The organism is Streptomyces sp. GQFP, from assembly GCF_021545335.1.
Lineage (GTDB): Bacteria > Actinomycetota > Actinomycetes > Streptomycetales > Streptomycetaceae > Streptomyces.
Genome location: NZ_CP089312.1, coordinates 1,548,186 through 1,778,871, shown reverse-complemented (window position 1 = coordinate 1,778,871; position 230,686 = coordinate 1,548,186). Strand labels below are relative to the sequence as shown.

Sequence of the window (230,686 nt, the reverse complement as noted above, 5' to 3'; positions counted from 1 at the left end):
TCGGCCTCCCCCCAGCCCTGCTCGGTGTAGAGACACCGTTCCACCAGCAGCCCGGCCCGCTGGAGCGAGGCATCGGCCGTGGTGGGGTCGAGCAGCGCCGCCGCGTCCGCCCAGCAGGCGCGCGAGCGCAGCCGCCATACCGCGGTCTGGAGGGGATCGTCACCAGAGGTCGTTCCGTAACCAGACATGGCGGTATGCGCCACGTTGCCCTCCCCAAGGTCCTGTTCTTCGGATCAGCTCGGGGTCGCGCTGTACCGGCGACGCAAGGCACCGCGCCTCGCCACCGACCTGATCCGAAGAACAGGCCCAGCACGCCATCGAGCTTGTTGAGTGGTGGCGGCATCTCAGCATGAATCCCGGCACCGGGCCAAGGGGGTAGGTGAAGGATTTCACAAAGTCGGGGAAGATCGGTCGCCCGGTTGCCACGGAACCGCTCTCACGGGGCGCACGCCAGGACCGCACGCCCCGCACGACCTCTCACCGAACCCGTCGCCACAAAGCCGCCGCAGGCTCAACTCATCCGCAACGCCAGGAAGAAGTCCAGCTTGTCCTCCAGTCGCGACAGATCACGCCCCGTCAACTGCTCGATCCGCCCCACCCGGTACCGCAGCGTGTTCACATGCAGATGCAGCCGGGTCGCGCACCGCGTCCACGAGCCGTCGCACTCCAGGAACGCCTCCAGCGTCGGGATCAGCTCGGCCCGGTGGCGTCGGTCGTAGTCGCGCAGGGGGTCGAGGAGGCGGGCCGTGAAGGCGCGGCGGACGTCGTCCGGGACGAAGGGGAGGAGGAGGACGTGGGAGGCCAACTCCTGGTGGCCCGCCGCGCACACCCGGCCGGGGCGCGCCGCGGCCACCCGGCGCGCGTGCCGTGCCTCCTCCAGCGCCCCGCGCAGCCCCTCCGCCGAGTGCACGGCGGCGCTCACGCCGATCGTGAGCCGCCCGTCGTCGTCGAGGCCCGCCGACAGCGGGTCCCGTACGGCGGTCAGCAGCTCCTCGGCGAGGATCCCCGTCTCCGAACCGTCGTGCTCCGACGACACCGCCGGCAGTGGTACGAGGGCGATCGCCTCGTCCCCCGTCTGGGCCACCGCGATCCGGTCGGAGTGCTCCGGGCCCGCCAGCAGCGGGTCGACGAGGATTTCCTCCAGCAACGCCTGGGCCACCGGACCGCCCTCGATCTCGCCGCCCGCCCAGTCCACGCGGGCCACGACGACCTGCCAGTGCGGGGCCGCGCCGAGGCCGGGCAGCAGTACCGGAGCGGCGACCCGCAGCCGGGCCGCGATCTCGGAGGGCGCCGCGCCCGTCTGCACCAGCTCCAGAACCTCCTGGGCGAGCCGCCGCCGTACCGTACGGGCCGTGTCGCGCCGGTCGCGCTCGACCGCGATCAGCTGCGTGACGCCCTGCAGCAGGTCGAGCCGCTCCGCCGGCCAGTCCCCGGCGTCCGCCTCGACGGCGAGCAGCCAGTCGGAGAGAAGGGTTTCCCGTACGTCCCGCGAGCCGCCCTGTGCGGCGGCGGTACGGCCGTTGCCACGCACGGGAAACAGGGAGTACGTCGTGCCGCCCACCGTCACCCGGTGGGGTCCGCGTCGGCCGGTGCGGGACGCCGTCAGATGCTCGGCCGCCAGGGCCGCGCACACGTCGGGGGCCGGGGCGGGGCCCGAGACCTTGGAGCCCGCGATGAGACGTCCGGCGGGGGAGAGGACCCAGGCGCGCAGGTCCAGGTCCGAGCCGAGCAGGTCCAGGACCACGTCGGGGCCGCCCCCCGCCGGACCCGAGGTCATCATCCGGCGGTGCCGGTCCACGACCGCCGCCAGATCCCCGGCACGCTCGCCGGACACCTGCCGTACGACATGCTCGGTGATCGTCGCGAACGCCACCGACTCGTGCACCGCGAACAGCGGCAGCCGGTGCCGGGCGCAGGCCGTGATCAGGTCGTCCGGGACGGCCCCCAGCTCGGCCTCACCGGCGGCCAGGGCCGCGACCCCGGCCCCCGCCACAAGCCGTACGAACGACTCGGAGTCCGCCGGGTCCCGCCGCCAGGCCAGTCCGGTGAGCACCAGCTCGCCGCCCGAGAGGTAGCGGCTGGGGTCCCTGAGGTCGGTGGTCATCACCCCGCGGACGGTGCGGTCCAGCTCGTCCTCGCCGCCGAGCAGCCTGAGGCCCAGCGCGTCGGTGTCCAGCAGTGCGCGCAGCCGCATTCTCGTCGCCGCCGTTCTGTTTGCGAGCCGCGCTTTTCCGCCTGCGCGGCGCTCACTGTTTCCGGGGAAAATCAGAGAGGTTACTGATGACCCCTGTTCATACGAATCTACAAGACGATCGCCCTGGCCAGCCAACTCCTTCATGGTTTCCGTGACTGACCTGGGCGGAGTACAGCGCTGTGTACTGATCTCATCCCCTGTGAACAGCACATGAACGAGCCATTGGCGCGACCCGTCGGTACGACTCACGAGACGCCGAGACGAAGAGGAAAAGAGCCGGTCATGGACTTCCTTCGCCCCGCCAGCTGGCAGGAGGCGCTCGCCGCGAAGGCCGAGCACCCCACCGCTGTGCCGATCGCGGGCGGCACCGACGTGATGGTCGAGATCAACTTCGACCACCGTCGACCCGAGTGCCTGCTCGACCTCACCCGCATCGGAGATCTCTACGAGTGGGAGACCGACGGCGACAGCGTGCGCCTGGGCGCCTCGGTCCCGTACACCAGGATCATGGAGAACCTGCGCGGCGAGTTGCCGGGCCTGGCCCTCGCCTCGCACACGGTCGCCTCCCCGCAGATCCGCAACCGCGGCGGTGTCGGCGGCAACCTCGGTACCGCCTCCCCGGCGGGTGACGCCCACCCGGCGCTCCTCGCCGCGGGCGCGCAGGTCGAGGCCGAGTCCGTACGAGGGACCCGGCTGATCCCGATCGACGACTTCTACACCGGCGTGAAGCGCAACGCGCTCGCGCCCGACGAGCTGATCCGCGCGGTCCGCATCAAGAAGGCGGACGGCCCCCAGCAGTACTCGAAGGTTGGCACTCGCAACGCCATGGTCATCGCGGTCTGCGCCTTCGGCCTCGCGCTGCACCCGTCGACGCGGACCGTCCGTACGGGCATCGGTTCGGCGGCGCCCACACCCGTCAGGGCGAAGGCCGCCGAGGAGTTCCTGAACGCGGCGCTCGACGAGGGCGGCTTCTGGGACAACGGGAAGATCATCACCCCGTCGGTCGCCAAGCAGTTCGCCGACCTGTGCGCCGCCGCCTGCAACCCCATCGACGACGTCCGGGGCACCGCGAGCTACCGCCGCCACGCGGTCGGCGTGATGGCCCGCCGCACGCTGACATGGACCTGGGAGTCGTACCGCGGCACCGCCGCTCGCACGGAGGGAGTCGCGTAATGCGCGTCAATTTCACGGTCAACGGGCGTCCGCAGGAGGCCGACGACGTATGGGAGGGCGAGTCCCTGCTGTACGTGCTGCGGGAGCGGCTCGGCCTGCCGGGTTCCAAGAACGCCTGCGAGCAGGGCGAGTGCGGGTCGTGCACCGTCCGCCTCGACGGCGTACCGGTGTGCTCGTGTCTCGTCGCGGCGGGACAGGCGGAGGGCCGCGAGATCGTCACGGTCGAGGGGCTCGCCGAGTACGCCAAGCAGCGTACGGAACACGGCAGTTGCGGAACGGGCGCCTGCGGTACGTCACTTGACGCGGCCAAGCGGTGGGAGCCCAAGGGCAGTACGGACTCCCAGACCGGCGAGGGAGTCGAACTCGCCCCGATCCAGCAGGCGTTCATCGACGCGGGCGCAGTCCAGTGCGGTTTCTGCACGCCCGGTCTGCTGGTCGCCGCCGACGAGATGCTGGAGCAGAACCCCAACCCGACCGACGCGGACATCCGCGAGGCGCTGTCGGGCAACCTGTGCCGCTGCACGGGCTACGAGAAGATCATGGACGCGGTCCGGCTGGCCGCGGCCCGACAGGGAGAGGCGGTCTGACATGCCCGGCAAGAGCGCTCCCCTCGGGACGCCCACCAAGGTCACCCAGGGCTCGCAGACCAAGGGCGGCATCGGCGAGTCCACGCTCCGCCCGGACGGCACCCTCAAGGTCACCGGCGAGTTCGCGTACTCGTCCGACATGTGGCACGAGGACATGCTCTGGGGCCAGATCCTGCGCTCCACGGTCGCCCACGCCGAGATCGTCTCGATCGACACGGCCGAGGCCCTGGCCCTGCCCGGCGTCTACTCGATCATGACGTACGACGACCTCCCGACCGACGTGAGGAACTACGGCCTGGAGATCCAGGACACCCCGGTCCTCGCCCACGGCAGGGTCCGCCACCACGGCGAACCGGTCGCCATCGTCGCCGCCGACCACCCGGAGACCGCGCGCCGCGCAGCAGCAAAGATCAAGGTCGAGTACCGCGACCTGCCGGTCATCACCGACGAGGCCTCCGCGACCGCGCCGGACGCGATCCTCATCCATGAGAACCGCACCGACCACCACATCGGCCACGTCGACCACCCGAACATCCTCCACCGCCAGCCGGTCATCCGAGGCGACGTCGAAGCAGCCCGCGCCCGGGCCGACTTCATCGTCACCGGCGAGTACACCTTCGGCATGCAGGACCAGGCGTTCCTGGGCCCCGAGTCGGGCCTGGCCGTCCCCGCCGAAGACGGCGGAGTCGACCTCTACGTCGCCACCCAGTGGCTGCACTCCGACCTGCGCCAGATCGCCCCGGTGCTGGGCCTCCCCGAGGACAAGGTCCGCATGACGCTGTCGGGCGTCGGCGGAGCCTTCGGCGGGCGCGAGGACCTGTCGATGCAGATCCACGCGTGTCTGCTGGCGCTGCGCACTGGCAAACCAGTGAAGATCGTCTACAACCGCTTCGAGTCCTTCTTCGGTCACGTCCACCGGCATCCCGCGAAGCTCACGTACGAGCACGGGGCCACGAAGGACGGCAAGCTGACCCACCTGAAGGCGCGGATCGTGCTCGACGGCGGCGCGTACGCGTCCGCCTCGCCGGCGGTCGTCGGCAACGCGGCCTCGCTGGGCGCCGGCCCCTACGTCGTCGACGACGTCGACATCGACTGCATCGCCCTCTACACCAACAACCCGCCCTGCGGCGCGATGCGCGGCTTCGGCGCGGTCCAGGCGTGCTTCGCCTACGAGGCCCAGATGGACAAGCTCGCCGACGCGGTGGGCATGGACCGGGTCGAGTTCCGCCGCCTCAACGCGATGGAACAGGGCACGCTGCTGCCGACCGGGCAGGCCGTCGACTCCCCGGCGCCGGTCGCCGAACTCCTGCGCCGCGTCAAGGCGATGCCGCTTCCGCCGGAGCAGCAGTGGCTGGCGGCGGGCGAGGCGGCGGACGTACGCCAGCTGCCGGGCGGCCTCTCCAACACCACCCACGGCGAGGGTGTCGTCCGGGGCATCGGCTACGCGGTCGGCATCAAGAACGTCGGCTTCTCCGAGGGCTTCGACGACTACTCAACTGCCCGGGTCCGCATGGAGGTTGTCGGCGGTGAGCCGGTGGCCACGGTCCACACGGCCATGGCGGAGGTCGGCCAGGGCGGGGTCACCGTCCACGCCCAGATCGCCCGCACCGAGCTGGGCGTCACCCAGGTGACGATCCACCCGGCCGACACCCAGGTGGGCAGCGCCGGTTCGACCTCTGCCTCCCGCCAGACGTACGTCACCGGCGGCGCCGTCAAGAACTCGTGCGAGCTGGTGCGGGAGAAGGTGCTGGAGGTCGGGCGCCGCAAGTTCGGCTCGTACCACCCGGCTTGGGCCACGGCGGAGCTGCTGTTGGAGGGCGGCAAGGTGGTGACGGACGCCGGCGAGGTCCTGGCCGACCTGGTGGACGTCCTGGGCGACGAGGCCGTCGAGGTCGAGGCGGAGTGGCGGCACCGGCCGACCGAACCGTTCGATCTGCGCACCGGCCAGGGCTTCGGACACGTCCAGTACTCGTTCGCGGCGCACCGGGCGGTCGTCGAGGTCGACACGGAACTGGGCCTGGTGAAGGTCATCGAGCTGGCTTGCGCACAGGATGTCGGCAAGGCGCTGAATCCGCTGTCGGTGGTCGGGCAGATCCAGGGCGGCACGACGCAGGGTCTTGGCATCGCGGTGATGGAGGAGATCATCATCGATCCGAAGACGGCCAAGGTACGGAATCCGTCCTTCACGGACTATCTGATCCCGACCATCCTCGACACCCCGACCATCCCGGTCGACGTCCTCGAACTGGCCGACGCGCATGCGCCTTACGGGTTGCGCGGGGTTGGCGAGGCGCCGACTTTGTCGTCAACTCCGGCCGTGTTGGCGGCGATTCGGAATGCGACGGGCTTGGAGCTGACGAAGACGCCGGTGCGGCCTGAGCACCTGACCGGTACGGCGTAGTCGGTTCGTTGTCGGGTGCGGGCCCGGTGGGGGCTGGTCGCGCAGTTCCCCGCGCCCCTAAAAACCCCGGCCCTGCGGGCCGAAAGGCGAGGGGCGCAGCCCCTGCCTTTCAGGGGCGCGGGGAACTGCGCGAGAAGCCCCACCGGGCCCGCACCCGACAACGAACCCCACAAATACCCCCACTCGTCTCGGGCCGTCCCCCGGGTCGTGCACCTTCCCAACCCCCTATGAACCTTGGGAGACCGCACCATGACCCAGCAGTCGGTACAGCCGAGGCCCATCGAGGCGCCCCCAGGCGTCAAATCCGGCCAATCCCCGCTCGACCGCTACTTCCGGATAACCCACCGAAACTCCACCTTTGCCCGAGAGATCCGCGGCGGCATCACCACCTTCATGGCGATGGCGTACATCCTGCTCCTCAATCCTCTGATCCTCTCGGGCAAGGACGCCGCCGGAAACACGCTCGGCCAACAGGCGCTGATCACCGCAACGGCGTTCGCCGCAGCCGTCACCACCCTCCTCATGGGCTTCGTCGGCAAGGTCCCGCTCGCCCTCGCCGCCGGCCTGTCCGTGTCCGGCGTGCTGGCCTCGCAGGTGGTGCCAGCCATGACCTGGCCGCAGGCGATGGGCATGTGTGTGCTGTACGGCGTGGTCATCATGCTGCTGGTCGTCACCGGCCTGCGCGAGATGATCATGAACGCGATTCCGCTGGCGCTGAAACACGCGATCACCATGGGCATCGGCCTGTTCGTCGCGCTGATCGGCCTGGTGAAGGCCGGTTTCGTGCACCAGGGCAAGGCGACCCCGCTCTCCCTCGGCCCGAACGGCGAACTCACGGGCTGGCCCGTGCTGTTGTTCGCCGCGACCCTCCTCCTCATCTTCATGCTCCAGGCTCGAGGTGTCCCCGGAGCGATCCTCGTCGGCATCGTCAGCGGGACCGTCATCGCCGTCCTGCTCAACGCGGTCGGCGCGATCGACCCCAAGCAATGGGCCAGCGGCGCACCGGAGTTGCACGGCAGCGCGGTGTCGATGCCGGACTTCTCGCTCTTCGGGGACGTCGAGTTCGGCGGCTGGGGCGAGGTCGGTGCGATGACGGTCGGCATGATCGTGTTCACCCTCGTCCTCGCGGGCTTCTTCGACGCGATGGCGACGATCATCGGCGTCGGCACGGAGGCCGGGCTCGCCGACAAGAAGGGCCGGATGCCGGGCCTGTCCAAGGCGCTGTTCATCGACGGCGCGGGCGGAGCGATCGGCGGCGTCGCCGGCGCGTCGGGCCAGACGGTGTTCGTGGAGTCGGCGACGGGTGTCGGGGAGGGGGCACGTACAGGGCTGTCCTCCGTCGTCACCGGCCTGTTCTTCGCGGCCTGCCTCTTCTTCACCCCGCTGACGGCGATCGTGCCGGGGGAGGTCGCGGCGGCCGCCCTGGTGGTCATCGGCGCGATGATGATGTCGAACGCCCGGCACATCGACTGGGCCGACCGAGCCACCGCCGTCCCGGTCTTCCTGACCGTCGTGATCATGCCGTTCACGTACTCGATCACGGCGGGCGTGGCGGCCGGTGTGATCTCGTACGTCGCGATCAAGGTCGCGCAGGGCAGGGCGCGCGAGATCGGTGCCTTCATGTGGGCCCTGACAGGCATCTTCTTCGTCTATTTCGCCCTCAGTCCTATTGAGAGCTGGCTGGGCGTCCACTAGCCGCCCACTATGTACGCACACCGTTGATGAGGAGACCGAGATGCTGGACATCGCCGAAGAACTGCACCGGTGGGTCGAGCAGGGCCGTGACTTCGCCGTGGCCACCGTGGTGGCCGTGGGCGGCAGTGCGCCCCGCCAGCCGGGTGCCGCCCTCGCGGTGGACGCCGACGGCACGGCGATCGGCTCGGTCTCGGGCGGCTGTGTGGAGGGCGCGGTGTACGAACTGTGCCAACAGGCCCTGGCGGATGGCGAGTCGGTCCTCGAACGCTTCGGCTACAGCGACGCGGACGCGTTCGCGGTGGGTCTGACGTGCGGCGGGATCATCGACATCCTGGTGACGCCGGTACGGGCGTCGGATCCCGTCCGCAAGGTGCTGGCGTCGGCTCTGGGCGCCGCCGTGGGCGGGGAGGCGGCGGCCGTGGCACGGATCGTCTCCGGCCCGGCGGAACTGCTGGGCCGCGCTCTGCTCGTGGGCCCGGACGGCTCGTACGAGGGCGGCTTCGGCGCGCACCCCGAGCTGGACCGCACGGTGGCTGCCGAGGCACGCGCCTACCTCGACGCGGGCCGCACCGGCACCCTGGAGATCGGCGAGCAGGGCTCTCGTTGCGGAGCACCGCTCACGGTGCTGGTCGAGTCGTCGGTGCCGCCGCCCCGCATGATCGTGTTCGGCGCGATCGACTTCGCGTCGGCGCTGGTCCGCATCGGCAAGTTCCTCGGCTACCACGTGACGGTGTGCGACGCCCGCCCGGTCTTCGCGACGCCCGCCCGCTTCCCCGACGCGGACGAGATCGTCGTCGAGTGGCCGCACCGGTACCTGGAACGGACGCCGGTGGACGCCCGTACGGTCCTGTGCGTCCTCACCCACGACGCCAAGTTCGACGTACCCCTGCTCCAACTCGCCCTGCGCCTGCCGGTGGCGTACATCGGCGCGATGGGCTCCCGCCGGACCCACCTCGACCGGAACGAGCGGCTGCGCGAAGTCGGCGTGACGGAGCTGGAGTTGGCGCGGCTGAGGTCACCGATCGGGCTGGATCTCGGCGCTCGTACGCCTGAGGAGACGGCGTTGTCGATCGCGTCGGAGATCGTTGCCAACAGGCGGGGCGGGAGTGGGGGTTCGCTTACCGGGGCGCATACGCCGATCCATCATGACGTCACCTCGGCGTCGGCATCGGTGGGGCGGATCGGGGTGGTTGCCTGAGTCGGTTCAGAGGTCGGTGGGGACAATAGGAACCATGCGGAGCGGACGTCGCCCAACAGATCGTCCAAAGCATTTACGAGGGCTTGCAGCCCTTGATTCGCAGGGTGCTGTGGCAGCGTCAGGCTCAATTTCGATATCGGTCCCAGAGAGTTTCGTACATCGTTCGCTTTGTCTGCCACCGTGCGCAGCGACCGGAGGATATCGTCCACTCTGTTCCACGCGATCTTGGACGGCGGTCGTAGCCTTCCGAGAACTGTCTTGAACCCGATGGCCCGCGTCCTGATGGATTCCATCAGCTCAGGTGCGACCCAGAGTGCACGCGCTGACGCCAGCTGTTCCAGGGGGCGCTCGAACGTGTACCGGATCTCGTCGAGTAGACGCAGGATCGCGTCGCCGTCGGCCGTCTCCGGCGTCTTGGGCGTGGTGCTCGGCTGGTGAGTGACAGTCGTCCGGCCGAAAAGAGTGGCTTCGCGGTCGGCCGCGGGCCCGGTCACGGCCGCCGTCGGCACTGACGGTGGCCGCACATTGACCACCCTCGCTGTTGCGGAGTCCACCCCGAAGCGGCGGTCGGACTCCGCAGCCGCCTCCGCCGCGAGCCGGAAGAACCAGCGGCGGTCCCGGTCGTCGTACTTCTTGCTGCGGGTGCAGAACATCAGCGCGCACGCCTGGAGCGCCAGCGTCCACTGCACGGCCCAGCCCGGCCCGAGGGCCCGGATCTTCAGCCAGGGGCCCGGCGCGTCCCGTATCCCGTCCACGATGCGCCGTAGCCCCTGCGGAATCAGCAGCCCGTCCGCCTCCCGCCCGAGGAGCAGGGCGAGGACTTCCTCCCGGGCCTCGTCCGTCAGGTGTGGCAGGAACTCGCCGACCAGGTACAGCATCAGGTGGACGGGGTCGCGCACGAGGAGCGCGTCCTTGTCGAACCGGGTCAGATCGATGAGCCGGTACGAGTCGGCCGGTGCGTCCGGGTGCTCGGGAACCATGATGTTGCCGGGGTGTAGATCGCCGTGGGCGCGGCCACGGAGCGGGTCTTCCACCTGGCCTCGGGAGAGCCCGCAACCGTCCTTCAGGTGAAGGGGATTGGGCAGGGTGCCGGACCTTCCGGGCAGGGTGATCGACGCGTCGGAGAAGGAGATCCCGAGTTCGTCGCGGGCCCACTGCGCGAGCGGGCCGTTCGGTGCCAGCCGCCGGTCGAGCAGCGCGGCGACGAACTCCGCGGCAGTCATGGGCTCACCGCCCTTGTCGTCCGGATTCCAGTCGGACAGCAGGGACCCGGCGACGGCCGCCGCGATGTCGGGAAGCCGTGACTGCCGCTGTCGTACGACAGCGGCGAGCGTCACCATGTCCTGCCCGTCGCCCGCGATCTCCTGGAACATCATCCACGCGTCGTTCACCGGCATCGGGTCGTAGAGCTGCTTGACGAGATGCGTCTCGGGGAACGAGGGGCACGACTCGTTCTTGGCTGGCCCGGACAGCCATGCAGCCTTGAGACCGCCGGGCTCCACCGAAGCCTCCTCGTCCGAGGCGCACAGCTTGATGATCATCCTGCGTCGGCGCTGTTCGAGGGGGTCACTGTCCCGCACGGTCACGGAGGCCAGCAGGGCGCCGCTGCCGCCGTCGTCCAGAAAAGCGGGGGCGCTGAGCTTCCGGTGATTCTGCGTCTGCCAACTTTCGAGCAGTTCGGACGCGCGCTCGCCGAACCTGGCGAATGGAGATCGATCCACCGATTCAGTATCCACGTGGGAAGAGGGTTGGGGACGTGCCGGACGTGAAATGCCGTCCGGGGGAGAAGGAGGGGGTCACCATGGCACGACGCAGGGGGATTCGGCGACCGGGGCGGCTGCCGCGCCGGGGTGAGGCGGTGGACGCCGACCGGTTGCGGGAGTTGATAGCCGGGCAGGAGGCCGGAAGCGATGAACCCCTGTGCTTCGAGGGGCTGCGCGTGCGCGGCGAACTCGATCTCAGCCGACGTCGGCTCGACTTCGGACTGGCGCTGCTCGACTGCGAGTTCGACACTCCTCCGCAGTTGACCGAGCTCGCCGTTCGCAGCCTCGACCTCTCCGGCTCACGGATGCCCGCGCTGTACGCCGACCGTCTCGCCGTCGACGGCGAACTGCTGTTGCGAGGCGCCTGGTTGGGCCGGGGCGACGGCACGGAATCCCGGCCGCTGTCCGACCCGACCGCGCGTGCCAGCGGCACCCGGGGACCGCGGAGGGTCTGGGAGGGGCTGACCGCAGGCGTGCTCCAGCTCGCCGACGCGCGCATCGCGGGCAACCTCGTCCTCGTCGACCTGCGCGTGACCGAGGACTCCCTGTGGTCGCTGCTTGCTCCCCGCCTCTCCATCGGAGGCTCGCTGCACGCCCGGCAACTGCGCAGCTCGGGCGCCCTCTATCTGCGCGATGCGCGGGTCGCGTACTCCGTGAACCTCAACGGCGCCGAGGTCGGCGGCCTCGACGCCACCGAACTTGTGTGCGGGGGAGGTCTGTACGCCGACTGGGGATTCCGCAGCACGGGACAGGTGCTGTTGCGGGCGGCTGAGGTGAGCGGTGTGGCGACCTTCCACGACAGCGTCCTCACCGGGCCCGCGGGCTCACTCCATCTGAGCCGGCTGCGCGTGCCACGGCTCAGACTCGACCTGCGCGAACCGCCCGCCGGGCCGGTGGTGTTGCAGGACGCCACGGTCGACGTCCTCGTCGACTCCGCGGAGACCTGGCCGGCCGCCGGCGAACTCTTCCTGGAGGGCTTCACCTACAAGCGACTCGAATCCGCCCAGCAGGTCGACGTGCGCTCGCGCATCGGCTGGATCACCCGCGACGCACGTGTCGGGGCCGGCTCGTTCGAGCAACTGGCCAAGGCGTACGAGTCCGGCGGCGACGAACGCGCGGCACGCACCGTACGGCACGCCCGCGAACGGCAGTTGCGCCGCCACGACCGTCTCACCGGCCGCGTGTGGGGCGTGGTCCAGGACATGCTGTTCGGCTACGGATACGCGCCGCGCCGGGCACTGGTGTGGCTGCTGTCCCTCGCAGCCGCGGGGTCCCTGTGGTTCGCCCACCACCAGCCCCGTCCGGTCGGCGGAAACGGCCAACGGGCCTGGGATCCCGTGCTGTACAGCCTGGACCTCCTGATCCCCGTCGCGAGCCTGGGATACCGGGGGAGCTGGGATCCGGCGGGCGTCGACAAGGCGGTGGCGGTCGTACTGGTGGTGTCCGGCTGGGTGCTGGCCACCGCGGTGATCGCCGGTGCCCGGCGTGTCCTGGGACGGGGGTGAGGCGGCGTCCGTGACGGTACGCTGCCTCAGGGCCGCCGAGAGTGACGGGCAGCGATGCCGCGACGGCGCCGGGAAGCGACGGACCAGAGGGAGCCGATGGGGCGCGAGGAATACTGGGTGGCCATCGCCCGGGACGGCCTCCTGTGCGGCGCCGGGTTCTTCGTCACGCGGCACTTCGTGGTGACCCTGGTCGGCTGCGTGCGCGAACTGGCCCTGGGCGGCGCGGTGGAGCTGACGACCGCGGAAGGCCTCGGGCTCGGCGGTGTGGTGGACGAGATCGCCGAGGACGTGGGGCTCGCGCTGATCCATGTGATCGCGCCGGTGCGTGCCGACTATCCGACGCCACGGGCCGACCGTGCCGTCAAAGGGGACTTCTGGCAGGCCCCTTACCGGCCCGGCCCCCAACACCCGCCGCTCAGCGGCACGGTGGACGACGTCCTGCCCGACTGCCGTCGCGCCGGCGCCCACCGCGCACTGTCGGTCCTCGAACTCACCGTGGGCCCTCTGGCGACGACCGGGGCCGACTTCTACGCGGGTGGGCCCGTCGAGCGACGCGGAACCGGTGCGGAGGACGCGGTGCTGGGCGTCCTCCTGGAATCCGAGAGCGCACGAGGCCTACGGGGCGACCGAAGGGGATCGCTCGCGGCCGGGGACATCGGCGGTGTCATCGACGCCTTCGACGCGCTCAACCCGCACCGCATGCTGGGACTCCTCAGGGAGGGCGTACCCGAGGGACCCGCAGGGGAGCCGGGCCCAGGGCTTCCGCAGCCTTGGCCGTCCGGGCTGCCCGTGCCGGTCAGGCCGGGCGAAGCGCCCGGGGCGGTCGCTCCGGCCGAGGCGCACGGGGCGCCGACGCCGACCGGTTCGGCGCGGCGGCCCGGGCCGGTCGAATCGGCGGGCCCCGCATGGACTCCCGAGCCACCGGAAGAGCCCCATCGGCCCCGGCCGCCCGACGCGCCGGTCGGCGGAACCCGGCTGGCCGAAGTGGAGGCGACGGCTGCTGTCGTGGAGTTCGGACTGCGCAAGTTCCAGGACTGGGCGGCGGCAGGCATCGTCGACCCACGGGACCTGCCGCCCCATCAGATCGCCCTGCTCGACGAAGTGGTGCGAGTCGCCAAGGGGGAGGAAACGCGTGGTTGACTCCCTGGACGAGGCCGTCCGATGTGCCGAGGACGCGCTGCGGGACCTCGACGGCACGCGGTTCGAACGCGTGGCCAACCTGATGCGGTTTCTCGACATGAGCGCCGAGAACTGCCTGGCCGGCGGGAGGTGGGGCCCGGACACGGGCGCGGCGGGAGTACGCCTCGGCCGGCTGCTGCTCGAACTCGGGCTGCGCCAGGAGGCGGAGCGGATGTTCCGGCTGCTGTTCGAGGGGCTCGTCTCCCACGGTGTACCCGAGCCCGACTGGGGCGAACAGGGCGAGCCGTTCATCAACTGCCTCGGCGTCCTGGGCATCTCGCTCGGGCAGCAGGCGGACGCCCGCTCGGTGCTCGACTACGTACAGCAGTACTGCACGCCCTGCCTCTCGCCCGCCGCGGCGACCACACACGTCAACCTGGCCGCCGTCGAACTGAGCCTGGGCGATGTCGACTCCGCCGTCGACCACGCGCTCGCCGCACGTGCCCTGCTCGAACGGCTGCCCGAGCCCGAAGCCCCGGCGCTGCAGCCGCTCCACACAGTCCTGGACGCCGTCGAGCACCAACTCCTGGGCTTCGCACCGCAGTACGGCAACCACCCGGCCCGTGCCCTGTCGGCTCTCGCGGACCGCACGGGCCGTGTGCTCGACCGCCTCGACACCTCGGATCCACGCGCCTTCCTGACCGTCGTGAGCTTCGCCATGGTGCGGGCCGGAGCGGCCGTCGAGGCCGGGGACACCGAAGTCCTGGAGACCGTGGTGAAGGTCGTCGAGGTGGCCGCCCAGCGGCTGGCCACCCTGCTCGGCGCGGACCACCCCAAGGCGCTCGCCGTCCAGGCGGACCTGGCCGCCGTCCAGATCGAGGCCGCTCGCGCCGTGCGGTCGCCCGCCCGGCTGGACCGGGCCGTGCGGCTGCTCGGTGCGACGGCCCAGCGCCTTGAGGTCCGGCTGGGCGCCGCGCACCCCCGTACCGTGGGCGCGCTGACCAACCTGGCCGCGGCCCAGGTGGAGGCCGTACGCGCGCTGCCCGAGCCCGGGAAGGCGCGGCGCACTGCCGACGCCCTCGCCGAACGGGCCGAGCAGTTCAGCGAGTTGCTGGGCGCGAGGCACCCCGTGACGCGCCTGGTGAACGCCTCGGCCGTCACCTGCCACCGGATGGCCATGGGCGACGAGGGAGGACGCGACTTCGGCGGTACGACACTGGTACGGACGCTGGTGGACTCGGCGGCGGACTGGCGGGAGGACGGGGAGGCGTACCGGTCGTTCAGGGACGCGGTGAGCGCGGTGGGGCAGCCGCCTACGCCGAGGGACGGGGGGGTCTGGTTCCAGACGATGACCTTCCACGGTCCTGTGGTGCGGGTCGCACCGAGAAGTGAAGGCATCGCCCTCGGTTCCCTCGTCCGCGGCACCGTGGCCCGGTCCGACCAGCAGGGGATGGAGGTCGAGGTCGACGATATGCACCAAGGCCTCGTCCCTGTCAGTGAATTCCCCCGCGAAGTCGTGGAGGCCGGGTCCGTGAGGGAGGCCGTCGTCATCGGCCGCGAGCGAGTCGGCGAGGGCCGGCTGCTCCTCTCCATGAGGGAACCACTGCTCGAACAGGCCGCCCGACGCCGTCTCCTCGCGAGGGCAGTCGGCCTGCCGTCGGACGGTGCGACGGTCTCCGGCCTGGTCGTCGGAGTAGTCGACGGAGGTCTCGCGGTGGAGGTCGCGGACGAGATCGCATTCCTGCCGACGGTGGACATCGGGATGGAGCCGCTCTGGGACCTAGACCGATACGTGGGAAGGATCCTGGACGCCAAGGCGTGGATCCCTCCTTCCGGCTCCCTCGTTCTCTCCCGCCGTGCCTGGCTCGTGGAGGCGGATGCTCTGGCGCCCGAGGACTGGCTGGCCCATGTGCAGGTGGGACATGTGCGCACCGGTACGGTGCTGCGCGTTCGGTCGGAGGACGTCGCGGTGGACCTGGGGAGCTTCCTGGGCTTCCTCGACCGCACCGACTTCGGGCCGGTCCTCGTCCAGACCGGTGACGTGGTGACGGTCCGGGTCGCCTCGGTCGACCGGAGGAGAGGCGTGGTGTTCGTCGTGCTCCAGAGCAACCGAGGTATGCCCTGGCTGCGCTTTATGGAGACCCACCGTCCAGGGCTGATCGTCCGGGGCAAAGTCATCAGGATCGACCGCTCGGGGGTCTTCGTTCACGTGGCGGCCGGCGTCGTTGGACTGGCACGGATCGAGGAACTGGCCGTCGACCAGCTCCTAGGAGACGTGCCTACCGCCGTACCCGACGAAGAGATGTTCGTCAGGATCGTCGCGATCGACGCGGACCGGTGCCGGGTCGAGCTCTCGGCCCGGCAGGCCGACCAGGCCCTCGGGGCCGACCCGGAGGCTGCCGTGTGCGATCCTGAACTGTACGGCGGAGCAACCGACTTCCCGTCCGTCAGCATGAACGACACCGCGCGCTCGCTCTTCGAAGAGCACCAGCGAAGCGTCATCCAGCGGCAGCGACGCGCACCGGGCTGACGTCCGTCACCCCATCCTCAGCAGCCGGTTCACCGCCCGCCCGAACACATACCGAGCCGTCGACTCCAGCAGACGGTCGAACAGCGACGGCAGCAGGCGTACGCGCAACTCCTCGCGCCAGACCACCCGTGAGCGCCCGCCGGGGCCCGGGCGGACCTCGATCTCCGCCCAGCCCAGGACGACCCGGCCGCGTTTCTCCAGGCGGACGAGGCCCGGGGTGTCGTCCGTCGGGGGACGCCAGACGGTGACCTCCATACGGTCGTCGAAGGCGAGGGGGCCGATGCCCGAGCGGGCGACGAACACCGTGCCCTCGTGGGTCGGCGGCGCCGTGAGCACCGTGACGCGGGTGAGGGGGACCACGGAAGCGTGGCGGGGCCACTCCGTGAGCCGGCGCCAGGCCTCGTCGAGGGGGAGCGGCACCGTGCGTTCGAGGAGGAAGTTGACCACGGCACGATCGTAGGGAACCCGGCGGGCGGTACGGCACGATCCGGGGTCCCGCGACCCCTGTTCACAGGTGACTCACACAGATGGCCCAGTCGCGCATTCACGAGGTGACGTAGGACGGACACCGGCGGTCAATTCCTGTCGCGGCGGGGGACGGTGAGCCGCTACGCACTAACATTTGCCGCAGGAGTGGACAATCCGGCAATCCACCCACGCTCACGGGGAGTTGTTCGTCATGCCGCTGAAGACCTATGGCGTACTGATCGCACGGGCCGTCGACGCCCGTCGCGAGGGTTCCGCCAACACACCGCACTATCAGATCGAGTTGACGGACGATCAGGGCACGCACTACCGCGCTTCCGTCAACGTGAAGTCGCAGGAGCGGCCGAACGAACTGCTCTACCTCGTCGACGACGACCTCCGGCATCCTGTCACTGCCCGTCTGGCGGGTCTTGCGAGCGGCTGGAACAGCCTTCCGGCCGGGCCCGGCGGCCCGAACCTCGACTTCGTCCGGGGCAATCTCTTCGATCCGTCGAAGATGCGCGTCCTGCCGCCTGATGTGGCAGGCCCCGACAACGACCTCGCCGACCTCCTCGACCACTACGTCCGACGCGCGATCGACGACCCGGCCGCCCGTCTGTACGTCTTCGGCGAGCGCTGGGGGCCGGAGGCCGACGTCCGCGACAAGATCTTCGGCTTTCTGCCCGGCAACGGCGTCCACGACATCCATATGAACCAGGGCAACAGCCGCCGTTTCCAGGGCGACGACGGGGTCTGGCAGGACGGCGGGCTCCTCGTCCGCTTCCCGGGGCAGGAGCCCGCCCAGGAGCGGTGGGTCGCCGTCTTCCTCGCCTTCCAGAGCCAGAAGTGGCACACCGACGACAGCACCGGCCACGCCCTCCCGGGTACGGCTCCCGACACGGGGACGGACACCGGCGGTGGGCGTCCCGCACCGGGAACCCAGCCCATCCGGATCGTCGGCGCCCTCGTCAACCCGCGCGGCCCCGCCCCCGAGGCCGAGACGGTCACCCTCCTCAACGCATCCCCGGCCACCGTCGACCTCACCGGCTGGCGGCTCCTCGACCGGCTCGGCCACAGCAGCCCGCTGCCGCCGGTGCCGATCGCCGCGGGCGCCGCGCTCCCCGTCCTGCTCACCGGCGGCGCCCAACTCGGCAACCACGGCGGGGAGATCACCCTGCTGGACGCGGCCGGCCTCAAGGTGCACGGCGTCTCCTACACCGCCGAGGACGCCGGACGCGAGGGCTGGACAGTGGTGTTCTGAGCGGGGGACCGGGCGGGCGTGGTGGGCGGCACGGTTGTGCCCGGTCGACCGCTTCCGCCCCCGCACGGTGTACGGCAGCATGGGCGCGATCTCGTGACCCGTGACCTGTATCCCGTGACCTGTATCCCGTGATCTGTATCCCGGCCGGAGGGCGCCCGCGTGGACAGCCAACCGCACGACACACTCGACCAACCTGACGGAACACTCGGTCCATCCCACGACGCAGTCGACCAATCCCACGGCACAGCAGACCAACCGCACGGCACATCAGACCAACCGCACGACAAACTCGACGAGTTGCAGCGCGATCCCTATCCCCACTACACCCGCGCCCGCGACGCCCAGGGCCTGACCTTCGTCGCCGAACTCGACGCCTGGCTGGTCGCCCGGGACGCCGATGTACGTGAAGTGCTGCGCCGCGCCGAGGACTTCTCCTCGGCCGGTTCGCTGCGCCCCGACGTCATGCCGGCTCCCGCCGCCTTAGCCGTGCTGGGCGGCGGCTTCGGCGGGCGGCCCGTGGTCGTTGGCGCGGACGGGGACCAGCATCAGGAACTGCGTGCCCCGATCGTCCGGGGCCTCTCGCCCGCCAGGGTCGCCGCCGCCGTGCCGTACGCCGCCGAGCGTGCCGCCGCCCTGGTCGACGCGTTCATGAACGGCGGACGCAACGAAGACCGTGAACACAACCGTGAGCACAAGGGCGAGCACGTCGAGTTCATGTCCGCGTACGCCCGACGCCTGCCCGGAGACGTCATCGGCCGCATCGTCGGACTCGACCCCGTCGACATCCCGGCTGTCGTGCACGGCGGCTACCGCGCGGAGGAACTCCTCTTCCTGCCCTTGCCCGAGGACGAACAGATCGCCGTCGCCGAGGACGTGGTCGCGACCCAGCGCATCCTCGACCGGTACGCCCGCGCCCGGCACACCGAACCCCGCGAGGACCTCTGTACGGAGATCGTCGCGTCCGTCGCCCACGACGGAGGAGACACCGAACTCACCCTCGACCAGCGCCACGAAGCCGCCTCCCACCTCCAGAACCTGCTGATCGCCGGGCACCTCACCACCACCGCCCTCATCGGCACGACGGTCCTCCATCTGCTCCGGCACCCGGACCAGTGGGAGCTGCTGTGCGCCGAGCCGGACCGGATCCCGGCCGCCGTGGAGGAGGCCGCCCGGTACGACGCCGCGGTCCAGGGATTCCGCCGCGTCACCACCCGCCCGGTCACCCTCGCGGGCACCGAACTCCCGGCCGGGACAACGCTGTTCGTCGCCTTCGGCGCGGCCAACCGGGACGGTGTCCGGTATCCGGGCCCGGACGAGTTCGACATCACCCGCACCCCCGCCCGCCACCTCGCCTTCGGATTCGGCGCCCACGCCTGCCCCGGCTCCCAGCTCGCCCGGGAACAACTCCGCCTCACCCTGCGGGAGTTGACCAGCCGTCTGCCGGGCCTGCGACTGTCCGAGGACCACCCGGTCACGATGCGCCCGACGATGATCCACCGATCTCCGGAGAGCCTGCACCTGACCTGGTGACAGGACCGGTCGCGGACCCGGTGACCAACCGAGCGACCGGTGCACGGGTCTTGTTCTGACATCCGGATCTTCCCTAGGGTCCCTCAAAGGGGAGGGGAAGCGCTTTCTGGTGAAAGAGGTGACTCCAGGTCGCCGCCCGTGCGCTGGGCGTCGGCCGGGCGGCCTTCGAGGATGCCCTCGCCTACGCGCAGCAGCGTGAGTCGTTCGGCAAGCAGATCTGGCAGCACCAGTCCATCGGCAACTACCTCGCCGACATGGAGGCGGGCATGGCCAAGCTGTTCGCCTCGGAGACCGCGATGCAGATCACCCTCAACGCCGTCCGCATTCACTATGGTTATGGCTACTCCACCGAGTTCGATGTCGAACGCTACTTCCGCGACGCGCCGTTGATGATCGTCGGCGAGGGTACGAACGAGATCCAGCGGAACGTGATCGCGAGCCAGTTGGTGAAGCGGGGCGGACTCGACAGCTGAATCTGACTCGACGTCATGAACCCTGCCCCGTCTGTTCCCTGAGGCCGTAGAGGGCGAGGGAGGAGGTACCGGCGCGGATGGCGGCGAGGGCCCGTCGCGCGACAGCCACCCCCGCCCGCAGCGCAGCCACCGGATCCGGTGCCTCGTCCAGCTCGATGAGCACCGTGCTCGCGCCGGGTGTGCGGGACATCGCGTCGGCCCAGCCGGGCCAGTCCACGATGCCCGTGCCCAGTTCCGTCATGTAGGGCTGCTGCTGGGTGAACACCGTGTCGTCGATGGTGAGTTCGACGTCTATCGGCCGGACCGCGTCCTTCCAGTGCGCCAGTGCGATCCGCTGCGCGTGCCGACGCGCGACGGCCACCGGATCGCCGCCGCCGAGCGCGATGTGGCACGAGTCCGGGCACAGCCACACATAGCGCGGGTCGGTCAGCGCCATGAACAGGTCGATGTCCCGCTCGTACCAGAGCGTGCTGTTGGACTCCGTGTGGAAGGCGAGCCGCACGCCGTGCCGGGCGACCGCGTCGCCGACCGCGTGGGCGATGTCGGCCATCCGGGACATGTACGCGGCGTCGACGAAGAACGGCGGGCGCGTCCCGAACGTCGTCCGCATGGGCAGCCCGGCGATCAGCAGGTCCGCCCCGACCTCGGCGAGGAAGGCCGCGCGTCGCTCGGCGTCGGCGACGATCGCGGGCAGGTTGTCGCCCTGCCGCCAGTCGGGGGCGTCGCTCCCGGCGACGAAGGCGCTCACCACGCCCAGTCCCCGTGCCTCCAGCGCGCGCCGGAACGAGGACGCGCTGCCGAACGCCCGCAGGGCCGACTCGATGTCGCCGGGCGCGAAGGTCAGCTCGATACCGGTGACCCCGGCCTCGGCCAGCGCATCGAGTACCCGCGCCCAGAAGCCCCCGGGGTCGGCGAGTGCCAACTCCCGTACGGCGTCCGTGGTTTCGAGGCCCCAGAACGCCGGGTGGTAGAAGGTGATGACGTCGGTGGCGAACCGCGGTTCAGCGTGGGCGGTCGGCAGAGTCACTCCGCACCGCCACGGGCGTTGTAGACGACCACACCGTCGGCGTCGACGGCGTCCCGGTAGTTCCGGAACACGGCGAGCGCCTCCTCCCGCAGCACGTCCTGTACGACCTTGATGCCACGCGCCTCGAACTGCTCGGCCCAGTCCGCGCCCAGCGGACCCTCGTCGAACGTGGTGATCTCCTCCAGTTCCGGTCCCTCGCCCGCGACCACCAGACCACGCACCCCAGACCATAGGGTCGCGCCGTAACACTGCACGCACGGACGCCAGTTGACGACCAGCTCGTGCGCCGCCAGGCCGTCGCCGCCCAAGTCCCAGCCGCCGACGGCCGTTTGGGCCAGCCCGAGGGCGACGACCTCGGCGTGCGCGCTGGAGACACCGGAGGCGAGGACGACGTTCACGCCGACCGAGACGATCCGGCCGGTGTCCTGCTCGGCGACGAGCGCCGCGAACGGACCACCGTTGCCCTCACGCCAGTTGCGGTCCGCCAGCCGGTGCACGAGACGCATCCGGTCGTCGCGGTCCGGGACGACGCCGGGTACGTCCGCCAACTCGTCGTCGATCCAGGCCGGCAGCGCCACCCGGTATTCCCTCGCGATCTCGATCACGGTCCAACTCCCTTGCGAAGTACGGCGGTTCAGTAGAGGTCAGTGCGCGGTGAGCGCGGTGCGGTGTGCCGCGACGGCACGGGCCGCCCGTACGGCCGTCACCGCGCCCGTGAGGGTGACGTTGGCGGCCATCGCCGTGGGGATCACGCCGTTGCCGGCGAGGTACAGGTTGTCGAAGCCCCACACCCTGCCGTCCGGGTCGCACACGCTGGTGCCGTCGTCGGCCGTACCCGAGCGGACCGTACCGGTCACGTGCAGCGAGGAGCCGGGCGGCAGCAGCGCCGACTCGGTCGCCGGATCGAACGGGCCGAACTCCTCGGCGATCGCCCGGACTTCGTCCAGCGCGCGCCTGAGCAGTGCCCGGTCGGCGTCGGAGTAGTCGAACTCGACGCCTATGCGCGGCAGTCCCGCGAGGTCGGTGGCCGACTCCGAGAACACGAGCCGGTTCTCGGGGCGCGACTCCACGGGGACGTAGAGCGCGAGGCCCACGTTGTGGGCGAGGGGGCGGCCGGCCTCGTCCACGTACGTCCGGTTCATGATCTGACCGTGGAACGGCTGTGCCGCTCCGTTCCGCGGCAGCCAGAGCGAGTCCGTGCAGGACTCGCCGACGCGGGCCAGCGGCAGGGCGTCGAGGGCGATGCCGAACCGGTCGAGGTCGAGCAGCACTCGGCCGGTGACGAAGGCGTGCTCGTTGAGGTGGCGGCCCAGGGCGTCGGGGCGGATGCCCGAGGCGAACAGGAGCTGCGGGGTGCGCAGCGCGTCGGCGCACACCACCACGGTGTCGGCGCGGAGTTCGGACTCGGCGCCGTCGGTGACGCGCCGCAGCCGGGCGCCGGCGACCCGGCCGTCGTCCTCCGACACGATGAGCGAGGTCGCGAGGGTACCGGTGACCAGGGTGAACGCGGGGTCCCCGCCTGCCGCGATCGGAGGGAAGATCGTCCCCGGGGCGGTGCGTGGCAGCGGGCCCGAGGGCGTCGCGGTGACCGCCATGGGCATGGGCTGCGGACGCCGGTCGTGGGGTCCGGTGCCGTCGTAGCGCCGACGCAGGACGTCGAGGACCAGTTCACCGACCTCGGTCGGGCCGATCGGGGCGGGCGTGACCGCCAGCATCCGGTGGGCGGTGGCCAGATCGGCCGCCCAGCCGGCCGGGTCGCCGAAGTCGAACACCTCGTCCCCGGCGGGCCACGGCGTCGCGGCCGTCCAGTGCACCCCCATGCCGCCCGCGTTCCACGCGAGCGCCGTCGCGGGCATCGCCTCGGCGTCCTCGCCGAAGGCCAGCGCGTGGAACATGCCGGGCGTCAGAGCGTCGAGGCTGTCCGCGATCTCGCGCACCACCTCGGCGCCCAGGTACATGCCCTGGATGCCGCTGGTGACCTGCTCGTTGTAGCGCTCCCACAGGACCGGGTCGTCGACGTCGTGCAGATGCACACCAGGTGCCGTACCGATCGCCTCGCCGCCGTCGACCATCGTGATGCGCAGCGCCGGATCGGAGTCCCGCAGCAGCCGGGCCACGACGGCTCCCATGATGCCGCTGCCGACGACGAGGACATTGGTGTGGGGGGTGTCGGTCACAGTGAAGCTCCATGTCTTGTACAGCAGTTGGTGCCGAAGAAGGGCGTTATGCGCTGTGGACGAGGGGGCCGAACAGCTCGGTGTCCATGCGGTCGAGGGCCAGCTTGACGGCTCCGACGAGCGGGGCGTCGCGGCCCAGGATCGTGGCACGCAGTTCGACGGCGGGGTTGCGGGCCTCGCGCAGCGCCGCGCGCACTCGGGGCAGCAGCACGTCGGCCGCCTCCTCCAGGCCGCCGCCGAGCACGATGAGCGAGGGCGCGACGGTCCACGACAGGGTCGTGAGGATCGACGTGATGTGCTCCACGAGTTCGTCGACCTCGCCGAGCGCGGTCGCGTCACCCTCGCGGGCCGCCTCGAACCGGCCGAGCGCGACCGCGCGTTGGGCCGGATCGGGTGAGGTGAGCCAGGCCACCGGGTGGTTCTCGACCGAGTTCGCCGGGATCGAGGCCGCCTCGACGATCTCACCCGCGGCGCCGTCGAGACCCCGGTGCACGGCCCCTCGGATGAGGATGCCGAGTCCGGTCCTGTTCCCGAGCATCGCCCATACGACGTTGTCGTGGTCGCCGGCCACGCCCCGCCAACGCTCCGCGAGGGCACCGAGGTTGGTGTCGTTGTCCGCGAACCACGGTACCCGGATGCGTCGCGTGAGCTCCTCGGGCAGGTTCACGCCTTCCCACCGTGTCGTGTGGACCAGTCGGCGTACGACTCCGTCGTCGTCGATGGCACCGAGGCCCGCGACCGCGCCGGCCCGCAGCCGGTCCACCGACCCGCCCGCGTCGTCGAGTGCCTCCAGGACCAGCGCCGCCACGTCGTCCAGGGTGGCCTGGGGATCCTGGTAGGCGCGCAGCGGCCGGTGGGCCCGGCCGAGGATACGGCCGCGGACATCGGCGACGACCGCGGACGCGCCCGAGGTGGTGATCTGCGCCGCCGCCAACAGGGCGTGTTCGGCCCGCAGTTCGTACCGTCGTGCGGGGCGTCCCGCGGAGCCGCTCGTCGGTACGCGCTCCAACTCCGTCACCCAGCCCGCCTCGACGAGCGAGTCCAGGATGAGTTCGATGGTGCGGCGCGAGAGACCGGCCCGCTCGGCGAGCGCGGTGAGCGTCATCGGCTCGGCCGACACCGCCAACGCCCGCAGGATCACCGAGGTGTTGACGCGTCGGACCGCGGTCTGGTTCATGCCGTTCATCCCGGACCTCAGCACGCCTCCACCACCCCGGACACCGCCCGTACGACGGGATCGAACACGCCCGTGGTGTCGGCCACGATCGCCGCGCCGGGCCGACCGTACTCGCGCGCCGGATCCCCCGGCCCACCGGTCGCCCGCGCCCAGCCCGGCTCCCGGCCGTGGACGAAGCCGACGAGATCGGTGTGCATGGCGGTGGCCAACTCCATGGGCGGGTACGGCCCGAGCGCCTCCGCGCAGCCCGGTGCGTCGAGCAGGTCGAAGAAGAACGGGATGTCCACGCAGTGCGCGGCGCCGCCGAGCGCGGGGGAGGGCCACTCGAAGGAGTACAGCCAGGTACCGGCGTCCGCGTCACGACGCGCCGCCGCCACGCGTGGACGGGCGGCGCGGAACAGGGTGTCCGTCACCCGGGTGCCCGCCGCGCGGGCGGCGGCGAGTTCGGCGGGGCTGTACGGGCTCGGGTGCGCGTTCTCCGGTGCGGCACCGCAGTCGAACTCGTCGCCCGTCGCGCCGAGCAGCAGAGGTACGTCGTGTCCGTGCCGCGTGAGTCCGTCGGCGACCGGCACCGGCAGGATGTCGTCGCCGACGATCGGGCTGAACGGGAGGATGCCGGCGCCGAGTTCGTCCCGCAGGGCGACCACGGCTTCCTGGAGTTGCTCCTCGGTACGGCTGCCGAACCCGGCCAGTGTCGACGGCACGCCCACCCGCTCCCCGAGCCGCTCGACGAACTCGCGGGCCCCGTCTCCGTCCCCGTCGAAGAGGCCGCCGGACAGGCTGACCGCCCGCTGGAAGAGGCCGCTCGCGGTGGGCGACGAGAGCAGCGCGAGCACCGCCGCGCCCCCGGCCGACTGACCCGCGACGGTGACCCGGCCCGGATCACCGCCGAACGCGCCGATGTTCTCCTGGACCCAGTCGAGTGCGAGCAGCAGGTCGCGCAGACCGAGGTTGGTGGGTACGCCGTCCAGCGGGGCGAATCCGTCGACGCCCAGCCGGTAGCCGACGGTGACGCAGACGACGCCGTCCCGGGCGAAGGAACGGCCGTCGTACCAGGGACTCGCCGGGCTGCCCGCGAGGAAGCCGCCACCGTGGATCCACACCAGGACCGGGCAGGGCACGTGATCGTCGGCGGGAGCCGGGGCGACGACGGAGAGGTTCAGGATGTCGTCGCCGGGCACCGACGGCTCCGGAATCGTGGTCGTGGGGAACAGCGGAACGCGCTGCGAGGTGGGCCCGGGCCGGGACGCGTCGAACGGCTCCGGGAACCGGTCGCGTCGGACCGGCGCCGCGAACCGCCGTACGCCGGTGGGCTGTTGGGCGTACGGGATGCCGAGGAAGCGCTGTACGGGGCCGGTGCGACGGCCGACGACGGGACCGGCGGGGGAGTACACGGTGACGGCGATGTCGGCGGCGTCGTCCATGGCGGTCACCGCATTCCCGATCCGGAGATGCCCTGGACGAAGTAGCGCTGGAGGAAGAGGAAGAGCACCAGTACCGGCAGCATCACGACGATCGCGCCGGCGAGCAGCAGGCCGTAGTCGGTGACGTGGGCGGCGGCCTGGCTGGTCGCGGCGAGGCCCACCGGGAGCGTGTAGGTGTCCATGCTCTGGGCGACGATGAGCGGCCAGATGAAGTTGTTCCACGAGGTGAGGAACGACATGATCGTGATCGTCGCGACCGCCGGGCCGGCCAGTGGCAGGAAGATGCGGAAGAAGATCCGGAACTCGCCCGCGCCGTCGATCCGCGCCGCCTCCAGCAGCTCGTCGGGGACGGACATCGCGTACTGCCGCATGATGAACACCGACAGCGGCAACGCGACGCCGGGCAGGGCGATTCCGGTCAGGGTGTCCGCGAGCCCCATGTCCACGGTGAGTACGAACTGCGGGACGAACACCGTGGTCAGCGGCACCATCATCGCAGCCATCACCGCGCCGAACGCGAGCCGTTTGCCCGCGAATTCGAGCTTGGCGAGCGCGTAACCGGCGGCGGATGCGGCCACGATGTTGCCGGCCACCACGAGGGCCGCGACCACGACACTGTTGGCGAGGAACTGCCCGAAACCCTCGGTCCGGAACAGCCGGGTGAAGTTGTCGAGGGTGACGTGGTGCGGGAGCCAGGCGCCGGGGTCGGAGCGGATCTCGTCGAGGCTGCGCAGCGAGCCGCTGGCCACCCAGACGAACGGGAGCAGGGTGAGCAGCGCGCAGACCACCAGCGCGCCGTACAGCAGCGGCCGGGAGAGGGAGCGTCGGGGCGCGGCGGCCAGGTCGGTGGTCGCGTGGGCGTTCGCCGGTGCGGTGAGGGCGGTCATGAGCGGGACCTCAGCAGTCGGAACTGGACGATGCTCACCAGGGCCACCAGCAGCAGCATCACGAAGGACGCGGCCGAGGAGACCCCGAACTCGCCCGAGCCGAACTGGCGGTAGGTGTACAGCGCCATCGACTCGGTGGAGCCCAACGGGCCGCCGTTGGTCAACAGATAGGGCTCGTCGAAGACTTGGAGATAGAAGACGGTCAGCAGCACCGACACCATGAGGGTGGTCGGCAGCAGCAGGGGCAGGGTGATGTGCCTCAACTGCCGCCAGCGGCCCGCCCCGTCGAGGGCGGCGGCCTCGTACACGTCCTGCGGGATCGCCTGCAGCCCGGCGAGGAACAGCACCATCGCGGTACCGAAGTTGCGCCAGATGCCGAGCAGGATGACGACGGGCATCGCCAGGTTCTGGTCGTCCAGCCAGTTCGGCCCGGCGAGGCCGACCGCGCCGAGCACCTTGTTGACGGTGCCGTCGGCGTTGAAGGCGTACTGCCAGATCAGGGCCACCGCCACGACGTTGGTGACGACCGGCGCGAAGAAGACCGTACGGAACACCCCGCGCAGCCGCCGGATACCGGAGTTCAACGCGACGGCCAGCGCGAATCCGAGCCCCATCGTCAGCGGCACACCGACCACCACGAAGACGGCGGTGTTGAGGATGTCCCGCAGGAAGCTCTCGTCCTGGAACAGCCGGAGATAGTTGTCCAGGCCCGTGAAGTTGACCGCGAACGGGTGCCGCAGATCCGCGCCCCGGAGGTCGGTGAGGCTGAAACCGAGCGCGGCGACGGTGGGGATCGCCGTGTAGAGGAGGAACACGACACCGAACGGCGCGAGGAACAGCCAGGCGACGGCGGTTCGCCGACCGCCCCGGGTGCTCCGGGCGCCCCGGGAGCGGCGCGCTCGGCGCGGCGCCCCCGGACTGATGGTGGTCATCGTCGGCGGCTCACTTCGTGCCCGTGCCGAGGCTCTCGGCGTACGACTGGACGTTCGCCGCCGCCTTCTCGGCGGTCTCCGTTCCCTTGGCCACGGCCTCCATCTCCTTGCCGAGCCGCGTCGCGACCTGCTGCCAGGTGCTCACCTGGGGGAACGCCTCGGTGTTCTTCAGCTGGGTGAGGAAGGCGTCGAGGAGCGGCTGGTCCGCGATCGCCGGGTCTTCCCAGGCGGAGATGACCGCCGGCAGCGAGCTGTATGCCTTGTACTGCGCGACCTGCGTGCTCGGCTCCGCCAGATACCGGACCAGCTTCCACGACGCGTCCGCGTCGCCATCACCCGCGAGGACGCCCCAACTTCCCCCGGCGGAGAAGGACTTGCTGCCCGAGGACCCGGCGGGCAGCGGCGCGGTGGCGACATTGGCGGCCGTCCAGCCGTCCTTCTTCGCGGCGGTGTCGAGCTGGCCGACGACCCACGGTCCGGTGATCATCATGGCGGTCTTCCCGGACACGAAGTACGGCTGCGCGTCCAGGAACGTGGGCCCGCTGGTGTCGGCCACGCCGGAGGTGAAGAACGACGCGTTGTACTGGAGCGCGTCGACCGTCGCCGGAGTGTCGAGGGTCCATTTCCCGGCGGAGGAGAGCAGCGAGCCGCCGGCCTGCCAGGCGTACATCGCGACGTCCTGGCCGTTGAAGATGTCCCAGCCGATGTCGGCCCCGAGGCCGCGCTTGGTGCCCGCGCCCTGGAGCGCCTTGAGGAACGGCACCGTCTCGTCCCACTTGGTCGGCGCGCTCACGCCGGCCTTCTTGGCGAGGTCGGCGCGGTAGACGAGCGCGTACGTGTAGGCGTACCAGGGCACCGTGTAGGCGACCTCCCCGGCCACCCCCGCGGCCCAGAGACTCTCGAAGAAGGCCGATTTGTCGACGAGGCCGTCCGGGACGGGCCGGAGGATCGCCGGGTCGAGGAACTGCGCCTGCGACTCGGGGAAGAACTGGGCGACATCGGGCCCCTTGCCCGCCGCGATCGCCGACTGGAGCTTGGTGTAGTACTCGCCGTTCGGTATCAGGGTCAGCTTCACGGTGACGTCCGGGTTCGCGGCCTTGAAGGGCTTGATGACCTTGTCGAGCACGTCGGCGTCGCCCTGGGCGGCCCAGACGGTGACAGTGCCGGTGGCCGGGGAGCTGTCGACGGGTTCGGCGGCGGTTGTCGCGGCGGCGGTGTCGTCGCTGCGTCCACAGCCCGTGAGGGCGAAGGCGCCCGCGAGAGCGAGGCCCGCGGTCAGCTTCAGGGCGCCGCGTCGGGAGGGTATGGACACTCGGGGCTCCTGTGCAGGGGTTGTGCTGGTGGCTGGTGGCTGTGGCTGGTGGCGAAAAGGTATGAGCGAGGTATTTCGGTCGAGTGGCACTGCCGTCACGAATAATTTCGGAACTTGTAGCGAAATCTATTTATGGCGATTTATGGCATTTGAGAGGGAATGGTCGAGCGGAAAAGAGGTGGCGGACCGCGGCCGGAGGTCGGTACGGTCCCGCACGATGACTACTGACTCCGTTGACAGATCGGGGGTCCCGTCCGCGCAAGGTGAGTGCTGATGCTCACTCGCCACGCGTCCGGGGACACCCACCTCTCTTATTGGCCGCGCGTACGACAGTTCGCCGTGCCTCCGTCCATGATCGAGACCGCGACCGCGCGCCGTCTGGCCGGGGACTGGGCGGGCGCGTGTGCCGTCGCGGGCGTCGACGTCGATCTGCACCCACGGTCCGTGGCCCGCACCCACGGCCGCGAACTCGCCGCCCAACTCCGCGCCGATCTACGCCACTTGGCACCAGACCTGCTGCGCTGGCACCTGCCGAGGATCGCCCCCGACGGACTCCTGCGCCCGGGCCTGACGATCAGCCTGGCCCGGTACGACGCCACCGGGCACCCCGGCGCCCACTCGGTGCACCTCGTGGCCCGGACCCCACCCGCCTGGGCGGACGCCGGCCAGCGAATCAGCCTCACGCTGTGGGACGGCTCCCTCGGCGCGCACGGCTCCTGCGGCGCGCACGGCTCCTGCGGCGCGCACGGCTCCTGCGGCTCCCTCGCCTCCCATGCCGTTGCGGGCGCCCGCCGCCATCCGCACCCCCACCCCAGCCGACGGTTCCGCCTCGACCTGCACCGCCACCTCTGGGACGCGCGCAGAACCGATGAGCTGCGGACCCGGTCCGGGGCCGACCGGCCGCCCGACGGCGACGGTCCCGCAGCGGCCCCGGATCCGCTGGACCGGGCGCCGCGGGGGCGCCGCTGTGCCGTGGACCGGTGGGCGGCCGAGGCGGAGCTGCTGCTCGACGCCGACGGACGGTCCACCGGCACCGGCACCGGACATGGCGGGGGCGCGGTCACCGTACGGTTCGGGGCCCGGCGCCGATTGCTCCTGGAGCTGGTCGCGGCCCCGGACGGCGGCGGCCCGCCCGCGCTGCGGATCACGGAGGCGCTCAAGGCCGGCCACGCCTCCGGACTGCCGGTCCTGCCCGACGCGGCGACCTGGGTACTGCCCGACCTGGAGCTGCTCCGGACCGGCGCGATCGAGGTGGACCGGCTGCACCCGCTGGTCGCCTCGGCACTCGTACCGGACCGTCCGCCGACCGGCCCGCCCCGGATCCCGGACCGACCGGGCGAACCGCGCCTCGTGGAGTGCCGGGGCGCCCGGCACCGGATCGGCCTGGTCGACGGGGTGCTCGCCCCGCTGGACCACGACCCCGCCGAGCTCCGCCGGGAGGAACTCCTGGCCGAGCTGACCGGCACCCCGATGCCCTGTCTGCGGGCCATCGACGAGGCCCACCGCCACCCGGACTGCCTCACCGGCGTCCGCGAGCGCCTGGACCACGGCGACATCGCCGGTGCGCTGGCCGTCGTAGAAGGACTGCTGGGGCCCGAAGCGGTGCTGCGCGGCGGTGCCCTGCGTGACGAACTGGAGCGGGCCGCCGAGCGGCGGATCACGTACGGACTGTTCAGGGCGGGCCTGACCGGAGCCGGGCCGGCACCTGGATCCGGGGGCCGCTGCACGAACGGCCGCCGTCGAACTCACTGAGAGTCGCCCCAAACCCCCTTGTATTGCTGGCTAATTACTACGAACCCAAAGGTGATCAAACATGCCCACAGCCATCCCCCTCGCCGCCCTCGAACCCTCCCCAACCCTGCCCGCCACCCCCCAACTCGACATCGCCGCCGAGCTGTTGACCCTGCTCCGCGACACCACCACCGAACCCCGCCCCGACATCCAGCTGGAGGCCCTCACACTGGCCGTGGCCGCCGATCTGCCCGTGCTGCTGTGGGGTGAACCGGGGATCGGCAAGACCGCGGCCCTCACACAGCTGGCCGCCGCCCTGGACCTGCCCCTCACCACGGTGATCGCGAGTGTCCACGAGCCGTCCGACTTCTCCGGGCTGCCCGTCGTCGGGGACGATCCCGCGACGCACGGTGTGCCGATGGCCCCGCCGGACTGGGCGGTACGACTCGTACGGGCCGGCCGGGGACTGCTGTTCCTCGACGAACTGTCCACCGCGCCGCCCGCAGTTCAGGCCGCGCTGCTCCGGCTGGTCCTGGAGCGGCGGATCGGCGCCCTCCAACTGCCGCCCGGCGTAAGGATCGTGGCCGCCGCCAACCCCCGGTCCTCGGCAGCCGACGGCTGGGAACTGAGCCCGCCGCTCGCCAACCGCTTCGTCCATCTCCGGTGGACCCACGACCACGAGGTCGTCGTACGCGGCCTCGGCGGGACCTGGCCCCGGGCCACGCTGCCCCGGCTCGATCCCGAGAAGCTGCCGGAGGCCGTGGACTTCGCCCGCCGCGCGGTGTGCGCGCTGCTCGCCGCCCGGCCCAAGCTCGTACACCAGTTGCCCAGCAACGAGACGCGCCGGGGCGGAGCCTGGCCGTCACCCCGGAGCTGGGACATGACCCTCAGCCTGATCGCCTTCGCGACCGCCGCCGGTTCTTCCCGGGAAGTGCTCTCGCTGCTGGTCAGGGGCGCGGTCGGGGACGGTCCGGGGCTGGAGCTGCTGGCCAGCCTGGACCGGCTGGACCTCCCGGACCCCGAGTCGCTGCTCGCCGACCCGGCCGGTGCCGACCTGCCCGAGCGCGGGGATCTGCGCCAGGCTGTGCTGGACGGTGTGGTGGCGGCCGTCCGGGGGCGCCCGGACAAGTCCCGCTGGGACGCGGCCTGGGCGCTGCTCGTCCGGGCGCTGGAGACCGGGGCCCCGGACCTGGTGGTCGTCCCGGCGACCACACTGGCCTCGCTGCGGCAAGAGGACTGGGACGTCCCGACGGCGATCGAGCAGCTCGCCGGTGTCGTGTCCCTGTCCCGGCGGGCGGACCGGGCGGCGGACCGTGTCGCGGGACGCGTCGGGGCCGGCGCGACCGGAGCGAAGGGCGGCCGATGACCACCGACGTATCGGGACCGGGCGCTCTGGACCTCGGCAAACTCTTCGCCGCCCGACTGCACGCCGTGCGGGCCCGTCCGTACCTGGCCACGGCCCTGTTCGCCCTGCACCCCGTCGAGTCGCGGCAGGTCCCGACGATGGCCGTCGACCGGCACTGGCGGTGCTACATCTCGCCGGCGTTCGTGGACCGGATGCCGGTCGAGGAGCTGGCCGGGGTGTGGGTGCACGAGGTCTCGCACCTGCTGCGCGACCACCACGGCCGCAGCGACCGCTTCGCCCGCGAGCACGGGCTGACCGGCCCCGGGGAACGGCTGCGGATGAACATCGCCGCGGACTTCGAGATCAACGACGACGTGTTCGGCGACGGGCTCGTCCACCCCGAAGGCGCCGTCCAGCCAGGATCGGCGGGGCTTCCGCAAGGCCTGCTCATGGAGGAGTACCTGAGCCGGTTCAAACTCGCGCCGAACATGATGGGCCTGTACTGGCTGGACTGCGGCAGCGGCGCCGACGGACTCGGCCGGGAATGGGATCTCGGCCCCGACGGCGCGCACGGCCTGAGCGAGCAGGAACGGGACGCGGTCCGCTTCCGGGTGGCGCAGGGCATCAACGGCCGCCCCGGGCACGCCCCGAAGGGATGGCGGCGCTGGGCGGAGGAGGCGTTCCATCCGCCGCAGCCCTGGCGGGAGTTGCTGGGCGCGGCGGTCCGCTCGGCGGCCACAGGCGGTGGCGTCGGCGAGGACTACACGTACGGCCGGCCGTCGCGCCGCTCGGCCGGGCTGCCCGGTGTCGTCCTGCCGAGTCTGCGGCGCAGACCGCCCCGGGTCTCCGTGGTCATCGACACCTCCGGGTCGGTCAGCGACGCCGAACTGGGCAGTGCGCTCCTGGAGGTCGCGGCGATCTCCCGCGCGGTGGGCGGCCGACGGGACCTGGTCACCGTGGTGCCGTGCGACGCGTCGGCCCAGTTCGTGCACCCGCTGTGCAGCGCCGAGGGGATTCCCCTGCTGGGCGGCGGGGGTACGGACCTGCGCACCGGCTTCGCCAAGGCGCTGGGGGCGAACCCGCGCCCCGACGCCGTCGTGGTCCTGACCGACGGCCAGACACCCTGGCCGGAGACCCGGCCGCCGTGCCGGACGGTGGTGGGCCTGTTCCCCCGGCAGCCCACGGCCCGGCGGTGGGGCGAGAGCGAGGGCGACGACGACTACGTACCGGACTCGCCGCCCGACTGGGCGAGAGTGGTCCACATCGGATAGATGCCCACGGACAGACGTCCACGTACACAGACGTCCACGTACAGACGTCCACGTATAGACGTCCACGGACAGACATCCACGGCTCGGCACCCGGTGATCTCCGGACCAACAGGACTGAAAGGATGGCCCGATGAGCACCCCTTCCTCACTTCTGTCGGCGTTTCGTCCCAAGGTCCAAGAGCGTCTCTACGACTTCTACGAAGAACTCCGGAGCGCCGACGACCTGTTCTGGGACCGCCGCACGGGCGCCTGGATCGCGACCGGGCACGCCGTGGTCAGCAGCGCCGCGAACGCGCCCGGCCTGTCCTCGGTGCGCTACCCCGACATCGAGGCCGTCCCCGAGGAACTACGGCCGCTGGCCCGGGTCCTGAGCAGACAGATGCTCTACAACGACGCCCCCGACCACGCCCGGCTGCGGACCCTGATCGGCAAGGCGTTCACCGCGCGTGCGGTGGCGGCACTGCGCGCGCGGATCGTCGAGGCCGTCGACCGGATCATCGCCGAGGCGGCGCCGACCGGCCGTATGGACATCGTCGCGGACCTCGCCAAGCCCCTTCCCCTCACCATCATCTGCGACCTTCTCGACGTACCGGAGGAGGACCGCGCCGCCGTCGCCGCCTGGTCCGAGCCGGTCGCCGAGGCCATCGGCAACTCCCGGCTCGACGAGGACCGTAACCGCGAGGCCTCGCAGAGCATGGCGGACATGCTCGCGTACCTGCGGGAACTCCTCACCCGCAAGGACGCGACGCCGACTCCCCACACCCTGCGCGCGATGGTGAACGCCCAGGCCGACAACACCGAACAGGACCTCGACGAACTCCTCGCCAACTGCGCCCTGTTGCTCATCGCCGGCCACGAGACCACCACCCACTTCATCGGCAACGCCACCCTCGCCCTGCTCCGCGACCCGGACGCCGCCGACCAACTGCGCGCCAAACCCGAGCTGATGCCCGCCGCCGTCGAGGAACTCCTGCGCTACGACGCCCCGGTACAGCTGATGCTGCGCCGGGCCCGGCACGACCTGGACCTCGCGGGCCGCGCCATCGAGGAGGGGCAGACGGTGCTACTGGTGTGCGGCGCCGCCAACCGGGACCCGGCAGTCTTCCCCGACCCCCACACGCTGGACTTCGAACGCTCCGGCTCCGGCGGCCGGCACATGTCCTTCGGCCACGGCCCGCACTTCTGCCTCGGCGCGGCGCTGGCCCGCATGGAGGGCGAGATCGTCCTGGACGCCCTCCTCAACCGCCTCCCGCACCTCCGCCTCGACGGCACCGAACCCCCGAAGTGGCAGCGCAGCCTCAACTTCCGCGGGCTGACACGCCTGGACGTGGCCTTCACGCCGGTGGAGGCGGAGACGGGTCCGGTCGCGGCGGGGTCCTGACCCCGGAGCGCGGGGACCCCCATCGGTATCGATGGGGGTTGCCCCCGCGCTCCGGGCCGGGGGCCCGCTCCGGGCCGGGGGCCCGCTCCGGGCCGGGGGCCCGCTCCGGGCCGGGGGCCCGCTCCGGGCCGGGGGCCCGCTCCGGGCCGGGGGCCCGCTCCGGGCCGGGGGCCCGCTCCGGGCCGGGGGCCCGCTCCGGGCCGGGGCCCGCTCCGGGCCGGGGGCCCGCTCCGGGCCGGGCCGGGGGCCCGCTCCGGGCCGGGGGCCCGCTCCGGGCCGGGGGCCCGCTCCGGGCCGGGGGCCCGCTCCGGGCCGGGGGCCCGCTCCGGGCCGGGGGCCCGCTCCGGGCCGGGGGCCCGCTCCGGGCCGGGGGCCCGCCTGAGGCGCGCCCGGCCCCGGCCCCGGCTCCCTGGCCCCGCCTGGGGCGCCGCCGCTCACCGCCGGGCGGGCTCCGCGCCCTCGCGGTAGAGGACCAGGTGTTCGTGGAAGAGGACACCGTCACGGACATCGCCCGTGGCGGTGAAGCCGGTGTCGTCGACGTAGTCGATGTGGTCGCCGGTGACCGTGTAGCTGCCGGTGTAGGCGCTGCGGCGGTTGCCGCGGGCCTCGTCGTAGCGGCCGTTCGGCAGCAGTTCCTGGCGGATGAACCCGTCGGCGGTCACCCACATCCCGACGTACGGGTGCGGGGCGCGGGGTGTGTCGTTGCTGGTCATGGCTCTACGATCGCCCCGCCGGCCGGGGGCAACCAGGCCGCCGTCTCCCCAGGTGGATGCTTCCTGGGTGCCGCACACCCACCTTCGCGAGAGACCTCCCCGGGCACCCTCCGACGTACGCGGCGGCACGGATCCTGGGTGCGCGGCACCTGGGGAAACCGCGGCCTGGTTCCGATTCCCCGGCGCGACGAATCTGGTGGTCGAGCAGCCGCAACAGCTGCCGAAACACTCGCCTCGGACCTGTACCGGCGCTCAGTTCGCGCAGTGGTGACATCGACGAGGCGACTCCACCGAGGAGCACGCAATGACCGTCACCCACGCCATCTCCGACTCCGGTACTGACTTCGGCGCCGTGCGCTGGAACCCCGAGGCCCTCGCCGAGATCCTCTCGAACGACGAGGGGCGTCCCGTCCTGTTCACCAACGCCCGCATCCTGACGGCGGACCCGCTGATCGGGACCATGACCGGCGCCGACCTGCTGTTCGTCGGCTCCCTGGTCGTCGGGGTCGGCCCCGGCATCATCACCGCGGCGGGGGACGACAACGCCATCGTCGTCGACTGCACCGGCCTGACCATCGCCCCCGCCGTCGTGGACACCGTGGCGCTGACCGGCGGCCGCGGTCACCGCTCGGAGTACGTCGCGACCCTGACCCCGGGCAACACCCCCGACTTCCTGGTCCTGCCCGACGAACTCGCCGCCGACGTGCCCAGCGCCGTGGCCACCTTCTTCACCCGGCCGGAGCAGATCCGCGCCCTCGTCGCGGCCGGCCGACCGGTCCTGTGGGCCGGCACCGACGCCCCCGGCCGCGCCACCGCCCCCGAGACGGGCATCCCGGCCGCCGCCGATCTGACCGGCAGCCCGCGCGTCGGCGTCTGGATCGACCGGAACGACTTCCTGCACCAGGAACTCACCGCCGACGGCCGCTACGACGAGACCCGGGGCGGACGCCCGCACGCCTACCAGGGCCGCTACTGGATCGACGGCGACCGCATCGACTACCTGGACGACCTCGGCTTCTGGGCCTACGGAGCGTTCCAGGCCGACGAACTGCACCACGCGGGCTACGTCATGAAGCTCGCCTGACCCTCCCCGCCCCACCTCCCCACCTCCCCACCCCACCTCCCCACCCCACCTCCCCGCCGTATCGAAAGCCGAAAGAAGACCTCTCATGAACGCCAACACGGCCCACGCCAACGCCAACGTCAACGACACCACCAGCGCCGCCGTCCTCGAAGAGCTCCGGCGCCGCCCTGCCGACCGGCGGCGCATCCTGTTCACCGGCGCGACCGTCGTCACCATGGACCCCGGTCTCGGCGTCATCGACGGCGGTGACGTCCTCGTCGAGGGCGCCACCATCACCGCCGTCGGCCGCGGCCTCGACGCGGGCGACGCCGTGGTCGTCGACGCCACAGGTACGGTCATCACCCCAGGGTTCGTCGACACCCACCGGCACGCCTGGGAGACCCAGTTGCGCCGGATCATGCCGGACGTCGACGACCTCGGCGCCTACGTCATGGCCACCCTTGCCGGCTACGCCACGGTCTACCGGCCCCAGGACATGTACATCGGCACTCGCCTGGCCGCCCTGACCGCGATCGACAGCGGCATCACGACGATGCTCGACTTCTCCCACAACTCCCGCACCGGCGAGCACTCCGACGCCGCCATCGAGGCTCTCGTCGACACCGGCATCCGAGGCGTGCACGCGTCCATGGGCCCGCACTTCGGCGAATGGGACCGCCAGTGGCCCGGCGACCTGACCCGCATGAAGGAAAAGCACTTCAGCAGCGACGACCAACTGCTCACCCTGCGCCTGGCGACCCTGGCCACCGACGAGATCGCCGGCCCGGCACTCGCGTACGGCCCCGAACTCGCCCGCGTCGCCAAGGACTTGGGCATCGGAGTGAGCGTCGACGCCGTCTTCGGCACGTCCGGCTCCGAGGCGGTCCTGCGCTGGGCGAAGGACGGCGTCCTAGGCCCCGACGTCACCCTGATCCACTCCACCGGCCTGACCCCCGAGGCATGGAAGGCCAATGCCGTTGCTTTTGCGGGGTCCGGGCGGTTGAAGCGGTGTGCTGATATCGCGGCTGGAGCGACTGGGGTTGGGGGTCCTGACCCGGTCGTGTCCGCCTGAGCTGGTGGACCAGGTGGTGGGCGGTGCGGGTCGCTCGGAGAAGCGCCGACGTCTGTTGTCCGCTCGGTTCACGGTCTACTTCGTGCTGGCGATGTGCTTGTTCCCGCAGGCCGACTACCTGGAGGTCCTCCGGCTGGTGAAGACGGGCGACAGGGGACTGCGGTCCTGGTCCGGGGTGAACAAGTCGTCGCTGACCAGGGCCCGGCAGCGGCTCGGCTGGCCGGTGATGCGGGAACTGTTCCGGTCCGTGGCCCGGCCGCTCGGCGCGGACGGCGAGCGGTTCCGGGGGCTGCGGGTGCTGGCCCTGGACGGGATACTGCTGGCCGTGCCCGACTCCGCGGGCAACAACGACGCCTTCGGCAAGTCCGGATCCCAGCGCAGCCCCATGGGCTATCCGCAGGCCAGAGTGGTCGCGGTGGCCGAGTGTTCCTCTCACGCCGTCCTGGACGCCGCGATCGGCGGGTTCAAGGATTCCGAGCGCATCGTCTCCGACGCCCTGGACTCCCATGCCGGGACCGGCACGCTGCTGCTGGCCGACCGGGGACTGTGGGGTCTGGCCCGCTGGCACCGGCTCCGGGACCAGGGCACGCACCTGCTGTGGCGAATCGAGCGACGCAAAGCACGCCGGGTCCAGGACGTCCTGCCCGACGGCAGCTACCTCGCCCGGATCGAGGCGAACAAGCACAGCAAAGCGGCCGGAACCGTCAAGGCGCCGCCGGCGCTGGTCCGGGTGATCGAGTACCGCGTCGACGGGCAGGCCGACATCGTCCGGCTCATCACCAGCCTGACCGACCATGAGAAGTACCCCGCCGAAGAACTCGCCGTCCTCTACGCCCGGCGCTGGGAGATCGAGCTCGTCTTCGACGAGATCAAGACTCACCAACGCGGCCGGCCGGTCCTCAGGTCACAGACACCGGACGGCGTGCGGCAGGAGATCTACGCGCACTTGATCGTGCACCATGCCACCCGGGATCTGCTGGACGAGGCCGCCCGCCTGCACCACAGCATCGCCGAGCGGACCTCGTTCACCTGGGCCCTGCACGTCGTCCGCCGCTCGGTGATCTCACCGAGCGGCTTTTCCCCCCTCAGCTCGCAAGCGGGACCGACGCCTCGGACTCTCTGAAATCGGCTGCAGCCTGCTGCCCCGCCGCCGATCCCGTGACTGCCCTCGCAAGATCCGTTCCTGCATCACCGGCTACGCAAGCAAAGCCCCTGGCGAACCTTCCAGCAGCCGACGTCCACCGGTCACCGTGGCCTTGAACAACCGGTGGCACGACCACTAAAGCAACGGCATTGCATGGAAGGCGATGGGGGAGTCCGGCACCACGGTGGCCCTCGCCCCGACCTCCGACGCGCAGATCGGCCTGGAGACCGCGATCCCCGCAGTCGACGAGGCCCTCGCCGTCGGTATCCGCCCCGGACTGAGCATCGACGTCGAAGTCGCCCTGGCCAGCGACATGTTCACCCAGATGCGGGCCCTGCACGCCATCCAGCGGATGCGCGCGGTCAACACCGCGTACGGCACCGACGTACAGCCCTCCCGCATCACCACGTACGACGTCCTCGACTTCGCCACCCTCCAGGGCGCCCGAACGAACGGCCTGGCAGCCGTCACCGGCTCACTCACCCCGGGCAAGAAGGCCGACCTGCTGGTCATCCGGGCCGAGGACCTCAACAACATGCCCCTCAACGACCCGATCGGCACGATCGTGCTGGGCTCCGACGCCCGCAACATAAGCGCCGTCCTCATCAACGGCGAACCCCGCAAGTGGAACGGCCAGGTCCTGGACGTAGACCTCACCGCCCTGCGCAACGAGGTGCACGCCTCACGCGAGTACGTGCTGAACACCCCGGCGGCCTGAACACCCCCCGCCCACAGGGCAGTTCCCACCCTCGTCCCCCCGGCACGTTCCTTCGACAGACGGCGGCCACGCACCCAGACCCCCGTTACGGCCCTGAACGGGCCTTGCCCTCAAACGCCGGACGGGCTGGATCTTTGAGCCCGTCCGGCGTTTGAGGACGAGCGCGTCCAGCGCGATACGGGGGTTCGGGGGCGGAGCCCCCGAGGGATGGGAATGGGTAGGGGCGGCGGGGGCGAGAAAACGAAGCGGACCAGCGGCATGTTCGCCGCCGCCGTGCTCCCGCAGATCGGTGCCCAGGCCGTCGCCACCGGGCTCGGCCGGCACGCGGTCTTCTGGATCGGCGCCGCCCTCATGGCCCTGTACCTGATCCCGTGTCGCCGGGTCCCCTCCGCGATCCTCGCCCTGCGGGCCGGCGCGCTGCCCGCCCTGGCCGCCGTCCCCGTACTCGCCTCCGTGCCCCAGCCCCTGGCCGCACCCCTGCGCGCATGCGCGCAGTACTCGCCCTCGCGCCAGCCGCCCTCACCATCGCGGCCAGCTCCTTCCTCGGCGGCCACATCGTGCCGCCGGTCGTCGTGCTGCTGCCGCCCGTCTCCACCAACACGCAATGGCGGGGGAGGAACAGCCGGATGCTGTTCCTCCCCCGCCATGACGGGACGGACTTCAGATGGCCTGCGCGGTGGGCATGACGGTGATCTCGGTGAGGTTGACTTGGCGCGGGACGGCGGCCATGAAGGCGACGGTCTCCGCGATGTCCGCGGACTGCAGACAGTCGATGTCGTGGATGAGGTCGGCCATCAGCTTGGAGGCGTCCGGGTCGGTGACGTGGTCGGGGAGTTCGGTCTCGACCATGCCGGGCTCGATGGTGGCCACGCGGACCATCTTGGGACCGAGTTCGACGCGGAGCAGCCGGGTGAGATGGCTGATGTACGCCTTGGTGCCGGAGTAGACGGAGAACTTCGCCAGGATGCGGGTCGCCGCGATCGACGAGGTGTTGATCAGGTCGGCGGGCCTGCCCTGGGCGGCGGCATCCGTCAGGTGCGGAAGGAACGCGGCGATGACGTTCATCAGGCCGCCGATGTTGAGGTCGATCTGGCGCTGCCAGTCGTCGACCTTCAACTCCTCGATGCCGGAGATGAGTTGGACCCCGGCGTTGTTGAACACCAGGTCGGCCTTGCCGAAGCGGGCGGCGACCTGGTCGGCGGCGCTCCGGACAGCGGCACGGTCGGTCACGTCGACGGCCAGGGCGAGCGCGGAGCCGCCAGCGGCCTCGATCTCCTTGACCAGACTGTCGAGACGCTCCTTCCGCCGGGCCAACACGACCACGGTGGCGCCGAGTTCGGCGAGGCGCCGGGCGGTGACGGCACCCATGCCGCTGGAGGCACCGGAGACGACGGCGACACGGCCGGCCAGGGGCGTGCCGGTGAGCAGGGCAACGGACATCACAAAACCTCAATCTCTTTGCTGGGGACGGTTTCTGGGACCGATTTACGGTTTCTGGGACCGATCTCTGGCGATGCGTCAGGCGACGTCGTCATGGCCGGTGGCGGCGGACTTCTCGCGCCAGGCGGCGAGATCCTCCTGCACCTGCTGATACTTGACGTCCAGCCGCTCCAAGGTGTCGCGCCCGAGGTAGAGGTGCGTGGGCAGCTTCTCCGTGGAGGCGGCCTCGACGATGAGCGCGGCACCCTTGACCGGGTCGCCGAGCTGCGCGTGGTTGGCCCGGTCGATCCAGTCCAGCGTCACGTGCGCCGGGGTGTCGTCGTAGTCGGCGATCCGGTCCGCGGCGACCGACAGGGAACTGGCGTCGAGGAAGTCCGTACGGAAGACGCCCGGTTCGACGACCATCGACTGGATCCCGAACGGGGCCATCTCGACGGAGAGCGCCTCGCTGATGCCGGCGACGGCGAACTTCGACGCGCAGTACAGGCTGACACCGGGCTCCCCCTCGAACCCGGAGCGGGAGCCGATGTGCACCAGCCGGCCCGAGCCCTGCTTGCGCATCACGGGCAGCACGGCGCGGGTGACATTGACCAGCCCGAAGACGTTGAGGTCGAACAGCGACCTGGCCTCCGCGTCGGTGATCTCCTCCAGCGCGCCGAGCAGACCCCGGCCGGCGTTGTTGACGAGGACGTCGATGCCGCCGAACCGCTCCACGGCGGCCTCGACCGCCCGCGGGATGCTGTCGTTGTCCGTGACGTCCAGGGCGACCGCGAAGACCTTGTCGGAGTTCTTCAGATCGTCCGGCACACGCTCCGGATTCCGTACGGCGACCACGACATCGTTGCCTCCCGCCAGGGCGGCACGGGCGATTTCCGCACCGATTCCACGGGAGGCGCCGGTGACGAACCACGTAGCCATGGGAAAACCTCTTTCGTCTTTTTCGGCTCCCCTTTTCGGGGACTTCCTGTTGACGAATTCGAGTCTGCCCGTCGGCCCAGGAGCGATGAAGGCCGCGCTTTTCCTGGGAGTCCCACACCCAGGAAAGGATCGGAAAGGCTAGGAAAGACTAGGAAAGACTAGAAAAGACTAGGAAAGACTAGGAAAGGCGAGGTACTTCGGGCGCACTGACGGAACCCAGCAGGGCCAGTCCGTCGGCGGAGGGGGAGCCGGGCTCGGCCTGGAGGACGACGAGTTGCTGTCCCGGGACGCTGCGGATGCTGAGCGCCTCGTGCCGCAGCTCCAGGTCTCCCACGACGGAGTGGCGCACATGCTTGACGTCGTAGGGCGGGACCCGGGTGTACTCGCGTGCCCACAGGGCGCGGAACTCGCCACTGCGCACCGACAGTTCACCCACCAGCTCCAGGATCCGGGGATCCTCGGGGGTGCTCGCGGCGGTCCGCTGAAGGTCGGCGACCGCACGGTGCCTGGCCCGCTCCGCGTTCCGGTAGAAGGTCTTCGCCGTGGGGTCGAGGAAGTGCATGCGCAGTACGTTGTCGTGCTGGGCGAAGTCGCCGTAGAGGGCGTCGGCCAGTGCGTTCGTGGCCAGCAGGTCCTGGGCGTGGCCGATGATGAAGGCCGGTGTACTGGTCCAGCTCTCGATCAGTTGCCGCAGGTGCGGGCGGACCCGCTCGACCCGGACCGGTGACTTCGTACGGCGGGTTGCCGGCTGTGCCAGCCGGAAGAGTTCCCCCTTGTCCTCGTCCCCGAGGCGCAGCGCGCGGGCAAGAGCCTCCAGCACTCGGTGTGAGGGGCTCAGCTCACGGCCCTGCTCAAGCCGGCTGTAGTAGCTCGGGCTGACACCGGCGAGCGTCGCGACCTCGTCACGCCGCAGGCCGGGCACTCTCCGCCGGCCGGCGCCGGACAGTCCCGCCGCGTCAGGGCTGAGACGTTCTCTACGGGAGCGGAGGAACCGACCCAGCCCTCCAACCGGGTCATGCCGAATGTCGTTGTCCATACCGTCAAGGCTAGGCGGAGAAGGGCGCGCGGAGTCCTGCCGACGGTGGGTGTAATACACCCAGGATCGCCGCTCCCCACGAGGACGAAAGTCCGTAGGCTTGCCCCATGAGCAACGGGACACCCCTGGGTGATTTCCTCAGAGCCCGCCGAGAAGCCCTGAAGCCGCACGACGTCGGTCTGCCCGAACACGGGCGCCGCCGGGTGCCGGGCCTGCGCCGAGAGGAAGTCGCGCTGCTCGCCGGAGTCAGCTCCGACTACTACATCAGGCTGGAACAGGGCCGCGAGAACAGCCCGTCCCCGCAGGTCCTCGACGCCGTGGCGCAGGCGCTGAAACTGGACGCGGAGGCCACCGACCATCTCAACCGCCTCTGCCTCACCGCCTCGCAACGCCCGCGCGACCGAGGCGAGACGGCCGTCAGCCAGCAGCTGCTGCAACTGATGGACGGCTGGGAGCACACCCCGGCCTTCGTCGTCGGCCCGGCCCTCGACATCATGGCGGGCAACTCCCTTGCCACGGCCCTCCACAGCGGGTTCGACGCGTTCGACAACCTCGCCCGCATGGTGTTCGTCGACCCGGCGGGCCGCGAGTTCTACCAGGAATGGGAGCGGGCCGCGCATTCCTGCACCGCCGAAATCCGGGCCGCCTACGGCCACGACCCCGAATCGCCCCGAATCGCCGAAGTCGTGACGCAACTCTCCGCCCAGAGCAAGGAATTCGCCGAGCTCTGGCAGCGGCACGACGTGAAAGGAAAATCCCAAGAGGGCAAGCACCTCAAACACCCCCAGGTCGGCGACCTGCACATCAAATTCGCGGCATTCACGGTCAACGGAGCCCCCCACCAACAACTGGTCGTCTACCAAGCCGAACCGACCAGCCCGACGGCCGCCGCCTTCGAAACCCTGAGGACCATGGCCACCCACCCGAAACAGACCGAGACAGCCCAGAGGTAGCACCACGGAGGACGCGATGCGCGCCGGGGTTCCAGGTGCGCAGCCCGAAGCGGGATGCACGGGCCCCACCCCAGCGAACGTCCGGGCACACGCCCCCGAGCGGGGTCCAGGCTCGCGCCGTCAAGCAGGATGTACGGGCCCCACCCCCCACCGAACACCCAGGCGCACGCCCCCAAGCGGCGTGCAGGGGACGCAGTCCCCGCCGAACCTCCAGGCCCACACCCCCGAGCGGGGTGCTGGGGACGCAGTCCCGGCCGGGGGTTCAGGGGGCTGCGCCCCCTGACGGGGTCGAAGGGGCGGAGCCCCTGGGGATGGGAACGGGTAGGGGCGGCGGGGGCGAGGAAAGCAGCCCTGCCCCGAGCCCGCGCCGGCCTCCTTCTCCCTCCACCCCCACCCACGGCCCGCACCGGCCGATGGAATGACACGCCCGCCCCCACCGCGCGCCCGCAAGGCCCGCGCGCCGTCCGTCCCGCAGGATCCGGGGCATGCTGCCCCAGTTCTGGACCCGGACGGTCGAGTTCCTCCTCGGCCGTGAGGGCCGCTCGCTGCATCTGAAGGCGGCGGGCGGCACCACAGCGGCCCTCGGGGCGGTGATGCTCCTCGGCTCGTGGGCGGTCGTGGCCGCCGAGGAGGGGGCCAGGGGCGCTAACCTGACGTCGTACCCGAAGGCCCTGTGGTGGTCGGTCGAGACGGCGACGACCGTCGGATACGGCGACTTCTACCCGGTGACCCTGTGGGGCCGGATCGTCGGCGCCGTGGTGATGGTCGTCGGCATCACCACGTACGGCATGGTCACCGCGGCCCTCGCCACCTGGTTCGTCGGCCGGGAGGAGAAACGCCGGCATCGTCTCGCGCACACCGCCCACGAACTGTGCGAGGACACCGCCCGCGCCCTGCACGACCGTTTCGACCGCCTGGAACACCTGGTCACCAGCCATGACCGGCCCGAGGGACGGACTGAATGAACGGCGCCGCGCGCTGCTCCAGCCACGGTCGTGCGTTTCCCCGAGGCGGCGACCCACCGGACAACGCCGACCGGAGCAGCTATTCCTGGGCGCCCGCGTCGCCGTCGCCGGCCGGCTGCTGCTGGAGGAAGGCCGTGAGCCATTTCTCCGTATGGGCCACGTGGGCCGCGGCCGCGCCCGAGGCGGCGACGGGATCGCGGTTGGCGAGTGCCGTGGCGATCGCGCGGTGGTCCTCGTCACTGGCGCGCTTGATGTGCGGGCCGTCGGGAAGCGTGAACACCTGATAGGCGCGGGACCGGGCCCGGAACACCCCGAGCAGCGAACCGAGCGTGGGGTTGCCGCCGACGCGGGCGATCTCCGCGTGGAAGCTCTGGTCGAGGGCGGAGACCCGCTCCGGGTCCTCGGTCGCCTCCATCGCCTCGATGTGCTCGAAGATCGACTTCAGTGTCTCGGGGGTCATCCGGGCCGCCGCCTGCGCCGCCGCATGGGATTCCAGGATCCGCCGGATCTCGTACATCTCCAGCAGTCCGGCGAGCGGCAGCAGGTCGACGGTGAGCGACAGGCTGCCGACGATGTCCTCCGGCCGCAGCTGTGAGACATAGGTGCCCGAGCCGTGCCGGGGCTCTATCACCCGCAGGGCCGCGAGCATCCGTACGGCCTCGCGCAAGGAGCCCCGGGAGACGCCCAGTTCCTCGCACAGCTCGCCCTCCGGCGGGATGCGCTGCCCGGCCACCAGGCGGCCGGTGGAGATCATGTGCCGTAGTCCGTGGAACGCCTGGTCAACTGCGGACATTCTTCCCCTCCTGAGGACTCGGCCGCTTCGCTCGGCCTTCGGCAGCCTACAGAGTCATCTGATGAGTTACGGCATCTCCCCTCAAGTCATCCAATGACTTATTTCTAGGGCGTAATCGGTCGGTCACAACGCCATCAAGTCGCCCCTCGCCTCGCGGATTGCGCCACCGAGTCCCATCCATCGGCATCTTTGCAGGTAAGGGGGCATTCTTTGGGTGCTCAAGGATGCGATACAAGTGCGGAACGCCCCTCTGTTCCCCGTGACCGTCTGATGTCGGTGCCCCCGGCCCCTTGCCTGCCCCAGCGTCTCGATGCCACGATGCGCCGCAAGTCATCTGACCTATTTTCGTTGCCGTCCGATGTGTGGGCCTGCCGTCATGGGGCCAGGGAGATCGTGAGTCATACGTGAGCGAGCTGGATGTCAGCACTGTCACCACCGCGCCGAGCCCCCTGCTGCTCGCCGACGGAAGACCGGCGGCCGAAGCCTGGTCGCTGGATCCCGCGCACAAGCACGTCAACCACGGGTCGTTCGGGGCGGTTCCGGTCGTCGCACAGCAGGAGCAGAACCGGCTGCGGGCGGAGATGGACCGCTCGCCGGGCGTGTGGTTCCCAGGGCTGTCGGCCCGGGTCGCGGCCGCCCGGACCGAGGTCGCCGCGTTCCTGCGGGTCGCCGTCGACGACCTCGCCCTGGTCCCGAACGCCAGCGGCGGCGCGAGCGTCGTCTACACGAACGTACCGGCGAGGCCAGGCGGCGAGGTCCTTGTGACCGACCATGGCTACGGCGCCGTCACCATGGGAGCGCAGCGCCTGGCCCGGCGCTGGGGCGGCACCGTCCGTACCGCGCACGTTCCGCTCGACGCGGACGAGGACCGTGCGTACGAGGCGATCCTCGCCGGGACCACCGACGCGACGGGCCTGATCGTCCTCGACCACATCACCTCGGCCACCGCCCGCTGGATGCCCGTGGAGCGGATCGGACGCGTGGCGCGTGAACGCGGCATCCCGCTGCTGGTGGACGGCGCACATGTGCCAGGACTGGCCGAGGACCCGCTCGCGGGGCTGGACTGCGACGTGTGGGTCGGCAATCTCCACAAGTTCGGCTGCTCGCCGCGGGGTACGGCGGCCCTGGTCGCCCGCGGTCCGCTCCGCGACGACCTCCACCCGCTGATCGATTCGTGGGGCGCCCCGGAGCCGTACCCCGCCCGCTTCGACACCCAGGGCACCGTCGACGTCACGAGCTACCTCGCCGCGCCGACCGCCCTCGGCTTCGTCGAGCACACCTGGGGCTGGGACACGGCACGCGCCTACATGCGGACGCTGGCCGACTACGCGGAACGGATCGTCGGCGATGCTTTCGCCGAACTCACCGGCGTCGACAGCGCAGTTGACGTCGGCATGCCGGTCAACGCGCTGCGTCTGGTCCGGCTTCCCGAAGGCCTCGGCACCACGCACGCCGCCGCGGACGCCCTGCGCGACCGCGTCGCCGCGGAGTTGGGCGTCGAGGCCGCCTTCACCAGCTTCGGAGGTATCGGTTACCTCCGGTTGTCGACGCACGTGTACAACACGGCCGCCGACTTCGAGTACTTCGCCGAGCACTGCGTTCCGGTGCTCGGCGCATGGGCCCGCACCCAGCACGACGCACACCTCACATCGCAGTGATCCATCAGATCCATCAGATCCATCAGATCCATCAGATCCATCGCAGACCCCCCCGGAACTGGGAGAGCACAGTGTTGAGCAGCAGAAAGGCAGCAGCGGTCGCCCTCGGGCTCGCCACCGCGTTGACGGTGTCGGGCTGTGCCGTCGGCGGCGGCTCCGGCGCGAGCGACGGAACCGTCACGCTCCACATGGTCGAGAGCCTCACCAACCCGGCCCGTACGGCCGTACTGAAGACCCTCATCGGCCAGTTCGAGAAGCAGAACCCCAAGATCAAGGTCGATCTGATCTCCCCGCCCACCGAACAGGCGGACCAGAAGATCCAGCAGATGCTCCAGTCCGGCAGCGGCATCGACACCATGGAGGTCCGGGACATCACGGCCGGGCCGTGGTCGACCAACGGCTGGCTCTACGACATGAGCAAGCCCCTCAAGGGCTGGAGCGGCTGGGACGCGCTGACCGACAACGCTGTCAAGTACTCGAAGGACGCCAAGAGCCGGACGTACTACATCCCGTACGGCTTCTACGGCCTCAGCCTCTACTACCGCACCGACCTGGTCTCCGAGGCCGGCTACAGCGCCCCGCCCGCGAGCTGGGACGACCTGCTGGAGCAGGCCACCGCCATCCAGGACCCCGACAAGCGCCGGTACGGCTATGCCTTCCGAGGCGGAACGAACGCGAACAGCAACGCGGTCGCGGTCATTGAGGCGTACGTCGCCGACAGGATCGACCGTGACAACGGCTTCAAGCTGACCGACGGCAAGACGATCTTCTCCGCGCCGGAGGCGCTCACCGCTCTGGAGACGTACTTCAAGCTCTTCAAGAAGGCGTCGCCGCCGTCGTCCGTCGCCTGGGGCTACCCGGAGATGGTCGAGGGTTTCTCCAACGGCTCGACGGCCTTCCTCCTCCAGGACCCCGAAGTGATCGCCACGGTGGCCGAGTCGAAGTCGATCACCACGAAGCAATGGAATACGGCCCCGCTGCTGACCGGCCCCAGCGGCAAGGCCGTTCAGCCGGTGGCGACCGCGGGCTGGGGCATCGCGTCCGGCAGCACGCACAAGGCGGAGGCGGTCAAGCTGGTCAAGTTCCTCTCCGAGGGCGACGCGGCCACCACCTTCGACAAGAAGAACAGCCTCGTTCCCATCCTCAAGAGCTCCGCCGCCGACACGTTCTACAAGACGGGCGCCTGGGCGAGCTACGTGAAGATGACCGAGAACCCGGACACGTACATCACGGTCACCCAGCCCCGTAACTCCTCCTGGTGGACCGAGTGGATCCAGAAGTCGGACTCCGAGATCCAGAAGGTGCTGCTGGGCAAGATGACGCCCAAGGAGCTCCTGGCCGGCTGGGACACCTACTGGACCGAGAAGTGGAAGAGCCAGTAGGGCTGGCGGGAAGGCCGGACGTGAATCCCTCAACCACCGACGCGGGGCCCCGGCAGGTGGCCCCGCCACCCGCGAAGACCTCGGCGCCTGCGCCCCCGCGCCCGCGTCGGCCGGTCTTCACCGGCCGCCGGGGCCTGAGCATCGCGGCGTTCATGGCGCCGGCCGCCCTGTTCGTCGCGGTGTTCGTCTACTACCCCATGATCGCGGGCGGTCAAATGGCCTTCCGCAACTGGAACTTGAACGACCTCACCGACACCTCCTGGGTCGGCCTCAAGAACTTCAAGGGCATCCTGGACGACCCGGTCTTCTACACCGTCCTGGACAACACCGCTGTCTGGGTGGTCGGTTCGATCGTGCCCCAGTTCGTCATCGGGTTCGCCATCGCCCTGTGGCTGCGCCGCAAGTTCCGCTTCCGCGGGCTCTACCAGGCGCTGATCTTCTTCCCGTGGGCGATCTCCGGGTTCCTCATCGGCATCCTGTTCCGCTGGATGTTCAACAGCGAGTTCGGAGTCGTCAACGACCTGCTGGAAAAAGCCCACTTGATCGACACCCCGATCCCGTGGCTGGCCGACCCGAAGACCGCGATGACCGCCGTCGTCATCGCCAACATCTGGTACGGGGTCACCTTCTTCACCATCATGATCCTGGCCGCGCTGCAGTCGATCCCCGACGAGATCTACGAGGCCGCCGCGCTCGACGGCGCCGGAAAGGTCCGTACCCTCTTCCAGATCACCATCCCCTCCATCCGCGCGACGCTGGCGCTGACGGTCCTGCTCAGGGTCATCTGGATCTTCAACTTCCCCGACATCATCTTCGGCATGACCGGCGGCGGCCCGTCCAACGAGACGCACATCGTGACCACGTGGATGATCTCCATCACCCAGCAGGGCGACTACGGGAAGGCCTCGGCGGTCGGGCTGATCGTCGTCGCCATGCTGATGGTCTTCTCGGTCTTCTACCTCACGGCCACCCGGGAGCGGAACGGAAAGACGTCATGATCAACAAGGAGTCCACCGCCGGACGCGCCGTACGCGTCACGTTCCTGACGGGCTGGCTGATCGTCACGGTCTTCCCGCTGTACTGGATCACCATCACCTCGCTCAAGAGCCCCGGGACGATCTTCAGCCCCTCGATCGCCTACTGGCCCGAGCACTTCTCGCTCGCCAACTACACCGGCCTGTTCAGCAAGGCACAGTTCGGCGTCTACCTCACCAACAGCCTGGTCATCGCCACGGTCGCCGGCGTGGTGGCGACCGTCATCTCCCTCCTGTCGGCGTACGTCCTTGCGCGCTTCGAGTTCCGGAGCAAGACCGCGCTCCTGATGGCGGCCCTGGTCACCCAGATGATCCCGTCCTTCATCGCGCTCGGGCCGCTGTACATGCTGATGACGGAACTCCAACTCGTGGACAACCGGCTCGGGTTGACCCTCGTCTACGTCGCGGTCTGCATCCCCTTCTGCACGGTGATGCTCCGCGGCTTCTTCGAGAACGTGCCGGACGCGCTGGAGGAGGCCGCGATGATCGACGGCTGCTCACGGCTCGGGGCACTCTTCCGGGTGCTGCTGCCGGTCATGCAGCCCGGCATCATCGCGGCGTTCATCTTCAACTTCGTCAACTGCTGGAACGAGCTGTTCCTTTCGGTAACCCTGATGAACAGCGACGCCAACAAGACCGTCCCCACGGCGCTGAACGGCTTCATCTCCAGCTTCAACATCGACTGGGGCTCGATGTCGGCGGCGGCGGTCCTCACGATCGCACCCACGATGCTGCTCTTCGCCTTCGCCAGCCGTTACATCGTCCAGGGACTCACTTCCGGCGCGGTGAAGGGGTGACGAGCACTCATGGGTTGAGCGGCCAGTAGGGGTCCAGATATTTGGACGGCCGCCGTCTCGCACTCCCCGGCGGTGACGGGGGCGGAGGTGCGGACGGCCTCTAGAGCCAGTCCCGCCGCTTGAAGATCAGGTACAGACTGACGCAGACGACCCCCATCAGACCGATCGCGAAGGGATACCCGAAGCTCCAGCCCAACTCCGGCATGTCCTCGAAGTTCATGCCGTAGATCGTCCCGACGAGCGTCGGAGCGAACAGAATGGCCGCCCACGACGAGATCTTCTTGACGTTGCCTACCTGGGGGCGCTGACCTGCGGTGATGGTGCTGTACGGGGCCCTGGCCTGGCCTGATGCGTCTTTCTCGGCCTTTCGTACTCGTGTCCCGTTGCGCAGTCGATTCTCCCCATGCGCTCCCCAGCGTTGCCCATACTCCCCGGATTCTCCCCATGGCGCGGGCTCGTGTTGGAACCCGTGTCGCCGGAGTCGCGACACCGGACCACCAGGCGTACCGGTCACACCCCGTCGCCGTCGGCCCTGCGGCGGCTTCACTGGCCGCGGCGTCTAGAGGAACGCGCGCAATGAAGGCCGGAGCAACGGAGAGGGAAGCTCGGGCCTCGTGTGAGCCGAGCGGCAAGGGCGTGGCGTGATCGATCACCCGTTTGCCGGGAACCCAGATGCACCAGCATCGGCAGGCGTGCAAAGCCGAATACGCTCCCATGCCGCACGGCATCGCGTGTGATGCCAGGTCGTAGCTGCCGCTCGATCACGTCGTCGACCAACTGGGTCGCCATGCGGTAGTACGCACGAATGGCAGTAGCTCGTGACGCCGCGCAGGGGGCGGCTGGCGATTCGCCGGGCACACCACGTAGGTCGATTTCGAGGCCATGGCGCGCGTAGGACTCCAGGAACAGCGGATATCGGTCCCCGGCGATGACCGCAGCAGCAGCAGCGGTCTGCCGGGACAACTCCACATGATTTCCGTGGACCGAACCCACCATCCGCACCACCGTGGTTGCACGGTCCGAACCGAGACCCGTCACATGCCGAATCCGGTCCTCATGTTCCTGCTTGACTCGGCGCAGCTTCTCCACCGTGAACAGATCCAGCCCGCCTGAGGGGCCACGAAGTTTCCGGACGGGGACCCAATAGGGTTGTCCTGAACAGGAAACGAGGAAGAAGTGGCGCCACCCAGTAAGTACTCGCCGGAGTTCCGCGAGGAAGCCGTCCAGATCGCGTTGAGGTCAAGCAAGACGATCTCCGAAGTCGCCCGGGAGCTTGAGCTGAACCCGGAGACACTACGCGGCTGGGTCAAGAAGCACCAGAAGCAGCAGGAACCGGCTCCCGACGCCGAACTGACGGTAACCGAGCGGGCGCGCCTGAAGGAACTCGAACGACGCAACCGCGAGCTGGAGATGGAAGTTACCTTCCTGAAAAAAGCCGCAGCGTACTTCGCGAAGGATCCCCGGTAGCAAGCAAGTACGAGTTCATCGACGAGATGCGGCTCGACACCGAGGAGTACGCATACAGCGTCGAGTTCATGTGCGGCCGACTCGGCGTATCTAGATCCGGCTACTACGACTGGCGATCCCGCCCGGAATCCGCGACGACCCAGCGGCGCGAAGAATTGAAACTGCTCGTCGAGAAAGCCTTCGACATGTCCGACGGCACCTACGGACACCGGCGCATCCAGGCCCAGCTGCACCGCTGGGGCGTCACCGCGGGACTGGAGCTCGTCCGCCGGCTCATGCGCGAGCTGGGCCTTGAGCCCTGCCAGCCGCAGCCGAAGAGGTTCAGCCTCACCAAGGCCGCGGCCGGCCAGGTGCCGGACCTCGTCGGGCGCAACTTCACCGCGGATGCGCCCGGCGAAAAACTCGTCGGCGACATCACCTACATCTCGACCGGGGAAGGCTGGCTGTACCTCGCAACGGTCATCGACTGCTGCACGAAGGAAGTCATCGGTTACGCAATGGACGACCACTACCAAACCCCACTGATATCCAGGGCGATCCACAACGCGGCACGCAACAGGAACCTCTCGGCCGGCGCGATATTTCACTCCGACCGCGGAAGCAACTACATGTCAGCCGAGTTCGGGAAGACGCTCGACCGGTACGGACTCCGCAGATCTTCCGGCCGCACCGGGATCTGTTTCGACAATGCCATGGCCGAATCATTCTTCGGCGCCCTGAAGAACGAGCGTGCATCAAGGGTGACTTACCTGACCCGCGAGGCCGCCCGGCAGGACATCACTCGCTACATCGAATTCTGGTACAATCGCAAACGCCTCCACTCGGCAGTGGGTTACCGCCCTCCGCGCGAAGTCCACGCCGAATACGAGAAGTTGCGAATTACCGCGTGAAACAGACGGTCAGACACCTGTCCGGAAAACGCGAGGCCCCTCACGCCTGCCGCATCGACCTCACCGTGCTGATCGGCGCACAACAGCATCAGATTGTCGGCGTTCTCCCTCTGCGCGCGGTCCAGGGGATGTTCACCCCGTGGAGAGCGGACGCTGTTGCCGCGTCCGACGATATGAGCCAGCTCACCGAGATTCAGCGTCCGCCATGACATCGAACCCTCCAGCAGGTAGGCGTTGCAGAGTGCGCACCTGCCCCCACTGCGCACCCATACCTCCCTGCGCACCGGTTCCGACGGCTTGCCGCTTGCACCTCGCGCCTTGCCCTGACTCTTCACGGTGCCTGCCCTTCGAACCAGTTGAGATCTGCTCCTCGAAGCTAGTGTTGCGTGTTTGAAGTCTATTTACGTTTGATCTTGTCGAGGATCTGGTCGGCGGTTTTGGTCCAGGTGAAGGGTTCGCAGCGGGTGTTGTAGCCGTCGATGAAGGCGCGGATGGCGGCCTTGAGGTCGGGGACGGACTCGAAGGTGCCGCGTCGTATGGCCTGGCGGGTGATGATCCCGAAGAAGACCTCGACGAGGTTGAGCCACGAGCAGGAGGTGGGCGTGAAGTGCAGGGTCACCCGCGGGTTCTTCGCCAGCCACGCTTTTACGTTGGCGTGCTTGTGGGTGGCGTAGTTGTCGACCACGACGTGCAGTTTCACGCGTGGGTGGGCCTTGGCGACCTGCTTGAGGAAGGCCAGGAACTCGGCGTTGGTGTGCCGCTCGAAGCACGCGTCGGCGCTGATCCTTCCGGTGGCGACTTCCAGGGCGGCGAACAGAGAGGTGGTCCCGTTGCGCTTGTAGTCATGGGTCTGCCGTTCCGGCAGGCCCGGCCGCAGCGGCAGGATCGGGGCGGTGCGGTCCAGCGCCTGTATCTGCGTCTTCTCATCCACGCAGACCACGACCGCCTTCTCCGGCGGCGCCAGGTAGAGACCGACGATGTCACGGATCTTCGGCTCCAGCGCGGGGTCGGTGGAGAACTTGAACGTCTCCACCCGATGAGGCTGGATGCCCCACTTGCGCCAGATCTTGGCGATGGTGGAGTAGGCCAGCCCCAGCTCCTTCCCAAGCAGCCGCGACGACCAGTGCGTGACCGCCAGGTGCGCCGGCGGCCTGCCGTCCTCAGCCAGCGTGGACACCAGCACGGCAACTTCGTCCACCGTCCCGGGCCGGCCCGGGCGCGGCAGGTCGCCCAGCGACTCGATGCCCGACTCCTCGTAGCGGCCACGCCACTTCAGCACGGTCGGACGCGACGTCCCCAACCGGACGGCAATGTCCGTGTTGGGCACACCTTCCGCCGCCAGCAGCAGGATCCGCGCCCGCTGCACCAACCCCGCCGGGGCCGTCGACATCCGCGTCAACGCCTCCAGGCGCGACCGGTCACCCTCACGGAGCTGCAACGCAGCGGCCAGATACACAGCTCCATTGTCCCGAAACTACAAACGTAAACCTACTTCAAACACGCGACACTAGTGTCTCGTGATTCCGTTCGCGTTACGCGATCTTGCGTGTCTCGTTGGTGCTGGTATGGAGCTTTCCCTGGAACAGGCCGCCGAGTTGCGGGAGTTGGCGAATTGTCGTGATGTGCCCGCGGATTTGGCGACGCGGGCCCGGATCGTGCTGTGGTCGAGTGAGGGACGGCGGCGCAAGGACATTGCCGAGTTGCTCGGGGTGTCGCTGCCGACCGTGGACCGCTGGAAGACCCGTTATGCCCGGGGCGGGCTGGCCGGGCTGGAAGGCAATCGCCCCGGTGGAGCCCGGGACCAAGTGCCGGCACGGGTACGGGCGCGGGTGATTGCGCTGACGCGTATGACACCACCGGCCGGCACCGGGCTGTCGCACTGGTCGACGCGCGAGTTGGCGAAGTACCTGAAGCGGACCGAGAACATCACCGTGTCTTGGCACTACATCGCGCGGATCTGGCGCGAGGAGCGACTCAAGCCGCATCGCAGCGGCACCTTCAAGATTTCCAAGGACCCCGCGTTCGCGGAGAAAGTCGCCGATGTGGTCGGGCTCTACCTCGCTCCGCCCGGTGGCGCGGTCGTGCTCTCGATCGACGAGAAGACGCAGATCCAGGCGCTGGACCGCACTCAGCCGGTCCTGCCGGTCGCCTTCGCGGCCACCGAGAAGCGCACCCACGACTACGTGCGGCACGGCACCACGAACCTGTTCGCCGCCCTCAACGTCGCCACCGGCGAAGTCATCGGCGAGTGCAAGCCGAGCCGGAACGGCAAGAACTTCCTGGCCTTTCTGAAGAAGGCGGTGAAGCCGCATGCGGGAAAGGAGATCCATGTCGTCCTGGACAACCTCTCCACCCACACCACGCCGGAAGTGAAGGCATGGCTGGCCAAGAACTCCCACGTCCACTTTCACTTCACCCCCGTCGGGTCTTCCTGGATCAATCAGATCGAGACCTGGTTCGGAATGCTGACCAGGCAGTCGATCCGCCGCGGCACCTTCGCCAGCGTCAACGTCCTGATCACGCAGATCCGCAACTACATCGACTCCTGGAACTCCGAGGCCAGGCCCTTCACTTGGACCGCGACAGCCGGCGAGATCCTGGCGAAGGTCCGACTCGTCCAGACCAACATCAAGAAGCTCGTCGCGAACAACTCAAAGTGATGCAAACAGGATCACGAGACACTAGGCCGCAACAGCCATCACCTCGAGTGGACTTGACAAACTTCTGAGTCGTTGCCATGCGCTGGCCAGGTCAGCGTGGCATGCCGTACGGAGGCCCGGGGTTGACATCAGCCCTGAGGCGACGGGGCGCCGGTCTCCGAGTGCAAGTCTCTTTGGGACGGTGGACACTTCGCCGTCGGCGTCCTCAGGAATTGTGAAGGACTTGCGTGGCCTGACAGGCCTCGCCACGTCGGAGCCCTGACGACGACCTCACCCGCCGAAGTCAAGAGGCCCAAGAGGCCCAATGGCCCGTCGGGTGCGCCGATGCACGTCCATCCTGGGCGCATGACTGAGTCCGACGCCTCCCCAGCACCGCACAGTGTGCAGAGGATCACGGCGGTGACGCGAAGCGACATCTTTGACTACCTGCGCGGTGAGGGCGGCCCCTGGTGGGGACGGCTCGACGAGATCGACTTTCTGGTCGGCTTGTACGACCTGGACCGGTTGGCGTCTACGGATTCCCGGTTTACGACGGCGCGTGGCGACATCGTCCAGCACCGGATCAACAACCCATTGGACTGGGGCGACGACTGGGTCTTCGAGGACCCGCGCTTCCGGCTCGGCGATGGCCCCGATGAGGTGCTTCTTGCCTTTCTGGCGCGGCTCGTTCATCCAGAAGTACAGTCCGACGTCGACGAGTCATCCAAGCGCGTCGAGGAGCTGAACCGCCGCCTCGGGCCTGATGGTTGGACTCTCCGCCCATTCGAGTTCCTGTCGGGCCGGCCGCTTTACACGCCGGTCCCCACTCAGGCCACCGGCCCGCTGATCTCATTGCCTGTCGGTGACGACGACACCGCCAAACTCGACCTCGTTCTAGGGCAGACCTACAGCCTCCTTGACCGCGACGGCGAGGAGGTCGCCCGCGACCTGCTCCGCTCGGCTGTCCTCACGCTGCGGTGTGACGGCCGCTTCTACCACCCCATGCCCGGTGACGGATGGACGGCCGCCACGTACGAGGCTGTGCTTACGGTGGATCGCGCTCTTCTGCCGGAGTTCACAACAGCGGTTACCGACGCGATCTGGCAGCGACTGGGAACCGTGCTCACCTGGCTCCAGCGCGAAGACGTTCAGTCCCTCGTGGTCGATGGTGACATCGGGCCGTCCTTGGCCGTTCCGCCGGACTGGAGGAACCAGACCGCCGAGCCTGAGCTCGATCTCTCGGTGGCTCGACGCTTCCGAATCGACTTTCCGTCCACAGAGTTCGACGTTGCGCGGCAGGACTTCGCCGACCTTGAGATCCGCGGCCGCGGGTTCTCCTATTTCTACGACACCCGCACGGACCGAATGATCACCGATTTTCTACTCGATGACCGGCCACTGGTGGCAACTCTGTGCAACGTCACCCTCATCAACAGGGACGGCGCCCTCTCGCCCAGAATCAAACTGTGGAAGAAGGACAAGACCAAGGCCGCGAGGACAGTGGCCATGGAGGCGATACCAGGTACCGAATCCACTCAGATCATCAAGGCGCTCGTCGACACCAATGACGTCCACGAGAACTTCTGGAAGGTCATCTGTTTCATCCAGAACTGCGTTGGGCTGGACAACATCCCTGGGGGCAGGCGACGGTCGGCCATCGACGGTGAGGCCGAGTTGGCTCGGCTGCTCGCCGACCAAGACCGGACGACGCTCCTCGAAGCCGTCAGGACCGCTATCGGCGGTGCCCTCACGGAAGAGGACATTCGGCGAATCAGCAACCGCAAGTTGCAACTCCAGCGGTTCAAGAGGCTGTTGACAGACCCGGAGTTCTTCGAGTAGGAGCGTGGCCGGGTGGCAGGGCCGGAAGCGGTCTGGCAGGGCTTCTTCGAGGAGAATCCGTGGATCTTCGGGTACGGCCTCAACCTCGTCGCCTGTGAACCCCTCGACGACGGCAAACTGGAGCGCATCACGACTGGCGCCAACATCTTCACAGGGGCAGGAAAGCGCAGTGACGCCGTCATGCGTTCCAAGGGCTTCATCAGCAGCCTGCTGCTCTGCGAGATCAAAACCCACCGGACACCGCTGCTGGCCAGCGCGCTGTACCGGGCCCCGGACGTCTACCAGGTCTCCAAGGACGTCGTCGGCGCCGTAGCGCAGGTACAGAAGACTGCCCACAAGGCACTACGACTGGTCACCGGCGAACTGCACAGGCTCTACCGGAACGACGGCGCCCCGACAGACATCGAAATCTCGACCGCCCGCCCCCGACAGGTGCTGGTGATCGGAAGCCTCACCGAGTTCACCGACCGCAGCGCGACGAACCCGGAGAAGATCACTTCCTTTGAGCAGTACAGGCGATCTATCCAAGACGTTGAAGTCATCACGTTCGACGAGCTCTACGAACGGGCTTGCTTCATCGTGGAGGACCGCTGACGACCAAGAAGAGAACCTGGTCGCAACTGGATGGATCAGGCGCTTAGAGGGGGTGTGGACCCAAGCGATGTGCTCACCTGCCTGCTCGCAGGTCGCCCACGAACGAAACCATCAAGGCGCTTGCTATCGATTCCGGGACGCTTTGCCCGTGTCGTCCCCCGTGGCCGACAATGGTCACGGCGAGCACCGTTGGCGGCCATATGAGGGGGAGTCCGTGACGGTCGGGGTGTTCCGGGGGTGCCTGTTCAAGAGGCGTCTCGGATAGCCGGAGCTACGGTCGGAGCACGAGCTTGCCGTGCGTGTGCTGCCGTTCCAGCCTGCGGAACGCGTCCCGTACGTGCTCCAGCGGGTAGGTGCGGGCGATCGGCCCCTCCGGTTCCCCGCGATTGGCAGGCTGGGCCAGCCGGCTTGCCGAGCACGCCGCTGAGCCTTCTTCGCGCCGCCGCATCTACCGAAGGCGCGTGCCCTCGGCCGGAGTCAGGGCGATCGGCAGCAGTGACGCCGGAATCAACTACGGCGTGAGGTATTTAGGTACTATGGCTGTGGAGGTGTTGATGATGACGATGGCGGCGAAGCCGGTGCGCCAGTCCCCGCTGAAGGTGGACCCGGCGACGGACAAATTGATCAGTCAGGGCGCTCATTTCCTGGGGCTGACGAAGAAGGACCTGGTGGCCGAGGCGGTCCGGGTGTATCTGGAACAGCGCCGTGAGGATCTGCGGTCCGGGATGGTGGAGGCGCTCAGTGTGCTGGATGGCTCGCTGAAATCGGATGTGATGCTGCTGACCGGGCTGACCGCGGAGGAGATCGACGCGGTCGGAGGAATCGAGGAATGAGCGGACCAGGCCCGCTGCGCCCAGCACGCCCGACGCTGCGCTGTCTGCGCGAGGATCTGGGCCTCGCGGTGCCGCCGGTCACGGCGCCGCTGGACGAGGCCGACCACCCGGTGCTGGCCAAGGTGTCCGAGCAGTTCGCGGAGGAGGACGGCAAGCACGAACGCATTCGGTCCGTGGATGACCATGTGTTGTTCAAGGTCAAGGTGCAGCGGTGGCGCGGCGCGGTATGGCTGGACGCCGACATGCCGTGGCTGGTCGCGGCGGGCCGGCGCGAGGACGGCTCGGGCGATGACTTCTATGCAGCCCTGGAGGCCGACGGCCGTGCCGCCCGGGCTCGCTACAACGCGGAACATTCCGATGGGTTGAAGACCGCGACGTACACTGCTCACCTCCTGCCCGCACGCGAGGACCACGTCCGATACCGTGCCGAGGCCGGTATCCGCTTCGTGCGCCGCCTGCGGGCGACTCTGCTGGACCTGGCGCACGCCACGCTGCGCGACGGGCGCGAACACACATGCGAGTTCGATACCTTCGCCCTCGGTCTCCAGGTGCGTGCGGACGACGGCCACGAGACCTACCTCGCCGTCCGGATCACCGGCTCCGTACCGCCGAACCTGACCGTGCTAATCCTGCGCAACGTCCCCGGCTGCGAGGCTGACGGCTGGTATCCGGAGTACGCCCTGCCCGAGCGGGACCTGCTCCCGGCCGAACAGGCGTGGTCCAACCTCATGGACCCGCGCGCGGCTGCCCAGGTGCTGGATGAGGAGCGGTAGCCAGGCATCCGTCAGTTCGAACCGTATCCCCGATGTCGGGGTATGTGTCCACGATCTTGGACAGTCGAGGCGCTTGTCCTCACTGCGATGTGCATCCGGACATCAAAGAACCCCTCACGCGTTTCCGTAGGGGAGAGGGTATGTACGCCCCCGGCAGGACTCGAACCTGCGGCCAAGCGCTTAGAAGGCGCATGCCGTGTTGCCCGTTCGGAAGCACGGCGCGGCCTGTGGCGAGTTGCTGGCCTCCCTCACGTCGGACCTCCTCGCGGTGAACAAGGCTTGCGTCCGTTCTGGGATCATCGGGTCGCCACGGCAGATTCAGCGTTTCGGAGCGTCTGGGTGCCGCAGGGCTGTCACTGTCTGTGATGTGTCGCAGGGTCGGCGGCGTCGCGTGGGCTGCCAGTTTTTTAGGGAGAGGAGATCACCCGCATCACTTCTCCCCAGGGACTCCCCAGAGCTCGTCAGAGCCCCACTCTCGGAAGGTGCGAGAGCAAACAGCGCAAGCTCCGTGAGGAGGAATGCTCAACCCTAGAGCCAGTCCCGCCGCTTGAAAATCACGTACAAGCTCACGCAAACCACCCCCATTAGACCGATCGCGAAGGGATACCCGAAGCTCCAGCCCAACTCCGGCATGTCCTCGAAGTTCATGCCGTAGATGGTCCCTACGAGCGTCGGGGCGAACAGAATCGCCGCCCACGACGAGATCTTCTTGATCTCCTCGTTCTGTTCGAACCCCGCCTCCGCCAACGCCCGCATCTCCGCGTTCTGTTGCTGGGTCACCAGGGTGGAGTTGACGGTCAGGATGTCCGTCAGGGCCTGGCGGAAGCCGTCGACGCGTTCGCTGGTGTGGGTGACGTGGTCGGCCACGTCCCTCAGGTAGCGCTGGAGTTCCTCGTCCGTGCCGTACTTCGCGAAGCCCGCCATCAGGCTGTGCAGCATGCCGACCAGGGGGCGGGTCGCGCGCTGGAACTCGACCATCTCGCGGGAGAGTTCGTAGATACGGCGGGAGACCTCCGGGTCGCCCCGGAAGACCTCCGTCTCGATCTCGTCGATGTCGTTCTGGACGCCCTCGACGACCGGTGCGTAGCCGTCGACCACCGCGTCCAGGATCGCGTACAGCACCGCCTCCGGGCCCAGTTTCAGCAGCTCCGGGGTCTCCTCCATGCGGCGGCGTACTGCCGACAGGTCCGGGGCCGCGCCATGGCGGACCGTGATCAGGAAGTCGGCGCCGACGAACACGTGCAGCTCGCCGAAGTCGACCTCCTCGGCCGCGTCCAGATAGCGGGCGGCGCTCAGGACGACGAAGAGCGTGTCGCCGTACCGCTCCAGCTTCGGGCGCTGATGTGCCTCCATCGCGTCCTCGACGGCGAGCGGGTGCAGGTCGAACTCGTCTGCCAGGGAGAGGAGTTCGGCCTCCGTGGGGCGGGCCAGGCCGATCCACGCCATGCCGTCAGGCTCGTCGCGCAGCTCGCGGAAGGTCTCCGCGAGGGTGCTGGGCGTCGAGACGCGTACCCCGTCGCGGTAGAGGGCCGCGTGCACGATGCTGTCGGTCGGTTCGGTCGGTTCCGGGGGTGGTGCGTCGGTCCGGGGGGCGGCGGGCTTCGTGGGCGGTGCGGAGGGTGGCGTCAGGGCGCGTCGCCAGGCCGGCTTCCGTCCGTTCTTCGAGGCTTGGCGGGCACGTCGCTCGGACATCGCGGCTGGCTCCCGTCTCGACGGTGCTCGAACATGCGTTCAGGTGCGGCTGAGTCGATCACGGAGCAGGATATACGGGTCAAATGACTTCGACCCCTGAGGTCGGGCAAGCGTCCGGTCCGCATTCGGCAAGGATCGCGGACCGAAGCTGTCCGCAAGCGGGGCTAGCGTGCGGAACATGCGGAAGACGACGAAGACGACGAAGACGACGCCCTCGACAACCGGCAGCGACACCGACACCGGCGGCGGCACCACGGCGAGCCCCGCATCGGCCCCGGCCACCTCGCCTCCCGTCCTCGGCCCCCGCGCCCTCAACCGCGCCACCCTCGCCCGGCAGCTGCTCCTCACCAGGTCGCTTATGTCCGCCAAGGACGCCCTCACGCACCTCCTCGGTCTTCAGGCGCAGAACGTGAAGCCCCCGTACTACGCGCTCGCCGCCCGCCTCGACGGCTTCGACCCCGAGGAACTTTCCCGGCTGATGGCCGAGCACGAGGCCGTCCGGATCGTCACCATGCGCTCGACCATCCACACCCACACCGCCGACGACTGCCTCACCCTGCGACCGCTCGTCCAGCCCGCCCGGGACCGCGAACTCACCTACTTCCGCAAGGGACTTGTGGGCGTCGACCTCGACCGGCTCACCGTCCTTGCCCGCGACCTCGTCGAGACCGAGCCGCGCACGATGAAGCAGCTGCGCGAGGCACTCCTCGTCGAATGGCCCGACGCCGACCCGCAGTCCCTGAGCGTCGCCGCCCGCTGCCGGCTCCCGCTCGTCCAGGTCACCCCACGCGGCCTGTGGGGCCGCAGCGGCCAGGTCGCCCTCACCACCGCCGAGCACTGGCTCGGCCGCCGGGCCGAACCGGACCCCGACCAGGCATCGACGACCGACGCGACCGTGCTCCGCTACCTCGCCGCCTTCGGCCCCGCCTCCGTCAAGGACATGCAGACCTGGGCCGGCCTCACCCGGCTCCGCGACGCCTTCGAACGCCTGCGCCCGCAGCTGCTCACCTTCCGGGACGAGCACGGCACCGAGCTGTTCGACCTCCCCGACGCTCCCCGCCCCGACCCGGACACCCCGGCCCCGCCGCGTTTCCTGCCCGAGTTCGACAACCTGCTCCTCTCGCACGCCGACCGCACCCGTCTCGTCCCCACCGACCTCAAGGGCCGTACCTGGACGGGCAATCAGGCGCACTGCGTCCTGCTCGTCGACGGACTCGTCGCGGGCCTGTGGCGGCTCGCAGACGGCACGCTCACGGTCGAGCCGTTCGGCAAGCTCACAAAGGGCGTACAGGCAGCGGTAGTTGAGGAAGGCGAGTGGATGCTCGGGACGCTGCACGCGGGGACGGCGTACGACATCCGGTTCGGCACCGTCGTACGAGGATGAGAGTGAACCGGAGACGTGAGCCGGAGACGTGAACCCGAGACGTGAGCCGGAGACGTGAACCCGAGACGTGAGCCGGAGACGTGAACCCGAGACGTGAACCCGAGACGTGAACCCGAGACGTGAACCCGAGACATGGACCGGAGAAGCGGACCGGAAACGTGGATAGGGGGCGCTGCGGACCGCTCGTGGCCGGTCCGCAACGCCCCCTGGCATTCACCTGAGGGGTGCTCAGGAGACTGTGGTGGCTGTACCGCTACTGGTTACGACGCGACCTGCGTCGCCACCAGGCTGGAGAAGGTGGTCAGCCGGGTGTAGACCCCGGGGTAGCCGGCTTCCGCGCAGCCCTCGCCCCAGGAAGTGATGCCTGCCAGGACGCCGCCGATCATCAGCGGGCCGCCGCTGTCGCCCTGGCAGGTGTCGACGCCGCCGGAGGTGTATCCGGCGCAGACCATGTCGCTCGCGATGTAGCTGGAGCCGTACGAGCTGGTGCAGCTGGCGTTGGAGACGGTCGGGACCGTCGCCGTGCGCAGCTGGTTGGAGGAGCTGCCGCCCGCGGAGGTGGTGCCCCAGCCGATGATGCGGGCCGTGGTGCCGGCCGCGTACACGCCCGTCTGGGACGAGGTGACGTACGACGCCGTGGTGTACGGCATCGAGGTGGCGAGGGTCAGCACGGCCACGTCGTCGCCCTCGGTGGCGTCGACGTAGCTCGGGTGGATCCAGATGTTGGTGACCCGGCTGACGGTGCCGTTGGTGCCGTTGCGGTAGGTACGGCCGCCGACGACTCTCACGCTGCTCGTGGTCTCGTCGACCATACAGTGGGCGGCAGTTACGACCTTGGTGGCCGAGACGAGGGTGCCACCGCAGAACTGGTTCTGCGAGGAGTCCGTGATCTGCATGACGTAGGGGTACGTCGCGGCGGTGGTCGTGGTTCCGCCGACGATGGGCTGGGGGGCGGCGACGGCGCCGGGGGCGGCGATCAACGCGGTCGTGGCGGCGGCGGCGATGGCCGTCAGCACGGCGGCGGCCTTCTTGGCGCGAGCGAGCCCGAACATGGGTTCTCCTCTTGGGGGAATTGCCGGTGGGGGGACGCGCGGGTGTGGGGGGTGGTGCACGGGGCGGTGGTGCTGCCCCGTGTGCCCGGCGTTGCGGCACATCCACAAGGTAGGAGTCGGATAAGAGTCTCCCCAATGAGGGAACCCCCTAGGGGAGTTGGGGGAGGGAAAACCCTCGGTCGTCCGGGGTCGACAGCGCGGTACGGTGAGAGCGCAAGGATGGATCCCGCGCAGGAGCGGCCGTACCTGGTATGTGTGCGTTACTTGGTGTGGCGTCCCGCCGCCAGCCTGACGATGTCCACCCGAGACCGGATCCCCAGCTTCCGGTACACCCGGGTGAGCGTCGCCTCGACCGTCTTGACGCTGATGAACAGGCGTCCGGCGATCTCGCGGTTGGTCGCACCCTCCATCACGAGCGCCGCGACCTGACGTTCCATCGCGGCGAGCCCGTCGAGCGCGGCGGCGGCCTGCGGCTGCTGTACGAGGGGCTGCGGCGCGGGGTTGGGCACGGTGGCCGCGTCCACCCGGCGCAGCCAGGGCAGCGCGCGGGAGCGTCTGAACAGCCGTGCGGCCTCGTCGTACGACGTCGGGGCAGGTGTCGGCCCCGGGGGGCCGGTGCGCAGCTCGGCCAGGGAGAGCGCGGCGCGCGCCTCCTCAAGTCCATAGCCCAGCTTGGCCAGTCGGTCCTGCGCGGACGTCAACTGGGCGAGCGCCGCGTCGTGTTCGCCGCGCACGGCACGCACCAGCGCCTCGGCCCGGTCGAGCACCGCGAGCACGCTCTCCCGCCCCAGCCGCAGCGCGTGGGCCCGCGACACGTCGATGACCTCCTGCGCCTCGTCGGTCTCGCCGACCTGTACGAGCGCCTCCGCGAGGTCGCTCTGCCAGCGCCCGCGCGCCGGGTCGTCGACGCCGAGATCGTGCTCCAACTCCCGTGCCCGGCGCAGCGACTGCACCGCGCCCGGTGCGTCCCCGGCCACCAACCGGGCGTATCCCAGGGCCGCTTGGGCCCGGGACAGATACATCAGGTCGCCGTTCTCCTCGGCGTGTTCGACGGCCTCCCGGGCCAGCGCCAGCGCCCGGTCGACATCGCCGCCGGATGCCTCGGCCAGCGCGGCGAGCATCGCGGAGGCGACCTCGCCGATACCGGTGTCCCGGGCCAGCCGCAGGCTCTCCCGGGCCAGGTCGAGCGCCCGGCCGCAGTGCCCGCAGCGCAGTTCGGTCTCCGCGAGGCCGCGCAGGAAGTGGACCTCGCTCTCGACCGATCCGCGCCGGCGCACCTCGCGCAGCAGGGTGGTGATGGTGGCCCGCGCCTCGGGCAGCTGGTCGCTCATGATCAGCCAGCGGAACCGGGCCGAACCGACGCCGTTGTGATGGACCGTCACCTCCGGGTCCTGGGGCTCCTTCAGCGCGCGTTTGATGGTCGCGGGCGCGTCCGGGTGGCCCATCAGGGTCTCGGTCTGCGCCTGGAAGGAGAGCGCCATCAGCTCCGTGTGGCGGTCGCCGCCGCGTGCGGCCAGCTCCGCCGCGCGTGCCGCCTCCTCGCGGCACTCGGCGAAGTCGCCCTCCACGAGCACCGCCCGCCAGGCCAGTTGGTAGTGGATCAGGGCGAGCAGCCGAGGGTCGTCGCCCGCGTCGGCCAGTGCCTGCGGGAAGACGGAGTCGACCTCCGTCATGGCGTGGCCGGCCGTGTCGATCACGATGATCCAGGCCCGCACCCGCTCGTCGGGCACAGCCGTCCCGTCGAGCACCTGGCGGGCGATGTCCCGAGCGAGATCCAGGTCACCGGAGGTGATCGCGTCCTCGGCGGCTCGCAGCCGGTGCTCGTCCGGGCTCGGCACGCTGTCGGCCGGGGTGTGCCGGACGGCGAGCTGTCCGAGCGAGGCCGCCACCGACGGCGCCCCGCGGTCCCGGGCCAGCGCGGCGGCCTCGGCGAGCCGGGCGGCCACCTCCGGATCCGTGCCCTCGGTGGCCAGGGCGAGGTGCCGGGCCCGCTCGATCGGGTCGGAGGCGGCCGTGGACAGCGCGGCGTGCGCGGCCCGGCGCTCCTGGGCGCTCGCCTCGGCGTACAGCGCGGCCGAGACGAGGGGATGCGCGAACCGTACGGCCGGACCCTCGGGCTCGGTGGCCAGCAGCCCGAGGGCGGCGGCCTGGGCGGTCTCCGCCTCGGCGTTCTCCCGGCCCGCCTCGTGCAGCAGGGCCAGGGTGGGACGGGCGCCGGCGCTCACCACGAGGAGGGTGCGGCGGGCGTCGTCCGACAGCATCTCCAGGCGGCTGAGGACCAGCGCGCGCAGCGAGGTCGGCACCGGCAGGGGCTCGCCCGGACGCGGGGGAGTGGGGTTCTCGGCGAGGGCCCGGCCCAGTTCGAGGGCGTACAGCGGATTGCCCGCGCTGGTGCGGTGGATCTCCCGCACGGTCGAACGCGGGAGGCCGCCGTAGCCCCGGTGGTCGAGGAGCGCGGCCACCTGGGAGTGGGTCAGCGGGTTGACCCGGACCGCGAGGGTGTCGGGTGTGGACGCGCGTAGATAGCGGTCGTACTCCTGGCCGTCCGACCGGCCGGCGAACACCATGCGGACGGGGTCGTCGCCCAGGCGGCGGGCGGCGAAGCCGAGCAGTTCGGTGCTGGCGGTGTCCAGCCACTGGAGGTCGTCGGCGACGACGAGGACGGGGCCCTTGGCGGCCAGCGCGCGCAGTGCGGACAGCACGGCCAGCCGCAGCGCGAGGCCGTCGCGCTGGAGCGTGGACTCGCCGCGGCCGGTGAGCGCGGCCTCCAGGGCGACACGCTGGGCGACGGGCAGTTGGGCGGACACCTCGTCGAGGGCGAGGCCGAGAAGGTCGGCGAGTGCGAGGAAGGGGAGATGCGATTCGGACTCGGTGGCGGAGCAGCGCAACACGGTTCGTGCCGATTCGCCGTATTCCGCGGCCAATGTCCGCAGGACGGTGGACTTTCCTATTCCGGCGGGTCCGTGCAGCAGTACGCTGCCGCCGCGCGAAAGCTGCTCGCGGGCCCCGATGAGTGCCTCGTCCCGGCCTATGAGCAGGTCGGAGCGGCTTCGGCCAGACTCCTGGAAGTCCCGTCGCACGGTCACCGCTCCCCTCCTGTGTCGTGTGGGCCCCAATATTAGGCAACAGATCTTTGAATTTCGGACCGGCGGTGTGGTGAGCCGAATAACAGGACGGTAGCGGCATGGGGAAATTCAAGTCACTTGTGAATGAATACACCTTATGCGTGTGCGGAGCGTGACGACAGATTCTTCGCCGATCGCAAGTCGTTGCCCGATCGGACGTGGCGCTCACCCCCGTTCAGGGGTAGGGAGACCTGCGACACGGATTACATGATGCCGGGGAATCGCCCGGCGATGGTCCGGGATCGAGGAGGAGTGATGACGACGGTGACCGAGCGCTTCCGCGAGGCACGGGACTTTCTGCTGGCCCACCGCGAGGACTACGCCACCGCCTACGAGGGTTTCAGCTGGCCCCGACCCGAGCGCTTCAACTGGGCCCTGGACTGGTTCGACGTCATCGCGGACGGGAACGACCGCACCGCCCTGCACATCGTCGAGGAGGACGGCTCCGAGACCAAGCTGTCCTTCGCCGAGCTGTCCGCCCGCTCCGACCGGGTCGCGGGCTGGCTGCGCGGGCGCGGGGTCCGCCCCGAGGACCGGCTCCTCGTCATGCTCGGTAACCAGACCGAGCTGTGGGAGACGGCCCTCGCCGCGATGAAGCTCGGCGCCGTCGTCATCCCCGCCACACCCCTCCTCGGCCCCGCAGACCTCCGCGACCGCGTGGACCGCGGCCGGGTCGCCCATGTCCTCGTCCGCGCAGAGGACACCGCCAAGTTCGACGAGGTGCCCGGCGACTACACCCGGATCGCGGTGGGCGGCGCCCCCGAGGGCTGGCAGCCGTACGAGGACGCGTACGACGCCCCCGCGGAGTTCACGCCGGACGGGCCCACCCACTGTGACGACCCCCTGATGCTCTACTTCACCTCGGGCACGACGGCTCGCCCCAAACTGGTCGAGCACACCCACGCGTCGTACCCCATCGGGCACTTGGCGACCATGTACTGGATCGGCCTCAAGCCCGGCGACGTGCATCTGAACATCTCCTCGCCCGGCTGGGCCAAGCACGCCTGGTCCAACCTCTTCGCGCCCTGGAACGCCGAGGCGACCGTCTTCATCCACAACTACACACGCTTCGACCCGGCCCGGCTGATGGCCGAGATGGACCGCGCGGGCGTCACCTCCTTCTGCGCCCCGCCGACCGTCTGGCGCATGCTCATCCAGGCCGACCTGACCCAGCTCCGCACCCCGCCGCGCGAGGCCGTGGCCGCCGGGGAGCCGCTCAACCCCGAGGTCATCGAACAGGTGCGCCGCTCCTGGGGTGTCACGATCCGGGACGGCTTCGGCCAGACGGAGACCGCCGTCCAGGTCTCCAACAGCCCAGGCCAGCCCCTGAAGACGGGCTCCATGGGCCGCCCGAGCCCCGGCTACAAGGTCGTCCTCCTCGACCCCGTCTCGGGTGAACCGGGCGCGGACGAGGGCGAGATCGCGCTCGACCTCGCCACCCGCCCGGTCGGTGTCATGACCGGCTACCACGGCGACGCCGACCTCACGGCGGAGGCGATGGCCGGCGGCTTCTACCGCACCGGGGACATCGGTTCGCGCGACGAGGACGGCTACATCACGTACGTCGGCCGGGCCGACGACGTCTTCAAGGCGTCCGACTACAAGATCTCCCCCTTCGAGCTGGAGAGCGCGCTCCTTGAGCACGAGGCGGTGGCGGAGGCGGCCGTGGTCCCCGCGCCGGACGAACTGCGCCTGGCCGTACCGAAGGCGTACATCGTGCTCGCGGCGGGCTGGGAGCCGGGACCCGACACCGCGAAGGTCCTGTTCGAGCACAGCCGCGAGGTCCTCGCCCCCTACAAGCGCCTGCGCCGACTGGAGTTCGCCGACCTCCCCAAGACGGTCTCCGGCAAGATCCGCCGGATCGAACTGCGCGAGGCGACGGCGGCGGGCTCGGCGAACGAGTACCGGGAGGAGGACTTCCGGTGAGTTCGGTGAGTTCCTGCACCCAAGGGATCGGCGCGCTCGTCATCCAAGGTCCTCATGTCGGCAGCAGCACGAGTGAACCCGCTGTGGCACGGGACTCGATCGCCCGATGGGCCTGTGCCGCGTCGGGCAAGGCATAGGTGCCACCGAACCGTATGCGCAGTATGTCTTCGGATATCGCGCCGAAGACCTCGTTCGCGCGCCACAGCACCTCGGCGCGGGTGCGGACGAAGTGTGGCAGCACCGGCCGGGTCACGAACAGCGAACCCAGTTCGGCGAGACGTTGCAGATCGAACGGCGGCACTCGGCCGCTCGCGGAGCCGAACAACGCGAGGGTGCCCCGCGGCCTGAGCGAGGCGAGGCTCGACTCGAAGGTGGCCGCACCGACACCGTCGTAGACGGCGGAGACACCTTCACCGCCCGTCAGTTCCCGGACCCGAGCGGCGAGTCCGTCGCCGTAACGCAGCACGTGCCCGGCCCCGGCCTCCCGGGCGAGCTTCTCCTTCTCGTCGGTGGACACGGTGGTGATCACCTCGGCGCCTCGCGCCGCGGCCCATTGCACCAGAAGCTGGCCCATGCCGCCGGCACCCGCGTGAACCAGGATCGCGTCTCCCGGCGTCGGCCGGTACACCGACTCCAGGAGGTAGTGCGCGGTCATTCCCTGCAACAACGCGCCACCGGCGACCTGCCAGTCGATCCCGTCGGGCACCGGCACGCACTGGTCGGCCGGTACGGCCACGAGTTCGGCATAGCCGGCCCTGCCGTACGCCCAGGCCACTCGGTCCCCGACGGCGACCTCGGCTCCCTCGCACGCCGCCACGACCTCGCCTGCTCCTTCGAGGCCCGGAACGGGGAGTTCGGCGGGATACTCCCCTCTGCGCACGTACACGTCGCGGTAGTTCACGCCGATCGCCCTGGTCCGCACCAGCACCTCGCCCGGCCCGGGAACCGGGTCCGGCATCCGGCGGTAACGGAGAGTATCCGGGCCGCCGGGCTCGGTGACCACTACTGCGTGCACGAGGTCTCCCTTTCTCGCTCTTGTCGGTTCGACCGCATCACGTTGCCTGGGCCTTCTGTTCGCGGCGGAATCGGTACAGCACCGGTTCGGTGTAGCCGTTCGGCGCCGTCGTGCCCCGGGTGATCAGTTCGCGGGCCGCCTGCCACGCGAGGGAGGCTTCCCCCGCGCGCAACAGCGGCCGGTATCCCGGTTCGTCGTGGAGGCGGTCGTCGAGGACCGCCGCCGTCCGGCGCAGACCGTCGTCCACGTCCCGCACGGTGATCACGTCGTGGTGCAGCCAGTTCGCCAGCAGCTGGGTCGACATCCGCAGGGTGGCGCGGTCTTCGAGTACGACGACACCGTCGAAGGCGGGCATCGGGGAACTGGCGACGGCGCGCTCGACCCAGCGCACCGCGTAGCCGAGAACGGTGTAGCAGTGGGCGTCCAGCTCGGTCCGCAGATCGGTGAGGGTTTTGGTCTCGGCGACAGGCGGGCGCAGGAGCTCGCCGAGCGAACGGCGCGGTCCGGCCGCCGCGATCTCGCGCTGTACGTCGGCGACGTCCACCTGGTGGTAGTGCGCGGCGTGCAGGGTCGCGGCGACGGCGGTCGGCACCCAGGTCATCCCCGCGCCCAGGGAGAGCTGGCCGATCTTGGACGCGAACAGGTCGCCCATCCGGTCGGGCGTGGGCCACATGCCAAGACCGATCAGTGCCCGGCCCTGAAGGCCGTGGGCCAGGCAGGTGTCGACGTGCCACTGCTCGTAGGCCAGCTGCCAGTGCTGGGTCTTCATGGCGGCCTTGGGCACCATGGGCCCGGCCGCCATCGAGGTGTGGATCTCGTCGGCGGTCCGGTCGAGCAGACCGTTGTTGGTGGAGACGACCCGATGCCGGACCGCCTTCAGGCACGCCGCCAGGTTGACGGTGGTGCGCCGCTCCTCGTCCAGCAGCCCGAGTTTCACCGTGTGATCCGGCAGTCCGAGCAGGCGCTCGACGCGGCCGAACAGCTCGTCGACGAAGGCGAACTCGTCCGGCCCGTGCAGTTTCGGCACCGCCAGATACACCGCGCCGGCACGGGAGTTCACGCGGGAGGTGTCGCCCCGCAGGTCGTGCAGCGCCGCGAGGGTGGCGATCACGGCGTCGACGATGACTTCCGGCACCTCGGCGCCCTCGTGGTCGAGGATCGCGTCCGTGGTCATCAGCTGCCCGACGATCCGGGCGAACAGCAGTGCCCGCCCGGGCAGCGAGATCCGGCCGCCGTCCGGAGCGGTGTACCGGCGATCGGGATCCATGCCGCCGCCACCGTGCCGCGCGGTGTAGCTGCCGCACATCAGACGCAACCAGGCCCGGTAGACCTCGATCTTGTCCGCGACGTCCACGGCGGCGACACAGTCCTCGAAGTCCATGATCGTGCTGATCCCGGACTCCGGGACCACGTCCTGGATGCCGGCCGCGTCGAGGCGGCCGAACTCGCCGTCCGGGTCGAACCGGATCTCGACGTGCAGGTGATGATGTTCGATCAGCACGACCGACGGCCGAGCGGGATCACCGCGGAATCCGGCCAGCCGCGCCGTGGGGGCCAGTGTGCTGAACGTGCCGTCGGACAACCGCACGCGCAAGGCGCCGTCGATGACTTGGTAGCGCGTCGATTCCGTGTGCGAGCCCTCGTCGAGCGGCGCCATCACGTCGAGAATGCCCCGAGCGAAGTCGATGACCGCCTCGCGGCGTTCGGCGGCGTTGCCCGGAGGGATCACGTCGGTCTCGTACAGGGTGCGATACAGCGACCCCCACCGGGCGTTGACCCCTTCGAGCGCGAAGGGCTCGTCGACCACCGGCACCAGCAGTTGCGGACCGGCGATCCGCGTGATCTCCGCGTCCGCGCCGGCGGTGTCCACGGTGAAAGGCTCCGGTGTCGCGACCAGGTAGCCGATCTCCGTCAGGTACCGGCGATACGCGTCCGCGTCGAAGTTCTCGCCGCGGTGCTCGGTGTGCCAGGCGTCAACTCTGTCCTGCAGTTCGCGGCGCCGGTCCACCAATGCGCGATTGTGCGGTGCGAGGTCGTCGATGAGCTGCTCGAACCCGGCCCAGAACTCCCCGGCAGCCACGTCGATGCCGGGGAGAGCCTCCAGTTCCACGAAATCCCGAAACGCGCGCGCGACCCGCAGGGCCCCGATCCGGACCCACGCGTCCGCGGCGACTTCAGCGATGCTCATAAAGGCACCACACCATTGTCGCCTCCAGCTTCTTCAAGATCTTCAGATTCTCGATGGATTCGACGACGTCCACCGATCCGATACAGGCATCGACGACCTGCTCGCTCACCAGCCGTGCCGCCTCCGGTTTCGCCCGCACCGTCGAGACCGTCACGTCGACCGGCATGTGCTCGCGCACGAACTGCAGGGTGGCCGGGTGTGACGCCGCCGAGCGGATGTCCGCGATCTCGCCGGAGAACTCCGAATGGACCGCGACGCACATGGGCTTGGTCGGCGATTCCCAGACCCCGACCATCGCCATCGATCGCAGCTTGCTGAAATGAAGATCGACCCAGGAGTCGACCACTGATCCGTTGCTCATGTCCAGATACCCGGCGGCGACCAGCGCCCTGCCGCCGTGTGTCTCGGAATCGTCGATGGCGGCACGAAAGGAGGGGAAAAGCTTGATGTTCTCGCCCCCGATGCGCACGGCCTCCGCGTGCGCGTCCGTCCCCGACGGACCGAGCGTCTTGATGACGTCCTGCTTCACCATGGTGCAGTCCCCGTACTGCTGGAAGCGCTGAATTCGTACGTGGTCAGGTGGGCGGCCTCGCCGACGGTACGGCAGCCGGACAGGGCGAGATCCGTCTCGAGTTCCTCGCGCAGCAGTGACAGCACGGCGTCGACGCCCGACTCGCCGCCGACGGCGAGCCCGTAGAGGACCGGCCGCCCCAGCAGGACGCCGTCGGCGCCGCGAGCCAGGGCTTTGAGTACGTCTGCCCCTGATCGGACGCCGCCGTCGACGAGTACCTCCACCGTGTCCCCCACCGCGGCCCGGATCTCCGGCAGCACCGTGAGTGCGGGCACGGCTCCGTCGAGCTGACGCCCGCCGTGATTGGAGACCACCAGCGCGTCCACGCCCGCGCGTGTAGCCCTGAGGGCGTCCTCGCGCGTCAGGACGCCCTTCACGACGAGCGGCAGCCGGGTGCGCGCCCGCAGCCATTCGATGTCGCTCCACGCCAATGAGGGGTCGAACATCTCGGTGGTGTGCGAGGCGACGGCCGAGCCTTCGGCCGAGGCCCGTTGCGCTCCGATCGCGGCCTCGCCGCGGAAGTGGGCGGCGTAGACGTCGGGCGGCAGTGCGAAGCCGTTGTGCTGGTCCTTGAGGCGGCGGCCCAGCCGGGGCACGTCGACGGTGAGCATGAGCGCCTGGCAGCCCGCGGCTTCGGCCCGGCTCACCAGTTCCGTCGTGGCGCCCCGGTCCCGCAGCCAGTACAGCTGGAACCACAGGTCGGCACCCGACTCGGCGATGCGCTCCACCGGTGTCCCGCTGAGCATCGCCACGGTGAACGGCACGCCCGCCTTCTTCGCCGCGCGCGCGGTGGCCGCCTCGCTCTCAGGATGGACCAGCCCGTGGTAGGCCATCGGCGCGACGGCCACCGGCAGGCTCGCTTCGGTGCCGACCAGGCGGGACGCGGTCGACACGTGCGACACGTCCCGCAGCATCCGCGGCGCCACGTACAGGTTGTCGAAGGCGCGCCGGTTGGCGGCCACGCTCAGTTCGGCACCGCTGCCGCCGGAGACGAAGTCCCAGGATGCGGGCGGTATCACGGTGCGGGCCGCGTCGGCGAACTCGGCCACGGACTGCGGCCGACTCGGTTGCCCGGCCTCCGTCACCTCCGTCACCGTTCCTCCCGCTGGCTCCGCTCCGCCTTCCTCGCCTCGAACAACGCCTTGACGTTGCCCTTGCCGAAGGTCTCGGCACCGACCCGCTCGATCACCTCGAAGAAGAAGGTGTTACGCGGATGCGTGGAGTGCGTGAAGATCTGGAACAGCTCGCCGCCGTGGTCCCGGTCGGCGAGGATGCCCAGTCCGCGCAGTTGCTCGAGTTCGTGGCGCGCTACGCCGCCGATGCGGTCGGGCAGCAGGTCGTAGTAGGCGCCCGGAGTGTCGAGGAAGTCCACCCCGCGCCCGCGCAGCTTCTGGACGGCCGTCACGATGTCCGCGCAGCCGAACGCGATGTGCTCGATCCCGGGCCCGGCGTTGTTCTGCACGAACTCCGCGATGAAGTCCAGCGCCTGCCCCGGCTTCGCGGCGGACTCGACGATGGTGAAGGTGACGTCGCCCGCGGCGTTGCGCACGACCTGGGAATCCATGCCCTGACCGCCGACCATGGTCCGGTCCTCGAAGATCACCGAGAAACCCAGGACGGATTCATAGAACTTGACCGCGTTCCGAAGGTCGCCGGCGCCGACGAGGTAGGCGAAGTGGTCGAGTACGCCGAACTCCGCGAACTCCGCGGGTGCCTGCGACGCGGACTCCTGTGCCGGGACGATGCCCGGCGGCAGTTGCCCGGGTTCTGCATCGTCCGGGCGTTCGACCAGGCCGTGCCGGACGTCGCCGAACGCGCCGAAGCCGGCGACCGGCACACCGGCGCGCTCGACCGGCTGAAGCACGGCTTCGGCGCCGTTGGCCACGGCCTCCTCGAAGGCCGTACGGACCGACGGCGTGCGCAGCCAGATGTTGGCCACGCCGTCGCCGTGGGTGCGGACCCACGTGGACACCGGGGAACCATCGGTCAGCCCCTGGGTGACCAAGAGCACGATGTTCCCTTGCCTTAACGCGATCGAGCGGTGGGACCGGACGCTCGTGCTCGACGTTCCCGCTATCTCGAAGGCGTATTTCGAGACAAGATCCTCGACGGTCGCGTCAATGTCTCCGACATAGAACTCGACGTGATCCAACCGAGCATCACGCAACGCATGCATGGCAGTTCTCCAAACGCATTGAAGTCAACCGAAATCAGACGGGGCTTCGAAGTTGCTTGCTCAACTCGAACTTACCGTTCCCTCGGGAGGCTTGACAACGGCCACATTAGGCGGCGCGACGGGCGCGAGATTGAATCCATGTTTCATGACACATCTAGTGCGCGCTGAGCAGGTAATTCGGAATCGTCGATTGCAATTCTCGCAAATCTGAGGCTCGGTATTCTGTGGATTTCGTCGAACTTTCCCGGGGCGCCCGTCCTGGTGAGGCGAACATGTGGACAAGCAGAGAAGCGCCTCCACGTGTGAAGGCGCTTCCGAGTAACCCTCCGGGCTGGGCCGATCCGCTGCTCACTCCCGCGCGGTGATCACCGCGGGATCGTCGCGGGCGCCACGCGATCCGGTGAGCCGGCTGTTTCCGAGACGGTATGCCGCACGGAGAGCAGTGACACACACGCGATCAGCGCGGACAGGGCCGGAATGGCCACCGGTCCTCCCGTCGACAGGGCGAGCCCGCCGACGGCGCCGCCGACGGCGACGCCCAGGAACTGCACGGAGAAGTGCAGCCCCAGTGCCTGGGACCGCTGCGAGGGCGCCAGGGCGGCGATCCGGGTCTGCTGGGAGATCCCGCCGCAGCACCAGGCGGCACCCAGGCAGAACAGCACCGGAAACGCGGCGATCTCCGCGACGGCGCGGGGATGCCAGGCGGTGCCGACGGCGATGGTCGCGAGGAGCAGGGCCATCAGCGAGAGAGCCACGCGCAGCACCCGCGCCACGGGCACCTTGATCAGGATGTTGCCGATCGTGCGCCCGGCCAGGAACGCGCCCGCGCCGAAGACGATCATCAGCGCCGCGACACCCTGGCTTCCCATCCTGGTCGCCCGCTCGACGATCGGCGCGAGATACGTGTAGGTGCAGTACGCGGCGAGGAAGACCCCGAAGGTGGTCAGCAGACTCCACCGGACGGCCGGGCTGTGCAGCAGTTGGGTCCGGCCGCTGCCGAGGGGAGCCGCCGGCACCGTCGGCAGCAGGACCGCCAGTATCAGCGCGGTCGTCAGCGCCAGGATCGTGACGAACAGGAACGTACCCCGCCAGCCGAACAGTCCGCCGATCAAGGTGCCGAGCGGCGCGCCCAGGGTGAGCGCCAGCGCGTTGCCGCTGGCGGTGACCGCGATCGCGTTGGGCATGTCCTGCGGCCGGCACAGCGCGGCCGCCGCCGCGGCGGCCGGCCCGGCCAGCAGGGCCGCGCTCGCCGCGGCCAGCACGCGCGCCGCGGCGAGCACGGCATAGTCGAGTGCGCACGCCGCGAGGGCGTTGCTGAGCGCGAAAACGAGCATGGCCCAGATCAGCACCGACTTCGGCGGCACCCTCCGGAACGCGCCGATCAGTGGCGGCCCGGCCAGGGCGTAGACCAGCGCGAAGACCGTGACCAGCTGTCCGCACACCGATACGGACACGTTCATGGAGTGCGCGACCGCCGGCAGTACGCCGGCGATGACATAGCCCTCGGTGCCGACGGTGAAGGTGGCCAGGGCCAGCACGTAGATCCGGGGGTTCATGCCGGTTCCGGCGCGGTGGGAACCGGTACGGCCAGCCGCCGGCGCGCGAGGTCGTCGGCGGCCCGCGCTGTGGTGATCCTCGTGCGCGCGGCCGTCTCGAACAGGCCGGTCAGGGTGTCGGCGATCGACTCGATGCGCTTGACCGCCTCCGCCGGTTCGTCGCCGAGGACTTCGCGTGAGACCGCGTTGACGACACCTCCGGCGTTGGCGATGTAGTCGGGGGCCCAGAGGATCTCGCGCTCCCGCAACAACTCCGCCACGCCGGGATCGGCCAGTTGGTTGTTGGCCGCGCCCGCGACCGCGCCGCATCGAAGTCGCGCCACCAGATCCCGGGTCAGCAGGCCGCCGAGCGCGGCGGGGACGAGCACGTCCACCTCGGCGGTGGCCGCCGCGTCGGGTTCGGCGAACACCGCGCCCAGTTCCGCGCCGAGCGAGCGCTTCACCGGGTCGACATCGCTCAGGACCAGGTCGGCTCCCGCAGCCGCCAACTGCCGGGCGATCTGCTCCCCGACGTGTCCCAGGCCGACCACCGCGAATCGCCTGCCCGCCAAGTCCGGCGAGCCGAACAGCGCCAGGCAGGTCGAGCGCAGCGCGGCGACGACGCCCAGGGCCGTGAACGGCGAGGGGTCACCGCTGCCGCCGACGGCCTCCGGGCGGCAGAACACGTACTCGGTCCGTTCGCCGATGACCGCCATGTCGGCCGGTCCGGTACCCGCGTCGGGGCCGGTCACGTAGGCGCCGTCGAACTCCGCCACGATGTCGCCGACATCGTGCAGCGCCGCGCGGCGTTCGTCCGCGGTGAGGCTCCGCCCGGCGGGGACGACCACGACCGTCTTGCCGCCGCCGTTCGGCAGTCCGGCGGCAGCGCATTTGCGGGTCATGCCCTCCGACAGGCGCAGCGCGTCGGACAGGCCGCTCTCCCAGCTGTCGTACGCCCACATCCGGCAGCCGCCGACCGCACGGCCGAGAGCGGTGGAGTGCACGGCGACGACGATCGGCAGCCGGCTCCGCCGCCCGCGTCGCATCACGACCGATTCATGACTGAACTCCCTCGGAGTCTCCACGCGTCCTCCAGTGCACCCAGATGCTTTCGGCCCACCCGCTGGGGACCGGGCCTCCGCGCCGTCCGCTGTCCAGCCTGCCGACGACCGGTCCGCGGGACCAGAACCGAATCCGAGAACTTCCCGGTGTTGTCTTTGCGAAGTTCACAAAAAGGCAGCGTGCGTGTTCTTGATCGGCTCTCGTCGACGCGTGGTCACAGGAAGCTGCCATACAATCGCGAGAGAGATCACTATGAAATCCACATCGGGAGGGGCGATGGTGGAGTCTGTGACCGAGGGGGCCGGGGCGCAGCCCGACACCCCCGCGACGTGGCAGCCCGTCGTCGAACTCTGCGAATCACTCGCCGCAGAACTGCCCACGGTGATCCCGGATATCGTCGACCGCATACGGTTCGAAATCCCGAGCTATCAGATCGTGGACCGCGATCAGCAGGAACGCGACGTCACCCGCCATTACCAGGGACTGCTGACCGGCGTGGCCGCACGCCGCTCGCCCACCCGCGAAGAGGTCGATGCCGCGCACGCACTCGGAGCCGAACGCGCCGCCACCGGCCTGCCGTTGCACGCCCTCGTCGAGGCCTACCACGTCGGCTACCGTGAGATGTGGAACGTGCTGCTCGCTCGTGCCCAGTCGCACGACACCCGTGTCGTCGCGCAACTCGTCTCGATCGTCGGGATGGTCTGGACGTGGGTGCAGCATTCCAGCAGTGCGGCCGCCGAGGCGTACGGCGTCGCCGTCCGCGCCGCCGATGCCACGCTCCTGCGGCTGACCCACCAGTTCCTCGACGGCCTTGCCACCGCCGCGCCCGCGCCCGCGGGCGTCGACCTCGAGCAACTGGCCGCCGCCCTCACTTTCGATCCGGCAGGCGAGTTCCAGGCTCTGTGCTCACCGGCCGAGGCCTGGACCGACGAGCGCATGATGGATCTGCGGCACCGCCGGTGGCCGGGCACGCTGCGCTGCGCGACCCGCGGCAACCTCATGATCGCCCTGGTCCAGGACATCTCGCCGCAGGCCGTGGTCGAAGCGGCCCAGCGGCAGAACCCTGATGCGAGCTTCGGCGTCGGCCTGCTGCGGACCGGGCTCCCCGGCGCCGCGATGAGCATGGCGGACGCGAGAGCGGCGCTGCCGCTGACGGATCCGGGACAGGTGAAGTCCTTTGCCGACCACTGGCTGCTCGCCACCCTGGCGCCCACCGCGCAACGCTTCGCGGTGCTGCTCGAGCCGCGCAGAGAGGCCGCGCGACAACACCCCGACCTGGCGGAGACAGTGCTCAGATTCGCCGAGAACGGCTTCTCGCTCAGCGCGACCGCCCGCGTCCTGCACGTACATCCGAACACCGTGAAGTACCGCCTGCAGCGCTGGCAGCAACTCACGGATTGGGACGTACGCACCTGGCAGGGACTGTCGTCCACGATCATCGCGCTCGGCCTGCCAACACTCTGAAACGCCCATCCCTGCACACCGAAGTGCGCCAGTCGCTGCGCATGCAGACGCACGGCCAGCGGTCGAAGCCGTGAGAGGTTGTCAGATCGCTGCGGCGCCGTCGTGGCTGGTCGCGCAGTTCCCCGCGCCCCTTCGGGGCGCTGCCGCGCTTGGGGCATGTGGACAGCCAGGCTCAGACCCCGGTGGCGTCCAAGTCCTCGGCCGGGCTGTTGACCGGCTGCGGAGTGCCCGTCAGGTCTAGGACGAAGAGCGGGATGCCGAGGGTGTCGGCTCGGGCTCGGGCGTCGCTGTCGTAGCCGGCGAGGGAGAAGTAGACGCAGTTCGAGGACTCCGTCATCGCTGTCAGCCACAGGCACTCGATGTCCCGCAGTGATGCCGGGCTCACCGTCGGGTCGACCTGTGCCAGGACTCCGCGTGCGGCCAGGCCGACGCCGGACGGGGGGCGCTGGTCCGCGCGGCGGATGTCCTGGTAGCCGAGCCAGCGCAGATAGAGGGCGGCGGCGGTGACGGCGTCGCGTGCGGTGCGGATGGTGACGGGCTGGAAGGCGCGCCGGGGGCGGGCGGACGGGTGGGGGCGCGGGGCGCGGAGGACGCCCGGGAGCTTCGCGGTGCCACTTGGAGGGGGCGGGGCGTCCGCCGGCTGGGGACGGTCTTCGGGGGCGTCCTGGGCCGCCCGTGTCACCGGGATGCGCAGGACCGTGCCGCAGGGGCAGCCCAGTTCGGGGTGCGGCCACTGGTCTCCCCGGCCGCAGGCCCCGCAGCGCACGGTGACCCACTCCTCGTCCCAGACACGGTGGGTGACGGCTGTCGCGGACGCCCGTTCGTCGAGCGACGGGCTGACGGGCGTACCGCACGCGCACGGATAGGAGGGTGCCGCGTACAGATGCTCGCGCAGGCAGGCCGGACATCGCACCGGCATGCTCTCGGCCATGGCCCACTCCACTACGTGATGTCGGGGTCAGAGCCCCATCGTGCTGCACGGAACCCCCGCTTGTCCGTCTCTTGACGGCCTTTCCGGTCCCACTTACATTGTTTCCAGATAGCAGAAATTAGATTCCATATTGTGGAAACTGTCACGGAAGGCTCAACTCTCCGCGGGGCGCGACGGGAGTACGAATCCGAGGAGTTGCTCCATGGCACGTATGACCGCTGCCCGCGCGGCAGTCGAGATCCTCAAGCGGGAGGGCGTCACGCACGCGTTCGGTGTGCCCGGCGCGGCGATCAACCCCTTCTACGCGGCGCTCAAGGCCTCCGGCGGGATCAGCCACACCCTCGCCCGCCATGTCGAGGGCGCCTCGCACATGGCCGAGGGCTACACCCGCACCCACCCCGGCAACATCGGTGTCTGCGTGGGCACTTCGGGCCCCGCCGGCACCGACATGATCACGGGCCTGTACTCCGCGACCGGCGACTCGATCCCGATCCTCTGCATCACCGGACAGGCACCCACCGCCGTGATCCACAAGGAGGACTTCCAGGCCGTCGACATCGCCTCCATCGCCCGGCCGGTCACGAAGATGGCCGTCACCGTGCTGGAGGCGGCCCAGGTGCCCGGCGTCCTCCAGCAGGCCTTCCATCTGATGCGGTCGGGCCGCCCGGGGCCGGTGCTGGTCGATCTGCCGGTCGACGTCCAACAGACGGAGATCGAGTTCGACCCCGAGACCTATGAACCGCTGCCCGTCTATCGACCAGCCGCCACCCGCGCCCAGATCGAGAAGGCCCTCGCGATGCTCAACGCCTCGCACCGGCCGCTGATCGTGGCCGGCGGCGGCATCATCAACGCCGACGCGGCCGAACTCCTGGTGGAATTTGCCGAGTTGACGGGTGTGCCAGTCGTCCCGACCCTCATGGGCTGGGGCGCGCTGCCGGACGACCACGAGCTGAACGCCGGGATGGTCGGCCTCCAGACCTCGCACCGCTACGGCAACGCCACCTTCCTGGAGTCCGACTTCGTCCTCGGCATCGGCAACCGCTGGGCCAACCGCCACACCGGCCGCCTCGACGTCTACACCGCCGGCCGCACCTTCGTGCACGTCGACATCGAGCCCACCCAGATCGGCCGTATCTTCGCCCCCGACTACGGCATCGCCTCCGACGCCAAGGCCGCGCTGGAGCTTTTCGTCACGGTGGCAAGGGAGTTGAAGGACGCGGGCGGCCTCCCCGACCGCTCCGACTGGGCGGCGGCCGCACAGGAGCGCAGGGCCCGCCTCCAGCGTCGTACGCACTTCGACGACATCCCGATCAAGCCGCAGCGCGTCTACGAGGAGATGAACAAGGCCTTCGGCCCCGAGACGCGGTACGTGACCACGATCGGCCTCTCGCAGATCGCCGGCGCACAGATGCTGCACGTCTACCGGCCCCGCCACTGGATCAACTGCGGCCAGGCGGGCCCTCTCGGCTGGACGATCCCGGCCGCGCTGGGCGTCGCCGTCGCCGACCCGGAGGCGTCCGTGGTCGCCCTCTCCGGGGACTACGACTTCCAGTTCATGATCGAGGAGTTGGCGGTCGGAGCCCAGCACCGCATCCCGTACGTCCACGTCCTGGTGAACAACTCCTACCTCGGTCTGATCCGGCAGGCGCAGCGGGCCTTCGACATCGACTTCCAGGTCAACCTGGAGTTCGAGAACCTCAACTCACCCGAACTGGGCGCCTACGGCGTCGACCACGTCAAGGTCGCCGAGGGCCTCGGCTGCAGGGCGATCCGCGTGACGGACCCGGCCGAACTGGCCACGGCCTTCGAGCAGGCGAAGAAGCTCGCGGCCGAACACCGGGTCCCGGTGGTCGTCGAGGCGATCCTGGAACGCGTCACGAACATCTCCATGTCGACCACCAACGACATAGGAAACGTGGTGGAGTTCGAGGACATCGCGACGGAGCCTGGCCATGCGCCGACATCGATCAGGCCGCTGAAGGCCTGACCGCGACGACACGCGAGAAAGGGGTGCCCGCATGGGCACCCCTTCTTGTTTCCCCCGTGCTGTGTTCCCTCGTGCGCCCGCGGCACCCTCACTGCCCGTGATGCTCCGACAGCCCCGGCCAGTCCTCGGGCCCGCCGCCCTGCCACTCGACGAGGTCGCTCGTCTCCGGGTCGATCCACTCCAGGTCGGCGAGTCGCAGCGCTTCGACGACATCGTCGAGGTGGGAGGCGACCCCGAGTGTCTCGTCCCCGGCGGTGACCCGCCTCGATCCGTCCAGGGCCGGGGGATGCACGACGATGTTGGGTACGTCCATGCTCCCAGCGTGCTGCCCGCGCACCCGTTCCGCACATCGGGAACCGGGCCACGCGGGCAGGGGGCAATCGCCGTGGGTTTCCGGGCGGCGCCAACGCCTGGGCGCGACAGGACAGTTGTCAGCGGTGGCGCCGCCCGGAAGATCTGGGGGAGGGAGGGTGGAGCGGGCGTCAGACCTCGGCGCCCGACAGGCGTTCCACGCCCCGCAGCAGCGCCGAGTGGTCCAGGCCCCCGTCGCCCTGGGTACGCAGGGACGCGACGAGTTGGGCGACCACCGCGCCGACCGGCAGCGCGGCGCCGACCGTGCGGGCCGCGTCCGTCACGATGCCCATGTCCTTGTGGTGGAGGTCGATACGGAAGCCCGGCGCGAAGTCACGGTTCAGGAAGTTGTCCTTCTTGCGGGCCAGCACCGTCGAGCCGGCCAGCCCGCCGCCCAGCACCTCCAGCGCCGCCCGCAGGTCCACGCCCGACTTCTCCAGGAAGACCACGGCCTCGGCGCACCCCTGGATGTTCACGGCGACGATCAGCTGGTTCGCTGCCTTCACCGTCTGGCCGGAGCCGTGCGGACCGCACAGCACGATGGTCCTGCCCAGCGCCTCGAGGATCGGCTTCGCCGCGTCGAAGTCGGCCTGCTCACCGCCGACCATGATGGACAGCACGGCCTCGACCGCGCCCGCCTCACCGCCCGACACGGGCGCGTCCAGCACCCGGACGCCCTTCTCGGCCGCCGCCTTCGCCAGGTCCACCGACGTCTGCGGGGTGATCGACGACATGTCGACCACCAGGGCACCGGGCCGCACGTTCTCCAGGATGCCCTCGGGGCCGTACGCGACCGCCTCGACCTGCGGTGACGCGGGCACCATCGTGATCACCACGTCGGCATTGCGCACGGCCTGGGCGATCGAGCCGGCCGCGGTGCCGCCGGCGGCGACCAGGCGGTCGAGCTTGTCCTGTTCCAGGGTGAAGCCGGTGACGTCGTAACCCGCCTTGATCAGGTTCTCGGACATGGGGGAGCCCATGATGCCGAGACCTATCCAGGCGACCCGGGGGAGATTGCTCATGATGGGGTGCCTCTCTGGCTCTTTGGTTCGGTTACTTGTCGGCCTGCTGCTCTGTCGTGTCAGGGGTTCGGCGCGCCTCGTACGGCAGCCAGTCGAAGGCCTCGGCGCTCGGCCGGTCGCCCGGCTTGTACTCCAGGCCGACCCAGCCCGTGTAACCGGCCTTGCGCAGCCGGTCGAGGTGGTCCGCGAGGGGGAGCGTGCCGGTGCCGGGGGCGCCGCGGCCGGGGTTGTCGGCGATCTGGACGTGGCCCGTCTTCGCGGCGAACTCGTCGATCACCGACGGGAGGTCCTCGCCGTTCATGGACAGGTGGTAGAGGTCCATCAGGAAACGGGCGTTGTCGAGGCCCGTCGCCGCGTTGACCCGGTCGACGACCTCCACGGCGGCCGGGGCGCTGACCAGCGGGTACCGGGGTGACTCCAGCCGGTTGAGCGCTTCTACGAGGAGGATCGCGCCGATACGGTCGGCGGCCCGGGCCGCGAGCACCAGGTTCTCCAGCGCCAGCGCGTCCTGCTCCGCCGGGTCCACGCCCTCGATCCGGTTGCCGTACAGCGCGTTGAGGGCGCCGCAGCCGAGCGACTCGGCCAGACCGGCGGCCACCTCGATGTTGGCGCGGAACCGCTCGGACTCCGCCCCGGGCACCGACAGGGCGCCCCGGTCCGGGCCCGGCAGCTGGCCGGCGTAGAAGTTCAGACCGGTGAGCCGGACGCCCGCGTCCTCGATCGCCGCCCGCAGGGAGTCCAGCTCGGACTGTTCCGGCGTGGGGGAGTCGAGCCAGGGCCACCACAGCTCGACCGCGGTGAAACCGGCCGCACGGGCCGCCGCCGGGCGCTCCAGGAGCGGGAGTTCCGTGAAGAGGATCGACAGGTTGACGTTGAAGCGCTGCTCTGTGGATCCCATGGCCGTCGACGCCTCTCATGGTTCGATCTTCGCGATCTTAATTCCGTATTGTGGAAATATGTTTCTGCTCATTGGAAGATTGCCGCCGGGTGTCGGAGCTTGTCAAGAGGGCTCTCCCGAGTGGTCTCTCCTGTGGTCTCCCAAGTGGCGGGGTGGGAAGAGGGCGGTTAGACAGGTGCAACGTTCATCTGAGCGGGGCGCACGTTGCCCGTGTGTCAGTGCCCTGAAGTTGTGAGGCGAACATGGCCGTCGAGCCATTCCCTGCCTGCCCGGAGAACCCCGGAACAGGCGAACATCCTCCCGTCACCCGAATACGTACGGACGAACTGGTGCGCACCGTGGTCGTCGCCAGACCCCTGGACGACGTCGTCCAACTCGTCACCCTCCTGGAGCAGTCGCCCGACGGCCTGCCTATCGCCGCGTCCGTCCTGCGGGTGGCGGCGGTGGCGCGTTCCGTGGAGGACGTCTCGCGCCTCGTGGAACTCCTGGGCCCGCCGCAGCGCGGCGTCGACCGGATGGACGAGGCGATCCGGACGGCCGCCGAGCAGCGGCCCGTGGCCGAGGTCGGCCGCCTGGTCGCCCTCCTGCACGCGGCCCCACACGCCGCACACGCCAAGGCCCAGGCCCTGCACGCGGCCGCCACCGGCAGACCCGTCGAGGACCTCGTCCAGCTGATCGGCCGCCTCGACGAGGCCCGTGATCATGACGAGGTCCATGACCGGGACAGGAATCCCGCGTCCACACCCACGCCCGCCCCCGCGCACACCCCACCTCAGGGCGAGGAACAGCCGGCCCGCCTCTGGCTCCGCCGTGCCGCCGCCGCCCTCGTCCTGCTCTGCGGCGCGGCCCACTTCCCGCTCGACTGGGTCGACGCGCCGAAGCACGGACTGGCCGCCTCGCTCGGCGTCTCCGTGCTGTGTCTGCTGGCCGGTACAGCGCTCTGGTTCAGCCGGTCGTCGCTCGTGGCCGCCGCTGCCGTGCTCGTCGCGGGCGCGCTGGCAGCCGCCCAACTGCTGGGCGCGCACGCCGACTCGGCGACCCTCGCCTATGTACGTCAGGCGGGTGGAGCCGCCACCCCGCTGCCCGCTCTGGCGGCCTGCTGGGCGACGCTCGCCGCGCTGACGGCACTGGCCGTCTCCCTCGCCCGCCGAAGGCGTGCCACCCGTGTGAGTGACACCGCACCGGATGCTGCCCTGCAGGTGAACTCCCTGCGACTGTAGGCCGGTTGGTGGCCTCGGGGGCACGTCGTCGGCCCGAGCGGGCATCGCTGGTGATTGCCGCCGGAGAGTCCGTTAGGGTCGAGCCCGAGCGACCGGGAGCCGATGCCATGGGGGCACAGTGCGATTGAGAGTGGAGTTCACGACCGAGCCCTTCGACCTCGACGAGGCACCCGCACACGCGCTGGTCGCCCGCGAGGTCATCGAGGCGGCCGATCTGGACGCGGTGGACGTCGGCCCGTTCGGCAACACCGCCGAGGGTCGCGCCGACGCCGTGCTCACCGCCCTGGACGCGCTGCTGCGCAAGACGCTGGAAGCCGGCGCGACCCGGATCTCGCTTCAGGTCAACGTGATCGACGGGGAGGGCGGTCGGTGACCGGCGGTGGGGACGGGTCCGCCGGTGCGGCCTTCGTCGCGGCCGTGAAACCGCTGGTCGACGCTATGGGCGGCGAGATGGTCCCGCCCGGCCAGGCCGGCCCCGACGACGTCGTGCTCGCCTGGGAGGGCGCCGACGTGGTCGCCGTACGCCTGCCGCAGCTCGCCGACTCGCTCGATCACATCCTGGCCGCCCTGGAGCGCAAGCACGGCAAGCCGCTGGCCGAACTGGACCGCAAGGCCAAGCAGGAGATCGTACGGATACTCGAGGCGCGCGGCGCCTTCTCCGTGCGGCACGGGGTCGAGACCGTGGCGGGCGCCCTCGGGGTCAGCCGCTTCACGGTCTACAACTACCTGAACCGCGAGAAACAGGCCTGACGGGCCTCGGGTAACGCCGTCGGGGGCGGCGCCGTAACCCGGAATTTTCAACAAAGTGTTGACGTCTTGTCGCCGGAAGGCGTTAGCTGTGCGGAGCCCGTCCAGTACGCACAAGGCCACGGAGGCTTGCCGTGACGTCGAGTACGACCCCTGGTGGCCTCGCCCGGTTCAACGCCCTGGCGGAGTCCGCGGCCCGCGCCGCCCTCCACGAGGCCTGTGCGTCGGCGGCCTGGGGTCGGCAGCTGCTCGCCGGACGCCCGTACGCCACCGCCGAGGACCTGTACGCGGCGAGCGACGCGGCAATGACGGAACTGACCGCCGACGACCTCGCCGAGGCGATGGCCGGCCACCCGCCGATCGGCCGCCCCAAGCCCGGCGACCCGACCTCCGCCCGCGAGCAGCGCGGTATGGCCGGCGCCTCCGACGAGCTGAAGTCCGAGATGCTCGAACTGAACCTCGCCTACCAGGAACGGTTCGGCCATGTCTTCCTGATCTGCGCGACCGGCCGCACCGGCGAGCAGATGCGCGACGCCGTACGGGAACGGATCGGGAACACACCGGAGGAGGAGCGGGAGATCGTCCGCACCGAACTGGGGAAGATCAACCGCATCCGGCTCGGCAACCTCGTACAGGAAGAGCAGGCATGAGTACCGACACCACCGCTTCCGTGTCCACGCACATCCTGGACACCAGCGTCGGCCGGCCCGCCGCGGGTGTCGCCGTCCGGCTCGCCGCGCGCAGCGGCCGGGACGCGGACTGGAAGGCGCTCGGTGGCAGCGCGACCGACGCGGACGGGCGGTGCAAGGATCTGCCGGCACTGCCGGAGGACACGACCCACGTGCGGCTCGACTTCGAGGTCGAGCCGTATCTGGAACAGAAGCTGAAGCAGAACCAGGCCGATGCGCAGCAGGACGCCCCCGCGAATCGGGACAGCGGTGCGGCGGGAGCGTTCTTCCCGGAGGTGGCGATCACGTTCGCCGTCGTACCGGGCGAGCACTACCACGTACCGCTGCTGCTCAACCCGTTCGGCTACTCCGTATACCGAGGGAGCTAGCTCTATGCCCATCCTGGGACAGAACCAGTACGGCAAGGCCGAGAACCGCGTCGTGCGCGTCACCCGCGACGGCGCCACCCACCACATCAAGGATCTCAACGTCTCCGTGTCGCTCTCCGGCGACATGGACGAGGTCCACCTCTCCGGCTCGAACGCGAACGTCCTGCCGACGGACACCACCAAGAACACGGTGTACGCCTTCGCCAAGGAGCACGGCATCGACTCCGCCGAGCAGTTCGGCATCCATCTGGCCCGGCACTTCGTGACCGGCCAGGAGCCGATCGAGAAGGCACGCATCCGGATCGAGGAGTACTCCTGGACGCGGATCGAGGCGGCGGGGGAGGGCGAGCACTCGTTCGCCCGGCAGGGCCAGGAGACGAGGGTCGCGCAGATCACCTACGACGGTTCGTCGTGGGAAGTGATCTCCGGGCTCAAGGACCTGGTCGTGATGAACACGACCGACTCCGAGTTCTGGGGCTACGTCAAGGACAAGTACACGACGCTCCCCGAGGCGCACGACCGCATCCTGGCGACCCAGGTGTCCGCGCGCTGGCGCTTCAACTGGTCCGACGACGCACAGGAGATGCCGGACTGGGAGGAGTCGTACGAGCAGACGCGGAAGCACCTGCTCTCGGCCTTCGCGGAGACCTACTCGCTCTCCCTCCAGCAGACCCTCTTCCAGATGGGCGCGCGGATCGTCGAACACCGCGACGAGATCGACGAGGTGAGGTTCGCCCTCCCCAACAAGCACCATTTCCTTGTCGACTTGAAGCCTTTCGACCTCAAGAACGACAACGAGGTGTACTTCGCCGCCGACCGGCCGTACGGCCTGATCGAGGGCACGATCCTGCGCGACGGCGCCGAGGCGCGCATCCCCGCCGACCTCACCAACCTCTGAGACTTCTAAGGACGTTCGTACGATGAGCCAGCGCATCGTCATCGAGAACTGCGCGGTCGCGACTGTGGACGCCACCGACACCGAGTACGCGTCCGGCCATGTGGTGATCGCCGGAAACCGGATCGAGTCGGTCGGCGCGGGCAAGGCCCCCGAGGGCCTCGCGGACGTGGTCCGGCGCATCGACGCGAGCGGTCACCTGGTCACCCCCGGCCTGATCAACTCGCACCACCACTACTACCAGTGGATCACCCGGGGCCTGGCCACCGGCCACAACCTCTTCAACTGGCTGGTGGCGCTGTACCCGACCTGGGCGCGCATCGACGAGCCGATGGTCCGCGCGGCGGCGCAGGGCTCGCTCGCCATGATGGCCCGTGGCGGAGTCACCACCGCCATGGACCACCACTACGTCTTCCCGAAGGGCTCCGGCGACCTGTCCGGCGCGATCATCGGCGCGGCCCGCGAGATGGGCGTCCGCTTCACCCTCGCCCGTGGCTCCATGGACCGCAGCGAGAAGGACGGCGGCCTGCCCCCGGACTTCGCCGTCGAGACCCTGGAGGGCGCGCTCGCCGCCACCGAGGCCACGGTCGACGAGCACCACGACCCCTCCTTCGACGCCATGACCCAGGTGGCTGTGGCCCCCTGCTCGCCCTTCTCCGTATCCACCGAACTCCTGCGTGAGGGTGCCGAGTTGGCCCGCCGCCTCGGCGTACGGCTGCACACGCACGGCTCCGAGACGGTCGAGGAGGAGCAGTTCTGCAAGGAGCTGTTCGGCATGGGCCCGACCGACTACTTCGAGTCGACCGGCTGGCTCGGCGAGGACGTGTGGATGGCGCACTGCGTCCACATGAACGACTCGGACATCGCCGCCTTCGCCCGTACGAAGACGGGTGTGGCCCACTGTCCGTCCTCCAACGCCCGCTTGGCCGCGGGCATCGCGCGCGTCCCCGACATGCTGGCGGCCGGCGTCCCGGTCGGCCTCGGCGTCGACGGCACCGCCTCCAACGAGTCCGGCGAACTCCACACCGAACTGCGCAACGCCCTCCTCATCAACCGCCTCGGGGCGCACCGGGAAGCGGCCCTGAACGCCCGGCAGGCGCTGCGCCTCGGGACGTACGGCGGGGCCCAAGTCCTGGGCCGGGCAAGGGAGACGGGCTCGCTGGAGCCGGGCAAGCTCGCCGACCTGGTCCTCTGGAACCTGGACACGCTGGCCCACGCGTCGATCGCCGACCCGGTCACCGCCCTCGTCTTCGGCGCGGCGGCCCCGGTCACCGCGTCCTTCGTCAACGGCGAACAGATCGTCGAGAACGGGCGGTTGCTGCACGTCGACGAGGACGAGATCGCCCGCTCGACGCGCGCCGAGGCCCGGCGGCTGGCGGCCATCGCGGCGCAGGCCTGATTCAGGGGGCCCGAAAAGACCTCCGGCCGAGGGGGACGGCCCTCGGCCGGAGTCCTGCTGTTACCGCCGGTCGGCATCGGCCGGTCAGCCGATGTAGTAACTGTCCCCGTACACCTTCCAGTCGAGCGGCGGGTCCAGGTTCAGGTTCCCCTGGTCGAGGAAGACCCGCTGGGCGGTGTCCACGCGGCTGGTGTCCTCGTGGGCGGCCTCCTGCTCCATCGCCCACGTCCGGGCGTCGAGGAAGGCGCTGAGATACGTCGTCTCGTCGCCGCCCTCGGCCGGGGTGGCCGCGTTCGAGCGGGCCCGCGTGCGGATCCCGCCGAAGGAGACGCTGTCCGTGCCGGGGCCGTGCATGACCATGGCGTCGTAGTAGACGAACTGGCCCAGCGTGCCGACGCCGTCCTTCTTGGCGCGGGCCACGGCCGGGTCGAAGTAGGCACGGTCGCGCTCGTCGTCCTGGGCCTTGCGGAACGCGGACGTCTTGGCCGCCTTGCGCCAGGCGGTGGGGAAGCCCGGGTCGAGGCCCTCGTGCGAGTCCGTGCCGTCCACCGTGCGCAGGGCGGGCAGGAAAGCGGCCAGGGCGTTGTCCGGGACCCGCTCGGTGTACAGCTCGACGAGGGCCAGCATGTCGCTCGTACCGGAGCAGAAGCCGATGATCCCGCCGGTGTAGCCGCGCCCGTCGCCGATGTCCTGGATGTACTCGTACTGCGCCCGCCAGTCCAGGGACGAGTTCTCCGCGCTGCACACCAGCCGCATCGCGATGTCCTTCTTGTCCGGGTCGTCGAGCCCGGTCCCGGTCGCGTCGGTGGTCGCGCCTGACGCGATCCGCTGGGTGGTGAGGATCGCGGTGGCGCCGAGCGCCGCCAGCAGCGTACGGCGGGCGGCGGCTCTGTGCATGATCGGCACGTGAACTCCAAAAAGGGCGCGAGAGGAAGAGGTTGAGGGTCGCGCGCCAAGTTGGGAATGCCGTGGGGTGGGAGTAGGAGGTCGCTGTGAGTGTCGGTCAGAGTCCGAAGAGTTGCGGCTCCGACGCCAGTGCCCGGAAGTACTCCTTGGGGTCCGCGACCAGTTTGCGTGCCTTGAGGTCCATCAGCCCACCCACGGCCGTGATCTCCGCGGCGACCGTGCCGTCGGTCTTGCGGATCGTCTGCCGGATGCGGAATGTCTTGCCCTCACCCCAGACGAAGCCGCACGTCACCTCGACCTCGTCGCCCGCGAGCAGCTCCCGCTGGTACCGGATGGTGGTCTCCAGGGCCACCGGTCCGACGCCCTTCGAGATCAGCCCCGACTGGCTGATCCCGGCCTCCTTGAGCAACGCCCAGCGGGCGTGCTCCGCGTAGTTGACGTACACGCTCTGGTTGAGGTGCCCCTGCCCATCGATCTCGTACCCGCGCACGGTCACCGGGACGGAAAACGGTTCGGCCACGACTTTCCCCTTCACGACTGCTCGGCTTCACGATGACGGAGCCAGCGTACTGAGCGGTCGCTCATACCCGTCAACTGCCTTTGTGTGAACAGCGGTTACGTCCGTCGGGGCGACGCCAGCAGATAGCGGGCGCCGGTACGCGGCTCGGTGTGCTCGCCGACCTGCCAGCCCGCCTTCTCCAGCGTGGCCGCGCAGGCCCGCAGCGCGTCACCGTCGGGCTCGCGCACGGCGACGGCCTCCGGCTGCGGGGTCGCCCGCACCCGATAGCCACCGCCGCTCCCACCTCCGTCGGCCGGGCGGTGGCCGGCCGCCTCCAGCGCGAGCGCGGCGGCCTGCACCAGATGCGTACGCTCCCAGCCGCACGGACGGTCCATGGCCCCGTCCCTGTTGGTCATCCGGCGCAGCTCCAGCAGCCCCTGCCAGGCACTGTGCACCTCACGCGTCCGGGCGGGCCCGGCGGCCGGTATCTCCTCCTCGCCTCCCACCCGCGCGGCGAACACGCCAGTGGCCCCGACGGAGGCAGGGGCGACCTCGGTGGCGGCCGGTGTGTCCGTGGGCGGCGCTTCCTCCCGTATGCGATGGCCCGTCGGTGTCAGGAAGTGGTCGTGCGGTGGTCGCGGATGCCGGAAGGCGAGCCCGCGCTTCACCAGTGCGGCGAGCTGGTACTCCGTGCCCCGCAGCCGGCCGGTGACGGGGTCGGCGGCGTCGATGACGCGTCGCTGGGCGGCGGTCGGCGGTCGTGTCATGGCGCACTCCTCCCCGGTCACGGGTCTCCTCGATCATGGGTCGATTCGGTGGATTCAACCCGTTCGAAGACTACGACCCGGCACTGACATCGAGGGCCCAGCGCTCCAGCTCCGCGAACTCGCGCTCCCGGAGACCCTTGCGCGGGTCGATCCGCAGCAGCAGCGCCTGCCCGGGGTGATGCTCGGCCACATGGCGGACGTCGAGGTCGGTGATCATGTCGTCGACCCAGGCGAAGGGGCGTCCGTCCGCCCACTCCACTACGCGGCGCGTCTTCCAGAACAGCCCGTCGGGATCCTCGGCGAACATATTGGTGAACTCGATGACCGGCAGGTCGGCCGGCAGTCCGATCGCCGGGCCGATCATCTTGTTCGCCCCGTGCATCCAGACCGTGGCCCACGCCAGGTCGTACGGCAGGGCGAGCAGCCGGGCGCCGTGGCTGGGGTGCAGCCGTATCCGCAGGCCGCGGCGGAGCCGCCGGGAGCCCGGTTTCTGCCTGGCCGACCAGTTCGGAGGGTGCATCCGGCAGGTCACGTAACCGTGCGGGCGCAGCAGCCGGGCGCGGAACGGGTTGAGGGGGCCGTCGACGTCGAGGAGCAGCAGTGGCCGGTCGGTCATTCGGTCCGTCATGGGAAAGGGCTACCCATGACGGACGGCGGCCGACCGTCCGGCTGCCACTACTGCCGATAACCGCTCAGGAACCGCCCGATCCGGCTGATCGCCACGTCCAGGTCGTCCGCGTACGGGAGGGTGAGGATGCGAAAGTGGTCGGGGGTGGGCCAGTTGAAGCCCGTGCCCTGCACGACCTGGATCTTCTCCTGGAGAAGCAGGTCCAGGACGAACTTCTCGTCGTCGTGGATCTTGTGCACCTTGGGGTCGAGGCGCGGGAACGCGTACAGCGAACCCTTCGGCTTCACGCACGAGACGCCCGGGATCTCGTTGAGCTTCTCCCAGGCCACGGTGCGCTGTTCGTGCAGCCGCCCGCCCGGGGCGGTCAGCTCGTGGATGGACTGGCGGCCGCCGAGGGCGGCCTGGATGGCGTACTGCGCGGGCGCGTTGGCGCACAGCCGCATGGAGGCCAGCATCGTCAGGCCCTCCAGATAGCTCTTCGCGTGCTGCTTCGGGCCGGTGACCACCAGCCAGCCCGAGCGGAAGCCGGCCACCCGGTACGTCTTCGACAGCCCGCAGAAGGTGAGGACGACCAGGTCGGGGGCGAGCGCGGCGACCGAGTGGTGCACGGCGTCGTCGTACAGGATCTGGTCGTAGATCTCGTCGGCGAAGACCATCAGGCCGTGCCGGCGGGCCAGGTCGAGGATGCCCTCGATGATCTCCTTCGGGTAGACCGCGCCGGTGGGGTTGTTCGGGTTGATGATGACGACGGCCTTGGTGCGGTCGGTGATCTTCGCCGCCATGTCGTCCAGGTCCGGGTACCAGTCGGCCTGTTCGTCGCAGAGGTAGTGGACCGCCTTGCCGCCGGCGAGGGTCGTCACCGCCGTCCAGAGGGGGAAGTCCGGGGCGGGGATGAGGATTTCGTCGCCGTCCTCGACCAGCGCCTGTACGGCCATCGAGATCAGCTCGGAGATGCCGTTGCCGAGGAAGACGTCGTCGACGCCGACCTCCAGGCCGAGCGTCTGGTAGCGCTGGGCGACCGCGCGGCGGGCGGAGAGGATGCCGCGCGAGTCCGTGTAGCCGTGGGCCTGCGGCAGCATGCGGATCATGTCCTGGAGGATCTCCTCCGGCGCCTCGAAGCCGAACAGCGCGGGGTTGCCGGTGTTCAGGCGCAGCACGCTGTGGCCCGCCTTCTCCAGCGCGTCCGCGTGCTCGATCACCGGGCCGCGGATCTCGTAACAGACCTCGCTGAGCTTGTTCGACTGCCGGAACTCCATGCGCGCTCGCCCCTCCGGTTTCGTGTGTTGCTTGGTTTTACCAAGTTCCAGCTTGGAAAGTCCAACGACATGTCTAGACTGCGTCGCATGTCACCTCGCCGAAGCTACGACCAGTACTGTTCCACCGCGCGCGCCCTCGATGTCGTCGGCGACCGCTGGACCCTCCTGATCGTCCGCGAACTGCTGGCCGGCCCGCGCCGCTACACGGACCTGCACGCGGACCTCCCGGGCGTCAGCACGGACGTACTGGCCTCCCGGCTGAAGGACATGGAGCGCGAGGGACTGACAACCCGGCGTCGGCTGCCGCCGCCAGGAGCGGTGTACGTCTACGAACTCACCGCCCGGGGAAGGCAGTTGCTGCCCGTCCTCCAGGCGCTGTGGGAGTGGGGCGCCCCCGAGCTGACCGAGCGCCGGGCCACGGACGCGGTACGGGCCCACTGGTTCGCGCTGCCGCTGCTGCGCGGGCTGGAGGGCGTGAGCGGTGGGGGACTCGTCGAAGTCCGGCTGGAGGAGGGCGAGTTCCACCTGTATGTCGGTGCCGAGGACGTTCCGGTGTACGGGGCCGGGCCCGCCCCCGAGGAGCCCGACGCCCGGCTGTCGATGGACACCGGCACCTGCGCGGCGGTCGGCCGGGGGGACGTGAGCGTGCTGGACGCGGTCCGGGGCGGACGTATCGAGGTGACCGGCGAGGGAACGCTCGCCAAGGCCCTGCGCGAGGCCTGATCGACACGACCAGGGGGCCGGGAACGGGACATGCCCGCCGCGTACTGCCGAGCGCGGCGGGCATGTTGACGAACCGTCAGGCGTCGGTCAGGCTCCCGGCGGGACCTGCCTCGGTCGGCCCGAGCCGCGCGTCAGGGCGTAGCCGCCGACGCCCGCCAGGGCGGCCAGCGCACCGCCGATCGCCGTCCAGACCCAGCGGTCGGACCACCAGCCGGAGGCCCAGCCGTCGTCGGGCTCGATGCTCGACAGCACGGCGGTCGCCGTCGAACTGTCCTCCGTGTCCTCGGACTTGACCGCGATCCCGGGCACCAGCGGCTCGGCCAGCGAGCCGTCCACGGCCGCCGAACCGCCGATGTCCTTGGAGTCGACCCGCAGTTCGGCCTCGACCGGGAGGCCGAGGTCGGAGGTCGGGAGGTTCACGGCCGTCAGGCGGACGTAGTACGTGCCCGGCAGCGGGTCGTTGGCCCACTGCTCCGACCAGGCCCGGACCGTGCGCAGTGTGCACGCCAGCTCCACGGAGGCGGTGCCCGCGGCGGCGGTGCGGGTCTGCGCGCCGTACTGGCAGGCCTGGCGGCGCCGCAGACCGTCGTACACGTCGAGCTGCCAGGCCTCGGACGCGTGGGTGTCCGGCAGCTTCACCGTCGCCTTGACGGTGGGGCGCTGGCCGGCGTCGGCGGGGAACGACCAGTACAGGTAGTCGCCCGCCGAGCCGCTCGCGGTGGCCTGCTGGCCCTGGTCGATCTCCGTCGCCGTACGGAACGACGTGCCCGCCGAGGTGGGCGCCGAGCTGCCGTCCGAGGGGCTCGGGGAGGGCGTCTCGTCGGCTACGGCCGGGACGGCGGCCAGCCCGAGCAGCAGCACGGCCGAACCCAACACGCGGACACCGCGCGTCAGTTGATTGCCGAAGTTACCGAAGTTGCCGAGATTGTTGAGAGCACGCATCAGTTGGTCCTCCAGACCGCGAGCCGCCAACGAGAGAGCCAGCCCCACAGGACGCCCGTGAGGAAGCCGACCAGGACGAGCGCGCCCAGCAGCCACCAGCCACGGCCGAGACCGAAGGAGGCCACATCGCTCGCCTGGCTCGGGCCGTCGACGACGTCGACGGTTAGTTCGAGCGGCAGACCGGGCGTGGACGCCACACCACTCGCCGCCGAGAAGGAGTTGGTGACCTGGAGACACACGGTCTCGGCTGCGGTCTTCTCGGCGTCGTCGTCGGCCTCAGCTGTCGGATAGCGCAGGCCCGTCGAGATGACATCGGTACGGCCGGTGCCGTTGCCCTCGCCGCGCACGATCTCGCGGCCCTTCGCGGTCACCGCCCGCAGCAGCACCCCGTAGTCGGGGTTGACGGCCCGGTCCGCCGACACGCTCACCGAGGCCCGCAGTTCCTGACCGGGCTGGACCTCGACCTGGTACCAGCGCTGCTGGCCGAACTCCTCGCGGTCCGTGTACAGACCGGACTTCACCGCCGGGGCGTTCGTGCACCCGGCCGCACCCGTGACCGCGACCGGCGTCACCACCGGGTCGGCGGCGCGGACGACCAACTGGTTGACCTTGTCGGCGAGTTCGTCGGTGTGCTCGACCGACGTGTACGTTCCGCCGGTCGCCTCCGCGATACAACTCAGCTGCTGCCGCATCTTGGTGTTCGGGACCAGGCCGAGGGTGTCGATGGTGAGGCCGATGCCCTTGGCCGCGATCTCCCGGGCCACCTCGCACGGGTCGAGCGGCGCGCAGGTGTCCTCGCCGTCACTGATCAGCACGATGCGCTTGGTGCCCTCACCGCCGTCGAGGTCGTCGGCGGCCTTCAGCAGCGCGGGGCCGATCGGCGTCCAGCCGGTGGGTGTGAGCGTCGCGACGGCCGTCTTGGCCTCGGTACGGTCGAGCGGGCCCACCGGATAGAGCTGCGCGGTGTCCTTGCAACCCTCCTTGCGGTCGTCGCCCGGGTAGTTGGCGCCCAGCGTGCGGATACCGAGCTGGACCTCCTCGGGGGTCGCGTCGAGCACCTCGTTGAACGCCTGCTTCGCCGCGGCCATCCGCGACTGCCCGTCGATGTCCTTCGCCCGCATCGAACCGCTGACGTCGAGAAGGAGGTTGACCTTGGGCGCGAGTGCGGTGGTTTCGTCGGCGACGGCTCCGGCCGGGACCGCGATCCCGGCCGCCAGGGCGGCGAGCAGGACGCAGGCGCCCGCCGCCAGCCGTTGTCTTGTGATCATCGACGGATCCTATTGACCCGGGGCGACCCGCTTCAAAACGGGTCCCGTCAACGTCCCCTGTCGGCGAGCCCGTCAGCTGCCCTCCAGCTTGACTTCTCCCAGGGGATTGGGGAGTTGGGTCCACTGGTCCCCGGGTGTCTCCGGGGACAGCCGCATCAGGGTCAACGCCTTGGTGGGCAGGGGCTGTTCGAGCAGCGCGAGCAGATCGGGCGTGCGCGGCAGGCCCTGTACTCCCTGTACCGCCGTCTCCAGCGCCTCCCGCAGCGCCGCTTCCGAACCGGCGGTCGCGCCCAGCGCCCCCGCCACCAGGGAGCCGAACAGCTTGCGGCGCAGGGTGGGTTCGTCGTCGGTGACGATCCGTCCGGTCAGTCGGGGCGCCGGGATACCGTGCCGGGCCAGCCGGGCCGGGCTGACGCGAATGTCGGCGAGGTCGCGGTAGACCAGCCGCAGCGGGTCCCCGTCCGCCGACAGCACGACGAGCAGGTTCTGGCCGTGCGCCTCCAGAGCGACGCCCAGATCGAGCAGGCGCAGACCGACGGTGAGGGCGAGACGCGTGAACTGGGCCAGCCAGGAGGGGGATCGGTGGAATCCGGTGGCGGCGAGTGCTCCGACGGGAACGACCCGCTCGCCCGCCACCACGTCCGCGTACTGATCCGGCGGCTCCCTCAACACCGCCGCCAGATCGGGCGAGTTGGCGGTGACCGCGCCGAGCGTGCGGGTGATGTGCAGCTGCCCGTCGAGACGCGCGGCCATCGACTCCATGAACGCCGACACCGTCGCCGCCGTCTCGATCGAGTACGGCGAGATGTCCCGTACCGAGGAGGTGAGCCGGGCGCTCAACGCCGTCTTGAGATGCGGGCCGCCGTCCGGGAGGGCGAGACTGCGCAGGGACATCAGGGGATGCGCCGACAGCCCGCCCCTGCCGGGCAGTTGGAGCACATGCGCCGACTGCCAGGGATGCACCGGGATCAGCGGACGCTTCCCGTCCCACAGCCACTTGGGCCACTCGCCCCGCACGGCGCAGTCGTCCGCCGTCACCAGCGCCAGCTCCACGACCGGCCGGTGCTCGGGCCCGTACGCGAGCTGCTCGGCCACCGAGAAGCCGGGCCGGGAACGGCAGTTGGGGTGGAAGGGATGCCCGTCGACGACCCGCTGCTCCCACTCCCAGCTCGTCAACGGGGTCTGTACGGCACCCGCCTGGTTCGCGCGCGACAGGGCCAACGAGGCGACGCTGTGGCCGAGTTCGGCCGCGAAGGCGGGACCGTGCGGGACGGCCAGGTCCGTCAGCAGCCGCGCCGGATCGTCGTACGAGACCCTCCCGAGCCGTACGGCGGTCACGCGGCCGTCGACGGCGTACGGATCGGCGTACGGGCCCTCCAGACGGCGGCCGTCCGCCAGCAGGAGACCCGCGCCGCCCTCGCGGCGGACGATCCACGGCAGCGACTCATGGACGAGCGCCCGCCACAGCCGGGTCAGTACGGCGGCCCGCGCACCGGGCAGCTCGGCCGCGTACCGCGACGCGAGGTCGGGGCGTACGGCGGCCAGTTCGTCGGCGACCTCTGCCTCTGCGCTGGAGGGACGGTGCACGGCGGGCTCCTCGATGCGGGTGCGGGTGCGGGTGCGGGTTTGGGTTTGGGTTTGGGTGCGGGTATGTGCCGGTGAGCGGGCGGGCCGACGACAGACATACTGATCATCAGCGCACCGCGGGAAACCGCACCGTAGGGAAGCACCGTAAGAAACGAGGGAACGCGTGGACCCCACCATGCCCCCCACCGCGCCCCCGGATGCGCGGGCGCACCACGTCACCGCAGCGCGCGCCGATGCCTACGCGACCGCGCCCCTGCTCAACTGTCTGCTCAGGGAAGTGGCCCAGCCGGTCCCCGGCACCGGCGAGCCGCGCGTTTACCGGCTGCCGAGCGGACAGCGCCTGCTGCGCGTGCACGGCGCACGACGGCCCGCCGCGCCCGAGGTGAACACGGGCGACGGCACCTGGCACCCGGTCGGCCACGCCGAACTCGTCAAGCTCGTGGCCGAGGAACTCCAGGCGCACACCGGCCTGTCCAACCCCGAACTGCCCGCCGAGATGGCCGACAGCCGGGACGCGGTCGCCGCGCTGCTCACCGCCCGCGACCTGGCCACCCCGCCCGACGACCCGTACCGCCGCTCCGAGCAGTCGCTCCTCACCGGGCACCCTTACCACCCGGCGCCCAAGGCGCGCGGCGGTGGCCCGGTGGCGCGCTGGCTGCCGTACGCGCCCGAGGCGTACGCCGCCTTCCCGCTGGTGCTGCTCGGCGTGCGCGAGGACGCGGTCGCCGAGGAGGGCGACGTATCCGCCCTGGACGCCTTCGGCACGGCCCCGCCCGGCTACCGGCTGCTGCCCGCCCATCCCTGGCAGCTCGACCTCGTCGGCCCGAGCCTGACGGACGCCTTCGCGGACGGCCGGCTGATCCGGCTCGGCACGACCACGTCCGACACCTGGCCCACGGCGGCGATCCGCACGCTGTACGCGCCCGAGCACGACCTCTTCGTCAAGTTCAGCCTCGACGTCCGCATCACCAACGACGTACGCCGGCTGTGGCGCCACGACTTGCTGGCGCTGCGCCGCACGGACGCGGCGGTCGTCGCAGCCGTTGCCAGGACCCCCGGCGGCTGCTGGCTGAGCGACCGGGGCTACCGCACCGCTGACTTCGCCTTCGAGGAGCTGGCGGTACTGGTCCGCGACGGCCTGCGCGACCATGTCGTACCGGGCGCCACCCCGCTGCTCGCCGCCGCGCTGGTCGAGGGCTTCGACGGCAACCCGCTCGACGGGCTCACCGACCCGACCGCATGGTGGACGGCGTATCTGCGCTGTGCCGTGCCACCGGTCGTGGACCTGTTCGCCCGCCACGGTGTCGTCATCGAGGCCCACCTCCAGAACTGCCTGATCGCGGTCGACGCCCACGGAACCCCCGTACAGGCCCTGTACCGGGACGCGGAGGGCGTGAAGCTGCTGCCGGACGTGACGCGGGCGGCGGGCTGGGAGCGGCTCGTGTACTGCCTGGTCGTCAACCACCTCACGGAGGTCGCGGAGGTGCTGCGGGAACGCCACCCGGGCTTCGACCCCTGGCAGGCCGTACGCCGGGAGCTGTTCCGCCCCGACCTCCCCGAGGTCGCCGAGTTGCTCACCGCGCCCACGCTCCCGGGAAAGACGAACCTGCTGCTGCGCTGGACCGGCGCGGACGGGGCCGACGCCCGCTATCTGCCGCTGCCGAACCCGCTGGCGGGGTGAACCGGTGGGGCGAAGGGGAACCGTTCCGGATCCGGTGACGTCATGAGCGAGACATCTAGACTGATGGCCGGTAATGGGGAGCTTCGCGGCTGATTACGGCTGATTACGGCTGTTCGACGGGGACGGGGGCCGGGGCGATGAGTTCCCACAGCCTGACCGGAGAGGCGAGATGGGGGAGTCATGAAACCGCTCGGACCAGGTGATCCCGCCTCTGTCGGGGACGGCAGATACCGGCTGGTCGGACGGCTCGGCCAGGGCGGAATGGGCGTCGTCTACTTCGGCCGGTCGCGGTCGGGCCGGGCGGTGGCCGTCAAGGTCGTACGGCCCGAACTGAGCACGGAACCGGGTTTCCGGCGCAGATTCGCCGACGAGGTGGCCGCGGCCCGCCGCGTCGGCGGCTTCCACACCGCGCCGGTCGTGGACGCCGATCCGGAGGGCGAACCGGCCTGGCTGGTGACCGCCTACGTCCCCGGCCCCACCCTGCGGGACCTGCTCGACCAGGTGGGCCCCCTGCCCGCGGACACGCTCACCGTGCTGGCCGCCGGCCTCGCCGAGGCGCTGGCCGCCATCCACCAGGCCGGGGTCATCCACCGCGACCTGAAACCCGCCAACATCATCGTCGCGGAGGACGGCCCCCGGGTCATCGACTTCGGCATCGCACGGGCCCTCGACGGTACGGCCCTCACTCAGACCGGGTTCCAGATCGGCACGCTCGGCTTCCTCGCGCCGGAGCAGCTCACCGGCGGCAGGCTCACTCCCGCGGTGGACATGTTCGCCCTGGGGGTGGTGCTCAGCCAGGCGGCGGGACGCGCTCCCTTCGGCGACGGGGCGTCGGCCGCCTGGCCCTACCGCGTCGTCCACGAACAGCCGGACCTCACGGACCTGCCCGGCGGGCTGCGCGAACTGGTCGCCGCCTGCCTGGCCAAGGACCCGCTCGACCGCCCCGGCCCGTCGGAGTTCCTCGACCAGCTCACGGTCCGACACCCGTCGGACACCTGGCTACCCGCCGAGGCGACCGCGCTCATCCGGAGACAGGTACCGGTGACGGACCGCCCGTCGGCGGCGCCCCTCGACCCGCGCGCGGGTGCGTTCGGGCCGCCGCCGGTCGCCGATGGACAGCCCCTGGCGATGGACCAGCGCGCGACGGTGTCCGTGACGCCGCCGGTCGGCGATGGGCAGGCACCGGCCGGCGACCAGCGCGCGACCGTCCACGCGCCGCCCCCCGTCGCCGAAGGGCAAGCGCTGGGCACCGACCCGCGCCCCGCCACGCCCGCCCCGTCGGCGCCGACCGAGGGCCGGGCCGTGGCCTCCCACCCCCTGACCGTCCAGTCGCCGCCCGGCCCCGGCTTCGGGCCCCCGCCGGTCCTCGCACCCGCCCCTGTCCCGCCCGGCGGGCCCGTCCCGCCCGGGGACGCCGGAGCGCCCGGCGGTGCCGGGCCCCGGCGCGGGCGCCGAGGGACGGTCGCCGTAGCGGCGCTGCTGGTCGCGGCGGTCGTCGCGGGGCTGCTCGTGTGGCAGCCCTGGACCGGTTCCGGTCAGGGCGATGCCGACGCGAGCGGAGCCTTGCCGTCGCCCCGGCGATCGACCCCCGCCGTCTTCCCCGACGCCCCGCTGCTGGTCCGGCTGGACACGGAACCCGGATCGTCGGAATGCCACAGCGTGATCGGCCGCCGCGACTCCACCACGGACAACCCCGAACAACTGATCGACGGGACCTGCGACGCCCTCCCGCAGTGGTCCCCCGACCACAAGTCGTTCGCGTTCACCCGCAAGACGGCCGACGGGGCGGCCGTGTGGACGGCGAACGCCGACGGCAGCGGCGTCCGCCGGATCGGCGCCATCTCGGGCGGCCGGGTCTCCTGGTCCCCGGACGGCAAGCGACTGGCCGTCCTGCGCCGCGACGGGGACGGTGTGCAGCAGCTGTTCGCCGTGAACGTCTCGGACCGCTCCGCGCAGCAACTGACCACCGGCTCCGGGAAGGTGGACGACCCGGCCTGGTCCCCCGACGGCAAGTTCATCGCCGTCTGCCTCCAGAAGCCCTCGGGCTGGCAGGTCCACGTCGTCGATCCGGCACAGCCGAGCGCCGAACCCCGGCAGGTGACCAACCAGCCCCGGCGGGCGCTGGACCCCGTCTGGTCCCCGGACGGCCGCTACTTCGCGTACACCGCCGGAGCACCCGACAAGGGGACGGGCGGAGACATCCACATCGCCAGGACCGACGGCAGCGACGACCGGACTCTGGTGCGGACGGCCGCCCAGGAGATGGACCCGGTCTGGTCACCGGACGGCAAGTGGGTGGCCTACGTTCGGGGGCCGTTCGACCGGCCGGTGATCTGGGCGATCCGCGCGGACGGCACGGGTGCCCGCAAACTCACCACTGGCAGCACACCGGAGGGGCACCCTTCTTGGCGCTGAGAAACGCCGTACCGGCTGTCGCACCTGATCACTATGCTCGCGGCATGAGAGAGGTCACGGCAACCCGCTACGTGGAGCCCCTGAGGTCGGGCGGTTCCGTCCCCGGCGTGGTCGAGGCCGACGACCTCGGCACCTACGTCGTGAAGTTCACCGGCTCCGCGCAGGGCCGCAAGGCACTGGTCGCCGAAGTGATCGTCGGAGAGCTGTCCCGCGCCCTGGGACTGCGCTTCCCCGAACTCGTCCTCGTGCACTTCGACCCGGAGATCGCCGACGACGAACCCCACCAGGAAGTACGGGACCTGCACAGTGCCAGCGCCGGCGTAAACCTCGGCATGGACTATCTGCCGGGCGCGCGGGACTTCACCCCGGAGGTCGCCGCGAGCTGCACGGTCGACCCGCTGGAGGCCGGAAAGGTCATCTGGCTCGACGCGCTGACCGTCAACGTCGACCGTACGGTCCACAGCTCCAACCTGATGATCTGGCCGACGCTCGGCATCGCACCCCCGCGCCTGTGGCTCATCGACCACGGCGCCGCCCTCGTCTTCCACCACCGCTGGGACGGCGCCGACCCCACGAAGGCCTACGACTTCCGCCACCACGCCCTCGGCCACTACACCCCGGACACCCGGGCCGCCGACGCCGAACTGGCTCCCCGGGTGACCGAGGACCTGCTGCGCGGCATCGCGGCCGAGGTGCCGGACGCCTGGCTGGCCGGCGAGCCGGGCTTCGCGACACCGGACGACGTCAGGGAGGCGTACGTCGGCTACCTGCACGCGCGCGTGCGGGCCTCGGCCGCCTGGCTGCCCACCGACTTCCCCACCCGGGAGGAACTCGCCGCCGAGGAGGCCCTCCGGGCGGCGAAGACACAGCGAGGCCGCCCGAGTTGGCTCAAGCGGGTCCCCGACCTGCACGGCAAGCCGGCGGCGGAACAGGATTGGTCGGTGCATCTCGGATGAGCCCCCACGCACCCGTCGTACAGATCGAGTACTGCACCCAGTGCCGTTGGCTGCCCCGCGCGGCCTGGCTGGCACAGGAGCTGCTCACCACCTTCGAGACGGAGCTGGGTGAGCTGTCGCTCAAGCCCGGCACCGGCGGCGTGTTCGTCGTCCGGGTCGACGACGAGGTGGTCTGGGACCGCAAGGAGCAGGGCTTCCCGGAGCCCACGGCCGTGAAGCAGGCCGTACGCGACCGAGTGGCCCCGGGAAGATCCCTGGGCCACTCGGACAAGCCGGATTCCTAGAAGACCAGAGGATCAGCCCTTGAGCTGCTCGTACGCCGGCAGGGTCAGGAAGTCCGCGTAGTCGGCGTCGAGGGCGACCGTGAGCAGCAGGTCGTGGGCCTGCTGCCAGTGGCCGGCCGCGAAGGCCTCCTCGCCGATCTCCGCGCGGATGTTCGCGAGTTCCTCGGCGGCGATCTTGCGGGCCAGCTCCGGGGTGGCCCGCTCGCCGTTCTCGAACTCGACGTCCGCGTTGATCCACTGCCAGATCTGGGAGCGGGAGATCTCGGCGGTGGCCGCGTCCTCCATCAGGTTGAAGATGGCGACCGCGCCGAGCCCGCGCAGCCACGCCTCGATGTAACGGATGCCCACCTGCACGGCGTTGACCAGTCCGTCGTACGTCGGCTTCGCCTTCAGCGAGTCCACGGCGATCAGGTCGGCGGCCTCGACGTGGACGTCCTCGCGGAGGCGGTCCTTCTGGTTCGGCCGGTCGCCGAGTACCGCGTCGAAGGAGGCAAGGGCGATCGGGACGAGGTCGGGGTGGGCGACCCAGGAGCCGTCGAAACCGTCGCCGGCCTCACGGTCCTTGTCGGCCTTGACCTTCTCGAAGGCGACCTTGTTGACCTCTTCGTCGCGCCGGGACGGGATGAACGCGGCCATGCCGCCGATCGCGTGCGCGCCGCGCTTGTGGCAGGTGCGGACGAGGAGTTCGGTGTACGCGCGCATGAACGGGGCGGTCATCGTCACGGCGTTGCGGTCCGGGAGGACGAACTTGGCGCCGCCGTCACGGAAGTTCTTGACGATGGAGAAGAGGTAGTCCCAGCGACCCGCGTTCAAACCCGAGGCGTGGTCGCGGAGTTCGTAGAGGATCTCCTCCATCTCGTACGCGGCCGTGATCGTCTCGATGAGGACGGTCGCGCGGACCGTGCCCTGCGGGATGCCGACGTAGTCCTGCGCGAAGACGAACACCTCGTTCCACAGCCGGGCTTCGAGGTGCGACTCGGTCTTGGGCAGGTAGAAGTACGGGCCCTTGCCGAGGTCGAGGAGCCGCTGCGCGTTGTGGAAGAAGTAGAGGCCGAAGTCGACCAGGACGCCGGGCACTTGCTCCCCGTCGACCTGGAGATGACGCTCGTTCAGGTGCCACCCACGGGGCCGCATGACGACGGTCGCGAGTTCGGCATCGGCCTTGAGGGCGTACGACTTGCCGCTCTTCGGGTCGGTGAAGTCGATGTTCCGGGTGTAGGCGTCGGCCAGGTTGACCTGACCGAGGACCACGTTCTCCCAGGTCGGCGCGGAGGCGTCCTCGAAGTCCGCGAGCCAGATCTTCGCGCCCGAGTTGAGGGCGTTGATCGTCATCTTGCGGTCGGTCGGGCCGGTGATCTCGACGCGCCGGTCGTTCAGCGCGGCGGGGGACTCGGCGACGCGCCAGGAGTCGTCGGCGCGGATCGCGGCCGTCTCGGGGAGGAAGTCGAGGGTCGAGGTGCGGGCGATCTCGGCACGGCGCTCCGCACGGCGCGCGAGAAGCTCGTCACGCCGGGGCGTGAACCGCCGGTGCAACTCGGCCACGAAGGCCAGCGCCGCGTCGGTGAGCACCTCCTCCTGCCGGGGCAGGGGCTCGGCGTCGACGATGGCCAGCGGGGACGGCGCTGGTGCGGACATGAGCGGTCACTTCCTTCAGCGGGCTGGGCTGTGGGTTGCTGGGTGCTGCTTGGAACGGATGTTTCTGCTCAACGGATGCTAGTTTCCTCATTGTGGAAGTTCAATAATTTGTTGACGTCGAGATTCTCTACTCCAGCCGGTCCAGGTCGGCCACCGTGTCGATGTCGTACGGCTGTGCCGCGTCACCGCACTCGACGAGGGTGAGCGCGTCGCCGTGGGCCTTGAGGTAGTCGCGGGCGCCCCGGTCTCCGATCGCGACCGTCGTGATACCCGCCCAGTGCGCGGCGCCGAACAGCACCGGATGCCCGCGCGTTCCGTCGTACGAGGCCGCCGCGAGGGACTTCTCGGAGGTGTACGCGGCGAGAACGCGGGCCATGGCCTCCGGCCCGATGCCAGGCTGGTCCACCAGCGAGACGAGGGCCGCGCGGGCCGACGTGGCCCGCAGGGACGTCAGCCCCGCCCGCAGCGAGGAGCCCATGCCCTCCGTCCACTCCGGGTTGTCGATCAGGACGCACCCGGGTAGGACGGCCCGCTTCCGTACGTCGTCGGCCCGCGCCCCGAGAACGACATGGATCGGATCGCAGCCCGCCGTACGCAGGGCGTCGGCCGCGTGTTCGACGAGGAGACGTCCGCGGTGTTCGAGGAGGGCCTTGGGGTGACCGCCGAGCCGTCGTCCCCCGCCCGCCGCGAGCAGCAGCCCCGCTACCTGGTCCGGCTTCTCCGTCATGCCTCCTGCATACCTGACGCGGAGGCGAACCGGCGGTGTTCACGGACGTTCGCGGGCTGAATTTCGGTCCATGGTGTGGCGCCTGTCGCGCGGGTGGCGTTTACTGTCCCGCGTCCCCGGCGCCCGACCAGCGCGATGGGGGTGTGCGGGGCGCACGTGGGGGCCGTGGGGGAGCTGTGTTGCGGAGCTTGGGACAGAGGTCGGTGACCGGCAGCGACGAAGATCCGAGAGTGGCGGAGTTGCGGACCGCGGTGTCCCGGCTGCGCCGCGAACTCGCCGCGCACCCGGCCGAGTTCCCCGACCGTGGCATCGCCGAGGACGAACTGGCGTCCCTGGCCGCGATGGCCATCACCGGCCGCCCCGAAATCCCGCGCCTGCGCCGCTCGTTGCTCCTGGTCGCCGGGGCGATCGGCTCGGTGAGTGCGTTGGCTCGGGGGCTGTCGGAGGTGCGTGCGGCGGTGGAGCTGTTCGGGGAGTCTCCGCGTCGCTGAGTGCTCTGTTGGATCGGCGGTTCATAGCCGCGGGTCCGGTAGGGGCTGGTCGAGCAGTTCCCCGCGCCCCTTTGGGGCGCTGTCCTGTGCCGGGGTTCGTCGCGCCAGGCGGCGGAGCCGCACGTCGACCTGACCCCGCGCCCGCCGTCAGTGCGTGGGGCTGCCCGAGCTGGCCAGTGCCTCCGACAGTTCGGCGGCGACCTGCTTCAGTACGGGGACGATCTTCTCCGTCGCCTCCTCCGTGACCCGGCCCGCCGGGCCCGAGATCGAGATCGCGGCGGCGGTCGGGGAGTTGGGCACGGAGACCGCGAGGCAGCGGACGCCGATCTCCTGCTCGTTGTCGTCGACCGCGAAGCCGAGTCGGCGTACCTCCTCCAGCGCGGTCAGGAAGTCGTCCGGGGTCGTGATTGTCTTGTTCGTCGCGGCCGGCATGCCCGTACGGGCGAGCAGGGAACGCACCTCGTCCGGCGGGACGTCGGCGAGCAGAGCCTTGCCGACGCCGGTGGAGTGCGGCAGGACACGCCGGCCCACCTCCGTGAACATGCGCATCGAGTGCTTGGACGGGACCTGCGCCACGTACACGATCTCGTCGCCGTCCAGGAGCGCCATGTTCGCCGTCTCGCCGGTCTCCTCGACCAGCCGGGCCAGATAGGGGCGGGCCCAGGTGCCGAGCAGCCGGGACGCGGACTCGCCGAGGCGGATGAGCCGCGGGCCGAGCGCGTACCGGCGGTTGGGCTGCTGTCGTACGTAACCGCAGACGACGAGCGTGCGCATGAGCCGGTGGATGGTGGGCAGCGGCAGCCCGCTGCTCACGGACAGTTCGCTCAGGCCGACCTCACCGCCCGCGTCGGCCATACGCTCCAGCAGATCGAAGGCGCGCTCCAGGGACTGCACACCACCGCTGGCGGCGGCGGGTTTGGCGGCGTCGGTGGAGCTGGCGCTGGGCGTCGGCACGGCGCGTTCCTTTCACGGCTGACAGGCGATGATGCAGCCTACCGGTCGGTTGCTTGACGGCCTGCTTGTATGTAGCTACGTTCTGATTTCTGGAACTGTAATTCCATTCTGTGGAAACATCCAGGTTGTCGCCGGGGTCACTCTTGACGGTATGAGGAGGGCGGGGAAGACTCCTTCAACAGAACGTTGAATTCCGTTACGTGGAAGTTAACGGCGGGATTCACGGTGGCAGAGAGGGGTCTCCGAGTGTCCGACGTCGAACTGGTGTTGCGCTCGACGCGCGTCATCACGCCCGAGGGGACGCGCGCGGCCACGGTCGCGGTCGCCGACGGCCGGATCACGGCCGTACTCCCGTACGAGGCCGACGTACCGCCCGGGGCGCGCCTGGAGGACTTCGGCGACGACGTCCTGCTGCCCGGGCTGGTCGACACCCACGTGCATGTCAACGACCCCGGCCGCACGGAGTGGGAGGGCTTCTGGACCGCCACGCGCGCGGCGGCGGCCGGCGGCATCACCACCCTCGTCGACATGCCCCTCAACTCCCTCCCGCCGACGACGACGGTCGACCACCTCCGTACGAAGCGGGAAGTGGCCGCGTCGAAGGCGCACATCGACGTCGGGTTCTGGGGCGGCGCGCTGCCCGACAACGTCAAGGACCTGCGCCCGCTGCACGACGCCGGAGTCTTCGGCTTCAAGGCGTTCCTGTCGCCGTCCGGTGTGGACGAGTTCCCGCATCTCGACCAGGAGCAACTGGCCCTGTCGATGGCCGAGATCGCCGGTTTCGACGGACTGCTGATCGTGCACGCCGAGGACCCGCACCACCTCGACACGGCCCCGCAGCAGGGCGGCCCCGAGTACGCCCACTTCCTCGCCTCGCGACCGCGCGGCGCGGAGGACACGGCGATCGCGAACCTGATCGCCCAGGCGAAGCGGCTGCACGCGCGCGTGCACGTGCTGCACCTGTCGTCGAGCGACGCGCTGCCGTTGATCGCCGAGGCGAAGGCGGCGGGTGTACGGATCACGGTGGAGACCTGCCCGCACTACCTCACCCTCACCGCCGAGGAAGTCCCCGACGGGGCCAGCGAGTTCAAGTGCTGCCCGCCCATCCGTGAGGCCGCCAACCAGGACCTGCTGTGGCAGGCGCTCGCCGACGGCACGATCGACTGCGTGGTCACCGACCACTCGCCGTCCACCGCCGACCTCAAGACCGCCGACTTCGCGACGGCGTGGGGCGGCATCTCCGGACTCCAGCTGAGCCTCGCGGCGGTGTGGACGGAGGCGCGGGGGAGGGGCCACTCCCTGGAGGACGTCGTGCGCTGGATGTCCACGCGTACGGCCGCGCTGGTGGGCCTCGGCGCGCGCAAGGGCGCGATCGAGGCGGGCCGGGACGCCGACTTCGCGGTGCTCGCCCCGGACGAGACGTTCACCGTGGACCCGGCGGCCCTCCAACACCGCAACCGCGTGACGGCGTACGCGGGCAAGACCCTGAGCGGGGTCGTGAAGTCGACCTGGCTGCGCGGCGAACGCATCGTGGCGGAGGGCGAGTTCACCGACCCGAAGGGACAACTCCTGACCCGCACCCCTTGACCCCCTCCGGCTTCCCGTTCCCCGGCACCCGCAGCGCCGACTCCGAAAGGCAGACCTGATCACCGTGACCGCGATTCCGAGCTTCACCGGCGACGCGAACCCCTACGGAGGCGGCGACCCGTACGCGGACTACCGCACCGCGGACTTCCCCTTCACCCAGTACGCCGACCTCGCCGACCGCCGTCTCGGGGCCGGGGTGATCGCCGCCAACGACGAGTTCTTCGCCCACCGCGAGAACATGCTCGTGCCCGAGCCCGCCGAGTTCGTGCCCGAGCACTTCGGCCACAAGGGCAAGGTCATGGACGGCTGGGAGACACGGCGCAGGCGCGGCGCGTCGGCGGAGCACCCGTGGCCGACCGCCGAGGACCACGACTGGGCCCTCGTCCGGCTCGGCGCGCCCGGCGTCGTACGGGGCATCGTGGTCGACACGGCCCACTTCCGCGGGAACTATCCGCAGGCCGTGTCGGTGGAGGGCGTGTCGGTATCCGGCTCCCCGTCCCCCGAGGACCTTCTGTCGGACGACTTGAAGTGGACGACGCTGGTACCGCGCACGAAGGTCGGCGGCCATGCGGCGAACGGCTTCGAGGTGTCGCTCGAACAGCGCTTCACGCACCTGCGCGTCAACCAGCATCCCGACGGGGGTATCGCCCGCCTGCGGGTGTACGGCGAGATCGTCCCCGACCCCGCCTGGCTGGCGGTGCTCGGCACCTTCGACGTGGTCGCCCTGGAGAACGGCGGCCGGGCCGAGGACGCGTCCAATTTGTTCTACTCACCGGCGTCGAACACCATCCAGCCCGGGCGCTCCCGCAAGATGGACGACGGCTGGGAGACGCGCCGCCGCCGCGACCAGGGCAACGACTGGATCCGCTACCGGCTGGTGGCCCGGTCGGAGATCCGGGCGATCGAGATCGACACGGCGTATCTGAAGGGGAACAGCGCGGGCTGGGCGACGGTGTCGCTCCGGGACGGCGAGGACGGGGAGCAGGGAGAGAACGGCGGCTGGACGGAGATCCTCCCGCGCACCCGCCTCCAGCCCGACACGAACCACCGCTTCGTCCTCCCGACCCCGGCAACGGGCACCCACGCGCGGGTGGACATCTATCCGGACGGCGGGATCGCCCGGCTGCGGCTGTTCGGCTCGCTGACGGAGGAGGGGGCGGGGGAGCTGGCGGCTCGGTATCAGGAGCTTGGGGGCTGAGGGGGCCTCCGGCGGGGGGAGGGAGCTGGGCGTAGACGGTCTGCGCGGGCCTTTTCCTCGCCCCCGCCGCCCCTACCCGTCCCATCCCCAGGGGCTCTGCCCCTTCGACCCCGTCAGGGGGCACAGCCCCCTGAACCCCCGGCGGGGACTGCGTCCCCTGCACCCCGCTCGGGGGCGCAGCCCCCTGGACCCCCGGTGGGGACTGCGTCCCCTGCACCCCGCTCGGGGGTGTGGGCCTGGACGTTCGTTGGGGACTGCGTCCCCTGCACTCCGCTCGGGGCTGCGCCCCTGGACCCCGCTCCGGGGCGTGGGCCTCGAAGTTCGGCGGGGACTGCGTCCCCTGGACCCCGCTCGGGGGTGCGCGCCTGCCCCCCCGGGGGAGTTCCCTCCGGGCGGGAACTCCCCCCGCCCGGAGCTGCACCTCTGGGCCTCCCCTGCGGATTGCGTCCAGTGCACCTCGCTTCGCGCTGGGCATCTGGCCTCCCGGCGGGCCGCCGCCCCACGTGCTGGCGGCGAACGGACACCGAGGTGAGGTGCCCGGAATCCCTGCCACCGATGAGTTGCGGGGCCCGGCGGGGTCTGAGGTGATGACAACCAGGACCCCTCCCAGAGAGCAGGTATCCGCCATGGGCACCCTCACCCTCACGTCCTTCGTCACCCTCGACGGCGTCTACCAGGCACCTGGCGGCCCCAACGAGGACCCGCGTGACGGCTTCACGCAGGGCGGCTGGAGCGTCCCGTACGGGGACGAGGACTTCGGCCGGTTCATCACCGAGGTCTTCGAACGCGTCGACGTCTTCCTCCTGGGCCGCCGTACGTACGACATCTTCGCCTCGTACTGGCCCAAGGTCACCGATCCCGCCGACCCGGTCGCGTCCCGGCTGAACGGTCTACCGAAGTACGTTGTCTCGTCCAGCCTCAGGGAACCGCACTGGGCCGGCACGACCGTGCTGAGCGGTGATCTCGGCAAGGAGGTCGCCGCCCTCAAGGAGCGCACCGACCGTGAGGTCCAGGTGCACGGCAGCGGCGCCCTCGCCCAGTCCCTCCTCGCCCTGGACCTCGTCGACAAGGTCCACCTGCTGACCTTCCCGGTCGTCCTCGGCGCCGGACGCCGTCTCCTTGCGGAGGGCGCCGTTCCGACCGCCTTCCGGCACATGGGAGGCCGTACGACCACGGCGGGCGTCTCCATTCAGACGTACGAGTCCGCGGGCCGCCCGGAATACGGCACGTACGAGCTTCCGGAGAACGCGTAGCAACGCGATCTGGTAGCAACGCGATCAGTTCGAGATGTCGAAGCGCAGCGTCATTCCGAAGTCATTCCGAACTGCCTTGCCCCGCGCCCAATGGAGATGTGGGGGGTACGCGGGGCAAGGGGTTCAGCGGTACATGCCGATCAGGTCGCGCCGTTCCTGGGACCGAGTCGTGGGGGGACTCAGCAGCCGTAGTCGATCAGGTCGAACGACGCGTAGTGGTCGGAGGTGTAGTAGTCCTCCTGGTACTCCTCACCCGTGACGATGCGACGGGCACCGCGCGTGGAGGAGCCAGGGGTCTTGACCGTGTACTCGTGGTAGTAACCGGTGGACTGCGAAGGCAGGATGCCCTCCCGGTTCTGGAAGACGCTGCCGTCCTGCGAGTACGGGTAGGGGCCGCCCTGCGCGATCAGGTTGAGCGTCGTGTAGGCCTGCGACGGCAGATCGTCGTAGCAGATGCTGCCCACTGCCGTGGTGGCGGCACCGGCCGTGCCGGCGGTGACGGTGCCACCCACCAGGAGAGCGGACAGAACAGCGGCTGCGGCGCCGATGCGAGTGATTCGTGGGGGGAATCTCATGACCCAATGATGACGCGCGTAGACAGTGGCATGTCAATGACAACCCCGAAGAATTTCCCGTCAAGTCCGATGAGTTTTCCGGAAGTTAACTTCGGGATCGGCCGCCCCCGTCACCCCCGCTTCCGGCTCTCGGCAGCCGCGAACAGCGCGAACGACAGCACGAGCAGTGCGACGCTCGCGTAGACCTCGTAGCCGTCGAGAAAACCGATCCTCCGTACGAGGCCCCAGTGCACATCGGTGAATTCGTGCAGCAGACCCGCGACGCCCTGCACCAGGGCGAGGAAACCGACGATCTCCAGTAGCTGCTTCATGCCGGGATCCTCGCCCCGGGCGCCGCCCGCCTCCATCGGCCGCAGGGCGAGGACTCGCCTCCCGAAGTCGCCGGCCACTCCCGGAGACACCGCCGAAAGTCTGCGGCGGCGCGACTTTGGTCGACGATCACAACTCGACAGGGGTGACACGGGCCAGGAGTGCGTAGATTTGTCGACTGTGAGTGGTGACAGGGCGACATCCGTTCCCGAGGCCCCGACGGCGTTCCCGGGGCGTCGGTGGCTCTTCCCGTCCGCCGTGCTCGACGGACTGGACCCCGTCTCCAACGCTGCCCCCGACTCCGGCTCCGAACGCAAGTGGGCCGGACGGTTCGGCCGGCTTGGCCTGTCCCCACGGCCCCGGCGCACCGCACGCGACTGGGTCGTCGACTTCACCTGCTTCCTGCTGGCCGTCGTCATCGGCGTGCTGGGCGCGGACGCCCTGGCCAACGACCCGAACACCCCTCACGCCCTCGCCCTCGTCGACCAGTGGCTCGGCGCCCTCGCCTGCGCCGCAGTCTGGCTGCGGCGCCGCTGGCCGCTCGGCCTCGCCGTCGCGATGCTCGCGGTCAGCCTCGTGTCGAGCACGGCGGGCGGGGCCGGCCTCGTCGCCCTCTTCTCCCTCGCCGTGCACCGGCCCTTCCGGTACGTCGGCCTGGTCGCCGCCGCCTCCGTCGTCGTGGTCCCGTTCTTCTACTGGCTGCGCCCCGACCCGGACCTGCCGTACCTCGTCTCGGTGATCCTCAGTGTGCTGCTGACCGCGACCGCGGTCGGCTGGGGCATGTTCGTACGGTCCAAGCGGCAGCTCATGCTCAGCCTGCGGGACCGGCTGCGGCGGGCCGAGACGGAGGCGGCGCTGCGGGCCGAACAGGCGCAGCGGCTCGCCCGCGAGGCCATCGCGCGCGAGATGCACGACGTACTCGCCCATCGGCTCACCCTGTTGAGCGTCCACGCCGGCGCCCTGGAGTTCCGGCCCGACGCACCCCGTGAGGAGGTCGCGCGGGCGGCCGGGGTCATCCGGGAGAGCGCCCACGAGGCACTCCAGGACCTGCGGGAGATCATCGGCGTCCTGCGGGCCGGCGACGCGGAGGAGGCGGGGCGCCCACAGCCGACGCTGGCCGCGCTCGACACCCTGGTGACCGAATCCCGCGAGGCCGGCATGAAGATCGTGCTGGACAGCCGTGTGACGGCACCGGCGGCCGTTCCCGCCTCCATCGGCCGCACCGCCTACCGGATCGTCCAGGAGGGCCTCACGAACGCCCGCAAGCACGCCCCGGGCGCCGAGGTCACGGTGTCCCTCGCGGGCGCCCCGGGCGACGGCCTGACCGTCTCCGTACGCAATCCCGCGCCCCCGGGAGAGATCCCGCACGTCCCCGGCTCCGGACAGGGCCTCATCGGCCTGACCGAGCGCGCGACGCTGGCGGGCGGACGGCTGGAGCACGGCACGGAGGCGGACGGGGGAGAGGGCGGACACGGGCACGCGCGCGTGGGGTTCGCCGTACGGGCCTGGCTGCCGTGGGGCGGACCTCTCTGAAACTGGACCTCTCTGAAGCGGGATCGATCCCCTTCAGCGCGGGACCTCTTTAAAGAGGAGGGCGTTTTCAGCCGCGCCCCGTACGCGGTACCACCCGATGTCCCGCCTCCCCGTACACCCAGCCCGAGGTCTCCTCGATGAACTCGGTCGGGAAGCCCGGCCGGAATCCGGTCGTCTCGTCCAGTTTGACCACCAGGTCCTCGGGGAGCGTCAGTTCGGCCGCGCCGAGGTTGTCCATGAGCTGCTCGACCCGGCGGGCGCCCAGGATCGGATGCACGGCGGGGGAGTGCGCCATGGTCCACGCGATGGCCACCTGCGCCGGGGACGCGCCGAGTTCGTCCGCCGCCGACTGCACGGCCCGCGCCACCGCGTGCTCATGCTCGCCGATCGCGTCCGCGGACAGCCGTACCGACTCGTCGGGGGCGATGCCCCGCGCGCGGGTGTACTTTCCGGACAGGATCCCGTTGTGCAGCGGACTCCAGGCCGCCACCGACATCCCGAACGCCTCGGCCATCGGCAGCAGTTCACGCTCGATGTCCCGGTTCAGCAGGCTGTACGGCACCTGCAGCGCGGCGAACTGCGACCAACCCCGCCACTCCGCCAGCGTGTTGGCCCGGGACACCACCCAGGCCGGGGCGTCAGAGATGCCGACGTACAGCACCTTCCCCGAGCGCACGGCGTCGTCGAGGGCACGCATGGTCTCCTCGACGGGCGTGGCGCGGTCCCAGATGTGGACCCAGTAGACGTCGACGTAGTCCGTGCCGAGCCGGCGCAGGCTCGTCTCCAGGGACAGCGTGAGGTTCTTGCGGTGGTTGCCCGCGGCGTTGGGGTCGGCGCCGTCGCGCGAGATCGTGTACTTCGTGGACAGCACGAGCCGGTCGCGCCGCCCCCTGAGGAGTTCGCCCAGGATCGTCTCGCTGGCCCCACCGCGGTAGTTGATCGCGGTGTCGACGACATTGCCGCCGGCGGCCTCGTACGCGTCGAGGATGCGTGCGCACTCCTCCCTGGGTGCACCCACCCCGCCCTGCTCACCGAAGGTCATGGCTCCCAGGAAGAGTTCGGAGACGCGCAGGCCGGTCCGGCCCAGCAGTCGGTAACGCACGAAAGGCCCCTCACTTGACGGATGTTCAGGCGGGCAATGTAGCCGCGCTCCGCCCGTGTCCGACCCGGCGCCGCACAACCGTGATTACGTAGGGCCATGACCGTGATCAGACTGCTCCTCGTCGACGACGACCCCCTGGTGCGGGCAGGCCTGTCCCTGATGATGGGCGGCGCCGACGACATCGAGATCGTCGGCGAGGCCGCGGACGGCAGTGAGGTCGAGGCGCTCGTCGGCCGCACCGGCCCGGACGTCGTGCTCATGGACATCCGGATGCCGACGGTGGACGGTCTGGCCGCCACCGAACGCCTCCGCGCTCTCAAGGACGCCCCGCAGGTCGTGGTCCTGACCACCTTCCACGCCGACGACCAGGTACTGCGCGCCCTGCGCGCGGGTGCCGCCGGCTTCGTCCTCAAGGACACCCCGCCCGCCGAGATCCTGGCCGCGGTACGCCGCGTCGCGGCCGGGGACCCCGTCCTGTCGCCCGCCGTGACCCGCCAGCTGATGGCCCACGCGGCGGGCGGCACGGCCGACACCCGGCGGGCCGGCGCCCGGGAGCGGATCGGCGCCCTGAACGACCGGGAACGCGAGGTCGCGGTCGCCGTCGGCCAGGGCCGCTCGAACGCCGAGATCGCCGCCGCCCTGTTCATGAGCGTCGCCACCGTCAAGACGCACGTCTCCCGCATTCTCGCCAAGCTCGACCTCAACAACCGAGTACAGATCGCCCTGTTGACGTACGACGCCGGACTCCTGGAAGAAAACGGGCACGACGGGCACTAGCCGGTGACGGCGCACGTTCACATGGCAACGGGGACGGCCGGCCCGGCTGCGGGACTGGCCGCGAGGGTGGTTGTCAGGAGGGTCGTCGTGGGGGAAGCGGATGTGCTCGATCTGGGGGAGTTCGGCGACGGGTTCAGGGCGGACCCGCATCCGGTGTACGCACGCCTGCGGGCCCGCGGCCCCGTGCACCGCGTCCGGCTGCCGGGTCATGACGCGGACCATGTGACCTGGCTCGTCGTCGGGTACGAGGAGGCGCGGGCGGCGCTCGCCGACCCCCGGCTGGCCAAGGACGTGAACAAGATCGGGACGCGGTTCCTGGACGAGGAGCTGATCGGCAAGTACCTCCTCGTCGCGGACCCGCCGCAGCACACCCGGCTGCGCGCGCTGGTCACCCGCGCCTTCACCGCACGCCGCGTGGAGGCCCTGCGGCCGCGGATCCAGGAGATCACCGACGAACTCCTCGACGCGATGATCCCGGGCGGCCGGGCCGACCTGGTGGACTCGTTCGCGTACCCGCTGCCCCTCACGGTGATCTGCGAACTGCTCGGCGTGCCCGAGATCGACCGTACGGCCTTCCGGAAACTGTCCTCTGAGGCGGTCGCGCCCACCGACGCGGAGAGCCACCACGACGCGTTCGTGCAGCTCGCCGCGTATCTCACCGACCTGATCGAGGACAAGCGGTGCGCCGGGCCGAGCGGCGACCTGCTCAGCGACCTGATCCGGACGACCGCCGAGGACGGCGACCGGCTGTCGCCCGAGGAACTGCGCGGTATGGCGTTCATCCTGCTGATAGCGGGCCACGAGACGACCGTCAACCTCATCACCAGCGGCGTCCACGCCCTGCTCACCCACCCCGCCCAACTGGCCGAACTGCGCGCCGACATGACCCTCCTCGACGGCGCGGTGGAGGAGATGCTGCGCTACGAAGGGCCGGTGGAGAACGCGACGTTCCGGTTCGCCGCCGAACCCCTGGAGATCGGCGGCACAGCCGTCGAGAAGGGCGAAGCGGTGATGATCGGCCTCACCGCGGCCGACCGTGACGGGGACCGCTATCCGGCCCCGGACCGCTTCGACATCCACCGCGACACCCGGGGCCACATGGCCTTCGGCCACGGCCTCCACTACTGCCTGGGCGCCCCACTGGCCCGCCTCGAAGCACGCACGGCGATAGGCACCCTGCTGGACCGCGCCCCCGCCCTGGCCCTGGCAGGCCCGCCCGGCGACTGGCTCCCCGGGATGCTGATGCGCGGGGTACGGAGCCTGCCGGTGCGCTGGTAGCCGGGCGGCGCGGGAACACTCGGGGCGTTGAGGGAACGGCCGAGAACGCCCTGGGAGTCGGCCGTACCCCCACTGGATCCGTTCCCCCCGGTCGTCGGTCCCGCGCTCACTCCCACCCGCCCGCGATCTCCGCGAGGTGGACGGGCCTGTGCTCCTGTCTGGACAGTTCGCAGGCCTCGGCGACGCGCAGGGCCTGGAGTGCCTCGCGGCCGTCACAGGGGTTGGCGCGCTCGCCTCGCACCACCTCCACGAACGCCGACAGCTCGGCCTCGTAGGCGGGCCCGAAGCGCTCCAGGAAGCCGGTCCAGGGCTTGCTCGCGGCCGGCGGTCCGGCCGGTTCGGTGGACGCGATGGGCGTACGGTCGTCCAGGCCCACGCCGACCTGGTCCAGCTCCCCGGCCAGCTCCATGCGGACGTCGTAGCCCGCGCCGTTCATCCGCGTCGCCGTCGCCGTGGCGAGCGTGCCGTCGTCCAGGGTGAGTACCGCGGCGGCCGTACCGATGTCGCCCGCCTCGCGGAACATCGAGGGACCGGTGTCCGACCCGGTCGCGTACACCTCGACGATCTCGTGCCCCGTCACCCAGCGCAGGATGTCGAAGTCATGGATCAGGGTGTCCCGGTACAGCCCGCCGGACAGCGGGAGGTACTCGGGCGGAGGCGGCGTCTGGTCCGACGTCGTCATGCGGACGGTGTGCAGACGGCCGAGCTTTCCGGAGCGCACGATGTCCCGGGCGCCCGTGTAGCCGATGTCGAACCGGCGCTGGAAGCCCATCTGAAGGATCGTTCCGGCCGCCTCCACCTCGGCGATCGCGGCCAGCGTGGCGGGCAGATCGAGGGCTATGGGCTTCTCGCAGAACACCGGGAGACCCGAGCGTGCTGCCCGACCGATCAGTTCGGCGTGGGCCGAGGTGGCCGCGGTGATCACCACCGCGTCCACGCCCCAGGTGAAGATCTCGTCGACACCGGGTGCGGCCGTGGCTCCTAAACGATGTGCCAGATCCTGTGCCCGCCCGCTGTCCGCGTCCGTGACGATGAGTGAGCCCCCTACCTCGCGGTGGCGGCTGAGGGTATTCGCGTGGAATGAACCGATACGGCCCGTCCCGATGACTCCGATGCGCATAAGAACCAAACTGGGGTCCGACCAGGTGCGCTGTCAATGCGTATGTCCGGACAATCGAACTACACAACTTCCCGTCAACAATCCCCGGAGCTACGCTCGGCCCGTGCCGAAACCAGATGTGGATCCCACAGCGCCGCTGGAACTGAGTGTGGACCGGAGCAGTCCGGTACCGCTCTACTTCCAGCTGTCCCAGCAGCTCGAAGCCGCGATCGAGCACGGAGCGCTCACCCCCGGCAGCCTGCTGGGCAACGAGATAGAGCTGGCCGGACGACTCGGCCTGTCCCGCCCCACCGTGCGCCAGGCCATCCAGTCCCTGGTGGACAAGGGCCTCCTCGTACGCCGGCGAGGCGTCGGCACGCAGGTCGTGCACAGCCAGGTCAAACGCCCGCTCGAACTGAGCAGCCTGTACGACGACCTGGAGGCGGCGGGCCAGCGCCCCGCGACCAAGGTCCTCGTCAACACGGTCGTGCCGGCCTCCGCCGAGGTCGCCGCCGCCCTCAACGTGGCCGAGGGCAGCGACGTGCACCGCGTGGAACGGCTGCGGCTGTCCCACGGCGAGCCGATGGCGTACCTCTGCAACTACCTGCCACCGGGCCTCTTCGACCTGCAGACCGCACAGCTGGAGGCCACCGGCCTCTACCGCCTGATGCGCGCCGCCGGAATCACCCTCCACAGCGCCCGCCAGTCGATCGGCGCCAGAGGAGCAACGGCGGAGGAGGCGGAACGCCTGACGGAGCGCGAAGGCGCCCCACTCCTCACGATGCAGCGCACAACCTTCGACGACACAGGCCGAGCAGTCGAATTCGGCACCCACACCTACCGCCCCACCCGCTATTCGTTCGAGTTCCAGCTACTGGTACGCCCCTGAAGGGGCGCGGGGAACTGCGCGAGCAACCACAACGCACCCGCACCCGGCAAAACACCCGCACCGCCCCATTGCTCCCCCGCGCGGCAACGAGACTTACGGTGAGGCAGAATCGCCGCAATGAGCACCTACCGCGACCTCGCACTCCCTCGGGCTCTCAGCGCAGCCAGTGGGGCCGGCGCCCCCATCGGTTCCCGCCGGGCCCCGGCGCTGCGTACCGTCGGCACGCGCGAGCGCCGTTCCCACCTCACAGCCCCCCGCGTGCCCACCGTCGGCATCGACATCGGCGGCACGAAGGTGATGGCGGGAGTGGTCGACGCCGACGGCAACATCCTGGAGAAGCTCCGCACCGAGACGCCGGACAAGTCCAAGAGCCCCAAGGTCGTCGAGGACACCATCGTCGAGCTGGTCCTCGACCTGTCCGACCGGCACGACGTGCACGCGGTCGGTATCGGCGCGGCCGGCTGGGTCGACGCCGACCGCAACCGGGTCCTGTTCGCGCCCCACCTGTCGTGGCGCAACGAGCCCCTCAGGGACCGCATCTCCGGCCGCCTCGCCGTCCCCGTCCTGGTCGACAACGACGCCAACGCCGCCGCCTGGGCGGAGTGGCGCTTCGGCGCGGGTCGCGGCGAGGACCACCTCGTCATGATCACGCTCGGTACGGGCATCGGCGGCGCGATCCTGGAGGACGGCCAGGTCAAGCGCGGCAAGTTCGGCGTCGCCGGCGAGTTCGGCCATATGCAGGTTGTGCCCGGCGGCCACCGCTGCCCGTGCGGCAACCGCGGCTGCTGGGAGCAGTACAGCTCCGGCAACGCGCTGGTCAGAGAGGCACGTGAACTCGCGGCGGCCGACTCCCCGGTGGCCTACGGGATCATCGAGCACGTCAAGGGCAACATCGCCGAGATCACCGGTCCGATGATCACCGAGCTGGCCCGTGAGGGCGACGCCATGTGCATCGAACTGCTCCAGGACATCGGCCAGTGGCTCGGCGTCGGCATCGCCAACCTGGCCGCCGCCCTGGACCCCTCCTGCTTCGTGATCGGCGGCGGTGTCTCCGCGGCCGACGACCTGCTGATCGGCCCCGCGCGGGACGCCTTCCGGCGCCAGCTGACCGGCCGCGGCTACCGCCCCGAGGCCCGCATCGCCCGCGCCCAGCTCGGCCCCGAGGCCGGCATGGTGGGCGCCGCCGACCTCGCCCGTCTGGTCGCCCGCCGCTTCCGGCGCGCGAACCGACGCCGCGTCGAACGGTACGAACGCTACGAGAAGTACGCCGAGACCCGCCGCACCTCCCAGGGGCCGCTGTGACCGCTTCCCTGCCCCGCCAGGCCATGGCCCCGGACGACCCGACCAGGCCCCCGGAGGACCGCGGCCACATGATCCGCCGTCGCGCCCTGACCCTGCTGATCATCGTGCTGCTCATCGGTGTCCCGGCCGGCTATCTGGTGATCTCCGCCAACCAGAGCCGTGACAGCGGCAAGGACAAGGAACGCAAGTGGGCGGCGCGCGGCCTCACCGAGGCCTGGCCCTCGAAGGTCCAGCGCCACATCTACGAGGTACCCGTCCCGCGCCAGGCCGACGGCAAGGGAATCGTGTCGACGAAGGTCGCCTACTACGAGACGAACAACTGGCGCACCAGCCGTCTGTACGTCCAGTTCATGACCACGAACGCGGGCCTGGACCACTTCTTCAAGGCCATGGGCGTGCCCCGCGCCAGTCTGGAGAAGGACAAGCTCACCATCAGCGCCCGCGACCAGAAGATCGTCGGCTGGGAGTTCAAGGATCCGGGCCCGTGGTGGGGTCTCGCCCACCAGCAGAAGAACCCGGCACCCACCCAGCACATCGTCGTGAAGTGGTCGCACCCCAACCACTACATGGTCTACGTCGTCTCGCGCACCACCCCCTGACGGGCCGGGCGACCGGGCTCCGGCCCGTCGCCGGGACCGATTGTCAGACCCCGCCCGTACAGTCGAAGACGTCCGACTCGACGGACACGACACGAGGGCGGGAGGTGACGCACGCATGAGCGACGAGACATCGGCAACAGCGGTGGCGGACGTGTCCGTGCGCCTCGCGGCCGTCTTCCTCCCGGCCCCGCTCCCGCGCGAGGGCCGCATCGCCTTCTGGGACCCGTCGGGGGACACAGGCCTGCCCGGCGAGGGCGACGCACACACGGAACTGACGGTCGTACGACGACACGGCGCCGGTGTCCGCCGCCGGACCACCCCCGCGCTGACGCTGCCCGTCGACACTGCGCTGCCGCTGCTCGTACGGGCCCGCCGCGAGCCCGCCGCCCATCCCGCCACGGCCTGCTGGGGCGCCGCCGCGCTGCACGCCCTGCGGCTCACCGCCCGCGGCAGGCTGCTGCCCGGGCTGACCCCCGTCGGCCACGACGCCTGGCGCGCGGGCCCGCTGGACCCCGACGACATCGCCCACCTCAGGGCCATCGCCGCAGCGCTGCCGTACGAGGGCCACGCGGTGCCCCTCCCCGGCGCGGGCCCCCTGCAACTGCCCGAGCCGGAGGCGCTCGTACGAGCCTTCCTGGACGCCGTCGCGGACACCCTCCCGCGCACCCCGGCGGCTCCGTACGCGGCGGGGCTGCCCTTCGCCGCGCGCGCGGCACAGCGGCTGCCGGACGCCCATGACTGGGCGGCGGAGGTCGCCGCGGGCATGGACGCGGGCGTGCGGATCTCGCTCCGCCTCGACCTGTCGGCGTACGAGCTGTTCGACGACCCCGACCGGGTGCGCAGCGCGGGCGCGGCGATCGTCCAGGTGCACAGCCTCGCCGACCCCACCCTGGTCACCGACGCGGCGACCCTGTGGGCGGGCACCGCGGACGCGGCCTTCGGGGCACGCGCCCGCGTGGACGCCGCCTTGGCGGTGCGCCGCGCGGCCCGCGTCTGGCCCCCGCTCGACCGTCTCACCGAGCAGGACGCGCCCGCCGTACTGGCACTCTCCGAGGAGGAGCTGTACGACCTGCTCGGTATGGCCGCGACCCGCCTCGCCGCCGCCGGAGTCGCCGTCCACTGGCCCCGGGACCTCGCCCAGGACCTGACCGCACAGGCGGTCGTACGCCCGGCGCCCGGCTCGGCGAAGGACGGCACCGGGTTCTTCGAGAGCGAGGAACTCCTCCAGTTCCGCTGGCAGTTGGCGCTCGGCGGAGATCCGCTCACCGAGGCCGAGATGGACGTCCTGGCCGAGGCCCACCGTCCCGTCGTACGCCTCAAGGACCAGTGGGTCCTGGTGGACCCCGCCCTCGTCCGCAAGGCACGCAAGCGCGAACTGGGCCTGCTCGACCCGGTCGACGCGCTCTCGGCCGCACTCACCGGCGAGGTGGAGGTCGACGGCGAGACCGTCGAGGCGGTCCCGGTCGGCGCGCTGGCGACCCTGCGCGACCGGCTCACGGTGGGCATCACCCCCGTGGAACCACCCCCGGGGCTGAAAGCCACCCTCCGCGACTATCAACTCCGGGGACTGTCCTGGCTGGACCTCATGACCTCCCTCGGTCTCGGCGGCTGTCTCGCCGACGACATGGGGCTCGGCAAGACGATCACCGTCATCGCCCTGCATCTGCGGCGGGCCCGCAGCGAGCCGACGTTGGTGGTCTGCCCCGCCTCCCTGCTGGGCAACTGGCAGCGCGAGATCACCAAGTTCGCGCCCGGCGTCCCCGTCCGCCGCTACCACGGCCCCGACCGCACCCTGGAGGACATGGGGGGCGGCTTCGTCCTCACGACGTACGGCACCATGCGGTCGACGGCGCCCAGGCTGGCCGAGCAGCCGTGGGGGATGGTCGTCGCGGACGAGGCGCAGCACGTCAAGAACCCGTACTCGGCGACCGCGAAGGCGCTGCGCACGATCCCGACCCCCGCGCGCGTGGCGCTCACCGGCACCCCCGTCGAGAACAACCTCTCCGAGCTCTGGGCCCTGCTCGACTGGACCACCCCCGGCCTCCTGGGCCCCCTGAAGTCCTTCCGCGCCCGGCACGCGCGCGCGGTGGAGACCGGTGAGGACGAGGAGGCGGTGGCCCGACTCGCCCGTCTGGTCCGCCCGTTCCTGCTGCGCCGCAAGAAGTCCGACCCGGGCATCGTCCCGGAACTCCCGCCGAAGACCGAGACCGACCATCCGGTCCCCCTGACCCGCGAACAGGCCGCGCTGTACGAGGCGGTGGTGCGCGAGTCGATGCTCGCCATCGAGACGACGGACGGCATCGCGCGCCGCGGCCTGGTGCTGAAGCTGCTGACCTCCCTCAAGCAGATCTGCGACCACCCCGCGCTGTACCTCAAGGAGGAGGCGCCGACGCCTGCCGCGAGCGACCGAATGGCGGCCCGTTCCGGCAAACTCGCCCTGCTGGACGAGCTGTTGGACACCCTGCTGGCCGAGGACGGCTCGGCCCTGGTGTTCACGCAGTACGTGGGGATGGCCCGCCTGATCACGTCCCACCTCGCGGCCCGCGCGGTCCCGGCGGAACTGCTCCACGGCGGCACCCCGGTCCCCGAACGGGAACGCATGGTGGACCGCTTCCAGGCCGGCGCGACCCCGATCCTGATCCTCTCCCTGAAGGCGGCGGGCACGGGCCTGAACCTGACACGCGCGGGCCATGTCGTCCACTTCGACCGCTGGTGGAACCCGGCGGTCGAGGAACAGGCCACGGACCGCGCCTACCGCATCGGCCAGACCCAGCCCGTCCAGGTGCACCGCCTGATCACCGAGGGCACGGTCGAGGACCGCATCGCGGAGATGCTCGAATCCAAGCGAGCCCTGGCCGACGCGATCCTCACCTCCGGCGAATCGTCCCTCACGGAACTGACGGACCGGGCACTGTCCGACCTGGTCTCACTGCGGAGGGCGGTGTGATGCCGACGGAGGAGCACGAGGACGGGCGCGGCCCGGCGGGGGAGAAGCCGGTGCGGGCCGAGCGCCCCCTGCCCGACGATCCCGGGCAGGACCGACCGGCCGACGAGCCGATTCCGGGCGAGCGCCCCCTGCCCGACGATCCCGGCCAGGACCGACCGGCCGACGCCGCCCGCAGGGCCCTGCGAGCCGCCCGGGAGCGCGCGACCCAGACGACGACGTCTGCGACACAGGGCGCGGTGCCGGGGACGGAGTCCGCGTGGGGCGTGGCACGCGCGGCGGCCGGGAAGCTCGCGGAACCCGAGAATCCTGGGCAGCGCGGGAGGCCCGCGGAGGCCGCGGGGCCCGAGACACGGCCGGGCGACGCGGCCCGTGCGGCGCTGCGGGGCGCGACGACACTGGCTGGGGGCGAGCGCCCGTCAGGTGTCTCGGCAGGGTCGGGCCCGGAGACCTTGGATGTTTCCGATGGTGCTTCGGATGTCTCCGATGCCCGGCACGCTCGTGCTGATGCGGGAGGCGGCTGGGGCGGGCGTCCTGGTGACGTTGCTCGTGGGGGGCTGCGGGGCGCGACGACATCGGCCGGGGGTGAGCGCCCGTCAGGTGTCTCGGCAGGGTCGGGCCCGGAGGACCCGGACGTACCCGACGTCGCCCCGGACGTCCCCGATGCCCCGCAGGCCCGTCCCGACGCGGGAGACCGCAAGAGCGGACGCCCCGGAGACGTCGCTCGCGAGGCCTTGCGCGCCGCGCGCGGTGAGGCTCTGCGGGCCCGGCTCGACGCGGAGGCGGCGGCAGCCCAGGCCGCGCGGCGGCCTGTCCGGCCCCTGCGTGCGCGTGACCGGAGTCCCGGGGACCGGGTGCGGGACGTACGGGAACTGCTCGCCGGTTCCTTCGAGTTGCCCGCCGACGAGTCCCCGGCGGCTTCGGTGCGGGACCCCGGAACCTCTGGCGCCGAGCCGCACACGGACCCTTCGCCGCCCGTGACCGTGGGGGAGGTCCTGCGTGCCGTCGCCTCGCCGACACCGGGGGACGACACCCCTGGCGTCGAGGCCGACGAAGCGACGGCAGGCGCGTCGAGCGACAGCCCGAACCCCCGGGCCACCACCGGGTTCCGACAGGCACCGCCGCCCCTCGCCGATCCCCACGACAGCGACAACGACACCTCACGCATCGCCTCCGTGCCCTCCTCCATGGCCGCACCTGGTCGTGACGGTGAGTTGCGCCGGACCTTCCCCGCGCTGCGGGCCCCGGGGAACCGGGACGCGTCCGAGGGCGTCGGCTTCGCGGAGAGCTGGTGGGGGAACGCCTGGGTGACCGCCCTGGAGGAGGGCGCGTTGGACGTCGCCCGGCTGGTGCGGGGGCGCGGGTACGCCGAGAAGGGGCACGTCGATGCCATCACGGTGACACCGGGGCTCGTACTCGCCTACGTACAGGGCTCCCGCCCCCGGCCGTACCGCGTACAGGTGCGGCTGCGCACCCTCGGCGGCCAGGAGTGGGAGCGGTTCCTGGAAGCCGCCGTGGAGCGGCCCGGGCACATCGCCGCGCTGCTCGACAAGGAGCTGCCCCAGTCCCTCGCCGACTGCGGGGCCCCGCTGCTGCCCGGCCCCGGCGACCTCGAACCCCGGTGCAGCTGCCCCGACTCAGGACACCCCTGCAAACACGCCGCCGCCCTCTGCTACCAGACCGCCCGCCTCCTCGACGCCGACCCCTTCGTCCTGCTCCTCCTGCGGGGCCGGGGCGAGCGGGAAGTGCTCGATGAGTTGTCCCGGCGTAACGCGGCCCGTGCCGCCCGTGCCGCGCAGGAGCAGCAGACGGCGGCCTTCCCCGGGGTCCGGGCCTCCGACGCGCTGGCCCCGCGCACCCTCCCGCCGCTCCCGGCACCGCTGCCTCCCCGCCCGCACCCCGAGCCGCCCCCGGCCTACCCGGCGGCCCCGGGCGGCCCGGACCCCTTCGCGCTGGACCAGTTGGCGACGGACGCCGCCGCCCGCGCCCACACCCTGCTCACCGCAGGCCACGACCCGGTCGGCGAGCTGACCCTGTGGCAGGACGCCGTACGGCTCGCCGCCGCCCGCCCCGGCTCCGGCCTCACCGCGGGCACCCGCGCCCTCTACTCCTCGCTCGCCAGAGCCGCCGGCCGCACCCCGGCCGACCTGGCGCGCGCGGTGGCCGCCTGGCGGCAGGGCGGGCTCGACGGACTGGAGGTCCTCGAGGAGGAGTGGGACCCGCCGGCGGGGCGCTTCGACCGCGCCCGCCCCCTCCTCCGCGCCGCCGACCTCCCCGCCTTCAGACCCTGGCGCAACCACCTCACCCACCCGCGCGGCCACATACAGCTCCGCCTGGGCCGCGACGGCCTCTGGTACGCGTACGAGTCCGAACCGGGCCACGACGACTGGTGGCCCCGAGGCACCCCCGACCCGGACCCGGTCGGCGCCCTCACCGGCCTCGGCAACCCTGGCGACGAGAGGCAGAAAGGCGGATAGAAACGGATAGAAAACGTATCCCGAACCGTCCCGCCGACCGCTCTCCGACGCATGCCGCAGGGCGTCCCACATGCAGTAACGTCGAGCCGTGACGGACAACGGGAGCAGCGAACGGCCATCAGCGCGTGCGGGCCGCCCCGGGCAGCGGAAGCGGGCCGACGCGCACCACGGCGCCAAGGAGCGGCCCAGCACGATGCAGGTCCGTAGGGGCTCCAGCCGTGCGTGAACGGCTGGAGGTCCTCGGTGCGAGGCTCGGGGATTTCCGGTAGGAGTGGTGAACCGTTGAGCGGATTCAGGTGTGGCACGTGGCTCTCGGCCCACGCGATCCATGCCTCGGCTTCCTCTCCGGCCGGCCCGGGCGGCAGAGCCTCTGCATGAAGTCGGAGTGCGCCGACGTCCTCGACGAGGCCGGCTGCGCGCTGAGGCTGCGGATGTTGGACGACCGCCACAGGGCTCTCCGTGACGGGCGTGTCCGGTCAGAAGGCGGCGATGCCCTCCATGCCGGACTCGTCGAAGGCGGGCAGGCCCTCGGCCGTCGTGACCTTGGTGAGGGCGCCATTGGCCTCGACGCGGAAGCCGTCGACGGTGCCGGAGACGGCGTTCTGGACGTAGACGAACTTCTCGTCCTGCGTCACGGCGAGGTCGATCACGCCCTGCGATGTGGCGGAGGGCGGGGTGGCGATGCCCACCTCGTTGGTCAGGGAGAGCGTGCCGCGCTTGTCCATGCGGTACCCGGTGACCGTGGAGTTGCCGGTGTTGCCGCCGTAGAAGTAGTTGCCCGCGCGTTCCAGCCAGCACAGGGTCTCCTGGCCGTTGGCCAGCGGCTGCTGAAGGACCTTCAGTTTGCCGTCGTGCTTCACCTGGTACGTGGTGACCGTGGACTTCTCGGCCTCGGCGACCAGCATCCGCTTCCCGGTCCCGTCGAAGCTGATCGCGAACGGGACGCCGCCGGCCGACTTGTTGACGACGGGTTCGGCGACGGCTGGGAGGCCGTTCCGCTTCATCGGGAAGACCTCGACGGTGTTGTTGGACTTGGTGGTGACGACCAGGTTGCGGCCGTCCGGGGTGAACTCCACCTCGCCGGGCGAGCTGGAGAACAGAGGGATGTCCTCGTTGTCCAGGCCCAGGGAACGGTGAGACCCCTGCAGCGGCTTGAGCCCCTTGCCGGTGATCCTGAAGCCCTGGACGCTGCCCCCGCCGCCCGCGTTCATGACGTACGCGATCCTGCCGTGCACCGCGATGCTCGCCGGGAACTCTCCACCGGAGTCCACGACGCGCCTGTCCGTCAGCTGCTGCCCTTCGACGCGGAAGGAGGTCACTGTGCCGCTGCCCGCGTTGACGGCGAGCAGCCTGCCCGAAGCCTCGGCGTAGATGAGTGAGCCCTGGGAGGCGAGCGAGTCGGTGGGTGCGTCGACCTGGTCACCGCCCTTGCCGCCGGTCCGGTAGGTCCCCGAGGGACTCAACTTGCCGTCGTCGCCCCGCGCGAACACATGGATGGTGTTGCCGTCCAGCTCGTTGCCCTGGACGAAGACGGCGTGGTCGGCCCCGACAGCGCTCTCGGAGTACTGACTGGCCGAAGCCACGGTCACGGCCACGGTGACCGCCGTCGCGGCGGCGAGGGCTCCGCCGCCGATCATGATGCGCCGTGTCCTGGACTTCGCCCGGTGACCGCCGGGGGTGCCGGCGGTCCGGCTCGTGCGGTCGTCGTCCCGGTGGCTGCTGTGCATGGTCACGTCCCGTTCCTCTGTGTCTGCGCGGTGCCGTCCACGGTTGCGGACGGCACCAGAGTGGGTCGTGGGAGCGATGTGCCGGTGAGGAATGGGGATCGCGTCAGACTCTCGTAAGAGTCCTGGTGACGGAGCGACAGGGCTTTCTGCGTACGGCAGGCGACGAATCGTCCGGAGGACGGCCAAGGTCTTACGGAACCCTTACGAGGCCGCATCGGGGACCCTCACGCGCCTACGCTCGCAGGCGTGTTGACCATCCGAAGTATTGCTCTCGTGACGACCGCCCCCCTTGTGCTGGCTGCGGCGGGCCTCGCGCATCCGCACGGGCTGTCCAGGTCGACGGCCTCGGACTGGACGCAGTTGCACATCGCGCTGTTGCCGGTCTTTCCGCTGCTCACGGTCGGCCTCCTGGTCCCTCTCCGGCATCGGCCTCGACCCGGCCTCACGGGCTTCGCCACCGTGGTGGCCTGGGCGGGTGCCTTCGTCTACGCGGCCTTCTACACCGGGCTCGACGCGGTCGCGGGTATCGCGGCCGGGACCGCGGTCGAGCACGCCGGCGAGACAGCGAGCCTCGGGCCGGTCAAGCGCCCGCTCTATGACACGGGTGAGGCGCTCGGGCAGGCCGGCGCCTACGCCCTCATCGGCGCCATCGCGGCCACGGCGGTCGCGCTGCTCCCGAAGTACGGCGCCCGAATCCTGCCCGGAACGGTGGTGCTCCTCGCGGCAGGCTGGTCCTTCGTCGACAGCCACATCTTCTGGCCACGCGGCGTATGGACGATGCTCGGCTTCGCCCTGGGCTTCGCGCTGCTCGCCTGGGGGACCGGGAGGAGCGCCCCCACCGGCGAAGCAGGCATGCTTCCCGGCCGCCGAGCGGGCGATCACGGGACTGGAGGGTGAAGTGATCTGTCGGGCGGGAGCGTGCCGGGCCCGGCACAGCCGGTCACCAGCCGGTCAGCAGCAGGTGATTGAGAAGCAGGGCGACCACGGCCTGCGCGGCGAGCCAGATGCGCGGTCCGGTCAGGAACGCACCTGAGGTGAGCAGCCACATGGCGAACGGCAGCCAGATGCGCTCGGTCTCCGCCTTGCTCATCCCGGACAGATCGGCGATGAGCAGAGCGGAGAACGTCGCGGCGATGAGCAGGGCGAGGCGGAGGTCGGGGGAGGCGCCGGTACCGTCCGACCGGGGCACGAGCCGCCGGCGGAGGGCGGGGACGACACGTAGGGGAGCGCTGTGGCGGTCGGGTGTCCGGACGGGCGGCGGAGCGACGGGGGAGGAATGTGCCCTGAGCCGTGCCGCAGCCCCAAGGAGCGTGGCGACGGTGCGCCGCAGGCCCGCCACTGTCGCCGGGCCCACGACCAGGACCGTGCAGGCGAGGTTGGCCCACACCCAGTAGCCGTAGGGCCGGATGCCGCCGGCGCCCTGGTAGTAGCGCTCGGCCAGGAGGTGGTACGCCTCCCACCAGTTGAAGCCCGCGAGGGTGAACGCGAGCGGAACGATGGTGACTCCGGCGAGGGCGTAGGGCAGGGGCCGGGTCCGGCGCGGGCCGCCGAGCAGCACGGCGGCGCCCGCGATGACGGCGAAGAGGGTGAGGCCGTAGGAGAGATAGCAGGTGAGGCCGAAGAGGAGGCCGGAGGCGAAACCGGTGAGCCGGGGCCGGTGTCCGGTGACCGCGAGGGCGAGGAACGCGATGGTCCAGGCGGCGACCGCCGCGAAGTACCCGTCCGCGGACGTCCCCATCCACACCGCGGCGGGCGCCATCACCAGGAACGGTGCCGCCCGGCGTGCGAGGGCCTCGCTCGCGAGCGCCCGCACGGCGACCAGTACCGCCACGCAGGCCGACGCGCCGACGGTGATGCAGAAGACTCCGGCCCAGGCCCCACCGCCGAGTCCGACCCGGTCGAGCAGGACGAACGTGACCGTCGCCGCCGGGGGATGGCCCGCGACATGTGGGGGCCAGTGGTCGGGGGAGTGCAGCAGGATGTGCTGGGTGAAGTCCCGCAGGGTCGCGGGGATGTCCTGGAAGCGGTCGATGACCTGCAGGTACTCGTACCTGGTCGTGAGCCGGACCGCGATTCCGCGTTGCCAGCCGTCGATCAGTGCCAGTGACCACGTCCAGGCCATCGCCGTGCCCCAGGCGGCGCCGAGCAGCGCGCGCCACTGCAGCCGGGCGGCCAGCTGCGGGCCGTACGCCACGACGCCGACCGCGACGACGAGTGCCGTCGGGGTGCCGGGGCCGATGTGGGGGCCCCAGTTGGCGTACAAGGGAGGCCAGCCCACGTGCAGGGAGCCGTGCTCCCGCTGGATCGTGGTGCCGACCAGCGCGGCCGTCACGACGAGCAGTGTGGCGGCCACGGTCGCGTACAGGTCTCGGAGAAGATCACGGGTCACGACGGGAACGCTAGGCCGCGTGGACCGTGCCGAGGCCGCCGCCCGTGCGGACGTCAGCGTTTCGTCATGTGTCGAAGGCCCCTTCCCGCAGCTGTACCGCCCTACGGTCGGCGCATGTCACGGTTGCCCGCCCCACCCTCCTCGCCCACATCCCCCGGTTTCTGGCGCAGTCCGGTGCGCGGACCCTGGTTCACCTCCGTCCTCGGTGTCGTGCTGCTCGGCGGGATCACCGCGCTGTTCGTGACGGGACTGCTGTCGTACGCCGCCTACAATCCGGACCTCGCGCGGGTGAACGACAAGACCCCGGACAAGGGCCTTCTCGGCTTCTACCTCTTCGCCTGGCCGACGCGTCCGTACTGGCTGTACCGGCTCAACCAGGGCGTCCATGTCACGCTCGGAATCACGCTCGTGCCTGTCCTGCTGGCCAAGCTGTGGTCGGTGGTGCCGAAGCTGTTCGCGCTGCCGCCGGCCCGGTCGCTCGCGCACGCACTGGAGCGGGTCTCCCTGCTGCTTCTGGTCGGCGGCGTGCTGTTCGAGTTCGTGACGGGTGTGCTCAACGTCCAGTTGGACTACGTCTTCCCCGGCTCCTTCTATCCGCTGCACTTCTACGGCGCCTGGGTGTTCTTCGCCGCGTTCGTGGTGCACGTGGTGCTCCGGGCCCCCGCTGCCGTACGCAATGTGCGTCGAATGCGGGCGGGGAAAGGCTCTCACGAGGAGACGGGCTTTCCTCTGGTCTCCCCGCGGCCGGCCGAGCCCACTGTGTCCCGGCGCGGGGCGCTGTGGCTGGTCGGGGGTGGTTCGCTGCTGCTGTTCGGGACCACGGCGGGACAGAACTTCGACGGACCGCTCAGGCGGACCGCCCTCCTCGCGCCGCGCGGGGGTGCCGATCCGGGCAGTGGCCCCGGCGGCTTCCAGATCAACAAGACGGCCGCGTCCCGGGGGATCAGCGCGCGGGAGACGAGCGAGGACGCGTGGCGGCTGGTCGTCACCGGGCCATCCGGGACCCTCCGGCTGAGCCGCGCGGAACTGCTCGAACTGCCGCTGCACAGTTCGGCGTTGCCCATTGCCTGTGTGGAGGGGTGGTCCACCGGCGACCAGTGGTGGCGGGGCGTACGGCTGCGGGAACTCGCCACCCTCGTCGGGTACGACACGGACGCGGCGCCCGACGTCTTCGTGGAGTCCCTCCAGCGGCGTGGCGCCTTCCGCGAGGCCGCCCTGCGGTCCAACCAGGTGCGTGACCCGCGTTCGCTGCTGGCCCTGGACGTCAACGGTGAGCCGCTGACCCCCGACCACGGCTACCCGGCCCGGATCATCGTGCCCGCGGCGCCCGGTGTGCTCAACACCAAGTGGGTGGCCCGGATGACGTTCGGAGACCTGTGATGCGCAGAGCGTTCCCTTCGCTGGGAAGTCCCCTACAGGTTCTGCTCCTGGCCTGCTCGTTCGCGCTCGCGGGGTACGCGGGCATGCGTCTGCTGTACGGGGACCGGCTCGGGGTGACGTTGTGGTTCGTGGGCGCGGCGGTGCTGCACGACCTGGTGTTCCTGCCGCTGTACGCGGCCGTGGACCGGGCGGTCACCGGTGTGCTCGGTGCCGTCGGCCGCCGGGAGCGGGCCCTGTACGTCCGGGTGCCGGCGGCCCTGTCCGGACTCCTGCTGCTGGTGTGGTTCCCGCTCATCAGCGGCCGGGTCGCGGACAGCTACGAGTCGGCCACCGCCCTGTCCGCGGACGGGTTCCTCACCCGCTGGCTGCTGATCACCGCCGTACTGTTCGGTGGTTCCGCCCTGCTGCTGGTGCTGCGGCTGCGCAGGGAGACGAAGCAGCGGCCACCGGCCGACCACTGATCGACCGCTCGCCAGCCCAGAGGGCGGGCGTACCGCAGCAGCGCCGGGGTGCCGAGCCGGGCCCAGGGGAACGCGGCGCCGGTGGCGCCCCGTACGTCGGTGCCGCGCACGATGTGGACATCGGCGCGTTCGTCCACGTCCACCGGGACCGTCTCGGCGATCAACAGGCCGTCAGGCAGCAGTAGTTGGGCCAGCCTGTGGAGCAGGGCGCGTGGGTCGCCGCCGATGCCGAGGTTGTCGTCCAGGAGCAGGGCGGTGTTCCAACGGCCCTCGCCCGGCAAGGGCTCGAAGACCGAGCGCGACAGGGCAGGCCCGCCGAGGCCCACGGTGTGGGCGACCGCGGCCTCGCTGACGTCGATGCCGAGCGCGGTCCGGCCCCGGGCGGCGAGTTCCGTGACCAGCCTTCCCGGCCCGCACCCGACGTCGAGGACGGCACCCTCACACCGGTCCAGGACCAGCCGGTCCACGGCGTCGGCCCGCGTACACCACCGCTCCACGTCCAGCGGCAGCAGCCAGCCGTCGGCGCGGCGCAGGAAGAGTGGTCCGTGGCCGGCCCGGAGGGCGTCGGCGTAGGGGTCGGCGGACCAGCTGTGCCCGGAGGTGTCCCGCGCCACCACCTCCCGCGCTGTGCTCATCGGCGGCCGGCCGTCCGCAGCCGGGCGAGTTCCGCGGCGAAGCAGCCGTGCGGCGCCATGGCGGCGACCGCTTCGGCGTCGGCCGCTGTGTCCACGTCCCGCAGCCGCGGCAGATCGCGCACCCGCAGGCCCGCGGCGACCAGCCGGTCGCGCTGGACGGCGCCGGTGGCCGGCGTCGACATCGGGACGCCGCGCAGCAACTCGGGGTCCGGTTCCGCCAGTCCGAGCGCCCAGAAGCCGCCGTCGTCGGCCGGACCGAAGCAGGCGTCGTACCCGTCGAAGTCCACAGTGAGCAGGCCCGGGGTGACCTGCGGTGTGTCCATCCCGATCAGCAGCGCCGGGCCGTCGCAGCCGGCGAAGGCCGCGGCCAGCCTCTTGTCGAGGCCGCCCGCGCACTGCGGTACGACGTCGAAGCCGGGCGGCAGCCAGGGCCCGGCCGTCCCGTCGAGGACCAGGACCCGGCGCCGGGCGGGTGTCCCGGCCACCGTTCGCAGGGTGTCCGTGAGGGCCGCCTCGGCGAGCGCCGCGGCCTCCTCGGGCGTGAACGGCGGAGTGAGCCGGGTCTTCACCCGTCCCGGCCGGGGTTCCTTGGCGATGACGAGCAGGGTGGTCATCGGCGGATCCCCCTCTGAGCCCGGGACTGCGCGGCGGTCGCCTCGGGTACGACGGGTGCTTCGGCCAGGACGCGGCTCATGTCCCGTACCGCCTGCCAGGTGCCGCGCCATGTTCCGGTCACCTTCGAGGCACCGGAGCGCGGCAGGTACGGGACGTCGTGCTCGGTGACGCGCCAGCCCGCGTCGGCGGCGCGCACGACCATCTGCAGGGGGTAGCCGCTGCGCCGGTCGGTCAGGTCCAGGCCCAGCAGAGCCTTGCGGCGGGCGGCGCGCAGGGACCGAGGTCGTGCAGGCGCAGCCCGGTACGTCGGCGCAGCATCAGGGAGAGCGCGAGATTTCCGGCCCGGGCATGGACGGGCCAGGCACCCCGGCCCTGCGGCCGGCGCCGCCCGAGCACCAGATCAGCCTCCCCGCCCAGCACTTCGCGTACGAAGGGCACGAGCAGGGCCGGATCCAGCGTGGCGTCGCAGTCGCAGAAGCACACGATCTCGGCCGTCGCGGCAGTCAGCCCCGCATGGCAGGCGGCGCCGAAGCCGCGCCGGGCTTCGTGCACGACGGTCGCCCCGCGCTCGCGGGCGATCTCGGCCGAGCCGTCGGTGGAGCCGTTGTCCACGACGACGGCGCGCCAGCCGGGAGGGATGCGGTCGAGTACCCACGGCAGGGCCTCGGCCTCGTTCAGACAGGGGAGGACGACATCGACGTCCTCGGGTGCGGAAGAGGTCATCACGACTTTCACCCTACGAACGTGAATGGCGCATATCGGGCTTCGGCTCCTTACGAAACGCGGACGTCGGTGCCTGCGGACGGCTGGAGGGCGCCGCGCGCGAGCACGTGGTGCGAGGCTGGCCGTATGGAACAGCAGCCGTACGCGTCACCGGCGGACACCCCCGCCGGCCGAAGGACCGTGGGTGCCCGCGTCCTCGTGGTCGACGACGACCCCACGGTCGCGGAGGTCGTCTCGGGCTACCTCGATCGCGCCGGGTACCTCGTGGACCGGGCCGGGGACGGGCCGAGCGCCCTGGCCGGCGCCGCCGCCCACTGGCCCGACCTGGTGGTTCTCGATCTGATGCTGCCCGGCATGGACGGGCTGGAGGTGTGCCGCCGGATGCGTGCACGCGGCCCCGTCCCGGTCATCATGCTCACCGCCCGGGGCGACGAGGACGACCGCATCATGGGCCTGGAGGTGGGCGCGGACGACTACGTCACCAAGCCGTTCAGCCCTCGCGAGCTGGTGCTGCGAGTGGAGTCCGTACTGCGTCGCACGACGCCCCTCGCGGGCACGCGGTCTTTCGGTGCGGCCGGGCTCACCGTGGACCCGGCCGCGCGCCGCGCCGCCAAGAACGGCGCCGAACTCGCCCTCACCCTCCGGGAGTTCGACCTCCTGGCGTTCTTCCTCCGCCATCCGGGCCGGGCGTACAGCCGCGAGGACCTGATGCGGGAGGTGTGGGGCTGGGACTTCGGTGACCTCTCGACCGTCACCGTCCACGTCCGCCGGCTGCGCAACAAGGTCGAGGACGATCCCGCCCGGCCCCGGCTGGTCCAGACGGTGTGGGGCGTCGGCTACCGCTTCGATCCGGTCGGTTCCTCCGGCCAGGGCGAGGAGTGATCATGCGCGACACCCTCCTCATCGCCCTGTACGCCCTCCTCGGCGCCGGTGCGGCCGGGCTGCTCGGCGCGGGAACCCTGTGGCTGCTGCGCCGCCGCTCCCTGACCACCTCTCTCACCGTCGTGGCCTCGGTCGCCGTGACCGCGATGCTCGCGGGCACGCTGGCCGTGGCGCAGGCGATGTTCCTGTCCGCGCACGACCTTTCGGTGGTGACGACGGTGGTCGCGATGGCGGCCGTCGTCTCCCTGGCCACCGCGCTGGTGCTGGGCCGCTGGGTGGTCGCCCGCAGTCGCGAACTCACCCTCGCCGCCCGCTCCTTCGGCGACGGCGGCGACTTCACCGCACCCCACGGTCCGGTCACCGCCGAACTCGCCGCGCTCAGCCGCGAACTGGAGGCCACCAGCGCGAAGCTGGCCGATTCCCGCGAGCGCGAACGCGCCCTCGAGTCCTCCCGCCGGGAACTCGTCGCCTGGATCTCGCACGACCTGCGCACCCCGCTCGCGGGACTGCGCGCGATGTCCGAGGCGCTGGAGGACGGCGTCGCCACCGACCCAGGACGCTACCTGCGCCAGATCCGCACCGAGGTCGAACGCCTCAACGACATGGTCGGCGACCTCTTCGAACTCTCCCGCATCCACGCCGGCAGTCTGGCTCTGTCGCTCTCCCGGATGTCCGTCTACGACCTGGTCGGAGATGCCCTCGCCGGGGCGTATCCACTGGCCCACGAGCACGGGGTGCGACTCGTCGGGGACCGCGTCGAGCCGCTGCCGGTGGAGGTGGACGGCAAGGAGATGAGCCGCGTCCTGGGAAACCTACTGGTCAACGCGATCCGGCGCACCCCCATGGACGGCACGGTCATGGTGGCCGCCGAACGCTCGCCGGCCGGCGTGATGCTGTCCGTCTCGGACAGTTGCGGCGGCATCCCCGAGGAGGACCTGTCCCGTGTGTTCGACACCGGCTGGCGCGGCACCCACGCCCGCACGCCTCCGGCGGGCGCCGGGCTCGGTCTCGCCATCGTGCGCGGCATCGTGGAGGCCCATCAGGGCCGCGCCACGGTCCGCAACATCCCCGGCGGCTGCCGCTTCGAGGTGGTGCTGCCCGCTGCCGCTTCCTGAAACGGGCAGCACCACCGGTCCAAGGGCGCTACGCGCCACGCATCCCGGCCCGCGCGAACTCCCGCATACCCTGCGCGAAGCCGACCTCCGGCTTCCACCCCAGCTCCACCCGCAGCCGGGACGAGTCCGCCGTGATGTGCCGCACGTCCCCCAGCCGGTACTCGCCGGTCACGACCGGCTCGGGCCCGCCATACGCGGCGGCCAACGCCCGCGCCATCTCCCCGACGGTGTGCGGCTCACCGCTGCCCGTGTTGTACGTGGTGAGCGCGCCGGAGGCCGCATCGGCCTCCAGCGCCGTCACGTTGGCCGCCGCGACATCCCGTACGTGCACGAAGTCCCGCCGCTGCCTGCCGTCCTCGTACACACGCGGGGCCTCACCCCGGCCGAGCGCCGACCGGAAGAAGGAGGCGACCCCGGCGTAGGGGGTGTCCCGCGGCATCCGAGGCCCGTACACGTTGTGGTAGCGCAACGAGACCGCCGAGCCGCCCGTCGACCGCGCCCACGCGGCGGCCAGATGCTCCTGGGCGAGCTTGGTGGTGGCGTACACGTTACGAGGGTCCACCGGCGCGTCCTCGGAGACCAGCCCCGGCGACAACTCCTCCGCGCACACCGGACACCGGGGCTCGAAACGCCCGGCCGTCAGGTCGGTGACGGCCCGGGGCCCCGGCCGCACCACTCCGTGCCGCGCGCACGTGTAGCGCCCTTCCCCGTAGACCACCATCGACCCGGCCAGCACCAACCGCCGCACGCCCTTCTCTGCCATGGCCGTGAGCAGTACGGCGGTGCCGAGGTCGTTGCGGGAGACGTACTCCGCCGCGTCGGCGAACCCGGTGCCCAGTCCGACCATGGCCGCCTGATGGCACACGGCGTCCATACCGGGCAGGGCACGGGCCACAGCCTCTTGATTTCGCACGTCCGCGTCCGGGTCGTCACACACGTCGAACACGACAGGCTCGTGCCCGCGCGCCTGAAGTGCCTCGACGACATGGGACCCGATGAACCCGGCACCGCCGGTGACCAGTACACGCATGCGGCCACGGTAGGGCGGATCACCCGTCGTGGTCCCGGGCCGCGCCCGCCACGTCACGGCTCCGTAAGACAACGCGCTGCCGTCCGCACGGCCGCTCCTGGCAGGGGTGCCCGAGCCGCCGGGACGTCGGCGTGGCACCTGCCGCTACCCGGGCGCCAGAATCGCCGAGTAGCGCGGCCCTCGTCGATCCACGCGCCGAGGACGTCATCCCCCGCGAGAGCGGTCCTGGCGACGAGGATCCAGCCGCGCCCGCTCGGGTGGGAACGGGCGCCGATTGCACGGGAGCCCGCCTCGCGGGCTGATCGCGTCCGACCCCGACGGCGCTGCGGACACGCCGCTGGGCGGCTGGGCGTTCCGGTACGGCCGTGAAGCCGTTGCCGGAGACAAGTTCCGACCGGGCCGCACTCTGGACGACGGGGTCCCGTTGCTCGGGCACGCGACCTCGCAGCCTTCTCGCGGCTGTGGCCCGGACGCGACGACCCGTTCGCCCAGCGCGTGAACGCTGTCCCGTGGGCGAACTCGAAGCCCTTGTCGCCGACGACATCGACGCCGTCAAGCGTGAACCACGCGACGTGGTCATCACCGGCAGCCTCAGCCTCGTGCACCTGCTCAGGGCCGAGGGCCTGATCGACGAGTACCGGCTGCTGACCTCCCCTGCCGCCCTCGGCACGGGCGACCGGCTCTTCTCCGCCAGCGGCCCTCACCCGCCACCGCAAGGCCGCCCGATGACCGCCCGCCTCATGGCCCTGTACGAGGCGCCCGCCGATCCCGCAGCATTCGACCGGGCGAAACACGAGCCCTTCCCATCGGAGGTGGTTCGCCCTGCCGGCCACATACGAGCGGGCGCCAGAAGGCCGAGGACATATCGCGCGCCCACGACCAGTCGGGACGACTTCGGGGGCGACCGCGGTCGCCGTACATATCTGCGCGTTCCCCAGTCAGGGCTGTGGGGCGCAGCCCATCTCCGCGGTGAAGACCACGGGGTCGCAGTCGAACCCGCGGAGGATCTCGTGAAACTCCCAGGCTCCGGAAGCGTCCCGGGTGAACTCGGCGACCGTCAACGCGGTGGATCCGGAGAAGTGCCCGAAGTCGTCCTTCAGAAGCTCCTTGTACCCGTCGACCACCAGCACTCCGACGTTCGACAGGTCGCCGAATGTCTTGGGGCCGCTGTTCTGGTGGATCGCCACGCCTACGACCACCCGTGCGAAGGAGGAAGCGAGGCGATCGAGCTCCAGGGTCATCGCTTCGACGTAGCCGAAGCCCTGACCGGTCTGGCTGTGCCGGCTCATGTTGATGGTGCCGTCCGGTGAGCGGTTGTCGAAGTGGACGACGTACACAGGCCGCCCGTAGGGGGCATCCGCCGAGTAGGTCGTGGCGATGATGTCGAGATGGTGAGGCGGTTGATTCCAGGGACTCGGATCCCACTTGAGCCGTACCTCGGCTTTCCTCACTCCCTGGCTGTCACTGCTCACCGGATCGCTGCCTCTCCCATGCCGAGCCACCACGGGACGGTCCCCCGCAAGGGTAAGTATGGCTCTCGGTCAACCTGTTGAAGCTTTCCTCAGCGGGCCGGTCCAGCAGCCGCGCGCCGATCACCGCGGTCTGGAGCCTGTGGCGGTGGGCGGGGTTGGCGCCGGTGAGTTCGTGTATGCGTTCGAGGCGGTAGGTCAGGGCGCGCACGCTGAGGGTGAGGCGGCAGTGGCTTGCCGGTAAGGCGGAGGACCTGGAAGAGAGCACTGTCCACAGCTACACGATGACCGTGGGTCGTGTCCGGGGGAAGCTCGGGCACATCCGACTGCAGGAACTGACAGAGGATCACGTCGAGGCGTGGATGAGGTGGGAGCTTGAGGAGGGCCGCGTCCGGGGTGGCAGGACGCGCGAGGGTCTGGGGGCGACCTCGGTGGAGATGTCCCTGGCGCGGCTGGAGGAGGCACTGAACCGGGCGGTGGCCCGTCGCCTGGTTGCCGTGAATGTTGCCCCCGGACCACGAAGCGCTGGTATGTGAAGCCGGATGTGGAGGATCTTCGTCCGGCGGCGGATACTTGGGGAGGTCTGGCGAGTGTCCCCGCCCCCGTTCCTGCAGAGAATGTGTGATGTGGGAGCGTGAAGGGGTGAGTGAGAAGAACGTCGAAATCCTGCAATACCGCTTTGACGGGCCAGAACAGGCTCCGGTCCTGGTCCTGGGGTGCTCCCTCGGTGCTACGTGGCACATGTGGGACCGGCAGGTGCCGGAGCTGGTGAGGCAGTGGCGGGTCTTCCGTTTCGACCTGCCCGGGCACGGCGGTGCCCCCGCGCACCCCGCCGGATCGGTCACCGACCTGGCCACCCGCCTGCTCGCCACGCTCGACGCGGTCGGCGTGCAGCGCTTCGGCTACGCGGGCTGCGCGCTCGGCGGCGCGATCGGCGCCGAACTGGCGCTGCGCCACCCGGAGCGGCTGGCCTCGCTCGCGCTGATCGCGGCCTCGCCCCGCTTCGGGACGGCCGACGAGTTCCGCCAGCGCGGGGTGATCGTCCGGACGAACGGGCTCGACCCCATCGCCCGTACCTCTCCCGAGCGCTGGTTCACCAGCGGCTTCGCCGCCGCGCAGCCCGCGATCACCGAGTGGGCCGTACAGATGGTCCGCACCACCGACCCCGGCTGCTACATCGCGGCCTGCGAATCCCTCGCCTCCTTCGACGTACGGGGCGAACTGGCCCGAGTCGGTGTGCCGACCCTCGTCCTCGTCGGCTCCGACGACCAGGTGACCGGCCCCGCCGAGGCCCGCACCCTCGTCGCGGGCATACCGGACGCCCGGCTCGCGGTGGTGCCCGGCGCCTCGCACCTGGTCCCGGTCGAGCAGCCCGCGGCCGTCACCGACCTCCTCGTACGCCACTTCTCGACGGCCTGGCAGCCCGCGTACGACAACCCGACCGGCCAGACGGCCATCTCGGCGGCGCCGCTCAAGCCGGTGCTGACCGCCGCACAGCCGATCACCCCCATCGCGGAGATCGCGCCGGCCGCCGCACAGTCCGGCGGGCAGAGCCGCCCGGACCAGTACGACGCCGGGATCAAGGTCCGGCGCGAGGTGCTCGGCGACGCGCACGTCGACCGGGCGCTGGCGCAGGCGGACGAGTTCTCCGGGGACTTCCAGGAGTTCATCACCAGATACGCCTGGGGCGAGATCTGGAACCGGCCGGGCCTCGACCGGCGCTCCCGCAGCTGTGTCACCCTCACCGCCCTCGTCGCGGGAGGCCACCTCGACGAACTCGCCTTCCACACCCGTGCAGCCCTCCGCAACGGCCTCACCCCGGCCGAGATCAAGGAAGTACTGCTCCAGGCCGCCGTCTACTGCGGGGTACCGGCCGCGAACAGCGCGTTCAAGGTGGCCCAGCAGGTCATCCGCGAGGAGACGACCCCCGAGGAGTGACCGGGGAAGCCTGGTGGTGAAACCACCAGGCTCGGCGGCCCACCACCCCGGCCCACGCGGCAGGATGGGACGCATGAAGCTCACGAAGAAGTCGCACGCCTGCATCCGTCTGGAGAAGAACGGGCAGACGCTCGTCCTGGACCCCGGGGGATTCAGCGAGGAGGACGCCGCGGCCGGCGCCGACGCGATCCTGGTCACCCACGAGCACGCCGACCACTTCGACGAGGGACGCCTGCGCGCCGCCCTGGACGCCAACCCGGCCGCCGAGCTCTGGACCCTCGCCTCGGTCGCGGAACAGCTCTCCGCGGCCTTCCCTGGCCGCGTCCACACCGTCGGCCACGGCGACACGTTCACCGCCGCGGGCTTCGACGTCCAGGTCCACGGCGAACTGCACGCCGTGATCCACCCGGACATCCCGCGCATCACGAACGTCGGCTACCTCGTCGACGGCGCCGTCTTCCATCCCGGCGACGCCCTCACCGTCCCCGATCACCCGGTCGAGACCCTGCTGCTCCCAGTCATGGCCCCGTGGAGCAAGGTCTCCGAGGTCATCGACTACGTCCGAGAGCTCAAGCCGCGCCGTGCGTACGACATCCACGACGCCCTGCTCACGGACCTCGCCCGCCCGATCTACGACCGCATGGTCGGCGGCCTGGGCGGCGCCGAGCACCACCGCCTCGCGCCGGGGACCTCGGCGGAGGTCTGAGCCGCGTTGTCAGACCCGGCGGGTAGGTTGTGGGGCATGCGTATCGCGACCTGGAACGTGAACTCGATCACCGCCCGCCTGCCGAGGCTGCTGGCCTGGCTGGAGAGCACCGGCACGGATGTGCTGTGCCTCCAGGAGGCCAAGGTCGCCGCCGAGCAGTTCCCCACCGACCAGCTGCGCGAGCTGGGCTACGAGGCGGCGGTCAACGCGACCGGCAGGTGGAACGGCGTCGCGGTGATCTCCCGCGTGGGCCTGGAGGACGTGGTGCGGGGCCTGCCCGGCGACCCCGGCTACGAGGGCGTCGAGGAGCCCCGTGCCATCTCCGCGACCTGCGGCCCGGTCCGCGTCTGGTCGGTGTACGTGCCGAACGGCCGCGAGGTGGACCACCCCCACTACGCCTACAAGCTCCAGTGGTTCGAGGCCCTGAAGGCAGCGGTCGCCGACGACGCGGCGGGCAGCCGCCCGTTCGCGGTCCTGGGCGACTACAACGTGGCCCCGACGGACGACGACGTCTACGACCTCGCCGCCTTCGAGGGCCTCACGCACGTCACCCCGGCGGAGCGAGCGGCCCTCACGTCCCTGCGCGAGGCGGGCCTGACGGACGTCGTCCCCCGCCCCCTGAAGTACGACCACCCGTTCACGTACTGGGACTACCGCCAGCTCTGCTTCCCCAAGAACCGCGGCATGCGCATCGACCTGGTGTACGGCAACCAGGCTTTTGCCGGGGCGGTGAAGGACGCGTACGTCGACCGCGAGGAGCGCAAGGGGAAGGGGGCGTCGGATCACGCCCCTGTGGTGGTGGACCTGGAGGTGTAACGGTGCCTGCACCCCCCCAGGGACGGCCACCAGACCCACGGTGCCTACGGACCCAGCGCCTCCAACGGCACCGCCCCAGCCAGCGCGGCCAACCCCGCATCACCGGGATGCAGATGATCCCCACTGTCATACGCGGGACGCAACTGCGTCGGCTGTGCCGGATCCCGCAACGCCGCGTCGAAGTCGACGATGCCGTCGAAACCGGTGTCGGAGTCACCGTCGGGGACCGCCTCCTCGCGGATCCACGTGTTGACGGCCGCCCGCTGGCCGTCGACCACTGACGTGCACCGTGCCTCACCCCCGCACGGCCCGATCGTCGCCACCAGCACCCGCAGCCCCCGCGCCCGTACCCGTGCCGCCAGTTCCTCCAGCCCGGCGATGACATCGCCCGCCGACGCCCCCGTCCGCAGGTCGTTCACGCCCTGGAAGACGATCGCTGTGCGGGCCGACGTCTGGGCGAGGACGTCCCGGTCCAGGCGGTGCAGGGCGCTCACCCCGCCCGAGTCGGTCGAGACGCCGTCGCCGGGGTAGCGGTCGGTGAGGATGCGGTTCGCGGCGATGCCCTGGTTGAGGACGCCGTACTGGGGAACCGCGCTCTGGGCCCGCAGCCGGTCGGCGAGTACGTCGGGCCAGCGCCGGTTGGTGTCCAGGGTCGAGCGCTCGCCGTCGGTGATCGAGTCGCCGAGCACCACCACCGACCCGGGACCGTCACCCACGTCGACGCCCGTCAGCAGCGGCCAGGTCGTCAGCGTCGAGGTGTACGGCGTCGGGGAGCCGTCCGCCGTATGGTCGCCCGGCTCGCTGACGTACGAGCGTTGCTGCGCGAGCCGGTGCAGCGGGGCCGCCGTCACCGTGCCCGGCAGATGGAAGCTGACCAGCAGGTTGGTGTCGGCGGGCACCGCGAAGTCCAACGGATCGCTGAACGCCTGTGCCCCGGCCGGGAGTTCGACCCCCGCTGCGCCCCCGAACGTCAGCGGCAGCGGCGTACCGCTCGCCGTCGCGCCCGCCGACTGCACGGCCACCGTCGCGCTGCCGATCCGTACCGGCGCCGACGCGAAGGTGTTGTCGAAGCGGACCCGTACCCGTGGCCCGCCGGCCGACGTGTGCACCACCAGCCGCAGCGTCCGGTCGGTCCAGGGGCCGACGGTCGCGTACGTCGAGGTCGGTGCCGCCCAACTGCCCGTCCAGGCGGCCGTGTCGGGCCGTACCGAGAGGGCGAACACATGCAGGTCGACCGCGTACGGCAGCCGGACGGACTCGACCTCGTGACCGCGTGCGATCGGCACCGTGACGACGTACAGCCGTGCCTTCTCGGCGAGTTGACCGTTGGGCGTGTTCACATGCGGCAGGGCGACCGCCTTGGCGCCGAGGGGGCCGGTGCGCCAGTCCGGGGCGGTCAGCCGGTACGAGGACTCCGTGCCGTCCGCGTACGAGACCGTGCCCGCGCCGCTCACCTCGGAGCCGCCGGTGGCGGTGAGGAGGAACGCGAGGGCGTCGCCCTCCCCGCGCACCCGTACGGGCTGGCCGGCCGCGCGGACGTTGTCCGGCTCGCCAGGGTCCCGGCAGGGCCAGGTCAGCCTCGCGCCCTGGACGGTGAGGGCGCGGCCCCTGGTCCAGCCGGCGGCCGTCAGGTCCTGGGCCGACAGGGAGGCGCCCGAGCCGTCGAAGTCGGCCGTGCCGGGGAGGGCGTCGTCGCTGATGGCGGTGTTGTCGAAGTACTGGGTGAGGGGCAGGGGTTCGGTGGCCTCGGCCGTCGAAGACAGGGGGGTGAGCGTCGCGAACAGGGCGAGGATGATGCCCGGGCCCCAGAGAGCTCGGAGTCCCGGTCCCCGCCCGACTCGGCTACCTCGGCGCATGTGCGTCCCCTCGGTCGACTCGGCCCGCCGCTCAACGCAGTGTGAAGCTAAAGAGGTACCAGGTGCCCGTCAATGCGGCAGGTGTGCCGGGCACGGGTGTGCGAGGAAGTTGGCCGGAACCGGCGGCCCCGCGCGCCCAGTGGTGCGGTCGGCGGTGTGAATGACACGCTGGACGTATGAACATCCCTTTCCTGGGCAACTGGCGCAAGAAGCATGGACTCGCCCGAGGGGTGGCGGTGTTCTCCGAGGGGGAGCACGACCCCGAGGCGGTCGCCGGGCTTCTCTCCGAGTGCGAGCTGCTCCGCTCCCAGGCCGGCCGGGAGGGCGTCGAACTCGACGACTCCGCCGCCTCGTTGGAGGCGCTGGACCAGCTGCTGCCGGGCTGGCGGGACGACGAGGAGGCACTGTCCTGGCTCGGCAACGACGCGGGTCTCTACCTCGGCACCGTCATCGTGCGGACCGTCCCCGGCGCCGAATGGGACTTCTGGCCGAACGGTCAGCCCGTCGTACGGCTGTCGTCGGGCCGTGAGTTCGACGTCGTCGCCTCCGGTCACGCGTGGGCGTCCAGTGGAGCCCCCGAGCTGTCGCAGCTGTACGCGGAGGTCGCGGAGTCGTAGCCGAGGGGGAGGCGCCGGGGTATGGCTGACGTAAATACGGCTTATGCCCGAAAAGTGCGTGTCGTGTACTAACTCCACCCTCGGGTGGATAGTTTGCGGCGACCACGACACAGCTGAGAGTAAGTAGGGCTGGGCATGGCCGTCGATCCGCTGATCGAGCTGCAGGAAGTCAACAAGCACTTCGGTGAGCTGCATGTTCTCCAGGACATCAACCTCACCGTCGGCAGGGGGGAGGTGGTCGTCGTCATCGGGCCGTCCGGGTCGGGCAAGTCCACTCTGTGCAGGGCGATCAACCGGCTGGAGCCGATCGAGTCCGGGACGATCAGGCTGGACGGACAGTTGCTGCCCGACGAGGGCAAGCCGCTCGCGCGGCTGCGGGCCGAAGTCGGGATGGTCTTCCAGTCGTTCAACCTCTTCGCCCACAAGACCGTGCTGCAGAACGTGTCGCTGGGGCAGGTCAAGGTGCGGGGGCGGAAGAAGGACGAGGCCGACAGACGCTCCCGTGAACTCCTCGACCGGGTGGGCCTCGCCTCGCAGGCGCCGAAGTACCCGGCCCAGCTCTCCGGCGGCCAGCAGCAGCGCGTGGCCATCGCGCGCGCCCTCGCCATGGACCCCAAGGTCATGCTCTTCGACGAGCCGACGTCGGCACTCGACCCGGAGATGATCAATGAAGTCCTGGAGGTCATGCAGCAACTGGCCCGTGAGGGAATGACGATGGTCGTCGTCACCCACGAGATGGGCTTCGCCCGTTCGGCCGCCAACCGGGTCGTCTTCATGTCGGACGGCCGTATCGTCGAGGACCGAAGCCCGGACGAGTTCTTCACCAACCCGCGCAGCGACCGCGCCAAGGACTTCCTCTCCAAGATCCTCAAGCACTGACGGCCGACGCCGGCCGGGGCGGGAAATCGGCCGCGGCGAACCTCGACTACGATTTGCGGTTCATCCCCGTGGTGTTGGCGACCCGGCCGGTCCGCGACGGGGATGGGGACCGAGGCCGTGGACGTGGCACCGGCCGAATCAGGGACGCTGCTGCCAGGCGGGCAGTGGTAGAAGGGCATGCGTTCGCCCGGCGGCAGCCGGAGATCACTGCTCGCGCAGGGGTACCGACACAAGTGAGGCGTCGTGCTCCGGCGAGGAGGAGGTCAGCTGCGCGCCGGTCGGGTTGTGCTCGACGCGGAGCGGGTCGCCCGGGCCGACCAGCTCGCCGAGGCCGAGCGGGCCCACGTCGCAGAGGTACGCGACGTGGGCGCCGCTCTCCTTGGTTCCGGAGACCGCGCTCCACCACCGCGGGCTAGGAGGCGCGGTGGGTGCTGCGCGGGGCGACGGTGGGCAGCGGTGTCTTTGCCACCCGGGTGATGTCCGTGACGACCTCGACGACATCGGGCCCGTACGCCTGCGAGTTGACGACCTTCAGGAGCAGGGCGAACGAGTTGTTGCCGTGTTTGCGGGCCAGCCGTTCGTGGTTGCGGGCGAGATAGCGGGTCGCCGCCTGGTTGGTGATCGCGCGCTGGCCGCAGAAGAGGAAGACCGGCCGGGCCTCGCCGCTCTGGCCGGCGGTGAGCCGCGCGAGGATCACGTACTCGCTCTTGCCCCCCTCCAGCCGGTAGCGCTCGGTGCCGATCTGGAAGGCGCCGCGGTCCGGGCCGGGTTCGGCGTCGACGTTGACGCGGACACCGGGGAGCAGCGAGTGCAGATGGGCCAGCATGCGGCGATTGGAGGCCGGGCCGCCCACGCAGAACTCGGTCCGCTCGCCGAAGCCCTGTTGTGCCGCGTCGTGGGCGACGACCTGGGCGTGGGCGTTGCAGTCCTTGATGAGGGCGGAGAGCTCCAGGAGCGCGAACACGTCGTGGCGCATCACCGTCAGCTCGGGGCCACCGGCCTCGCGGTTCACCACGAGCAGCGACTCGGAGTTGTCCGGCAGCCCGAAGAAGGCCTGCTTGCGGCGGAGTTTGCGCCTCCACAGATAGGTGCGGGCCAGCCAGCCGAGGGCTGCGCTGATACCGGCCGCGACCACACCGAGGACGATATTGCGCACATCGTCAGTCATGGGCGCGCATGTTAGCGGTCGACCGGACCGGTGTTCGAGGGGCCCTTACGGGACCACGGTGAGGAAGTTACGCTGCGCGGACGGCTGTTGACTGGAGGTATTGATGCGTCGCCCTGTCGCGCGAAAGCTGGCGGTCCTGGCGGTTTCGGCCACGGTGGTGTCGGTGGGGGCGGCCGCGCCGCCTTCCGGTGCCACGTCGGCGGGTACGGGTGTGGGGAAGGTCCCGGTCGCCGTCGGGTACGGCGGTGCCGTGGCGAGCGTGGACGCGGACGCCTCGGCCGCCGGGATCGAGATCCTGCGCAAGGGCGGCAACGCGGTGGACGCCGCCGTCGCCACGGCCGCCGCGCTCGGCGTCACGGAGCCCTACTCCAACGGCATCGGCGGAGGCGGCTACTTCGTCTACTACGACGCCAAGTCCCGTACGGTACAGACGATCGACGGCCGTGAGACGGCACCCCTGACGGCCGACTCGGGCCTGTTCCTGGAGAACGGTCAGCCGATCGCCTTCGCCGACGCCGTCACCAGCGGCCTTGGCGTCGGTACGCCGGGCACACCGGCGACCTGGCAGGCGGCGCTGGACAGTTGGGGCAGCGAGCGGCTCGGTACGCTGCTGAAGCCGGCGGAGCGGCTCGCGCGCGACGGCTTCACGGTGGACGACACGTTCCGGTCGCAGACCGCGTCCAACGAGGCGCGGTTCAGATACTTCCCGGACACGGCGGAGCTGTTCCTGCCGGGCGGTGCGCTGCCGGTGGTCGGGTCGACGTTCAAGAACCCCGATCTCGCGCGTACGTACGAGGAGTTGGGCCGCAAGGGCGTTGGCGCCCTGTATCGGGGGAAGCTGGCGAAGGAGATCGTCGACACGGTCAACGAGCCGCCGGTGGACCCGGGTTCGGGCTACAACGCGCGCCCAGGCAAGCTGTCGCTGACCGACCTGGCGGCCTACCGGGCGAAGCGCCAGGCGCCGTCGAAGACCTCGTACCGGGGCCTGGGCGTCTACTCGATGGCCCCCTCCTCGTCCGGTGGGACGACGGTCGGCGAGGCCCTCAACATCCTTGAGAACACGGACCTTTCGAAGGCGAGCGAGGTCCAGTTCCTGCACCGCTACATCGAGGCGAGCCGGATCGCCTTCGCGGACCGGGGGCGCTGGGTGGGCGACCCGGCCTTCGAGGACGTACCGACGAAGGAGCTGCTGTCGCAGTCGTACGCCGACTCGCGCGAGTGCCTGATCAAGGACGACGCGGTGCTGACGAGCCCGGTCGCGCCGGGCGACCCGCGCAACCCGACGGCATGCGACAGCACAGGCACGGCAGCGCCGACGACGTACGAGGGTGAGAACACGACGCACCTGACGGTGGCCGACAAGTGGGGCAACGTCGTGTCCTACACGCTGACGATCGAGCAGACCGGCGGCAGCGGCATCACGGTCCCGGGCCGCGGATTCATCCTGAACAACGAGCTGACGGACTTCTCCTTCGCCCCGGCCAGCCCGGCCGTCCCGGACCCGAACCTGCCGGGCCCGGGCAAGCGACCGCGCTCGTCGATGTCCCCGACGATCGTCCTGGACGCCCACGGCAAGCCGGTCGTGGCCCTCGGCTCACCCGGCGGCGCGACCATCATCACGACCGTCCTGCAGACCCTGACGAGCTTCCTGGACCGGGGGATCCCACTGGTCGACGCGATCGCGGCCCCGCGCGCGAGCCAGCGCAACCAGACGACCACTGAGCTGGAACCGGCCCTGTGGACCAGCGAGTTGAGGACGAAACTGGAGGCCATCGGCCACGGCTTCCGCCTCAACCCCGAGATCGGCGCGGCAACCGGCGTACAACGCCTCCCGAACGGCAAGTGGCTGGCGGCAGCGGAGACGGTACGCCGGGGCGGCGGCTCGGCGATGGTGGTGCGGCCGGCGTCCTGAGTCGGCCGGGGGGCTCCGGGCGGACGCCGCACCTGGAGCGGCTGACCGCAGTCACAGGGCGGACGTACTCGCGGCGCGGCGTCCTTGGTCCGCCGAGGGCGGGCGGCGGTGTTTGGGGCCGGTGGCTCGCCCTCGTAGCAGCGGGCGGTTGTCGCGGGGACGATCCACCCGCGTGCGTGGCTACGAGGCCGGCGGCCCGTCGCTGTACCCGCGGACCTCCGCCGTCGGCCACGTGTACTCGATCTCCTGCACCGTGAAGCCCGCGGCCATCCGCAGTGGGCGTTCGGCCGTGCGCAGGCCGCCCGCTCGTTCGTAGAAGGCGATCGCGTGGGTGTTGCCGGCCAGGACCTCCAGGTAGATGTCCTGGCCGGGGTGGTGGCGGGCCGCCCAGGCGAAGCCTTCGCGCAGAAGGGTGCGGCCGATGCCGGTGCCGACGTGGTCCGGGCGGGCGTGCAGGTTGTCCAGGTGGACGCGGCCGTCCGGGGCCGTGTCCACGTGGATGAAGCCCCGGAGTTCGCCGTCCTGTTCGGCCGGCAGGAGGCATCGGTCCGGTGACAGGTCGGCCGTGCGGGCCTGCCACTTGGCGAGGTGCTCCGCCGCCAGCGGGCCGGCCAGGTACGCGGCGGGCATGAGCGCGGTGTACGCGCTGCGCCAACTGGCCGTGTGCAGGGCCGCGATGCTCTCCGCGTCCGCCGAAGTCCCGTTCCTGATGCGCATGGAGCCGTACGTTACGCCCGGCTCGTGTGCGCCTCCTGGCGTGCTGTGAGGATCCGGGGCCCCGACTCCGTGATCGCCACCGTGTGTTCGGTGTGGGCCGCGCGGGAGCCGTCGTTCGTGCGCAGGGTCCAGCCGTCCGGGGCGTCGTGGTAGCCGTCCTTGCCGCTGCCGATCAGTAGGGGCTCGATCGCCAGGACCAGCCCGTGGCGCAGCCGCATGCCCCGGCCGGGGCGGCCCTCGTTCGGGACCGGCGGGTCCTCGTGCATCCGGCGGCCGATGCCGTGGCCGCCGAAGCCGTCCGGGATGCCGTACCCCGCCGTACGGCACACCTCGCCGATCGCGTGCGCGATGTCGCCGATGCGGTTGCCGACGACCGCCGCCGCGATGCCCGCCGCGAGGGCCCGCTCGGCGGTCTCGATGAGCCGTACGTCGGCCGGGCGCGGCTCGCCCACGACGAAGCTGATCGCCGAGTCGCCCGCCCAGCCGCCCAGCTCGGCGCCGAAGTCGGCGGAGACGAGGTCGCCGTCGCGCAGCCGGTAGTCGTCCGGGATGCCGTGCACGATCGCGTCGTTCACCGAGAGGCAGATCACCGCCGGGAACGGCGTCGGCGCGAAGGAGGGGTGGTAGCCGAGGAAGGGGGAGGTCGCTCCCGCCGCGCGCAGCACCTCGTGTGCCACCTCGTCCAGCTCCCGAAGGGAAACGCCCACGTCAGCGGCGGCTCGGACGGCTGTCAGGCCTCTGCCGACCACCTGGCCCGTCTCGTACATGGCATCGATCGTTGTGTCTGTCTTGAGTTCCACCATGCCAATTACTATACCGGTATTAGAATGGCGGCATGGTACGCACTCCTCTCACCCCCGAAGAGCGTGAACGCGGCGAGCGGCTCGGCCGGCTGCTGCGTGAGGCGCGTGGTTGCCGCAGCATGGCGGAGATCGCGGCCCGCGCCGGACTCTCCGCCGAGACCCTCCGCAAGATCGAGACCGGGCGGGCGCCGACGCCGGCGTTCTTCACGGTCGCGGCCCTCGCGCGGGTCCTCGGACTGTCCATGGACGAACTCGTCGGGCAGTGCGCGCCACTCGCCCCGGTCGCGGCGTGAGCCCCGTGGCGCGGTTCCGGCCATTGTGATCGTGGTTCTCATCACGTTCCGCTGGGTGCGCGGTACTCTGCGTCCGGTCCGAAAACCCCCCGTAGCCCTTCCGTAACACGACTGGTGTTTTCTACGGGGCGGAGTACTCCGTTCGGGCATGGGGTGGACATCATGGCGGTGGAACAACTCCCGGGGCAGGTGCGGGAGTTCGCGCGGTATCTGAACGGCCTGCTGGCCCGCCTCGACCAGGGCGCGGGCTGGTGCGGCGTGTTCTGGCAGCGCGACCCCGACGGTATGCGCGCCTGTCTGGAGGGGCACGAAGTGCCGCCCTGGGACGTCGTAGAGGCGCTGCTCCAGGATCTCGCCACCGAATACGGAACCGGTGCCGTCACCCCCGAGGCCGAGCGGGCACGTGCCCTGCACCAGGCCTCGCTCACCGCGTTCGACACCCGGCCCGGCGCCCGCGACACCCTCGGCGACCGGCTCGACGTGATGCTCCGCGAACAGAAGTACGCCGCCGAACGGCTCGCCGAACTGGGCCGGTTGCTCAACTCCGCCGGTACCCACGAGGAGGCCGAGGGCTTCCGCCTCGACCTCGCCTGGGCCCACGACGACCACGAACGCGCCACCGCGCGCTGCGCCGAACTCCGGTCCCGCCTGGACCAGTTGGCCCGCCGGGCGGTGAGCGGCGCGACCATTCCCCGCCGCGACCCCGACGACGAGGCGGGCCTGTTCGCCGCCCGCGTCCAGAACGTCCAGCACCCGGCCGACGCACTCAACCTGCCCAGACAGCGCACCGACCTCGACACCGACGAGCACCGCCCGCCCGGCGACCCGGCCGCCTGGCACGACGACGAGGACGGCGTCCGCGGACAGCGCTCGGTCGACGGCACGGTTGTCGGGTACGAGGACGGGCGCGGCGCCCGTCGACAGGGCGCGGCCGAGGATATGGCTGGCTGGTACGACGGCGAGGGCGGCGTCCGCGGACAGCGCTCGGTCGACGGCACGGTTGTCGGGTACGAGGACGGGCGCGGCGCCCGTCGACAGGGCGCGGCCGAGGATATGGCTGGCTGGCACGACGGCGAGGGCGGCGTCCGCGGACAGCGCTCGGTCGACGCCACGGCCGTCGGGTACGAGGAGGAGCGCGGCGCCCGTCGACAGGGCGCGGCCGAGGATATGGCTGGCTGGCACGACGGCGAGGACGGCGCCCGTCGACAGGGCGCGGTCGACGGCACGGCTGGCTGGCACGACGACGAGCGTGGCCCCCGCCGGCAGGGTGCGGACGACCGGCAGGCCGCCGGGTACGAGAACGGGCGCGGCTCCCAGCCGCAGGCCCCGGACGGCTCCGGTCCCGCCCGTCACGGAGACGACCGTGGCCCTGGCGAGCCGGGTTCCGACGACCTGCGCCCCTGGCGCGGTCACAGCCGCCGCTCCGGCGGCGCGGACGACCGCGACGACCCCCGCCAGGCCGACGCCCCCGACACCCCCGAACCCGCGGTCGAGCGCACGACACCACAGCTCCCCGCCGACTGGTACGACCCCCCGGCCCCAGCCGTCACCCCCGAACCCGAACCCGACCCCGTGCCCGTGCCGGAACCCGGCCGCGCCTCCAAGCAGCGTTCCAAGCGCCGTACCCGGGGCAGCGCCCGGTTCGCCGGGATGATGGACGACGCGGACACCGGTGCCACGCCCACCGTCGACCCCACCTCCATGCCGGTCATGCCCACGCCCGCCGCCCCGACCCGCCGTACCCCGCGCGGGGCACGCTTCGCCGGGTCCGCCGTTGCCGCGCAGCCCGCCGCTCCCAAGCGGGAGGCGCTGGACGACGACGCCCGGCACGACACCATCGACGCCGTCCGCAGCCTCGTACGACTGCGGAGCGAGGGCCGCAGCGGGGAGGCGCACGCGCTGCTCGTCGAGGCCGCCTACTGGCCCGCCGCCCGTTTCCCCCTGCTCGCCGCAGAGCTGCACCGCGCCGGGCTCGGCGCCGACTGGGCGACCCTGCTCTGGGAGGCCGCGTCCCTGCCGGCCGGCCGGCTGGTCGCCGCCGCCGACGCGCTCGTCGCGGCCGGGCGCGGGAACGACGGCCAGCAGATCCTGCGGCAGGGCATCGTGCGACCGGCCCACGAGGTCGGCGAGGCCGTGCTCGGGCTCGTCGAGGAGGGCAGACAGCGCGAGGCGCGCGCGCTGCTCGACGCGTACGTCCGCGTCCGCACCCCTGAGGAGGCCGCCCGCAGTGTCGGCCCCGACCCGCAGCACCTCGTACCGCTGCTCCTGGAGGCAGCCCGGGGCGCGTCCGAGGACTGCTACTGGGATCTGGTGCACGCACTCCGGGTGGCAGGCCACAGTGCCTGATCCGGGTGTACACGACTCGCCCACCGGGGTGTGAAACGTGATCGACTCCGCGGGTTAACGGCGATGGTCTTGGCAAGGCTGTTCCGGAGGCTTACTTTCAAGCCCCTACGACCTCTGTCTACGGGCGTAGAGGCTCTCTGACGTCCAGCCGGAAGGAGCAGGTCATGGCCAACGTCGTACGTGCCGCTCTGGTTCAGGCCACCTGGACCGGCGACACCGAGTCCATGGTCGCCAAACATGTGGAGCACGCCCGTGAGGCCGCCCGGCAGGGCGCCAAGGTAATCGGGTTCCAGGAAGTCTTCAACGCCCCCTACTTCTGCCAGGTCCAGGAGCCCGACCACTACCGCTGGGCCGAGCCCGTGCCCGACGGGCCGACGGTGGTTCGTATGCAGGAGCTGGCGCGCGAGACCGGCATGGTCATCGTCGTGCCCGTGTTCGAGGTCGAGCAGTCCGGGTTCTACTTCAACACCGCGGCCGTGATCGACGCCGACGGCACCTACCTCGGGAAGTACCGCAAGCACCACATCCCGCAGGTCAAGGGCTTCTGGGAGAAGTACTACTTCAAGCCCGGCAACCTCGGCTGGCCGATCTTCGAGACGGCCGTCGGGAAGATCGGCGTCTACATCTGTTACGACAGGCACTTCCCGGAGGGCTGGCGGCAGCTGGGCCTCAACGGCGCGCAACTCGTCTACAACCCGTCCGCCACCTCGCGCGGCCTCTCCGCCTACCTCTGGCAGCTGGAGCAGCCGGCCGCGGCCGTCGCCAACGAGTACTTCGTCGCCGCCATCAACCGGGTGGGGCAGGAGGAGTACGGGGACAACGACTTCTACGGGACCTCGTACTTCGTGAACCCGCGCGGCCAGTTCGTCGGCGAGGTCGCCAGCGACAAGGACGAGGAACTCGTCGTGCGGGACCTGGATTTCGATCTCATCGAGGAAGTCCGGCAGCAGTGGGCCTTCTACCGGGACCGGCGGCCGGACGCGTACGAAGGGCTGGTGCAGCCGTGAGCGATCTGTACGGGCGACACAAGGCGGTCCTGCCGGACTGGCTCGCCCTCTACTACGAGGACCCGCTCGAGATCACACACGGCGAGGGCCGGTACGTGTGGGACGCGAACGGGAAGCAGTACCTCGACTTCTTCGGCGGCATCCTCACCACGATGACCGCGCACGCGCTGCCCGAGATCACCAAGGCGGTGAGCGAACAGGCCGGGCGGATCATCCACTCGTCCACGCTCTACCTGAACCGCCCGATGGTCGAACTGGCCGAGCGGATCGCCCAGTTGTCCGGCATCCCGGACGCCCGCGTCTTCTTCACCACCTCCGGCACGGAGGCCAACGACACGGCCCTCCTCCTCGCCACCTCCTACCGGCGCAGCAACCAGATCCTGGCGATGCGCAACAGCTACCACGGGCGTTCGTTCAGCACGGTCGGCATCACGGGCAACAAGGGCTGGTCCCCGACCTCCCTGTCCCCGCTGCAGACCCTGTACGTCCACGGCGGGGTCCGCACGCGCGGTCCGTACGCCGATCTGAGCGACGACGAGTTCATCGCCGCCTGCGTCGCCGACCTGGAGGACCTGCTCGGGCACGTCCGTCCGCCCGCCGCGCTGATCGCCGAGCCGATCCAGGGCGTCGGCGGCTTCACCTCGCCGCCCGACGGGCTGTACGCGGCCTTCCGCGAGGTGCTGGCGGCGCGCGGCATCCTCTGGATCGCCGACGAGGTGCAGACCGGCTGGGGCCGCACCGGCGAGCACTTCTGGGGCTGGCAGGCGCACGCGGAGAACGGTCCGCCGGACATCGTCACCTTCGCCAAGGGCATCGGCAACGGCATGTCCATCGGCGGGGTCGTGGCCCGCGCCGAGATCATGAACTGCCTCGACTCCAACTCCATCTCGACCTTCGGCGGCACCCAGATCACCATGGCGGCCGGCCTCGCCAACCTCACGTACCTCCTGGAACACGACCTCCAGGGCAACGCCCGGCGCGTCGGCGGCCTCCTCATCGAACGGCTGCGGGGCGTCGCCGCACAGCTGCCGGGCGTACGGGAGGTCCGTGGGCGCGGGTTGATGATCGGCGTCGAGCTGGTGAAGCCCGGTACCGACACCGCCGACCCGGAGACCGCGGCCGCCGTGCTCGAAGCAGCCCGGGAGGAGGGGCTGCTCCTCGGCAAGGGCGGCGGCCACAACACGAGCGCGCTGCGCATCGCACCGCCGCTGTCGCTCACCGTCGCGGAGGCCGAGGAGGGCGCCGCGATCCTCGAACGCGCTCTGAGGAGCTGCGTCCAGTAACACCACAGCAAGGAAGACGGCCATGCTCATGACCACCACCTTGGAACCCGCCCTGTCGGTCCGTCAGGTCCTCGGCCTGGAACGGGTGCTCGCGGGCGAGCCCGAGGTGGTGGCCGGGGCCGGGCATCTGGACCGCGCCGTGCGCTGGGTGCATGTCGCCGAGGCCGCCGATGTCGGCGTGATGCTCAGCGGCGGCGAGATGATCCTCACGACCGGGGTGCTGCTCGCGGGGGACGAAGTGGCCCAGGCCGAGTACATCCGGTCGCTGCACCGGGCGGAAGCCGCAGCCGTCGTTCTCGGACTCGGCCGGGCCTTTCCGGCGCCGCCGGACGTCATGCGGCGCGCGGCCGAGCGGTGCGGGCTGCCGATGGTGGTGCTCCATCGGCCGTTCCCCTTCGCGGAGTTGACGGAGGAGGTCCAATCCCGGCTGGTACGGCGGAAGTTCGCCGCCGTGAGCCTGTCGGAAGCCGTGCGGACCGCTCTCACCGGGCTCATCACCTCCGGCGCCCCCATGCAGTTGCTGCTCGACGAGGTCGCCTCGCACAGTGGCTGTCCCGTCGTCGTCACCAACCTCGCCCATCGCGTCCTCGCCACCTCGGGGGAGCGGTCGGCCGTCGACGACGTGCTGCGGGACTGGGAGCGAATCTCCCGGCAGGCGGGCGGCAGTGAGGGCGACGGATGGATCCGGGCCGAGCTGGGCGGGCGCGGTGAGCGGTGGGGGCGGATCGTGCTCTGCGGATATCGCGGCGACGTCGCCACCGGGCGGCTGCTCGCCGACCGGGCCGCCGAGGCCCTCGTCCTGCACCGCATGCTCGGGGGTTCCGTGCACACCTGGGAGGAGCAGTCCGCGCAGAGCCTGCTCACGGACCTGGTGAGCGGAGTCGTACCGGCCAGGCAACTGCTCCCGCGCGCACGGGCCGCCGGACTGCCCGTCAACCGGCGGACCTTCGTACCGCTCGTCGTGCGGGGCGGCGACCCCGCCGAACTCGACCGCGTCCTACGCCTGTTGGGGCTGCCGGGGCTGGTCGCCGAGCTGGCCGACGACGCCACCGCCGTCCTGCTGAGCCTCGCCCGGGACCAGGACGCCAAGGCGCTCGCCGCGCACTTCGCGCTCCGGCTGCGTACGGAGACCGCCGGGGCCCGGACCGTCGTGGCCGCCGCCGAGGCGCTCGGCTCCTGGGACGACGTACCCACCGGACTGCGCGAGGCGCTGCACGTCGCCGCGGCCGTCGCGGACACCCCGGCGGGGCAGGATCTGCCGGTCCTGGTGCACCTGAGGGACGTACGCCTTCGCGGGCTTGTCCGGCTGTTGCGCGACGATCCACACGTGCAGGCGTTCGCCGAGCGCGAGCTGGACGGGCTGCTGTGCGGGGCCGAGGGCGAGTCCGAGCTGCTGCCCGTGCTGCGGACCTATCTCGCCACCGGGCGCAACAAATCACGTACCGCGCAACTCCACCATGTCTCGCGGCCCGCGCTCTACCGACGGCTGGAAGCGATAGAGGCGCGGCTCGGGCTCGATCTCGACGACTTCGAGCAGGCCGCCTCCGTGCATATCGCGCTCCTCGCGCACGACGCTCAGCAAGGCCGATGACCGTACCCCGCACTGCTCCGTCTTACCGCTCCGAAACATCAGAGGACCTGGGAAAACAGTGGTGAAACATGGGCCCAAGTCAGGGTGACACCGTGGAACGACGAACGCCCGCAGGCGTGACACCGTGCAACTCAAACCCGATCTCCAGGCTTCCTAGGCTCGGCGTACACCGAGTGACCGGAGGTCCCGATGAGCAGGGTGATTCGCGCCGCCATCTTCCAGACTGCCTGGACGGGCGACAAGGAGTCGATGATCCAGGTCCACGAGCAGGCGGTCCGCGACGCCGCGGCGCAGGGTGCTCAAGTCATGTGTTTCCAGGAGCTGTTCTACGGACCGTACTTCTGCCAGGTCCAGGACAAGGCGTTCTACGAGTACGCCGAGCAGATCCCGAACGGCCCGATCGTCAAGCGCTTCCAGGCGCTGGCCAAGGAACTGGGCATCGTCCTCGTCCTGCCGATGTACGAGGAGGAGCAGCCCGGCGTCCTCTACAACACGGCCGCCGTGATCGACGCGGACGGCTCGTACCTCGGCAAGTACCGCAAGCACCACATCCCGCAGGTCGCCGGGTTCTGGGAGAAGTTCTACTTCCGCCCGGGGAACGCGGGTTGGCCGATCTTCGAGACGGCCGTCGGGAAGATCGGCGTCTACATCTGCTACGACCGGCACTTCCCGGAGGGCTGGCGTGCGCTCGGCCTCGAAGGCGCCGAGATCGTCTTCAACCCGTCGGCCACCTCGCGCGGCCTGTCCGCCTACCTGTGGCAGCTGGAGCAGCCGGCGGCGGCCGTCGCCAACGAGTACTTCGTCGGCGCGATCAACCGGGTCGGCGTCGAGGAACTCGGCGACAACGACTTCTACGGGACCTCGTACTTCGTGGACCCGGAGGCACAGTTCGTCGGCGAGGTGGCGAGCGACAAGGAGACCGAACTCGTCGTCCGCGACCTGGACCTCAACAAGCTGCGCGAGGTCCGCGACCGCTGGCAGTTCTACCGCGACCGCCGCCCGGACGCGTATGGCCCCCTGACCGCGCCGTAACAAGTAGACGCCGGTTCCCGCGCCCCCCTAAGGGGCGCGGGGAACTGCGCGACCAGCCACACACAACCGGCACCTTCGAGACAACCGAACGGAGCGTGAACCATGGCCGGCCGTACTCTCATCCGCGGTGGACTAGTCATCACCGCGTCGGACGAGATCCACGCCGATGTCCTGATCGAGGACGGCCGAATCGCCGCCCTCGCCACCAGCGGAAGCGCCACCGCCGAGGCGTGGAGCGCCGAGCGGACCATAGACGCCACCGGCAAATACGTCATCCCCGGCGGCGTCGACGCGCACACCCACATGGAACTGCCGTTCGGCGGTACGGCCGCCTCGGACACCTTCGAGACCGGCACCCGGGCCGCCGCCTGGGGCGGTACGACCACGATCATCGACTTCGCCGTACAGAGCGTCGGCCAGTCGCTGCGCGACGGACTCGACACCTGGAACGCCAAGGCCGACGGCAACTGCGCCATCGACTACGCCTTCCACATGATCGTCTCCGACGTGAACCAGGACACGCTCAAGGAGATGGACCTGCTGGTCGAGGAGGGCGTCACCTCCTTCAAGCAGTTCATGGCCTACCCGGGCGTCTTCTACAGCGACGACGGCCAGATCCTGCGCGCCATGCAGCGCTCCGCCGAGAACGGCGGCCTGATCATGATGCACGCCGAGAACGGCATCGCGATCGATGTGCTGGTCGAGCAGGCGCTGGCCCGTGGCGAGACCGACCCCCGCTTCCACGGCGAGGTCCGCAAGGCCCTCCTCGAAGCGGAGGCCACGCACCGCGCGATCAAGCTCGCGCAGGTCGCCGGCGCACCCCTGTACGTCGTCCACGTCTCGGCGCAGGAGGCAGTCGCCGAGCTGGCAAGGGCGCGCGACGAAGGGCTCAACGTCTTCGGCGAGACCTGCCCGCAGTACCTGTTCCTGTCGACGGACAACCTGGCCGAGCCGGACTTCGAGGGCGCGAAGTACGTGTGCTCGACGCCCCTTCGGCCCAAGGACCACCAGGCCGCGCTGTGGCGGGGGCTCAGGACCAACGACCTCCAGGTCGTCTCCACGGACCACTGCCCGTTCTGCTTCGAGGGCCAGAAGGAGCTGGGGCGCGGCGACTTCTCGAAGATCCCCAACGGGCTCCCGGGCGTCGAGAACCGCATGGACCTCCTCCACCAGGCCGTGGTCGACGGGCACATCAGCCGTCGCCGCTGGATCGAGATCGCCTGCGCCACCCCGGCCCGGATGTTCGGCCTCTACCCGAAGAAGGGCACCATCGCCCCGGGCGCCGACGCCGACGTCGTCATCTACGACCCGGCGGCCGAGCAGACCGTCTCCGCCGAGACCCACCACATGAACGTCGACTACTCGGCGTACGAGGGCAAGCGGATCACCGGCCGCGTCGAGACCGTCCTCTCGCGGGGCGAACTCGTCATCACCGAGCGGGAGTTCACCGGACGCGCGGGTCACGGCGTCTACACCCCCCGCTCCACCTGTCAGTACCTGACCTGAACTAGGAGTGGAGCAGATGGACTTCGGACTCGTCCTCCAGACCGACCCGCCCGCCTCGCGCGTCATCGAGCTGATGCAGCGCGCCGAGGGCAACGGTTTCACGTACGGCTGGACCTTCGACTCCGCCGTGCTGTGGCAGGAACCGTTCGTGATCTACAGTCAGATCCTTTCCAGCACCGAGAAGTTGACGGTCGGCCCGATGGTCACCAACCCGGGCACCCGCACCTGGGAGGTCACCGCCTCCACCTTCGCGACCCTCAACGACATGTTCGGCAACCGCACGGTCTGCGGCATCGGCCGCGGCGACTCCGCGATGCGCGTCGCCGGGCGTACGCCCAACACCCTCGCGCGGATCAGCGGCGCGATGAAGGTCATCCGCTCGCTCGGCCGCGGCGACGAGGCCGACCTCGGCGGTACGGTGGTCAAGTTCCCGTGGGTGAAGCCGGGCGCCGAACTCCCCGTCTGGATGGCCGCGTACGGCCCCAAGGCGCTCAAGATGACCGGCGAGGAGGCCGACGGGTTCATCCTCCAGCTCGCCGACCTCTACCTCACCGAGTACATGGTGAAGACGGTCAAGGACGCCGCCGTCGCCGCCGGACGTGACCCGTCCGAGGTGAAGATCTGCGTCGCCGCCCCCGCGTACATCACCCAGGACGACTCGCCCGAGGCACTCGCCCACGCCCGCGAGCAGTGCCGCTGGTTCGGCGGGATGGTCGGCAACCACGTCGCCGACCTGGTGTCGAAGTACGGCGAGCACTCCGCCGCCGTACCCGAGGAACTCACCGATTACATCAAGGCCCGTGAGGGGTACGACTACTCCCATCACGGCCGCGCCGACAACCCCGACACCCAGTTCGTGCCCGACGAGATCGTCGACCGGTTCTGCGTCATCGGCACCCCCGAGATGCACATCGAGAAGCTCAACAAGCTGCGTGAGCTGGGCGTCGACCAGTTCGCCCTCTACGACATGCACGACGCCCAGGAGAAGGTCATCGACGCGTACGGCACGACGGTCATCCCCGCCGTCAACAGCTGACCCGCGCAACCGCACAACTCCCCATCCCCCCACTCCAGTTCTCCCCTCCCTCGCCGTCCCGAGGGAGGGGGCCGGAGCCCGCACGGCCTTTCCGGATCCGCCCCTCGTTTGATTGGCCTGCCCATGACCGACACCGCTCCCACGGCCATACCGCCGTCCGCCCAACTCACCCTCCCCGACGGCCGGGTGGAGATCTCCCCCGACGCGCCCGCGCCCAGCGGGCCGTACGCCAACGAGGACCTGCTGCCGGTTCCGATCGAGAAGCGCACCTGGACCACGTACAACTTCTCGGCTCTCTGGGTGGGCATGGCCCACAACACGGCCTCCTGGACCCTCGCTTCGGGTCTGATCGCCGTGGGCATGGACTGGAAGCAGGCCGTGCTCACGATCGCCCTGGCGAACGTGATCGTGCTGATCCCGATGCTGCTCACCGGGCACGCCGGGCCCAAGTACGGCATCCCCTTCCCCGTCTTCGCCCGCGCCTCCTTCGGTATCCGGGGCGCCAACCTCCCCGCTGTCGTACGGGCGTTGGTGGCCTGCGGCTGGTTCGGCATCCAGACCTGGATCGGCGGCGAGGCGATCTACTTCCTCGCCGGCAAGCTCATCGGCAACGGCTGGAGCGACGCCGGGAAGATCGGCGGCTACGCCTGGACGATGTGGCTGTCCTTCGCCATCTTCTGGGCGATCCAGGTCGCGATCATCTACCGGGGCATGGAGACGATCCGCCGCTTCGAGAACTGGGCCGCGCCCTTCGTCCTCGTCGGCGCCGGCGTGATGCTGTGGTGGATGGCCGACAAGGCCGGCGGCTTCGGCCCGCTGCTCGACCAGCCCTCCAAGCTGGGCTACGGCGCGGACTTCTGGAAGATCTTCGCGCCCGCCCTCATGGGCATGATCGGCTTCTGGTCCACGCTGTCGCTGAACATCCCGGACTTCACTCGATACGGGAAGAGCCAGAAGGCCCAGACGTGGGGGCAGGCGCTCGGTCTGCCGACCACGATGACGCTCTTCGCGTTCCTGTCCGTCATGGTCACCTCGGGCTCGCAGGCCGTGTACGGCGAGGCCATCTGGGACCCGGTACAGCTCGCCGCCAAGACCGACAACGTCTTCGGTCTGCTGTTCGCCCTGGTCACCGTGCTGGTGGCGACCCTGTCCGTGAACGTCGCGGCCAACCTGGTCTCCCCGGCCTTCGACTTCTCCAACATCGCGCCCCGCAAGATAAGTTTCCGGGCCGGCGCGCTCGCCACCTGCGTCCTCGGCGTGCTGATCTTCCCCTGGAAGCTGTACTCCGACCCGCAGGGCTACATCTTCACCTGGCTCGGCCTGGTCGGCGGTCTGCTCGGCACGGTCGCCGGCATCCTCATCGCCGACTACTGGATCCTGCGCCGCGGCAAGCTCGACCTCGCCGACCTGTACAAGGCGGGCGGACGCTACTGGTACGAGAACGGCTGGAACTGGCGCGCGGTCGTCGCGTTCCTGGTCGGCGGTGTGCTGGCGATCGGCGGCGCCAACTTCGCCCCGCTGATCGACGGGCGGCCCATCCCGGCGCTGTCCTCACTGGCGAACTACGGCTGGGCCGTGGGTCTGGGCACGTCGATGGTGCTCTACCTGGTGCTGATGGTGGCGACCGGGAAGGGCAAGACGGAGGTCTGACCCTGTGAAGTGACCTGCGAGGGCGGCCGGTTCTACTGGCCGCCCTCCAGCGCTGCCACCGCGTCCCGGGCGGCCTTGATGGCGCCCTTGTTGATCACATCCGTGCTGGGCGCCTTCTTCGACTCGAAGTCGCTGCCGTTGTACGTGATCACCACCAGCGCGTTCGACGCGCGGACCAGCACCACGCCCTCGCGGGTCTGCTGCTTGTCCTCGGTGGTGAGGTTCACGACGGAGTAGGCGGCGTCACCGAGACCCGGCACGACCCCGCCGCCGCTCTTCTCCGTCATCCGCTCCTTGTACGTCTTCTCCGCCGCCGCATCCGTGTCGGACAGCTCGAACGACACGTCGAGCCAGCGGTAGTCGTACCCCTTGAGCGCGTTCCAGGAGCAGGTGCGGCGCACCTCCGTGTCCGTCGACGGGATCTCCTTGCCGGCCGCCTTGGCGCCCGGGACAAGGGACTTGATGGTGCCCGGCGGGATGGCCGAGCAGGGCGCGGGCGCGGCGGTGAACGTCTTCGAGGCCGCCGAGGTCGAGGGCGCGGTGGGCGACGAGGACGCGCCCTTGGCGGCCGCCTCGGGTTCGTCGGCGGTCGGCGACGCGGCGAGCGGACCCGAGGACAACGCCCAGCCGGCGGTGGCGAGCACGGCGACCGGCGCCAGGCGTGTGACGAGCGCGAGCGGCAGAGGAAGGCTCAAGGCGCACTTCTCGTGGGGGACGGTGCGGAGGGGGGTCCGCACTCCGGACGGGACGCCAGTGTCACATGACTGCCTGTGGGGCGGAAGTAAGAACTCGCTCCGTGGCTGTGCGATGACTGTCCTTCATGATCGGCCGCCCGGACTGTCCGTCAGAATGCGCAAATCGACGTCGACAGGGCCCAATTCACTGTCAATGCGATCAATCATGGCGAATGCCTCATAGGTGACTGGTGCCCTGCGTCCGGGGCGTACGTACGATCACCGGATCGCGTCCCGTAGTGAAGGAGCCGCCCGTGTTCACCACCCGACCCACGCTCCAGGGCACCTTCGGGATGGTGTCCTCCACGCACTGGCTGGCCTCGCAGTCGGCGATGGCGGTCCTGGAGGACGGCGGCAACGCGTACGACGCCGCCGTCGCCGCGGGCTTCGTCCTGCATGTCGTCGAACCGCACCTCAACGGGCCCGGCGGTGAGGTGCCGATCATCATCGCCCCGGCCGGCGGCGAGGTGCGGGTGCTGTGCGGGCAGGGCGTCGCGCCCGCCGGGGCTACGGTCGCGCACTACAGGGGGCTCGGACTCGACCTCGTACCCGGCACCGGGCCCCTCGCCGCCGCCGTGCCCGGTGCCTTCGACGCCTGGATGCTCCTGCTCCGCGACCACGGCACCAAGCCGCTCGCCGACGTCCTCAAGTACGCCATCGGGTACGCCGAGGACGGGCACGCGCCCGTGGAGAACATCGGCGCGACCGTCGAGGCCGTACGGGAACTGTTCGAGACGGAGTGGACCTCATCCGCGGACGTGTACCTGCCCGGCGGACAGCCGCCCCGGCCCGGCGAACTGTTCCGCAATCCCGCCCTGGCCGCCACCTGGAAGCGCCTGCTCGCCGAGGTCGCCGGGGCGGGGGACCGCATCGCCCAGATCGAGGCGGCACGGGAGGTGTGGCGCACCGGCTTCATCGCCGAGGCGCTCGTACGGCAGTCCGCGCGGCCCACCATGGACACCAGCGGCGAGCGTCACACCGGCACCCTGACCGCCGCCGACCTCGCCTCCTGGTCCGCGACTTACGAGGCCCCGGCGACGTACGACTGGCAGGGCTGGACCCTCTGCAAGGCCGGCCCCTGGAGCCAGGGGCCGGCCTTCCTCCAGCAGCTCGCGCTCCTCCCGCCCGAGCTGCCCGAGTACGGGTCCGCCGACTACGTCCACCTGCTGATCGAGGGCTGCAAGCTCGCCATGGCGGACCGGGAGGCCTGGTACGGGGACGCGTCCGGCGGAGCCGACGTACCGCTCGGCGAGCTGCTGTCCGACCACTACAACGTCGCCCGGCGGGCCCTTGTCGGCGGCAAGGCCTCGTACGAGCTGCGGCCCGGCAGCCCCGGCGGTCGCAGCCCGCAGCTGTGCGCACGCGCGCGCGTGGTGGCCACGGACGAGCCCGGGTTCAGCGCTCTGGGGGCCGGGGAGCCGACGGTCGGGGGCAGTGCGCTCCTTGGCGAACCCCATGTCGCCGCCGACGGCCGTACCCGGGGCGACACCTGCCATCTCGACGTCGTCGACCGCTGGGGCAACATGGTCGCGGCCACGCCCAGTGGCGGCTGGCTCCAGTCCAACCCCGTCGTGCCCGAGCTGGGCTTCCCGCTCGGCACCCGGCTCCAGATGACCTGGCTGGAGGAGGGCCTGCCGGGCTCTCTCGCTCCGGGCCGCCGGCCCCGGACCACCCTCACGCCCTCGGTCGCGCTGCGCGACGGGGTGCCCGTGCTGGCGTTCGGTACGCCCGGCGGGGACCAGCAGGACCAGTGGCAGCTGCACTTCTTCCTCGCGGTCGCCCTGCGCCCCAGGGTGCGCGGCAGCCTGGACCTCCAGGGTGCGATCGACGCCCCGAACTGGCACAACGACAGCTTCCCGAGTTCCTTCTACCCGCGCGGGACGCGCCCCGGGAGCGTCACCGTGGAGGCCCGGATGCCGGGCGGGGTGGTCGAGGAGCTCCGTCGGCGGGGGCACGACGTGACGGTCGGCGGCGACTGGTCCGAGGGCCGGCTGTGCGCGGTCGCCCGGGACCCGGAGACGGGTGTCCTGTCGGCGGCGGCCAATCCCCGGGGGATGCAGGGGTACGCCGTGGGACGCTGATGTCCGGATCCGGGTGTTCAGGGCGATTCCACCCCATGTCCACCGGCCGGGCGGGGATTGTCAGTGGCGCATGCTCTCATGGAGACATGATCGGAGACACCGAAACCATCGAAGAGTTTCTCGCACGGCACGCGTCCGACGTCGAGGAAGCGGTCCGCCAGGCGGCGGCCACCGAGATAATGCCGCGCTTCCGTCAACTCGCCGCCCATGAGATCGACCAGAAGAGCGGCCCGCACGACCTGGTGACGGACGCCGACCGCAAGGCCGAGCTGTATCTCACCGAGGTGCTGCCCAAGCTGCTGCCCGGCTCCGTCGTGGTCGGCGAGGAGGCGGTGCACGCCGACCCCGACTCGTACGAGGCGATACAGCGCGACGTGCCGGTCTGGATCGTCGACCCCGTGGACGGCACCCGGCAGTTCGTCCACGGCGACCCCGGCTTCTGCACGCTGGTCGCGCTCGCCCACCATGGCATCGTCCGCGCGTCGTGGACGTTCGCCCCGGCCCGCGACCAGCTCGCCACCGCGATCCGTGGACAGGGCGCCTTCCTCGACGGCACGCGCCTGTACGCGGGCTCGCCCGAGCCCGGCCGTGACCTCCGGGTGGCCACCTCCCACCCGGACTACACGACGGACGCGCAGAAGCGCGCGCTGCTGGGCCTGTGGACGGACGGCGTGCAGTCGCGCCCCTGCGGCTCCGCGGGCCTGGAGTATCTGGCCATAGCCCGGGGCGAGTTGGACGCCACGGCGTTCTCCTGGGAGGCCGCCTGGGACCACGCCGCGGGCATCCTCCTCGTCGAGGAGGCGGGCGGCGCCCATCTCACCCGTGCGGGCGAACCGTTCCGCATAACCGGCGGCAACGTCCTGCCGTTCACCGCGGCGCGGGACGCGGCCACGGCTGGCCGGGTGGTGGAACTACTGTCGGGCGGAGCCTGATCTGCGGGCGGGCCGAGCTGAACCGCAGGGTGACGACCTCGAACTCGGCCACGGTGCCGACCACCGGCCAGTCGCCGGGGTCGAAGGGCAGCCAGGCGATGTCCACGAAGGCGTCGACCGGCAGGTTGACGTCGACGAACAGACCCGTCCGGCCCGGCCCCCACGGCAGCGCGCACACCATGCCCGTGAGCAGGGAGCCCTCCGGCAGCGGGCCGGTGGTGTAGTGGCTGAGATGCCGATGCCGTAGGGCCGTGGCCCAGGCCCGCTCGAACTCCGAATCGGTCACGTCCACCGCCTCCGGCGGCACCTCCACGGCGCCCTCCGTGAACGCCCCGTACACGGTCTGGTAGAGCTGGACGCCCAGGCGCCCGAACCGCTCGCGCACCAGCGCCAGTTGGGCCTGGGCGGCGGCCATCGAGGCACCGCCCGAGGTGGTGCCGTCGGCGTTCTGCAGGGGCTCGCAGGAGCGCGGGATCGCCAGCCCCGCCTCGAACACCGCCTGCCGCAGCACCCAGCCGTCGTCCTCGACCTCGAACCAGTACCAGGCGGTGTCGTCGGCGTCCTCGCCGGACGATTGGATGCGGAAACGGCGCGTCATCCGGCCGAGGTTACCCGCGCCGGGCAGTGTCGGTGTCCCGGCATATCCTGATCTCAGAAGGCCGTCGGCTGACGAAGGAGTCCGAAGGTGCCGTCGATGCTCGATGCGGTCGTGGTGGGGGCGGGGCCCAACGGGCTGACGGCTGCCGTGGAGCTGGCCCGGCGCGGCTTCTCCGTGGCCGTCTTCGAGGCACGCGACACCGTCGGCGGCGGCGCCCGCACCGAGGAACTGACCCTGCCCGGCTTCCGGCACGACCCGTGCTCGGCGGCCCACCCGCTCGGCGTCAACTCCCCGGCGTTCAGGGCGATGCCGCTGGCCAGGTACGGGCTGGAGTGGCTGCACGCCGACCTGCCCATGGCCCACCCCTTCCCGGACGGCACGGCGGCGGTGCTGTCCCGTTCCGTCGCCGAGACGGCGGCCTCCTTCGGGCCGCGTGACGCGGGCGCGTACCGCAGGCTGGTCGAGCCGTTCCTCAGCAGGTGGGACACCCTGGCCCACGACTTCATGTCCCTGCCCCTGACCTCGCTGCCCCGCGACCCGGTCACCCTCGCCCGCTTCGGCCTGGCCGGCCTGCCGCCCTCGACCTGGCTGATGCGCCGCTTCCGCGACGAGCGGGCGAAAGCCCTGTTCGCAGGCCTTGTCGGCCATGTCATGGCCCCTCTCAACGGGGTCGCCACCGGCGCCGTGGGCCTGGTCTTCGCCCTCGCGGCACACGCCCGTGGCTGGCCGGTCGCCCGCGGCGGCTCCCAGTCGATCTCCGACGCGCTCACCGCGTATCTGACCGACCTCGGCGGCACCGTCCACACCGACTACGAGGTCAAGCGGCTGGACGATCTGCCACCCGCACGTGCGTACGTCTTCGACACCTCACCCACCGCACTGGCCCGGATCGCGGGCTTCGGCGGCTACTACAACGGCTATCGCTACGGCGCCGGCGTCTTCAAGGTCGACTACGCGCTGGACGGCCCGGTGCCCTGGACGGCGAAGGAGGCCCGCACGGCGACCACCGTCCAGGTCGCCGCGAACAGCGCCGAGATCGGCACCGCCCTGCGCGCCGCCTCCCGCGAGAACCGGGCACCCGACAACCCGTTCCTGATCACCGTGCAGCCGAGCGTCGCCGACCCCTCCCGGGCACCCGAGGGCAAACAGGTCTTCTGGGCCTACGGCCACGTCCCGAACGGCTGGACGGGCGACCTCACCGATGCCATCGAGCGCCAGCTGGAACGCTTCGCCCCCGGCTTCCGCGACCGCGTCCTCGCCCGCGCCACCGCAGGCCCGCCCGAACTCGCGGCCCGCAACGCCAACTACGTCGGCGGCGACATCGGCTCCGGCGCGGCCAGCGGCCTCCAGCTGATGCTGCGCCCCAGGCTCTCCCTGTTCCCGTACGCCACCCCGCACCCGGCCGTCTTCATCTGCTCGTCGGCCACCCCGCCGGGCCCGGGTGTGCACGGCATGTCGGGGCACAACGCGGCGAAGGCCGTCTGGAGAAGGCTGCGACAGTCATGACCGCCATCAACCTCGTCAAGGGCGACATCACCCGACAGAGTGCCGACGCGATCGTCAACGCGGCGAACTCGTCACTCCTGGGCGGGGGAGGGGTCGACGGAGCGATCCACCGCAGAGGCGGCCCCGAGATCCTCGCCGCCTGCCGAGCCCTGCGCGCCTCGCAGTACGGCAAGGGCCTGGCCACCGGCAAAGCGGTCGCCACGACCGCGGGCGAACTGGACGCACGCTGGGTGATCCACACGGTAGGACCTGTGTTCGGCGGTGCATCGGAGGACCGTTCGGACCAACTGGCCTCCTGCTACCGGGAGTCCCTGCGCGTCGCCGACGAACTGGGCGCCCGGACGGTCGCGTTCCCCGCCATCTCCACGGGCGTCTACCGCTGGCCGATGGAGGACGCGGCGCGGATCGCGGTGGCGGCGGTACGGGAAGCGGAGACCGCAGTAGAAGAAGTGCGGTTCGTGCTCTTCGACGAGAGGGCGTACGAGGCGTTCGCGGCTCAACTCCGTTGAGCTACGACACGGCGAAGGGCCGCGCCTGAGCGGCCCGCCGGGGGAGTTACCCGGCGTTTCCGGTCTCGGCGTCGCCGTCGGTGTCGCTGAGGCCCAGCCGCAGATGCTCCACGTGGTAGACCGCCTGGTCGAGCAGCTCGGCGACATGGTGGTCGTGCAGCGCGTACACGACCGAACGGCCGCGCCGCTCTCCGACGACCAGGCCCAGGTTGCGCAGCAGCCGCAGCTGGTGCGAGCACGCCGACTGCTCCATGCCCACCTCGGCCGCCAACTCCGTCGCCGGGAGCGGACCTTCGCGCAGTCGCGCCAGGATCAGCAGGCGGGAGGGCGTCGACAGGGCCTGGAGCGTGGTGGCCACCTTCGCGACATTGTCCGCGTCGAGGCGTACGCGCTCGGCGGCGTCCTGCGCGGTGACGACGGCTCCATGACCCATGGCCGTATCTTACTCATCGCACATGAACGAATGAATGAGTGTTCATGTGTTCCTGTATGGTGCTTCCCGTGTCTGCCACTCTCACCGCGTCTCAGGTCGTCCCGTCGCCCGCCGTACCTGCCGCGCCCCGCCGCCGCACCCGGGTTCTCGCGCTCCCCGAGGCCCGCTGGGCCACGGCGGCCACGGCCCTGTTCCTGCTCGCGCTGCCCCTGCAACTGGCCGACGCGCCGGCCTGGACCTGGGGAGCGCTCTACGCGCTGGCGTACGCCACCGGCGGCTGGGAGCCCGGCTGGGAAGGCCTGAAGGCGCTACGGGAACGGACTCTCGACGTCGACCTGCTGATGATCGTCGCCGCCCTCGGTGCCGCAGCGATCGGCCAGGTGATGGACGGCGCCCTGCTGATCGTCATCTTCGCGACCTCCGGTGCCCTGGAGGCCCTCGCCACCGCCCGCACCGCCGACTCGGTACGCGGCCTCCTCGACCTGGCCCCCGCCACGGCGACTCGGCTGGACCCCGACGGCCACGAACTGACCCTCCCCGTCGACGAGTTGACCGTCGGCGACACCATCCTCGTACGCCCCGGAGAACGCGTCGGGGCCGACGGCCGCGTACTGGACGGCGCGAGCGAGGTCGACCAGGCGACGATCACCGGCGAACCGCTGCCCGCTCCGAAGGAGCCCGGCGACGAGGTCTTCGCGGGCACACTCAACGGCACCGGCGCCCTGCGCGTACGGGTCGAGCGCGACGCCTCCGACTCGGTGATCGCCCGGATCGTACGCCTGGTCGAGGAGGCGTCCGAGACCAAGGCTCCCACCCAGCTGTTCATCGAGAAGGTCGAGCAGCGCTACTCGCTGGGCATGGTCGCCGCGACCCTCGCCGTGTTCGCAGTACCGCTCGCCTTCGGTACGGACCTCACCGACGCCCTGCTGCGCGCCATGACCTTCATGATCGTGGCCTCGCCCTGCGCGGTCGTGCTCGCCACCATGCCGCCGCTGCTCTCGGCGATCGCCAACGCCGGGCGGCACGGCGTCCTGGTCAAGTCGGCGGTGGTGATGGAACGACTCGGGCAGGTCGACGCCGTCGCCCTCGACAAGACCGGCACCCTCACCGAGGGCACGCCGAGGCTGACGGACGTACGGCCGTTGCCCGGATCCGACCTCGACGAGGACGACCTGCTGGCGCTCGCAGCCGCTGCCGAGCACCCGAGCGAGCACCCACTGGCCCGGGCCGTGGTGGAGGCGGCGCGAGAGCGAGGGCTCGTGCTGTCCGTGGCGGAGGACTTCGACTCGACGCCGGGAGTGGGTGTGACGGCTGCCGTGGACGGGCGCGTGGTCGCGGTGGGGGCGCCAGGGCGGCTGCTGGACGGTGTGGGGGTGTCGGACAGTGCGGGGGTGCCGGACGGTGCCGGGGTGTCGAAAGGCGCCAGAGTCTCGGACAGTGCCGGGGTGTCGGAAGGGTCGGCAACTCGGCTGCTGGTCAAGGAGGTTGAGGCGTCCGGTCGTACGGCCGTCCTCGTGGTCGCCGACAACGTGCCGGTCGGAGTTCTCGGTCTCGCCGACCGGCTGCGTCCCGGTGCCGCCGCCACCGTCGCCTCGCTCACTCAACTCACCGGTACCGCACCCGTGTTGCTGACCGGCGACAACCCGCGTGCCGCAGCCCGACTGGCCGCCGAGGTCGGGATCGAGGACGTACGGGCCGGGCTGCTTCCCCAGCAGAAGCTGGGCGCGGTAAGGGAGTTGGAGGCGGCCGGGCGCAGGGTCATGGTCGTCGGGGACGGTGTCAACGACGCACCGGCACTCGCCGCCGCCCACATCGGCGTGGCCATGGGGCGGGCGGGTTCCGACCTCGCGCTGGAGACGGCGGACGCGGTGATCGTGCGGGACGAACTCACCACCGTGCCCGCAGTGATCGTCCTCTCGCGGCGCGCCGGACGCCTGGTCGTGCAGAATCTGGTGATCGCCGGGGTGTTCATCGCGGGCCTCGTCGCCTGGGACCTGATCGGCACGTTGCCGCTGCCGCTCGGTGTCGCGGGTCACGAGGGCTCGACCGTCCTCGTCGGCCTCAACGGGCTGCGGCTGTTGCGGGAGGCTGCGTGGCGGGATGCGGTGAACCGGGGAAGGTGATCCGGAAGGTTCCTGGACACGTCACCTTGATGTCGGATTTCCGCCAGCCCCGCCCCGGCCCATCGCCGATGCTGGACGTATGCGGAACGCGATGCACACCGACACCGAGCGCTGCGTACGTGCCGTCCAGTCGAAGGACGCGCGGTTCGACGGCTGGTTCTTCACGGCGGTCCTGACCACTCGGATCTACTGCCGGCCCAGCTGCCCGGTCGTGCCGCCCAAGCCCGAGAACATGACCTTCTACCCGAGCGCGGCGGCCTGCCAGCAGGCGGGCTTCCGGGCCTGCAAGCGGTGCCGCCCGGACACCAGCCCCGGCTCGCCGGAGTGGAACCAGCGGGCCGATCTCGTGGCTCGCGCGATGCGGCTGATCGGCGACGGCATCGTGGACCGCGAAGGAGTTCCGGGCCTCGCCGCCCGCCTCGGCTACAGCACCCGCCAGATCGAACGGCAGCTCCTCGCCGAACTGGGCGCAGGCCCGCTCGCCCTCGCCCGCGCCCAGCGCGCCCAGACCGCGCGGCTCCTCGTCGAGACGACCGCGCTGCCCATGGCGGAGATCGCCTTCGCGGCGGGCTTCGCCTCGATCCGAACCTTCAACGACACCGTCCGCGAGGTCTTCGCCCTCTCCCCGAGCGAACTCCGCGCCCGCCTCCCGAAGACACGCACGCAGGCGGGCGGTGGGGGTACGGCCGTCAGCGCACCGGCTGGCACACCGGGCGCGCTCAACCTCCGCCTGCCCTTCCGCGCCCCGCTCAACCCGGACAACCTCTTCGGCCACCTCGCCGCGACCGCCGTACCCGGTGTGGAGGAGTGGCGTGACGGCGCCTACCGCCGGACCCTGCGCCTCCCGTACGGACACGGCATCGCCGCTCTCACCCCGAAGCCCGACCACATCGCGTGCCGCCTCACCCTCAGCGACCTGCGCGACCTGCCCGTCGCCATCAGCCGCTGCCGCCGGATGCTCGACCTGGACGCCGATCCGGTCGCGGTGGACGAGCAGTTGCGTACGGATCCGGTGCTGGCGCCGCTCGTCGCGAAGGCCCCGGGGCGACGCGTCCCGCGCACGGTCGACGAGGCGGAGTTCGCCGTACGGGCGGTGCTCGGCCAACAGGTGTCCACGGCCGCCGCCCGTACCCACGCGGCCCGTCTCGTCACGGCGTACGGCGACCCGGTCGACGATCCCGAGGGCGGCCTGACCCACCTCTTCCCCACACCACAGGCCCTGGCCGCCCTCGACCCCGAGTCCCTGGCCATGCCCCGCACCCGCCGGGCCACCTTCACGACACTGGTCGGCCAACTCGCCGACGGGACACTCCACTTGGGCGTCGAGAGCGACTGGTCGGAGGCCCGTGCCCGGCTGCTCGCCCTCCCCGGCTTCGGCCCCTGGACGGTCGACGTCATCGCGATGCGTGCCCTCGGCGACCCCGACGCGTTCCTCCCCACGGACCTCGGAATCCGGCGCGCGGCCCAGGAGTTGGGCCTCCCTTCGACGCCGGCCGCACTGACGGCACGTGCGGCGGCCTGGCGGCCGTGGCGGGCGTACGCGGTCCAGTACCTGTGGGCGACGGACAGCCACCCCATCAACTTTCTACCGGTATAACGACGTTGAGGAACACCAGGGAATCCCCATGAACATGAAGCACCACACAGTCATCGACAGCCCGTACGGCCCCCTCACCCTCGTGGCCGACGACGGAGTCCTCAGCGGTCTCTACATGGTCGACCAGCGTCACCGCCCGCCCGAGGAGAACTTCGGCGCCCGCGACGACGCGCCTTTCGGGGAGACGGTCGACCAGCTGAAGGCGTATTTCGAGGGCGAGTTGAAGGAGTTCACTCTGCAACTCCGGCTGTCGGGAACGGAGTTCCAGCGCAGCGTGTGGGAGCAGCTGTGCCGTATCCCGTACGGCGAGACCCGCTCGTACGGCGAACTCGCCGACGCCCTCGGCAATCCGAAGGCATCCCGCGCCGTGGGCCTCGCCAACGGCAAGAACCCCGTCGGCATCATCGTGCCCTGCCACCGGGTGGTCGGCGCGGACGGCAGCCTCACCGGGTACGGGGGCGGGCTGGAGCGCAAGCAGCGGCTGCTGGACTTCGAACGGGGGTCGGCGCTCTTCTGATCTCTCCAATGGTGAAGGTCTGCGGCCCCGAGGAGTTGGACGTCCTTGTGACCAACGAGGCTGCGGACAGCGTGACTTGTGCGGCCCTGGAGGAGGCGGGCGTGCGGGTGGTGCGGGTCGGTGCGCCCGTGCGGGGCACTCCGGCCCCGTGTGCCTAGACCTCCGACTTCCCCAGGGCGCGCAGCAGTTGGGGCAGGGCCGTGCCGATCGGCTCCCGTACGATTTCGTCGGCCCGGTCGTCGTACGGGGTCGGCTCGGCGTTGACGATGACGAGCCGGGCGCCGTGATCGGCGGCCACACCGGCGAGCCCGGCGGCGGGCTGGACCTGGAGGCTCGTCCCGACGGCGATGAACACCTGGCAGGCCTTGGTGATGGCGAGGGCGTCCCCGAGGACGACCGGGTCGAGCCGCTGACCGAACATGACGGTCGCCGACTTCAGGATCCCGCCGCAGGTGAGACAGGCGGGGTCGTCCTCCCCGGCGTCGACCCGGGCGAGGGCGTCCTCCATCGGCCCGCGCGCATCACACTCGGTGCACACGAACTCCCGTGCGGTGCCGTGCAGTTCGAGCACCTTGCGGGCCGGCAACCCGGCGAGCTGGTGCAGCCCGTCGACGTTCTGCGTGATCACCCGCACGGGCACCCCGGCCCGCTCCAACTCGGCCACGGCCAGGTGCGCGGCGTTGGGCTCGGCCCGAAGGGTCCGGTTCTGGCGCCGCATCTGCCAGGAACGGCGCCGGATCTCGGGATCGCTCATGTAGTACTCGTACGTCACGAGCTTCTCGGCCCCGGGATCGCGCCGCCACAGGCCGCCCGGGCCGCGGTAGTCGGGGATGCCGGAGTCGGTCGAGATTCCGGCGCCGCTGAGGACGGCGACGAGAGGCTTGGTCATGGTGCCGAGGGTAGGTCGCGGGGTTCGGGAGCGGCGACCGGTTAACGGCCCGGGGCTTGCTTGATGGGAGCGTGACCGTGCCGCCGTACTCGTGTACGAACATGCGCCCGGTGTTAATGTCCGCCCATGGCAGCCAAGGTCTCCGTATCTCTCGACGCCGAACTGGTCGTCGAAGTCATGGTGCTCGCGGGCGTCGGGAACCCGCAGGACGCCGTAGAGCTCGTCGTGCGGGACTACATCGCGCGCGGTCACCGGACGGAGGCCCGGGTCGCCGAGCGTGACGACGCGAGGCGGGCCGTCGACGAGGTGAAGCCGCCGGACGTTCAGGGCTGAACCTCGCGGGCCGGGGTGCTGGTCAGGCCACCCGGTCGCCGTTCTCCAGTTCCACCGTTCCCGCGCCCTCCGCCAGCACGTCGAGGGCGTGCAGTACCCGTCGTCCCAGGGAACCCAAGAGGTACTCGCCGAGGTCCTCGCGTGCCACCAGCCGCCAGGACAGCAGTTCCTCCTCCTGGAGTCTGATCGACTTGAGGGTCTCCTCGTCGAGGACGCCACCGTCGTACAGATAGGCGACCAGCGGCATGTGACCCGCGATGTGGACCCAGTCGACGGCCAGCAGGCGGCCCAGTTCCCGGTCGAGGCCGATCTCCTCCAGGGTCTCCCGGCGCGCGCCCTGGCGCGGGGTCTCCCCGGTGTCCGACTCGATCGTGCCGCCTGGAAGGGCCCAGCCCTCACGGTAGTTGGGCTCGACGAGCAGGATCCGTCCGTCGGCGTCACGGAAGAGCGCGGCGGCGCCGGCCAGGACGCGGGGCAGGCCGGCGATGTATGTGGCGAAGTCTTGGATGGTCATCCTGGAAGCGTAACCAGGGGAGATGACGGACAGCCGTCCGTCGGCGTCCCGTCACACCTGCGGGTGTCCCAACCGCACCGTCCGCGCCGCCAGTTCACTGATCCGCACCCCGTCGAAACCGAACACCGCGCTGCGTACGGTGTCCTCCAGCGGGTCCTTCCACCGGCTCGGGATCGCCTCCGCGCCGCACAGCACACCGGCCACCGAGCCCGCGGTCGCGCCGTTCGAGTCGGTGTCCAGGCCGCCCCGGACGGTCAGGGCGATCGTGCTGGTGAAGTCGCCGTCGCCGTACAGGAGACCGGCGGTGAGGACGGCGACGTTCGGGACTGTGTGGATCCAGCCGAGCCCGGCGGTCTCCGCGGAGACCGTGGCGAGCGTGTCCTCCCAGGTCAGCCGGGTCTCGTGAAGCGCCATGACCCGGCGTACCGTACGGGCCAGGCGGCTGCTCGCCGGGATCACCGTCAGCGCCGTGTCCAGCGCGTGCCGTACGTCGGGTGCCGTGAACGCCGCCGAGATCAGGGCCGCCGCGAACATCGCCCCGTACACGCCGTTGCCCGTGTGGGAGAGGACGGCGTCCCTGCGGGCCAGATAGGCGGCGCGGTGCGGGGCGTCCGGACAGGTCCAGCCGTAGATGTCGGCGCGGATCAGGGCGCCGATCCACTCCTGGTACGGGTTGTCGTGCGTGGCCGTCAGCGGTGGCTTGAGACCGGCCGTGAGGTTGCGATAGGCCGCGCGTTCCGCCGTGAACGTCTGGAGGAACGGCAGCCGCAGCAGCCACAGCTCGCCGACCTGCTCGGTGCTGAAGTCGAAACCGTGCGTCTCCAGCAGGTCCAGGCCGAGGATCGCGTAGTCGACGTCGTCGTCGCGGCAGCTGCCGTGGATCCGGCCACGTACGCACTCCCGCCATTCGGGGCGGAGTTCGAAGCCTTCGTGCTCGCTTCCGGGCGGCGGCTCGGGCAGATAGTCGGTGAGGGGGAGGGCGCCGGTTCGCCGCAAGTAGCGGTCGATGCGGTCGCGCGTCCAGTAGTCGCCCCGCTCGACCGGCTTGCCGAGCATGTTGCCCGCGATCCGGCCCAGCCAGCCCCCGAGAACTCGGTCCGCGAGGTCGGGCTCGGTGCCTGCATGGGTCATGGCTCCGGTCTACCACCATGTGCGGTCGTCGGCTGTGCCCTGACTGTGGGCGGTCAAGAAGGCATGACGGGGCGCGCCTCCTGCGGTTAAGGTCGCAGCGGCGCGACTGCCCTGACGTTGACGGGGCCGGAAAGCAAGGGATGTGCAGGGTGGCGGACGCTTCGGGTACGGCGAAGGTGACGGGTGTGCGGGCGACTCGGGTGCTGATCGCCGCCGACAAGTTCAAGGGGTCGCTGACGGCCGTACAGGTCGCCGAGCGGGTGACCGCCGGGCTGCGCAAGGCCGCCCCCCATGTCGAGGTCGAGTCGCTGCCCGTGGCCGACGGCGGCGACGGGACCGTGGACGCCGCGGTCGCCGCCGGATTCGAACGGCGTGAGGTGCGGGTCGCGGGGCCACTCGGGCATGAGGTGAGCGCCGCGTTCGCGCTGCGCGACGGCACCGCGGTGGTGGAGATGGCCGAGGCGAGCGGTCTCCAGCGGCTGCCCGCGGGCGTGTTCGCGCCGCTCACGGCATCGACGTACGGCTCCGGAGAACTGCTGCGGGCCGCGCTGGACGCGGGCGCGCGCACCATCGTCTTCGGGGTCGGCGGCAGCGCCACCACCGACGGCGGCGCGGGCATGTTGTCCGCGCTCGGCGCCCGCTTCCTGGACGCCGACGGCGAACCGCTGCCGCCCGGGGGCGGCGGGCTGGACGTCCTGGCCACGGCCGACCTCTCGGACCTCGACACCCGCCTCGCGGACGTCGACTTCGTGCTGGCCAGCGACGTGGACAACCCGCTGACCGGGCCGAAGGGCGCCCCCGCGGTGTACGGCCCGCAGAAGGGCGCCTCCCCGGACGACGTGGAGGCCCTGGACGCGGCCCTCGCGCACTACGCGAAGATCCTGGAGGCCGCGATCGGCCCGAAGGCCGCCGAGTACGCCGCCGCGCCGGGTGCGGGCGCCGCCGGCGGCATCGGCTACGGCGCCCTGGTCCTCGGCGCCCGGTTCCGGCCCGGCATCGAGGTCATGCTCGACGTCCTAGGCTTCGGGCCCGCCCTGGACCGCGCCACCCTCGTGATCACCGGCGAGGGCTCCCTCGACGAGCAGACCCTGCACGGCAAGGCCCCGGCGGGCGTCGCCGCGGCGGCCCGCGCGGAGGGCCGCGAGGTAGTCGCGGTCTGCGGCCGTCTGGCCCTGCGCCCGGAGGCCCTGGGCCGGGCCGGCATCCGCCGCGCCTACCCCCTGACGGACATGGAACCGGACCTCGCCAAGTGCATCTCCGACGCCGGCCCGATCCTGGAACGGGTCGCGGAGAACATCGGCCGGGACTTCCTGGTCTGAGGCCCGGGAGACATCGGCCGGGGCTTCCTGGTCCGAAGCCCGCAGGACGCCGTACCGCGTCACCCGCCGCTGCCGGTGAGCCGCGTGGCGTCCTCCAGTACCCCCGCCGGCCCCGACAACCGATACGCGTCCAGAGCCAACGTCATCTCGATCAGGTCGCGCGGCCTGGCCAGTGACCTGGACGTCAGCTGCTCCAGCCGTCGTAAGCGGTTGAACACCGTGTTGCGGTGGCAGTACAGGCGTCCGGCGGCCCGGCCCGCCGACCCCTCGCAGGTCAGCCACACGTCGAGGGTCTCCAGGAGTACCTCCCGGTCGGCGGGCTCCAGCCCGACCAGGGCGCCGAAGACGGACGACACCAGGCGGTTCGCGAGTTCCGGCTGGCTCACCACCAGGGCTGTCGGCATCCGCTGGTCAAGGCGTACGACCTCGCTCGTGTCCGGCGGGCAGGTGCGCAACGCCAGTTCGGCCAGCCGCCGGGCCCGTCCCAGTTCCGCCAGTCCCGGTACGACGGGACTGATCCCGCCCGCCCCCGAGCACCGCCCGCTCAGCGCCCGCGCCACCGCGTCGAGCCCCTGGTCGGGCCCCAGCAGCACCACGCCCACCTCCTGGTCGGCCCGCATCCGCCACACGAACCGGTACCCGGCGCCCCGCAACGGCCGGTGGAAGGCCTCCCTCGGATCCCGCCGGTCCGCCCGCAGCACCACCACCGCGTACGCGCCCCGCTCCGGCAGATCGAGCCCCGCCGCCGCCCGCGCGGCCAGCCCCGGCGACTCCTGGCCGTCGAGCAGCGCGTCGAGCAACGCCTGCAACTGCTCGTCCGTACGCCGCCGCAGTTCCATCTCGGTCGCCCGGTACGCCTCCGACGCCACCGCCGCCTGCGCGTCGATCGCCGACCACACCAGGGTCGCCGATCGCATCAGCACCCCGAGCCGTTGGGGTTCCTGGCCGCCCGCCCCCTCCAGCAGCGCGTCCCAGACCAGATAGCCCGCGCTCCGGTACGCGTGCACCAACAGCTCCAGCGGCAGCCCCTGCTGGGCGCGGCGCCGGCCCGCGTCCTCCGCGTACTCCAGATCGCGGCGCGGCGAGCCCCGGGGCGCGGAGATCGTCCCGATGCCGATCCGCATCGCCTCCTCGACCTCCCGCCACTGCTGGTCGTACGGGATGACCTGGCCGTAGACGGGGGAGTGCTCCGTCAGTTGCCGCAGATGCTCGTCGACCAGCTCCGGCACCCGTTCCAGCAGCGCCGCGCAGGACTCCGCGAGCACCTTCCAGTCATGACCGGTACGCCTTCTGCGGGGTCCCATGAGCGGAGGATGCCACCCGCCGCGCCCCTGCGGCAGGCCCCTGACACGCAGTGTTGTGCTCGCGCACAACGGGCGGTGGCGTCCGCTGGTCACCGGCCACGTTTCGGCGGAGTTTCGGCCGCGACCCGTGGACGGACGCCCGCCCCGGTGCTGGGGTGAGCGCCACACCGGACGCGTGTGCGGGAGGGAGCGGACGCCATGGGCGGTGGAACAAGGGGGTCTGCGGGTGGTTCCGGAGGCGGATCCCCCGGCGGCGCCGATCTCGTCGTACGGGATCTGTCGGTCGGGTACGGGCCCGTGCGCGCCCTGCGTCAGGTGTCGCTGGAGGTGCCCGAGGCGGCCGTTGTGACGGTGCTGGGCGGCAACGGCGCCGGCAAGTCCACGCTGCTGCGCGCCATCAGCCGCACCCTCTCCTTCCAGGGCGGGGCCACGACCGGCGGCACCGTCACGCTCGGCGGACGCCGGATCGACGGGCTCGCCCCCGACCGGGTGGTCGCCGCCGGGGTGTCCCAAGTCCCGGAGGGGCGACGGGTGTTCGCCCGGATGACCGTCGCCGACAATCTGCGCGCCGGAGCCCTCGGCGCGCGCGGCGGACGCACGGAACGGGCCGCCGCCCTGCGCCGCGTCCATGAACTGTTCCCCGTCCTCGCCGACCGCGCCCAGCAGCGCGCGGGACTGCTGTCGGGCGGCGAGCAGCAGATGCTGGCCGTCGCACGTGCCCTCATGGCTACCCCCAAGGTGCTGCTCCTCGACGAGCCGTCGCTGGGCCTGGCCCCGTTGATGGCGGCGCGCATCGCCGACACCGTGCGCGAGATCAACACCCAGGGCACCTCCGTCCTGCTCGTCGAACAGAACGCCGCCCTGGCCCTGCGGCTGGCCACGCAGGCGTACGTCTTGGAGGTCGGCGAGGTCACCCTCTCCGGCCCCTGCGCCGAACTCGCCGTCTCCGACGAGGTACGGCGCCGCTATCTGGGCGTGGTGGACGAGGACGCGGCGGCGGATGCGGCCGGGGCGATGCACGCGGCCCGGGCGATGGACGCGACGGGTGGATCGGCTGCACCCGGGTTGACCCCGTCCATGCCGAGGTTGAGCAGATGGGAGGGTTGATCCACATTGACCACCATTGACGGGCCGCCGTCCACCATTGACGCCCACGCCGTGCCCGCCCTCCACGTTGACCACCTCACCGTCCGCTTCGCCGGCCTCCTCGCCCTGGACGACGTCACCTTCACCGTCAATCCCGGCACCGTCCACGCCCTGATCGGCCCCAACGGCGCCGGCAAGTCCACCTGCTTCAACGTCCTGTCCGGGGTCTACCGGGCCACCTCCGGCAGCGTCCGCTTCGGCGAGCACGAACTGACCGGCATGCCCCCGCACCGCATCGCCGCCCTCGGAGTCGCCCGGATCTTCCAGAACCTCGCCCTGCCGCCGCACGCCACCGTCGAGGACAGCCTGCTGCTCGGCCGCCACCGGCTCACCAGGACCGGCTTCGTCGCCGCCGGACTCCGGCTGCCGTCGGCGGCACGCGAGGAACGCCGGCACCGCGCGCGCGTGCGGGAGATCGCCGAGTTCGTCGGCCTGGAGGGGTACCTGGGACGCCCGGCCGGCTCCCTGCCCTACGGGCTGCAGAAGCTCGCGGAACTCGCCCGGGCCCTGTGCATGGAGCCACGGCTGCTGCTTCTCGACGAACCGGTGGCCGGGATGACCGCCGACGAACGGCGCCGGGTCGCGGCCGTCATCGCCGGTGTCCGCGACAGCCTCGGCATCTCGATCGTCCTGGTGGAGCACGACATGGGGGTGGTGATGAGACTCGCGGACACCGTCACAGTGCTCGACTTCGGGCGCCTGATCGCGGACGGGGCCCCGGCGGACGTACAGAACGACCCGGAGGTCGTACGGGCCTATCTCGGTGAGGAGGCCACCCCGTGAGCACCTTCGCCGAACTGCTCCTCAACGGGATCTCCATGGGCTCGGTCTACGCGCTCATCGCCCTGGGTTTCGTCGTGATCTTCCGGGCCACCGAGGTCGTCAACTTCGCGCACGCCTCGCTGCTGCTCGCGGGCGGCTATGTCACCGCGTCCCTCCACGACGACATCGGCTTCTGGCCCGCGCTCCTCGCGGGCATCGCCGGAGCCGCGCTCGTCGGCGCCGCCGTGGAGTTCCTCGTCATGCGCCGCTCCCGGGGCAACGACCACAGCGTGCTGGCCATCGTCACCATCGGCGTCGACATCCTGCTCACCACCGAACTCACCCGGCGCCTCGGCACGGACGTCCTAGCGCTCGGAGATCCCTGGGGCGACGCCGTCCTCACCCTCGGCCCGATCTCGCTCGCGCACACCCGGATCGCCGCCTTCGTCGCCGCCGCCCTGCTCATCACGGCCTTCCTGCTCGCCTTCCGCTACACCACCTGGGGCGTGGCGATGCGCGCGGCGGCCGAGAACAGCGAGACGGCCGCCCTCATGGGGGTCAGGCTGGGCCGGGTCTCGCTCGGCGCCTGGGCCGTCGCGGGCGGACTCGCGGCCGTCGCCGCCCTGTTCCTCACCGTCTTCCCGACCCCGGGCCTGGAACGGGCCACCTCCCTCGCCGCGCTCAAGGCCTTCCCCGCCGCCATCCTCGGCGGCCTCGACTCCACGACCGGTGCCCTCGTCGGCGGTCTGGTCGTCGGCGTCACCGAGTCCCTCGCCACCGGCTACCAGAGCGACCTGACCTTCATGGGCCGCGGCCTCGGCGACCTCGCGCCCTACCTGGTCATGGTCGCGATCCTCCTCGTCCGGCCCGCCGGGCTCTTCGGCACGAAGGAGCTGGCCCGTGTCTGACGTCCTCGCCGACACGGCGGCCAAGCCCCGGCGCACACTCCGACCGCCGCACGCGCGCACGTACGCGGCTGCCGCGGGCACCCTGCTGCTCCTCGCCCTCCCGTTCTACGTGGACCGCTTCTGGCTCCTGGCCGGGCTGTTCGCCATGGCCGCCGCGATCGGCGCCATCGGCATCAACCTCCTCACCGGCGCCACCGGCCAGCTCTCCATGGGCCACGCCTTCTTCCTCGCGGTCGGTGCCTACAGCTACTGCGTGTTCGCCGCGGAGGGCGGTGACGGACTGACCGGGCTCGGCCTGCCGACCTGGCTCGCGGCCGTGCTCGCCACCCTCGTCGCCGGGGTCGCGGGTGGCCTGTTCAGCCCGATCGCCGGACGCCTGCAAGGCCCCTACCTCGGCATCGCCACCATCGCCCTGATCTTCATCGGCCAGCACGTCCTGTTCAACGCCCGCGAGCTGACCGGCGGCTTCAACGGCCGTGACGTACCCCCGCTGAGCCTCTTCGGCCTCACCTTCGACGACAGCGAACTCCTCGTCGCCAACGTGCCGTTCGGCTCCGCCGAGAAGCTCTGGTACGCCGGACTCGTCCTCCTGCTCGGCTGCGTGCTGTTCGCCCGTGGCGTCCTGCGCGGGCGGCCCGGGCGGGCCATGAACGCCATCCGCGACCACCGCATCGCCGCCGGAGTGATCGGCGTGCCCGTGGCCCGCTACCGTGCCGCCGTCTTCGTCCTGTCGTCGATGTACGCGGGGCTGGCCGGTGTGCTGCTCGCCCTCGTCTTCCAGCGGACCGTGCCCGACTACTTCGGCATCACGCTCTCGCTGGAGTACCTCGCCATGATCGTCATCGGCGGGCTCGGCTCGGTCTCCGGGGCGGTGATCGGCGCGGCCTTCGTCTCGCTCCTGCCCCAGCTGCTGACCCGCTACAGCGACGCGCTGCCCCTGGTCTCCGCCCCGGGCACGGGCGGGATCGCACCGGGCGAGGCGTCCAGGTACCTGTACGGCGCCGCCGTAGTGGCGGTGGTGCTCTTCCTGCCGGGAGGGCTGGTCAGGGTGGCCGCCCGGCGCCGCGTCGCACGTAATCCAGGGGAGGAACGATGACCACGAGATACACGGCCCGAGCCGCTGCGGGCGCGCTCGCCGTGCTGCTGGCGGTGGCCGGGTGCAGCTCCAAGGCCAAGGACGACGACGGGGGCGACAGCGGCTCGGCCTCGGCGGGGGGCGTCAAGACCGACGTCGGAGTGTCCGCCAAGACGATCACGCTCGGCGCGCTCACCGACATGACCGGGGTCTACGCGACCCTCGGCAAGAGCGTCACCCAGGCCCAGCAGCTGTACGTGAAGCAGCTGAACGCCGCCGGAGGCGTCTGCGGGCGCCAGGTGACCCTCACCGTCCGCGACCACGGCTACGACCCGCAGAAGGCCGTCTCCGGCTACACCGAGCTGGAACCGGACGTGCTGGGGTTCGCCCAGTTCATCGGCTCGCCGTTCGTCGCGGCGGTGAAACAGCGCGTCGACGGCCAGGACAAGGTCCTCGTGCTGCCACAGGCGTGGGCCGCCTCGCTGCTCGGCAGCCCGTACATACGCGTGATCGGATCCACGTACGACATTGAGACGATCAATGCGGTCGACTTCTTGATCAATGAGAAGGGGATCAAGAAGGGCGACAAGATCGGTCATGTCTACTTCGAGGGGGACTACGGCGAGAGCGCCCTGGTCGGTTCGAAGTACATGGCGGAGCAGTCGGGGCTGACGGTCGTCGAGCAGAAGATCAAGCCGACCGACAACGACATGACCGCCCAGGTCGCCGCGCTGAAGCAGGCGGGCGTCAAGGCGATTGTGATCAGCGCGGGACCGCGCCAGGCGGCCTCGCTGGTGGGCGTGGCCGCGGCCGGCGGCTTCAACGTCCCGGTCATCGGCAACAACTCGGCCTTCGCCCCGCAGCTCCTGGCCACCCAGGCGGGTCCGGCCCTCTCCAAGAACTACTGGGTCGCCTCGCCGTCCCTGCCCATCGGGGCGGACACCCCGGAGGCCAAGAAGCTGGTGGCCGACTACCAGGCGGCGTACCCGGACGACTCGCTCGACAACGGCGTGGTGGCCGGCTGGACGGCGGTCTCCGTCTTCGGTGAGGCCCTGAAGAAGGCCTGCGCGAGCAAGGACCTCACCCGCGAGGGTGTGGACAAGGCCCTGCTGACGATCAACGCGTTCGACGTCGGCTTCGGCAGCCCGCAGGACTTCAGCGACCCGAAGTCGTCCTCCTCCAAGGAGAGCGTCATCCTGCAGCCCGACAAGAGCGTCACGGGCGGCATGAAGGTCGTACGGGAGTCCGAGGCGTCGTCCGTCGCGGAGGGCTACTCGCCGGCCGAGTGACCGCCGAGACGCCGTACGCACAACGCGGAGGGCCCCGAACCGTCATCCGGTTCGAGGCCCTCCATACAGCGATTACCGCTACGGCAGCTGGGCCGCCCGTGCCTCGCGGCGGTTGCCGCGGAAGTTGTTCACGCGGCGGGCCGTGGCGAAGAGTGGGATCACCGCGCCCAGGACGAGCTGCAGGGCGCAGCCGGTCTGGAGGAGGAGCTGGCCGCCGGGGGCGTCGAAGGCCCAGGCCGCCAGGAGACCCATCGCGGCGACGATCCAGGAGAGCATCGCGACCGCGAGCGGACCCCGCGGCTTCGGGTACTCGACCCGGCTCACCATCAGCCAGGCGGTGCCGACGATGGCCATGAGCGTGGCCACGAACGGCAGCTCCAGGAGCACGATCGAGACGACCGTCAGGGCGCCGAAGGGACTCGGCATGCCCTGGAAGGTGCCGTCCTTCACCGTCACACAGGAGAATCTCGCGAGCCTCAGCACGACCGCGAGCAGGACGACGATCGCACCGACCGCGGCCACCTTCTGGTACGCGTCGTCCGCGACCATGCCGTACACCAGGACGAAGTACGCCGGTGCCAGACCGAAGCTGATCAGGTCGGAGAGGTTGTCCAGCTCGGCGCCCATGGGGGAGGAGCGCAGCTTGCGGGCTACCAGACCGTCGAAGAGGTCGAAGACCGCCGCGCAGAGCATCAGGATCACCGCGGTCGCCGCCGAGTGACGGGCCATGCCCGACTCGTCACTGCCGGTGAGGTGCGGGATCAGGATTCCGGTGGTGGTGAAGTACACCGCCATGAAGCCGCAGGTGGCGTTGCCGAGGGTGAGGGTGTCCGCTATTGAGAGGCGGAGAGAAAGGGGCATCTCCTCCTCGTCGTCACCCACCTCGTCGGCCTCCGGCACCCAGCCGGCCTGTGTCTCGGGATCAATCACGGTCAATGCGAGTCACCCCTGCCACCGTCTTCTGGCCGACCTCGACCGCGACCTCGACACCCTCGGGGAGGTAGATGTCGACGCGCGAGCCGAAGCGGATCAGGCCGATCCGGTCGCCCTGCTCGACCTTCGTGCCCTGCGGGACGTACGGGACGATGCGGCGAGCGACCGCACCGGCGATCTGGATCATCTCGATGTCACCGAGTTCGGTGTCGAAGTGCCAGACGACTCTCTCGTTGTTCTCGCTCTCCTTGTTGAACGCCGGAACGAACCCGCCGGGGATGTGCTCGACGGACGTCACCGTGCCGGAGAGGGGCGCGCGGTTGACGTGTACGTTGAGCGGGCTCATGAAGATCGCGACGCGGGTGCGGCCGTCCTTCCACGGCATGATGCTCTGCACCACGCCGTCGGCGGGAGAGATGACCCGGCCCTGGGTGATCTCGCGCTCGGGGTCACGGAAGAACCACAGCATGCCCGCCGCCAGCGCGGTGGCGGGTACGGCCACGGCCTTGGCGGCGCCGGACTTGCGCGCGCGTACCAGGCTGAGGGCTGCGGTGGCGACGGTCGGGAGGAGCCACGGCGATGCTCCGCGCGCCAGGCGTACGCCTGCCAGGCTGTCGCGAGGTGCAGAGGTTTGGCTGTGGGGCATGGATGACCTTCGTAGCGGATGATGCCGCGCTGTATCAGGGGACGGCGGCTTTCCGGCGATCGTAGCGGCTCACAGCAACAACTGGGTAAGCCAGGAAGCCGAGTCGGCGGCTGAAGAGTACTGACGGGGTGTGATCTTCTTCTCGAAGAAAACACCCCGAACCGAACAATCAGCCCTGGAATTTGTACTCTTCGAGCAACCTGCGCCCGATGATCATTTTCTGGATCTCGGCCGTACCTTCGCCGATCAGCAGCATCGGGGCCTCGCGGTAGAGGCGCTCGATCTCGTACTCCTTGGAGAAGCCGTAGCCGCCGTGGATCCGGAAGGCGTCCTCCACGACCTCTTTGCAGTACTCGGAGGCGAGGTACTTCGCCATCCCTGCCTCAAGGTCGTTTCGTTCTCCCGAGTCCTTTTTGCGTGCCGCGTTCACCATCATCGCATGGGCGGCCTCGACCTTGGTAGCCATCTCGGCCAGCTTGAACTGGATCGCCTGGTGCTGGGCGATCGGCTTGCCGAAAGTGTGACGCTGCTGGGCATACGAGACGCCCAGTTCGAACGCACGCTGAGCGACACCGCAGCCACGCGCGGCCACGTTGACGCGGCCCACCTCGACGCCGTCCATCATTTGGTAAAAACCCCGGCCGGTGGCGCCACCGAGCACGCGATTGGCCGGAATGCGCAGTCCGTCCATGATGAGTTCGGTGGTGTCGACACCCTTGTAACCCATCTTGTCGATCTTCCCCGGGATGGTGAGCCCGGGCCGGACCTCACCGAAGCCCGCCTCCTTCTCGACCAGGAAGGTGGTCATTGACTTGTGGGGCGCGGTCCCCTCCGGGTGTCCTTCGTCACTTCGGACGAGTACGGCGACCAGAGTGGACGTTCCGCCGTTCGTCAGCCACATCTTCTGCCCGTTGAGGACGTACTCGTCACCGTCCCGGACCGCCTTGGAGGTGATGGCCGACACGTCCGAGCCGAGCGCCGGCTCCGACATCGAGAACGCGCCCCGGATCTCACCGGCCGCCATCTTCGGCAGGAAGTGGTCCTTCTGCTCCTGCGTGCCGTGCTGCTTGAGCATGTACGCCACGATGAAGTGCGTGTTGATGATCCCGGAGACCGACATCCAGCCACGCGCGATCTCCTCGACGCACAGCGCGTACGTCAGGAGCGACTCGCCCAGACCGCCGTACTCCTCGGGGATCATCAGGCCGAACAGGCCCAACTCCTTGAGGCCGTCGACGATTTGCTGCGGATACTCGTCGCGGTGCTCCAGCTCGGTCGCGACCGGGATGATCTCCTTGTCCACGAAGTCCCGGACCGTGGACAGGATCTCCTGCTGGATGTCGGTCAGACCGGCGGTCTGGGCGAGTCGCGCCATGGCTACTTCTCCTGCTCCTTGAGCTGGGGCCGGCCGGGCTGTTCGCCGCCGCGCTCCTTGATGTACGTCTCGGTGGGCACCATCACCTTGCGACGGAACACGCAGACCAGCGTGCCGTCCTGCTTGTAGCCCTTGGTCTCGACGTACACGATCCCGCGGTCGTTCTTCGACCGGGAGGGCGTCTTGTCGAGGACCGTCGTCTCGCCGTAGATCGTGTCGCCGTGGAAGGTCGGCGCCACGTGCTTCAGCGACTCGATCTCCAGGTTCGCGATCGCCTTGCCCGACACGTCCGGCACGGACATGCCCAGGAGCAGGGAGTAGATGTAGTTGCCGACCACGACGTTCTTGCCGAAGTCGGTCGTGTTCTCCGCGTAGTTGGCGTCCATGTGGAGCGGGTGGTGGTTCATCGTCAGGAGACAGAAGAGGTGGTCGTCGTACTCCGTGACCGTCTTCCCGGGCCAGTGCCGATAGACGTCGCCGACTGTGAACTCTTCGTAGGTGCGGCCGAACTGCATGATCTTGCCCTCCGGGCTGGTATTCCCCCTAGGCCCCTTCGGGGCCTGGGGGATGAGGGTTTTGTGTGCCTTCCGAACTGCCTGGCCCGAGTCAGTCGGAGGGCGCTTCGAACTTGGACGTGCGCTCCATGCCTGCGGCCCGGCCCTTGCCCGAGATGACCAGCGCCATCTTGCGGCTGGCCTCGTCGATCATCTCGTCGCCGAGCATCGCGGAGCCCTTCTTCCCGCCCGCCTCGGACGTGTAGAAGTCGTAGGCGTCCAGGATCAGTTCGGCGTGGTCGAAGTCCTCCTGCGAGGGCGAGAAGATCTCGTTGGACGCCTCGACCTGGCCCGGGTGCAGCACCCACTTGCCGTCGAAGCCGAGCGCGGCGGCACGCTGGGCGACCTCGCGGTAGCCGTCGATGTTGCGGATCTGCAGGTAGGGGCCGTCGATCGCCTGGAGGTTGTTGGCGCGGGCCGCCATCAGGATCTTCATCAGGATGTAGTGGTAGGCGTCCGCCGGGTAGCCGGGCGGCTGCTCGCCCACGACCAGCGACTTCATGTTGATCGACGCCATGAAGTCGGCCGGGCCGAAGATGATCGTCTCGACGCGCTGGGAGGCCGTCGCGATCTCGTTGACGTTGTTGAGGCCCTGCGCGTTCTCGATCTGCGCCTCGATGCCGATCTTGCCGACCTCGAAGCCCATCGTCTTCTCGATCTGCGTCAGCAGCAGGTCGAGGGCGACGACCTGCTGGGCGGTCTGCACCTTCGGCAGCATGATGCAGTCGAGGTTCTGACCGGCCCCCTCGACGACCGTGACGACATCGCGGTACGTCCACTCCGTCGTCCAGTCGTTGACGCGCACGACCCTCGTCTTGCCCGTCCAGTCGCCCTCGTTGAGGAACTTGACGATGGTGTGCCGCGCCTCGGGCTTGGCGAGCGGCGCGCACGCGTCCTCCAGGTCGAGGAAGACCTGGTCGGCCGGCAGCCCCTGGGCCTTCTCCAGGAAACGGGGGTTGCTCCCCGGAACGGCCAGACAGGAGCGGCGCGGACGCAGACGGTTGACGGGCGTGGTCATGCGGGGACCTCCAGGGGGTCGAGCTTGTTCGCTTTCCGGATCTCGTCGACGATGCGGCCGATGATTCCGGTGATGTCGAAGTCCTTCGGGGTGAAGACCGCGGCCACGCCCGCAGCCTTCAGCTGTTCGGCGTCACCATTGGGGATGATCCCACCGGCGATCACGGGTATATCTGTGGCACCGGCCACACGGAGCCGCTCCAGTACGTCCGGCACGAGCTGGGCGTGCGAGCCGGACAGGATCGACAGGCCGACCGCGTGCACGTCCTCGGCGACCGCCGCCTCCACGATCTCCTCCGGGGTGAGCCGGATGCCCTGGTAGACCACCTCGAACCCCGCGTCACGGGCCCGTACGGCGATCTGCTCGGCCCCGTTGGAGTGCCCGTCCAGGCCCGGCTTGCCCACCAGGAACCGGAGCTTGCCCACGCCCATGTCCCGCGCCGTGGCCTCCACCCCGCGGCGGACCAGCGCCATCGCGGTGCCCTCCCCGGCGGTCACCGCGACCGGCGCGGACGAGACCCCGGTCGGCGCCCGGAACTCCCCGAACACCTCCCGCAGGGCCCCGGCCCACTCACCGGTCGTGACGCCTGCGCGGGCGCACTCCAGGGTGGCTTCCATGAGGTTGTCGGTGCCCTTCGCGGCCTCCTTCAGCCGCTCCAGCGCCTTGCACGGGCGCGGGTGGTTGAAGGGCGGCTGGTAACGCGTGTCGCGCCAGCCCTGGAGCGCCGAGGTCACCCGTGCCTCGACGGCCGGATCGACAGTCTGGATCGCCGCGTCGAGGTCCGCCGTGAGCGGGTTCGGCTCGGTCGACTCGAAGATGTTGACGCCGACGATCTTCTCCTGCCCGGACTCGATACGGGCCCGGCGCTCGGCATGGGACGCCACGAGCTGCGACTTCAGGTAGCCCGACTCGACGGCGGCCATCGCGCCGCCCATCTCCTCGATGCGGCCGATCTCGGCGAGCGACTCCTCGACCAGCTCGGCCACCTTCTTCTCGACCACGTGCGACCCGGCGAAGATGTCCTCGTACTCCAGCAGATCGCTCTCGTAGGCGAGCACCTGCTGCATGCGCAGCGACCACTGCTGGTCCCAGGGCCGGGGGAGCCCCAGCGCCTCGTTCCAGGCGGGGAGCTGGACGGCACGCGCGCGTGCGTCCTTCGACAGGGTCACGGCCAGCATCTCCAGCACGATCCGCTGGACGTTGTTCTCCGGCTGCGCCTCGGTCAGTCCCAGGGAGTTGACCTGCACGCCGTACCGGAAGCGCCGCTGCTTGGGGTTCTCGATGCCGTACCGCTTGCGCGTGACCTGGTCCCAGATCCGCCCGAACGCCCGCAGCTTGCACATCTCCTCGATGAACCGGACACCCGCGTTCACGAAGAAGGAGATCCGGGCGACGACATCACCGAACTTCTCGGGCGGCACCTGCCCCGAGTCCCGTACGGCGTCCAGGACCGCGATGGCCGTCGACATCGCGTACGCGATCTCCTGAACCGGGGTCGCCCCTGCCTCCTGGAGGTGGTAGCTGCATATGTTGATCGGGTTCCACTTGGGGATGTGGTTGACCGTGTAGCAGATCATGTCCGTCGTCAGCCGGAGCGAGGGTCCCGGCGGGAACACGTGCGTGCCCCGGGACAGGTACTCCTTGACGATGTCGTTCTGGGTCGTCCCCTGGAGCGTGGTGATGTCGACACCCTGCTCCTCGGCGACGACCTGGTAGAGCGCCAGCAGCCACATGGCGGTGGCGTTGATCGTCATCGAGGTGTTCATCTGGTCCAGGGGGATGTCCTGGAACAGTCGGCGCATGTCACCGAGGTGCGAGACGGGCACACCGACCCGGCCGACCTCGCCGCGGGCGAGGATGTGGTCGGGGTCGTACCCGGTCTGGGTCGGCAGGTCGAAGGCCACCGACAGACCTGTCTGGCCCTTGGCGAGGTTGCGCCGGTACAGCTCGTTGGACGCCTCGGCCGTGGAGTGACCGGCGTACGTGCGCATGAGCCACGGCCGGTCTTTCTGACGCTCAGTCATCGGTGACCTCAGGCCCTCAGATGTTCCGGAAGCGGTTGATGGCGTCGATGTGCTGGGCGCGCTTCTCCTCGTCGCGCACACCGAGGCCTTCCTCGGGGGCCAGGCACAGGACGCCGACCTTGCCCTGGTGGAGGTTGCGGTGGACGTCGTAGGCGGCCTGCCCGGTCTCCTCCAGGGAGTACACCTTGGACAGCGTCGGGTGGATCTTGCCCTTGGCGACCAGGCGGTTGGCCTCCCAGGCCTCGCGGTAGTTGGCGAAGTGGGAGCCGATGATGCGCTTGAGGGACATCCACAGGTAGCGGTTGTCGTACTCGTGGTTGAAGCCCGAGGTCGAGGCGCAGGTGACGATCGTGCCGCCCTTGCGGGTGACGTAGACCGACGCGCCGAAGGTCTCGCGGCCGGGGTGCTCGAAGACGATGTCGACGTCCTCGCCGCCGGTCAGCTCACGGATGCGCTTGCCGAAGCGCTTCCACTCGCGTGGGTCCTGGTTGTGCTCGTCGGCCCAGAACTTGTAGCCCTCGGCGTTGCGGTCGATGATCGCCTCGGCGCCCATCTTCCGGCAGATGTCCGCCTTCTGCTCGCTGGAGACGACGCAGATGGGGTTGGCGCCGCCGGCCAGCGCGAACTGGGTGGCGTACGAGCCGAGGCCGCCGCTCGCGCCCCAGATGAGGACGTTGTCGCCCTGCTTCATCCCGGCGCCGTTGCACGACACCAGCTGGCGGTACGCGGTGGAGTTGACCAGACCGGGTGCGGCGGCCTCCTCCCACGACAGGTGGTCCGGCTTGGGCATCAGCTGGTTGGACTTGACGAGGGCGATCTCCGCCAGCCCGCCGAAGTTCGTCTCGAAGCCCCAGATGCGCTGTTCGGGGTCGAGCATCGTGTCGTTGTGCCCGTCGGAGGACTCCAGCTCGACGCTCAGGCAGTGCGCGACGACCTCGTCGCCGGGCTTCCAGGAGTTGACGCCGGGACCGGTGCGCAGGACGACGCCCGCGAGGTCGGAACCGATGACGTGGTACGGCAGGTCGTGCCGCTTGGTCAGCTCGCTGAGCCTTCCGTAGCGCTCCAGGAAGCCGAAGGTGGACAGCGGCTCGAAGATCGACGTCCAGACCGAGTTGTAGTTGACGCTCGATGCCATGACGGCCACCAGGGCCTCGCCCGGACCGAGTTCCGGCACCGGGACGTCGTCCAGGTGGATCGACTTCCGGGGGTCCTTGTCGCGGGTTTCGAGGCCCGCGAACATGTCCGTCTCGTCCTTGTGCACGGTGATCGCACGGTACGACTCGGGAAGCTGAAGGGCGGCGAAGTCGGCCGGAGCCGAGTCCGGCGACTGGATCGCGTCCAGGATGTCCTTAACGGTCACGGTGTTGCCTCCGGCGAATGGCGTCTCGAGGGAAGACGCTGAGGGTTACGTCGGTGCTGCTGAGGGTTGGGGTGAGACGTGCCGTCGGTTCGGCGGTGGTGTTTCGGCAGCGCGTGGTGGCGCGGGAGGTTGCCTGTGACGCAGGCGTCCGGGCGCGCAAACACGTGGTTTGCGGGGACAGCCGGCGTACGAATGGTCTCTGCACGCCGGCCGCCCGGACACCTTCAAGGTATGGCACCCCGTGTCAGGCGGCAAGGCACTGGGTGCCAGAAAGTGGCCTCAAATGAAATCTTTACGTAACAAATGAGCGATGATCGATCAAAGGCTACTTGTGAGTACGGAGCGTGTGCGCGGAGTGGACGCGCAGAAAGCGCCGACGGCGGCACTCGGTGCCGCCGTCGGCGCGGTAATAGGGAACCGGGTCAGACCTGGGCCAGAGAGAAGTCGTCCACGGTCACGTGGCCGACCGCCGGCAGGGAGAGACCGAAGCTGATCGCCGTGTAGCCCGAGGGCACCACCGGGGTCGTGTACGTCGCCTGCCGCCAGCCCGACGACGCCGCGAGCGCCGTACTGCTCGACCAGTACTTCCAGGCGCCCGACGTATTGCGCAGATGCACAGTGATCTTCACCGGCGACCCGACCGCCCAACTGCCCTTGAACCACAGTCCGGGCCGGTAGGCCCGCCCGGTGCTCACCGCCGGCGAGCAGGCCCCCGCGTCCTGCCGGGTGACCAGCTTGCGGTCGCCGCTCGTGTACGCGGTGATGTCGACGCGCTCGGCGCGTGCGCCGGAGTGCGCGTCCGCCGTGTAGCTCCAGGAGTAGGTGTTGGTGCCATAGCCCCCGAGCTGGTAGCAGGTCGGCACTCCGCCGCTCGCCGTCTCCAGGGACGCGTTCTGCAGGGTCGCTCCCGGTGCCGGACCCGGCACGCCCGGCCGTAGCGGCCCGCCGATCACCTCGTCCACCGTGGCCACGGCGGTGCCCCGGCTCTGGAGCCAGTCGAGGAAGGCGTCGAGGATCGCGGGGGTCGTGGCGTACGTCGCGTCGCAACCCGAGCCCGAGCACACATGGTGCAGCACGATCGGCACCCAGCCGCCGCCGTTGCCCTCGGCCCGCGTCACGTACTCCTGGAGCGTGGCCAGGGTGGTGCCGGTGGTCACCGAGTCATGGGTGCGGACGTTGTACGGCTCGGCCGGCGGCACGGTGTTCGCGTACGGGCAGCCGCCGCACGAACTGCCCGTGACCAGACGGCCGACGTCCCGCGCCGAGTTGTAGCCGCAGTCGGCGACATAGCCCTCGGTGGCGGAGGTGGACGCCCCGAACGGGTAGGCGAAGTTCTTCACCGTGAGGCCCAGGTCGAGCAGGGCCACCCGGTCGTTGCAGATCTCGCGCCGCTGGTCGTCGGCGCTCAGCGTGGGCAGCCGCGCATGGGAGACGGTGTGCCCGCCGATCTCGTGGCCGTCGGCGGCGAGCTGCCGCGTCTGGGCGGCGGTCAGATAGCCGGCCAGGCCGAGCCGGCCGCTGTTGACGTAGAACGTGCCCTTCATGCCGTGCTGGTCGAGGATCGGGCGGGCGTTCGTGTAGTGGTCGGCCGAACCGTCGTCGAAGGTGAGCGAGACGACGGTCGCCGCCTCCGGGGCCGCCTTGGCCGGTGGCCCGGAGGCGAACAGGGCGCCGAGCGCGAGGCCCGTCGCCGTGAGCAGCGCGGTCAGGGGCCGACGTGGGGCCACTCTCGCCGGTTTGTGGAACAGGACGTCGTACATGTGCCTCCTCTGGGGGCGGATGGGGGTCGTGCGGGGCGCGCGGGGAGACGACCTGATCATTCGCGGCGGCACCCGGCGGTGGGGCGGATCATTCGGGGCGTGCGGTGAAGTCGCGGAAGCGGAAGGCCGCGTTGTCCCCGCGGATGCCGACGCCGCCCGGACGGATGAGACCGCCGGGCGCCTCGTCGGTCACGTCCAGGACGCGCCGGCCGGCCAGGTCCAGCGTGATGCGGACCCGGCGGTCCGGGAGGTCGGTGACGGTGGCCAGGACATCGACCCAGGTGTCCTGGGGCAACTCGGCCCGGGACACCGCGAGCGTGACGTACGTGCCGCCGTTGGACGGGCCGCCCGGCGTCTTGCGCTTGACGGCCACCTCCCCGTCGCGCCGGGCCATGCTCACCGCGTAGCACTCCTGCTCGCTGTGGAAACGCAGCCACAGGTGGACGCCGTCATAGGCGTGCGCGGGCGTGCGGTCGGTGGTGATCAGGTCGTCCACACGCAGCCGCAGGGTGACCCGGGTGCCGCCGAAGTCCCGGCGGCGCGAGGCCAGCCGGAACACCGCCGAGTCCGTGGCCTTCGAGGACTCCGCGTCGGGCCGCTCGCCGTCCGGGCGCCCCGACCAGCCCGCGCCGTCCAGCCCGAAGAGGGAGCCGCTGGTCATGGTCCAGTCGGGGGAGTGCCGGGCGCCGGGCGCGTCGGGATGCCAGTAGGCGAACTCGTTGGTGACCAGCCCCCGTTGGGGGAACTCCGGACGGAACTCGGCCGGGGACGAGTCGTCCCCGGCCGAGGGTCCGACCAGGGTGAGCACGCCCGCGAGCGCCGCCAGCGCCAGCACGGCCCCACCCAGGGCCCGTCCCTGGTGGCGGCGCGACACGGGCGGCACTCTCATCGCGTACCACCTCCGTTCAGCGCGCACTGCTCGAACGTGGGCCACGGCTGCCACTGAGACTTCCGGTGCGCGGCCAAGGCGATGCCGCCCGCGCCGCCGGAGGCGGGCACGACGACCGGCGCCGGCAGCCCCTCGACCTTCACCTGTGTCGCCCGGGCCCCCACAGTGACCTGCACGTCCCGCTCCTGGGCCGCGACAAGCCTGCGCGAGAGCAGGGTGCGGGGGCGGTCGTCGGGCCCGGACAGGACGGTGATCCAGCCTTCGGACAGGCGGACCGTGACCTGGTCCGGCGCACCCCGCCGTACCACGACCGAGCCGTGCAGACCCTCTTCGGTCAGGCCCGTCATACGGGTGCGGAGCGTGTAGTCGGTCCGCCGCCCGGGTGTGTACGCCGCGTACGTCCAGTTGGTGATGCCGACCGGCTGCACGGTGCCGTCGCCGATCACGGTCTGCGCCTGCTTCCCGTCGCCGTCGACCCAGCCGCCGGGCCCGTCGAACGGTCCGGGGGCGGGTGCCGGGCCGGGCAGCGGCGTCAGCCGGACCCGGGCGTACGACGGCCAGGACGCCGCCTCGCCCTGCTTGGACACCGTCAGGGCCATGCCGCCGGAGCCGCGCACCCCGTGCTGATGGGAGGCCTCCAGCCGTACCCGGCCGTCCACCGTGGCGGTCGTCCGGCCTCCGTCCACGACGATGCGGACCCGGTGATCGGATGCGCGATCGAGCGGCTGCTCGGACAGCACCCGGTCCCCGTTCGTCCCGTCGACCAGCTGGGCGGTGTGGCGCGAGATCCGCACACCCAGCGTGGCGTCCCCGCCGACCCGTACGAACACCGTGCCCCGTCCTCCTCGCTCCGGCAGGTCACGCAGGGTCGCGTCGAGCGTGTAGCGGTCCCAGTCGGACGACCCGAAGGGCGTGTACGCCGCGTACCTGTACGACTTGCCCCGCGGATAGGGGCCCTTGCCGGTCAGGAACCCCAGCCCCCGGACCGGCTTCCAGTCGTCGCCGGTCCACAGCTCGGGCCTGCTCAGCGGATCCCCGGACGGGGGGACCGGGGTGCGCGCCGCGACCTCGGCCAGCAGGTCGTCCGCGCTGGTGTCCGAGAACACCTCCAGCCGCTGGAACTGCTGTTGGGCCGTCGCCCTGCGCCCCGGTGGCTCCGGGGAGAGCGTCTTGTCGGTCACGGCCGCCACGAAGAGCCGCTCGACGAGGTCGCGCGAATAGGAGCTGTCGTCGTGCAGCGGGTTCGCCGACTTCGAGAACGGGTAGGCGAACAGCCGCGACCGGGGCAGCCCGTGCCGCTCGAAGTCGCGCAGCGACTCCGTGAAGTCCCCGCGGACCCGTCGCTCGTAGTGCTCGACGCTCTCCAGCTGTCCCGTGGAGGCCAGGTGAATGCGGTTCGCGAGCCTCGAGCCGAGCCTGCCGTCGGGCCCGGGGGTACGGCTGTGCAGGTCGTGCGTGTGGTTCTGGAAGTCCCAGCGGCCCGACCTCGACATCCGGGCGATCTCCTGCCACGACAGGTAGTACGGCCGGTGCCGGCCGACCCGTCCCGTGATCAGGAAGGAGACGGCCGTCATACCGTGCCGAGCCAGGATCCGGTCGCCGTAGGTCCACAGACCGTGGGTGCCGTCGTCGAAGGTCAGCATCACCGAGCGCGGCGGCACCGGGCCGCCGAGAAGATACGTGACGAACTCGTCGGTGGTCAGCGTGTGGTAGCCCGCCGTGCGCAGCGCCGCGAGCTGGCGCTCGAACTGCGCGGGACCGACCACGTACCGGCTCGGGGTGTTCTTCTGGATGTCGTGGTACGTCAGGATCACCGGCGCCGCCCGCCCGGGGAGCCGCGCCCCCAGGGCCTTCCAGCGTGCGGTGGTCGCAGCGTCGATCAGGGCGGCGGGCGTCGACTCCTGGCGGGTGACGTTGCGCCGGTCCACGTGCTGGCGCCACGCCACGGTGAACGGGACGGCGAGGACCAGGGCGGTCACCGCCGCGAGCCCCGCCCGCAGTGAGCGCCGGCCCAGCCGGACGGCGAGGCGCGGACGCCCCTCGGTTACCGAATCGACCACGGCGGCCAGCTCCCCCGGGACAGGACCAGCAGATACAACCCGGCCACCACGGCCGCGGACAGCAGCGCGGCGAGGAGTCTGCCGGTGGCTCGTACGGCTCTCACGACAGCCTCCTCGACCACACCCCGCGCCGGATCGTCAGCAGCGAGTACGGCAGCAGCCAGGACAGGACCAGTGAGGACAGCAGGCTCATCAGCGGGCGGTACCGCCAGCGCGTGGAGCCCGGGTTGTCCACCTTGAACGCCAGACCCCACACCACGCCCTTGAGCAGGATCCCGGCCAGATACAGCCCGGTCAGGAACCACAGGCCGTGGTACGGCGCCCAGACGAGATGCCGTACGGCCATCAGCGGGGCGCACAGGACCCACAGCACATGCCCGTAGAAGAGGAACGCGGGGGCGAGGCCGCGCCGCCACATGAACGTGCCCGTGAAGAAGAGATTGCGGATGAAACTCTTCTTCCAGCGCACCTGCTGGCGCATGAACGGTCGGAAACGGGCTGGAACGGTCGTGACCACACGCGCCGACTGCACATAGCCGATGCGCCACGGGAGTTCCGGATAATCCCGTGCGGTGACGAACGGGGAATCGGCGAACTGTTGTTTGAGTTTTTTGCCTTTCCATTTTTGACCGAGTACATATCCGGTCAGCTGTCGGTCGGTCGCGAATCGGAATTCACCGCCCAGGAAACGGTCGCCCGCCCAGGCCGGGAGGTAATTGACAATGGCGTCCCGGCGGAACACCGCGAGCGGCCCGGAGACACAGCTGACCGAGCCGAAGGCGGCCTCGGCCGCTTTGGCGACCCGGAACTGCCCCTCGTACCAGACGTCCTGGGCCCGGGCGAGCACCGTCTCGTCGGGGTTGAGGGCGCGTGCGTGCCCGCTGACCGCGCCCAGCTCCGGATGGCGCTTGAGGGCGTCCACGCACCGCCCGAGCGCGTCCGGGGCGAGCACGCAGTCGGAGTCGGTGAACGCGATCACGTCCCCGTCTGCCAGTTCGGCGGCCCGCACCAGGGCGTGCTTCTTGCCGACGTTCTTCTCCAGGTAGAGCACGCGTACGGACAGCTCACGCTCCAACCGGCGCAGCTTGGCCCGCGTGCCGTCGGTGGAGGCGTCGTCGACGATCACGATCTGGAGGTTCGGGCAGGTACTCGCGGCCATCGAGCGCACGCAGGCCTCGATGCCCTCCTCCTCGTCCTTCACCGCCACCAGGAAGCTGACCCGAGGCCGCTCCGGCAGCGCCGGGAAGAGTTCCAGGCGCTTCGGACGCCGCTGCAGCAGGCGGACCGACGGGTCGTCGTAGCGGCTGTACGCGATGAACAGCATGGTGATGGTCACGGTCAGGACCAGGAACCCGTAGCCGAGCAGCAGCGGTTCCTGGGTCAGGCCGGGCGCCTCCCGCGCCAGGATCAGCAGCAGCGGGAGCAGCACGATCACCACGGCCAGCCGCCGGGTGGCGTGCCGTACCCCCGGGTCCATCCGGTCCGCGAACCGCGCCAGGGGACCGCGCTCCCGGGCCTCGCAGCCGGGGCTGTCCGGGGCACGGGCGGTGGTTCCTTCGGTCTGGACGCTCATACGACGGCCCGTCGCTTGAACTCGTGCAGGCGGTAGGTGGTGTCCAGGATCGGCACCTCGTCGTCGATCCACGACAGGTCCTGCCGGGGCTGCACGGAGTGGATCAGGACCAGGTCCCAGTCCCGGTCACCGGGCCGTTCCTCGGCCGACAGGCGCCGGCCGTGCACCGACACCACCGGGATCAGCGGATCGGTGTACGCCACCTCGGCTCCGGCCTCGCTCAGCTCCGCCATGATCTCCAGTGACGGGGATTCGCGCAGATCGGCGACGCCCGGCTTGTAACTCACGCCCACGACCAGGATCCGGGCCCTGTGCAGCGGTACCCCGGAGTCGGCCAGCACCTCGCGGGCACGCTGGACCACCGTGTGCGGACGCGTCGCGATGGCGGTCATGGCCGTGTCGATCAGCGGTGACGCCACCCGCCGGCCGCGCAGTTGCCACAGCAGATAGTGCGGGTCGCAGGGGATGCAGTGCCCGCCGACGCCCGGGCCCGGGAAGAACGGCATGAAGCCGTACGGCTTGGTCGCCGCCGCCTCGATGACCTCCAGCGCCTCCAGGCCCAGCTCGCCGCAGATCGTCGCGAACTCGTTGGCCAGGGCGATGTTGACCGCCCGGAACGTGTTCTCCAGCAGCTTGGTCATCTCCGCGGCCTCGGGTGAGAGGACCTCGTGCACATCGGCGCCGGTGCGGCGCAGCACGTCGGCGACGCGCCGGGTGCACTCGGGGCTCACTCCGCCGACCACGCGCGGGGTGGTGCGCTGGGTGTGCGCGGTGCTGCCGGGGTCGATGCGCTCCGGGGCGTACGCGACGCACACGTCCTCCGGGACGCGCAGCCCGCGCGCCGCGAGCGGGCTCAGCAGCAGGTCACGGGTGGTGCCCACGTAGGTGGTCGACGTGAGCACGATGGTCTGGCCCGGCACGGCATGGGCCACGGCGGTCGCGCAGGCGCTCTCCAGGGCGCGCAGATCCGGTACCAAATGCTCGTCCACCGGGGTCGGTACGCAGACCAGGACGGTGTCGGTGGCGCGCAGCGCACCGGGATCGGTGGTCAGGCTGAAGCGGTCGGCGCCGGGCGCGTCCCCGGTGTGGGCGCGCAGCCGGACGTGGTCGTCGGGCACCAGGTCGACGTCATGGGCCCGGATGGCGTCCAGCCGGTCCGCGGAGACGTCGATGCCCGTGACGCTCAGACCCGACTCCAGCAGGGCCAGAGCGGTCGGCAGGCCGACATAGCCGAGCCCGACGATGCCGACATGCGGCTCGAATGTGGAAGCTGGCAAGGTTGGTTCTCCCCCCAAAGTACCGCGCGCAGGCGGTGCTGGTATTTCTGAAAAACGCGGCCCGGGCCCCCGTACCCCCGTCCCCCCAAGGCCGAAGTGGGCAATACGCGTCTTGATGGTCCGACGCGCGGGAAATTGCCCGGAACGAAGCATGCCATGGACTTATGTCGCGCGGGGACACAAAGATCAGGATCGTACAAGTGATGTGCTGACAATCGGCACAATGTGCGGGCGCGGGGGTGCTATTCGCACAAAAAAGCGGGCGGGTGATGGCAATTGCATACCATCACCCGCCCGCTTTCGGTCGGGAAAAGACTGTGAAGCGCAGGTTATGAACGCTCTTTGAGTGCCTGTTCGATCGTCCGCATGACCTCGTCCAGCGGGGCGTCGGTCCGTGCCACCGCCACCAGCACCTCGCCTTGCGAGGTCACCGAGGCCGGCGCCGTCCGGGGCGCGGTGTCCCGCCCGGCCCCGATGCCCGTACCGAAGGTCTTCCGTACGATCCCGAAGGCGTGGTCGAGCTGGGTCTCGACGTCGCCCTGGCCGCCCGCCCGCAGCCAGCGCCGCAGCACGTGGTTGTGGGCGGTGACCACGGCCGACGCGGCGACCTCGGCCAGCAACGGGTCGTCGTTCGCGTCGTCGTCGTGGGCGTGCTCGTCGAAGTGGCCCAGGAGGTAGCGGGTGAAGAGGCGTTCGTAGCGGGCGACCGACGCGATCTCCGCCTCGCGCAGGGTGGGGACCTCGCGGGTCAGCTTGTAGCGGGCGACCGAGATCTCCGGCCGGGCCGCGTACATCTTCATGACTTCCTTGATGCCGCGGCACACGGTGTCGAGGGGATGCTCGTGCGCGGGTGCCGCGTTGAGCACCGCCTCCGCCCGGATCAACGTGTCGTCGTGGTCCGGGAAGATGGCCTCTTCCTTGGAGCGGAAGTGCCGGAAGAAGGTGCGCCGGGCCACGCCGGCCCGGGCCGCGATCTCGTCGACGGTGGTGCCTTCGTAGCCCTTGGTCGAGAACAGTTCCATCGCCGCGGCCGCCAGCTCTCGGCGCATCTTGAGCCGCTGGGCGGCGGCACGGCTGCCCGCGGCACTTTCCGGTGCGTCGGGAGTGGCTGGGGTACGGGAGGACTTGGCGGCCTGGGACATGACCCGAACGTACTGCATGTGTGCAGGGTGGCGCGCACGTCCCGGACCACCCCCGCCCGGTGCGGGCGGGGGTGCTGCGGCCGGGTCGAGCAGTCCGCCCCAGTCGTCCTCCTGTCCGAAGACGGGTTCGAACCGGTCGCCCTCCCCGTCAGCGGCGGGCATATTCGCGGAAGCCGCGGCCCGTCTTGCGGCCGAGGCAGCCCGCGGCCACCAGATGCTCCAGGAGCGGCGCGGGGGCGAGGCCCGGGTCACGGAACTCGCGGTGCAGGACCTTCTCGATGGCCAGGGAGACGTCGAGTCCGACCACGTCCAGCAGCTCGAACGGGCCCATCGGGTAGCCGCCGCCCAGCTTCATCGCCGCGTCAATGTCGTCAAGAGATGCATAGTGCTCCTGCACCATCTTGATCGCGTTGTTGAGATACGGGAAAAGCAATGCGTTGACGATGAATCCGGCTCGGTCACCACAGTCCACGGCATGCTTCTTGATCTTGACGCAGACCTCGCGGACCGTTGAGTGGACGTCGTCGGCCGTCAACACCGTACGGACGACCTCGACCAGTTTCATCGCGGGCGCCGGGTTGAAGAAGTGCATGCCGATCACGTCCTGGGGACGCGAGGTGGCGCGGGCGCAGGCGATGACCGGCAGGGACGACGTCGTGGTGGCGAGCACCGCGCCCGGCTTGCAGACCTTGTCCAGCGTCGCGAACAGCTGCTGCTTGATCTCCAGGTCCTCGGCGACGGCCTCGACGGCCAGATCGACGTCCGCGAAGGCGTCGTACGAGCCCGCCGCGGTGATCCGGTCGAGGGTCTGCGCGGCGGCCTCGGCGGTCAGCCGGCCCTTGTCGACGGAGCGCGCGAGGGACTTGCCGATCCTGGCCTTGGCGATCTGGGCCTTCTCCTCGCTGCGGGCGGCCAGGACCACCTCGTACCCGGCCTTGGCGAAGACCTCGGCGATCCCGGAGGCCATGGTCCCGGAGCCGGCGACACCGACGGAGCGGACCGTGCGGCCGGGGGTCTCGGGGGCGCCGGAGAGCGGGGTCAGGGCGTCCGCCACGACCGTGGAGCTGCCGGGTGCCTCGTACGAGTAGAAGCCGCGTCCCGACTTACGGCCCGTCAGGCCCGCCTCGCTGAGCTGCTTGAGGACGGGCGCCGGGGCGTGCAGCCGGTCGTGGGACTCGGCGTACATGGCCTCCAGGACCGTACGGGCCGTGTCGACGCCGATCAGGTCGAGCAGGGCGAGCGGGCCCATCGGCAGCCCGCAGCCGAGCCGCATCGCCGCGTCGATGTCCTCCCGGGAGGCGTACTTCGCCTCGTACATCGCGGCAGCCTGGTTGAGATAGCCGAACAGCAGCCCGTCGGCGACGAATCCGGGGCGGTCGCCGACCGCGACGGGCTCCTTGCCCAGCTCGATCGCCAGATCGGTGACCGCGGCGACGGCCTGCGGCGCGGTCAGTACCGACGAGACCACCTCGACCAGCTTCATCGCCGGCGCGGGGTTGAAGAAGTGCAGGCCCAAGACGCGCTCGGGTCGCGCCGAGTCGGCGGCGAGACGGGTCACGGAGAGGGCGTTGGTGCCGGTCGCGAGGATCGTCTCGGGGCGCACGATGTCGTCGAGGGCGCGAAAGATCTGGTGCTTGATCTCGTACGACTCCGGCGCCACCTCGATGACCAGGTCGGCGTCTGCCGCCGCGCGCAGGTCGGTGGAGGTGCGGAAGCGGGCGAGGAGGTCCGCGCGCTCCTGTTCGGTGAGCCGGCCGCGCACCACGGCACGGGCGGTCGAGGACTCCAGGGCGGCGACGGCCTTCGCGGCCGTGGCCTCGCTGATGTCGATGCCGACGACCTCGCGGCCGGCCCGGGTGAGGACCTCGGTGATGCCGGTGCCCATCGTGCCGAGGCCGACCACGGCGACGGTCCCGAGCGGGGACGGAGAGGGGTGGGACAGGGGAGTGGCCATCGCGGGACTCCAGAAATGAGGGTGGTGACGACTGGGAGCACGACGGGTGCGCCGAGGGGGCGCACCGGGTGCGAGAAGGAGTGCGGGTGTTGCCGGGCTGCGAGCGCACACGCCCGGAGAAAGGTGGATCCGACGGCCCTGTCCCAAGGCCGTGCCGTACTGCGGTACTTGACGTACCGAACCGACCAGCACTCACGACGGCTGCGTCACCAGGCCGTCGTAAGCAATCATGCGAGTGGGTAACTCGCTCGTCTGAGCTTAACCGGTGGGTAACGAGCGCGCCAGCCCCCGAATTTGTGATGTACGTCCCGAGATCCTGCCCACGCGGCCCTGTTGCCGCACCTAATCTCGGTTTTATGGACGAAGAGTTGCGATCACTCACGGAGCGCTTACGGGCCGAGGCCGGGGCAGGTGCCTCGAAGGTGTACGAGGACCTGGCGGCGACCGAGGACCCGGACGCGCTGGCCGATGTCCTCACCGCGCCCGGACAGCCGCTGTGGGCAAGGGAGTTGGCCGCCTTCCGGCTCGGACTCGCGGGCGACCGGCGGGCCTTCGAGGCCCTCGTCCTCCTCCTCAACCACCGTGACCCGCAGCGCTGTGCCTCCGCCGCGTACGCCCTGGCCCGCCTCGGCGATCCGCGCACGGCCCGCGCGGCGGCCGCCCTCGCGACCAACGAACTGCGCGTCGCCTACGCCCTGCACCCGGTCCGGCTGCTGGCCGAGCTGCACGCCCCCGAGTCCGTGCCCGCGCTGATCACCACACTGGCCCGCCGCCTGAAACCGCACGACCCCTACCGCCGGGTGGCGCTCGCCTGTGTGGAGGGGCTGGGCACGCTGGGGGACCGGCGCGCGGCCCCGGTCCTGAACGAGGCACTCGCGCACCCGGCCCTCGCGGAGGCGGCGGTGCACGCGCTGGCACGCATCCCCAAACAGAGGTGAGCCGACGGCAGTGGTGAGCCGTCAGCGGGGCAGCACGCGCGCGTACCGCACTTCCGGTACGGCGACCCCGTCCACGTCGAAAGGTTCCTCGGCGCCATCGGCCGCGAACCCCGCCCGCTCGTAGAACCGTCGTGCGCGGTCGTTGCCCTTGAGGACCCACAGGAGCATGCGCCGGTGCCCGGCGTCGGCGCACCGGCGGACCGACTCCCGCAGCAGCGCCGGCCCGACCCCGGCGCCGAACTGCCCGACGTCCACGTAGATCGCGTACAACTCGGCGTCGTCGGTACGGAATTCGCCGTCCCGGTAGGGCCCGTGACAGGCCCAGCCGACGACCCCGCCGGCTCGCTCCGCCACGAGGTTCACGACCTCCGACCCGGCCCCCACGAAGAACGCGCGCCGCCGCTCGGCGTCGTCCGCCACGCTGAGGGCGTCGAGGTAGGGCTGCGGCATCAGGCCCTTGTAGGCGTGCTGCCAGCCCCGGATGCGGATCTCGGAGACGCGCTCGCAGTCGGCGAGGGTCATCTCGCGGACGAGGATCGGGTCGTTCGGGTCGTTCATGGCGGCACCCTAGGCGTTTCGCCCGCGCGGAGACCTCCGAATTTTCGGGCCTTCGTCCGGGCCCTCAGAGAAGGGTCAGCTGGACCGGTTCGGGCGCCGCGGCCCCGGGGACGAGGGGGTCGGGCTCCACGGAGGCCGGGTTCCTGCGGGGCATCCCCGCGCGCGTGGGGCCCATCCCGTACTCCTGGGCCAGGTCGTGGACCTGGCGGGTGATCCGGCGCTGGTACCACTTGGGGGCGTAGGCGCCCTCCGCGTACAACCGCTCGTACCGGCGCACCAGATGCGGGTGGTGGTGTCCGAGCCAGGCCATGTACCACTCGCGGGCGCCGGGGCGCAGATGCAGCACCAGCGGGGTCACGGAGGTTGCCCCGGCGGCGGCGATCGCCTGCACCGTGGCCCGCAGTTGGGCCGGGTGGTCGCTGAGGAAGGGCAGTACCGGGGCCATCAGCACCCCGCAGCCGATGCCGTGCTCGCCCAGCGTCCGTACGACGTCCAGGCGCCGTTCCGGAGCGGGTGTGCCCGGCTCGACCGTGCGCCACAGCGCCGGGTCGGTGAAGCCGACGGAGACCGAGATGCCGACGTCCGTGACCTGCGACGCCTGCACCAGGAGGTCGAGGTCGCGCAGGATCAGCGTGCCCTTCGTCAGGATCGAGAAGGGGTTCGCGTGGTCGCGCAGGGCGCTGAGGATGCCCGGCATCAGCCGGTAGCGGCCCTCCGCGCGCTGGTAGCAGTCGACATTGGTCCCCATCGCGATGTGGTCGCCCAGCCAGCGGCGTGAGCCGAGCTGGCGGCGCAGCAGGTCCGGCGCGTTCACCTTGACGACGATCTGGGAGTCGAAGCCGAGGCCGGTGTCGAGGTCCAGATAACTGTGCGTCTTGCGGGCGAAGCAGTACACGCACGCGTGCGTGCAGCCCCGGTACGGGTTCACCGTCCACTCGAACGGCATGCGGGAGGCCCCCGGCACCCGGTTGATGATCGAGCGGGCCCGGATCTCGTGGAAGGTGATCCCGCGGAACTCGGGGGAGTCGAAGGTACGGGTGGTCACCGCGTCCGCGCCGAACAACGCGGCGTCGGTCCGGCTGGAGCCGGAGCCGGATTCCACTGTGAGGTTCTCCCAGCGCATGACACCTCCTCGGTAGCACTGACCCGAGAATAGAACACATGTTCCCTTGATCGTGCGAGCGTATGTTCGAGTCCTGTGAAGCTCCTCGATAGTCCGGACCCCGATTTGGGTGGGCGGGCGGCGGGGTGGTTGGGTGAGCGCGAACCCCCGAACACCCAGCTGCTGGAGGAACGCAATGGCGCAGGTCGAGGCCACCACGGAGCGCATCGTCGCGGCGGACGCGGAGACGGTGTTCGACGCCCTCGCCGATTACAGCGGCACGCGCTCGAAGGTGCTGTCCGAGCAGTTCAGCGAGTACGAGGTGCGCGAGGGCGGCGACGGCGAGGGCACCCTCGTCCACTGGAAGCTCCAGGCGACCAAGAAGCGTGTCCGGGACTGTCTGCTGGAGGTCAGCGAGCCCACCGACGGCGAACTCGTCGAGAAGGACCGCAACTCCTCGATGGTCACCACCTGGCGCGTCACCCCGGCGGGCGAGGGCAAGTCGAGGGTCGTCGTCACCAGCGTCTGGGACGGCGCCGGCGGCATCGGCGGCTTCTTCGAGCGGACCTTCGCCCCCAAGGGCCTCGGCCGTATCTACGACGCCGTCCTCGACAAGCTCGCCACCGAGGTGGAGAAGTAGCCCAAGGGCAACCTCCCAAGCGGCAACCTCTCAAGGGGCGTTGGCTCGCCCCCCGTACCCCTCACCGGTTCGAGTGGATCTCCACCCCCGTGCAACGGTACGCCGTAACTCGTCGCGCTTGCTCACAGTTGTCGCCCAAAGCGGGAATTGTGCGGTAGGTGCGGCGAGGGGAGCGGTACATGGGCGGGATCACTCTGGTGCAGGACGAGCCGACGACCGCACCCGCGCCACCCCCGGCCGAACCCCCGCAACTCGGCCCGCGCCAGGTCCGGTTGGTGTTCTTCGGGCTCATGCTCGCGCTGCTGCTCGCCGCCCTTGAGCAGATGATCGTCGCGACCGCGCTCCCGAAGATCGTCGGTGAGCTGCACGGCCTGGACAAGATGTCCTGGGCGATCACCGCGTATCTGCTCACCGCCACCGTCGGACTGCCGGTCTACGGCAAGCTCGGTGATCTCCTCGGCCGCAAGGGCGTCTTCCAGTTCGCGATCGTCGTGTTCGTCGTCGGCTCGGCGCTGGCCGGCTGGGCGCGCACGATGGACCAGCTCATCGCCTTCCGTGCCCTCCAGGGCGTCGGTGCGGGCGGGTTGATGATCGGCGTGCAGGCGATCATCGCCGACATCGTGCCGCCGCGTGAACGCGGGCGCTTCATGGGCCTGATCGGCGCCGCGTTCGGCCTCGCCTCGGTCGCCGGGCCCCTCCTCGGCGGCTACTTCACCGACCATCTCTCCTGGCGGTGGTGCTTCTGGTTCAACGTCCCGTTCGGGCTGCTCACGCTCGCCGTCGTCACCGTCGTGCTGAAGCTGCCGAAGCCCGCCGCCAAGGCCCGGCTCGACCTCCTCGGGGCGCTGCTGCTCGCCGTGGCCTCGACCTGCCTGGTGCTGCTGACCAGTTGGGGCGGCACCGAGTACGCGTGGGGCTCGCGCGAGATCCTCGGGCTCGGCGCCGGAGCGGTCGTCGCCACCGTGCTCTTCCTCGTCGCCGAGCACTTCGCGCCCGAACCCCTCATCCCGCTGCGGCTGTTCAGGGACTCCGTCTTCAACGTCACCGGTCTGGTGGGCCTGGTGATCGGCGTGGCGCTGTTCGGCGCCGCCAGCTATCTGCCGACCTTCCTGCAGATGGTCGACGGTGCCACCGCCACCGAGTCCGGACTGCTGATGCTGCCCATGATGGCCGGCATCGTCGGCGCGTCGATCGTCTCCGGGCAGCTCATCAGCCACACCGGCCGTTACAAGATCTGGCCGATCCTGGGCGGCGCCCTGTCCGTGTTCGGCATGTGGCTGCTCTCCCGCCTCGAAGTGGACACGCCCCGGCTGCACTACAGCCTCTGGATGGCCGTCCTCGGCGCCGGTATCGGCATGGTGATGCCGGTTCTCGTCCTCGCCGTGCAGAACTCCGTGCGCCCCGCCGACCTCGGCACCGCGACCAGCGCCAACAACTACTTCCGGCAGATCGGCGGCAGCGTCGGCGCCGCGATCTTCGGCACGCTGTTCGCGAACCGGCTCGCCGAGTCCCTGGAGAACAGCCTCCCCACGCGCGCGGGAGCCCGTCTCCCCGACCCCGACTCGATCACCCCGCAGCTCGTCCACGCGCTCCCCCCGGCGCTGCGCGACAGCTACATCAGGGCGTACGCCGACGCCATGCCGCGCATCTTCCTGTACCTCGTGCCGGTGCTCGTCCTCGGCCTCCTCATCGCCTTCTTCCTCAAGGAGAAACCGCTGGTGTCCCACCACACCGCCCCCGCCGACCTCGACTCCCCAGGACCCACGGCTCCCCTGGCGATCCCGCAGGCCAGGGCGCCGTACACCGCCGGAATCCCGGTGTGCGGCACCGTGCAGCACCCGGACGGAACCGTCGTCCCGCGCGCGGCGCTCACCCTCATCGACGTCACGGGGGCGCAGATCGGGCGCGGCGCGAGCGCCGAGGACGGGCGGTACGCGCTGTCCACGCCCGGCGCGGGGGCGTACGTCCTGATCGCCGCGGCGGGCGGTCACCAGCCGCAGGCGGTCACCGTGACCGTCGGCGAGCGTCCCGTCGAACTGGACGTCGTCCTCGGCGGCGCGGGGCACCTCGTGGGCCAGGTGCTGACCGCGGACCGCTCGCCGGTCCGGGACGCCACCGTCACGCTCACCAACGCGCACGGCGAGGTCGTCGCCACCACCCGCAGCGGACGCGAGGGCGGGTACGTCATCACCGAGCTGGTGGCCGGCGAGTACACTCTCGCCGCCAGCGCGCCCGCGTTCCGCCCGACCGCGCTCCCCGTCCTGGTGCGCGCCTCCCGGGAGACCCGCCAGGACGTCGAACTCGCGGGCGGCGCCGTCCTGAAGGGCACTGTGCGGGCCGGTGGCGGACGGCCCGTCGAGGACGCGCGTGTGACGCTGCTCGACGCGGCCGGGAACGTCGTGGACACGCTCACCACCGGAGCCGACGGAACGTTCCGGTTCGTCGACCTCTCCTGCGGCGAGTACACGGTCATCGCCTCCGGCTACCCACCGGTCGCCACCGTCCTTCAGGTGGCGGGCGGCGACCGAACGGAACGCGACCTTCAGCTCGGGCACGACGACTGAGCCCCAGGTAAGGGCGCCGAGAAGGAGGCAGACCGGCCGGTCGGTCCTGGCGTACCGGCGTGCGGGGCGCGCGGCTGTGCGCCGGAGCGGACCGGTGAAGACCAATTAGCGGATTGCCACACATCGCGACCGACCGGCGCCGTACCGTGGTGGCGACGGCACAGATCTTGCGGAGCCGTGGGAAGAAGGGGCCTGCGCCATGGACCGTGGCACCGAGACGGGCGCGACTCCCGGCCGCGGGGCCGGGGAGAGTGCACCGGCGGAGCACGCCGCTGCGGGCCGTATCCCGTTGGCCGTGGTCGTCGTCGACCGCGAAGGCCTCGTCTCGCACTGGAGCCGGGGCGCCCGGCGTCTGTTCGGCGCATCCAAGGAGCAGGCCCTCGGCCAGCCCGCCGTCGACCTGCTGCCCGTCTCCGGAGCCCTCCCCGACGACGGCGACAGCGATGGCGACGAGGACGCCACGCCGTACGGCGCCCACCTCGCCGACGACGGCCTCGGACCCGACCTGGAGTCCTCCCTCGACGGCCGGCTGTCCTACCCGGCGTCGGGCCGCGCCCGCCTCACCGTGCCGGGGCGTGACCGCGTGGACGTCCTGTGGTGGGCCTACCCCCTGGTGGGCCCCGGCCACGGGCGCCTGCTGGTGCTGGCCGCCGACACCGACGTACTGCGCCAGGAGGACGACGAGATCGCCGTCGAGCGCATCGCGCCCGGCTTCGCCCTGCACACCAACTTCCCCGGCGCCGACGAACTCGCCCGCAGGCTCCCCGAGATCCTGCCCAGTATGAGCGTCGAGGAGGGCGCCCGCATCGTCGCCCAGATCCTCGAACTGGGCTATCCCGTACTGGAGTTCAGCCAGAACGACCTGGTTCCGGTCACCCCCGACTGGGGCGTGCCCCGGCGCGCCGAGCGCAAGGCCCGCCGGGAGCGGGCGGCCCGCGCGGCGCAGGCCGGCGAACCCCTGCCCGAGGACCTGAAGGACGACGTCCAGGACCTCGAATACGCGGCCGTGCGCGAGCGGTTGGAGTTCCTCAACGACGTCAGCGGACGCATCGGCACCTCGCTCGACCTGTCCCGCACGATCATCGAGGTCAGCAAGGCCGTCGTACCCCGCTTCACGGACGTCGCGGGCACCTATCTGCGCGAACAGGTCGTCGCGGGCGAGGGGTTCCCCGACGGTGTGCCCGACACGACGACGATGTGGCACCGGGTCGCCCTCGAACACACCGATGAACCAGGCCGCTGGGACGACGTCGTACCGGTCGGCGAGGCCATGCCGTTCCCGGCGCACACCCCGTTCTTCCGGTGCATGACCAGCGGTCAGCCCGTGCTCGTGCCGCGCATCAGCGAGCAGATGGGCCACATGATCGCCTCGCAGTTCGAGAAGCGGGACATCCGGCCGCTGATCACGGGCCGCTCCATGCTGGTCGTCCCGCTGAAGGCACGCAATGTCGTCCTCGGCTTCATGATCCTGCTGCGGCATCCGGAGCGCGTCGAGTTCAACGACATGGACCGTGTCACCGGCGCCGAACTCGCCGCCCGCGCGGGCCTCGTGCTCGACAACGCGCGTATGTACACCTACCAGGAGAGCGTCGCCGAGACCCTCCAGGACAGCATGCTGCCGCACATCCCGCCGCGCATGGCGGGCTGCGACATCGCCACCCGCTATCTGCCCGGCACCCTCCTCGGCCGGGTCGGCGGCGACTGGTTCGACTCCGTGAAACTGCCGGGCGCCCGCACCGCGCTCGTCGTCGGCGACGTCATGGGACACGGCCTCAACTCGGCCGCGATGATGGGCCAGTTGCGTACGGCCGTCCAGACCATGGCCGCCATGGACATCCCGCCCGCCCAACTCCTGCGCAATCTGGACGACCTGGCCCAGCGCCTCGGCGACACCTACCTCGCGACCTGCCTGTACGCCGTCTACGACCCCATCGCGAGCGAGCTGCACATCGCCAACGCGGGCCACATCCCGCCCGTGCTGGTCCGTGCCGAGGACGGCGGCAGCGAGCTGCTCGACCTGCCCACCGGTGCGCCCATCGGCGTCGGCGGAGTGCCCTTCGAGGCGGTACGCGTGCGCGTGGAGCCCGGCGACCGGCTCGTCATGTGCACCGACGGACTGGTCGAGGTGCGCGGGGAGGACATCGGCGTCGGCCTGGCGACCCTCTGCGAGTCCGCCGCCCACCCGGCCGCCTCCATGGACGACGCCTGCGACACCATCATCCGCGCCCTCAACACGCGTGGTGGCCGCAAGGACGACGTGGCGCTGCTGCTGGCCCGGCTGAACGGCATCGAACCCGACGACGTCGCCGAATGGCGGCTCGCCCTCGACCCCGCCGAGGTCGGCCGGGCCCGTGCCGTGGTCCGCGAACAGCTCTACGACTGGGGCCTCGACAAGCTGGTCGACAGCGCCTCGCTGCTGGTCAGCGAACTCGTCACCAACGCCGTACGGCACTCCCACGGACGGCCGCTCGAACTGCGGCTCGTGCGGGGCGAGACCCTGCTGTGCGAGGTGGACGACGACGACCACAGCCTGCCCACACTGCTCGACACCGAGCCCACGGCCGACTCCGGGCGCGGACTGCGCGTGGTGAGCACGCTGGCCCGGGAGTGGGGCACGAGCCGTACGGGCGCGGGCAAGACCGTGTGGTTCGAACTCACGTTGCCCCGCCGACGCTGAAGCTCCGACCGGGGCGGCCACCGGGGCTGCTCCCGGATTGTCAGTGCCCTGTGTTTGGATTGATCGTGCCACGGGGTCGGGGGAGGCGTACGAGACGCACACCGGCGCATACCTCTCGAACGAGCGGTGAAGGTATGCGCGGTGTGCTTGTCGGCGCAACCGGGGCGCGGTAGACCGAACTGGCCCGTCACCTCGGACGGGCCGCCGTCGCACCCTGGGGAGTTGGCCATGAGCGTGTCGAGTCGGTACAGGGAGTCCTGGGAGGGCTTCTGGCGCGAGGCTCCCCACGGACAGGGGGCCGTCTTCTGGGACTCGGAGCCGATGCTGACCGCCGGCCTCCACCTCGCCGTCTTCGAACCGCACATGGCGGACTTCGAGTTGCCCCTCCTGGACCTCGGCTGCGGCAACGGCACCCAGACCCGCTTCCTCACCGACCGCTTCACCCGCGTCATCGGCGCCGACCTCTCGCCCGCGGCCCTGGACCGCGCCCGCCGCGCCGACCCGGAGGCCGCCGCCGAGTACGAACTGCTCGACTGCGCCGAGAAGACCGAGGTCGACGAACTGCACGCGAAGCTCGGCGACACCAACGTGTACATGCGCGGGGTGCTCCACCAGTGCGACGCCGACGACCGGCAGACCCTCGTCGACGGCATCGCCACCCTCATCGGACGGCGCGGCCGGGCCTTCCTGGTCGAGCTGTCGCAGGACGCGCGCCCCATCCTGATGGACCTCGCCGAGAGCCCCGAGGGCCCGCCGCCCAAGCTGCGCCCGGTCCTACAGCACGGCATCGCACCCGGCGAGGTGGCGGACTCGGCGGTACCCGTGTACCTGGGCGCGGCGGGCCTGGAGACCCTCGCGAGCGGCGAACTCCCGCTCACGACAACGGAGTACACCTCGGAGGGAACGCGGGTCGTGCTGCCGTCGAAGTGGGTGGTCGTGAAGCGGGCCGACTGAGCCCGGCGTGCGGCGAGGATCGAGGGGTTCCTCGCTGACGACGGCCGTGGACGCGCTGGTCGTGGCGGGCCCGGCACGCAGAAGCCCGGCATCCGCTGGACCGGCCTCCCGGCCTGTCGCTCAGGCCGTCGCACCCGTCGACAGGGCGTGAGCAGCCGTACGCCTCCCGAGGCCCCGGACGTACACGTTCGCTGCGGCCGACGTGCCGCCGGGCGTCGGGCGGGCCTACGGTCGGGAGGGCGGGACCGTGACGTCGGGCACCGCCCGGCCGCGTTCCCGCGTACCCCTGGAGCGCGACCGGATCGCCACGGACAAGGGAGCAGCCCCGCCATGACCCCTCCCGACGCAGCCCTGGCGCCCGTCTCACCCGGTGTACGGACCATCACCCTGGACGCCGACGGAGTCGTCCTGTCCGCCCTGCTCCGCGAGCCCCGGACGCCGCCGCGCGCGGTGGTGGTCGCCCTGCACGGCGGCGGCATGAGCGCCGGCTACTTCGACGGCCAGGCGCATCCGGATCTCTCCCTGCTGACCCTGGGCGCGAGCCTCGGCTACACGGTCCTCGCCCTGGACCGCCCCGGCTACCGGCACTCCGCCGCCCGGCTGCCCGAGGGACAGCACCTCACCAGCCAGGCGCACTCCGTGCTCGCGGCGCTGGACGACTTCACCTCCCGGTACGACACCGGCGCCGGGCTGTTCCTGCTGGCCCACTCCTACGGCGCCAAGGTGGCGCTGAGCGCCGCCGCGGACCCGGCGGCCCGGAACCTGCTGGGGCTGGACATCTCCGGCTGCGGCCATGTGTACGCCGTCGGCGGGCACGAACCGTTCGACCCGGCCGGTCCCGGACACCGGGTCAGGAACTGGGGGCCGCTGCGCCTGTACCCGCCGGACACCTTCCGCGCCAGTGCCTCGGTGGTGGCGCCCATGCCGCACCGGGAGCGGAGTGATGTGGCCCGCTGGCCGGAACTGTTCCCGGGCATCGCCGCACGCGTGCGCGTGCCGGTGCGGATGACCTTCGCCGAGCACGAGGGCTGGTGGCGCCATGATCCGGAGACCCTGGCCGGGATGGCGGCCTGCTTCTCCGGCTCCCCGCGCGTGGTCGTCGACCGGCAGCCCGACGCCGGCCACAACATCAGCCTCGGCTGGACGGCCCGCTCGTACCATCTGCGGGCCCACGCGTTTCTGGACGAGTGCCTGCCCCGGCAATGAGAAGGAGATTCACGACCCCCGAGCGGCCCTGGCACCGAGGTTCGCCGCCGCGTAATGTGACGCAGCGTGAAGATCCTCATCAGCGCCGACATGGAGGGCGCCACCGGCGTCACCTGGCCGGCCGACGTGCTGCCGGGCACCCCGCAGTGGGAGCGCTGCCGTTCGATGTTCACCTCGGACGTCAACGCCGCCGTGCTCGGCTTCTTCGACGGCGGCGCCGACGAGGTGCTGATCAACGAGGCCCACTGGACCATGCGCAACCTGCTCCTGGAGCGGCTCGACGAGCGGGTGGAGATGCTCACCGGGCGCCACAAGTCGCTGTCCATGGTGGAGGGCGTGCAGCACGGCGACGTCGACGGCATCGCCTTCGTCGGCTACCACGCGGGCGCGGGCATGGAGGGCGTCCTCGCCCACACCTACCTCGCCAACTCCATCACCGGCGTGTGGGTGAACGACGTACGGGCCAGCGAGGGGCTCCTCAACTCCCATGTGGTCGCCGAGTACGGCGTACCGGTCGTGCTCGTCACCGGGGACGACCTCGCCTGCGAGGACGCGCTCGGATACGCGCCCGAGGCGCTGAAGGTCGCCGTCAAGGACCATGTGTCGCGGTACGCCGCCGTGTGCCGTACGCCCGCCAGGACCGCCGCCGACATCCGGGCCGCCGCGAAGGAGGCCGCCACGCTGGCCGTACGGCACGAGCCCGTCGTCGGCGGGCCGTTCACCGTCGCGCTGGAGTTCGACGCCGAGCATCTCGCCATGGCCGCGACCGTCGTGCCCGGTGTGGCGCGGATCGGGGAACGGAAGGTGGCGTACACCAGCGGCACAATGTACGAGGGCATTCGTACCTTCAAGGCGGTCACGACGATCGTCTCGGCCGCGGTGGAGGAGCAGTATGGCTGAGCAGCAGGCGCTCGACGAGGTGGTGTCGTTCACCTCCGATCTCATCCGGATCGACACGACCAACCACGGCGGCGGCGACTGTCAGGAGCGCCCCGCCGCCGAGTACGCCGCCGCGCTGCTCGCCGAGGCGGGGCTCGAACCCACGCTGCTCGAACGGACCAAGGGGCGCACCAACGTCGTCGCCCGGATCGAGGGCACCGACCCCGCCGCCGACGCGCTGCTCGTGCACGGACACCTCGACGTCGTGCCCGCGCAGGCCGACGACTGGAGCGTGCACCCCTTCTCCGGGGAGGTCCGCGACGGCGTCGTCTGGGGGCGGGGCGCGGTCGACATGAAGAACATGGACGCGATGATCCTCGCCGTCGTCCGCGACTGGGCCCGCCAGGGCGTCCGGCCCCGGCGCGACATCGTCGTCGCGTTCACCGCCGACGAGGAGGACAGCGCCGAGGACGGCTCCGAGTTCCTGGCCGCCGAACACCCCGGGCTGTTCGAGGGGTGCACCGAAGGGGTCGGCGAATCAGGGGCGTTCACCTTCCATGACGGCGCCGGACGGCAGCTGTATCCGATCGCCGCAGGTGAACGCGGCACGGGCTGGCTCAAGTTGACCGCCAAGGGACGCGCCGGACACGGCTCGAAGGTCAACGACAGCAACGCCGTCACCCGCCTCGCCGCCGCCGTCGCGCGCATCGGCGCGCACGAGTGGCCGCTTCGGCTCACTCCGACCGTGCAGGCCGCTCTCACCGAACTCGCCGCCCTCTACGGGATCGACTTCGAGCTGGACGACGTCGACGGCCTTCTCACCAAGCTCGGGCCCGCCGCCCGGCTCGTCGAGGCGACCGTCCGCAACAGCGCCAACCCGACCATGCTGAACGCCGGTTACAAGGTCAACGTGATCCCCGGCGAGGCCGTCGCGTACGTCGACGGACGCTTCCTGTACGGCTGCGAGGACGAGTTCCGCGCAACCCTCGACGAACTCACCGGCCCCGAGGTCGCCTGGGAGTTCCACCACCGCTCGGTGGCCGTGCAGGCGCCCGTGGACTCACTCACGTACGCCCGGATGCGCGCCGCCGTCGGGGAGTTCGCGCCCGAGGGGTACGTTGTGCCGTACTGCATGTCCGGTGGCACCGACGCCAAGCAGTTCTCGCGGCTCGGGATCGCGGGGTACGGATTCGCGCCGCTGAAGCTGCCCGAGGGCTTCGACTACCAGGCACTCTTCCATGGTGTCGACGAGCGTGTCCCGGTCGAGGCGCTGCACTTCGGCGTCCGGGTCCTCGACCGGTTTCTGCGGACGGCCTGACCAGTGGGGGAGACAGTGCAGACACTGCCGTACGGATCGTGGCCCTCGCCCATCGACGCCGTACTGGCGGCCGAGCACGACGGGTCCCCCGAGTACGTGGGCTTCGTCGGGGACGAGGCATGGTGGACCGAACCCCGGCCCACCGAGGGCGGACGGCGCACTCTCGTGCGGCGGCGCGCGGACGGCTCCCAGGAGCAGGTCCTGGACGCGCCGTGGAACGTGCGCAGCCGGGTCATGGAGTACGGCGGGCATCCGTGGGCGGGGGTGGTGCGCGACGGCGGTTCGGTGGTCGTGTTCGTCAACTTCACCGATCAGCGGCTGTACTGCCTGGAGGAGGGGCACGAGCCGCGCCCGCTCACGCCGTTGTCCGAGGTAGGAGGCGGACTGCGGTGGGTGGAGCCGCAGTTGCGGGTCGAACTCGGTGAAGTCTGGTGCGTAGTAGAGGAGTTCACCGGCGACGGGCCCACCGATGTGCGGCGGGTGCTCGCCGCCGTGCCGCTGGACGGATCGGCGGCCGACGACCGGGACGCCGTACGCGAACTCACCGACGACCGGCACCGGTTCGTCACCGGGCCCCGGATCTCGCCCGACGGGCGGCGCGCGGCCTGGCTCGCCTGGGACCATCCGCGGATGCCCTGGGACGGCACCGAACTGGTCCTCGCGGACGTGGGTGACGGCGGCACGCTGAGCGGGGCCCGGACCGTCGCCGGCGGGCCCGAGGAGTCGGTCGCGCAGGTGGACTGGGCGGGCGACGGGTCGCTGCTGTACGTCAGCGACCGCTCCGGCTGGTGGAACCTGTACCGCGACGATGTGCCCGTCTGCCCCCGGCCGGAGGAGTTCGGCGGGGCGCTGTGGAAGGTCGGGCAGCGCTGGTTCGCACCCTTGGAGGGCGGTCTCGTCGCCGTCGTGCACGGGCGCGGGGCGACCGCGCTCGGCGTACTGGACACCGAGACCGGCGACGTCGTCGACGCGGCAGGACCCTGGACCGAGTTCGCGTCCACCCTCGCCGTGCACGGGGAGCGGGTCGTCGCCGTCGGGGCCAGCCCGCGCAGCGCGTACGAGGTCGTCGAGCTGGACACCCGTACGGGACGGGCCCGGGTGATCGGCGCCGCCCATCACGACCCGGTCGACCCCGTGCACTATCCCGAGCCGCAGATCCGCACCTTCACGGGCCCCGAGGGCCGGGACATCCACGCGCACATCTACCCGCCCCACCACCCCGGGTACATGGCGCCCGCCGACGAACTGCCCCCGTACGTCGTGTGGGCGCACGGCGGGCCGACCGGGCGGGCGCCCCTCGTGCTCGACCTGGAGATCGCCTACTTCACCTCCCGGGGAATCGGCGTCGCCGAGGTCAACTACGGCGGCTCGACCGGGCACGGGCGCGAGTACCGCAACCGGCTGCGCGAGCAGTGGGGCGTCGTCGACGTCGAGGACTGCGCGGCCGTCGCGCTCGCCCTCGCCGACGAGGGCACCGCCGACCGCGCCCGGCTCGCCGTCCGGGGCGGCAGCGCGGGCGGCTGGACCGCGGCGGCCTCCCTCACCGGTACCGACGTCTACGCCTGCGGCACGATCCTCTACCCCATCCTCGACCTGGCCGGCTGGGGCTCCGGGGAGACCCACGACTTCGAGTCGCAGTACCTGGAGACCCTCGTCGGCCCGCTCGCCGAGGTCCCGGGCCGCTATCTGGAACGCTCGCCCGCCGAGCACGCAGCCGACATCACCGCGCCCTTCCTGCTCCTGCAAGGACTGGACGACGTGATCTGCCCGCCGGTGCAGTGCGAGCGGTTCCTCGCCCGGCTCGCGGCGGAGGGACGGCAGGTGCCGCACCGGTACATCGCGTTCGAGGGGGAGGGGCACGGATTCCGGCGGGCGGACACGACCGTACGCGTCCTGGAGTCCGAACTCTCCCTGTACGCACAGGTCTTCGGCCTGAACCCGCCCGGCGTCCCGACCCTGGAACTCACCAAGTGAAGCCGCTGGTACGGCCGTCGAGGCTGACCCCCGGCGCCCGCGTGGCCGTCGTCGCGCCCAGCGGGCCCGTGCGCGAGGAGCGGCTGCAGGCCGGGCTCGACATCCTGCGCGGCTGGGACCTCGACCCCGTCGTCGCACCTCATGTCCTGGACCGGCACGGGGAGTTCGACTATCTCGCGGGTACGGACGCCGACCGGGCCGCCGACTTCCAGGCCGCCTGGTGCGACCCCACGGTCGACGCCGTGATCTGCGCGCGCGGTGGCTACGGCGCGCAGCGCATGGTCGACCTGCTCGACTGGGACGCGCTGCGGGCCGCCGGGCCCAAGGTGTTCGTCGGCTTCAGCGACATCACCGCGCTGCACGAGGCGTTCGCGGTCCGCCTCGAACTCGCCACCCTGCACGGACCGGCGGCGTCCGGCGTCGACTTCGTCAAGAACGCGCGGGCACAGGAGCATCTGCGGGCCACGCTCTTCGATCCTGAGTCGGTACGGGTCATCAGTGCCGCAGCTGGTTCCGTGCTGGTGCCCGGGCGGGCCCGGGGTGTCACCCTCGGCGGCTGCCTGGCCATGCTCACCAGCGACCTGGGCACCCGGCATGCCCGGCCCGGTGCGCGCGGCGGGCTGCTCATGATCGAGGACGTCGGGGAGAGCGCGTACCGCATCGACCGGACCCTCACCCAGCTCCTGCGCGCGGGCTGGCTCGACGGCGTCGCCGGGATCGCCCTCGGCTCGTGGGAGCGGTGCGGTCCGTACGAGGGGCTGCGTGCCGTGTTCGCCGACCGGCTCGGCGGGCTCGGGGTGCCGGTGCTGGAGGGGTTCGGGTTCGGGCACTGCGAGGGGGCGCTGACGATCCCGTTCGGGGTGGCCGCCGAACTGGACGCGGACGCGGGGACGCTCACGCTGGAGGAACCGGCGCTGCGGTGAGGGGAGTGGGCGTCGGCCTTCGGCGTGCGCTCACCCGTCCGGCGTACCTCCGGGCGCGCGGGAAGCCCTGGATCGGCCCATGCTGGCTGTATGAGCCCGAAGACCTCCGAGAGCGGCGGCAAGGCCGGTGGCGGAACCGGTGGTGCGCGGGGGCTGCTGACGCCCACCAGGGTCGCCGTCGGGGCGCTCGCCCTGCTCGCCCTGATCTTCATCTTCGAGAACACCCGCGCCACCGAGATCCGGCTGCTGATCCCCGAGGTGACCATGCCGCTGTGGATGGCGCTGCTCGGCACGGCGGTCATCGGCGCCCTCTGCGGGGCCTACTTCATGCGGCGCCGCCGGTAGGAAAGAGCGCAGGTGGGGGGCGGTGAACAGGCGGCTCGCGTAAGGTGTCCGGGTGTCTGAGCGCCGTGGATTTCTCGCCGAAGGGCCCCGCGTGGGCATACGCCCGTTCACCTATGAGGACGGTGCCGAGTTCATCGCCCGGGTGCGGGAGAGCAGGGAGCTGCACCACCCCTGGCTGGCCCCGCCGGCGAGTCCGGACGCGTATGCCGCGTATGCCGGGCGGTTGATCGAGGACCCGACCAAGGCGGGGTTCCTCGTGTGCGAGAAGGGCGACGGCGGTGCCGTCGCGGGGTTCATCAACATCAACAACATCGTCCAGGGCGGCTTTCTGTGCGGGGCCCTCGGGTACGGGGCCTTCGCGCACGCGGCCGGGCGGGGGCTGATGGGCGAGGGGCTCGATCTCGTCGTGCGGTACGCGTTCGGGCCGCCGCTGCGGCTGCATCGCCTGGAGATCAACGTGCAGCCCGGCAACACCGCGTCGATCGCCCTCGCCCGGCGCTGCGGCTTCCGGCTGGAGGGGTTCTCGCCGGACTTCCTGTACATCGACGGGGCCTGGCGGGACCACGAGCGGTGGGCTATTACGTCGGACATGGTCAAGGGCTGAGCGCTTCGGGGGTGCGCGGTTTGTTCACCGCGGCCCGGTGGGGGCTGGTCGCGCAGTTCCCCGCGCCCCTTTGGGGCGCGGTCAGGCCGCAGGCCGACGTTTGGGGGCTCTGGCCAGGGGGACGCGGAAGGTTCCGTACGCGCGACATCGCCGGAGGCGAAACGTGAGTCGACCCCGCATCCTGATCGTCGGTGCCGGCTTCGCCGGGTATCAGACGGCCCGCAGTCTGGCCCGGCTGACCCGGCAGAAGGCCGACATCACCCTGCTGAACCCGACCGACCACTTCCTGTATCTGCCCCTGCTGCCCCAGGTCGCCACCGGTGTCCTGGAACCTCGCCGTGTCACCGTCTCCCTCCCCGGCACCCTCCGCGATGTGCGCCTGGTGCTCGGCGAGGCCGAGGCCGACGGCATCGATCTCGACGCGCGCACCGTGCGCTACACCGACCCCGAGGGCGGACACGGCACCCTCGGCTACGACCGGCTCGTCCTCGCCGTCGGCAGCGTCAACAAGCTGCTGCCCGTGCCCGGCGTCGCCGAGAACGCGCACGGCTTCCGGGGACTGCCCGAGGCGCTGTATCTGCGCGACCACGTGACCCGGCAGATCGAGCTGGCGGCCACCGCCGACGACCCCAAGAGCTGCGCCGCCCGCTGTACGTTCGTCGTGGTCGGCGCCGGCTACACCGGCACCGAAGTCGCCGCGCACGGACAGCTGTTCACCGAGGCGCTGGTCCGCAAGCAGCCCTTGCGCGAAGGCCTGCGGCCACGCTGGCTGCTCCTCGACATCGCACCGCGTGTCCTGCCCGAGCTGGACGAGAAGCTCTCGCGCACCGCCGACCGGGTGCTGAGGCAACGGGGCATCGACGTACGGACGGGAACCTCGGTGAAGGAGGCCACCGACGGTGGAGTGCTGTTGTCCGACGGGGAGTTCGTCGAGTCGCGCACCTTGGTGTGGTGCGTCGGGGTCCGGCCCGATCCTCTTGTCGAGAGCATCGGATCGCCTCTCGAACGCGGGCGGCTGATCGTCGACCCGTATCTCCAAGTACCGGGCCACCACGAGGTGTTCGCGTGCGGGGACGCCGCCGCCGTGCCCGATCTGAACAATCCAGGTCAGTTCACGGGAATGACCGCGCAGCACGCCTGGCGGCAGGGCAAGGTCGCGGCCCGCAATGTCGCCGCCTCGCTCGGCATCGGCTCCCGCCGCGTCTACCGCCATCGTGACCTGGGGTTCGTCGTCGATCTGGGCGGGGTCAAGGCCGCCGCCAACCCGCTCGGTGTCTCCCTGTCCGGGCCGCTCGCCGGTGCGGTCACCCGCGGCTACCACCTCGCGGCGATGCCCGGAAACCGGGTGCGCGTCGCGGCGGACTGGCTGCTGGACGCCGTACTGCCGCGCCAGGGCGTGCAGTTGGGGCTCGTACGGTCCTGGTCGGTGCCACTGGACACGGCGTCGCCGGAGCTGGCGCGGGTGCCGGAACAGCACTCGGCGCGAGCTCCGGAACAGCCCTCGGGGCAGGCTCCGGAACAGCCCGGGGCACCGTCCGAGGCAACGGAAGGAAAGTCGTGACTACCCTCGAACCCCTGCACAGCACCGCCGAACTCGCCGAGCTGGGACAGCAGTTGCGCGTCGACAGCGTCCGAGCCGCCGACGCCGCGGGCTCCGGGCATCCGACCTCGTCCATGTCCGCCGCCGACCTGATGGCCGTACTCCTGGCCCGTCACCTCCGCTACGACTTCGACCGCCCGGCCCACCCCGGCAACGACCGTTTCGTCCTCTCCAAGGGACACGCCTCGCCGCTGCTCTACGCCGCCTACAAGGCAGTTGGGGCCATCGACGACGCCGAGCTGCTCACCTTCCGTACGCTCGGCAGCCGGCTCGAAGGGCATCCGACGCCCCGGCGGCTGCCGTGGGTCGAGACGGCCACCGGGTCGCTCGGCCAGGGGCTGCCCGTCGGCGTCGGGATCGCGCTGGCCGGCAAGCGGCTCGACCGCACCGGGTACCGCGTGTGGGTGCTGTGCGGGGACAGCGAGCTGGCCGAGGGGTCGGTGTGGGAGGCCGCCGAGCACGCCTCGTACGAGCATCTCGACAACCTCGTCGCCGTCGTCGACGTCAACCGGCTGGGGCAGCGCGGACCGACCCGGCACGGGCACGATCTCGACGCCTACGCCCGCCGGTTCAAGGCCTTCGGCTGGCACACCGTCGAGATCGACGGACACGACGTCGAGGCCGTCGACCGTGCCTACACCGAGGCCGAGTCCACGACCGGGCAGCCTGTCGTCATCCTTGCCCGCACCCTCAAGGGCAAGGGTGTCGCCTCCGTCGAGGACCGTGAGGGACTGCACGGCAAACCGCTGCCGGACGCCGACGAGGCGATCGCCGAACTCGGCGGCCCGCGTGAGCTGCGCGTCCGCCCGCCCGAGCCGCGCGCCGCCCGCGCCCTGCACTCCGTACGCGCCGGGCACCTCGAACTGCCCCGCTGGGACAGGGAGAACGAGGTCGCCACCCGGGACGCCTACGGGCAGGCGCTCGCCGCGCTCGGCAACGCGCGGGGCGATGTCGTGGCCCTCGACGGCGAGGTGAGCGACTCGACACGCGCGGAGGCCTTCGCCAAGGAGTTCCCCGACCGGTTCTTCGAGTGCTACATCGCCGAACAGCAACTGGTCGCCGCCGCCGTGGGGTTGGCGTCGCGCGGCTGGATCCCGTACGTGTCGACGTTCGCGGCCTTCCTGACCCGCGCGCATGATTTCCTGCGGATGGCGGCGGTCAGCGGGGCCCGGATCAACGTCGTCGGCTCGCACGCGGGCGTCGCCATCGGACAGGACGGGCCCTCCCAGATGGGCCTGGAGGACCTGGCGATGTTCCGTGCGCTGTACGGCTCGACGGTGCTGTATCCGTGCGACGCCCACCAGACCGCGCAGCTCGTCGCCACGATGGCCGGTCTCGACGGCATCGGCTATCTGCGCACCTCACGCGGCGGGACACCGGGGCTGTACGGGCCCGGCGAGGAGTTCCCGATCGGCGGCAGCAAGGTGCTGCGCACCGCCGGGCGCGAGGACCGGCTGACGGTGGTCGCGGCGGGCGTGACCGTCCACGAGGCCCTGGCCGCGGCCGACGCGCTCGGCGCCCAGGGCATCCCGGTCCGGGTCGTCGACCTGTACTCCGTCAAGCCCGTCGACCAGGTCACCCTGCGCCGGGCCGCCGAGGAGACCGGCTGTCTGCTCACCGTCGAGGACCACCGCGAGGAGGGCGGCATCGGCGACGCGGTCCTCGACGCCTTCCTCGACGGACGCCCGCTGCCCCGCCTGGTACGCCTCGCCGTCCGGACGATGCCCGGCTCGGCGACCCCTGACGAGCAGCTGCACGCCGCGGGCATCGACGCCGACTCGATCATGGCGGCGGGCCGGATGCTCGTGGAGGAAGCGATCACGCCGTGAGGACGAGGAGACCCCGATGACCCGACTGCGGTACGTCTACGCCGTCTGCCGTCCCTTCGACGCGGCCCTGCAGGCCCAGTTGACGGGGGTCGCGGGTGTCCCGCCGAAACTGCTCACCCATCACGGTCTGGTCGCCGTCGTCAGTACGGTGCCGGAGGCGGACTTCGCCGAGGAGCCGCTCCGGCAGCGGACGGACGACGGCGACCGGGCCCACCACGCCGTGATCGACGCGCTGACCGCCGTCACGACCCCGCTGCCCCTACGGCCCGCCACCGTCTTCCGGGACGACAGCGCCGTACGCGTGATGATCGAGGAACGCGAGGACGACTTCCGGCGCGCTCTCGACCGCTTTTGCGGGCGGGTGGAGTGGCGCGTGAAGGTGTATCTCGAAGGCCTCGAAGAGAACGCCGAGGTTTTCGCCGGGCAATTGCACCGGACTCTTTCTCGGTACGCCGAGGACCACCGACTGTACGCGTCGCCGAATGTCCTCGAAGCGGCCTATCTTGTGACGCGCGAGGATTCCGAGCAATTCGTGGAACTGGTCGACCGGACAAAGCGTGAGGCGGACGGTATCGCCCCTGGACCGAGGGTCGAACTCACCGGCCCCTGGGCCGTCTACTCCTTCTTCGGCAGTGGCACGGGTTGCGGCCCGAGGTCCTGAATCAGGACCTCGGGCCGCTCGGACCCTTGTGGCTACCAGCGATACCAGCGGCCCCTTGCGCCGCCCGCACCCGTGCCCCGCACCAGGAATCCCAGTAGCCAGACGACAAGGACGATCAGCGCGATCCACCAGAGTATCTTCACCGCGAATCCGGCACCGAAGAGAATCAGGGCCAGAAGCAGTACGAGCAGAATCGGAACCATAGTGTGAACCTCCTGCACACCGGGTTTCCAGAAATCCACGACTCAGACATCGGCCGGGCGAATCATGAGGCCTTTCGGCAGAGAATCTCGCCGTGCGGCACGGTGAACCAGGCGTCCTCCCGGCGCCCCCACTCCCGCCACGCCTCCGACACCGCCCGCAGCTGCTCCACAGTCGCGAGCCCACCCTCCGTGGCCCGGTCCGCGTACGCCGACGCCAGCGTCCGGTCCGCCCACAGACCGCTCCACCAGGCGACCTCGTCGGTGTCCGCGAACGTCCACGTACTGGACGTGGCCGTGATGTCCGTGAGACCGGCCCGCAGCGCCCAGGACTTCAGCCGGCGTCCCGCGTCCGGCTCGCCCCCGTTGGCGCGGGCCACCCGCCGGTACAGGTCCAGCCAGTCGTCCAGCCCCGCCGACTCCGGATACCAGGCCATGGCCAGGTAGTCCCCATCGCGGACGGCGATGTACCCGCCCGGCTTGGTGACCCGGTGCATCTCGCGCAGCGCCCGCACCGGGTCGCCCACGTGCTGGAGCACCTGATGGGCGTGGACCACACAGAACGTGTCGTCCGGGAAGTCCAGCGAGTGGACGTCCGCGACCGCGAACTCCACGTTGCCGAGGCCCCGTTCGGCCGCCGTGGCCCTGGCCTGGTCCAGGATGCCCGGCGCCCGGTCGACGCCGGTGACATGGCCGTCGGGGACCAGTTCCGCCAGGTCGGCGGTGATCGTGCCCGGGCCGCAGCCGATGTCCAGGATCCGCATGTGCGGCTTCAGCGAACCGAGGAGGTACGCGGCCGAGTTGGCGGCGGTGCGCCAGGTGTGCGAGCGGAGCACGGACTCGTGGTGCCCGTGCGTGTAGACGGCGGTCTCCTGCGGCTGCGACTGCGGCTTGGACATGACCGTGCCCCTTCTCGTCTTCTCGGCTCGTTCTCCTTCACCGTACGCAGCCGTGCCGAATAATGAGACCAGCGTCTTGGAGTGTGGACAACCGGCGGTCAGTTCCGGCCGAGCGGGCGGTAGACCGTCAGCGCCTCCGGGAGCTTTTCGAGCGTCACGCCGCCCGTCACCTCCGTGACCTCGCCGTCGTACGCGAGGAGGGTCCCCGGCGTCACGTCGTCCACGTGGAGACGGTGGACCCGGACACCCGCGTGGGCGGGGGAGCGGGTCAGCGGGCCCGCCACAGCCGCCGCCAGGAGGCGCAGCGCGGGCCGCCGGCCGCCGTGCACCACCCGTACGTCGAGCCGCCCGTCCGCCAGGTCGAGCCGGCGGGCCGGTACGAGGCCCAGGCGGTGGTAGGTGCCGTTGCCCGCGAAGAGCAGCCACAACGGGTGTGTGCCGCCCCGGAACTGGGCCTCCAGGGGATGACTGTCGGTGCGCAGGACACGTGCCGCCGCGACCACCCCGGCCGGCCAGCCGCCGATCCGGTCCGACCAGCGCTCACGCTCGCGCACCAGCTCCGGATAGACGCCCAGGCTGCACGTGTTGAGGAAGACGCCCTCCTGCTCCCCGGACCGGAACCGGCCCACGTCCACCCGCACCGCCTCGCCCTGCCGCACCGCCCGGCCGACGTCCCGGACGTCCGCCACCCCCAGGTCGAGCGCGAAGTGGTTGAGCGTGCCGCCGGGCAGGACCACGAGCGGCTTTCCGTGCCGCAGGGCGACCTCGGCGGCCGTGTTCACGGTGCCGTCGCCGCCGCACACCCCGAGCACCTGGCAGCGGGCAGCCGCCTTCTCCAACTCGTCCCGTACGTCCTGTGGCGCGCACTCCACGATCTCCGCCAGCGGCAGTACGTCACCCAGTGCGCGGGCCCGGTCGGCGGTGGCCGCCGCCGTGTTCGCCACGAGGATCAGCCCCTCGCCGTCGGGCAGTGCGGGGGCCGTCGCGTGCGGCGGGCCGGGGGGCGTGGACTGGTCGCGGGTCGGCACGAGTGCTCGTACGGCGAACGCGGCGCCCGCGCCAAGGACCGCGCCCGCCAGGACGTCACTGGGGAAGTGGACGCCGGTGTAGACCCGGGACATCGCCACCGAGAAGGCGACCGGCGCCACCACCGCCCCGAGGCCCCGGGACTCCAGGGCGACCCCGGTCGCGAAGGCCGCCGCCGACGCCGAGTGACCGGACGGGAACGACGTGGTGATCGGCTGCCGCTTCAGCTGCCTGACCAGCGGTACGGGGTCCAGCACGGGGCGTGGCCGGCGTACCGAGCGCTTGCCGACCGTGTTGATCGTCGCGGAGGCCACCGCGAGGGAGGCCAGGCCCCGGACGGCGGCCCGGCGGGCCCTGGGGCTCCCGGTGGCCGCCAGGGCGGCCGCCGTCGCCATCCACAGGACGCCGTGGTTCGCGCTGCGGCTCAGCCTCGGCAGGACGCGTTCGGCGCCCGGCCAGTGCAGGGTGGCGGCGGTCTCGAACAGCCGGGAGTCCAGATTCAGCAGGTGTTTGCGCAGGGCGTGGCGGCCGGGCAGTGGGACGGTGAGGTCGATGTCTGCGGTCATGACGCTCTGGGTACCCTGAAGTGAGCCCTTTTGTCTTGTCGAACGCGTCGGTTGTGCGTGTTGTGGGGCTTGTCGCAAGTGTCGTAGGGCGAGAGGAAAACCCGTATGCGTCTGCTCCTCATCCGGCACGGTCAGACCCCGTCGAACGTGTTGTATCTGCTGGACACCGCAGTTCCGGGGGCCGCACTGACCGAGCTGGGGGAGCGGCAGGCCGCCGCGCTGCCGGAGGCGCTCGCGGGCGAGGACATCGACGCGCTGTACGCGTCCACCCTGATCCGTACGCAGCTGACCGCCGCTCCGCTGGCCGGGGCGCGTGGCCTGGACGTCCTGGTGCGGGACGGGATCCGGGAGGTGTCCGCCGGGGACCTGGAGATGCGGGGGGACGCCGAGGCGGCGGATCTCTACATGACCACCGTCTTCGCGTGGGCGGCCGGTGACACGGAGCTGCGCATGCCGGATGGGGAGAACGGGGTCGAGGCGCTCGGGCGGTTCGACGCGGTGGTGGCGGAGGCCGCCGAGAGTGGGGTTGGCACCGTCGCCATGGTCAGTCATGGCGCCGCGATCCGGATGTGGGCGGCGGCCCGGGCGGACAATGTCGACGTGGCTTTCGCCGCCGAGCATCGGCTCGACAACACTGGTGTGGTTGTTCTGGAGGGGTCGCCGGTGGATGGGTGGAAGGCGGTGTCCTGGGCGGGGGCGGTGGTGGCTGCGGCCGGGCCGGGTGAGAGTGGGCCTGCTGGAGAGCTTCTGGGCTCCGCCGGGTAGGCGGTTCTTTGGCCGCGGGCCGGTGGGGGCTGGTCGCGCAGTTCCCCGCGCCCCTGTCGGGGCGCGTTTCCGTGGCCGGGTGTTTATGGGTTTGCCCGGGGTTGCCGTCCGCCCGCAGAATGCGGCCCATGGGACATCTCGAAGCAGCGCATCTTGAGTACTACCTCCCCGATGGGAGGGCGCTGCTCGGCGATGTGTCGTTCCGCGTCGGGGAAGGGGCCGTCGTGGCCCTGGTGGGGCCCAACGGGGCCGGGAAGACGACCCTGCTGCGGCTGATCTCCGGTGAGCTGAAACCGCATGGCGGGACCGTCAACGTGGGTGGCGGGCTCGGGGTGATGCGCCAGTTCGTGGGCTCCGTGCGGGACGAGACGACCGTACGGGACCTGCTCGTGTCGGTCGCCACGCCCCGTATCCAGGAGGCCGCCAAGGCCGTCGACGTGGCCGAGCACGGCATGCTGACCGTCGACGACGAGGCCGCCCAGCTGCAGTACGCGCAGGCGCTGTCCGACTGGGCCGAGGCGCGCGGGTACGAGGCCGAGACGCTGTGGGACATGTGCACCACGGCCGCGCTCGGGGTGCCGTACGAGAAGGCCCAGTGGCGGCTGGTGCGGACGCTGTCCGGCGGTGAGCAGAAGCGGCTGGTGCTGGAGGCGCTGCTGCGCGGCACGGACGAGGTGCTGCTGCTCGACGAGCCGGACAACTACCTCGACGTACCCGGCAAGCGGTGGCTGGAGGAACGGCTCGCGGAGACCCGGAAGACCGTTCTCTTCGTCTCCCACGACCGGGAGTTGCTCTCGCGGTCCGCGCAGAAGATCGTGTCCGTCGAACCGGGGCCCGCCGGTGCGGACGCGTGGGTGCACGGTGCCGGCTTCGCCACCTATCACCAGGCGCGTAGTGAACGGTTCGCACGCTTCGATGAGTTGCGCCGGCGCTGGGACGAGAAGCACGCCCAGTTGAAGAAGCTGGTGCTGAACCTCCGTCAGGCCGCTGAGAACAGCCCGGCCATGGCGTCGAGGTACGCGGCCTCCCAGACTCGGCTGCGCAAGTTCGAGGAGGCCGGTCCGCCGCCCGAGCCGCCGCGCGAGCAGGACATCACCATGCGGCTCAAGGGCGGCCGGACCGGCGTAAGGTCCGTCACCTGCAAGGGACTTGAGCTGACCGGGCTGATGAAACCCTTCGATCTCGAAGTCTTCTACGGGGAGCGGGTCGCCGTCCTCGGGTCCAACGGTTCCGGCAAGTCGCACTTCCTGCGACTGCTCGCCGGGGACACCGTGAACCACACGGGCGAGTGGAAGCTCGGCGCACGGGTCGTGCCCGGGCACTTCGCCCAGACGCATGCCCACCCCGAGCTGGAGGGCCGTACGCTCCTCGACATCCTGTGGTCCGAGCACGCGCAGGACCGGGGTGCGGCCAGTTCCCGGCTGCGCCGCTACGAGCTGACCGCGCAGGCCGAGCAGCGCTTCGACCGGCTCTCCGGGGGACAGCAGGCCCGCTTCCAGATCCTGCTCCTGGAGCTGGAGGGCGTCACCGCGCTGCTGCTGGACGAGCCGACGGACAACCTCGACCTGGAGTCCGCCGAGGCCCTCCAGGAGGGGCTGGAGGCGTTCGAGGGCACGGTTCTCGCCGTCACCCACGACCGCTGGTTCGCTCGTTCGTTCGACCGCTATCTGGTCTTCGGCAGCGACGGGCGGGTCCGGGAGACCCCGGAGCCTGTGTGGGACGAGCGGCGCGTGGAGCGGGCCCGGTAGCACACGAGGCCCGCGCGCCCGGTTCTTCGTACAGTGGAAGGACGCCACGACGAGCGGGGTGTCACCATGACCGGAGTCGACCCGAGCCGGCTGGACGACCAGCAGCTGATGCGCGAGCTGGAGACGATCCACCGCACACGCCACGACACGCTCCTGCACGGTTCGAACGACGCCCTGCGCACCCACAACGCGCGCATGGCGGGCCTGGAGGGCGAGTACCTGCGCCGCCACCCACGCCGCCCGATCACCGCGGGCCGCACCCGCGAGGGCGCCCGGGAGCGAGGCTGCACGGACGAATGAACATCGGTGTGAACTCCGCGCAGGACTCGTACAGTTCGAAGTAGCCGTACGCGCCCGTGCCCCGAGCTCGCCCGCCGTGACCGAGTCCGTCAGACAGCCTTCTCGCCGGCCACGGCGGACTTGTCGAGCTCGGACACGAGCGCCGCGCAGAACGCCTTCAGGTCGTCCGGTTTACGGCTGGTGATCAGGACGTTGGGCCCGTGGTCGCAGATCCGCACCTGCTCGTCGACCCACTCGCCGCCCGCGTTGCGGATGTCGGTGGCGAGGCTCGGCCACGAGGTCAGCACCCGGCCCCGGACGACGTCCGCCTCCACGAGCGTCCACGGGGCGTGGCAGATCGCGGCGACCGGCCGGCCCCGGTCGAAGAAGTCCCGTACGAACGCGACGGCACGCTCGTCCGTGCGCAGGAAGTCGGGGTTGGCCACCCCGCCGGGCAGCACGAGCCCGCCGAAGGACGCGGCCGGTACCTCGCCGACCACCTCCTCCACGGGAAATGTGTCCGCCTTGTCGAGGTGGTCGAAGGCCTGCACCCGGCCCTGTTTCGTCGACACGAGCACGGGTTCGTCGCCCGTGTCGGTCACCGCCTGCCAGGGCTCGGTCAGCTCGATCTGCTCGACACCCTCGGGTGCGGTCAGAAACGCGATACGCATGTCCTCGGTGTCCTTTCTCGGTTCGGCGGCCCGCCGCCGCGGTCACTTGTCGCGCGGGCGTGACTCCGGGCCGCCGCTCACGATCGCCTCGGCGAGCTTCTGCACGGAGGCGTAGCGGGCGTTCCTGGGGAGCCGCTCCAGGGGCTCGACCAGGGTGTCGGGGGCGTGGCCGGCGCGCAGGAGGCCGCGCAGTTCGCGCGGACCGGCCGGGAAGGACGTACGGCCCAGGAAGCGGGCCAGTTCGAAGCGCACCGTCTCCAGCCCGGCCGGGGAGCGGTCGGGGGCCACCGGGCCGCCCGCGATCGGCGGGTCGTCCTCGGCGGCGGGCTCCGGGTCGTGCCACTCCTCGGTACTGGTCGGGTGGCCGGACCTCAGCAGGCCCTGGACCTGGTGTTTCATCTCGTCGTCGCGATGGGCGCTGACACGGCCGCTGCCTTGCTGCATGACTGCCTCCAGCCTTCGGGGGTGTCCGCCGCGTACCCGAAGATCCGGTGCCGACACCCGACAGGACCACCTCATCGGTGCTTCTTCGGCCGGGTGCTCCCCGCGCGGCTCTCGCCGCCCCGATCCCGGCCCGGCAGGAACTCCTGGACCTTGGCCTTGAGGCCCTGGCGGATCATCGCGCCCCGGTCGGCGTCGCCCTTGAGGACGGCCGAGGCCGTCGCCTCCAACTGCTGCCAGGTGGCGTGCGGGGGCACCGGCGGGACGGCCGGGTCGGTGCGGAACTCGATCACCGCCGGGCCGTCGGCCTCAAGACCCGCCCGCCAGCCCGCCTCGACGTCCTCAGGCCGCTCCACCCGTACGCCGGTCAGGCCCAGGGAGCGGGCGAAGGCCGCGTACGGGATGTCCGGCAGCTCCTGCGAGGGGAGGAAGGAGGGAGCGCCCTCCATCGCGCGCATTTCCCACGTGACCTGGTTGAGATCCTGGTTGTTCCACACCCCCACCACCAGCCGTGGGTCCGTCCAGCGGTCGCGGTACTTCGCCGCGGTGATCATCTCCGCCAGCCCGTTCATCTGCATCGCCCCGTCCCCGACCAGCGCGATCACCGGCCGGTCCGGATGGGCGAACTTCGCGCCGATCGCGTACGGGACCGCGCAGCCCATCGTGGCCAGCGTCCCGGAGAGCGAAGCGCGCATCCCGGGCCGCATCGACAGATGCCGTGCGTACCAGTTCGCCGTCGATCCGGAGTCCGACGTGACGATCGCGTCGTCCGGCAGCAGCGGGCTCAGGGCCCGCGCCACGTACTCCGGGTTGATCGGATCGGCCGACAACGCGGCCCGCCGCTCCAGCACGTCCTGCCAGTGCACGACGTTCGCGCACACCGTGTCGTACCACTCACGGCCCCGCTCCGCCGTGTCCAGCAGCGGGATCAGCCGCTCCAGCGTCGCCTTGGCGTCGCCGACGAGGTTCACCTCGTACGGATAGCGCATCCCCACCATGTGCGGGTCGATGTCGATCTGGACGGCGCGCGCGTGGCCGTAGTCCGGGAGGAACTGGGAGTACGGGAAGGAGGAACCGATCGTCAGCAGGGTGTCGCAGTCGCGCATCAGCTCGTACGAGGGACGCGTGCCCAGCAGCCCGATCGCACCGGTGACGTACGGGAGTTCGTCGCTCAGCGCGTCCTTGCCGAGCAGCGCCTTGGCGACGCCCGCGCCGAGGAGTTCGGCGATCCGCTCGACCTCCGGCTGGGCGCCCGCCGCGCCCTGGCCGATGAGGATCGCGGGCTTGTCACCGGCGTTGAGGATCTCGGCGGCCCGGACCAGGGACTCCTGGGAGGGGACCGTCGTCCACGCGCTGCGGTCCAGGCTGGAGGGCACCATCTTGAACTCGTGCGTGGGCGCCGAGTAGTCGAGTTCCTGGACGTCGCCGGGGATGATGACCGCCGTCGGGGCGCGGCGCGCGTACGCGGTGCGGATCGCCCGGTCCAGGACGTTCGGCAGCTGCTCGGGCACAGTGACCGTCTCCACGAAGTTCGAGGCGACGTCCTTGAACAGGGAGTGCAGATCGACCTCCTGCTGGTACGACCCGCCCATCGCGCTGCGATGCGTCTGGCCGACGATCGCCAGCACCGGCACATGGTCCAGCTTGGCGTCGTACAGGCCGTTCAGGAGGTGGATCGCGCCAGGACCCGAGGTCGCCGCGCACACTCCGAGGCGGCCGCTGAACTTGGCGTAACCGACCGCCTGGAACGCGGACATCTCCTCGTGCCGCGACTGGATGAAGCGTGGTCGGTCCTCGGCCCGGCCCCAGGCGGCGAGCAGGCCGTTGATGCCGTCGCCCGGATACCCGAAGACCT

General features: G+C 70.7%; 200 protein-coding genes, 1 tRNA gene and 7 pseudogenes (2 of these 208 only partly in view). 115 read left to right on the top strand and 93 right to left on the bottom strand.

Annotated features, from left to right (window positions below; translation table 11 throughout):
• Both LUX31_RS07820 and LUX31_RS07815 read right to left on the bottom strand, forming a co-directional pair.
• Positions 1–203, bottom strand: partial view of a hypothetical protein gene (locus LUX31_RS07820; RefSeq protein WP_235474047.1) — the beginning only. 571 nt of this gene lie to the left of the window's left edge; only the first 203 of its 774 coding nucleotides appear in the window; the start codon lies at positions 201–203; its stop codon lies off the left edge, out of view.
• Positions 204–511: 308 nt separating this feature from the next.
• The gene (locus LUX31_RS07815) at positions 512–2,194 is read right to left on the bottom strand and encodes a PucR family transcriptional regulator (RefSeq protein ID WP_235474046.1); all 1,683 of its coding nucleotides are present in this window, start codon (positions 2,192–2,194) and stop codon (positions 512–514) included.
• 282 nt (positions 2,195–2,476) lie between these two features.
• Between LUX31_RS07815 and LUX31_RS07810 the strand changes: the two genes are divergently transcribed.
• The 5 genes from LUX31_RS07810 (at position 2,477) to LUX31_RS07790 (ending at position 9,248) form a co-directional block, all read left to right on the top strand.
• Positions 2,477–3,367 (top strand): FAD binding domain-containing protein, encoded by an 891-nt coding sequence (locus LUX31_RS07810; RefSeq protein ID WP_235474045.1) that lies wholly within the window; start codon positions 2,477–2,479, stop codon positions 3,365–3,367.
• A complete protein-coding gene (locus LUX31_RS07805; RefSeq protein WP_235474044.1) occupies positions 3,367–3,954 on the top strand; it encodes a (2Fe-2S)-binding protein in 588 nt (195 codons plus the stop codon). The genes LUX31_RS07810 and LUX31_RS07805 overlap by 1 nt, the downstream gene beginning before the upstream one ends.
• A gap of 1 nt (position 3,955) precedes the next feature.
• Positions 3,956–6,355: a xanthine dehydrogenase family protein molybdopterin-binding subunit gene (locus tag LUX31_RS07800; protein ID WP_235474043.1), complete on the top strand. Its 2,400-nt coding sequence runs from the start codon at positions 3,956–3,958 to the stop codon at positions 6,353–6,355.
• A 249-nt stretch (positions 6,356–6,604) separates the two neighbouring features.
• A complete protein-coding gene (locus LUX31_RS07795; RefSeq protein WP_235474042.1) occupies positions 6,605–8,050 on the top strand; it encodes an NCS2 family permease in 1,446 nt (481 codons plus the stop codon).
• Between the two features lie 40 nt (positions 8,051–8,090).
• Positions 8,091–9,248: an XdhC family protein gene (locus LUX31_RS07790; protein WP_235474041.1), complete on the top strand. Its 1,158-nt coding sequence runs from the start codon at positions 8,091–8,093 to the stop codon at positions 9,246–9,248.
• Here LUX31_RS07790 and LUX31_RS07785 read toward each other — a convergent pair.
• Positions 9,194–10,969, bottom strand: a complete 1,776-nt coding sequence (locus LUX31_RS07785) for a hypothetical protein (protein ID WP_235474040.1) — start codon at positions 10,967–10,969, stop codon at positions 9,194–9,196. The genes LUX31_RS07790 and LUX31_RS07785 overlap by 55 nt on opposite strands.
• Positions 10,970–11,049: 80 nt before the next feature.
• On the opposite strand from LUX31_RS07785, the gene LUX31_RS07780 reads away from it, so the two are divergent.
• The 3 genes from LUX31_RS07780 (at position 11,050) to LUX31_RS07770 (ending at position 16,165) form a co-directional block, all read left to right on the top strand.
• On the top strand, positions 11,050–12,516 hold the full coding sequence (locus LUX31_RS07780) for a hypothetical protein (RefSeq protein ID WP_235474039.1): 1,467 nt from the start codon (positions 11,050–11,052) through the stop codon (positions 12,514–12,516).
• Between the two features lie 96 nt (positions 12,517–12,612).
• Complete coding sequence (locus tag LUX31_RS07775; RefSeq protein WP_235474038.1) at positions 12,613–13,656, top strand: hypothetical protein; 1,044 nt, start codon at positions 12,613–12,615, stop codon at positions 13,654–13,656.
• Positions 13,649–16,165 carry a hypothetical protein gene (locus tag LUX31_RS07770; protein WP_235474037.1) on the top strand — a complete coding sequence of 839 codons (2,517 nt, stop codon included), beginning with the start codon at positions 13,649–13,651 and terminating at the stop codon, positions 16,163–16,165. The genes LUX31_RS07775 and LUX31_RS07770 overlap by 8 nt, the downstream gene beginning before the upstream one ends.
• A 6-nt stretch (positions 16,166–16,171) precedes the next feature.
• Here LUX31_RS07770 and LUX31_RS07765 read toward each other — a convergent pair whose 3' ends face one another.
• A complete protein-coding gene (locus LUX31_RS07765; RefSeq protein ID WP_235474036.1) occupies positions 16,172–16,612 on the bottom strand; it encodes an SRPBCC family protein in 441 nt (146 codons plus the stop codon).
• A 232-nt stretch (positions 16,613–16,844) separates the two neighbouring features.
• Here LUX31_RS07765 and LUX31_RS07760 point away from each other — a divergent pair, with 232 nt between their 5' ends.
• From LUX31_RS07760 to LUX31_RS07750, 3 genes and pseudogenes are all read left to right on the top strand, one after another.
• Positions 16,845–17,891 (top strand): DUF2278 family protein, encoded by a 1,047-nt coding sequence (locus LUX31_RS07760; RefSeq protein ID WP_235474035.1) that lies wholly within the window; start codon positions 16,845–16,847, stop codon positions 17,889–17,891.
• A 297-nt stretch (positions 17,892–18,188) separates the two neighbouring features.
• Positions 18,189–19,421, top strand: a complete 1,233-nt coding sequence (locus tag LUX31_RS07755; protein ID WP_235474034.1) for a cytochrome P450 — start codon at positions 18,189–18,191, stop codon at positions 19,419–19,421.
• Positions 19,422–19,543: 122 nt separating this feature from the next.
• A pseudogene (locus LUX31_RS07750) lies at positions 19,544–19,894 on the top strand (acyl-CoA dehydrogenase family protein); the annotation flags it as partial.
• Positions 19,895–19,907: 13 nt separating this feature from the next.
• Here the strand turns inward: LUX31_RS07750 and LUX31_RS07745 are convergent.
• From LUX31_RS07745 to LUX31_RS07710, 8 genes are read right to left on the bottom strand one after another with little or no spacing between them, the layout of a single operon-like run.
• On the bottom strand, positions 19,908–20,921 hold the full coding sequence (locus LUX31_RS07745) for a sugar phosphate isomerase/epimerase family protein (RefSeq protein WP_235474033.1): 1,014 nt from the start codon (positions 20,919–20,921) through the stop codon (positions 19,908–19,910).
• A complete protein-coding gene (locus tag LUX31_RS07740; RefSeq protein WP_235474032.1) occupies positions 20,918–21,526 on the bottom strand; it encodes a nucleoside deaminase in 609 nt (202 codons plus the stop codon). Before LUX31_RS07740 ends, LUX31_RS07745 begins: the two co-directional genes overlap by 4 nt.
• A 39-nt stretch (positions 21,527–21,565) precedes the next feature.
• A complete protein-coding gene (locus LUX31_RS07735; protein ID WP_235474031.1) occupies positions 21,566–23,098 on the bottom strand; it encodes a GMC oxidoreductase in 1,533 nt (510 codons plus the stop codon).
• 46 nt (positions 23,099–23,144) lie between these two features.
• Positions 23,145–24,275 carry an ROK family transcriptional regulator gene (locus LUX31_RS07730; protein ID WP_235474030.1) on the bottom strand — a complete coding sequence of 377 codons (1,131 nt, stop codon included), beginning with the start codon at positions 24,273–24,275 and terminating at the stop codon, positions 23,145–23,147.
• Between the two features lie 17 nt (positions 24,276–24,292).
• Positions 24,293–25,699, bottom strand: a complete 1,407-nt coding sequence (locus LUX31_RS07725) for a carboxylesterase family protein (protein ID WP_235479831.1) — start codon at positions 25,697–25,699, stop codon at positions 24,293–24,295.
• A gap of 5 nt (positions 25,700–25,704) precedes the next feature.
• A complete protein-coding gene (locus tag LUX31_RS07720) occupies positions 25,705–26,586 on the bottom strand; it encodes a carbohydrate ABC transporter permease (protein WP_235474029.1) in 882 nt (293 codons plus the stop codon).
• Positions 26,583–27,518: a carbohydrate ABC transporter permease gene (locus LUX31_RS07715; RefSeq protein WP_235474028.1), complete on the bottom strand. Its 936-nt coding sequence runs from the start codon at positions 27,516–27,518 to the stop codon at positions 26,583–26,585. The genes LUX31_RS07720 and LUX31_RS07715 overlap by 4 nt, the downstream gene beginning before the upstream one ends.
• A gap of 10 nt (positions 27,519–27,528) precedes the next feature.
• On the bottom strand, positions 27,529–28,830 hold the full coding sequence (locus LUX31_RS07710) for an extracellular solute-binding protein (RefSeq protein WP_235474027.1): 1,302 nt from the start codon (positions 28,828–28,830) through the stop codon (positions 27,529–27,531).
• Positions 28,831–29,103: 273 nt separating this feature from the next.
• Here LUX31_RS07710 and LUX31_RS07705 point away from each other — a divergent pair, with 273 nt between their 5' ends.
• From LUX31_RS07705 to LUX31_RS07690, 4 genes are all read left to right on the top strand, one after another.
• Complete coding sequence (locus tag LUX31_RS07705) at positions 29,104–30,582, top strand: hypothetical protein (RefSeq protein ID WP_235474026.1); 1,479 nt, start codon at positions 29,104–29,106, stop codon at positions 30,580–30,582.
• 61 nt (positions 30,583–30,643) lie between these two features.
• Positions 30,644–31,927, top strand: a complete 1,284-nt coding sequence (locus tag LUX31_RS07700; RefSeq protein ID WP_235474025.1) for an AAA family ATPase — start codon at positions 30,644–30,646, stop codon at positions 31,925–31,927.
• A complete protein-coding gene (locus LUX31_RS07695) occupies positions 31,924–33,177 on the top strand; it encodes a vWA domain-containing protein (RefSeq protein ID WP_235474024.1) in 1,254 nt (417 codons plus the stop codon). The genes LUX31_RS07700 and LUX31_RS07695 overlap by 4 nt, the downstream gene beginning before the upstream one ends.
• Before the next feature lie 130 nt (positions 33,178–33,307).
• Positions 33,308–34,558: a cytochrome P450 gene (locus LUX31_RS07690; RefSeq protein WP_235474023.1), complete on the top strand. Its 1,251-nt coding sequence runs from the start codon at positions 33,308–33,310 to the stop codon at positions 34,556–34,558.
• Between the two features lie 434 nt (positions 34,559–34,992).
• Here the strand turns inward: LUX31_RS07690 and LUX31_RS07685 are convergent, their stop codons facing one another.
• Complete coding sequence (locus LUX31_RS07685) at positions 34,993–35,271, bottom strand: Atu4866 domain-containing protein (protein WP_235474022.1); 279 nt, start codon at positions 35,269–35,271, stop codon at positions 34,993–34,995.
• A 304-nt stretch (positions 35,272–35,575) separates the two neighbouring features.
• Here LUX31_RS07685 and LUX31_RS07680 point away from each other — a divergent pair, with 304 nt between their 5' ends.
• From LUX31_RS07680 to LUX31_RS07660, 5 genes and pseudogenes are all read left to right on the top strand, one after another.
• Positions 35,576–36,355, top strand: coding sequence for an Atu4866 domain-containing protein (locus LUX31_RS07680; RefSeq protein ID WP_235474021.1), 780 nt, complete (start codon positions 35,576–35,578; stop codon positions 36,353–36,355).
• An 85-nt stretch (positions 36,356–36,440) separates the two neighbouring features.
• A pseudogene (locus tag LUX31_RS07675) lies at positions 36,441–37,304 on the top strand (amidohydrolase family protein); the annotation flags it as partial.
• A 106-nt stretch (positions 37,305–37,410) separates the two neighbouring features.
• Complete coding sequence (locus tag LUX31_RS07670; protein ID WP_235474020.1) at positions 37,411–38,529, top strand: IS4 family transposase; 1,119 nt, start codon at positions 37,411–37,413, stop codon at positions 38,527–38,529.
• Between the two features lie 172 nt (positions 38,530–38,701).
• Positions 38,702–39,268: pseudogene (locus tag LUX31_RS07665) on the top strand (amidohydrolase family protein); the annotation flags it as partial.
• Positions 39,269–39,753: 485 nt separating this feature from the next.
• Positions 39,754–39,954 (top strand): hypothetical protein, encoded by a 201-nt coding sequence (locus LUX31_RS07660; RefSeq protein ID WP_235474019.1) that lies wholly within the window; start codon positions 39,754–39,756, stop codon positions 39,952–39,954.
• Here LUX31_RS07660 and LUX31_RS07655 read toward each other — a convergent pair.
• The 3 genes from LUX31_RS07655 to LUX31_RS07645 form a co-directional block, all read right to left on the bottom strand.
• The gene (locus tag LUX31_RS07655) at positions 39,929–40,711 is read right to left on the bottom strand and encodes an SDR family oxidoreductase (RefSeq protein WP_235474018.1); all 783 of its coding nucleotides are present in this window, start codon (positions 40,709–40,711) and stop codon (positions 39,929–39,931) included. The genes LUX31_RS07660 and LUX31_RS07655 overlap by 26 nt on opposite strands.
• Before the next feature lie 75 nt (positions 40,712–40,786).
• Entirely contained in the window at positions 40,787–41,626 is an 840-nt protein-coding gene (locus tag LUX31_RS07650; RefSeq protein WP_235474017.1) for an SDR family NAD(P)-dependent oxidoreductase, read from the bottom strand.
• A 178-nt stretch (positions 41,627–41,804) separates the two neighbouring features.
• On the bottom strand, positions 41,805–42,662 hold the full coding sequence (locus LUX31_RS07645; RefSeq protein ID WP_235474016.1) for a helix-turn-helix transcriptional regulator: 858 nt from the start codon (positions 42,660–42,662) through the stop codon (positions 41,805–41,807).
• 107 nt (positions 42,663–42,769) lie between these two features.
• Here LUX31_RS07645 and LUX31_RS07640 point away from each other — a divergent pair, with 107 nt between their 5' ends.
• Positions 42,770–43,615, top strand: coding sequence for a helix-turn-helix transcriptional regulator (locus LUX31_RS07640; RefSeq protein ID WP_235474015.1), 846 nt, complete (start codon positions 42,770–42,772; stop codon positions 43,613–43,615).
• A 485-nt stretch (positions 43,616–44,100) separates the two neighbouring features.
• A complete protein-coding gene (locus LUX31_RS07635; RefSeq protein WP_235474014.1) occupies positions 44,101–44,580 on the top strand; it encodes a potassium channel family protein in 480 nt (159 codons plus the stop codon).
• Positions 44,581–44,659: 79 nt separating this feature from the next.
• Here LUX31_RS07635 and LUX31_RS07630 read toward each other — a convergent pair whose 3' ends face one another.
• A complete protein-coding gene (locus tag LUX31_RS07630) occupies positions 44,660–45,373 on the bottom strand; it encodes a FadR/GntR family transcriptional regulator (RefSeq protein WP_235474013.1) in 714 nt (237 codons plus the stop codon).
• 404 nt (positions 45,374–45,777) lie between these two features.
• Here LUX31_RS07630 and LUX31_RS07625 point away from each other — a divergent pair, with 404 nt between their 5' ends.
• The 4 genes from LUX31_RS07625 to LUX31_RS07610 all read left to right on the top strand — a co-directional run bounded on the left by LUX31_RS07625 (position 45,778) and on the right by LUX31_RS07610 (position 50,244).
• The gene (locus tag LUX31_RS07625) at positions 45,778–47,031 is read left to right on the top strand and encodes an aminotransferase class V-fold PLP-dependent enzyme (RefSeq protein WP_235474012.1); all 1,254 of its coding nucleotides are present in this window, start codon (positions 45,778–45,780) and stop codon (positions 47,029–47,031) included.
• A 74-nt stretch (positions 47,032–47,105) separates the two neighbouring features.
• Complete coding sequence (locus LUX31_RS07620; protein WP_235474011.1) at positions 47,106–48,413, top strand: ABC transporter substrate-binding protein; 1,308 nt, start codon at positions 47,106–47,108, stop codon at positions 48,411–48,413.
• Between the two features lie 56 nt (positions 48,414–48,469).
• Complete coding sequence (locus LUX31_RS07615) at positions 48,470–49,411, top strand: carbohydrate ABC transporter permease (protein ID WP_328285724.1); 942 nt, start codon at positions 48,470–48,472, stop codon at positions 49,409–49,411.
• Complete coding sequence (locus LUX31_RS07610) at positions 49,408–50,244, top strand: carbohydrate ABC transporter permease (protein ID WP_235474009.1); 837 nt, start codon at positions 49,408–49,410, stop codon at positions 50,242–50,244. Before LUX31_RS07615 ends, LUX31_RS07610 begins: the two co-directional genes overlap by 4 nt.
• Before the next feature lie 100 nt (positions 50,245–50,344).
• On the opposite strand, the pseudogene LUX31_RS07605 reads toward LUX31_RS07610, so the two are convergent.
• Both LUX31_RS07605 and LUX31_RS07600 read right to left on the bottom strand, forming a co-directional pair.
• Positions 50,345–50,530: pseudogene (locus LUX31_RS07605) on the bottom strand (CorA family divalent cation transporter); the annotation flags it as partial.
• A 257-nt stretch (positions 50,531–50,787) separates the two neighbouring features.
• A complete protein-coding gene (locus LUX31_RS07600) occupies positions 50,788–51,333 on the bottom strand; it encodes a hypothetical protein (RefSeq protein ID WP_235474008.1) in 546 nt (181 codons plus the stop codon).
• A gap of 87 nt (positions 51,334–51,420) precedes the next feature.
• On the opposite strand from LUX31_RS07600, the gene LUX31_RS07595 reads away from it, so the two are divergent.
• Both LUX31_RS07595 and LUX31_RS07590 read left to right on the top strand, forming a co-directional pair.
• Positions 51,421–52,601 (top strand): IS3 family transposase gene (locus LUX31_RS07595; RefSeq protein WP_235474007.1). Its coding sequence is split into 2 segments (ribosomal slippage): positions 51,421–51,685 and positions 51,685–52,601, totalling 1,182 coding nucleotides; the frame shifts between segments, so codons are not numbered across the junction.
• The gene (locus LUX31_RS07590) at positions 52,598–52,810 is read left to right on the top strand and encodes a hypothetical protein (protein WP_235474006.1); all 213 of its coding nucleotides are present in this window, start codon (positions 52,598–52,600) and stop codon (positions 52,808–52,810) included. Before LUX31_RS07595 ends, LUX31_RS07590 begins: the two co-directional genes overlap by 4 nt.
• 188 nt (positions 52,811–52,998) lie before the next feature.
• Here the strand turns inward: LUX31_RS07590 and LUX31_RS07585 are convergent, their stop codons facing one another.
• Positions 52,999–53,991, bottom strand: a complete 993-nt coding sequence (locus LUX31_RS07585) for an IS630 family transposase (RefSeq protein ID WP_443046040.1) — start codon at positions 53,989–53,991, stop codon at positions 52,999–53,001.
• A 175-nt stretch (positions 53,992–54,166) separates the two neighbouring features.
• Here LUX31_RS07585 and LUX31_RS07580 point away from each other — a divergent pair, with 175 nt between their 5' ends.
• The 3 genes from LUX31_RS07580 (at position 54,167) to LUX31_RS07570 (ending at position 57,673) form a co-directional block, all read left to right on the top strand.
• Positions 54,167–55,261, top strand: a complete 1,095-nt coding sequence (locus LUX31_RS07580; RefSeq protein WP_235474005.1) for an IS630 family transposase — start codon at positions 54,167–54,169, stop codon at positions 55,259–55,261.
• Positions 55,262–55,606: 345 nt separating this feature from the next.
• Complete coding sequence (locus LUX31_RS07575; RefSeq protein ID WP_235474004.1) at positions 55,607–57,079, top strand: DUF4263 domain-containing protein; 1,473 nt, start codon at positions 55,607–55,609, stop codon at positions 57,077–57,079.
• Between the two features lie 12 nt (positions 57,080–57,091).
• Positions 57,092–57,673 (top strand): Shedu immune nuclease family protein, encoded by a 582-nt coding sequence (locus LUX31_RS07570; protein ID WP_235474003.1) that lies wholly within the window; start codon positions 57,092–57,094, stop codon positions 57,671–57,673.
• Positions 57,674–57,944: 271 nt separating this feature from the next.
• Here LUX31_RS07570 and LUX31_RS07565 read toward each other — a convergent pair whose 3' ends face one another.
• On the bottom strand, positions 57,945–58,121 hold the full coding sequence (locus LUX31_RS07565) for a zinc-binding dehydrogenase (RefSeq protein WP_235474002.1): 177 nt from the start codon (positions 58,119–58,121) through the stop codon (positions 57,945–57,947).
• Between the two features lie 88 nt (positions 58,122–58,209).
• Between LUX31_RS07565 and LUX31_RS07560 the strand changes: the two genes are divergently transcribed.
• Both LUX31_RS07560 and LUX31_RS07555 read left to right on the top strand, forming a co-directional pair.
• Entirely contained in the window at positions 58,210–58,506 is a 297-nt protein-coding gene (locus LUX31_RS07560) for a hypothetical protein (RefSeq protein WP_235474001.1), read from the top strand.
• Complete coding sequence (locus LUX31_RS07555) at positions 58,503–59,279, top strand: hypothetical protein (RefSeq protein ID WP_235474000.1); 777 nt, start codon at positions 58,503–58,505, stop codon at positions 59,277–59,279. Before LUX31_RS07560 ends, LUX31_RS07555 begins: the two co-directional genes overlap by 4 nt.
• Positions 59,280–59,424: 145 nt before the next feature.
• Here LUX31_RS07555 and LUX31_RS07550 read toward each other — a convergent pair.
• Both LUX31_RS07550 and LUX31_RS07545 read right to left on the bottom strand, forming a co-directional pair.
• Positions 59,425–59,499: transfer RNA gene (locus LUX31_RS07550), tRNA-Arg, on the bottom strand.
• 308 nt (positions 59,500–59,807) lie between these two features.
• Complete coding sequence (locus tag LUX31_RS07545) at positions 59,808–60,971, bottom strand: magnesium and cobalt transport protein CorA (RefSeq protein ID WP_235473999.1); 1,164 nt, start codon at positions 60,969–60,971, stop codon at positions 59,808–59,810.
• A 178-nt stretch (positions 60,972–61,149) separates the two neighbouring features.
• On the opposite strand from LUX31_RS07545, the gene LUX31_RS07540 reads away from it, so the two are divergent.
• Positions 61,150–62,355, top strand: coding sequence for a winged helix DNA-binding domain-containing protein (locus tag LUX31_RS07540; protein ID WP_235473998.1), 1,206 nt, complete (start codon positions 61,150–61,152; stop codon positions 62,353–62,355).
• A gap of 260 nt (positions 62,356–62,615) precedes the next feature.
• On the opposite strand, the gene LUX31_RS07535 is transcribed toward LUX31_RS07540, so the two are convergent.
• Together LUX31_RS07535 and LUX31_RS07530 are read right to left on the bottom strand one after the other, a co-directional pair.
• A complete protein-coding gene (locus tag LUX31_RS07535) occupies positions 62,616–63,407 on the bottom strand; it encodes a S1 family serine peptidase (RefSeq protein ID WP_235473997.1) in 792 nt (263 codons plus the stop codon).
• Positions 63,408–63,667: 260 nt separating this feature from the next.
• A complete protein-coding gene (locus LUX31_RS07530; protein ID WP_235473996.1) occupies positions 63,668–66,493 on the bottom strand; it encodes a helix-turn-helix transcriptional regulator in 2,826 nt (941 codons plus the stop codon).
• A gap of 294 nt (positions 66,494–66,787) precedes the next feature.
• Here LUX31_RS07530 and LUX31_RS07525 point away from each other — a divergent pair, with 294 nt between their 5' ends.
• Complete coding sequence (locus tag LUX31_RS07525) at positions 66,788–68,458, top strand: AMP-binding protein (protein ID WP_235473995.1); 1,671 nt, start codon at positions 66,788–66,790, stop codon at positions 68,456–68,458.
• A 52-nt stretch (positions 68,459–68,510) separates the two neighbouring features.
• Here the strand turns inward: LUX31_RS07525 and LUX31_RS07520 are convergent, their stop codons facing one another.
• The 7 genes from LUX31_RS07520 to LUX31_RS07490 form a co-directional block, all read right to left on the bottom strand.
• Positions 68,511–69,473, bottom strand: a complete 963-nt coding sequence (locus LUX31_RS07520) for a quinone oxidoreductase family protein (protein ID WP_235473994.1) — start codon at positions 69,471–69,473, stop codon at positions 68,511–68,513.
• Positions 69,474–69,510: 37 nt separating this feature from the next.
• Positions 69,511–71,661, bottom strand: coding sequence for a malate synthase G (locus LUX31_RS07515; RefSeq protein ID WP_235473993.1), 2,151 nt, complete (start codon positions 71,659–71,661; stop codon positions 69,511–69,513).
• Positions 71,648–72,193: a hypothetical protein gene (locus tag LUX31_RS07510; RefSeq protein WP_235473992.1), complete on the bottom strand. Its 546-nt coding sequence runs from the start codon at positions 72,191–72,193 to the stop codon at positions 71,648–71,650. Before LUX31_RS07510 ends, LUX31_RS07515 begins: the two co-directional genes overlap by 14 nt.
• Positions 72,187–73,326: an alpha-hydroxy acid oxidase gene (locus tag LUX31_RS07505; RefSeq protein WP_235473991.1), complete on the bottom strand. Its 1,140-nt coding sequence runs from the start codon at positions 73,324–73,326 to the stop codon at positions 72,187–72,189. The genes LUX31_RS07510 and LUX31_RS07505 overlap by 7 nt, the downstream gene beginning before the upstream one ends.
• Positions 73,323–74,408, bottom strand: coding sequence for a 4-hydroxyphenylpyruvate dioxygenase (gene hppD / locus LUX31_RS07500; protein WP_235473990.1), 1,086 nt, complete (start codon positions 74,406–74,408; stop codon positions 73,323–73,325). Before hppD ends, LUX31_RS07505 begins: the two co-directional genes overlap by 4 nt.
• A 365-nt stretch (positions 74,409–74,773) precedes the next feature.
• Positions 74,774–75,964, bottom strand: coding sequence for an MFS transporter (locus LUX31_RS07495; protein WP_235473989.1), 1,191 nt, complete (start codon positions 75,962–75,964; stop codon positions 74,774–74,776).
• The gene (locus LUX31_RS07490; protein WP_235473988.1) at positions 75,961–77,028 is read right to left on the bottom strand and encodes a Glu/Leu/Phe/Val dehydrogenase family protein; all 1,068 of its coding nucleotides are present in this window, start codon (positions 77,026–77,028) and stop codon (positions 75,961–75,963) included. The genes LUX31_RS07495 and LUX31_RS07490 overlap by 4 nt, the downstream gene beginning before the upstream one ends.
• A gap of 265 nt (positions 77,029–77,293) precedes the next feature.
• Here LUX31_RS07490 and LUX31_RS07485 point away from each other — a divergent pair, with 265 nt between their 5' ends.
• The gene (locus LUX31_RS07485; RefSeq protein WP_235473987.1) at positions 77,294–78,469 is read left to right on the top strand and encodes a PucR family transcriptional regulator; all 1,176 of its coding nucleotides are present in this window, start codon (positions 77,294–77,296) and stop codon (positions 78,467–78,469) included.
• A 172-nt stretch (positions 78,470–78,641) separates the two neighbouring features.
• Here the strand turns inward: LUX31_RS07485 and LUX31_RS07480 are convergent, their stop codons facing one another.
• On the bottom strand, positions 78,642–79,400 hold the full coding sequence (locus LUX31_RS07480; RefSeq protein ID WP_235473986.1) for a hypothetical protein: 759 nt from the start codon (positions 79,398–79,400) through the stop codon (positions 78,642–78,644).
• 202 nt (positions 79,401–79,602) lie between these two features.
• Here LUX31_RS07480 and gcl point away from each other — a divergent pair, with 202 nt between their 5' ends.
• Complete coding sequence (gene gcl / locus LUX31_RS07475) at positions 79,603–81,387, top strand: glyoxylate carboligase (RefSeq protein ID WP_235473985.1); 1,785 nt, start codon at positions 79,603–79,605, stop codon at positions 81,385–81,387.
• Between the two features lie 88 nt (positions 81,388–81,475).
• Here gcl and LUX31_RS07470 read toward each other — a convergent pair whose 3' ends face one another.
• The 3 genes from LUX31_RS07470 to LUX31_RS07460 form a co-directional block, all read right to left on the bottom strand.
• Positions 81,476–81,700: a hypothetical protein gene (locus tag LUX31_RS07470; protein ID WP_235473984.1), complete on the bottom strand. Its 225-nt coding sequence runs from the start codon at positions 81,698–81,700 to the stop codon at positions 81,476–81,478.
• Between the two features lie 169 nt (positions 81,701–81,869).
• Positions 81,870–82,760 (bottom strand): 2-hydroxy-3-oxopropionate reductase, encoded by an 891-nt coding sequence (locus tag LUX31_RS07465; RefSeq protein ID WP_235473983.1) that lies wholly within the window; start codon positions 82,758–82,760, stop codon positions 81,870–81,872.
• A gap of 31 nt (positions 82,761–82,791) precedes the next feature.
• Entirely contained in the window at positions 82,792–83,658 is an 867-nt protein-coding gene (locus LUX31_RS07460; RefSeq protein ID WP_235473982.1) for a TIM barrel protein, read from the bottom strand.
• Positions 83,659–83,987: 329 nt separating this feature from the next.
• On the opposite strand from LUX31_RS07460, the gene LUX31_RS07455 reads away from it, so the two are divergent.
• From LUX31_RS07455 to LUX31_RS07425, 7 genes are all read left to right on the top strand, one after another.
• Positions 83,988–84,878: a hypothetical protein gene (locus LUX31_RS07455; RefSeq protein ID WP_235473981.1), complete on the top strand. Its 891-nt coding sequence runs from the start codon at positions 83,988–83,990 to the stop codon at positions 84,876–84,878.
• A gap of 118 nt (positions 84,879–84,996) precedes the next feature.
• Positions 84,997–85,251 (top strand): thiamine-binding protein, encoded by a 255-nt coding sequence (locus LUX31_RS07450; protein ID WP_235473980.1) that lies wholly within the window; start codon positions 84,997–84,999, stop codon positions 85,249–85,251.
• A gap of 65 nt (positions 85,252–85,316) precedes the next feature.
• A complete protein-coding gene (locus LUX31_RS07445; protein WP_235479830.1) occupies positions 85,317–85,628 on the top strand; it encodes a helix-turn-helix domain-containing protein in 312 nt (103 codons plus the stop codon).
• 131 nt (positions 85,629–85,759) lie between these two features.
• Positions 85,760–86,275, top strand: coding sequence for a 2-oxo-4-hydroxy-4-carboxy-5-ureidoimidazoline decarboxylase (uraD, locus tag LUX31_RS07440; protein ID WP_235473979.1), 516 nt, complete (start codon positions 85,760–85,762; stop codon positions 86,273–86,275).
• Complete coding sequence (gene uraH / locus LUX31_RS07435; protein WP_235473978.1) at positions 86,272–86,682, top strand: hydroxyisourate hydrolase; 411 nt, start codon at positions 86,272–86,274, stop codon at positions 86,680–86,682. Before uraD ends, uraH begins: the two co-directional genes overlap by 4 nt.
• Positions 86,683–86,686: 4 nt before the next feature.
• Positions 86,687–87,580 (top strand): factor-independent urate hydroxylase, encoded by an 894-nt coding sequence (gene pucL, locus LUX31_RS07430; protein ID WP_235473977.1) that lies wholly within the window; start codon positions 86,687–86,689, stop codon positions 87,578–87,580.
• A gap of 22 nt (positions 87,581–87,602) precedes the next feature.
• Entirely contained in the window at positions 87,603–88,976 is a 1,374-nt protein-coding gene (locus tag LUX31_RS07425) for an 8-oxoguanine deaminase (protein WP_235473976.1), read from the top strand.
• Between the two features lie 84 nt (positions 88,977–89,060).
• Here the strand turns inward: LUX31_RS07425 and LUX31_RS07420 are convergent, their stop codons facing one another.
• The 5 genes from LUX31_RS07420 to LUX31_RS07400 form a co-directional block, all read right to left on the bottom strand.
• On the bottom strand, positions 89,061–89,873 hold the full coding sequence (locus tag LUX31_RS07420; protein ID WP_235479829.1) for a chitosanase: 813 nt from the start codon (positions 89,871–89,873) through the stop codon (positions 89,061–89,063).
• Between the two features lie 106 nt (positions 89,874–89,979).
• Positions 89,980–90,402 (bottom strand): acyl-CoA thioesterase, encoded by a 423-nt coding sequence (locus tag LUX31_RS07415; RefSeq protein ID WP_235473975.1) that lies wholly within the window; start codon positions 90,400–90,402, stop codon positions 89,980–89,982.
• 95 nt (positions 90,403–90,497) lie between these two features.
• Complete coding sequence (locus LUX31_RS07410; RefSeq protein ID WP_235473974.1) at positions 90,498–91,148, bottom strand: hypothetical protein; 651 nt, start codon at positions 91,146–91,148, stop codon at positions 90,498–90,500.
• A gap of 70 nt (positions 91,149–91,218) precedes the next feature.
• Positions 91,219–91,764, bottom strand: coding sequence for a hypothetical protein (locus LUX31_RS07405; RefSeq protein WP_235479828.1), 546 nt, complete (start codon positions 91,762–91,764; stop codon positions 91,219–91,221).
• Between the two features lie 59 nt (positions 91,765–91,823).
• Complete coding sequence (locus LUX31_RS07400) at positions 91,824–93,032, bottom strand: pyridoxal phosphate-dependent aminotransferase (RefSeq protein WP_235473973.1); 1,209 nt, start codon at positions 93,030–93,032, stop codon at positions 91,824–91,826.
• A gap of 87 nt (positions 93,033–93,119) precedes the next feature.
• On the opposite strand from LUX31_RS07400, the gene LUX31_RS07395 reads away from it, so the two are divergent.
• Positions 93,120–93,755, top strand: a complete 636-nt coding sequence (locus LUX31_RS07395; RefSeq protein ID WP_235473972.1) for a winged helix-turn-helix transcriptional regulator — start codon at positions 93,120–93,122, stop codon at positions 93,753–93,755.
• 87 nt (positions 93,756–93,842) lie between these two features.
• Here the strand turns inward: LUX31_RS07395 and LUX31_RS07390 are convergent, their stop codons facing one another.
• The 3 genes from LUX31_RS07390 to LUX31_RS07380 form a co-directional block, all read right to left on the bottom strand.
• Entirely contained in the window at positions 93,843–94,697 is an 855-nt protein-coding gene (locus LUX31_RS07390; protein WP_235473971.1) for a hypothetical protein, read from the bottom strand.
• The gene (locus tag LUX31_RS07385) at positions 94,697–95,965 is read right to left on the bottom strand and encodes a VWA domain-containing protein (protein ID WP_235473970.1); all 1,269 of its coding nucleotides are present in this window, start codon (positions 95,963–95,965) and stop codon (positions 94,697–94,699) included. Before LUX31_RS07385 ends, LUX31_RS07390 begins: the two co-directional genes overlap by 1 nt.
• 72 nt (positions 95,966–96,037) lie before the next feature.
• The gene (locus LUX31_RS07380; protein WP_235473969.1) at positions 96,038–97,552 is read right to left on the bottom strand and encodes an IucA/IucC family protein; all 1,515 of its coding nucleotides are present in this window, start codon (positions 97,550–97,552) and stop codon (positions 96,038–96,040) included.
• Positions 97,553–97,727: 175 nt separating this feature from the next.
• On the opposite strand from LUX31_RS07380, the gene LUX31_RS07375 reads away from it, so the two are divergent.
• The 4 genes from LUX31_RS07375 to LUX31_RS07360 all read left to right on the top strand — a co-directional run bounded on the left by LUX31_RS07375 (position 97,728) and on the right by LUX31_RS07360 (position 102,888).
• A complete protein-coding gene (locus tag LUX31_RS07375; protein WP_235473968.1) occupies positions 97,728–99,233 on the top strand; it encodes an IucA/IucC family protein in 1,506 nt (501 codons plus the stop codon).
• A gap of 180 nt (positions 99,234–99,413) precedes the next feature.
• Positions 99,414–101,648, top strand: coding sequence for a protein kinase domain-containing protein (locus LUX31_RS07370; RefSeq protein ID WP_235473967.1), 2,235 nt, complete (start codon positions 99,414–99,416; stop codon positions 101,646–101,648).
• A gap of 44 nt (positions 101,649–101,692) precedes the next feature.
• Positions 101,693–102,604, top strand: a complete 912-nt coding sequence (locus tag LUX31_RS07365; RefSeq protein ID WP_235473966.1) for a HipA family kinase — start codon at positions 101,693–101,695, stop codon at positions 102,602–102,604.
• Positions 102,601–102,888, top strand: coding sequence for a SelT/SelW/SelH family protein (locus LUX31_RS07360; RefSeq protein WP_235473965.1), 288 nt, complete (start codon positions 102,601–102,603; stop codon positions 102,886–102,888). Before LUX31_RS07365 ends, LUX31_RS07360 begins: the two co-directional genes overlap by 4 nt.
• Positions 102,889–102,900: 12 nt before the next feature.
• Here the strand turns inward: LUX31_RS07360 and aceB are convergent, their stop codons facing one another.
• The gene (gene aceB / locus LUX31_RS07355) at positions 102,901–104,523 is read right to left on the bottom strand and encodes a malate synthase A (RefSeq protein ID WP_235473964.1); all 1,623 of its coding nucleotides are present in this window, start codon (positions 104,521–104,523) and stop codon (positions 102,901–102,903) included.
• Positions 104,524–104,650: 127 nt separating this feature from the next.
• The gene (locus tag LUX31_RS07350) at positions 104,651–105,250 is read right to left on the bottom strand and encodes a nucleotidyltransferase family protein (protein WP_235473963.1); all 600 of its coding nucleotides are present in this window, start codon (positions 105,248–105,250) and stop codon (positions 104,651–104,653) included.
• Positions 105,251–105,426: 176 nt separating this feature from the next.
• Here LUX31_RS07350 and LUX31_RS07345 point away from each other — a divergent pair, with 176 nt between their 5' ends.
• On the top strand, positions 105,427–105,741 hold the full coding sequence (locus LUX31_RS07345) for a DUF5955 family protein (protein ID WP_235473962.1): 315 nt from the start codon (positions 105,427–105,429) through the stop codon (positions 105,739–105,741).
• Positions 105,742–105,888: 147 nt separating this feature from the next.
• On the opposite strand, the gene LUX31_RS07340 is transcribed toward LUX31_RS07345, so the two are convergent.
• Positions 105,889–106,695: an IclR family transcriptional regulator gene (locus LUX31_RS07340; protein ID WP_235473961.1), complete on the bottom strand. Its 807-nt coding sequence runs from the start codon at positions 106,693–106,695 to the stop codon at positions 105,889–105,891.
• Between the two features lie 246 nt (positions 106,696–106,941).
• Between LUX31_RS07340 and allB the strand changes: the two genes are divergently transcribed.
• The 3 genes from allB (at position 106,942) to LUX31_RS07325 (ending at position 110,733) form a co-directional block, all read left to right on the top strand.
• Positions 106,942–108,282, top strand: a complete 1,341-nt coding sequence (allB, locus tag LUX31_RS07335) for an allantoinase AllB (RefSeq protein ID WP_235473960.1) — start codon at positions 106,942–106,944, stop codon at positions 108,280–108,282.
• A 64-nt stretch (positions 108,283–108,346) separates the two neighbouring features.
• Complete coding sequence (gene alc / locus LUX31_RS07330; RefSeq protein ID WP_235473959.1) at positions 108,347–109,480, top strand: allantoicase; 1,134 nt, start codon at positions 108,347–108,349, stop codon at positions 109,478–109,480.
• A 626-nt stretch (positions 109,481–110,106) separates the two neighbouring features.
• Positions 110,107–110,733 (top strand): dihydrofolate reductase family protein, encoded by a 627-nt coding sequence (locus LUX31_RS07325; protein WP_235473958.1) that lies wholly within the window; start codon positions 110,107–110,109, stop codon positions 110,731–110,733.
• Positions 110,734–110,912: 179 nt separating this feature from the next.
• Here the strand turns inward: LUX31_RS07325 and LUX31_RS07320 are convergent, their stop codons facing one another.
• Complete coding sequence (locus LUX31_RS07320; protein ID WP_235473957.1) at positions 110,913–111,308, bottom strand: ribonuclease domain-containing protein; 396 nt, start codon at positions 111,306–111,308, stop codon at positions 110,913–110,915.
• A 110-nt stretch (positions 111,309–111,418) separates the two neighbouring features.
• A complete protein-coding gene (locus LUX31_RS07315) occupies positions 111,419–111,619 on the bottom strand; it encodes a hypothetical protein (RefSeq protein WP_235479827.1) in 201 nt (66 codons plus the stop codon).
• Between the two features lie 178 nt (positions 111,620–111,797).
• Between LUX31_RS07315 and LUX31_RS07310 the strand changes: the two genes are divergently transcribed.
• Complete coding sequence (locus LUX31_RS07310) at positions 111,798–113,150, top strand: sensor histidine kinase (protein WP_443045934.1); 1,353 nt, start codon at positions 111,798–111,800, stop codon at positions 113,148–113,150.
• Between the two features lie 67 nt (positions 113,151–113,217).
• On the opposite strand, the gene LUX31_RS07305 is transcribed toward LUX31_RS07310, so the two are convergent.
• Positions 113,218–114,252, bottom strand: coding sequence for an aldo/keto reductase (locus LUX31_RS07305; RefSeq protein ID WP_235473955.1), 1,035 nt, complete (start codon positions 114,250–114,252; stop codon positions 113,218–113,220).
• 96 nt (positions 114,253–114,348) lie between these two features.
• Between LUX31_RS07305 and LUX31_RS07300 the strand changes: the two genes are divergently transcribed.
• Positions 114,349–115,029: a response regulator gene (locus tag LUX31_RS07300; protein WP_235473954.1), complete on the top strand. Its 681-nt coding sequence runs from the start codon at positions 114,349–114,351 to the stop codon at positions 115,027–115,029.
• 87 nt (positions 115,030–115,116) lie between these two features.
• The gene (locus LUX31_RS07295; RefSeq protein WP_235473953.1) at positions 115,117–116,307 is read left to right on the top strand and encodes a cytochrome P450 family protein; all 1,191 of its coding nucleotides are present in this window, start codon (positions 115,117–115,119) and stop codon (positions 116,305–116,307) included.
• A 106-nt stretch (positions 116,308–116,413) separates the two neighbouring features.
• On the opposite strand, the gene LUX31_RS07290 is transcribed toward LUX31_RS07295, so the two are convergent.
• The gene (locus LUX31_RS07290) at positions 116,414–117,427 is read right to left on the bottom strand and encodes a Gfo/Idh/MocA family protein (RefSeq protein ID WP_235473952.1); all 1,014 of its coding nucleotides are present in this window, start codon (positions 117,425–117,427) and stop codon (positions 116,414–116,416) included.
• Positions 117,428–117,545: 118 nt separating this feature from the next.
• On the opposite strand from LUX31_RS07290, the gene LUX31_RS07285 reads away from it, so the two are divergent.
• The 6 genes from LUX31_RS07285 to LUX31_RS07260 all read left to right on the top strand — a co-directional run bounded on the left by LUX31_RS07285 (position 117,546) and on the right by LUX31_RS07260 (position 125,843).
• A complete protein-coding gene (locus LUX31_RS07285) occupies positions 117,546–118,295 on the top strand; it encodes a GntR family transcriptional regulator (RefSeq protein WP_235479826.1) in 750 nt (249 codons plus the stop codon).
• A 117-nt stretch (positions 118,296–118,412) separates the two neighbouring features.
• Entirely contained in the window at positions 118,413–119,597 is a 1,185-nt protein-coding gene (locus LUX31_RS07280; RefSeq protein WP_235473951.1) for an ROK family glucokinase, read from the top strand.
• The gene (locus tag LUX31_RS07275) at positions 119,594–120,196 is read left to right on the top strand and encodes a sugar kinase (RefSeq protein WP_235473950.1); all 603 of its coding nucleotides are present in this window, start codon (positions 119,594–119,596) and stop codon (positions 120,194–120,196) included. Before LUX31_RS07280 ends, LUX31_RS07275 begins: the two co-directional genes overlap by 4 nt.
• Before the next feature lie 115 nt (positions 120,197–120,311).
• On the top strand, positions 120,312–123,143 hold the full coding sequence (locus tag LUX31_RS07270; protein WP_235473949.1) for a DEAD/DEAH box helicase: 2,832 nt from the start codon (positions 120,312–120,314) through the stop codon (positions 123,141–123,143).
• Positions 123,143–125,617: an SWIM zinc finger family protein gene (locus LUX31_RS07265; RefSeq protein WP_235473948.1), complete on the top strand. Its 2,475-nt coding sequence runs from the start codon at positions 123,143–123,145 to the stop codon at positions 125,615–125,617. The genes LUX31_RS07270 and LUX31_RS07265 overlap by 1 nt, the downstream gene beginning before the upstream one ends.
• A gap of 88 nt (positions 125,618–125,705) precedes the next feature.
• Positions 125,706–125,843, top strand: coding sequence for a hypothetical protein (locus LUX31_RS07260; protein ID WP_235473947.1), 138 nt, complete (start codon positions 125,706–125,708; stop codon positions 125,841–125,843).
• A 250-nt stretch (positions 125,844–126,093) separates the two neighbouring features.
• On the opposite strand, the gene LUX31_RS07255 is transcribed toward LUX31_RS07260, so the two are convergent.
• On the bottom strand, positions 126,094–127,344 hold the full coding sequence (locus tag LUX31_RS07255) for a lactonase family protein (protein ID WP_235479825.1): 1,251 nt from the start codon (positions 127,342–127,344) through the stop codon (positions 126,094–126,096).
• A gap of 273 nt (positions 127,345–127,617) precedes the next feature.
• Between LUX31_RS07255 and LUX31_RS07250 the strand changes: the two genes are divergently transcribed.
• The gene (locus LUX31_RS07250; RefSeq protein WP_235473946.1) at positions 127,618–128,241 is read left to right on the top strand and encodes a hypothetical protein; all 624 of its coding nucleotides are present in this window, start codon (positions 127,618–127,620) and stop codon (positions 128,239–128,241) included.
• A 43-nt stretch (positions 128,242–128,284) separates the two neighbouring features.
• Here LUX31_RS07250 and LUX31_RS07245 read toward each other — a convergent pair whose 3' ends face one another.
• Positions 128,285–129,733: a hypothetical protein gene (locus LUX31_RS07245; RefSeq protein WP_235473945.1), complete on the bottom strand. Its 1,449-nt coding sequence runs from the start codon at positions 129,731–129,733 to the stop codon at positions 128,285–128,287.
• Between the two features lie 114 nt (positions 129,734–129,847).
• Between LUX31_RS07245 and LUX31_RS07240 the strand changes: the two genes are divergently transcribed.
• A complete protein-coding gene (locus LUX31_RS07240; RefSeq protein WP_235473944.1) occupies positions 129,848–131,113 on the top strand; it encodes a molybdopterin-dependent oxidoreductase in 1,266 nt (421 codons plus the stop codon).
• A 316-nt stretch (positions 131,114–131,429) separates the two neighbouring features.
• Here the strand turns inward: LUX31_RS07240 and LUX31_RS07235 are convergent, their stop codons facing one another.
• From LUX31_RS07235 to LUX31_RS07225, 3 genes and pseudogenes are all read right to left on the bottom strand, one after another.
• Positions 131,430–132,209, bottom strand: coding sequence for a class I SAM-dependent methyltransferase (locus tag LUX31_RS07235; protein ID WP_235473943.1), 780 nt, complete (start codon positions 132,207–132,209; stop codon positions 131,430–131,432).
• Complete coding sequence (locus tag LUX31_RS07230; RefSeq protein WP_235473942.1) at positions 132,206–132,823, bottom strand: TIGR04282 family arsenosugar biosynthesis glycosyltransferase; 618 nt, start codon at positions 132,821–132,823, stop codon at positions 132,206–132,208. The genes LUX31_RS07235 and LUX31_RS07230 overlap by 4 nt, the downstream gene beginning before the upstream one ends.
• A pseudogene (locus tag LUX31_RS07225) lies at positions 132,820–133,547 on the bottom strand (glycosyltransferase family 2 protein). Before LUX31_RS07225 ends, LUX31_RS07230 begins: the two are co-directional and overlap by 4 nt.
• A gap of 126 nt (positions 133,548–133,673) precedes the next feature.
• Here LUX31_RS07225 and LUX31_RS07220 point away from each other — a divergent pair.
• On the top strand, positions 133,674–134,429 hold the full coding sequence (locus LUX31_RS07220; protein WP_235473941.1) for a response regulator transcription factor: 756 nt from the start codon (positions 133,674–133,676) through the stop codon (positions 134,427–134,429).
• Positions 134,430–134,431: 2 nt separating this feature from the next.
• Complete coding sequence (locus tag LUX31_RS07215; RefSeq protein ID WP_235473940.1) at positions 134,432–135,544, top strand: sensor histidine kinase; 1,113 nt, start codon at positions 134,432–134,434, stop codon at positions 135,542–135,544.
• Positions 135,545–135,572: 28 nt separating this feature from the next.
• Here the strand turns inward: LUX31_RS07215 and LUX31_RS07210 are convergent, their stop codons facing one another.
• Positions 135,573–136,574: an NAD-dependent epimerase/dehydratase family protein gene (locus LUX31_RS07210; RefSeq protein WP_235473939.1), complete on the bottom strand. Its 1,002-nt coding sequence runs from the start codon at positions 136,572–136,574 to the stop codon at positions 135,573–135,575.
• 365 nt (positions 136,575–136,939) lie between these two features.
• Between LUX31_RS07210 and LUX31_RS37635 the strand changes: the two are divergent.
• Positions 136,940–137,215: pseudogene (locus LUX31_RS37635) on the top strand (hypothetical protein); the annotation flags it as partial.
• Between the two features lie 297 nt (positions 137,216–137,512).
• Here LUX31_RS37635 and LUX31_RS07200 read toward each other — a convergent pair.
• Positions 137,513–138,046 carry a TerD family protein gene (locus LUX31_RS07200; protein ID WP_235473938.1) on the bottom strand — a complete coding sequence of 178 codons (534 nt, stop codon included), beginning with the start codon at positions 138,044–138,046 and terminating at the stop codon, positions 137,513–137,515.
• A gap of 85 nt (positions 138,047–138,131) precedes the next feature.
• Positions 138,132–138,269: pseudogene (locus LUX31_RS07195) on the bottom strand (PucR family transcriptional regulator); the annotation flags it as partial.
• A gap of 416 nt (positions 138,270–138,685) precedes the next feature.
• Here LUX31_RS07195 and pcaDC point away from each other — a divergent pair.
• The 3 genes from pcaDC to LUX31_RS07180 all read left to right on the top strand — a co-directional run bounded on the left by pcaDC (position 138,686) and on the right by LUX31_RS07180 (position 141,503).
• Positions 138,686–139,981, top strand: a complete 1,296-nt coding sequence (pcaDC, locus tag LUX31_RS07190) for a bifunctional 3-oxoadipate enol-lactonase/4-carboxymuconolactone decarboxylase PcaDC (RefSeq protein ID WP_235473937.1) — start codon at positions 138,686–138,688, stop codon at positions 139,979–139,981.
• Between the two features lie 73 nt (positions 139,982–140,054).
• Positions 140,055–140,687, top strand: coding sequence for an MBL fold metallo-hydrolase (locus LUX31_RS07185; protein WP_235473936.1), 633 nt, complete (start codon positions 140,055–140,057; stop codon positions 140,685–140,687).
• 36 nt (positions 140,688–140,723) lie between these two features.
• A complete protein-coding gene (locus tag LUX31_RS07180) occupies positions 140,724–141,503 on the top strand; it encodes an exodeoxyribonuclease III (RefSeq protein ID WP_235473935.1) in 780 nt (259 codons plus the stop codon).
• Positions 141,504–141,547: 44 nt separating this feature from the next.
• Here the strand turns inward: LUX31_RS07180 and LUX31_RS07175 are convergent, their stop codons facing one another.
• Positions 141,548–143,359 carry an SGNH/GDSL hydrolase family protein gene (locus LUX31_RS07175; protein WP_235473934.1) on the bottom strand — a complete coding sequence of 604 codons (1,812 nt, stop codon included), beginning with the start codon at positions 143,357–143,359 and terminating at the stop codon, positions 141,548–141,550.
• 176 nt (positions 143,360–143,535) lie between these two features.
• Here LUX31_RS07175 and LUX31_RS07170 point away from each other — a divergent pair, with 176 nt between their 5' ends.
• Together LUX31_RS07170 and LUX31_RS07165 are read left to right on the top strand one after the other, a co-directional pair.
• A complete protein-coding gene (locus tag LUX31_RS07170) occupies positions 143,536–143,976 on the top strand; it encodes a DUF6278 family protein (RefSeq protein ID WP_235473933.1) in 441 nt (146 codons plus the stop codon).
• A gap of 135 nt (positions 143,977–144,111) precedes the next feature.
• On the top strand, positions 144,112–144,855 hold the full coding sequence (locus LUX31_RS07165) for an amino acid ABC transporter ATP-binding protein (protein WP_235473932.1): 744 nt from the start codon (positions 144,112–144,114) through the stop codon (positions 144,853–144,855).
• Between the two features lie 204 nt (positions 144,856–145,059).
• Here the strand turns inward: LUX31_RS07165 and LUX31_RS07160 are convergent, their stop codons facing one another.
• A complete protein-coding gene (locus LUX31_RS07160) occupies positions 145,060–145,200 on the bottom strand; it encodes a hypothetical protein (protein WP_443045933.1) in 141 nt (46 codons plus the stop codon).
• Between the two features lie 67 nt (positions 145,201–145,267).
• Positions 145,268–146,023 carry a hypothetical protein gene (locus tag LUX31_RS07155; RefSeq protein ID WP_235473931.1) on the bottom strand — a complete coding sequence of 252 codons (756 nt, stop codon included), beginning with the start codon at positions 146,021–146,023 and terminating at the stop codon, positions 145,268–145,270.
• A gap of 103 nt (positions 146,024–146,126) precedes the next feature.
• On the opposite strand from LUX31_RS07155, the gene ggt reads away from it, so the two are divergent.
• Entirely contained in the window at positions 146,127–147,935 is a 1,809-nt protein-coding gene (ggt, locus tag LUX31_RS07150) for a gamma-glutamyltransferase (protein ID WP_235473930.1), read from the top strand.
• Positions 147,936–148,115: 180 nt separating this feature from the next.
• Here ggt and LUX31_RS07145 read toward each other — a convergent pair whose 3' ends face one another.
• Together LUX31_RS07145 and map are read right to left on the bottom strand one after the other, a co-directional pair.
• On the bottom strand, positions 148,116–148,652 hold the full coding sequence (locus LUX31_RS07145; protein WP_235473929.1) for a GNAT family N-acetyltransferase: 537 nt from the start codon (positions 148,650–148,652) through the stop codon (positions 148,116–148,118).
• Positions 148,653–148,663: 11 nt separating this feature from the next.
• On the bottom strand, positions 148,664–149,455 hold the full coding sequence (gene map, locus LUX31_RS07140) for a type I methionyl aminopeptidase (protein WP_235473928.1): 792 nt from the start codon (positions 149,453–149,455) through the stop codon (positions 148,664–148,666).
• 32 nt (positions 149,456–149,487) lie between these two features.
• Here map and LUX31_RS07135 point away from each other — a divergent pair, with 32 nt between their 5' ends.
• From LUX31_RS07135 to LUX31_RS07095, 9 genes are all read left to right on the top strand, one after another.
• Positions 149,488–149,748, top strand: a complete 261-nt coding sequence (locus LUX31_RS07135; RefSeq protein ID WP_235473927.1) for a helix-turn-helix domain-containing protein — start codon at positions 149,488–149,490, stop codon at positions 149,746–149,748.
• A gap of 162 nt (positions 149,749–149,910) precedes the next feature.
• On the top strand, positions 149,911–152,094 hold the full coding sequence (locus tag LUX31_RS07130) for a hypothetical protein (protein ID WP_235473926.1): 2,184 nt from the start codon (positions 149,911–149,913) through the stop codon (positions 152,092–152,094).
• A gap of 164 nt (positions 152,095–152,258) precedes the next feature.
• Complete coding sequence (locus tag LUX31_RS07125) at positions 152,259–153,101, top strand: nitrilase-related carbon-nitrogen hydrolase (RefSeq protein WP_235473925.1); 843 nt, start codon at positions 152,259–152,261, stop codon at positions 153,099–153,101.
• Positions 153,098–154,384 (top strand): aspartate aminotransferase family protein, encoded by a 1,287-nt coding sequence (locus LUX31_RS07120; RefSeq protein WP_235473924.1) that lies wholly within the window; start codon positions 153,098–153,100, stop codon positions 154,382–154,384. Before LUX31_RS07125 ends, LUX31_RS07120 begins: the two co-directional genes overlap by 4 nt.
• A 28-nt stretch (positions 154,385–154,412) precedes the next feature.
• Positions 154,413–155,975 carry a PucR family transcriptional regulator gene (locus LUX31_RS07115; protein ID WP_235473923.1) on the top strand — a complete coding sequence of 521 codons (1,563 nt, stop codon included), beginning with the start codon at positions 154,413–154,415 and terminating at the stop codon, positions 155,973–155,975.
• A gap of 189 nt (positions 155,976–156,164) precedes the next feature.
• The gene (locus LUX31_RS07110) at positions 156,165–157,007 is read left to right on the top strand and encodes a nitrilase-related carbon-nitrogen hydrolase (protein WP_235473922.1); all 843 of its coding nucleotides are present in this window, start codon (positions 156,165–156,167) and stop codon (positions 157,005–157,007) included.
• Positions 157,008–157,109: 102 nt separating this feature from the next.
• The gene (hydA, locus tag LUX31_RS07105; protein ID WP_235473921.1) at positions 157,110–158,513 is read left to right on the top strand and encodes a dihydropyrimidinase; all 1,404 of its coding nucleotides are present in this window, start codon (positions 157,110–157,112) and stop codon (positions 158,511–158,513) included.
• A 16-nt stretch (positions 158,514–158,529) separates the two neighbouring features.
• The gene (locus LUX31_RS07100) at positions 158,530–159,549 is read left to right on the top strand and encodes a TIGR03842 family LLM class F420-dependent oxidoreductase (RefSeq protein ID WP_235473920.1); all 1,020 of its coding nucleotides are present in this window, start codon (positions 158,530–158,532) and stop codon (positions 159,547–159,549) included.
• Between the two features lie 123 nt (positions 159,550–159,672).
• Positions 159,673–161,199 carry an NCS1 family nucleobase:cation symporter-1 gene (locus LUX31_RS07095; protein WP_235473919.1) on the top strand — a complete coding sequence of 509 codons (1,527 nt, stop codon included), beginning with the start codon at positions 159,673–159,675 and terminating at the stop codon, positions 161,197–161,199.
• A gap of 32 nt (positions 161,200–161,231) precedes the next feature.
• Here the strand turns inward: LUX31_RS07095 and LUX31_RS07090 are convergent, their stop codons facing one another.
• Positions 161,232–161,894, bottom strand: coding sequence for a hypothetical protein (locus tag LUX31_RS07090; protein ID WP_235473918.1), 663 nt, complete (start codon positions 161,892–161,894; stop codon positions 161,232–161,234).
• A gap of 293 nt (positions 161,895–162,187) precedes the next feature.
• On the opposite strand from LUX31_RS07090, the gene LUX31_RS07085 reads away from it, so the two are divergent.
• Both LUX31_RS07085 and LUX31_RS07080 read left to right on the top strand, forming a co-directional pair.
• Positions 162,188–164,014 (top strand): gamma-glutamyltransferase family protein, encoded by a 1,827-nt coding sequence (locus LUX31_RS07085; protein ID WP_235473917.1) that lies wholly within the window; start codon positions 162,188–162,190, stop codon positions 164,012–164,014.
• 86 nt (positions 164,015–164,100) lie between these two features.
• The gene (locus LUX31_RS07080; RefSeq protein ID WP_235473916.1) at positions 164,101–164,946 is read left to right on the top strand and encodes an inositol monophosphatase family protein; all 846 of its coding nucleotides are present in this window, start codon (positions 164,101–164,103) and stop codon (positions 164,944–164,946) included.
• Here LUX31_RS07080 and LUX31_RS07075 read toward each other — a convergent pair.
• On the bottom strand, positions 164,882–165,544 hold the full coding sequence (locus LUX31_RS07075) for a hypothetical protein (RefSeq protein ID WP_235473915.1): 663 nt from the start codon (positions 165,542–165,544) through the stop codon (positions 164,882–164,884). The genes LUX31_RS07080 and LUX31_RS07075 overlap by 65 nt on opposite strands.
• A gap of 96 nt (positions 165,545–165,640) precedes the next feature.
• Here LUX31_RS07075 and LUX31_RS07070 point away from each other — a divergent pair, with 96 nt between their 5' ends.
• The gene (locus LUX31_RS07070) at positions 165,641–167,050 is read left to right on the top strand and encodes a phytoene desaturase family protein (protein WP_235479824.1); all 1,410 of its coding nucleotides are present in this window, start codon (positions 165,641–165,643) and stop codon (positions 167,048–167,050) included.
• Positions 167,047–167,559 (top strand): O-acetyl-ADP-ribose deacetylase, encoded by a 513-nt coding sequence (locus tag LUX31_RS07065; RefSeq protein WP_235473914.1) that lies wholly within the window; start codon positions 167,047–167,049, stop codon positions 167,557–167,559. Before LUX31_RS07070 ends, LUX31_RS07065 begins: the two co-directional genes overlap by 4 nt.
• Before the next feature lie 46 nt (positions 167,560–167,605).
• Here the strand turns inward: LUX31_RS07065 and LUX31_RS07060 are convergent, their stop codons facing one another.
• On the bottom strand, positions 167,606–167,992 hold the full coding sequence (locus tag LUX31_RS07060) for an ArsR/SmtB family transcription factor (RefSeq protein ID WP_235473913.1): 387 nt from the start codon (positions 167,990–167,992) through the stop codon (positions 167,606–167,608).
• Positions 167,993–168,048: 56 nt separating this feature from the next.
• On the opposite strand from LUX31_RS07060, the gene LUX31_RS07055 reads away from it, so the two are divergent.
• The 4 genes from LUX31_RS07055 (at position 168,049) to LUX31_RS07040 (ending at position 172,387) form a co-directional block, all read left to right on the top strand.
• A complete protein-coding gene (locus LUX31_RS07055; RefSeq protein WP_235473912.1) occupies positions 168,049–170,115 on the top strand; it encodes a heavy metal translocating P-type ATPase in 2,067 nt (688 codons plus the stop codon).
• 79 nt (positions 170,116–170,194) lie between these two features.
• Positions 170,195–171,712, top strand: a complete 1,518-nt coding sequence (locus tag LUX31_RS07050; protein WP_328285644.1) for an AlkA N-terminal domain-containing protein — start codon at positions 170,195–170,197, stop codon at positions 171,710–171,712.
• Between the two features lie 34 nt (positions 171,713–171,746).
• Positions 171,747–172,229, top strand: a complete 483-nt coding sequence (locus LUX31_RS07045; RefSeq protein ID WP_235473911.1) for a methylated-DNA--[protein]-cysteine S-methyltransferase — start codon at positions 171,747–171,749, stop codon at positions 172,227–172,229.
• An 8-nt stretch (positions 172,230–172,237) separates the two neighbouring features.
• Positions 172,238–172,387 (top strand): hypothetical protein, encoded by a 150-nt coding sequence (locus LUX31_RS07040; protein ID WP_443045932.1) that lies wholly within the window; start codon positions 172,238–172,240, stop codon positions 172,385–172,387.
• Here the strand turns inward: LUX31_RS07040 and LUX31_RS07035 are convergent.
• Entirely contained in the window at positions 172,384–173,118 is a 735-nt protein-coding gene (locus LUX31_RS07035) for an SIR2 family NAD-dependent protein deacylase (RefSeq protein ID WP_235473910.1), read from the bottom strand. The two genes, LUX31_RS07040 and LUX31_RS07035, sit on opposite strands and share 4 nt — an antisense overlap.
• A gap of 126 nt (positions 173,119–173,244) precedes the next feature.
• Between LUX31_RS07035 and LUX31_RS07030 the strand changes: the two genes are divergently transcribed.
• Positions 173,245–173,451 carry a DUF2191 domain-containing protein gene (locus LUX31_RS07030; protein ID WP_235473909.1) on the top strand — a complete coding sequence of 69 codons (207 nt, stop codon included), beginning with the start codon at positions 173,245–173,247 and terminating at the stop codon, positions 173,449–173,451.
• Between the two features lie 22 nt (positions 173,452–173,473).
• Here the strand turns inward: LUX31_RS07030 and LUX31_RS07025 are convergent, their stop codons facing one another.
• Together LUX31_RS07025 and LUX31_RS07020 are read right to left on the bottom strand one after the other, a co-directional pair.
• Positions 173,474–173,965, bottom strand: coding sequence for an NUDIX domain-containing protein (locus LUX31_RS07025; protein WP_235473908.1), 492 nt, complete (start codon positions 173,963–173,965; stop codon positions 173,474–173,476).
• Between the two features lie 51 nt (positions 173,966–174,016).
• A complete protein-coding gene (locus LUX31_RS07020) occupies positions 174,017–175,096 on the bottom strand; it encodes an ADP-ribosylglycohydrolase family protein (protein ID WP_235473907.1) in 1,080 nt (359 codons plus the stop codon).
• 200 nt (positions 175,097–175,296) lie between these two features.
• Here LUX31_RS07020 and LUX31_RS07015 point away from each other — a divergent pair, with 200 nt between their 5' ends.
• Positions 175,297–176,415, top strand: a complete 1,119-nt coding sequence (locus LUX31_RS07015) for a glycerate kinase family protein (RefSeq protein ID WP_235479822.1) — start codon at positions 175,297–175,299, stop codon at positions 176,413–176,415.
• Between the two features lie 59 nt (positions 176,416–176,474).
• Here the strand turns inward: LUX31_RS07015 and LUX31_RS07010 are convergent, their stop codons facing one another.
• Positions 176,475–177,719, bottom strand: a complete 1,245-nt coding sequence (locus tag LUX31_RS07010) for a PucR family transcriptional regulator (RefSeq protein WP_235473906.1) — start codon at positions 177,717–177,719, stop codon at positions 176,475–176,477.
• Positions 177,720–177,917: 198 nt separating this feature from the next.
• On the opposite strand from LUX31_RS07010, the gene LUX31_RS07005 reads away from it, so the two are divergent.
• From LUX31_RS07005 to LUX31_RS06985, 5 genes are read left to right on the top strand one after another with little or no spacing between them, the layout of a single operon-like run.
• Positions 177,918–178,826 (top strand): ABC transporter ATP-binding protein, encoded by a 909-nt coding sequence (locus LUX31_RS07005; RefSeq protein ID WP_235473905.1) that lies wholly within the window; start codon positions 177,918–177,920, stop codon positions 178,824–178,826.
• 15 nt (positions 178,827–178,841) lie between these two features.
• Positions 178,842–179,648, top strand: a complete 807-nt coding sequence (locus tag LUX31_RS07000; protein WP_235479821.1) for an ABC transporter ATP-binding protein — start codon at positions 178,842–178,844, stop codon at positions 179,646–179,648.
• Positions 179,645–180,535, top strand: coding sequence for a branched-chain amino acid ABC transporter permease (locus LUX31_RS06995; RefSeq protein ID WP_235473904.1), 891 nt, complete (start codon positions 179,645–179,647; stop codon positions 180,533–180,535). The genes LUX31_RS07000 and LUX31_RS06995 overlap by 4 nt, the downstream gene beginning before the upstream one ends.
• Positions 180,528–181,631, top strand: a complete 1,104-nt coding sequence (locus LUX31_RS06990; protein ID WP_235473903.1) for a branched-chain amino acid ABC transporter permease — start codon at positions 180,528–180,530, stop codon at positions 181,629–181,631. The genes LUX31_RS06995 and LUX31_RS06990 overlap by 8 nt, the downstream gene beginning before the upstream one ends.
• Positions 181,628–182,899, top strand: coding sequence for an ABC transporter substrate-binding protein (locus LUX31_RS06985; RefSeq protein ID WP_235473902.1), 1,272 nt, complete (start codon positions 181,628–181,630; stop codon positions 182,897–182,899). The genes LUX31_RS06990 and LUX31_RS06985 overlap by 4 nt, the downstream gene beginning before the upstream one ends.
• A gap of 78 nt (positions 182,900–182,977) precedes the next feature.
• Here LUX31_RS06985 and pssA read toward each other — a convergent pair whose 3' ends face one another.
• The 14 genes from pssA to LUX31_RS06915 form a co-directional block, all read right to left on the bottom strand.
• Entirely contained in the window at positions 182,978–183,799 is an 822-nt protein-coding gene (pssA, locus tag LUX31_RS06980; protein WP_235479820.1) for a CDP-diacylglycerol--serine O-phosphatidyltransferase, read from the bottom strand.
• A 22-nt stretch (positions 183,800–183,821) separates the two neighbouring features.
• Positions 183,822–184,478, bottom strand: coding sequence for a phosphatidylserine decarboxylase (locus tag LUX31_RS06975; RefSeq protein WP_053747193.1), 657 nt, complete (start codon positions 184,476–184,478; stop codon positions 183,822–183,824).
• A 169-nt stretch (positions 184,479–184,647) separates the two neighbouring features.
• Positions 184,648–185,853 carry an acyl-CoA dehydrogenase family protein gene (locus tag LUX31_RS06970; protein WP_235473901.1) on the bottom strand — a complete coding sequence of 402 codons (1,206 nt, stop codon included), beginning with the start codon at positions 185,851–185,853 and terminating at the stop codon, positions 184,648–184,650.
• Positions 185,854–185,855: 2 nt separating this feature from the next.
• Positions 185,856–186,368, bottom strand: coding sequence for a MaoC family dehydratase (locus tag LUX31_RS06965; protein WP_235473900.1), 513 nt, complete (start codon positions 186,366–186,368; stop codon positions 185,856–185,858).
• A gap of 91 nt (positions 186,369–186,459) precedes the next feature.
• A complete protein-coding gene (locus tag LUX31_RS06960; protein WP_235473899.1) occupies positions 186,460–187,425 on the bottom strand; it encodes an HpcH/HpaI aldolase/citrate lyase family protein in 966 nt (321 codons plus the stop codon).
• Positions 187,422–189,449 carry a protein meaA gene (locus LUX31_RS06955; RefSeq protein ID WP_235473898.1) on the bottom strand — a complete coding sequence of 676 codons (2,028 nt, stop codon included), beginning with the start codon at positions 189,447–189,449 and terminating at the stop codon, positions 187,422–187,424. The genes LUX31_RS06960 and LUX31_RS06955 overlap by 4 nt, the downstream gene beginning before the upstream one ends.
• A 16-nt stretch (positions 189,450–189,465) precedes the next feature.
• Positions 189,466–190,809 (bottom strand): crotonyl-CoA carboxylase/reductase, encoded by a 1,344-nt coding sequence (ccrA, locus tag LUX31_RS06950; RefSeq protein ID WP_235473897.1) that lies wholly within the window; start codon positions 190,807–190,809, stop codon positions 189,466–189,468.
• 422 nt (positions 190,810–191,231) lie between these two features.
• Positions 191,232–192,569: a polysaccharide deacetylase family protein gene (locus tag LUX31_RS06945; protein ID WP_235473896.1), complete on the bottom strand. Its 1,338-nt coding sequence runs from the start codon at positions 192,567–192,569 to the stop codon at positions 191,232–191,234.
• 88 nt (positions 192,570–192,657) lie between these two features.
• Entirely contained in the window at positions 192,658–193,458 is an 801-nt protein-coding gene (locus LUX31_RS06940; protein WP_235473895.1) for a hypothetical protein, read from the bottom strand.
• Complete coding sequence (locus LUX31_RS06935) at positions 193,455–195,518, bottom strand: polysaccharide deacetylase family protein (RefSeq protein ID WP_235473894.1); 2,064 nt, start codon at positions 195,516–195,518, stop codon at positions 193,455–193,457. Before LUX31_RS06935 ends, LUX31_RS06940 begins: the two co-directional genes overlap by 4 nt.
• Before the next feature lie 100 nt (positions 195,519–195,618).
• Positions 195,619–197,091: a glycosyltransferase family 2 protein gene (locus tag LUX31_RS06930; protein ID WP_235473893.1), complete on the bottom strand. Its 1,473-nt coding sequence runs from the start codon at positions 197,089–197,091 to the stop codon at positions 195,619–195,621.
• Entirely contained in the window at positions 197,088–198,368 is a 1,281-nt protein-coding gene (locus tag LUX31_RS06925) for a nucleotide sugar dehydrogenase (protein ID WP_235473892.1), read from the bottom strand. The genes LUX31_RS06930 and LUX31_RS06925 overlap by 4 nt, the downstream gene beginning before the upstream one ends.
• 329 nt (positions 198,369–198,697) lie before the next feature.
• A complete protein-coding gene (locus LUX31_RS06920; protein WP_235479819.1) occupies positions 198,698–199,510 on the bottom strand; it encodes a TetR family transcriptional regulator in 813 nt (270 codons plus the stop codon).
• Between the two features lie 148 nt (positions 199,511–199,658).
• Positions 199,659–201,464 carry a 3-hydroxyacyl-CoA dehydrogenase family protein gene (locus LUX31_RS06915; protein ID WP_235473891.1) on the bottom strand — a complete coding sequence of 602 codons (1,806 nt, stop codon included), beginning with the start codon at positions 201,462–201,464 and terminating at the stop codon, positions 199,659–199,661.
• 356 nt (positions 201,465–201,820) lie between these two features.
• Between LUX31_RS06915 and LUX31_RS06910 the strand changes: the two genes are divergently transcribed.
• On the top strand, positions 201,821–202,402 hold the full coding sequence (locus LUX31_RS06910; RefSeq protein WP_235473890.1) for an adenylosuccinate lyase: 582 nt from the start codon (positions 201,821–201,823) through the stop codon (positions 202,400–202,402).
• A 21-nt stretch (positions 202,403–202,423) separates the two neighbouring features.
• Here the strand turns inward: LUX31_RS06910 and LUX31_RS06905 are convergent, their stop codons facing one another.
• Both LUX31_RS06905 and LUX31_RS06900 read right to left on the bottom strand, forming a co-directional pair.
• Complete coding sequence (locus LUX31_RS06905) at positions 202,424–202,960, bottom strand: GNAT family N-acetyltransferase (protein WP_235473889.1); 537 nt, start codon at positions 202,958–202,960, stop codon at positions 202,424–202,426.
• A gap of 64 nt (positions 202,961–203,024) precedes the next feature.
• Positions 203,025–204,083, bottom strand: coding sequence for an Rv2578c family radical SAM protein (locus LUX31_RS06900; protein ID WP_235473888.1), 1,059 nt, complete (start codon positions 204,081–204,083; stop codon positions 203,025–203,027).
• A 175-nt stretch (positions 204,084–204,258) separates the two neighbouring features.
• Here LUX31_RS06900 and LUX31_RS06895 point away from each other — a divergent pair, with 175 nt between their 5' ends.
• The 14 genes from LUX31_RS06895 (at position 204,259) to LUX31_RS06830 (ending at position 222,236) form a co-directional block, all read left to right on the top strand.
• The gene (locus LUX31_RS06895; protein ID WP_235473887.1) at positions 204,259–204,702 is read left to right on the top strand and encodes an SRPBCC family protein; all 444 of its coding nucleotides are present in this window, start codon (positions 204,259–204,261) and stop codon (positions 204,700–204,702) included.
• A gap of 179 nt (positions 204,703–204,881) precedes the next feature.
• Positions 204,882–207,266 carry an MFS transporter gene (locus LUX31_RS06890; protein ID WP_235473886.1) on the top strand — a complete coding sequence of 795 codons (2,385 nt, stop codon included), beginning with the start codon at positions 204,882–204,884 and terminating at the stop codon, positions 207,264–207,266.
• A gap of 199 nt (positions 207,267–207,465) precedes the next feature.
• Positions 207,466–209,943: an ATP-binding SpoIIE family protein phosphatase gene (locus LUX31_RS06885; protein WP_235473885.1), complete on the top strand. Its 2,478-nt coding sequence runs from the start codon at positions 207,466–207,468 to the stop codon at positions 209,941–209,943.
• Between the two features lie 228 nt (positions 209,944–210,171).
• A complete protein-coding gene (locus LUX31_RS06880) occupies positions 210,172–210,897 on the top strand; it encodes a class I SAM-dependent methyltransferase (protein ID WP_235473884.1) in 726 nt (241 codons plus the stop codon).
• A 330-nt stretch (positions 210,898–211,227) separates the two neighbouring features.
• Entirely contained in the window at positions 211,228–212,103 is an 876-nt protein-coding gene (locus LUX31_RS06875) for an alpha/beta hydrolase (protein ID WP_235473883.1), read from the top strand.
• 66 nt (positions 212,104–212,169) lie between these two features.
• Entirely contained in the window at positions 212,170–213,003 is an 834-nt protein-coding gene (locus tag LUX31_RS06870) for a M55 family metallopeptidase (protein ID WP_235473882.1), read from the top strand.
• The gene (locus tag LUX31_RS06865) at positions 212,996–214,300 is read left to right on the top strand and encodes a M20/M25/M40 family metallo-hydrolase (protein WP_235473881.1); all 1,305 of its coding nucleotides are present in this window, start codon (positions 212,996–212,998) and stop codon (positions 214,298–214,300) included. The genes LUX31_RS06870 and LUX31_RS06865 overlap by 8 nt, the downstream gene beginning before the upstream one ends.
• Positions 214,301–214,315: 15 nt before the next feature.
• Positions 214,316–216,274, top strand: a complete 1,959-nt coding sequence (locus tag LUX31_RS06860) for a dipeptidyl-peptidase 5 (RefSeq protein WP_235473880.1) — start codon at positions 214,316–214,318, stop codon at positions 216,272–216,274.
• A complete protein-coding gene (locus LUX31_RS06855; protein WP_235473879.1) occupies positions 216,271–217,197 on the top strand; it encodes a S66 peptidase family protein in 927 nt (308 codons plus the stop codon). Before LUX31_RS06860 ends, LUX31_RS06855 begins: the two co-directional genes overlap by 4 nt.
• Before the next feature lie 90 nt (positions 217,198–217,287).
• Complete coding sequence (locus LUX31_RS06850) at positions 217,288–217,542, top strand: LapA family protein (RefSeq protein WP_235473878.1); 255 nt, start codon at positions 217,288–217,290, stop codon at positions 217,540–217,542.
• Positions 217,543–217,594: 52 nt separating this feature from the next.
• Positions 217,595–218,146, top strand: a complete 552-nt coding sequence (locus LUX31_RS06845) for a GNAT family N-acetyltransferase (RefSeq protein ID WP_235473877.1) — start codon at positions 217,595–217,597, stop codon at positions 218,144–218,146.
• Positions 218,147–218,309: 163 nt separating this feature from the next.
• Positions 218,310–219,707 carry an NAD(P)/FAD-dependent oxidoreductase gene (locus tag LUX31_RS06840; RefSeq protein WP_235473876.1) on the top strand — a complete coding sequence of 466 codons (1,398 nt, stop codon included), beginning with the start codon at positions 218,310–218,312 and terminating at the stop codon, positions 219,705–219,707.
• A complete protein-coding gene (locus LUX31_RS06835) occupies positions 219,704–221,575 on the top strand; it encodes a transketolase (protein ID WP_235473875.1) in 1,872 nt (623 codons plus the stop codon). Before LUX31_RS06840 ends, LUX31_RS06835 begins: the two co-directional genes overlap by 4 nt.
• Before the next feature lie 16 nt (positions 221,576–221,591).
• Positions 221,592–222,236, top strand: coding sequence for a GvpL/GvpF family gas vesicle protein (locus LUX31_RS06830; protein ID WP_235473874.1), 645 nt, complete (start codon positions 221,592–221,594; stop codon positions 222,234–222,236).
• A 32-nt stretch (positions 222,237–222,268) separates the two neighbouring features.
• Here the strand turns inward: LUX31_RS06830 and LUX31_RS06825 are convergent, their stop codons facing one another.
• The 3 genes from LUX31_RS06825 to LUX31_RS06815 all read right to left on the bottom strand — a co-directional run bounded on the left by LUX31_RS06825 (position 222,269) and on the right by LUX31_RS06815 (position 224,927).
• Positions 222,269–222,439 (bottom strand): hydrophobic protein, encoded by a 171-nt coding sequence (locus LUX31_RS06825; RefSeq protein WP_235473873.1) that lies wholly within the window; start codon positions 222,437–222,439, stop codon positions 222,269–222,271.
• Between the two features lie 62 nt (positions 222,440–222,501).
• A complete protein-coding gene (locus LUX31_RS06820) occupies positions 222,502–223,335 on the bottom strand; it encodes a class I SAM-dependent methyltransferase (RefSeq protein WP_235473872.1) in 834 nt (277 codons plus the stop codon).
• A gap of 98 nt (positions 223,336–223,433) precedes the next feature.
• The gene (locus LUX31_RS06815) at positions 223,434–224,927 is read right to left on the bottom strand and encodes a bifunctional phosphatase PAP2/diacylglycerol kinase family protein (RefSeq protein WP_235473871.1); all 1,494 of its coding nucleotides are present in this window, start codon (positions 224,925–224,927) and stop codon (positions 223,434–223,436) included.
• Between the two features lie 105 nt (positions 224,928–225,032).
• Between LUX31_RS06815 and LUX31_RS06810 the strand changes: the two genes are divergently transcribed.
• The 3 genes from LUX31_RS06810 to LUX31_RS06800 all read left to right on the top strand — a co-directional run bounded on the left by LUX31_RS06810 (position 225,033) and on the right by LUX31_RS06800 (position 227,740).
• Positions 225,033–225,692 (top strand): histidine phosphatase family protein, encoded by a 660-nt coding sequence (locus tag LUX31_RS06810; RefSeq protein WP_235473870.1) that lies wholly within the window; start codon positions 225,033–225,035, stop codon positions 225,690–225,692.
• A 128-nt stretch (positions 225,693–225,820) separates the two neighbouring features.
• Positions 225,821–227,440 carry an ABC-F family ATP-binding cassette domain-containing protein gene (locus LUX31_RS06805; RefSeq protein WP_235473869.1) on the top strand — a complete coding sequence of 540 codons (1,620 nt, stop codon included), beginning with the start codon at positions 225,821–225,823 and terminating at the stop codon, positions 227,438–227,440.
• Between the two features lie 66 nt (positions 227,441–227,506).
• On the top strand, positions 227,507–227,740 hold the full coding sequence (locus tag LUX31_RS06800; RefSeq protein ID WP_235473868.1) for a DUF6158 family protein: 234 nt from the start codon (positions 227,507–227,509) through the stop codon (positions 227,738–227,740).
• A gap of 89 nt (positions 227,741–227,829) precedes the next feature.
• On the opposite strand, the gene LUX31_RS06795 is transcribed toward LUX31_RS06800, so the two are convergent.
• The 3 genes from LUX31_RS06795 to LUX31_RS06785 all read right to left on the bottom strand — a co-directional run.
• The gene (locus LUX31_RS06795; protein ID WP_235473867.1) at positions 227,830–228,390 is read right to left on the bottom strand and encodes a type 1 glutamine amidotransferase domain-containing protein; all 561 of its coding nucleotides are present in this window, start codon (positions 228,388–228,390) and stop codon (positions 227,830–227,832) included.
• A 42-nt stretch (positions 228,391–228,432) separates the two neighbouring features.
• Complete coding sequence (locus LUX31_RS06790) at positions 228,433–228,834, bottom strand: DUF2795 domain-containing protein (RefSeq protein WP_235473866.1); 402 nt, start codon at positions 228,832–228,834, stop codon at positions 228,433–228,435.
• Between the two features lie 71 nt (positions 228,835–228,905).
• On the bottom strand, positions 228,906–230,686 hold the 3' portion of the coding sequence (locus LUX31_RS06785) for a thiamine pyrophosphate-requiring protein (protein ID WP_235473865.1). Its footprint extends 58 nt past the window's final position; only the last 1,781 of its 1,839 coding nucleotides appear in the window; its start codon lies off the right edge, out of view — the gene reads right to left on this strand; it ends in the stop codon at positions 228,906–228,908.

Coding starts and splice junctions, on each gene's coding strand:
- LUX31_RS07815 (WP_235474046.1), bottom strand. CDS start 2,194: ATGCGGCTGCGCGCACTGCTGGACACCGACGCGCTGGGCCTCAGGCTG.
- LUX31_RS07810 (WP_235474045.1), top strand. CDS start 2,477: ATGGACTTCCTTCGCCCCGCCAGCTGGCAGGAGGCGCTCGCCGCGAAG.
- LUX31_RS07805 (WP_235474044.1), top strand. CDS start 3,367: ATGCGCGTCAATTTCACGGTCAACGGGCGTCCGCAGGAGGCCGACGAC.
- LUX31_RS07800 (WP_235474043.1), top strand. CDS start 3,956: ATGCCCGGCAAGAGCGCTCCCCTCGGGACGCCCACCAAGGTCACCCAG.
- LUX31_RS07795 (WP_235474042.1), top strand. CDS start 6,605: ATGACCCAGCAGTCGGTACAGCCGAGGCCCATCGAGGCGCCCCCAGGC.
- LUX31_RS07790 (WP_235474041.1), top strand. CDS start 8,091: ATGCTGGACATCGCCGAAGAACTGCACCGGTGGGTCGAGCAGGGCCGT.
- LUX31_RS07780 (WP_235474039.1), top strand. CDS start 11,050: ATGGCACGACGCAGGGGGATTCGGCGACCGGGGCGGCTGCCGCGCCGG.
- LUX31_RS07775 (WP_235474038.1), top strand. CDS start 12,613: ATGGGGCGCGAGGAATACTGGGTGGCCATCGCCCGGGACGGCCTCCTG.
- LUX31_RS07760 (WP_235474035.1), top strand. CDS start 16,845: ATGCCGCTGAAGACCTATGGCGTACTGATCGCACGGGCCGTCGACGCC.
- LUX31_RS07730 (WP_235474030.1), bottom strand. CDS start 24,275: ATGAACCAGACCGCGGTCCGACGCGTCAACACCTCGGTGATCCTGCGG.
- LUX31_RS07725 (WP_235479831.1), bottom strand. CDS start 25,699: ATGGACGACGCCGCCGACATCGCCGTCACCGTGTACTCCCCCGCCGGT.
- LUX31_RS07720 (WP_235474029.1), bottom strand. CDS start 26,586: ATGACCGCCCTCACCGCACCGGCGAACGCCCACGCGACCACCGACCTG.
- LUX31_RS07715 (WP_235474028.1), bottom strand. CDS start 27,518: ATGACCACCATCAGTCCGGGGGCGCCGCGCCGAGCGCGCCGCTCCCGG.
- LUX31_RS07705 (WP_235474026.1), top strand. CDS start 29,104: ATGCTCACTCGCCACGCGTCCGGGGACACCCACCTCTCTTATTGGCCG.
- LUX31_RS07700 (WP_235474025.1), top strand. CDS start 30,644: ATGCCCACAGCCATCCCCCTCGCCGCCCTCGAACCCTCCCCAACCCTG.
- LUX31_RS07695 (WP_235474024.1), top strand. CDS start 31,924: ATGACCACCGACGTATCGGGACCGGGCGCTCTGGACCTCGGCAAACTC.
- LUX31_RS07690 (WP_235474023.1), top strand. CDS start 33,308: ATGAGCACCCCTTCCTCACTTCTGTCGGCGTTTCGTCCCAAGGTCCAA.
- LUX31_RS07685 (WP_235474022.1), bottom strand. CDS start 35,271: ATGACCAGCAACGACACACCCCGCGCCCCGCACCCGTACGTCGGGATG.
- LUX31_RS07680 (WP_235474021.1), top strand. CDS start 35,576: ATGACCGTCACCCACGCCATCTCCGACTCCGGTACTGACTTCGGCGCC.
- LUX31_RS07660 (WP_235474019.1), top strand. CDS start 39,754: ATGCGCGCAGTACTCGCCCTCGCGCCAGCCGCCCTCACCATCGCGGCC.
- LUX31_RS07650 (WP_235474017.1), bottom strand. CDS start 41,626: ATGGCTACGTGGTTCGTCACCGGCGCCTCCCGTGGAATCGGTGCGGAA.
- LUX31_RS07645 (WP_235474016.1), bottom strand. CDS start 42,662: ATGGACAACGACATTCGGCATGACCCGGTTGGAGGGCTGGGTCGGTTC.
- LUX31_RS07640 (WP_235474015.1), top strand. CDS start 42,770: ATGAGCAACGGGACACCCCTGGGTGATTTCCTCAGAGCCCGCCGAGAA.
- LUX31_RS07635 (WP_235474014.1), top strand. CDS start 44,101: ATGCTGCCCCAGTTCTGGACCCGGACGGTCGAGTTCCTCCTCGGCCGT.
- LUX31_RS07630 (WP_235474013.1), bottom strand. CDS start 45,373: ATGTCCGCAGTTGACCAGGCGTTCCACGGACTACGGCACATGATCTCC.
- LUX31_RS07610 (WP_235474009.1), top strand. CDS start 49,408: ATGATCAACAAGGAGTCCACCGCCGGACGCGCCGTACGCGTCACGTTC.
- LUX31_RS07585 (WP_443046040.1), bottom strand. CDS start 53,991: ATGTCGACGGCCCCGGCGGGGTTGGTGCAGCGGGCGCGGATCCTGCTG.
- LUX31_RS07580 (WP_235474005.1), top strand. CDS start 54,167: ATGGAGCTTTCCCTGGAACAGGCCGCCGAGTTGCGGGAGTTGGCGAAT.
- LUX31_RS07575 (WP_235474004.1), top strand. CDS start 55,607: ATGACTGAGTCCGACGCCTCCCCAGCACCGCACAGTGTGCAGAGGATC.
- LUX31_RS07565 (WP_235474002.1), bottom strand. CDS start 58,121: ATGCGGCGGCGCGAAGAAGGCTCAGCGGCGTGCTCGGCAAGCCGGCTG.
- LUX31_RS07560 (WP_235474001.1), top strand. CDS start 58,210: ATGGCTGTGGAGGTGTTGATGATGACGATGGCGGCGAAGCCGGTGCGC.
- LUX31_RS07555 (WP_235474000.1), top strand. CDS start 58,503: ATGAGCGGACCAGGCCCGCTGCGCCCAGCACGCCCGACGCTGCGCTGT.
- LUX31_RS07545 (WP_235473999.1), bottom strand. CDS start 60,971: ATGTCCGAGCGACGTGCCCGCCAAGCCTCGAAGAACGGACGGAAGCCG.
- LUX31_RS07540 (WP_235473998.1), top strand. CDS start 61,150: ATGCGGAAGACGACGAAGACGACGAAGACGACGCCCTCGACAACCGGC.
- LUX31_RS07535 (WP_235473997.1), bottom strand. CDS start 63,407: ATGTTCGGGCTCGCTCGCGCCAAGAAGGCCGCCGCCGTGCTGACGGCC.
- LUX31_RS07525 (WP_235473995.1), top strand. CDS start 66,788: ATGACGACGGTGACCGAGCGCTTCCGCGAGGCACGGGACTTTCTGCTG.
- LUX31_RS07515 (WP_235473993.1), bottom strand. CDS start 71,661: ATGAGCATCGCTGAAGTCGCCGCGGACGCGTGGGTCCGGATCGGGGCC.
- LUX31_RS07510 (WP_235473992.1), bottom strand. CDS start 72,193: ATGGTGAAGCAGGACGTCATCAAGACGCTCGGTCCGTCGGGGACGGAC.
- hppD (WP_235473990.1), bottom strand. CDS start 74,408: ATGCATGCGTTGCGTGATGCTCGGTTGGATCACGTCGAGTTCTATGTC.
- LUX31_RS07495 (WP_235473989.1), bottom strand. CDS start 75,964: ATGAACCCCCGGATCTACGTGCTGGCCCTGGCCACCTTCACCGTCGGC.
- LUX31_RS07480 (WP_235473986.1), bottom strand. CDS start 79,400: ATGGCCGAGAGCATGCCGGTGCGATGTCCGGCCTGCCTGCGCGAGCAT.
- gcl (WP_235473985.1), top strand. CDS start 79,603: ATGGCACGTATGACCGCTGCCCGCGCGGCAGTCGAGATCCTCAAGCGG.
- LUX31_RS07470 (WP_235473984.1), bottom strand. CDS start 81,700: ATGGACGTACCCAACATCGTCGTGCATCCCCCGGCCCTGGACGGATCG.
- LUX31_RS07465 (WP_235473983.1), bottom strand. CDS start 82,760: ATGAGCAATCTCCCCCGGGTCGCCTGGATAGGTCTCGGCATCATGGGC.
- LUX31_RS07460 (WP_235473982.1), bottom strand. CDS start 83,658: ATGGGATCCACAGAGCAGCGCTTCAACGTCAACCTGTCGATCCTCTTC.
- LUX31_RS07445 (WP_235479830.1), top strand. CDS start 85,317: ATGGGCGGCGAGATGGTCCCGCCCGGCCAGGCCGGCCCCGACGACGTC.
- uraH (WP_235473978.1), top strand. CDS start 86,272: ATGAGTACCGACACCACCGCTTCCGTGTCCACGCACATCCTGGACACC.
- pucL (WP_235473977.1), top strand. CDS start 86,687: ATGCCCATCCTGGGACAGAACCAGTACGGCAAGGCCGAGAACCGCGTC.
- LUX31_RS07425 (WP_235473976.1), top strand. CDS start 87,603: ATGAGCCAGCGCATCGTCATCGAGAACTGCGCGGTCGCGACTGTGGAC.
- LUX31_RS07420 (WP_235479829.1), bottom strand. CDS start 89,873: ATGCACAGAGCCGCCGCCCGCCGTACGCTGCTGGCGGCGCTCGGCGCC.
- LUX31_RS07410 (WP_235473974.1), bottom strand. CDS start 91,148: ATGACACGACCGCCGACCGCCGCCCAGCGACGCGTCATCGACGCCGCC.
- LUX31_RS07405 (WP_235479828.1), bottom strand. CDS start 91,764: ATGACCGACCGGCCACTGCTGCTCCTCGACGTCGACGGCCCCCTCAAC.
- LUX31_RS07400 (WP_235473973.1), bottom strand. CDS start 93,032: ATGGAGTTCCGGCAGTCGAACAAGCTCAGCGAGGTCTGTTACGAGATC.
- LUX31_RS07395 (WP_235473972.1), top strand. CDS start 93,120: ATGTCACCTCGCCGAAGCTACGACCAGTACTGTTCCACCGCGCGCGCC.
- LUX31_RS07390 (WP_235473971.1), bottom strand. CDS start 94,697: ATGCGTGCTCTCAACAATCTCGGCAACTTCGGTAACTTCGGCAATCAA.
- LUX31_RS07385 (WP_235473970.1), bottom strand. CDS start 95,965: ATGATCACAAGACAACGGCTGGCGGCGGGCGCCTGCGTCCTGCTCGCC.
- LUX31_RS07375 (WP_235473968.1), top strand. CDS start 97,728: ATGCCCCCCACCGCGCCCCCGGATGCGCGGGCGCACCACGTCACCGCA.
- LUX31_RS07370 (WP_235473967.1), top strand. CDS start 99,414: ATGAAACCGCTCGGACCAGGTGATCCCGCCTCTGTCGGGGACGGCAGA.
- LUX31_RS07365 (WP_235473966.1), top strand. CDS start 101,693: ATGAGAGAGGTCACGGCAACCCGCTACGTGGAGCCCCTGAGGTCGGGC.
- LUX31_RS07360 (WP_235473965.1), top strand. CDS start 102,601: ATGAGCCCCCACGCACCCGTCGTACAGATCGAGTACTGCACCCAGTGC.
- aceB (WP_235473964.1), bottom strand. CDS start 104,523: ATGTCCGCACCAGCGCCGTCCCCGCTGGCCATCGTCGACGCCGAGCCC.
- LUX31_RS07350 (WP_235473963.1), bottom strand. CDS start 105,250: ATGACGGAGAAGCCGGACCAGGTAGCGGGGCTGCTGCTCGCGGCGGGC.
- LUX31_RS07325 (WP_235473958.1), top strand. CDS start 110,107: ATGGGCACCCTCACCCTCACGTCCTTCGTCACCCTCGACGGCGTCTAC.
- LUX31_RS07320 (WP_235473957.1), bottom strand. CDS start 111,308: ATGAGATTCCCCCCACGAATCACTCGCATCGGCGCCGCAGCCGCTGTT.
- LUX31_RS07315 (WP_235479827.1), bottom strand. CDS start 111,619: ATGAAGCAGCTACTGGAGATCGTCGGTTTCCTCGCCCTGGTGCAGGGC.
- LUX31_RS07300 (WP_235473954.1), top strand. CDS start 114,349: ATGACCGTGATCAGACTGCTCCTCGTCGACGACGACCCCCTGGTGCGG.
- LUX31_RS07290 (WP_235473952.1), bottom strand. CDS start 117,427: ATGCGCATCGGAGTCATCGGGACGGGCCGTATCGGTTCATTCCACGCG.
- LUX31_RS07280 (WP_235473951.1), top strand. CDS start 118,413: ATGAGCACCTACCGCGACCTCGCACTCCCTCGGGCTCTCAGCGCAGCC.
- LUX31_RS07270 (WP_235473949.1), top strand. CDS start 120,312: ATGAGCGACGAGACATCGGCAACAGCGGTGGCGGACGTGTCCGTGCGC.
- LUX31_RS07265 (WP_235473948.1), top strand. CDS start 123,143: ATGCCGACGGAGGAGCACGAGGACGGGCGCGGCCCGGCGGGGGAGAAG.
- LUX31_RS07255 (WP_235479825.1), bottom strand. CDS start 127,344: ATGCACAGCAGCCACCGGGACGACGACCGCACGAGCCGGACCGCCGGC.
- LUX31_RS07240 (WP_235473944.1), top strand. CDS start 129,848: ATGTCACGGTTGCCCGCCCCACCCTCCTCGCCCACATCCCCCGGTTTC.
- LUX31_RS07235 (WP_235473943.1), bottom strand. CDS start 132,209: ATGAGCACAGCGCGGGAGGTGGTGGCGCGGGACACCTCCGGGCACAGC.
- LUX31_RS07230 (WP_235473942.1), bottom strand. CDS start 132,823: ATGACCACCCTGCTCGTCATCGCCAAGGAACCCCGGCCGGGACGGGTG.
- LUX31_RS07220 (WP_235473941.1), top strand. CDS start 133,674: ATGGAACAGCAGCCGTACGCGTCACCGGCGGACACCCCCGCCGGCCGA.
- LUX31_RS07215 (WP_235473940.1), top strand. CDS start 134,432: ATGCGCGACACCCTCCTCATCGCCCTGTACGCCCTCCTCGGCGCCGGT.
- LUX31_RS07210 (WP_235473939.1), bottom strand. CDS start 136,574: ATGCGTGTACTGGTCACCGGCGGTGCCGGGTTCATCGGGTCCCATGTC.
- LUX31_RS07185 (WP_235473936.1), top strand. CDS start 140,055: ATGAAGCTCACGAAGAAGTCGCACGCCTGCATCCGTCTGGAGAAGAAC.
- LUX31_RS07180 (WP_235473935.1), top strand. CDS start 140,724: ATGCGTATCGCGACCTGGAACGTGAACTCGATCACCGCCCGCCTGCCG.
- LUX31_RS07175 (WP_235473934.1), bottom strand. CDS start 143,359: ATGCGCCGAGGTAGCCGAGTCGGGCGGGGACCGGGACTCCGAGCTCTC.
- LUX31_RS07170 (WP_235473933.1), top strand. CDS start 143,536: ATGAACATCCCTTTCCTGGGCAACTGGCGCAAGAAGCATGGACTCGCC.
- LUX31_RS07165 (WP_235473932.1), top strand. CDS start 144,112: ATGGCCGTCGATCCGCTGATCGAGCTGCAGGAAGTCAACAAGCACTTC.
- LUX31_RS07155 (WP_235473931.1), bottom strand. CDS start 146,023: ATGACTGACGATGTGCGCAATATCGTCCTCGGTGTGGTCGCGGCCGGT.
- ggt (WP_235473930.1), top strand. CDS start 146,127: ATGCGTCGCCCTGTCGCGCGAAAGCTGGCGGTCCTGGCGGTTTCGGCC.
- LUX31_RS07145 (WP_235473929.1), bottom strand. CDS start 148,652: ATGCGCATCAGGAACGGGACTTCGGCGGACGCGGAGAGCATCGCGGCC.
- map (WP_235473928.1), bottom strand. CDS start 149,455: ATGGTGGAACTCAAGACAGACACAACGATCGATGCCATGTACGAGACG.
- LUX31_RS07135 (WP_235473927.1), top strand. CDS start 149,488: ATGGTACGCACTCCTCTCACCCCCGAAGAGCGTGAACGCGGCGAGCGG.
- LUX31_RS07130 (WP_235473926.1), top strand. CDS start 149,911: ATGGCGGTGGAACAACTCCCGGGGCAGGTGCGGGAGTTCGCGCGGTAT.
- LUX31_RS07125 (WP_235473925.1), top strand. CDS start 152,259: ATGGCCAACGTCGTACGTGCCGCTCTGGTTCAGGCCACCTGGACCGGC.
- LUX31_RS07115 (WP_235473923.1), top strand. CDS start 154,413: ATGACCACCACCTTGGAACCCGCCCTGTCGGTCCGTCAGGTCCTCGGC.
- LUX31_RS07110 (WP_235473922.1), top strand. CDS start 156,165: ATGAGCAGGGTGATTCGCGCCGCCATCTTCCAGACTGCCTGGACGGGC.
- hydA (WP_235473921.1), top strand. CDS start 157,110: ATGGCCGGCCGTACTCTCATCCGCGGTGGACTAGTCATCACCGCGTCG.
- LUX31_RS07100 (WP_235473920.1), top strand. CDS start 158,530: ATGGACTTCGGACTCGTCCTCCAGACCGACCCGCCCGCCTCGCGCGTC.
- LUX31_RS07095 (WP_235473919.1), top strand. CDS start 159,673: ATGACCGACACCGCTCCCACGGCCATACCGCCGTCCGCCCAACTCACC.
- LUX31_RS07080 (WP_235473916.1), top strand. CDS start 164,101: ATGATCGGAGACACCGAAACCATCGAAGAGTTTCTCGCACGGCACGCG.
- LUX31_RS07075 (WP_235473915.1), bottom strand. CDS start 165,544: ATGACGCGCCGTTTCCGCATCCAATCGTCCGGCGAGGACGCCGACGAC.
- LUX31_RS07070 (WP_235479824.1), top strand. CDS start 165,641: ATGCTCGATGCGGTCGTGGTGGGGGCGGGGCCCAACGGGCTGACGGCT.
- LUX31_RS07065 (WP_235473914.1), top strand. CDS start 167,047: ATGACCGCCATCAACCTCGTCAAGGGCGACATCACCCGACAGAGTGCC.
- LUX31_RS07060 (WP_235473913.1), bottom strand. CDS start 167,992: ATGGGTCATGGAGCCGTCGTCACCGCGCAGGACGCCGCCGAGCGCGTA.
- LUX31_RS07055 (WP_235473912.1), top strand. CDS start 168,049: ATGGTGCTTCCCGTGTCTGCCACTCTCACCGCGTCTCAGGTCGTCCCG.
- LUX31_RS07050 (WP_328285644.1), top strand. CDS start 170,195: ATGCGGAACGCGATGCACACCGACACCGAGCGCTGCGTACGTGCCGTC.
- LUX31_RS07045 (WP_235473911.1), top strand. CDS start 171,747: ATGAAGCACCACACAGTCATCGACAGCCCGTACGGCCCCCTCACCCTC.
- LUX31_RS07040 (WP_443045932.1), top strand. CDS start 172,238: ATGGTGAAGGTCTGCGGCCCCGAGGAGTTGGACGTCCTTGTGACCAAC.
- LUX31_RS07035 (WP_235473910.1), bottom strand. CDS start 173,118: ATGACCAAGCCTCTCGTCGCCGTCCTCAGCGGCGCCGGAATCTCGACC.
- LUX31_RS07030 (WP_235473909.1), top strand. CDS start 173,245: ATGGCAGCCAAGGTCTCCGTATCTCTCGACGCCGAACTGGTCGTCGAA.
- LUX31_RS07025 (WP_235473908.1), bottom strand. CDS start 173,965: ATGACCATCCAAGACTTCGCCACATACATCGCCGGCCTGCCCCGCGTC.
- LUX31_RS07020 (WP_235473907.1), bottom strand. CDS start 175,096: ATGACCCATGCAGGCACCGAGCCCGACCTCGCGGACCGAGTTCTCGGG.
- LUX31_RS07010 (WP_235473906.1), bottom strand. CDS start 177,719: ATGGGACCCCGCAGAAGGCGTACCGGTCATGACTGGAAGGTGCTCGCG.
- LUX31_RS07005 (WP_235473905.1), top strand. CDS start 177,918: ATGGGCGGTGGAACAAGGGGGTCTGCGGGTGGTTCCGGAGGCGGATCC.
- LUX31_RS06985 (WP_235473902.1), top strand. CDS start 181,628: ATGACCACGAGATACACGGCCCGAGCCGCTGCGGGCGCGCTCGCCGTG.
- LUX31_RS06975 (WP_053747193.1), bottom strand. CDS start 184,478: ATGCCCCACAGCCAAACCTCTGCACCTCGCGACAGCCTGGCAGGCGTA.
- LUX31_RS06970 (WP_235473901.1), bottom strand. CDS start 185,853: ATGGCGCGACTCGCCCAGACCGCCGGTCTGACCGACATCCAGCAGGAG.
- LUX31_RS06965 (WP_235473900.1), bottom strand. CDS start 186,368: ATGCAGTTCGGCCGCACCTACGAAGAGTTCACAGTCGGCGACGTCTAT.
- LUX31_RS06960 (WP_235473899.1), bottom strand. CDS start 187,425: ATGACCACGCCCGTCAACCGTCTGCGTCCGCGCCGCTCCTGTCTGGCC.
- LUX31_RS06955 (WP_235473898.1), bottom strand. CDS start 189,449: ATGACTGAGCGTCAGAAAGACCGGCCGTGGCTCATGCGCACGTACGCC.
- LUX31_RS06945 (WP_235473896.1), bottom strand. CDS start 192,569: ATGTACGACGTCCTGTTCCACAAACCGGCGAGAGTGGCCCCACGTCGG.
- LUX31_RS06940 (WP_235473895.1), bottom strand. CDS start 193,458: ATGAGAGTGCCGCCCGTGTCGCGCCGCCACCAGGGACGGGCCCTGGGT.
- LUX31_RS06930 (WP_235473893.1), bottom strand. CDS start 197,091: ATGAGCGTCCAGACCGAAGGAACCACCGCCCGTGCCCCGGACAGCCCC.
- LUX31_RS06920 (WP_235479819.1), bottom strand. CDS start 199,510: ATGTCCCAGGCCGCCAAGTCCTCCCGTACCCCAGCCACTCCCGACGCA.
- LUX31_RS06915 (WP_235473891.1), bottom strand. CDS start 201,464: ATGGCCACTCCCCTGTCCCACCCCTCTCCGTCCCCGCTCGGGACCGTC.
- LUX31_RS06910 (WP_235473890.1), top strand. CDS start 201,821: ATGGACGAAGAGTTGCGATCACTCACGGAGCGCTTACGGGCCGAGGCC.
- LUX31_RS06905 (WP_235473889.1), bottom strand. CDS start 202,960: ATGAACGACCCGAACGACCCGATCCTCGTCCGCGAGATGACCCTCGCC.
- LUX31_RS06900 (WP_235473888.1), bottom strand. CDS start 204,083: ATGCGCTGGGAGAACCTCACAGTGGAATCCGGCTCCGGCTCCAGCCGG.
- LUX31_RS06895 (WP_235473887.1), top strand. CDS start 204,259: ATGGCGCAGGTCGAGGCCACCACGGAGCGCATCGTCGCGGCGGACGCG.
- LUX31_RS06890 (WP_235473886.1), top strand. CDS start 204,882: ATGGGCGGGATCACTCTGGTGCAGGACGAGCCGACGACCGCACCCGCG.
- LUX31_RS06885 (WP_235473885.1), top strand. CDS start 207,466: ATGGACCGTGGCACCGAGACGGGCGCGACTCCCGGCCGCGGGGCCGGG.
- LUX31_RS06880 (WP_235473884.1), top strand. CDS start 210,172: ATGAGCGTGTCGAGTCGGTACAGGGAGTCCTGGGAGGGCTTCTGGCGC.
- LUX31_RS06875 (WP_235473883.1), top strand. CDS start 211,228: ATGACCCCTCCCGACGCAGCCCTGGCGCCCGTCTCACCCGGTGTACGG.
- LUX31_RS06865 (WP_235473881.1), top strand. CDS start 212,996: ATGGCTGAGCAGCAGGCGCTCGACGAGGTGGTGTCGTTCACCTCCGAT.
- LUX31_RS06850 (WP_235473878.1), top strand. CDS start 217,288: ATGAGCCCGAAGACCTCCGAGAGCGGCGGCAAGGCCGGTGGCGGAACC.
- LUX31_RS06830 (WP_235473874.1), top strand. CDS start 221,592: ATGACCCGACTGCGGTACGTCTACGCCGTCTGCCGTCCCTTCGACGCG.
- LUX31_RS06825 (WP_235473873.1), bottom strand. CDS start 222,439: ATGGTTCCGATTCTGCTCGTACTGCTTCTGGCCCTGATTCTCTTCGGT.
- LUX31_RS06820 (WP_235473872.1), bottom strand. CDS start 223,335: ATGTCCAAGCCGCAGTCGCAGCCGCAGGAGACCGCCGTCTACACGCAC.
- LUX31_RS06815 (WP_235473871.1), bottom strand. CDS start 224,927: ATGACCGCAGACATCGACCTCACCGTCCCACTGCCCGGCCGCCACGCC.
- LUX31_RS06810 (WP_235473870.1), top strand. CDS start 225,033: ATGCGTCTGCTCCTCATCCGGCACGGTCAGACCCCGTCGAACGTGTTG.
- LUX31_RS06805 (WP_235473869.1), top strand. CDS start 225,821: ATGGGACATCTCGAAGCAGCGCATCTTGAGTACTACCTCCCCGATGGG.
- LUX31_RS06800 (WP_235473868.1), top strand. CDS start 227,507: ATGACCGGAGTCGACCCGAGCCGGCTGGACGACCAGCAGCTGATGCGC.
- LUX31_RS06795 (WP_235473867.1), bottom strand. CDS start 228,390: ATGCGTATCGCGTTTCTGACCGCACCCGAGGGTGTCGAGCAGATCGAG.
- LUX31_RS06790 (WP_235473866.1), bottom strand. CDS start 228,834: ATGCAGCAAGGCAGCGGCCGTGTCAGCGCCCATCGCGACGACGAGATG.